The organism is Streptomyces fragilis, assembly GCF_003112515.1.
In the GTDB taxonomy this organism is placed as follows: domain Bacteria; phylum Actinomycetota; class Actinomycetes; order Streptomycetales; family Streptomycetaceae; genus Streptomyces; species Streptomyces fragilis.
In genome coordinates, this window is record NZ_BEVZ01000002.1 from 1709381 (window position 1) to 1937093 (window position 227713).

Below are 227713 nucleotides of genomic sequence, written 5' to 3' on the forward strand. Positions count from 1 at the left end.
CCGGCAGAGGGGCTTCCTCGTCGTGTCCGGTGGCGGTGCGTACGTCGGGGTCCTCCGGAGCCGACGCCGGCTCCGGCTGTGGCGCGCGGTCCGGATGCGGTGCGCGCTCCGGCTGCGGTGCGCGCTCCGGGGCGGCCGAGGGTGAGGGGGAGCGGCGGGCGGAGGGCTGGGAAGGCTCGGCGCCGGTCACTGCCGCGGACCGGCCGGACGGAGCGCGGTGACCGGCGGATGCACCGGCCGCCGCGGCCCCGGTCGCCGTCTCCGGCACCCGGGGAACGAAAGGGGCGGCAGCGTGGGACGTTCCGGGAGCGCCTGGCGCAGTCGCCGTGGAGGGTACGCCGGCCGCCGGGGCCCCGCCGTCGGGCGAGGGCGTCCCCGTCGTGGTGGGCAGGGAACGCGGCGGGGAGGGCGGCGCTGCCTCCGGCGTGGTGACGCGGTCCGTGCCGGTGCCCGTGTCCGCGCCGGTGTCGAAGTCCGGGCGGGTGTCCGCGTTTGCGCCGGTGCTCATGTCCGCGCCGGTACCCAAGTCCGGGCGGGCGTCCGTGTCCGTGTCCGGGCGGCGGTCCGGGGCGGGGGCCGGTCCGGGTGCGGCCGGCGTCTGCTCGGCGCGGGCCCCGAGTGGTGCGGAGACGTTCGTGCTCGTCGGAGCGGGAACGCCGGGGTCCGTCGCGGCGGACTTGCCACCGGACGCGTGCCCGTCGGCGGCAGGCCGCGGGCCAGGAGCTGCCGCTCCCGCCGTGGAGGCCGCATCCGGGGCCGAACCCACCGTCGTTCTCGGACCTGGGCCCACCGCCCCCACAGCGGCAGTGCCCGCCGTACCCGTAGCGGCGTTCGCCGGTCCCGGCCGCGGTGTCCCGGGCGCGGGCGCGGGGCCGGCCGCGGGGCCGTGGGCTGCGCGCCCCGGGCCGTGCGCGGCCGGTGCGGTCCGGCCGAACGACGCGAAACGCAGGCTGCGGACCTGGTGTTCCGCGGCCAGGCGGCGCAGCTCCCGGCCGCCGTCGACGGCGGTCCCGTGCACGTGGACGCGGGTCCGGGCCGACAGGCCGGGCGGCAGTGTGCCGAGCAGTTTCTCCAGCACCGGCCACAGCGACCGGTCGAGCGCCTCGCCGGGACCGCCCACCTCGATCTCGGGGCCCTGGGGATCCACGGGCCGGGCTGCGAAGGGCGGCGGCTCCTTGTCCGTGCCGTTGATCCACAGGCCCGCCCGGGTCGCGGTGACCTGCCACCGGTCGGACAACCGCACCACGCCGCGCCGGGCGTCACCCCGGCCGGGCAACGGCGGGCTCCAGCGCAGCAGTCGGGGTGAGGACGCGCCGGGCGCGCAGATCACGGAGTCGACGAACGGCTGCCAGCGCGGGGCCCCGTCCGCGCCCACGGTCATCGCGCGCACGGTGCCCGCGTCACGGCCGAACGACTCGGCGAGCAGCGGCAGCCCGCTGTAGACGACGACGTCGGCGTCGACCAGTTCGGCGGCGTCCTGCCCGACGCGCAGCACGTCCCGGCGGCCGCCCGGCGCGAACCGCAGGACGGTGCGGGCGGCGGCGGGCAGTGCCGTCACCAGGTCCGCCACGTCACCGGAGGTGACGTCCTCGCCGTCCGGCACCCCGACGACGACGAGCATGCCGTGCCGGTCGACCGGCACCGCGTAGCACAGGTCGCCCGGGCGCGGGGCGCGGGCGCCGGCCGGACGGACGAGCACGCCGGCCGGGATCTGCTCGACGACACAGCCGTCACGGGTGCGCGACGGCAGGGAGCCCGGGGCGGGCTGCCAGCCGGGTGCGGGCTGACGGGGGCCCAGCGGGACGGGCGGCGCGCCGGGGGAGAAGCGCCACCAGCCGCCTTCCGGGCCGCCGTCCGGCTCGCCGTCGGCCGGCACGTCGTGGACGAAGAGCCCGCCGCCCGGCACGCCGAGGACCGTTCCGTCCGGGGCGATCACGTCGATCTCCCAGGCGTCGGCTATCCGGCGGGCGACGGAGGGGCTGCCGGGGCGGTCATCACCCGCGCGGGTCATCGCCAGCCGGATGGTGCCGACGCCGTCGCCGCACAGGGTGTCGATGAGGGCGCCGAGCCGGGCCCAGAGGGCGGCGGCCGTGTTCCCGTCCGCGCTGGCGACGACGGTCACCGTGTCGTCGCCGTCGGCCTCCAGGGCCCGGGTGAGGTCCGCGATGTCGGCGGGCCCCAGCAGTTCGTCGGAGGGCTGCCTGAGCAGCAGAAGCCGGCCGTACTCCTCGACCACGAGACCGGGCCTGGGGGACTCGGCCCGCGGCGTCGGCCGGGCGGTGTCGGACGGGCGTGACGCGGCCCGGCGGCGACCCCAGCGCATCAGCGGTGGCCCCCCTCGGCGCTCGGGGTCGGGAAACAAGTGGCCAGCATCAATTCATACGCCACGAACATAGCAGGTGAAATCCCGGTGACATGTGTGAATGGGTACGGCGAACCGCTGTCGGACCCGTGCAGCGGCTCACCGTAACACCGCGCCAATTTGTTACCGCGCGGTGTTCACCATTCGGCAAGTCCCCTGCACGGCGGGTGATTTGCATGGTCACCCCATGACGCGGACGAATGTGGCGGGAAGTCGCCGCAAGCGCCCGACCGGTGCGGAGCCGACTTCTCCGAATCATACGTGGCCATCCTTTCCGCATGTCACGAAGGCACCTTCGGAACGGAATACCGCACGCCGTCGAAAAGCAGCCGTACGGTGCCGTGCCGGCCGACGCCGAAGGAGCGCGGGCGTCCGTCCGGGGCGACGACGACGATCTCGACGCCGAGGGCGGTGGCGGCCGCGGCGACCGCCCGCTCCCAGGTGCCGTCGGCGGTGTCCGCGCCGCTTCCGCCGGTCCCTTCGCCTCCGTCGCCTCCGTGGCCTCCGTCGGTCCCGGCGCTTCGGGCCAGCAGCCAGCGCAGGTGCTGCGCCGGGGTGAGACCGAGGTCCCGCACCGGCAACGAGCCGCCCAGCAGGATCGCCTGGGCCCGCCGGCCGGAGGTCAGGGTGACGCCCAGGCCGTCCAGGTCGTCGACGGGCACGGACCCGTCCGGGTCGGCGGGCAGCCCGCCGTGCGCATCGAACGCGTCCACCAGGGCGTCCACGAGCGTCAGCCCCTCGCCGGACGCCTGCGCGGGACCGCCGGTGTCCTCACCGGACGGAGGAGGCGGTGCGACGGTACCCGCGGGCGCCGCGTGCACGGCGGCCGCCTCGCGACGGCGCAGTGGGGCCACCCTTTCGGCGACGACCGCGTCGATGCGCGCGCGGCGCGCCTGCCGTGCGGCGTCCGCGGCGTCCCTGGCCGCCTGCTCCACCTCCTGCGGCGTGACCTCGCGCATGCCGGTCACCAGTCGCGCGAACTCCTTCTCGTTGCCGTGTCCGATGCCGACGTTGTGGTGGGTGCGCGCCGCCAGTACGTCGGCCACGTCCCGCTCGCTGCGGAAGTTGGCGGCGGGACCGGTGCGCAGCCGTTCCTGGTGGACGAGGGCGGAGTCCCGTATCTGGTAGGCGCCCGTCTGCTGATTGGGCGTGCCGTGGCTGCCGATGAAGTTCCAGTAGCCGTCCCACGGCAGCGTGAACTCCACCACCACCTCGTCGTCCGAGGCGGCGTTCGCGTTGCTGAACACGCTCGTGTGGGACAGCGACGTCGTGAAGAACTTCCGGTACTCCACACTCCGGTTGTACGCCATCGCCGCCGAGAACCCCGCCCGCGGGTCCCGGGCTCCCAGGAACTGGGCCGCCTCCGCCGCCGACATCTTCCGGTACAGCCGCATCGGCGCCGGGGCCTGACGGTCGATCGGCGTCGGCGACGCGGCCTGCTCCTCCCGGATCCGGACCAGCCGGTCGTGGAACGGCCGCATCTGCTCACGCATCGAGTCGTGGGTGGCGAGGGTGTCGACCAGTAGGTCCTGGTCGTAGGCGAAGACGTAGTAGCCGCTGTCGAAGTCGGCCGCGGAGCCGTCGGTCTCGAAGAACTCCGCGTACGCCTGGAAGTACGCCTCCATCACATCGGCGGTGATCCGCCTCGCGGGGCCCGCCGGCGCGGCATGCAGGTCCGCCGGAGCCCCCGTCTCCCCGTGCGGCTCGGGCTGCGGACCGGGAGGGGCGACGGCGGGTTCCGCCACAGGATCGCTCTCGCCGATGCCGGTCATGAAGTCGCGGAAGGCTTCGTAGACGTTGTTGTCCGCCGTGGTGGCGGTGACGGGGTTGGCGGTGCTGTCGTGCGGGGGCTGGGGGGCGGTTCCGTAGAGCCGTTCGAGGAGGGGCAGGAGGTCGGGTTCGTTCGCGTGGACCCAGGCGGCGCCGTTGTTGCGGGGGCGGCCGGTGGTGGTGTCGTGGCCGTGGTTGGTGCCCAGGTAGGCGTTGCTGAGCTGGGCGAAGTACTCGTACTCGTCGGTGGAGGAGTAGTTGTCGGCGTCGGTGCCCGCAAGGTCGCGGCGGATGCCGTCGGGCCAGGGGGCGTCCGGTCCGGCGGCCAGGCGTTCCTGGAAGACGCGGCTGATGAGGTGGCGGTCGGTGGCGGTGAGGGCGGCGGTGTGGATCAGGTGGGCGATCTCGTGGGTGGCGGAGGAGTAGCCCTCGGGCTGGTGGGGGACGGGTCCGACCGGGGTGGTCTCGCCGAGGAGGTTCTCCTCGGGGACGGCGGCGACGAGTCCGCTCTGCGCGCCGCGCAGGTCGTCCAGGCCGCGGCCGTCGGGCCCGTGCAGCCCGGCGAAGGAGCTGACCGCGCCGAGCGGCACGTCCTGGGGGAGGACCACGACCGAGGCGCCGGAGGTGAGCAGCTGGGCGACAGCGTCCGGGTCCTGCAGCATCCGGGCGACCTGGGCGTAGGCCTCCCAGCGGGCGGAGACCGGGCGCGCCGATTCGCCCGGCACGACGACCAGCAGCCGGGCTCCGAACTGCGCGAACTCCGCCACCGACGACCGCTCCCGCACCGAGGCGACGAACGCCTCCTGACCGGCCAGCCACCGCCGGTGCTCCACGGGCAGCGAGGGCAGCTCCTCCAGCAGCGCGGATACCGGCAGCGCCGACAGGTCCGCCACGAGTGTCTCGGCGTCCTCGGGCCGAACGGACTCCGGCGGGTGTACGGCGGCGTCGGAGGCCGGACCGGCGAACGTGAACCCGTCTGGGACCGGGCCGAACGGTTCCCCGTGAACGCCGGCGGCCTGGTCCAGCTTCCGCTGCAGGTGGGCGTGGCCCGCCCGCCGGCCTTCCTCCCTGAGCAGCTCCTGCATCGCCCGCGCGTCCTGGACGACCTCCTGGGGGGAGACCTGGCGGATGCCGGTGAGGAGGCGGCCGAAGTCGCGGGCGTTGCCGTGGCCGATGCCGATGTTGTGGTGGGTGTGCCCGGTGAGGACGGCGTCGACGTCTTCCTGGGTCTCGAAGTTCGCGGAGTCGCCGAGACGCAGCTGTTCCTGGTGCAGGAGCGCGGAGTCGCGGATCTTGTAGGCGCCCGGCTTCTGGTTGGGGGTGCCGTACCTGGTGGCGAAGTCCCAGTAGCCCCTCCAGGGCAGCGTGAACTCCAGCACCACGTCCTGCTCGCTGGTCGAGAGGGAGTTGTGGAAGACGTTGGTGTGGGACAGCGAAGTGGTGAACCACTTCCGGTGCTCGTCACTGCGGTTGTACGCCATCGCCGCGTTGAGGCCCGCGGTGGGGGCCTTGCCCAGGAACTGCGCCGCCTCGGCCGCCGACATCTTCCGGTACAGCCGCATCGGCTCGCCGTCCCGGTGCGCGATGGGCGTCGCCTCCGCCGCGCGGTCCTCCTCCACGCCCAGGAGCTCGGCGTGGAACTTCTCCATGGCCGGCAACAGACGGCTGTCCGTGGCCAGTTCCCGGGTGACGATGTTCTGCTCGTCGACGAAGGTGTAGTAGACGCTGGCGAAGTCGGACGCCGTCCGCGCGGGGGAGAAGAAGTGGTCCACGTAGGCCCGGCGGAACGCCGCCGAGACCTCCGGGGTGAACCGCGACGCCGGTCCGGTGGGCGCGGCCGGCGTGGGAGCGGCGTGCACGGTGGCTGCCTCACGTTCCCGCAGTGGTGCGACCCGCTCGGTGATCAGGGCGTCGATCGCGGGGCGACGCGCCTCACGGGCCGCGGCCACCGCGGCCTCGGCATCCCGCACGACCTCCTGCGGGGAGACCTGGCGGATGCCGGTGAGGAGGCGGCCGAAGTCGCGGGCGTTGCCGTGGCCGATCCCGATGTTGTGGTGGGTGTGCCCGGTGAGGACGGCGTCGACGTCTTCCTGGGTCTCGAAGTTCGCGGAGTCGCCGAGGCGCAGCTGTTCCTGGTGCAGGAGCGCGGAGTCGCGGATCTTGTAGGCGCCCGGCTTCTGGTTGGGGGTGCCGTACCTGGCGGCGAAGTCCCAGTAGCCCCTCCAGGGCAGCGTGAACTCCAGCACGACCTCCTCGTCGGAGGCGGCGTTCTGATTGTGGAAGACGTTGGTGTGGGACAGCGAGGTGGTGAAGAACTTGCGGTGCTCGTCGCTGCGGTTGTAGGCCATCGCCGCGTTGAGGCCCGCGGTGGGGGCCTTGCCCAGGAACTGCGCCGCCTCGGCCGCGGCCATCTTCCGGTACAGCCGCATCGGCTCGCCGTCCCGGTGCACGATCGGCGTCGCCTCCGCCGCCTGCTCGTTCCGGACGCGGGTCAGCTGGTCGTGGAAGGCGCGCAGCTGGTTCAGCATTGAGGGGTGCGTGGCCAGCTTGGGGACCACGACGTCCTGGCCGTAGGCGAAGACGTAGTAGCCGCTGTCGAAGTGGGCGGCCGAACTGTCCGTCTCGAAGAACTCCGCGTACGCCCTGTAGTAGGCGTCCATGACGTCGGCGGTGACCTGCTTGGCGGGCCCGGGGGGCGCGGCGTGCAGGCCGGACGCCGCGTCGGCGGGGACGAGCGGCGCCGGGGACGGCTGCGCGGACAGTGCCGGGGCGGACTCCTGCCCTTCGCCGATGCCGGTCATGAAGTCGCGGAAGGCTTCGTAAAGGTTGTTGTCGGCGGTGGTGGCGGTGACGGGGTTGGCGGTGCTGTCGTGCGGGGTCTGGGGGTCGGTGCCGTAGAGGCGTTCGAGGAGGGGCAGGAGGGCGGGTTCGTTGGCGCGGACCCAGGGGGCGCCGTTGTTGCGGGGGCGGCCGGTGGTGGTGTCGTGGCCGTGGTTGGTGCCCAGGTAGGCGTTGCTGAGCTGGGCGAAGTACTCGAACTCGTCGGTGGAGGAGTAGTTGTCGGCGTCCGCTCCCGAGAGGTCGCGGCGGATGCCGTCGGGCCAGGGGGCGTCCGGTCCGGCGGCCAGGCGTTCCTGGAAGACGCGGCTGATGAGGTGGCGGTCGGCGTCGGTGAGGGCGGTGGTGTGGATCAGGTGGGCGATCTCGTGGGTGGCGGAGGAGTAGCCCTCGGGCTGGTGGGGGACGGGTCCGACCGGGGTGGTCTCGCCGAGGAGGTTCTCCTCGGGGACGGCGGCGACGAGTCCGCTCTGCGCGCCGCGCAGGTCGTCCAGGCCGCGGCCGTCGGGCCCGTGCAGCCCGGCGAAGGAGCTGACCGCGCCGAGCGGCACGTCCTGGGGGAGGATGACGACCGAGGCACCGGAGGTGAGCAGCTGGGCGACAGCGTCCGGGTCCTGCAGCATCCGGGCGACCTGGGCGTAGGCCTCCCAGCGGGCGGAGACCGGGCGCGCGGACTCGCCCGGCACGACAACCAGCAGCCGGGCTCCGAACTGCGCGAACTCCGCCACCGACGACCGCTCCCGCACCGAGGCGACGAACTCCTCCTGACCGGCCAGCCACCGCCGGTGCTCCGGGCTCAGCCGGGACACCGCCTCCAGCAGTTCGGGGACGGGCAGCGCGGACAGACCGCTCGTCAGCGCCCGGGCCGTGGGCGGCTCGACCGCCTCGGGTACCGGCACCACCGCGTCCGACACCGCACCACCGGGTGCCGCGTCCTCGAGGCCGAACGGCTCACCCTGCACGCCACGGCCCTGCGCCGCCGCCAGCTTCCGGTCCACCAGGTCGGAGGCCAGCTGCCGCAGCTCGGCGCGGACGTCGCCCGCCGCGGCCTCGGCCGCAGCGTCGACCTCGTCGGCCGGCACCACCCGCCGGCCGGTCACCAGCCCGGCGAAGGCCCTCGCGTTGCCGTGGCCGATGCCGATGTTGTGATGCGTGCGTCCCGCCACCACATCCGTGACGTCCTGCGGGTCGTGGAAGTTGGCCGCCGCGCCGGTCCGCAGCCGTTCCTGGTGCACCAGCGCCGAGTCCCGCACCTGGTACGCGCCCGCCTGCTGGTTCGGCGTCCCGTACCGGGCCACGAAACCCCAGTAGCCGTCCCACGGCAGGGTGAACTCCACCACCACCTCGTCGTCCGAGGCGGCGTTCGCGTTGCTGAACACACTCGTGTGCGACAGCGAGGACGTGAAGTACTTCCGGTACTGGTCACTGCGGTTGTACGCCATCGCCGCGCCGATGCCCGACGTCGCCGGCCCGGCCAGCATCTGTTCCGCCTCGCTCCGCGACATCTTCCGGTACAGCCGCATCGGCTCCCCGGGCGCCCGCGTGATCGGCGTCGCCGTGGCCGCGCGCTCCGCCCGGAGGGCCATCAGCTCGTCGTGGAAGCGCTCCATCTGCGGACGCAGCCGGGGGTGCAACGCCAGCTCGGAGGTGATCACGTCCTGCTCGTCGACGAACGCGTAGAACACGCTGTCGAAGTCCTGCGCGTCCTGGCCCGTCCGGAACAGGTGGTCCGCGTACGCCCGGTACAGCCTCGCCGTCACCTCGGGCGTCAGCCGGCCCGACGGAGCGGCGTGCAGCACCCCCGCGCCGGATCCCGTGTCCGGGCCCGCACCCGTGCTGGTCTTCGTGCTCGCGCCGGTCGGTACGGCGAGTTGGTAGTGCTGGTCGTGCAGGCTCAGCACGACGTGCGGGCGCGGTCCGTCCGCCTCGTCGAGGAGGCCCCGGAGCCGGTCGGAGCCGTCACGGCCGTCGGGGGCGCCCGGTGCGAAGCGCTGGAAGGTGCCGTCGTCGCGGACGACGGTCACGTCCACGCCGAAGGTGCGCGCGGCCAGCAGGGGCAGCAGATCGGCGGCGGAGTTGTTCCAGCCGGCCTCGTCCGCGGCGTCGCCGGGGCGCGAGAGCTGGGCGACGGCCAGCTCGGCCCGGGCACGGTCGCCCAGGCTCACGGAGTGCGGCACGACGCCCAGGGCGTCGAACTCGCGGCGGCCAGGCGTGTCGGGCGCGAGGTCCGGTACGGGACCGGTGGCGTCGATCTCGGCGGCGGTGAAGCGGTCGGTGCCGTCCGGGGCGACGGCGGCGAGCAGGTCGGCGTCGCCCGGATCGGCCAGGCGGGCGGCGACCAGGCGGCGCAGCGCGGTCGCGGTCGTGGGGTCGGCCGGGTCGATGCCGTGCCGGAGGAGGACGTCGGGGGCCGTTCTGGCGAGGCCCTCGGCGAGCGCGTGGAAGAAGGCGTCGCCGTCCCGCGGCACGTTGTGCAGGGTGTACGTCACCTGGTCGGGCGAGGTGATGTGGGCGCCGCCGGCGTCCCGGTCGTACCGGGGGAGGGGCGCGCGGGAGACCGCGGCGGACGGTGCGGGCGGTGCCGTGTACGTGACGGGGGGCGGCTCGGGGAGGTCGCCGAGCCGGGCGCGTCCCTCCTCGGTGGCCGCGAGCCGGTGCCAGCGGGTGAGCCGGTCGGCTGCCGTCCGGACCCGGTGCACCTCGGTGGCGGCGTTCTCCGCGGTGGTGCGCAAAGCGTCCAGTTCGGCGCGGCGGGCGTCGAAGGCCGCCTGCGCCGCGTCGAGGCGCCCGGTCGCCGCCTCGAGTGCCGCGCGGGCGTCGGCGTCGGCGCGGGCCGGTCCGGTGAGCCGCCGGCCGGCGGTGGCCTGCCGCGACCGGGCCTCGGCGACCCGCAGGTCCGCCGCCGTGACGAGGCCGGCCGCCGTCCGCCGGGCGCGGACGGGATCGGGAGAGACGTCCGGTGTCCCCGGCGTGGCGTTCCGTTCGGCGGTGGCCAGCAGGTCCGCGGCTGTCGCGTGGGCGCGCCGCGCGGAGTCGGCCCGCAGGTCCGCGGCCTCGAGCAGGGCGGCGGCGTCTCCCCGCGCCGTGCGCAGCTCCTCCTCGGCCAGGCCGACGGTGTCCGCGTCGACCTCGGAGCCCGGCAGTTCCACCAGGCCCCGGAGGTTCGTCAGGGCGTCCTGAGCGGCGCCGGTCATGGCCCGGGCACGGGCGCGGTCCTGCTCCGCGGCGCGCAGGGCGTCGTCCAGGGCGGTGCGGGTCGCCTCGAAGCGGTCGGCGGCGGCCGTCAGGTCACGCGCCGTGGCGCGGGCCGCGCCCGCGTCGGCCTCGGCCCGCAGGACGGCGGCGTCCGCCGCGTCCGCGGCGTCCAGCAGGGGGGCCAGCCGGCGGCCGGCGGCGTCGGCCCTGCTCCGGGCGTCCGTCAGGCCGGCGCGGGCGGCGTCGAGGTCCTCGCGCAGACGGAGGGCCGTGCGGCGCTTCTTCCAGTAGGCCTTGTCGGCGTCGGCCCAGGCCTTGGTCGCCTTGCCGACCGCGTCCCATGCCTGGGAGGCCACGGCGGGGAAGCTGGTGCCGTCGATCAGTCCCAGTTCGCGCGCGACGTCCTCGCGGACCCAGGCCAGCGCGTAGGTGCGGGAGCCGACCGCCTTCGGACCGGGACGGCGTATGCCGAACGTGCCCGCGAGGTACCGCCCGACGCGGGCGTCCTTGATGCCGCGGTGCACCTCGGCGACGCTCAGCCAGTCGGTGGGCACGGCGAACAGGAAGCTGCGGCCCGTCGTCGGCTTGACGTTGACGGACGACAGGTGGTCCTCACCGACGGGGGTGCTGTCGGAGTCGTTGGCGTACGGGCCGGTGCCGGCCGCGCCGATCTGGTTCACCCCGGTCGGCTCGGTGCGGACCACGACACCGCCGCCGAGGGCGGAGTCCTGGGTGTCGTCCCGCGAGACGGAGGTGCTGACACCCTCCGCCGTCTCGCGCAGGACCTCCAGTTTCTGGCCGTCGGCGACGCTCAGCAGCTCGGCGCCGCCGAAGTCGGGCCTGGCGTGCAGCGCGAGGTGGGCCGAGTCGGTGCCGACCGGGTTGCGGTGCGTCAGCCCCGGCACCCGGTAGCCGACGGGAGCCAGCGCCTGGTCGTAGAACGTGGACAGGGCGGTGTTGGTGGTGCCGTCCTCGAGCGCCTGCGCGGGGGCGCTGCCCGGCCGGGTGAGCGACGTGGCGCGGGCGCGGCGCAGCAGCCGGTCGCGGTCGCCGTCGGCGGTGGCGCCCGCGTCCAGGGCGGTGAGGTCGATGCCGAACGCCTCGGCGAGCGCGCGCTCGTTCGCCTCGTGGACGTGCTCCAGTCCGACGATCCGGCGCACGTGGAAGCCGTTCTCGGGGAAGGTGAACGGCCGCAGGGTGCCGTCGCCGTACCGGACGTCCGGGCCGAGCAGCTCGGGGCGGTGGCCGGAGCGGGGCAGGGCGGTGACGGTGAGGTCCGGCGGGGCGAGCCGGGGGTCCGGGGCGGGGCCCTGGGCGTGGGGGTCGGGCGCCATGAGACTGAGCGGGACGTGTTCGACAAGCGTGCCGATGTCGCCGGTCTCGGAGACGCGCTGTCTGCCGCCGAAGCGCCGCAGGGCGTCCCGCACCGGGGTGTTGTCGGCATCGGTGCCCGGCGTGCCGTCGGCGGGAGTGTCGTCGAACTCCAGGGTGAGGCGCAGCCGGTACGGCGTGGCGATCTCGGCGTGCGGTTCGGTGGACGCCGCCCGGTAGGTGGTGCTGCTGGAGACGGAGTGGCCGGCCGAGACGGCGCGGCGCGAGGAACCGGTCTCGGTGTAGGTGGGTCCGGAGGCGACCGCGGTGGCGTTGCCGGTGCCCACCTGCTCGCCGACCAGCACGCCGATGTCGCTGCCCGAGCTGAACTCGGCGCCCTGCTGCACGGTCTCGACGGCGCGCCGGTTCTCCTCCATCTCGGTGCCGTGGTCGAGCATCTCGAAGGTCGGGGTGCCGGGGAGCAGTTCGACGCGGACCCGGGCGCGCCGGCTGCCGACGCGGACGCCGCCCCAGCCCCAGGCGCCCGACCGGGTGAGGGAAGTGGTGCCGGAGCCGGTGAGTTCCCGGTCGAGCGCACGCAGCACCCGGGAGGTGACCGTCAGCCGGATCTGCTCCCGGGCGTCGTGGTCCAGACCGAGCCGGGCGACCTGTTCCTGGAAGGCGGCGAGCACCGTGGTCGGGTCGAGCGGGTTGACCGGGTAGGTGCCGAAGGAGTTGCCCCGCAGCCAGGGCTGCGGGGACCAGCCGTCGCGGGTGTAGCGGGGGACGTCGCCCAGCCCGTCGTCGATCAGCCCGAGCCGGTGGGCGCTCTTCTCCGGGACGTGGGCCAGCCAGCCGCCGGGAACCCGGACGACGGAGCCGGCGGATCCCGCGAGGAGGTCCGGCACGAAGGACCGGCCCCCGGCCGCGGTGCCGAGCAGGCTCGACGTCATAGCCGCCCAGTGCTCGACGGTCCCGGTGACCAGCACCTGGTGGCCGAAGCCCTTGCGGTTGAGATCGGCGACGACGCTGCGGCTGACGGACAGGTTCCGCTGGGAACTCTCCGACCACGGGTTGAGCACGATGCCGTAGGCGCCCACCGGGCCGGGACCGGAACCGTGCGGCCGGGTGTAGGTGAGCTGCCCGCCGAACGAGTGCACGGTGCTCCGGCCGAGCTTCCCGGCGGCCTGGCTGCCGCTGCCGAGCACCGTCTCGGTGTCCATGGTGATCGGGCCCGTCAGGACCTGCACGTCGGTGACGGCGGTGTAGTGCCGGAACGTCGCCCACAGGGTGGCGTACGGAGGCTTCGCCATCAGGCCGGAGATCCCCAGGCCGAGCGCGCCCGAGCTCTGGTCGAAGTGGGCGGTGGCGAACTGCGGCTGGAAGGCGCGCATGACGGCCTCGCGGGCGGGCGCGCCCTCCTCGGTCAGCTGCCAGGCACCGCCGGAGGCGCCGCGCACCACGCCGGCGACGGCGTCGACGAGAGCCGGGGGCACGACGACACCGACGGTGACGAAAGGATGCCTCTGCAGGTCCTGGAAGAGCCGGCTGCCCCGCCCGCCCGCCCGGCCCTCGGGCCGGGAGAGGTCGCCGGAGGCGAGCGCGAAGGCCCGGTCACGGGGCATGGGGACGGCGTCCAGCGGGCCGCGCAGGGAGAGATACGGGTTGGCGGCGCCCGGGCGGTGCGGGTCCACGGCCGGCGTGTGCTGGTCGGGGACGCTGATCAGGACCTGGCCGGTCAGCGGGCCGCCACGCACGGCGGCGCCCCCGGGGGTGGTGCCGATCAGGAGGTCCTGCGGGCGGCTGAAGACGAACGGCCGGGTGCCGAGCAGCCCCAGGGAGGCCACGCCCCGCAGCAGACCGCGGAAGCGCCAGTACCCGCCGTGGCTGACGGAGAGCGCCAGGTCGTAGCGGTAGAGGTGGGACGGCCCGGTGCTCACCGACGTCGGCTCGTTGGTGGCGCTGAAGCCGAAGCCGGTCTCGTCGTCGTGCTGCACCCCGGAACGCCAGCCCAGGCTCAGCACGCCGGCGTTGTCGGGGACGCCCACGGCGCTGTTGATGAGGGAGTCCGGGTCGCGGAAGGCGAGCTGGAGGTCCGCGCCGCCGGCGAGGGCGCGCCTGCGGCTCTCCTGGCCGTCCAGGCGCTGGCCGCCGGGCGCGCCGTGGCGCAGCCTCAGGTCGGTCTGCCGGCCCTCGTAGCGGCGGTTGGTCAGGTCGCCGTGCACCCAGATGTAGCGGTGGCCCTGCCCCAGGGTGCCGGGTTCGGCGAGCCGGATCCGGATGCCCGTGCTGATCAGCGCCTCCATGCCGCCGGACAGGCTCTGGTGGGAGAGCGCGGTGAGGATCTCCAGGGTGTTGGCGACCGCCGTCCGGTAGGCGTCGGCGTCGCTCCACCGGTGCCCCGCGGGGCGGGCCGACGCCGGCGTGAACAGGGAACGGGTGCGGGCCAGGATTCCGGACGATGCGGGCGGGGCGAGCTGGTCCAGGGGGGCGACGATCCCCGGGTACGCCTCGGCGACGGCGGCCAGGACCGCGTCCGTGAAGGAGTCCGGCAGGGTCAGGCCCCGGTCGTCGGTTCCGTCGGTGCGCCGGCCGTCGGCGTGCGCGAACTCCTCGACGCGGTGCATGCCGAGGGTCACCGGGTGGTCGACGGTCAGGTGGGCGGGCGCGAACGGCTCGGGCAGACCGTGCCGCTGCCGCAGCGTGGTCCCGTCGTCCCAGCCGGCGAGCCGGCGTGCCTCCGTGCGCGTCATCCGGTCCACGCTCCAGGTCTGGAAGCGCCGCGCGGGGGCGCTGCTGCCGCCGCGGCGGACGTGGACCGTCTTCTTCACCAGGTACAGGCCGGTGGGGTCGCCCTTGACCTGCCCGGACGTCTTCAGGGCGCCGAACCCCCCGAGGGCCGCGGTCTGCGACACCGCGAACAGGTACCGGAACGCCGGGCCGAACTGCAGACGCAGGTTGAGGGTGCCGTTGCCCAGGTCCAGGAAGTTGAACGCGGGGCCGACGACACCGTCCACGCCGAAGTGGACACCCCTGCCGAGACCGCGGTCGTTGCGGACCACGGAGGAGTTGATGTCGCGCAGCTCGGCCTGCGAGGTCTCGCCGATGAGCCGGGCCTGCTCCGCAACGACCCGCTCCACGACGAAGAAACCGAGAGGAGTCCGCTTGCGGTCGTCCGCGAACAGGGGCGCGGTCGCGAGGCGTCCCTGGGCCAGGAAGCGGGCGTGCCGCCGGAAGGAGTCGCTGGAGAAGAAGGTGTCCAGCTCCTGGTAGGCGGTGCTGCCGGGCCTGGCGCCGATCTCACCGGCCGCCCAGTCGCGGATCCGGGAGACCGGGCCGAAGCCCTCCGTGCGCACCAGGCGGTACTGGGAGCCGTGGCCGAGCGCGAGGGTGCGGGGGATCCGGCCGGGCCGGGACCGCTCGACCGCGCTGTCCGGCAGCCGCACCATCAGACCGTCGCGCACCGCGAAGGAGCGGGTCACGGGCCGCGGCGCGGGGTCCGCGGCGGGGCCGGTCCCGTCCGCGGCGGCGGGCGCCGGCGCGCCGACGTCGCGGCCGTCGGCATCGGTCACCCGCAGCTCCAGGAACACGTCGTCCAGGTAGACCTTGGAACCGTCGAGGGTGCGGGTCTCCGTCTGGCTGACGACCTGGTCGGTCTGCCCGTAGCCGACCTTGCGGGTGAGGCCGCCGCGGAGCGCCAGGCGCCCGAAGCCGCCGAAGGCCAGTGTGGAGGCCGGGCCCAGGAAGGGTCCGCCGAGACCGAGCTGGGTGACGGACTGCACGCCCTTGTTCTGCCCGGCCTGCAGAGTGGCCCGGTCCATGGTGTCGATCTTGCTGGGGGAGCCGTGGTCGTCGGCGAACCGCGACCAGTTGCCGTAGTGCCGGGCGGTGACGTGGAGCACGCGGGTCCGCCCGTCGGCGGCGGTGTACGGGAACGCGCGGCCCTCCGTCAGCGTGCGGGGGCGGCGGGCCAGGGTCATCCGGAGGTCGGCCATCAGGCCGGTGCCGGGCGGGGTGGTCCGGCCGGGGGTCCGCGGGCGCAGCGACGCGTCGCCGGACAGCAGGGAGTCGATCTCGGCGAGCATCTGCGGGATGCCGCGCAGGGCCACGTCGCCCTGCCCGAACGTGACCGGGTCCGCGAGGAGTTCGGCCAGCTGATCGGCGGGCACGGCGGGCAGCAGTGAGGCGAGGTCGTCGGCGTACGAGGGCATGACGGTGCCGTCGTCGAACCGTGCCGGCTCCCGCCGCGCGGCGGGAGCGGTGGCGGTGCGGTCGAGCCGGGGCGGCCGGGTGCGGTCCAGGTGGGTGTTGATCCAGTGCCGCTCGCGGGGCGCCGGGGTGGTGATGGGGGCCGTGGAGGTGCCGGCGGCGGTCGTGATCGGGTCGAGCGGGGTGACCGTGGTCTCCCCGGGCGGAAGGGCGTGCCCGGCACGGTCGTCGCCGGACCCGGGGGTGTCCGAGGCAGGGTTGTCGCCGGTCCTGGGGGTGTCCGAGGCACGGTCGCCGCCGGTCCTGGGGGTGTCCGAGGCACGGTTGTCGCCGGCCCCGGGGGTGCTCGAAGCACGGTCGAAGCCGGTCCCGGGGGTGGCCGTCGCACGCTCGCCACCGGTCCCGGTGATGTCGGTCGCACGCTCGTCGCCGGTCCCGGTGGTGGCCGTCGCACGGTCGACGCCGACGGAGTCCGGCGTAGCGGAGGACGTGGAGCCCGGCAGGGAAGCGGGACCGGACATGGTGGCGAGGGGCGTCGCCGGTGGCGGGATCGGGGCCGGGATCGCCTCGGCGTCCGGCGTGGGGGTGATGCCGGTGCCGGACGCCGTGCCGGGCGGCGGCGGAACCGTCTCCGACGGGCTCGCCGACGCGGCCCGCGGCTGCCGGGGCGCGTGCGGCTCGGCTCCCAGGTGGACGTCGGCGGTCGTCACCGGGCGTCGCCCGGAGGACGCGGCGGCGGGGCGCTCCGGGGACGCCGTCGTGAGGTCGCCGACGAGGGCCGAGAGCAGCGCGAGATGGCGCCCGCGCAGGCCGCCCTGGGCCAGTCCGTCCGGGGCGGACCGGGTGTAGTCGCCCAGCAGGCTGCCGGGGATGTCGGGCCGGTGGCGCGCGGCCGGGTCACCGGCCCGCGCCTCGTCCCGGAGACCGAGCTGGTGGGCGATCTCGTGGGCGTAGTCGATGGGGTCGGCGTCGGCCCACCAGGCGGTCCGGGTCATCTGCCGGTCGCGGCCGACGAAGTCGACGTCGAGCGTGCCGGGGTGCGTGCCGGACGGCACCTGCTCGACGGTGACGTGCAGCAGGTCACCGTCGGCCAGGTGGTGCCCCGGGGCGTTGAAGTACGTCTCGACCCCGGAGCGCACCTTGTCCCAGACGTCGGCGGGCAGACCGTCCGGGGCGGCGGCGACCCGCACGGTGAGGTCGGTGATCCACCGGCCGCCGTACTCGAAGCGGCGCGCGTCGAAGTGCGACCGGACGGTGTACTGCGTCGTCTGCCCGGGCCGCGCGGGGTCGGGGGGCGTGGAGACCGGGTCGACCCAGACGTGCGAACGGGTCACCGCGGGCGCGGCGGCCCGCGCCGCCTCGAAGCCGGGACCGCCGGTCGGCGGCGCCGGTGCGGGGACGGCTCCGGGCAGCGGGGTGTCGCCACCGGTCGCCGTGACCGGCACGGCCGGGGACGGCACGTCGCCGGTGTCCGGGCGTGCGCCGGTGTCCTGGCCGGTCGCGTCGTCCTCCGCGACGAGGCGCTGCTCACCGTGCGCGTCGGGGGCGGGCGCGGACGTCGTCGAGCGGGGCGCGGCGGGCAGCACGTCGGCCGGCCCGTCCTCCGGCTGCGCCCACGACGCGTCCTGCCGGGGGAGGCCGGCGAGGGACGTGCCGTCCTCGGCGCCGCCCTGCGCCCGGGTGCCGGTGCCGCGCGGCGCACCGGTGCCGGTGTCGTCGGCGTGGGCCGAGGGAGAGGGCGTGAGGGTGGTGTCGTCGGTGTTCGTGTCGTCGGTGATCCGGCCGGCCGCGCCCTCCGCGGCCTCGGGAGCCGGGTCGCCGGTCCGCCCGGTGCTGTCCGGCACGGTGCGCGGACCGGCGGACGGAGCGCCGGTGCCGGAGCCCGTGCCCGTGCCGGTGTGCGGCGCGGGGGTGCCGGGAGGAGTCACGCCCGCCGGGCCGGCCGCGGAGTCCGTGCCGTCGAAACCGGCACCGGTGCCGACGAGGTCCGGCACGATGCCGTCGCTGTCCCGTGCGGCGACACCGTCGACGTCACCGGGGGAGGCGGTCGGGGAGAGGCCCTTGGCGGTGAACGGCGAGGACGCCGTCGCCGGATCGGAGCCGACGGGGGTGTGCGGGACGGACGTCGATCCGTACGTGGTGACGGAGGAGACCGAGTCGGTGTCGGAGAAGTCGAACAACGACTCCTCGTCCAGGGACGACACCTCCGAGACACCGTCGTCGTGCACGGGCGGCGGCGTGGAGACGGACACCGGTGCGGGCGGGAGGTCCGTCAGCGACGTGGACACCAACGGCGGCACCACCGGCGCCACCACAGGCGGCACCACCGGCGCCGGCACGGGTGCGGGCGCCGGGGCCGGGACCGGTGCGGGCGCCGGGGCGGGACCCGGGCCGGGGGCGGACGAGCCGCTCGGCCCGCCCTTGCCGCCGGCGTCGAGCAGCGAGGTGTCGTTGAGGGGGCCGAGATCGACGTCGGTGGTGAACTTGTTGTGCAGCCACAGGGCGCCGCCCGCCACCGCGCCGCCGGCGACCACGTCGAACACCGAGCTGGTGCCGGAGCCGACGAACGTCTCCCACTTGAAGTCCCAGTCGCCCTCGAAGGCGCCCTGGACGAGGTACTCACCGACCGATTCGCTGACCGCGCCGACGACGAACGCCCCGCCCAGCTCACCGGCCCCGTTGAGGGTGATGTTCCAGTTGGGGTGGTTCTTGGCGAAGCTGTCGAAGTCGTCGAAGGACTTCTTGAACCAGTTCTTCAGGTGGTTGCCGCCGAACTCCAGCACCGATCCGAGGGCGCCGACGACCGCGCCGAACGCGGCCGCCTTGCCGACGTCCTTCCAGTCGATCCCGTCGGGCCTGCGGTTGCCGGAGTTCAGGACGATCTGCGCGAGCCGCACCGCCAGGGTCTGCAGCGCCTCCGACATCGCCTCGGTGAGCGCCGGCGCGAGGTGCGACATCCGCAGCAGGCGCTGGACGATGAGCAGCACGGCCAGCTTGCTGCGGGCCCGGGCCAGCGCCATCTGGGAGAGGGAGGTGCCACCGGTGATCGCGGCCAGTGCCGCGAGCAGGGCCAGCTCGATGAGGAGCATGACGATCTCGGCGATGATCTCCCACTTCGCCGCCTGGATCTTGATCGAGTGGTCGACCTGGCCGCGCGCGATCTCGTCGAGCTGGTCGATCATCCTGTCGAGGTGGTTGACGCCGCCGTCGTCGGTCAGCATCGACAGACCCCGGACGTAGTGGGCGCCGACGTCCTTGGGCAGGGAGGTGGAGGCCTCGGAGATCGAACGCCGGATCTCCTCGTTCAGCCTGCGGAGGCCGCGGCCGAAGTCCTGGTACAGCTCCTGGCTGGCGTAGGCGAGGTTCTCCCTGGCCTGCAACGGCATCTCGCCGATGAGGATCCAGAGCATCTTCCTGACGTCCTCAGGAAAGTTGATCTCCTGCACCGAAACTCCGCTCACCTTGAACTGTCGGCCACGGGCCTGTCCGTGGGGACCTGCTGACGCCCGCTGCCGTGTCCCCGGCCGGGCCGCGGTCCGCGTCGGACACCGCTGCCCCGGCCGGGGACGCCGCCCCGTCGTGTGTCAGTGACGCCCGCCGGACCCCTCACCGCCTCCGCCGCCGAGGGCCTCCTCGGTCCTGCGCTGGTGCTCGCGGATGCGCTCGCTCGAGTCGGACCGGGTCCGCTCGATGTTCGCCAGGTTCGCGAGCGTCGCGGACACCAGACCGTCCAGCGCCTCGAACAGGCTGTTGCTGGTGTCCAGGCAGAAGGCGTTGTTGCGCTCGTAGACGGGGCGGACCTCGCGGGCGAAGTCGTCCGTCCAGCCGGGCCACTCCGTATAGGTCCGCTCCTGGCTGAGGAAGTCCTGCCCCAGCCGGCGTGCCATGAGCGGCAGTTGCTTCATCCGCTCGATGCTGTTCCGGAGAGCTGCGGGATTCGCCTCGTACGCGTCGCTCATGACCGGTCCCCTCGCCGTGTCGTGCCGTCGTCGGTGTCCTCGTCGATCTCGTCGTGCAGCCGGCTCCCGGCACGCGGGCCGTACCCGTCGCTCTCCGCGCTCAGCGCCGACCCGAAGATGCGGTTCCAGTCGATGTCGACGCCGCGCAGCTCCGGGACGCCGGCGCTGGGCTCGGCCAGCGGGGCGAAGGTGGCCATCACCTCCCGGGCCATCTGCGCGCGGCCCCGCCCGACCGCCTCCATCACCGAGGCGGCCAGCTGGGTGGCGTTCATCGAGCGGTACCTGTTGTCCAGGAACTTCAGTCCGGTCAGCTCTCCGGCCGGGCCGACCGTCACCTCGACGGCCCGGTCCCGGGAGCGCACGCTCGCGGAGGCGTGCGAGAGCCGCTCCTCGGCCCGCGTCACGGCGGCCTGTACGGACTCCAGTTCGGCCATCGCCTTGGCGATGCGCTGCTCGATCGGTTCGCTCACGGGGTCGTCCTTCGCTGTGCTGTGCTGTTCATCGGCCGATGACGGCGGGTGCGCCGCCCTCGTCGGTGCCCCAGACGTCGTCGTCGTCCTCCGCCCAGACCTCGCGCGCGCGGTCGCCGCTCTCGGTCTGCGGCCGGCCGCCGGGGCCGCCGGGGGTACCACCCATCGGCAGGAACGGGCTGCCGCTGGTGGTGGCCGCGGAGGCGCGGGCCGGGGACACCCGCACGTCGTTCTCCCCCTGCACGGACCGCGCCGCGGGGACCGCCCCGGGACGGCCGCCGCGGCTGTTCAGCGGCTGACCGCTGTCGATGACGTTGCGGACGCGCTCCGACTCCGACTGGTTGCCGGCGCCCGCGCCTCCCATCGGCATGCCGCCCATGGGCATGCCCCCCATCGGCATGCCTCCGGTGCCGTTCATGCCGCTCATGCCGAGGCCGCCGGGCAGCGAGCCGGTGTTGAGCGGGATGCCGGACTCCGCCTCGCGCTGCGCCGCGGTCATAGCTGGCGTCGCCGGGGAGGCGTACGGAGACTCGTAGGGCGACTCGTCGTACAACTCCTCCTCGTAGGAGCCGAAGTCGTAGGAGGGCGAGGCGAAGGAGGGCGAGGCGAAGGAGGACGGCAGCGACGAACCGGTGCCGGAGAGGGAGGGCAGGTCGCCGAGGGAACCGTTGAGGCTGCCGGTGGTGACGGTGCCGTCCGGGCGGGTGGTGGTGCCGATGCCGGTGTCCGGGTCGACCCTCGTGACCGTGCCGTCCGGGTACTCGGTGACGATGTCGCCGTTCCGGTCCAGGTGGGTGGTGCTGCCGTCCGGGTTGGGCAGCAGGTCACCGATGTTGAGGGGACCGGTCTCGACCGTGCCGTCCGGCCGGGTGATCGTCGCCGTACGGTTGTCGGGGTCGATCTGCACCCTGCTGCCGTCCGGGTGCTCGGTGACGAGCCGGCCGCTGTCGTCGAGCGTGGTCCTGCTGCCCCCCGGGTTGGTCAGCGTGCCGTCCTCGGAGTACGGGTTCGAGGCGAGCCCGTCCGGACGCAGCGAGCCCAGGTCACCGAGATTCAGGTCGCCGGAGCCGAGCTGGACGCCGCCCGGATGCAGGTCGCCGACGGAGCCGGGGAGGCCGCCGCCGGGGTTGAGCAGCCCCTCGGACTGCCTCTCGTAGGCGGCCTGGGCCTGCTGGTAGGCCTCCTCCTGCCGCTGCTGCGCCTCCTCCTGCCGCGCCTGCCGCTCGGCCTCCTGCTTCTCCTGCTCGGTCAGCAGCTGTTCCTGGCGCAGTTCCTGCTCGGTGCGGAGCCTGTTCTGCTCCTCCTCCTGCTGCCGCATCTGCTCCTCGGCCTTGGCCTCGGCCTCCGCCTGCTTCCGCTCGGCCTCCTTCTCCTTCTGCTCCTGCTTCGCCTCGGCCTCGGCCTGCTTCCGCTCGGCCTCCGCCTCCTTCTCCGCCTGCTCGGCCTCGGCCTCCGCCTCCTTCGCGTCGGCCTCCGCCTCGGCCTCGGCCTGCTTCCGCTCCTGCTCCTGGCGGGCCTTCTCCTGGTCGGCGCGCGTCAGGTTGAACTGGCTCAGCTGCATCTGCTCCGCGCGGGCCTGGGCCTCCTCCTGCTTCTTCTGCGCCTCCTCCTGCTTCGCCTCCTGCTCCGCCCGCAGCTGCTCGGCCTTCGCCTCCGCCTCGGCCTGCTTCGCCTCGGCCTCCTTCTCCTTCTGCTCCTGCCTGGCCTCCGCCTCGGCCTGCTTCTGCTCCGCCTTCGCCTCCGCCTCGGCCTGCTTGGCCTCGGCCTCCTTCTCCTTGCGTTCCTGCTCGGCCTTGGCCTCGGCCTCCTTGCGTTCCTGTTCCGCCTTGGCCTCGGCCTCCTTGCGCTCCTGCTCGGCCTTGGCGGCGGCCGCCTTCGCCTCGGCCTCCTTCTCCTTGCGCTCCTGCTCGGCCTTGGCCGCGGCGGCCTGGTCCTTCTGCCACTGGATGAACTCGTCCTGCTTGCGCTGGGCCTCCGCCGCCGCCTTCTTGGCGTCGTCCGCCTGCTTCTCGGCCAGATCCTCCTTGTAGGAGCTGGTGAGGTCGCTCTCACCACGGACCCTCACCGAACCGAGGTCGATGGTGGTGGGACTCCAGCTGTTGTGGATCGCCTTGAGGGCCGTCTCCGCGGGTTCCACGAGGTCCCGGATGACGTACGCCTGCCAGTGCTGGACGGCCCGTTCCCCCACGGCCTTCCAGGTGCTCAGCTCGTCCAGCGGACCGAAGTTGTCGCTCTTGCCGTGCCGGGTGGCCGTCTGGTCGAAGCCCGCCTTGGCGTGGTACGTGGTGTAGTAGGTCGCGTAGGGGCCACCGCTGCTGTTCACCTTGTAGGTGATCTGCTTGATGTTGTTCTCCCACACGTGGTCGGTGATGTCCACGAGCAGCTTGTTCAGCGCGATCAGCGGATTGCTGTGCTTGGTGACCCAGGTCATCCAGGAACGGTGCAGTTCGACCACGGCGTCGCGGAACGCGCCGCGGGCCTCACGCAGGATGTTGCCCTGCTTGGAGAGGCCGTTGGCGGCGCCCATGTCGTCGGCGAAGCCCTTGTACTGCCGGTTGATGGTGTCGATCAGGGTCCAGAAGACACCGGCGGCCTGGCCGCGCCAGGCGTCGTCCTGCTCGGTGCCCACCCGGCGCTGCCACTCCGCGACGACCTTCTCCTGGTTGGCGAAGAACTGGGCGACCCGGTCGAAGGCGGCGGCCGCGGTGTCGAAGGACTTGAGCGAGACGGCCCCCGCGTCCAGTACGTTCTTGTTGTTCCAGCGGAAACCGACCGTGCCGTTCTCGTTGTAGAGCAGCGCCTCCATCGCGCGCCCCGTCCCGTAGGCGTACTGGGTCAGCTTCTCGGTCGACCAGGTGGCCTTGTCACCGCTCAGACCGAGGTGGTTGTCGTACTGGCTCTTGAACTCCCCGCCCTCCACGACACCGCCCGACGGGCCGTCGTCACCCTTGTTGCCCAGCATGGTGATGCGGGCCTTGTACATCGAGACCTGGTCGCCGGCGGACGCGTCGTCCCCGCCCGTCGTGTAGAAGGGGATGACGAAGTCGGTGTTCTCGATGCGGTAACCGGCGTTCTCGACGCGCCAGTTGAAGTCGTTGGGGTCGACGTAGTCGACGTAGTTCTGCCGGGTGAGCTCCACCTTCATCTGCGGGATGCCGTCGTTGCCGATGAGGGACTCGAAGAGCGTGTCCCGGTGCGGCGCGTCGTACCCGGTGAACCAGTACGCCGCCTTCTGCCAGGAGTCGTTGTCTGCGTCGAGCGCCCTGACGTGCTGTTCCGGTACTGCGTCTTCTGCCACGGTCTGACTCCGTTGACGGGGGCGTGGGTGGAGGTCCGGGCTGCGTGCGGCAGCCGGCGGGGGCGTGGGCGGGCCCGTGGGGACCGGCCCGGCGGGGAGGGCAGGCGCGGTCCGCGGCGTGCTCCGCCGGACGGGCCTAGTCGTCCTCGTCGCCGCCGCCGGCCTCGCCCAGGGTGTCGTCGACGTCCTCGAAGATGTCGAGCAGCTTGTCGCCGTCGATCTTGGCGAGGTTCTCGCCCTGGGTCTTGAACAGCTCCTCGATGCTGGTGCGCAGGTTGTCCTCGATGTCCTCGAAGAGTTGCACCTGGTTGTCCAGGATGGGCACGAGCTCCTTGATGAGGCCGGTGACCGCCTCGACGAGCGCGGCGCCGTTCACCGTCTCGTTGTCGGCCATGTAACCGATCATCAGCGGCCGGGTCGCCTCCATCGGCCAGTCGTCGGTCACCTTGCCCCGCGCGCTCAGGTTCTCCAGCGACGGGATGACCTCGCCGGTCGCGGAGAGCCCGTTCTGGGTGATCTTCTTCAGCGCGTCGCGGAAGTTGAGGATGTCGTGGTTGAGGAAGTTCTCCAACCAGGCCTTGTCGAGATTGACCGTCGTGCTGTCGTCCGCCATGTCCTTCTCCTGCCGGGACTGTCACTGTCGGGGCACCGGACGGGCGGCCGCCCCGAGGCGTGGGGGGCCGCCGTCCGGTGACGGGGGTGCGCGCCGGGCCGGCTCAGCGGCCGACGCGGACCTCGCTCCACAGCTGGGTGAGGGACTTCTCGCTGTACTGGTAGTTCCCGGAGACCTCGGTCAGCAGGTGGGAGTGGTTCTCCAGCAGGTCCTGCATCGCCTGGACGGCGTTGTTCCAGGCGACCTGCTTGTCGTTGTAGACCTCCCGGTCGTCACCTTCCCAGGTCGCCTTGAGCGCCTGGAGTTCGGCGTCCAGGTTGACCAGGATGCTGGCGATCGCCCGGGTCTGCTGGACCATGTCGTCGGCCGCGTTCGACATGTGCCGGTAGTCGACGTAGATGTGTCCGTCGGTGAAGTCGCTCATCGTGAGGGCCTCGTCTCGCAACAGTTACGGAGGGAATGGGAGGGAGGAACGGTGTCCCGGCCCGGCGCCGGGCCGCGCTCCGGAGTCAGCCGCTCAGCGCGTCGAAGACGGCCTGCGACTGGGTGTACGAGGTGTTGATGGCCTCGCTGTTGGACCCCTGGGTCAGGCCCTGGACCCGGAGGGTCTCGTTGAGGGTGTCCACCATTTCCCGGACGTTCCTGGAGATGATCTCGGCCTGGTCGTCCCAGAGCTTGAGCAGGTCCTGGAAGGCCTTGCCGTCCGAACCCTTGAGCCCGGAGGCCAGGTTGAACTTCATGTTCTCGACGTCCTGCCTGCAGTTCTGCACGCCGGTGAAGGCCGACTCGAGAGCCTGAATGCCGTTCCGGGTCGCCTGCTCCTCGGACTGCTGGAAGCCTGCCATGTACCGCACCTCCTGATGGTCGCGCCGCCTGGCCCCGGCGCCCGGCCGGCTCGCGGCCGGCCGCGGACGGCGGGTGTCCGCTCGGCCGGGGCAACTGATCCCCCTACGCGGAACAGTTGATCAGACGATATCCAAAAGAGCTCGGTTGCCCTTGCGCTTCGGTTCGCCGACTGCCGCCCGGAGCGCAGAATTTGACGGAACGTCACGTGGCGGACACGTCAGCTTTCCCGGGCCGGCCGGCCCGGGGCCGGTGCGTCCCCCGACGCCCGCGACCCGTCCGCTCCGCTGTTCCCCGCCTCGCCCCGCGCGGCGGTGTCCGACGAGGAACCGCAGGCAGCGGCCGTCGTCCTGCTGCGTCCGGTCACGGCCGCCGCCGTACTCAGGTCGGGGCCGGTCGGCAGCATCGCCAGCAGCGGCGAGGGAAGCCCCCGCGCCTGCCCACCGCCGTACCCGAGCGCCCCCAGGGCCTTGTCGTCGGCGACCCGGTACTTCATGCCGCTGTCGGTCACGAGGTAGACCGTGTCGCCGACGGCGCCGCCCCCGGCGCCCAGCGCGCGCACCAGCGCGCCGCCGCCGGCCCGGACGGTGATCCGGTCGACGGGCACGCAGGCGGGGGTCAGCCCTTCCGGCGCGGGCTGCGCGGCCGGGCCCAGGACGGACGGCGAGGACAGGGCGACGCTGACCCGGGTACCGGAACCGCCGCTCTCGACCCGGGCACAGGCCACCTGCCCCGGCTCCAGCCGCACGGCCTTCGGCGGTGCGGCGGGCAGGTCGGTGAGGTCGGTGTCCGCGGCGTCGGCCGTGCGGCCCTCCAGAGCGGCCGGGCCCAGTTCCACCGCGGCCGGAGCCTGCTCGCCGTAGGCCTTCTCGCGGGTGTCCGGGTCGCCGAGCACCAGGGCCGCACCGGTCGCGGTCAGGGGGACGAGCCCCTCCTCGCGCAGCAGGTAGTAGCGGGCTTCCGAGCCGGGCGCCGTGACCCGGAAGACCTGCCCGATCCGGGTCTCGCGACCGTCGAGCTCAGGCCCCCGACCGCCGCGGTCCGGCACGTCGGGCGGGGAAAGGTCCGGGCCCGCGGGCAGGGAGTTGAGGAACGCCGCCGAGACCTTCACCCGCGCGGTGGTGTCGTAACCGAGGGAGCGCGAGGCGCCGCGCTCGTCGTCCAGACGCAGCCGGATGCCCCGCCACACCAGGTGGTCGGTCCTGTCCGGGCCGGTCACCACCAGCGCCTGGCCGGCGTCCAGTCCGCCGCCGGCGGGCGCGCCCACGCCGAGGACCGTGGTGGCGGCGCCGTCGGCGGTGCCGGAACAGACCTGCCACGGGCCCGTGTCCAGGTCGCCGGGGGCGGGCAGCGCGTCGGGCGCCCCGACGATGCCCACCGGCGCCCCGTGCGGAACACCGGCCAGGGATCCGGAGCCGACCGAGACGATCTTCACGTCGGGGCCCGCCAGCAGCCGCGCCGAGGCGTAGTTGCGCACCGGCCGCAGCCGGCCGTCCAGGTAGAGGTAGCGGGAGCCGGTGTCCTTGTTGACGACGACGGTGCCCGCCTCCTTCCAGGAGTCCTTGACGCCGGGCTTCAGCAGGCCCAGCACGAAGGCGCCCGCCGACACCAGCACGGCGATCACCACACCGATCGCGACCCCGCGGTTGGTCCTGCCCTGCGGGCTCTCCGGGGCGTCCGGGTCGCCGCGCAGCATGGCGGTGGTGAGGCGCCCCATGACGAACATGTGCGCCTGTACCTGATCACGCCTGTTCTGCACCGTGCTCTCCTCAGCCGTTGAGGGACCGCAGGGCCCCGTAGACACCGAGCACCCACAGCACCAGCGGCAGCAGGGCCATCGCCGCCGCCGAGTGCAGCAGCTCCGCCCCACGGCCCCAGTACGGCACGAGCCGCCGGCCGGGCACGGTCCAGGACGCGATGGCGAGTCCGGCGGTCACGGCGAGCAGGCCCACCACGGTCAGCAGCCGCCCGAGGGAGCCGGAGTCCAGTGCCTGCGCGAACACCAGCAGGATCAGCGCCCAGGCGCCGGGCAGCGTCAGGAACAGGCGCTGCCAGACGTTGCCCAGCCCCCTGGCGTGCAGGACCAGCAGCAGTGCCAGCGCCAGGGAGGTGAAGACCTCGGCCGGCCCGTCGCGGCGCGCCAGGACGGTCAGGCAGCCGGCGCAGACCACGCCGACCGCCCCGTACAGCGAGCTCATCCAGCCGTCCGCCAGCACCGACCGGGAGGCGACGACCGCGGTGGGATGCGGTTCGATGCCCTCCTGCAGCTGCTGGGCGTTGGTCGGCAGCGGAGGCATGCGCAGGCCCGCCATCCGGAAGGACAGACCGGGCACGAAGGCGCCGAGGAGCACGGCGCCCAGCGCGGTGACACCGGCCACCTCGTGCGCGGCGAGACCGGCGGCCAGCATCAGGGCGCCCGCCAGCGCCCCGAACGCGGCGATCACGGCCGGTGCGAGGAACAGCGCGGCGTACGCGGCCACCGCGGCGAGCGAGAGCACCGCCCCGCCGGCTCCGGCCGCCGACGCGGCGAGCACACGGGCGCCCAGCACCTCCGCACCGTGCGGACCGGTGATGTCACCGCCCGGCAGCAGCCAGCCCGCCAGGGCCAGATAGGGGGTGACCATCAGCCCCAGGACCGCACCGGCCCCGCCGTCGCCGACCGCCCGGCTGGCCGCGGCGGCGCCCGCCAGGAGCAGCAGCGCCGCGGCCGCCGCGCACAGCGCCCGGACGGAGCCGGAGCCGCCGGGCAGGGCGAGCACCACCAGCCCGACGGCGGGCGCCGCCATGGCCAGACCCCGCAGCAGGGCCCGGCCCGCCCACGGGGTCCAGCCGTACGGGCGGTCGCGCAGGGTGGTGGAGATGCCGTCGACCAGGTCGTCCAGACGCACCTCGGGCAGCGCCTCGACCCGGGGCCGCAGGTAGACGGTCTCGCCGTCGCGCAGCTCGAAGGAGTCGAGGGTGCGCTCCTCGTCCATCGGTTCGCCGCCCAGGCGCTGCAGCACCCAGCCGCCGTGCTCGACGCCGGCTTCCTCCAGGTCGTCGCCGGCGTAGCCGAGCACGGCGGGCAGCAGGTCGGCGACCGGTACGTCGGCGGGCACGGCCAGGTCGATCGTGCGGGCGGGGGCGCGTACGGTCAGGCGGCACAGACCGGCCACCTGGTTGTCACTCATCGGTCTGGCTCACGCCTTCCGGGGTTCGCCGTCGCATGTCGACGGACACGCAACGGGCGTGCGGAACAGGGGGGTTGCTGGTTGGTGGTCAGCTGGCGTGATCGTAATATCAAACATCTCTTCGGGGTGACCTCGCCCCCGGAGCAGCAGAGATCCCAGCATCAGTCACCCCACCCGTGAGCGCGCACCGTCGGCCCGGCGGCCGCTCCGTAAGGAGACCCGTACGGTGAGTGTGGTTCTGTTCCGCCGGCCCGCCCGCAGACGCGGCCCCGAGATGCCGGACGGAGAACTGACCCTCCAGGAGCCGCCCACGCTCCCCGAGGTGGTCCCCGACTCGTCCGCCGTGTGGACCTACCTGCCGATGGCGCTCATGTCGGTGTCGATGATGCTGATGTTCATGCGTCCCGGCATGGGCAGCGGCGGCAGCAGCTTCATCTACCTCGCCCTCGGCCTGATGGTCATCTCCTCCGCGGCCATGATGCTCGGCCAGGTGATGCGCCGTAACAGCGAGCGCAAGCAGCGCCTCAAGGGCGAGCGCCGGGACTACCTGCGCTACCTCACCCAGACCCGCCGCAAGGTGCGGACCGCGGTGATGGACCAGCAGCGCGCCCTGGCATGGCGCCACCCCGAACCGTCCGCGCTGTGGTCCCTGGTCGGGTCGACCCGGCTGTGGGAACGCCGCCCGCAGGACCAGGACTTCGGCGAGATCCGGGTGGCGGTGGGCGACCAGAAGCTCGGCCTGCGCCTCAACCCGACGGCCACGACCCCCGTCGAGGACCTGGAACCGCTCTCCGCGCACGCGCTGCGCAGCTTCATGCGTGCCTACAACACCGTCCCCGACCAGCCCATCGCCATCTACCTGCGGGCCTGGGCCCGGATCCTGTTCCGCGGCGACGAGGACCGCATCCGCGCCCTGGCCCGGGCGATCGTCGCCCAACTGGCCGCGTTCCACTCCCCGGACGACGTGTGGATCGCGCTGTGCGTGTCCGACGAGCGGCGCGCCGACTGGGAGTGGGCCAAGTGGCTGCCGCACCACCTGCACCCGCAGGAGAACGACGGCGCCGGACCCGCCCGGATGACCGGGTCCGCCTTCAACGAACTGGAGGACCTGCTGGGCGCGGAGTTCCTGGAGCGCCCGCCGTTCGACCCCGACGCGGTCCCCGGCCGCGAGGAGCCCTTCACCGTGATCGTCATCGACGGCGGCACGGTCCCCGGCGGCCACCGCCTCGACGGCCCCGGCCTGCGCAACACCGTCGTCCTGGACCTCACCGGCGCCCTGACCTGGCGTCCCGGCCGGGTCACCCTCCGCTTCGACGTGAGCGGCGACGCCTTCCGCCTGGTACGCACCGACCGCGACCGCAAGGAGCAGACCACCCTCCTCGGGCGGCCCGACTCCTTCGGCCCGCGCGGCGCGGCCGCCCTGGCCAAGCGGATCTCGCCCTACCGGATGGGCATGGGCACGGACGCCTCCGAACCGCTGGCCACCGAGGTGGAACTGACCACCCTGCTCGGCATCCAGGACCTGTACCGGCACGACCCGCAGACCCTGTGGCAGCGCAGCACCGGCCCCGGCCGGCTGCGCGTGCCCATCGCGGTGGGCGTCGACGGCCAGCCGGTGGAACTGGACATCAAGGAGTCCGCCCAGGGCGGCACCGGCCCGCACGGCATGCTGATCGGCGCCACCGGCTCCGGCAAGAGCGAGCTGCTGCGCACCCTGGTCCTGGCGCTGGCGCTCACCAACTCCTCCGAGACCCTCAACTTCGTCCTCGTCGACTTCAAGGGCGGCGCCACCTTCCTCGGCCTGGACGAGCTCCCGCACGTCTCGGCCGTCATCACCAACCTCGCCGACGAGGCTGCCCTGGTCTCCCGCATGCAGGACGCCCTGCACGGCGAACTGATCCGCCGCCAGGAACTGCTGCGCGCCGCGGGCAACTACACCTCCGCCCTGGAGTACGAGAAGGCACGCGCCGCCGGCGCCCCGCTCGCGCCGCTGCCCAGCCTGTTCGTCGTCGTCGACGAGTTCAGCGAACTGCTCGCGGCGCACCGGGAGTTCATGGAGCTCTTCGTGATGATCGGCCGACTCGGCCGAAGCCTCGGCGTGCACCTCCTGCTCGCCTCGCAGCGCCTCGACGAGGGCCGCATGCACCAGCTGGAGAGCCACCTGTCCTACCGGATCGGCCTGCGCACCTTCTCGGCGATGGAGAGCCGCGGCGTCCTCGGCGTGCCGGACGCCTACGAACTCCCGCCGGCTCCGGGCAGCGGCTACCTCAAGTCGGGCGTCGAGGCCCTGACCCGGTTCCGGGCCGCCTACGTCTCCGGCGCCTACCGGCACCGCCGCGGCAGCGCCGGCCAGGCCCGCGCCGCCGGCCAGACCGTGCCCTGGACGAGCGGCTACGTCGTGCCCCGGGCGATGCCCGAGCCGCCGGACCCCGACCCGGAGACCGAGGAGAGCGGGGACACGCTGCTGTCCGTCGCCGTCGACAGGATGCTGGGCGCCGGACCGCCCGCGCACCAGGTGTGGCTGCCGCCGCTCGACCTGCCCGCCACCCTCGACCAGGTGCTGCCGCCGCTCACGCCCGACCCGGAGCTGGGCCTCACCACGGTGGGCTGGCCCGACCGCGGCCGGCTGAAGGTGCCCATCGGCATCGTGGACCGGCCGTTCGACCAGATGCGGGACCTGCTGACCGTCGACCTGTCCGGAGTCGGCGGGCACATCGCGATCGCGGGCGGCCCGCAGAGCGGCAAGAGCACCATGGTGCGGACCATCCTGACGGCCCTCGCCCTCACCCACACCCCGCGGGAGGTCCAGTTCTACTGCCTGGACTTCGGCGGCGGCACACTGGCCTCCCTCGCGGGGCTCCCGCACACGAGCGGCGTCGCGGCCCGGCTGGACTCCGAGCGGGTGAGCCGGACCATCGCCGAGGTGAACGCGCTGCTCGCGGCCCGGGAGAAGTTCTTCCTGGAGCAGGGCATCGACTCCATGACCACCTTCCGGCGGCGCCGGGCCGCCGGGGAGTTCGCCGACCAGGAACACGGCGACGTGTTCCTCGTCATCGACGGCTGGTCCACGGTCCGCCAGGACTACGACCGGCAGATCTCCACCTTCGGGGCGATCGCGGCCCGGGGCCTGAACTACGGCGTCCACCTCATCGTCACCACGGCACGCTGGGTGGAGCTGCCGTCGGCCGTGCGCGACCAGGCGGGCACGCACCTGGAGCTGCGCATGGGCGACCCCATGGACTCCGAGATCGACATGCGGCGGGCCGCGACGGTCCCCCGGGTCCCCGGCCGCGGCCTGACCCGGGAGGGCAAGCTGCACTACCTCACGGCGCTGCCCCGCATCGACGGCGTCGAACAGAGCGACGACCTCGGCGAGGGCGTCGCCGCACTGGTGAGCGCGGTCGCCGAGAGCTGGACGGGCCCGCCCGCGCCCCGGGTGCGGATGCTGCCCACCGAGCTGCCGGTGTCCGCGCTGCCCGCGCCGGAGGGCGACTTCCGGGTGCCGCTGGGCCTGGAGGAGAACGAACTCACCACCGTCTGGCACGACTTCGCCGAGAGCCCGCACATGGTGGTGATCGGCGACACCGAGAGCGGCAAGACCAACCTGCTGCGGCTGACCGCCCAGGCCATCATGCGGCGGTACTCGCCCGCCGAGGCCCGCATCATGGTGGTGGACTACCGCCGCGAACTGGTCGAGGCGGTCCCCGACGAGTACCGGCTGGGTCACGCCGTCTCCATCGACGCCCTGCGCGACCTGGTGGACGGGGCGGCCCGGGCGGTGAAGGTCCGGGTGCCGGGACCCGACATCACCCCCGCCCGGATGCGGCTGGCCGACTGGTGGAACGGGCCGCGCCTGTTCGTCCTCGTCGACGACTACGACATGCTCGGCTCCGGACCGATGAACGCCCCCTTCGACCCGCTGCTCGACCAGCTGGCACTGGGCTGGGAGGTCGGTCTGCACATGGTGGTCGCCCGCGCGGCCACCGGCGCGGGACGCGCCATGGGCGACCACCTGATGCGAAGGCTCCAGGAGGTCAACACCCCGACGCTGCTGCTGTCCTGCCCGCCCTCCGAGGGGTACGTCGTCGGCAACGCCAAGGGCCGCCTGCTGCCCCCGGGCCGCGCCACCCGGATCGCCCGCCGGAAGACGGTCCAGGTGCAGACGGCGTTCCTGGGCGACCGGAAGAACTGACCCCGCACCGCCACCCGCCCACGCCGTGCCACCCCCCCCCGGGGGCGGCACGGCGTACCGCCCCGGCGGGGGCGACCGGCGGGGATGCGGGCCGGTGCCGGACGCGACGGTGCCGGGCGCCGGACGCGTCAGCCGGCCGGCCGCCACCGTCGTGCCCGGCCCCGCGGGATCACCGCGGCGCCCGCCGCCACCAGCAGGACCAGCCCGCCGCCGACCGACGCGATCACCACGGCACGGGTGCGGGGAGTCCGCGAGGGCTCCGCGGGCAGGACGGCGGCGGGCTGCCGCGGCACCGTGCCGGGGGTGTCGCTCAGGACGGCGGTGAGGGCGGCGTAGGCGTCCAGGCGCGGGGGAGAGGCCGGGTACGCCGTGTCGGTCAGCCGGCGCGACACCTCGGCCGCGCTCAGGCCGGGATGGCGCGCCCGTACGAGCGCCGCCGCACCGGCCACGTGCGCGGCCGCCAGGGAGGACCCGGAACCCAGGTAGTGCCCGGTGCCCTCGGGCCCGTTGCCGACCACCGCGACGCCGGGGGCCGCGAGGTCCGCCGACAGGGCGGTGGGCGCCCCGGCGGGCCGGCCGCCGCCGGAGCCGTGATCCATCACGGCCAGGACGTCCGGCGCCGAGGCAGGCCAGTACCAGCGCGGGGCGGCCTCCTCGTCCGCGTCCCGGGGCAGGGCGTCCGGGGCGAACGGGGCGACGACCAGGGCGTCGTGCCCGGTGGCGTACTCCACCGCGTCGGTCAGTTCCTCCTTGCCGGTCGGCAGCGCCCGCGCGACGTAGATCACCTTCGCGCCGGACCCGGCGGCCGTCCTGATGCCGTCGGCGAGCAGGGCGGGAGTGGTCGTGCCGCGCTCCCCGGTGGCCCGCACCGCGAGGATCCTCGCCGCGGGCGCCACGCCCACGGCGCCCACGCCCTCGGCCGGGGCCGCGGCGATCAGTCCGGCGGCGAAGCTGCCGTGGCCGACGCAGTCGCCGCCCCCGCCCCCGGCCGTCTCCACCCGGCCGGACAGGGCCGGGATCGAGGTGCCGACACCGGTGTCCACCACCGCCACGGTCACCCCGGCCCCCCGGGACTGCTGCCACGCACGGGACAGACCGAGGGCCCGGGTGGTCCACGGCTCGCTCTTCGCGGTCCTGCCCGACGCCGTCGCGCACGCCTCGTCCGGGGCCAGCTCCGTACGGACGACCGGCAGCTCCACCGGGCCGGAGTCGGCCGCGGCGGGTGTCGCACCGGAGGCGAGTAGGAGTACGGCGGCCAGCAGGGGGACGGCGGCCGGCACGGCGGCCGCGGCCGCACGCCCGGAGGTGGGGTCGCGTCGCATGGCGGGCATCCTATGGTGTCCGGCTCAGAGGTCCCGACGGTCCCCGCGGTGCGGAACGTCCAGGTGAATACGCGTGAACTACCCATACCCGCCTGGTAGATGACCGGCACTCTCACGTAGCCTGCATCCGGCGCGTCCCGCCGTCCCACAGGGCCGACCGCGACGCCGGAACGAGGAGGATCAAGCTTGGCACGGCAGTTGCTCACCGTCTGCCCGGATCAGCCGGATAGTTTCGGGACCATCGGTGAAGCCCTGGCTCAGGCGCGCAGCGGCGCGGTCGTCCGGGTCAGGCCCGGCCGCTACCCGGAGAACCTGACCGTCCGCACCCGGGTGACGATCGTCGCCGAGGGCGAGCGCGGCAGCGTCGAGATCTGTCCCCGCAGGGGCAGCGCGATCGTCCTGGTCGCCGACGCGGTCATGCTCACCGACCTGACGCTGCGCGGCGGTTCCGAGGACGTACCGGTCGTCGACGCGGCACGCGGCCAGGTCGCCATGGACGGCTGCACCGTCGTCGGCTCCGGCTGGACCGCCCTGCTGGCCCGCGAGACGGGCTCCCTGGCCATGCGGGACTGCCGGGTCAGCAACCCGGCCGGCGCCGGCGTGGTGGACACCACGGACACCGGCAGCGTCGTCGCCGACTGCGTGCTCGAGAACCTCGGCACCACCGCCGTCGTGATCAGCGACAACGGCCGCACCACCGTGCGGGGCTGCCGCATCCGCGACGCCCGCGGCAACGGCGTGCTCACCAACGGCGAGGCCCAGGGCCTCGTCGAGGACTGCGACGTCTCCGGCACGCAGAAGCCCGCCCTCGCCCTGGAGGGCAGCAGCAGCACCCTGGTGCGGCGCGTGCGCGTCCACGACGCGGCCGTCGGCGTGTACGTCACCAGCGACTCGCGTCCGGTGGTCGAGCACGTGACGGTCTCCGACACCTCCGGTCCCGGCTTCGTGGTGGCGACCGGCGCCGACCCGGAGGTGCTGCGCTGCCGCACCTCACGCACCAAGGGCAACGGACTGGCCGTCACCGAGCGCTCCCGCGGCACCTTCCGGGAGTGCGAGTTCGACACGGCGGGCGGACCGGCGATCCGCGTGATCGGCAGCAGCACGCCCACCCTGACCGACACCACGGTGCGCGACTGCGCGGACACCAAGGGCGCCGTGGTGCTGGAGGAGGACTCGGCCGCCGAGTTCGACCGGCTGGAGATAGCCGACGCGGCCGGCACCGCCGTCCTCATCCGCGGCGGTGGCAACCCGCTGGTCCGCCGCGCCCGGATCACCGCGCCCGGCGGGTGCGGCGTGGAGGTCGTGGACGACGGCCGCGGCCGGCTGGAGGACTGCGAGATCCTGGACGCCGGGGCGGCCGGCGTGCGGATCGCCGGCGGCGGCAACCCGCACCTGCGGGACACCACGGTGCGCGGCGCGGCCGACGCCGGCATCCGGATCGGCGCCGACGGCCGGGGAACGGTCCGCGACGCCCGGGTGCACGGCTCGGGCGCCTCCGGCGTCGCCGTGGACAAGGGCGGCGAGCTGTCCGTACTGCGCACCGAGATCACCGACGCGGGGGCGCACGGCGTGATGGCCGTCGACGGGGCCCGGCTGTCCCTCGACGCCTGCACGGTCACCGGCAGCCTCGGCGACGGCATCCGCATCGACAGCACCGAGCCGGTCACCGTCACGGGCTGTGCCGTGCGGGAGAACCGCGGCGCCGGCCTGAAGCAGACCCGCGCCAGTGACCGGTGCGCCGTGGAGGACCTGACCAGCGCGGGCAACGGCGCCCCCGACGTGTGGGGCGCCGAGGTCTTTGGCGCGGCGCCGGCGGGCGACGCGGGCGGCAGGGGCCGCGCCGCGAAGGCGGCTCCGTCCGGCCCGCTGGAGGAGCTGGAGTCACTGATCGGCCTCGCCGACGTCAAGCACCAGGTCCGCACCCTGGTCAACCTCAACCAGCTGGCGCAGCGCCGGGCCCGGCTCGGCATGCCGGTCCCGCCGATGAGCCGCCACCTGGTCTTCTCCGGTCCGCCCGGCACCGGCAAGACCACCGTCGCCCGCCTGTACGGCGGCATCCTCACCGACCTGGGCGTGCTGCGCTCGGGGCACCTGGTCGAGGTGTCCCGGGCCGACCTGGTCGCCCAGGTCATCGGCGGTACGGCGATCAAGACGACCGAGGCGTTCAACGAGGCGCTCGGCGGCGTGCTGTTCCTCGACGAGGCGTACACGCTGCTCTCGGACGGCAAGGGCAGCGGCGCCGACTTCGGCCGCGAGGCGATCGACACCCTGCTGAAGCTGATGGAGGACCACCGCGACGACGTCGTGGTGATCGCCGCCGGCTACACCGACGAGATGGCCGACTTCCTCAACTCCAACCCCGGTCTGGCCTCGCGCTTCACCCGCACCATCGAGTTCGCCAACTACTCGGTGGAGGAGCTCGTCACGATCACCGAGCGGATGTGCGAGGCCCACCACTACGTGCTGGACCCGCGCACGCTGGACGCGCTCGCCCGGCACTACGGACAGATGGAGCGGGGCGCCACGTTCGGCAACGGCCGCGCCGCGCGCAGGGTGTTCGAGGAGATGGTGGACCGGCAGGCGTTCCGGCTCGGCTCGATGGCGGACCCGGCCGAGGCGGATCTGTCCCTGTTGCTGCCCGAGGACGTCGGCGCCGACGCGGGCGCCGCCGAGCAGGGCACGACCAGCTCCGAGGAACTCCTCGCCAGGCTCGAGGCCATGGTCGGCCTCGGGGCGGTCAAGCGCGAGGTGACCGACCTGGTGAACCTCCTGGCCACGACCCGCAGGCGGCGCGCGGCCGGGCTGCCCACGCCGAAGATCAGTCAGCACCTGGTCTTCTCCGGTCCGCCCGGCACCGGCAAGACCACCGTCGCCCGTCTGTACGCGGAGCTGCTGCACTCCCTGGGGGTGCTGCCCAAGGGCCAGCTCGTGGAGGTGGCCCGCGCCGACCTGGTCGGCCGGTACGTCGGTCACACCGCGCAGATCACCAAGGAGGTCTTCGAGCGGGCGCTGGGCGGCGTGCTGTTCATCGACGAGGCGTACACCCTCACCCCCGAGGGCGCGAGCAGCGACTTCGGCCGGGAGGCGGTGGAGACGCTGCTGAAGCTGATGGAGGACCACCGGGACGAGATCGTCGTCATCGCGGCCGGCTACACCGCCGAGATGCAGCGGTTCCTGGACTCCAACCCCGGCCTGTCCTCGCGGTTCACCCGCACCGTGGAGTTCGAGAACTACACCACCGAGGAACTCGTCGAGATCGTCACCACGCAGGCCGCGGACTCCGGCTACGACTGCCCGCCGGAGACCGTGGCGGCGCTCGGCCGGTACGTGGCGGCGATCCCGCGGGACCGCAACTTCGGCAACGCGCGCACCGGACGACGACTGGTGGAGGCGATGATGACACGGCAGGCCCGGCGGATCGGCACGCTGGCCGCGCCCGGCCTGGACGACCTGCGGCTGCTGCTTCCCGAGGACCTGCCCGTGGAGGACCCCGCCGGGATGCCGCGCTGAGGCGCCTGTGCCGGCCGAGCACGGCCGGCACGCGGCGGCCGGCGGAAGCGGCACGCGGCGGAAGCGGCTCGCGGCGGAAGCGGCACGCGGCGGCCGGCGGAAGCAGTCGGCCGGGGGCCGGTACCGGAGCGATCCGGTACCGGCCCCCGGCCGTCGTGCGTGCCCGGAGGACGGACCCGTGCCCGCCCTCGCCGTGTGCGGGCCGGCGTCCCCCGTGGCCCGGGTCAGGACTCCTCGTCGTCCTCGTCGGCCGCCTCGTCCTCGACGCCCTTCAGCGGCTCGCCGGCACCGGTGCCGCCGCCGCTGTAGCCCTCCGTCGCGCTCGCCGTGCCGGGCACGACGCGCTCCTGCGCCTCCTGCTCCAGCCCGGAATGCGCGCCGGGGCCACGGTCGGGGGTCCGGTCGTCCCGCTGCTCGTCGTCGTCCCGCTGTCCGGGGCTCTCGGGTCCGGCCATGTTCTCGCTCCCATCCTCGAGGCGCCCGCCCACCCGTGCGGGTGGGCGGGCGCGGTGCGGCAGGCGGGTACCCGCCGTCACGGGCGGAAAACGAGGACGGCCGGGGCGCGGGAGGCCGTCCTCCCGCGCCCCGCTCGGCGGTCAGCTCACGCAGCCGATGTGGGCCAGGGCCTGCTTGAGCAGGACGCCGTGTCCGCCGGGCATCTCGTTCTGGACCAGCGGGGAGGCGGCCTCCTGCGGGCTGAACCAGACCAGGTCCAGCGCGTCCTGCCGGGGTCTGCAGTCGCCGGCCACCGGAACGATGTAGGCGAGCGAGACCGCGTGCTGGCGCGGGTCGTGGAACGGCGTGACGCCCTGGGTGGGGAAGTACTCGGCGACGGTGAACGGCTGCAGCGAGGCCGGCACGCGGGGGAGCGCCACCGGGCCGAGGTCCTTCTCCAGATGACGCAGCAGCGCGTCCCGGACCCGTTCGTGGTGGAGGACGCGGCCGGAGACGAGGGAGCGGGTCACCGCTCCGTCCGGGCCGATCCGCAGCAGCAGTCCGACGCTGGTGACCTCACCGCTGTCGTCGACGCGCACGGGCACGGCCTCGACGTACAGGATCGGCATCCGGGCGCGGGCGAGTTCGAGTTCGTCGGTGGTCAGCCAACCGGGCGTGGTTTCGGTCATGTCAGACACGCTGGCGATCATACTTTCCCCGGCCGGTCGGTGGGCATGCCGCCTCGGAGGACCCCCGCACGGGGGACGGACCGGAAGGTGTGGCCGGGGTGTGCGCGGCCGCCGATCTTCCCCGGCGGCCCCGTGAGCGGGCAGGATCACCCCGGGCCACCGTACGTCCCACCGGGGCGCGGTACCGGGCCCCGCAGAAAGGAGAGCCGATGCCCGAGGAAACGATCGCCGTCGTCGGCGCCGGCATCGTCGGCCTCGCCACCGCCCGCGAGATCGCCGCACGACGCCCCGGCACCCGGGTCGTCGTCCTGGACAAGGAACGGCGCGTCGCCGCCCACCAGAGCGGCCACAACTCCGGTGTGGTGCACGCCGGGATCTACTACCGGCCCGGCAGCCTCAAGGCGACCCTCTGCACCCGCGGGGTGGCCCTGCTGCGCGAGTACTGCCAGGACCGCCGCCTGCCCTACCAGGAGTGCGGCAAGCTCGTCGTGGCCGTCACCCCGGAGGAGGTCCCGCGTCTGGAGGCGCTGTACGCGAACGCCCTGGAGAACCGGGTGCCCGGGGTCCGGCAGGTCACGGGGGAGGGCATCCGGGAGATCGAGCCGCACGCCGCGGGACTGGCGGCCGTCCACTCCCCGCACACCGCGATCACCGACTACACGGCCGTCGCGCGCTCCTTCGCCGCGGACGTCGAGGCGGCCGGCGGGGAGATCCGCCCCGGCTTCCCCGTCGGACGGATCCGCCGGCCCGCCCAGGGAGGCGTGGAGGTCATCTCCCGGGACGGCAAGTCCCTGGTCCACGCCGACCGCCTGGTGATCTGCGCGGGCCTGCAGAGCGACCGGGTCGCCCGGCTCGCGGGCGCCGGGGCCGACCCGCGCATCGTCCCGTTCCGGGGCGAGTACATGTCGGTCCGGCCACAGAAGGCCGGCATGGTGCGCGGTCTGCTCTATCCGGTGCCCGACCCCCGCTACCCGTTCCTCGGCGTCCACTTCACCCGGCGCGTCGACGGCACCGTGGAGGTCGGCCCGAACGCCGTGCTCGCCTTCTCCCGCGAGGGCTACCGCCTGACCGACGTCGACCCGCGCGAGCTGGCCCGCGTCGCCGCCTTCCCCGGCGCCTGGCGCCTGGCACGCAGGCACTGGCGCACCGGGGCCAGGGAGCTGCGCGGCTCGCTCTCCGTACGGGCCTACATGAAGGGCGCCGCCGCCTACGTCCCCGGCATCGGCCCCGCGGACGTGGTCCGCGCGGGTGCGGGCGTCCGGGCCCAGGCCCTCGCCCGCGACGGCTCGCTGCTCGACGACTTCGTCGTCCAGCACCTCGGCCCCGTCACCGCCGTACGCAACGCACCCTCGCCCGCCGCCACCTCGTCCATGGCCATCGCCGAGCACATCGCCGACGCCGTACTCGACCGGACCGCCTCCGCCTGACCGCAGCGACCGGACCGCCTCTGCCTGACCGCCGCGCCCGGACCGCCTCCGCCCGACCGCGGCGCCCGAACCGCCTCCGCCCGACCGTCCCGCGTACGGCAGAGGCCCAGTGCGCTGGGTCAGCCCGTCGGGACGACCGCGCGGCGGATGTCGCCCAGCACCGTGCGCGCCGCGATGGGGCCGCCCGGGGCCTCCCAGGCCGAGCCGTCGACCACGGCCACCCGGTGCTTCTCGTCCGCCTCGAGGAGACGCCTCAGACCCGGGCGGGACCGTGCCGACGCGAAAGTTTCGACCGCCTCGCCGCGCCCGGCGCCGCGGACGCCGAAGAAGACGAAGTCGCCGTCCGTCCCCTCGCCCGGGGCGCGGCGCAGGCCCAACGAGCCCAGCGTGGAACGGACGTGGTCGGCGGCCGCCGGCGGGGTGAGCTCGCCGTCCGCCCACCGGACCACGCCCACCGACCTCCGGGTGCCGGCCAGCCGGGGCCGCACCGCCCGCGTCGCCTCGGCGAGCTCGGCGCCGTACTCGCTCAGCACCTGCCGCCCGGCCGCCGCCAGGTTCAGGGCGTGCGCCGTGGCGGTGAAGGCGCGCCTCCAGTCGTCCTCGCCGGTCGAGGTCACCACCGTGGGCGCCACGGCCTGCAGCCCGGCCAGGTCGTCGACCGCGCGGGTGGACTCGTCCACCAGGATGAGGTCCGGCTCCAGCGCCTCCAGCCTCTTCACCCGGACCCGGCCGTCCCGCGCCACCACCCGGGCCGGCACCGCCCGGTCGGCCAGGTAGGACGGCGTCCGGTCGCCGTCCGCCGCGAACACGGCAGTGCCGTACGGCTCGACGCCCAGGGCCAGTGCCGCGTCCAGGGTCGCCCGGCTCAGCGTCACCACCCGCCGGGGGCCCAGCGGCACCTCCACCGTCCGCCCGTGTGCGTCCACGATCCGGCGCGTGCCCACCGGGCCCGCCGTCTCGGAGTCCTCCGCCCCGTCCGCGGGACCGAGATCCTCGCCGGTGCACCCCGTGAGCAGCAGGGCACTCGAGACGGCGACGGCCACGGAGACGAGGACGGCCCGGCGAACGGCCCGGCTCCGGGGCCGGGTACGGGTCGGCGGCATCGGCATGCAGGCGCTCCTTGCGAGGGGTGTGATCGGCACGGTACCGGCAGTGCGGCGTCCGGATCGACGCGGGCGCGTCGTGGCCGTCCGCCCGGGGCGCCGGTCACGGGCCGGAACGCGGTGTCCGGCGGAGATCGCTTCGCCTAGCATCGGCCTCCGCATGGACACGATGACACTCTGGAACATCACCCCCTGGGGGTTCGCCGCGCTCGCCGCCGCGGCCTTCCTCGTCGGCTTCTCCAAGACCTCCGTCAGCGGCGCCAACACGGTGAGTCTGGCCGTCTTCGCGGCCGTCCTCCCGGCCCGGGAATCCGTCGGCATCCTGCTGCCGGTGCTGATCGCGGGCGACGTGCTCGCGGTGCTGGCCTACCGGCGGCACGCCCACTGGCCCACCCTGTGGAAGCTCTTCCCCGCGGTCGCGGTGGGCGTCGTCCTCGGCACCTTCTTCCTGATGTGGGCCGACGACGGCGCCGTGCGCGTCTCCATCGCCGTCACGCTGCTGGTGATGACCGCCATCACCGTGTGGCGGACCCGCCGCGGCCGGCCGGACGACGAACCCGACGCGGTGGTCACCCGCGCCGGACGGATCAAGGCCCGCTCCTACGGCGTGCTGGGCGGCCTCACGACCATGGTCGCCAACGCCGGAGGCCCCGTGATGTCCATGTACCTGCTGTCCTCCGGCTTCAGGAAACTGGGCTTCCTGGGCACCTCGTCGTTCTTCTTCCTGATCGTCAACGTCGGCAAGGTGCCGTTCAGCGTCGGGCTCGGCCTGATCGACACGCGGGCGTTGCTGCTGGACGCCGCCCTGGTGCCGTTCGTGCTCCCCGGTTCCCTGCTCGGCAGGTGGGCGATCACCCGGATCAACCAGCGGCTGTTCGAACAACTCGTGATCGCCGCCACCGTGCTGGGGGCCGTGCAGCTGCTGCTGCGCTGACGCCGCCGCTCACCCCTCGCCCGGCCGGCCGCCCCGCAGCCGCGGGGCGCGTGCGCCCGCGTCCAGCGGGTCGCGCGCCGCCTCGACGTCGTCCGCCAGCGCCCTCGCCCACGCCACCACAGAGGTCAGGTCCATGCCGTGGACCCCGTCGCGGCCGGCGGCGCGGCACCAGGCCTCCACATGACCCGCCCCGCGCCGCAGCAGCCGCGCGCCGCCCGCGAGGTTGCCGCGCGCCGCGTGGGTGAGGCCCACCGCGGTCTGGGCCAGGCCGCGCCACAGGTCGCGCTCCTGCTCGGGGCCGGCCTTCCAGGCGTCCTCGAACACCTCGTGCGCGTGGAACGGCCGCCCCGCGTCCAGCAGCGCCTGCGCCTCGGCCACCGTCTCCCCGGGGGTGCGCACGACGCCCTCCGGCTGGCGGTCGACCCCCTCCGCCCCGTACGGCAGCGGCCGGCCCAGGCCGTCCCGCGGCCGCGCGTTGCGCGCCCGTCCCTCGTCGTCCCGGTCCCTCGGTCCCCTCGAAGAGCTGCTCATCGGCCCATTGTCCCGCCCGGCCTCCCCACCCCCTTCGAGCAGGCCCCCGACGTGCGCTAAAGTACTCCTGAACGTGATCGCGCGGCCCGCCGCGGGAGAGCGATCGGGACGTGGCGCAGCTTGGTAGCGCACTTGACTGGGGGTCAAGGGGTCGCAGGTTCAAATCCTGTCGTCCCGACTGAGAAGTCGCAGGCGAAGGCCGCTCCGGAGCAATCCGGGGCGGCCTTCGCCCGTTCCCGGGCGCCGATCGGCCTTTCGGCCCGATCGACAGCGCGCGGGCCCTTTTCCGGGCGGCGGGGGGAACGGGTTCACCCTCTGTTCGCCAGGTCGACGCGGTCGCTCGCGTGCCTTCGAAAAGCGAACGGGAGGTCTTGACAGTGTCCCTACAGCCTGCGAACTATGGGAGCGCTCCCACAGGTATGGGCGTCACCTCCCACCTTCCCGTCCGCCACGGGCCGAGAGGCCCTTGGGAAAGGAACGCACCCGCATGCAGCTCCTCAGGAGACACCGGCCTCGCCTGCGCGGTCCAGCCACCGCGCTGGCCGCCTTACTGGCGTTACCCCTCACGATCTCCAACCTGTCCGCCGCGCCCGCGCACGCGGCCGCGGTCCAGTGCAGCGTGGACTACAAGACCAACGACTGGGGCTCCGGCTTCACCGCCGAGCTCACCCTGACCAACCGGGGATCCGCCGCCCTCGACGGCTGGAGGATCACCTACGACTACGCCGGCAACCAGAAGCTGAGCAACGGCTGGAACGGCGTCTGGACGCAGTCCGGCAAGACGGTCACCGTCACCAACACGAGCTGGAACAAGACCCTCGCGGCCGGCGCGGCGACCACGGCCGGCGCCCAGTTCAGCTACAGCGGGACCAACGCCGCCCCGACCTCGTTCGCCGTCAACGGCACCACCTGCACCGGGGCCCACCAGCCCCCGGTCGCCGTGCTGACCAGCCCGGCGCCCGGCGCGACGTACTCCGTGGGAACCGAGGTGCCGCTCGCCGCCACCGCGGCCGCCGCCGACAACGCGACCATCAGCAAGGTCGAGTTCTACAGCGACACCGCCCTGCTCGGCACCGACACCACCTCGCCGTTCGAGCTGAAAACCAGCACGCTTGCGGCCGGCGACCACTCGCTCTACGCCCGCGCCTACGACTCGCAGGGCGCCACCGGCGAGTCCTCGCCGGTCGGCATCAAGATCGTCTCGGGTCCGTCGGTCACGGCCACCCCGACCCAGCTGGGCGTCCGCCAGGGCACCAGCGCCACCTACGAGGTCAGCCTCTCCAAGCAGCCCTCGGCGAACGTGACCGTCACCACCGCGCGGGAGTCCGGCAACACGGGCCTCACCGTCAGCGGCGGCGCCAGCCTCACCTTCACCCCGCAGAACTGGAACGTCGCGCAGAAGGTGACCATCTCCGCGGCCGCCTCCGGCACCGGCTCCGCCGTCTTCGCCTCCTCCGCGAACGGTCACACCGCGGCCAAGGTGACGGCCACCCAGCTCTCGGCCGGCGGCACCTACGACGCCAAGTTCCTCGAGCTGTACGGCAAGATCACCGACCCGGCCAACGGCTACTTCTCGCCCGAGGGCATCCCCTACCACTCGGTGGAGACGCTCATCGTCGAGGCGCCGGACCACGGTCACGAGACCACCTCCGAGGCGTACAGCTACCTGATCTGGCTGCAGGCCCAGTACGGCAGGGTCACCGGCGACTGGACGCGCTTCAACAAGGCGTGGGAGACCATGGAGAAATTCATGATCCCCACCAAGGCCGACCAGCCCACCAACTCGTTCTACAAGCCCGGTGAGCCGGCCACCTACGCGCCCGAGCACGACCTGCCCTCGCAGTACCCGGCCAGGCTGGACCCGTCCGCCAAGTCCGGCGCCGACCCGATCGCGGCCGAGCTGAAGAGCGCGTACGGCACGGACGACATCTACGGCATGCACTGGATCCAGGACGTCGACAACACCTACGGCTACGGCAACGAGCCCGGCAAGTGCAACGCCGGACCCACCGCCACCGGCCCGTCCTACATCAACACCTTCCAGCGCGGTCCGCAGGAGTCGGTCTGGGAGACCGTGACCCACCCCACCTGCGACAACTTCGCCTACGGTGGCAAGAACGGCTACCTGGACCTGTTCACCGGCGACTCCTCGTACGCCAAGCAGTGGAAGTTCACCAACGCCCCCGACGCGGACGCCCGCGCCGTGCAGGCGGCCTACTGGGCCGACGTCTGGGCCAAGGAGCAGGGCAAGGGCTCCGAGGTCTCCACGACCGTCGGCAAGGCCGCCAAGATGGGTGACTACCTGCGGTACGCCCTCTTCGACAAGTACTTCAAGAAGGTCGGCGACTGCGTCGGCCCGACCACCTGCCCCGCGGGCAGCGGCAAGAACAGCGCCCACTACCTGCTCAGCTGGTACTACGCCTGGGGCGGCGCCACCGACACCTCGGCGGGCTGGTCCTGGCGCATCGGCTCCAGCCACGCGCACGGCGGCTACCAGAACCCGATGGCGGCCTGGGCGCTGAGCAACTACGCCCCGCTCGCCCCGAAGTCCTCGACGGGCAAGACCGACTGGTCCACCAGCCTGAAGCGGCAGATCGAGTTCTACACCTGGCTGCAGTCCAGCGAGGGAGCGATCGCCGGCGGCGCCACCAACAGCTGGCAGGGCCGCTACGCCCAGCCGCCGTCCGGGACGCCGACCTTCTACGGCATGTACTACGACGAGAAGCCGGTCTACCACGACCCGCCGTCCAACCAGTGGTTCGGCTTCCAGGCCTGGTCCATGGAGCGCGTCGCCGAGTACTACTACCAGACCGGTGACGCCAAGGCCGGCGCGGTCGTGAAGAAGTGGGTCGACTGGGCCGTCTCCAAGACCACGGTCAACCCCGACGGCACCTTCCAGTTCCCGTCCAACCTCCGCTGGGAAGGAGCCCCGGACACCTGGAACGCCTCGTCGCCCGGCGCCAACAACAACCTCCACGTCTCGGTGGTCGACTACACCAACGACGTGGGTGTGGCCGGCTCGTACGCCAAGGTCCTCACCTACTACGCCGCGAAGTCGGGTGACGCCAAGGCCAAGACGACCGCCAAGGCGCTGCTGGACGGCATGTGGGACCACCACCAGGACGGTCTGGGCGTCTCCGTCCCGGAGACCCGGACCGACTACAACCGGTTCGACGACCCGGTGTACGTGCCCTCCGGCTGGACCGGCAAGATGCCCAACGGGGACACCGTCGACTCCTCGTCGACCTTCATCTCCATGCGCAGCTTCTACAAGAACGACCCGGCCTGGTCCAAGATCGAGGCCTACCTGAAGGGCGGCTCCGCGCCGGTCTTCACCTACCACCGGTTCTGGGCGCAGGCGGACATCGCCACCGCGCTCGGGGCCTACGGCGAGCTGCTCGAGTAGCGGGCGCCGCACGGCAAGGGGGGGCTGCCCCGGAGCGATCCGCTCCGGGGCAGCCCCATGTGCTCCTCCGGCGCGCCGGTCAGCCACCTCGGGCGGCGTTGAGCCGGGCCGCCCGCAGCGTCAGGTGGTCGCGTTCGGCAACGGAGGGCGCCCGCCGCGCGGCCTCGGCGTACAGCCGGGCCGCGGTGGCGGGATCGCCGTCCCGCTCGTGCAGGTACGCCGCCACCGCCGTGTGACGGGGGAGCGCGGCGTCCACCTCGGCCAGCGCCGCCAGCCCCGCGCGCGGCCCCTGCGCCTCACCGACCGCCACCGCCCGGTTCAGCCGGGCCACCGGGCTGCCGGTGAGGCCCACGAGCTCGTCGTACCACTCGACGATCTGCGGCCAGTCGGTCTCCTCGGCGCGCGGCGCGTCCGCGTGCAGCGCCGCCACGGCCGCCTGCGCCTGGTACTCGCCCAGCCGGTCCCGGGCCAGCGCCGCCTGCAGGATGCCGACGCCCTCGGCGATCGCCCGGGTGTCCCACAGCCCCCGGTCCTGCTCGGCCAGCGGCACCAGGCTCCCGTCCGGCGCGGTGCGGGCCGCCCGCCGGGCATGGTGCAGCAGCATCAGGGCGAGCAGCCCCGCCACCTCCGGGTGGTCGATCACCCGCGCGAGCTGCCGGGTCAGCCGGATCGCCTCCGCGGCCAGGTCCACGTCGCCCGAGTACCCCTCGTTGAAGACCAGGTAGAGGACCCGCAGCACCGTCGCCACGTCACCCGGCCGGTCGAGGCGGACCTCGGAGACGGTCCGCTTGGCGCGGCTGATCCTCTGCGCCATGGTCGCCTCCGGCACCAGGTACGCCCGGGCGATCTGCCGGGTGGAGAGCCCGCCCACGGCGCGCAGCGTGAGCGCCACCGCCGACGAGGACGTCAGCGACGGATGCGCGCACAGGAAGTACAGCCACAGTGTGTCGTCCACCCCGGACACCGGGCCGGGCGCAGGCTCCTCCTCGACCAGATCCTCCCTGCGGCGCCGCGCGGCCTCCGCCCGGCGGGCGTCCAGGAACCGGCGCCAGGCGACCGTGACCAGCCACCCCTTCGTGTCCCGCGGGGGGTCGTCCGGCCACACGCGCACCGCCTCCAGCAGCGCGTCCTGGACGGCGTCCTCGGCCGCCGCGAAATCGGCTCCGCGGCGGACGAGGACGGCGAGCACACCCGGCGTGAGGCTCCGCAGGAGGAGCTCGTCCATCGGCGCCGTCACTCCGTGACGGTCGGCGGGGCGCTGAGGAAGGGGCGCAGCTCGAGCCACTCGTGGATCGGCTCGCCGCCCGCCCCGGGCGCGGCCGACAGCTCGCCGGCCAGCTCCAGCGCGCGCTCGTAGCTGTCGACGTCGATGACCATCCAGCCGGCGATCAGGTCCTTGGTCTCCGCGAACGGCCCGTCGGTGACCGGCGGGCGGCCCTCGCCGTCGTACCGGACGAAGGTGCCCTCCGGCGCCAGCGCCTGCCCGTCCACGAACTCGCCGGTCTTCTCCAGACGGGCCGCGAAGTCGTGCATGTACGCGATGTGGGCCTGGACCTCCTGCGGAGTCCACCGGTCCATCGGGACGTCGTTCACCGCGGCAGGGGCACCCCGGTAGTGCTTGAGGAGCAGGTACTTCGCCATGGTGTTCTCCCAGGTCTCGTGGCGACCATTGTGGTCACTTCCACCCCGGGGACGGAGCCGGCCGACGGATCTCGACATCGGCGGCCGAGATTTCTTCCCCCACCGCGCATTCTTCCGGCCCGGCGGAGAACCCGCCAGGTCACGGGTCCCCGCCGAGGACGACCCCGGGCGGGGCCCGCCGTCCGCGCGCTCAGCCGTTCGGGTCAGTCCGGGGCGTCACCGGGCCGGGCCGGCGGCAGACTCGGAAGACAGACACCGCCCGCGAGACCCGGAGGTCGCCACCATGGTCCGCACCGTCGTCGCCGGACTCGACGGGTCGCCCGAAAGCCGCGCCGCGATCGACTGGGCCGCCCGCGAGGCCCGCATGCGGGGAGCACCGCTGAAGATCGTGCACGTCCACGAGCCCACCCCCACCCGGCTGGCGCAGGCACCCTTCCTCGCCGAGGAGACCCGGCAGGACTGGAGCCGCCGGGTCCCTCCGCAGGTCGCCGACGCCGTGCGCCGCGAGCAGCCCGGCCTGGAGGTCACCGTCGAGGGCGTCGAGGGCCGCGCGGCCGTGGCGCTCGCCGAGCAGGCGGGCCCCGACAGCCTGCTGGTGCTCGGCTCCCGCGGACTCGGCGGGCTCGGCGGCTTCATCGCCGGCTCCGTCGGCCTCGGCGTCATCGCCCACGCGGAGTTCCCGGTCGTCCTGGTCCGGGCGGGCGAGTCCGCGGCCGACGAACACCTCACCGGCACCGGCGGACACCCCGGGGACAGCCTGCGGTACCGGCCGGTGGTCGTCGGAGTGGACCCCGAGGGCGCGCCCGACGCGGTCCTGCGGTTCGCCTTCGAGGAGGCGGCACGCCGCTCCACCGCCCTACGGGCCGTGCAGGCGTACAGCCTCCCGGCCTTCTACGAATGGGCCGGCTCCGTGGAGGGGGAGCAGTTCGGGCAGATGCGCCGGCAGCACGCCGAACTGCTGGACGAGGCCCTCGCCCCGTGGCGGAAGAGACACCCCGACGTGGAGGTGCGGCAGGAGAGCGAGCCCGCGAAGGCCTCCCTGCTGCTCACCCAGGCATCCCACGACGCCTCCCTGCTGGTCGTCGGCCACGGCATCCGCCGGCACGCCTTCGGCCTGCGCATCGGCGCCGTCGCCCACGCCGTCCTGCACCACGCCGTCGCCCCCGTGGCCGTGGTGCCCCACCGCTGACGGGACGCGCAGCCCGCACCGCCCGCACCGCGCACCGCGTGCCGCCCGCGCGACCCGGTTCCGCCCGCCGAACGATGGAGTCACCCGATGAGCACGGCCCCGCACGAGGACGTCCTGCCCGACGAGGAACTGCGCACCCTGCTCGCGCACTGGCGGGCCGCCAACTACCTGTCGGCCGGGCAGATCTACCTGCTGGCCAACCCGCTGCTCACCGAGCCGCTGCGCCCCGAGCACATCAAGCCCCGGCTGCTGGGCCACTGGGGCACCTCACCGGGCCTCAACCTGGTCTACACGCACATGAACCGGGTCATCCGCAAGCGCGACCTGGACGCCCTGGTCATCTGGGGGCCGGGGCACGGCGGCCCGTCGGTCGTCGCCAACTCCTGGCTCGAGGGCAGCTACAGCGAGACCTACCCCGACGTCTCCCTCGACGCGGAAGGCATGGAGCGGCTGTTCCGGCAGTTCTCCTTCCCCGGCGGCGTGCCCAGCCACGTCGCACCCGAGACGCCCGGCTCCATCCACGAGGGCGGCGAACTCGGCTACTCGCTGGCCCACGCCTACGGCGCCGCGTTCGACAACCCCGGCCTGCTGGTCGCCTGCGTGATCGGTGACGGCGAGGCGGAGACCGGCCCGCTGGCCGCCTCCTGGCACTCCGACAAGTTCCTCGATCCCGTGCACGACGGCGCGGTGCTCCCGATCCTGCACCTCAACGGCTACAAGATCGCCAACCCCACGGTCCTCTCCCGCCTGCCCGAGCACGAGCTCGACGCCATGCTGCGCGGCTTCGGCCACGACCCCGTCCACGTCACCGGCGACGACCCGGAACAGGTCCACCGCGACATGGCGGCCGCCCTCGACCAGGTCCTCGACCGCATCGCGGTGATCCAGCGCACCGCCCGCGAGGAAGGCGTCACCGAGCGCCCCCGCTGGCCGATGATCGTGCTGCGCACCCCCAAGGGCTGGACCGGCCCCGCCGAGGTCGACGGCGTCCCCGTCGAGGGCACCTGGCGCGCCCACCAGGTCCCGCTGGCCGGCGTGCGCGACAACCCCGGACACCTGGCGATGCTGGAGCAGTGGCTGCGCTCCTACCGCCCCGAGGAACTTTTCGGCGCCGACGGCGCACCGGTGGCCGAGGTCCTCGCCTGCGTGCCCGCGGGAGCCAAGCGGCTCGGCTCCAGCCCTCACGCCAACGGCGGCCTGCTCACCCGGCAGCTGCCCGTGCCGCCGCTGGAGGACTTCGCGGTCCCCGTCGAACGGCCGGGCGCGGGCACGCACGAGCCCACCCGGGTGCTCGGCGCCATGCTCGAGCAGGTCATGAAGAACACCGCCGCACGCCGCGACTTCCGCCTCGTGGGACCCGACGAGACCGACTCCAACCGGCTCTCCGCGGTGTTCGGCGCCACCGGCAAGGCGTGGCAGGCCGAGACCCTCCCCGGCGACGTCAACCTCGACCGGCACGGCCGGGTCATGGAGATCCTCTCCGAGCACCTGTGCCAGGGCTGGCTGGAGGGCTACACCCTCACCGGCCGGCACGGCCTGTTCTCCTGCTACGAGGCCTTCGTCCACATCGTCGACTCGATGGTCAACCAGCACATCAAGTGGCTGAAGACCTCCCGGGCGCTGTCCTGGCGGGCGCCGGTGCCCTCCCTGAACTACCTGCTGACCTCGCACGTGTGGCGGCAGGACCACAACGGCTTCTCCCACCAGGACCCCGGCTTCGTGGACCACGTCCTCAACAAGAGCCCCGAAGTGGTCCGCGTCTACCTGCCGCCGGACGCCAACACCCTGCTGTCGGTGGCCGACCACGCGCTGCGCAGCAAGGACTACGTCAACGTCGTCGTCGCGGGCAAGCAGCCCTGCTTCGACTGGCTGTCCATGGACGAGGCCAGGGTGCACTGCGCCCGCGGCGCGGGCATCTGGGACTGGGCCGGCAACGAACAGGGCCGCGAACCCGACGTGGTCCTCGGCTGCGCCGGCGACGTGCCGACCCAGGAGGTCCTCGCCGCCGCGAAGCTCCTGCGGCAGCACCTGCCCGACCTCGCCTTCCGGGTCGTCAACGTCGTCGACATGACACGGCTGCTGCCCAAGGAGGAACACCCGCACGGACTCTCCGAGGCCGAGTACCATGGCCTGTTCACCTCCGACAAACCGGTCGTCTTCGCCTACCACGGCTACCCGTGGCTGATCCACCGGCTCGCCTACCGGCGGCGCGGGCACGCCCACCTGCACGTCCGCGGCTACAAGGAGGCCGGCACCACCACCACGCCGTTCGACATGGTCGTCCAGAACGACCTCGACCGGTACCGGCTGGTGATGGACGTCATCGACCGGGTGCCCGGCCTCGCCGTGCGGGCCGCCGCCGTACGCCAGACCATGGCCGACGCGCGGGCCCGCCACCACCTCCACATCCGCGCCACCGGCGTGGACCTGCCGGAGGTCGCCGAATGGACCTGGAACGACTGACCCGACCCGCCGGGCCGCGAAGAGCGGCACGGTGCGAGGAGACGCCATGGGCGAGTGGACCTGGGAGTACGAGGGCTACGACCCGGCGCAGGAGAAACTGCGCGAGTCGCTGTGCACCCTGGGCAACGGATACTTCGCCACCCGGGGCGCCGTCCCCGAGTGCGCGCGGGACCGGGTCCACTACCCCGGCACCTACGTGGCCGGATGCTACAACCGGCTGGTCTCCGACATCGCCGGGCGGCACATCGACAACGAGGACGTCGTCAACCTGCCCAACTGGCTGCCGCTGCGCTTCCGCACCGGCACCGGCCACTGGTTCACCCCCGACACCCACACCGTCGAGGGCTACCGTCAGGCCCTCGACCTGCGCCGAGGCGTCCTGGAACGCACCATGCGCTACCTGGACGGCGACGGCCGCGCCGTCCGGGTCAGGCAGCTGCGCATCGTCCACATGGCCGACCCGCACCTGGCGCTGCTGCGCACCGAACTCACCCCCGAGGGCTGGTCGGGGGCGCTGGAGATCGAGTCCGCGCTCGACGCCGGCGTCACCAACGGCAACGTCGACCGCTACAAGGACCTCGCCTCCCGGCACCTCACCCACATCCAGCCCGGCATCACCGAGGAGGGCGTCGTCTGGGTGCGCTGCCGCACCACCACCAGCGACATCCGCGTCGCCCTCGCCGCCCGCACCGAGGCCGACGCCCCGGCGGAGGTCCTCACCGAACAGGGGGAGACGGGCATCGCCCGGCTGATCCGCGTCACCGTCGCCGACGGCCACACCGTCACCGTCGACAAGACGGTCGCCCTCCACACCTCCCGGGATCCCGCCATCAGCGATCCGCTGCACGCCGCCCTCGACCGGGTCGGCCGGGCCGGCGGCTTCGAGACGCTGCTGGACACGCACGAGGCGGCCTGGGCACAGCTGTGGCGCGCCGCCGAGATCGACGTCCCCGGCGAGGCCGGCCCCGTGCTGCGGGTCCACCTCTTCCACGTGCTGCAGGTCCTCTCCCCGCACACCGCCGAACTCGACGTCGGCGTGCCCGCGCGCGGCCTGCACGGCGAGGCCTACCGCGGACACGTGTTCTGGGACGAACTGTTCGTGCTGCCCTTCCTCAACCTGCACTTCCCCGAGGTCTCCCGCGCGCTGCTGACCTACCGTCACCGACGCCTGGAGCGGGCGCGGTTCAACGCCACCGACGCCGGCTACCGCGGCGCCCTGTATCCCTGGCAGAGTGGCAGCGACGGCCGGGAGGAGACCCAGCGGCTGCACCTCAACCCGCGCTCCGGCCGCTGGCTGCCCGACCACAGCCACCTCCAGCACCACGTCGGCTCCGCCGTCGCCTACAACGTCTGGCGCTACGCCGAGGCCACCGGCGACACCGGCTTCCTGCACGGCAAGGGCGCCGACATGCTCCTGCAGATCGCGCGCTTCTGGGCCGACTTCGCCACCTTCGACAAGGAGCTCGGGCGCTACCGCATCCGCGGCGTCGTCGGCCCCGACGAGTACCACGAGGCCTACCCCGGAGCGGAGCGCCCCGGGCTCGACGACAACGCGTACACCAACGTCACCGCGTCCTGGGTGATCTGCCGCGCCCTCGACGTGCTCGCCCAGCTCCCCGAGCCGCTGCGCCGCGACATCACCGAACGCACCGGCCTCGACGACGCCGAACTCGAACGCTGGGACGACGTCTCGCGCCGGCTGTACGTGCCCTTCCACTCCGGGGTCATCAGCCAGTTCGCCGGCTACGGCGAGCTCGAGGAACTCGACTGGCACGGCTACCGCGCCAGGTACGGCGACATCCGCCGGCTCGACCGGATCATGGAGGCCGAGGGCGACACCGTCAACCGCTACCAGGCGTCCAAGCAGGCGGACGTCCTGATGCTCGGCTACCTCTTCGCCCCGGGCGAGCTGCGCGCCCAGTTCCAGCGGCTCGGCCACGACCTCGACGAGGAGACCTGGCTGCGCACCGTCGACCACTACCTGGCCCGCACCAGCCACGGCTCCACCCTGAGCAGCCTGGTGCACGGCTGGGTGCTGGCGCGGGCCCGGCGCACCCAGGCGTGGGAGTTCGTCCAGGAGGCGCTGGCCGGCGACATCGCCGACGTCCAGGGCGGCACCACGGGCGAGGGCATCCACCTGGGCGCCATGGCCGGCACCCTCGACCTGGTCCAGCGCTGCCTGCCCGGGCTCGGGACCGGCGCGGGCGCCCTGCGGTTCGACCCGGTGCCGCTGCCGCAGATGTCCGAGTACCGGTTCTGCCTGCGCTACCGGGGGCACTGGGGCGTCAAGGTCCGGCTGCGCGGACAGGAACTGGAGGTCTCCGTGGCCGCGGCCGCCCAGGACCCCGTCACGGTCCACCTGGGGGAGTGGACGGAGTCCCTGGCCCCCGGGGAGACCCGCACGGTGTCCCTGCGGGAGGGCGCGGGATGACACGCCGGTTCACGACCACTCGCACACGTACGGTAGGCTTGATCCGCACGATCACGCAGGACAACCCCGGTCATTTCGGGGAAAACCCCTGCTGAGAAGGCAACGGGACGTGGCGCAGCTTGGTAGCGCACTTGACTGGGGGTCAAGGGGTCGCAGGTTCAAATCCTGTCGTCCCGACACACTGCAGGGCACATCAGGGGCCGGTTCGGGATCTTTCCCGAACCGGCCCCTGATGTGTTCCCGGCACCGGTCGCATCGCCTCCGGAAATGTCAGGGTCACGTCATTTTCGGTGGGTCCCGGTCCGGGCCACAACCGGTGACGTCCGGACATGGGCCGACGAGGCGGTACAAGCCGATCGGGGGGCGCCAGCCGTGGGGCGCGGGGCCTGTCGACGGTTCTTCGAAATGTTTCGGAGACTTGCCCCGAAGGCCCCCTGCGAATTTCGGAAAACTTTCGGAAACATAGTCATTGACTGCCGCTCTGCGCCGTGCGCATACTCACGACCGTTCGAAACCTCCCCGTTGCGGAGACGACTCCGCACGGTCCGTACCCGTCCACCCGGCACGTCCACCGCGTATGTCCGTAGCCCGCCAGCAGGGGGCGCCGCGATCGTTGCGACTGGGCCACGTGCCCGAACCTCACCAATGCCACGGTCGGTCTGCCACGTGAAATGCCCGAATAGGTGCACGCGCACTGTTTGGGCGGCAGGCGATTACTTCACGTTCATTATTCACACGCACCTGTGCCGGTGACGACAAATCAGGGAGTTTCCAAGATGGCGAGGAAAGTGCGCAGCATCAAGGCTGTTGCGATCGGCGTGGGCATCGTTCTCGCGGCCACCGCTTGCGCAGGCAACGGCGAGACCGGCGACGACGCCTCGTCCGGCGGCAAGGTCACGCTGACCGTGTGGGAGAACGCTTCCCCCGGCCCGGGCGCGGAGTACTGGCAGTCGGCCGTCAAGGAGTACATGGCGGAGAACCCGAAGGTCACGATCAAGCTGCAGCAGGTCCAGAACGAGGACTTCGACGGCAAGCTGCAGACCGCCCTCAACTCCAACTCCGCGCCGGACATCTTCCTGCAGCGCGGTGGCGGCAAGATGCGGGCCATGGTCGAGGCCGGCCAGCTCCAGGAGCTGCCGTTCACCGACGAGGACAAGGCCAACGCGGGCGCGCAGGTCGCCGGTGCCACGATCGACGGCAAGATCTACGCCGTCCCGCTGTCCACGAACCCGGAGGGCATCTACTACAGCAAGGAGCTCTTCGAGAAGGCCGGCATCAAGTCGACGCCGACCACGATGGCCGAGCTCGAGGACGCCATCGCCAAGCTGAAGAAGATCGACGTCGCCCCGATCGCGGTCGGCGCCAAGGACGCCTGGCCCGCCGCGCACTGGTACTACAACTTCGCCCTGCGCCACTGCAGCGAGGACGCGCTGAACAAGGCCGGCGCCGAGCTCAAGTTCGAGGACCCCTGCTGGACCAAGGCCGGCGAGGAGCTGCAGGACTTCCTCAAGATCGAGCCGTTCCAGAAGGGCTACCTGACGACCCCCGCCCAGCAGGGCGCCGGTTCGTCGGCGGGCATGCTCGCCAACCACAAGGCCGGCATGGAGCTCATGGGCAACTGGAACCCGGGCGTGATCGCGGGCCTCACCCCGGACAAGAAGCCGCTCCCCGACCTCGGCTGGTTCCCCTTCCCCGCTGTCGAGGGCGGTCAGGGTGACCCCACCGCCATGATGGGCGGCAGCGACGGCTACTCGGTCGCGAAGGCCGCGCCGAAGGAGGCCTTCGAGTTCCTCCAGTGGCTCGCCACGAAGGAGCAGCAGGAGAAGTACGCCAAGGGCTTCAGCACCATCCCGGTGAACAAGGCGGCCCAGGGCGTCGTCACCGACGAGTACAACAAGTCGGCGCTGGAGGCCTTCAACAAGGCGGCCTACTCCGTCATGTTCCTCGACACCCAGTACGGCCAGAACGTCGGCAACGCGATGAACACCGCCGTCGTGAACCTGATGGCCGGCAAGGGCACCCCCGAGGACATCGTCAAGAACACCAACGCGGCTGCCGCGAAGGGCTGAGTAAGGAACCATGAGCGACACCCTGGGCACTGGCACGGCCACCGGCCGTCAGTCGCAGGGCACGCCCGAAGCCGGGGACGCGGCCAAGTCCGCGCCCCCGGCTTCGCCGCTGGCGACTGGACGTCGCCGCAGTGGCCGTGCCCGGATGCGACTCGAGATCGCGATTCTCTCCGGACCGGCGATCCTCGTCTTCCTGGCCTTCGTGATCTTCCCCGTGGCGCTGGCCGCGTACTACGGCTTCTACCGGTGGAAGGGATACGGAGACCCGACCGACTGGGTGGGGCTGGACAACTACAAGCTGATCCTCGGCGATCCCGCGTTCCAGGAGGTGCTGACGCACAACCTGCTGATCGTGGTGCTCTCCCTGTTGATCCAGGGACCGCTGGCGATCGGCCTGGCGCTCCTGCTCAACCAGAAGATCCGCGGACGCTCGGTGATCCGCATCCTGATCTTCGTGCCCTACGTCATCTCCGAGATCATCGTCGGCACCGGCTGGGGTCTGCTGCTGCAGTCCAACGGCGCCCTCAACGACCTCCTGGGCAAGATCGGCCTCGAGTCCTGGCAGCACGACTGGCTGTCCGACCCGGACCTCGCCCTGTGGACGCTGATGGGCATCATCACCTGGAAGTACATCGGCTTCGCGGTGATCCTGATGCTCGCCGGCCTGCAGTCCATACCCGACGAGCTCTTCGAGGCCGCGGAGATCGACGGCGCCTCCTACTGGCAGATCCAGCGCCGCATCACCCTGCCGCTGCTGGGTCCGACGATCCGCATCTGGGGCTTCCTGTCGATCATCGGATCGCTCCAGCTGTTCGACCTCGTCTTCATCATCTGGGGCCCGTACATCGCGGGCACCGCGGGGACGTCGACGATGGCGATCTACATGGTCGCCGAGGGCCGCAACGCGGCGAACTTCGGCTACGGCAGCGCCATCGCGGTCGTGATGTTCGTGATCTCGATGATCGTCGCGCTGTTCTACCAGCGCTTCGTCCTGCGCCGTGACCTGCAGGGCGCCGTCACCGAGGGAGGCGCGAAGTGAGCGCTACCACCGCCAAGTCCGCGAACCTCACGGGGATCGCGCGGCGCCGGCGCACCAACCGCGGCGACCAGGGCGCCAAGCAGAAGTGGGGCAACCCCTTCACCTACATCGTCGCGCTGCTCTTCATCACGGCGTGCATCGCACCGGTGCTGTTCATCGTGCTCGGCGGGTTCCGCACCAACTCGCAGTTCACCACCGACCCGTCGGGCCTGCCGAGCCCGTGGTCCCTCGGCAACTACACCGACGTCCTCGCGACGCAGACGTTCTGGGGCCAGTTCGCCAACTCGGTCGTCGTCGGCCTGGCGAGCACGGCCGGCATCGTGGTGCTCGGCCTGATGGTCAGCTTCGTGATCGCGCGCTACGAGTTCAAGTTCAAGGGCGCGATGTACTCGCTGTTCGCCGCGGGCCTGATGTTCCCGCTGGTCATCGCGATCACGCCGCTGTACATCATGATCAAGAACCTGGGCCTGATCGACAACCTGCTGGGCATCATCATCCCGCAGATCGCGTTCGGCCTGCCGACGACCGTCATCATCCTGGTGCCGTTCCTCAAGGCGATCCCCAAGGAACTCGAGGAGGCCGCGTCGATCGACGGTACGAGCCGGCTCGGGTTCTTCTTCCGGATGGTGATCCCGCTGTCCACGCCCGGCGTGGTAACGGTCAGCATCCTGGGCTTCCTCGGCAGCTGGAACAACTACCTGCTGCCGCTGTACGTCCTGAACTCCGAGGCCAACTACACCCTGCCCCTCGGCGTCCAGGCGCTGTCCGCCTCGCAGTACTCCCAGGACACCGCGAAGATCCTCGCGTTCACCTCGCTCGCGATGCTGCCCGCCCTGATCTTCTTCTCGATCTTCGAGAAGAAGATCGTCGGCGGCCTGACCGGCGCCGTGAAGGGCTGAGCCGCACCCCGTCCGCACAGGACCGTCCCACGCCTGCCCCTGCCGTCCCCGCGGCGGGGGCAGGCCCCTTTGACCGCGGCGGCGCGCCCCGGCACGCCGCGCGCCGCCCCAGGAAGGACCCCCGCCATGCCCCGCGCCCACATCGAGCTCGACCGGAAGGCCGTCGTCGCCCCCGTCCGGCGCCGCACCTTCGGCTCGTTCGTCGAACACCTCGGCCGCTGCGTGTACACCGGCATCTACGAGCCCGGGCACCCCAGCGCGAACGAGGACGGCTTCCGCATGGACGTCGTCGACCTCGTCAGGGAGCTCGGCAGCACGACCGTGCGGTACCCGGGCGGCAACTTCGTCTCCGGCTTCCGCTGGGAGGACTCGGTCGGCCCGCGCGAGCAGCGGCCGGTGCGCCGCGACCTCGCCTGGCGCTCGCTCGAGTCGAACCAGGTGGGTCTCGACGAGTTCGCCAGGTGGCTCAAGCTCACCGACTCCGAACTGATGCTCGCGGTCAACGTCGCCACCCGGGGCATACTGCCGGCCCTGGACCTGCTCGAGTACGCCAACCACCCCTCCGGCACCACCCTGTCCGACCTGCGCATCGCCAACGGCACCCCCGAGCCGCACGACGTGCGCATGTGGTGCCTCGGCAACGAGATGGACGGCCCCTGGCAGACCGGCTTCATGACGGCGGACGACTACGGGAAGATCGCCGCCCGGACCGCCGCCGCGATGAGGATGGCCGACAAGGACCTCGAACTGGTCGTCTGCGGCTCCTCCGGATCCGGCATGCCGACCTTCGGCGACTGGGAGCGCACGGTGCTCGAGCACACCTACGAGCACGTCGACTACGTCTCCTGCCACGCCTACTACCAGGAGCTCGACGGCGACCTCGGCTCCTTCCTCGCCTCCGCGACCGACATGGACTTCTTCATCGACACCGTCGTCGCGACCGCCGACCACGTGGGCGGCAAGAAGCGCTCGAAGAAGAGGATCGACGTCTCCTTCGACGAGTGGAACGTCTGGTACCTCAAGGAGCACCAGGAGCAGGAGGCACGGGAGACCGACCTGGAGTGGCGGCACGCCCCCCGCAAGCTCGAGGACGTCTACACCGTGGCGGACGCCGTGGTGGTCGGCAACCTGCTGATGACGCTGCTCAAGCGCAGCGACCGCGTCACCTCGGCGTCGCTCGCGCAGCTGGTCAACGTGATCGCGCCGATCATGACGGAGCCGGGCGGACCGGCCTGGCGGCAGACGACCTTCCACCCGTTCTCGATCACCAGCCGGCTCGCCTCCGGGGAGGTGATCCGGCCCGTGATCGAGGCGCCGGTCTACGAGACGGCGCGGTACGGCGAGGCGTCCCTCGTGGACGCCGTCGCAACCGTCGACGAGGACCGGGCCGCGGTGTTCCTGGTCAACCGCGACCAGCGGGAGACGGCCCACGTCACCATCGACGTGCGCGGCCTCGGGTCCTCGCGCGTCGTGGAGGCGCTCACGCTCGCCGACCCGGACGTGTACGCGAAGAACACGCTCGCCGAGCAGGACCGGGTGACGCCGGCCGCCAACGCGAGCGCGACCCTCGCCGACGGCACGGTCACCGTCGAACTCCCGCCGGTGTCCTGGACGGCGATCGCCCTGCGCTGACCGTCCGGAACGCCTTTCGGCGGACATTCGACATTTTCGACGACACACGGTGAAGGAGCCGACGATGAACCGAGCCCCGGCCGGCGCGGCGTCCGGGGTGAGGCCCGCGGCGATCGCAGCACTCGGCGCACTGATGGCCGCGACGTTCTGCGTCTCGACCACCGAGAACCTCCCGGCCGGACTGCTCCCGGAGATCTCCGCCGGACTGGACGTCTCCCTGTCCGCGGCGGGCCAGCTGGTCACCGGGTACGCGGTGGTCGTGACGGTGCTGAGCGTTCCGCTGACGTACGCCACCCGCCGGGTCCCGCGCCGTCCCCTCCTCCTGGGCCTGATGGCGCTGTTCGTGGTCGCCTCCGTGGCGTCCGCCGCCGCGCCCACCTTCGGCCTGCTGCTCGCCTCGCGTGCCGTGACGGCACTGGTCCACGCCGTCTTCTGGGCGGTCGTCACGGTCACCGCGACCTCCCTCTTCCCGGTCTCGGTGCGGGGCCGGGTCGTCGCCATGGTCTTCGGCGCGACCTCGCTGGCGACCGTCCTCGGCGTGCCCGCCGGAAGCTGGATCGGGCAGCAGGCCGGCTGGCGGGCGGCGTTCTGGGTGCTCGCCGGGATCGGCCTGCTCGCGTTCGTCACCGTCGTCCTGTGCCTGCCGTCCACCGGGGCCGCGCGGGAGGACGGCGACGGGCGGCGTGCGCCGGACGCGGCGCGCTACGTCGTCCTGGTGGTGACGATCGTGCTGGTCATGACCGGGCTCGGCGCGGCGTTCACGTACACGGTGCCGTTCCTCCTCGAGGTCAGCGGCTTCTCCACCGAGGCGATCAGCCCACTGCTGCTGGTGCGGGGCGCGGCCGGCGTCGCGGTGCTCTTCCTGGCCGGCCGCCTCGCGGACCGCTACCCGCGGCCGGCCACCGTCGTGCCGGTGGCGCTGCTGGCCCTCTCGCTGCTCGGCACCTACGCGTGGGGTTCCTCGCCGGTGGTCGCCGCGGTGCTGACGGCGATGTGCGGCGTCGCCCTGTTCGCCATGATCACCACGCTGACCAGCGAACTCCTCACGGTCGCACCCGGCGACCTGTTCATCGCCTCGGCCGTCGGCAACGCGGCGTTCAACGCGGGCACGGCCGCCGGGGCGGCGGCCGGCGGCATGGTGCTGTCCGCCTCCGGCGTTCGCGCCGTGATGCTGATCGGCGGTCTGCTGACGGCGGCGGGGCTAGCCGTACTGCTGGCCGACCAGCTGGTGGGCCGTGCCCGGGCGTCGCGCCCGACGGTCACCGGGCCCTCGGCCGGGCGTCGCGCGGAAGCGGGGGCCGGGCCGTCGGCGGGGCGGGGCGCGGAAGCGGGGGCCGGGCCGTCGGTGGAGCGGAATGCGGAAAGGGTCGCCGAGCGGTCGTAGACGGGGGCGCGGAACGGTCACCGGGCGGTCGTGGGCCGGGACGCGGGAGCGGTCACCGCTCCGACCGGGTGAGCTCGTAGACGGCCGCCGAGTCCGGGTCACCGACGTAGACGTACAGGACGGGACGGTCCTCGCTCCCGCCCACCTCCCACTCACGGGTGACGCACCCGGGAACGCGGACGGTGACCCGCTGCGCCCAGGCGTCGTCACCCGGGTCGAACGTCCAGGCACCCCGCCCGTCACAGGGGTCCGCGCGGGTCCCGTCGTCCTCGAACTGGGACAGCCCGGTGGCCGTCGCGGTGCCGTCCGCGTGGAGGACCAGGACCTCCGGATCACCGTTCGCCCAGGAGCCGGCGAGCGCCCTCGCCGTCATGGACGGCGGCTGGTAGGCGTCCACGACACCGGTCGCCAGCGCCAGCGCGCCGAGCACGCCGGCGCCCACCACCGTGCCGGCGCCCCAGAGCGCCACCCGGCCGACCGGCCGCCAGCTCCGCCCCGTCCCGCGGAGACGGGCCAGCAGCGCCGGGGGCAGCGAGAAGGCCACGACCGCCGCCCACAGTGCCGGCATCGCCGCCGTCGGCGTGAGGTCCGTCCGCCGCACGAACAGGAACGACGCGGGCAGGGCGACCAGCACCGCGGCCGGCAACACCCACCACCAGGCCCTCGGACGGCGGAACAGCCGCGCCAGACCGTCGCCCAGCCAGACCACCGGCATGACCACGACGTGCGAGAACAGGAGCCCGAACAGCACGCCCGCGACGGCGAGCAGCGGCAGGAAGACCAGCGTCAAGGTGCCCGGGACCACGCCCGGGGACTCCGTCGTGGCGAGCGCCACCAGGCCGGCCACCAGGCCCAGCATCACTTCGCACCCCAGCACCAGCATGGACATCACCAGCATCCACGCGTAGTTCCGGCCTCGATGGGCCATGACCCCTCCCCGTCTCACGGCATGCCGAAGGACGCGGTCCGCGCGGGTGCGGCCGCCTGGATCATCCTGCCATGGTTTTGAACGTGTTCAACTCGCCGGAGGGGGGAACGACGAAGCCGCCCGCGTGAGGTGCACGCGGGCGGCAGGAATCAGCTGCGGGAGGGCTCAGGCGATCGCGTCCGCGCCCGGCCCCGCCTGCTGCACCACCTCGAACGACCACAGGGTGGAACCGCTCGCCGCCGGCTTCGGCCGCTCGCCGCCCTCGCCCTGACCGCCGCCCTGGTGGGCGGACTTCATCGGCCCCTCCATCCATGCCTCGAACGCGGCCTCGTCACGCCAGCGCGTGTACACGAGGTAGGTGTCGGTCCCCTCGACCGGGCGGAGCAGTTCGAACCACTCGAAGCCGTCGGAGTTCTCCACGGCGTGCGCCCGTGAGGCGAAGCGCTTCTCCAGGACCTCCCGCTGCTCGGCGGGCACGGACAGTACGTTGATCTTCACGACGCTCATGCCCTCATCCTGCCGCACCGCCCCGGAGTGCTGCCGGAGGCCTCGCGCGGCAGGTGTTTCTCGGGCATGGTGACCACAGGGCGACCGTCCCGGCGAGCGGTCCGGGCGCCTGTGGGGAGGGCGCGTGGCGGAGCCGTTGAGCGGCTGGATATGGGCCCAGAACGCCCTGCCCTTCCTGCAGTTGCTGTCCCACTACGCCGGTTACGCCTTCGACGGCACCGACTGGGAGACCGTCGAGGCGGGCATCGAGGACACCGACGACGACCGTGCGGACGGCTGGTACACCTACCCGCTGGTCGGCGCCCGGGCCGAGTTGGAGGTCGCGCTGGCCGTCGCCGCCGGCTCCGACGTCCTGGCGGTCACCGTCACCGGCCTGGAGGATCCCGAACTCCGGCTGCGCGCCGACACGTTGATCTCCGCCTTCGCGAGCATGTGAGCGCGGCGAGCCGCCTATGCTCCCCGCATGACGACGAGGAACGGGCCGGACGACGCCGAGGTGGCGGTCGCCGCCGCGCGGGCCGGGGCCGCCGTGGTACGGGACCTGTACGGCAGCGCTCCCGAGCGGCACGACAAGGGGAACGGCGACTTCGCCACAGCGGCGGACCTGGCGGCCGAGGAGGCGATCCGGGACGTCCTGCGCGCGTTTCGCCCCGGCGACGCCGTGACCGGTGAGGAGCGGGGAGCCACCGGAGCGGCGGAGGCCGGACGCAGGTGGCTCGTCGACCCCCTCTGCGGCACCCTCAACTACGCCGTGGACACCATGCTCGTCGGCGTCAACGTCGCCCTGCGGGACGGCGGGCGGGTCACGGCGGCCGCCACGGCCGACCCGTTCAGCGGCGAGGTGTACCTGGCCGACGGCGTCGGCGCCCGCCTGCTGGACCCCGACGGCACGGGGACGGGTCTGATTCCCTCGGCCGCGTCCGGCCTGGTCGACCTCAACCTCGATCCGCCGTTCCCGAACGCCCCCGCCTTCCGGGCCGCCCGGCTGCTCGACGACCCGGCGTTCACCGCGCGCTTCCGGCCCCGCGTGGTCTCCACGACGCTCGCCGTCGCCTGGGTCGCGGCAGGCCGACGAGCCGCCTACGTCACCGACGGGGACCTGCGCGACAGCGTCCACTTCGCCTCCGGCATCGCCCTGTGCCAGGCCGCCGGATGCGTCGTCACGGGGCTCGACGGCCGGCCCCCGTACACCGGCGCCAACGGCCTGATCGCCGCGGCCGACCAGGACACGCACGCGGCGCTGCTCGCCATGGCCCGGATCCGGCTCCCCGCCGAGCGGTGAGTGCGGCGGCGCCGATCGGCCGGACGGAGGACGTGGACGGGGCCCCGCGCGGAGGCGGTGCCAGACTCGGTCTCCGGACGCTGGAGGTGCGCGGTGGATCTCGACGCTGTCGCTCAGGAGCTGTACGGGACGCTCCCCGAGACGATCACCCGGATGCGCGACGAGCGCGCCGCCCGCGCCCGCGCGGAGGGCGACCGGGAGCTGGCGAAGCGGATCAAGGCCCTGCGGAAGCCGACGCTGTCGGCCTGGGCCTGCAACCTGCTGGTCCGGGAGCGCAAGGAGGAGACCGAACCGCTGCTGCGGCTGGGGGAGGCGTTGCGGCAGGCCCACCTCGACCTGGACGGCGGGGTGCTGCGGGACCTCTCACGGCAGCAGCACCTGCTGGTGTCCGCGCTCGCCCGGCAGGCGGTGGAGCTGACCGCGGCGGCGGGACACCGGGTGGGGGAGGGGGCCCGGGAGGAGGTCGAGGGCACGCTGCGCGCGGTGCTGGCGGACCCCGGGGCGGCCGCGGCCTGGGCCGAGGGGCGGCTGACCGGACCGCTCACCGCGACCCCGGGCTTCGGGGCCGTGCCGGCCGGCGGGACGCCGCCCGACCTGCGGCTGGTACCCGCGCCGAAGAGGGACGCGGCGGGTGCGGAACCCCAGGCGGGCCCGGCTGCCGGGGAAGGCGGCGCAACGACCGCGCGCCGGGGCGAGGGCGGTGCGCCGGACGCGGGCGGCGCGACACAGGGGGTCGGTGCCGCGGAGCGCGAATGCCGTGCCCGGGAGCGCGAGGCGGCCGAGCGTGAGGCGGCCGAGCGTGAGGCGGCCGAACGTGAGGCGGCCCGGCGCCAGGCCGCGGAACGGGCGCGGCGGCGTGAGCTGGCGGAGGCCCGCGCGGAGGCGGAGGAGGCCGCGCGGGCCCTCGGCGAGGCGGAGGAGGAGACGGCCGGCGCCGACCGCGCCGAACGTGAGGCGGTCGACCGCGTCGCCGCCCTCGAGGAGCGGGTCCGTGGCCTGGAGGAGGAACTGCACGCCGCCCGTGCCGAGACCCGCGAGGCCCGGGCGGCGGAACGCGCGGCCCGCGACCGGGCCCGTGCCGCCGCCCGTACCCTCCGCGACGCCCGCCACCGCGCCACCACCGCCGAGACCCGCGCCGCCCGCGCCACCCGCCCGGCCGACGACGCGTGACGGCGGGCCGGGCGCCGCCGAGGACGCCGCGCCCCCTCGGACGACGGCGAGGGCGGCGACCCCCACGGGCTCGCACCGCGCGCCGTCGTCCGCACCGCGCTCAGGCCGCCCCGAAGGCCGTGAAGGTCCACCCCGTCGCCCGGTGGACCGCGTCGTCCGGGAGGGCCGCGCGGGCGTCGCGCAGCGCCTCGGCGAGGGAGAGGCCGCAGGCCAGGCCCTTGTGCAGGGCCAGCATCAGCGGCACCACCGCCGCGTCGTTGACCGGCGCGCTGCTCGCCACCACCCCCGCCGTGCCGAGCGGCAGTAAGGCGGTGACCAGGCCCAGCAGTTCGTCGGAGCCCACCGGCGCCAGCCGCGCCGTGTCGCAGCTGGACAGGATGAGCCGGTACGGACTGCTCTCCAGCCGCTCGAAGTCGTGCACGGTCAACGGCCCGTCGGCCATGCGCAGGGACGAGAACAACGGGTTGTCCGCCCGGAAGACGCCGTGCGCCGCGATGTGCGCCAGCGACGCGCCGTCCAGCGCCCGCAGCACCTCCCCGGCGCGTGCGCCGTCCCCCTCCAGCAGGGTCGGCCGCCCGTAGTGGTCGACCAGTTCCGGCACCTCCGCGCCACCCGTCGCCAGCCCGGGACCGCGCACCAGGACGTGCCGGCCGCCCGCCGGCGGGGCCGTCTCCCGGGCGCGCAGCCAGGCGCCCGCCGACGGCGACACGCTCACCACCCGCTCCCGCAGCGACGGCAGCAGCGCCCACGGCACCCGGTGCAGCCGCCCCGGCGGCACCACCACCGGCCCGGGACCGAGCCGCGCGGCCGCCTCACCGAGCAGCGCCTCCTCCAGGCGGCGCCCGGCCGCCTCCAGCAGGGGAAGCCGCGCCGCGCCGCCGGGATGCGCCAGCCGCCGCAGCCCGGCCTGCACCAGCTCCGCCTCCGCCTCCGCCCGCGACAGCCGGCCGCCGGTGAACAACCGCACCCGGCCGCCGCCGCACAGCAGCACCCGCACCCGGTCGTCCAGCACCACCAGTTCGACCAGCTGCGCGCCGTCGCGGTCCAGCCGCTCGAGCAGGGCCGCCGGGTCGAACCGGCGGCCGTCGCCGCCGGCCCCCGTGCCCCGGGCCCGCAGCGTCCGGGACCGTATCTCCCGCTCCAGGCGCCGCTGCTCACGCTCCAGCACCGGCACCGGACGGCCGTCCCGGCGCGCCTCCTCGGCCCGGGACGCGATCTCGCGGAACGACGCCAGGTCCGCCAGCAGCCCGGGATCGGCGGGCGGCCGGGCGGCCGGCGCCGCCAGCGCCGCCGCTCGCCACCGCTCGCTCCACTCCAGCAGCCGCCGGGCGCCGCCCGAGGCCAGGGCGGCCTCCTGCGCCAGCGCCGCCAGCTCCTCGCCCTGCTCGGTGACCCGGGCCCGCAGCTCCGGCGCGCCCAGCGTGGTGCGGTGCGCGTCGAGCACGTCCAGCCCGTACCGGCAGGCCCGGAGCACACCGCGACGCGACCCGGCGGCACGGGCCCGCAGCGCCTGCGCCACCCAGCCCGTCACCCGCGCCTGCGGCGCACCGCCGTGCCGGGCCCTGGCGGCCAGAGCCAGATGCGCCTCCGCCTCCTCGGGCCGGTCGAGGGCCAGGGCGATCCGCCCGGCCAGCAGCGCGGCCTGCGGCGCCGACGGCGAGCCGAAGGAGGCCAGCCGCCCGGCGAGGGCCGCCGCCTCGGAGACCATCCGGCCGGTGCGCCGCCCCACCGCGAAACGGGCCTCGGCCAGCACCAGCCGGGCATGCGCCTCCCCCCACGGCCGCCGCTGCCGGGCGAACAGCCGCACCGCCGCGGCCGCCCGGTCCACCGCCGTGTCCGGGGCGCCCGCCGCACCAGCCGCCTGGGCCGCCACCAGCAGCAGCTCCGCCTTGCGGGTGCGCTGCCCGCCGATCCTCTCCAGCGCCGCGATCGCCGCGTCCGCCTCGGCCAGCGCCTCAACCGCCAGGCCCGCCGCCCGCAGCACCTCGCAGCGCCGGATGCTCAGCATGAACGTCGGGGTGCCCAGGGCGTCGTAACGCTCGGCGGCCTCGTCGAAGAGCCGCAGCGCCGCGGGGATGTCACCGGCGCGGAAGGCCGTCAGCGCCCGCGACTCGACCACGTCCGCCTTGTCGTGCTCCTGGCCGGTCGTCCCCCACAGCACCTCCGCCGCCGCGAAGTCCGCCTCCGCGCGGTCCACCGCCCCCAGCGCCAGGTGGACCGTCGCCCGCAGGGTCAGCGAACGCGCCACCCAGATCACGTCCCCGGCCTGCCGCAGCACCGGCACCGCGCGCCGGACGTCGTCCAGCGCCTCACCGTGGCGGCCGAGCACCCAGAACGAGTACGCCCTGCGGTACAGCACCCGCGCCCGGGTGTGCGCCGAGCCCCGGCCCACGCCCCGCTCGAACGCCGCCAGCCCCTGCCGGGTCCGGCCCGCGTGCACCAGCGCCACCCCGAGCGTGGCCAGCACGTCGGCCTCCCGGTCGGCGGAGCCCGCACGGGCCGCCAGGTCCCGGGCGCGCCGCAGATGGCGCAGCGCCACCTCGAGATCGCCGAAGTCCCGCTGCCAGATGCCGATCACCTGGTGGGCCACCGACGCGTGCTCCGGCGGGGGGCCGGACTCGAGGAGCCGTTCCGCCCTGCGCAGCGCCACGTCGGGCCTGGCGAAGACCATCGGCAGCAGTTCGAGGACGGTTCCGTTTCCCGCTGTCACCTGCCGCATGGTAGTTGCCCTGGCCAGGGGTTTCAGCACGCACGATGTGAAGGCGGTGTATCAACCGCGATGCGGCAGACTCCTTCTGACGACGTAGTACCCGAGGGGGAGGAAGCCCTATGCCGGCCCGGCGGTTCCACGAGCAGTGCGAGCAGGTCCGACGTTCCATGCCCGACGTACCGCTGGCCGTGGACGAGGAGGCGGGGTTCCTCTACGAGCGCGGCCACCTGCTGGTGCGCGACGGGGAGGACGCCCGGCTGGTCGCCGACGCCCTGCGCGAGCGGCGCGCGGACATCCCCGGCGCCGCGGGCCGCGAACGGATAGGCGCCGCCGGGCCCGGCAACCGGTCCGGGGTGACGCGGATCAGGGTCGCCGAGCCGGCCGACGCGGCCCGGGCGGCCCGCGCGGGCGAGGCCGCCGACCCGGCGGTGGACGGCGCGCTGCGCGCGGTGCGCGCCCTGGAGGCCCGCGCCGGACGCCGCATGGTCTCCCGCAACCACGTCATCACGGTCGCCGTGAACGCCTGCCCCGGTGACGAGCCGGTGCCGGCCGCGCCGGGCGAGGGACCCAACCCGGCGCCCGCCCCTCGGGACCACGAGCCGGAGTCCGGCGTCGGCGTGCTGGTGGTGGACACCGGCCTCACCTCCGACCACGCCCGCTGCCCCGAACTCGCCCGCGTGCGCGGCGACCTGGAGACCTCCGAGCGCGACGCCGACGGGGTGCTGCGCCAGTACGCGGGACACGGCACCTTCATCGCCGGCCTGCTGGCCGCCGTCGCCCCGCACGCCGACATCACGGTCTCCAACGCGCTCAACGACGCCGGCGCCGTCCTGGAGTCCGAGTTCGGCCCGCTCCTGCTGGACGCCGCCGAGCGCGCCGGCTGGCCCGCCCTGATCAGCGTCTCCGCGGGCACCGCCACGGGCGACGACGAGGGCCTGCTGGGACTCGAGCGCTTCATGGCCGAACTGCTCGAGCACCCCGGCACCCTGCTGGTCGCCGCGGCCGGCAACAACGGCTCCGACACCCCGTTCTTCCCGGCCGCCTACGCCGCCCGGCCCCGCTACCGCAAGGCCGTGTTCTCCGTGGGCGCCCTGCGCGGCGACGGTGAGGCCAACGCCTGCTTCAGCAACCACGGCCGGTGGGTGAACGCCTACGCGCCCGGCGAGCGCCTCACCGCCCCGCTGACCGGCTTCGACGCCCCCGTCCCGTACGTCTACCAGCACTCCAGCTACGACGAGTGCCGGCACGGCGGCGACTACTCCTGCACCTGCCGCTTCCCGGTCCGCACCGGAGTGCTCAGCGCGGACGGCGAGGACGCCCCCGGCGAGCCGGAGCGCGTGGAGTTCACCGGCTACGCGCGCTGGAGCGGCACCTCCTTCGCCACACCGGTGGCAGCCGCCATGGTCGCCGCGCACATGGCCGCCCACAAGGAGAGCGACCCGCGCCGCGCCCGCCGCGACCTCCTCGCCTCCCTCGAGGACACCGCCGAGGTGCACGGCGCGCGGGTGGCCGCGCTGCGTCCGCCGACCTGGCGGCCCCTCGGCGCGCCCGCCGGGAGCGAACGTTGACCCCGTCCTTGACCCTCACCCGTACGGCGTACGATGGCGTGCCGTACACGAGGGGTGGGGGAGTGGAACGAGCGACAGTCGGCGCCTTGCTGAAGTCCGCGGTCGAGGGTGACCAGGACGCCTGGCGGGGCCTGGTGGACGGGCTCAGCCCGTTGGTGTGGTCCGTGGTCCGCGGGCACCGGCTCTCCGAGGCGGACGCCCACGAGGTCTACCAGATCGCCTGGTTCCGCTTCGCGCAGAACCTCGGCCGGATCCGCGAGCCGGAGAAGGCGGGCTCCTGGCTCGCCGCCACCGCCCGCCACGAATGCCTGAAGGTGCTCCGGGCGCAGCGCCGGTGGACGCCCACCGACGACCCGCAGGTGCTGGACCGCCCGTGCGACAGCTGCTCGCCCGAGCAGAAGGTCCTGGAGTCCGAGGAGGAGGCCGAACGCGCCGACCGGCACCGGACGGTCTGGGAGGAGTTCGACGCGCTCGGCGACCGCTGCCGGCAGCTGCTGCGCCTGATCATCGCCCAGCCGCCGCCCAGCTACCGCGAGGTGTCCGTCGCCCTGGGCATCGCGGTGGGTTCCATCGGACCTATTCGACAGCGGTGCCTGCGCCGGCTGCGCAAGCGCCTGACCGACCGGGGGGTTCTGTGAACGGCCCGCACGCCTTCGACGACACCGACGAGACCGGCGAGCTCCACGACGAGCGGCAGCTCCTGGAGATGGAGGCACTCCTGCGGGAGGCGGCCGAGGTCTGCGACCCGGTGCCCGCCGCGCTGCGCGAGACGGCCCTGGCCGCCTTCGCGCTGCACGACCTGGACGCCCGCCTCGCCGAGCTCACCTTCGACTCGCTGCTGGACGCCGCCCCCGTCAGGGGCGCCGAGGACACCCCGCGGATGCTCACCTTCGCGGCCGGCGACCTCACCGTCGACGTCGAGGTGGGCGAGGACGGGCTGCTCGGCCAGCTGCTGCCGCCCCAGGCGGCGGGCGTGGAGGTGCTGACCCGGCCCGCCCCGGACGCGGCGGCGCGGTGCGCCGCCGACGAGACGGGCGGGTTCTCGTGCGCGGTCGACGTCACCGGCCCGTTCGCCCTGCGGGTCCGGACCGGCGACGAAGTGGTCGTCACGGAGTGGCTGCGGGTCTGACCGCGACCGGGCGGCCGCCCACCCAGGGCGGCCGCCCGCCTGGGGCGGCCGCCCGCTTGGCGCGGCCGCCCGCTCACCAGGCGACCGGAAGCGCCTCGGGCCCGCGGATCATGGTGCGCCGCCGCCACGGCACCTCCTGCGCGGGCACCGCGAGCCGGAGCCCGGGCAGCCGCTCCAGCAGGGTGGTCACCAGCAGCTCCGTCTGCAGGCGGGCCAGGACCGCCCCCGTGCAGAAGTGCGGTCCGTTGCCGAAGGCCAGGTGCGGGTTGGGGTCCCGGGCCAGGTCGATCTCGTCCGGATCGGGGAAGACCTCCGGGTCCCGGTTGGCGGCCAGGTAGGACACGTACACCGGCTCGCCCGCCCGGATCGTCCGGCCCGCGAGCCCGACGTCCTCCAGCGCGATCCGGGCCAGGCCCACGGTGCTGCGGTGCGGGATCCAGCGCAGCAGCTCCTCCAGGGCGGCGTCCCGCCCGGCCGGACGGTCCAGCACCTCGCGCATCTTGGCCATCAGGTCCGGCCGGGTGAGCAGCAGGAAGAGCATCTGCCCGCAGTTGTGCGTGACCGCCTCGCCGCCGATCTGCAGCGGCCCGGCCACCCCGATCGCCTCCTCCTCGGTCAGCTCCCCGCGGCCCACGGCGGCGCCCAGCATCGACAGCACGCCGCCGCCCCGTCCGTCGCCGTCAGCGTCGGGGGAGCCCTCGCGACGGTCACGGATCGTCCGCGTGATCCAGCCGTACAGTCCCGCCTTGGCCCGCTCGGCGGCCTCGGCGCCGCCCGAGGTGGAGATGATCTGCCGGGTCCAGGCGCGCACCCGGTCCCGGTCGGCCTCCGGAACGCCCATCACCTCGCCCACCACGGCCAGCGGGTACGGCTCCAGCACCGTGGCGATCAGATCGGCCGGCGGACCCTGCGCCAGCAGGCCGTCGACCAGCGGGTCGAGCAGCGCCTGCGCGCGCGGGCGGAGCCTGCGCATCGCCCCGACGGTGAAGGCGCCGGCGAAGGCGCGGCGCAGCCGGTTGTGGTCGGGCTGGTCGGCGAAGGCCAGCGAGCCCGGACGGGGCTTGAAGTGCGGGGCCAGCCGGGTGACCTGGCGGCGCGTCACCTCCGCACGGCCGAACCGCGGGTCGTTGGTGACGGCGCGGACGTCCTCGTGACGGGTGGCGAGCCAGGCCCAGCCCTCGCCGTGCGGCAGCCGGATCCTGGTCAGCGGGGCCTCACGCATCAGCTCGGCCAGCAACGGGTCGAAGCCGGGGCCGTCGATCTCCGGCGGCACCCAGTCCCGGACGGGCGGAGGAGGCGGTGCGGTCATCTCCTGAGTCATGGAACCACCCTGGGACGGCCCCGGCCGTCTGTCGCGCCCGGCTGCTCCGTGCGGTGCCGGAAGCGGCCGTCGAGCGCCGGAAACGGGCGGCGGTCTCCCAAAACGGGCGCCGCCCCGCCCGGAAATCCGGGCGGGGCGGCGCTCAGGGCCGGACGGCCGTGCGACCGGGTGAGGTCAGGCGCCCAGGGACGCCAGGGCCTCGTTCCAGGTGGCGGAGGGGCGCATGACGGCAGCGGCCTTCTCCGGGTCGGGCTGGTAGTAGCCGCCGATCTCGGCCGGCTCGCCCTGCACCGCGTTCAGCTCCTCGACGATCTTCGCCTCGGCACCGGCGAGCTTCTCGGCCAGCGGCGCGAACGCGGCGGCCAGCTCGGCGTCGTCCTTCTGCGCGGCCAGCTCCTGCGCCCAGTACAGGGACAGGTAGAAGTGCGAGCCGCGGTTGTCGATGCCGCCGATCCGGCGGGTCGGGGACTTGTCCTCGTTGAGGAAGGTCGCCGTGGCGCGGTCCAGCGTGTCCGCCAGGACCTGGGCCTTGGCGTTGCCGGTGACCTTGGCGAACTGCTCGAAGGACGGGACCAGGGCGAAGAACTCGCCGAGGGAGTCCCAGCGCAGGTAGTTCTCCTTGACCAGCTGCTGCACGTGCTTCGGGGCGGAGCCGCCGGCGCCCGTCTCGAAGAGGCCGCCGCCCGCCATCAGCGGGACGACCGACAGCATCTTGGCGCTGGTGCCCAGCTCCAGGATCGGGAAGAGGTCGGTCAGGTAGTCGCGCAGCACGTTGCCGGTCACCGAGATGGTGTCCTCGCCGCGGCGGAGGCGCTCGAGGGAGAACGCGGTCGCCTCGACCGGCGCCATGATCTCGATCTGCAGGCCCTCGGTGTCGTGCTCCTGCAGGTAGGCGCGGACCTTCTCGATCAGCTTGGCGTCGTGGGCGCGCTCGGCGTCCAGCCAGAAGACGGCCGGGGCGCCGGTGGCGCGGGCACGGGTGACGGCCAGCTTGACCCAGTCGCGGATCGGGGCGTCCTTGGTCTGGCAGGCGCGGAAGATGTCGCCCGCCTCGACCGGCTGCTCCAGCACGACGTCGCCCTTGGCGTCGACCAGGCGGACGGTGCCCGCCTCGGCGATCTCGAAGGTCTTGTCGTGGGAGCCGTACTCCTCGGCCTTCTGCGCCATCAGGCCCACGTTCGGCACCGAGCCCATGGTCGACGGGTCGAAGGCGCCGTTGGCGCGGCAGTCGTCGATGACGGCCTGGTAGACGCCGGAGTAGCTGGAGTCCGGCAGGACGGCCAGCGTGTCGGCCTCCTGGCCGTCCGGGCCCCACATGTGGCCGGAGGTGCGGATCATGGCCGGCATGGAGGCGTCGACGATGACGTCCGAGGGGACGTGCAGGTTGGTGATGCCCTTGTCGGAGTCGACCATCGCCAGGGCCGGGCCGTCGGCGAGCTCGGCGTCGAAGGACGCCTTGATCGCGTCACCCTCGGGGAGGGACTCCAGGCCCTTCCAGATGCCGCCCAGACCGTCGTTGGGGGAGAGGCCGGCGGCGGCCAGCTGCTCGCCGTACTGCGCGAAGGTCTTCGGGAAGAAGGCGCGCACCACGTGACCGAAGACGATCGGGTCGGAGACCTTCATCATCGTGGCCTTGAGGTGCACGGAGAACAGGACGCCCTCCTCCTTGGCCCGGGCGACCTGCGCGGTCAGGAACTCGCGCAGCGCGGCGGCGCGCATCACGGAGGCGTCGACGACCTCGTTCTCGAGGACCGGCACCGACTCGCGCAGCACCTTGGTCTCGCCGGAGGCGGTGACCAGCTCGATGCGCAGCGAACCCGCCTCGGAGATCACGGCGGACTTCTCGGTGGAGCGGAAGTCGTTCTCGCCCATGGTCGCGACGTTGGTCTTCGAGTCCGAGGACCAGGCGCCCATGCGGTGCGGGTGGTTCTTGGCGTAGTTCTTCACCGACGCGGGGGCGCGGCGGTCGGAGTTGCCCTCGCGCAGCACCGGGTTGACCGCGGAGCCCTTGACCTTGTCGAAGCGGGCGCGGATGTCGCGCTCCTCGTCGGTCTTCGGGTCGTCCGGGTAGTTCGGCAGCTCGTAACCCTGCGCCTGCAGCTCCGCCACGGCGGCCTTCAGCTGCGGGATGGACGCCGAGATGTTCGGCAGCTTGATGATGTTGGCCTCGGGCTTCTTGGCCAGCTCGCCGAGCTCCGCCAGGGCGTCCGGGATCCGCTGGTCCTCACGGAGGTACTCCGGGAAGACCGCGAGGATGCGGCCGGCCAGCGAGATGTCACGGGTCTCCACGGGGACACCCGCCTGCGCGGCGTACGCCCGTACGACCGGCAGGAACGAGTACGTCGCCAGGGCCGGCGCCTCGTCGGTGTGCGTATAGATGATGGTCGAGTCAGTCACCGGGTGCTCCGCTCCACGTCTGCAACATTGCTCGACATCAAGATATCTCGTGATCGAGGCGACGCGACCCCCGGCCCGCCCTTCGGCCCCCGGACACGCCCGGACGCACGGCGACGGACGCGCGCCGCCCGCGGTCAGACGCGCTGGTGCGGCATGGACGCCGCGTCCTGGCTCCGCAGGGTGACGTCGTGGTGGGGCGGGGGCACGGCGATGCCCTCCGCCCGGAAACGGCGGTGCAGGCGCTTGATGAACTCGTGCTTGATCCGGTACTGGTCGCTGAACTCGCCGACGCCCAGGATCACCGTGAAGTTGATCCGCGAGTCCGCGAAGGTGTGGAAGCGGATCGCGGGCTCGTGCTCCGGCACCGCGCCCTCGACCTCCTTCATCACCTCGGTGACGACCTCCGCGGTCACCCGCTCCACGTGCTCGAGGTCGCTGTCGTAGCCGACCCCGGCCTGGACCATGATCGTCATGTCCTCGCCGGGACGGCTGAAGTTGGTCATGTTGGTGCCGGCGAGCTTCCCGTTCGGGATGATCACCAGGTTCTGCGACAGGTTGCGGATCGTGGTCTGCCGCCAGTTGATGTCGACGACGTACCCCTCCTCGCCGCTGGTCAGCCGGATGTAGTCGCCGGTGCGCACGGTCCGCGAGGCGAGGATGTGGATTCCGGCGAACAGGTTGGCCAGGGTGTCCTGCAGCGCGAGCGCCACCGCCAGACCACCCACCCCCAGCGCGGTCAGCAGCGGGGCGATGGAGATGCCCAGCGACTGGAGGATCACCAGGAAGCCCAGCGCCACCACCGAGACCCGGGTGATGTTCACGAAGATCGACGCGGACGAGGCCACCCCGGACCGCGACTGGGTGATCGCCCCGACCATGCCGCCGACCCCGCGGGCCACCGTCAGCGTCACCACGGTGATCATCACCACGGTCAGGGCCTGGTTGACCGTCCGGCCCACCGCGTGCGTCAGCGGCAGCAGGGCCGCGGCCGCCGCGAGGCCGCCGAGGACCGCCGCCCACGGCACCATCGTGCGCAGCGCGCCGACGATCACGTCGTCGCCCTCCCAGCGGGTGCGTTCCGCGTGCCGGCCCAGCCAGCGCATCAGCATCCGCGCCAGCAGCGCCAGCACCAGGCCGGCGCCCACCGCGACGCCCGCGCGGATCAGGTCCTGCAGCTCCAGCGCCCGGTTCACCGGACGCCTCCGGGGTTCGCCGCCGGACGGAGGGGGAGTCTCGTCACGTTGTCACCTGTTCGGTTCTCCGGGAAGGGTTCGGCCCGCCGCCCGGTCGACCGCGCGCCCCGGGCGGGGCGCCCTCATCCTGCCGCACCCGGCCGACGACCCGTCATCCGGCCTGCTCGGAAGGGCTCTTGGGACGCGTTCCCGGCGCCCGCGCGCCCGCCGCGGGATCCGTCCGGGACAAAGGCGTTGACCTCGACCAAGCTGGAGGTTCTACCGTTCCGGGCATGAGTATGGAGACCACCGCCTGGACGCAGCTCCACAGCGTGATGAACGCCGACGAGCAGGCGCGCCACCGACCCCTCGCCCGCGCCACGCTGCGCCGCGTGGCCGCCTTCGCCCGCCCCCACCGCCGCCGGATCGCGCTCTTCCTGCTGCTCGGCGTGGCCACCGCGCTGCTCGCGGTCGCCGCCCCCGTCCTCGCCGGAGACGTCGTCGACACCATCGTCTCCGGCGGCGACGAGAGCCGGGTCGTGCGCCTCGCCCTGCTGATCGCGCTGATCGCCGTGGTGGAGGCCGGCCTCGGCGTCCTCGCCCGCCGCCTGTCCGCCACCCTCGGCGAGGGCCTGATCCTCGACCTGCGCACGGCCGTCTTCGACCACGTGCAGCGGATGCCCGTCGCCTTCTTCACCCGCACCCGCACCGGGGCGCTGGTCAGCCGCCTCAACAACGACGTCATCGGAGCCCAGCGGGCCTTCAGCAACACCCTGTCCGGCGTGGTGAGCAACCTGGTCACCCTGGTGCTCACCCTCGCCGTGATGCTCACCCTCTCCTGGCAGATCACGCTGCTCGCACTGGTGCTGCTGCCGGTCTTCGTGATCCCGGCCCGGCGCATGGGCTCGATGATGGCCCGCCTGCAGCGGGAGGCCGCCCAGCACAACGCGGCCATGGGGACGCGGATGACCGAGCGCTTCTCCGCCCCCGGCGCCACCCTGGTCAAGCTCTTCGGCCGACCCGAGGAGGAGTCCGCCGAGTTCGCCGAGCGCGCCCGCCGGGTCCGCGACATCGGCATCCGCACGGCCACCGCGCAGTCCGTCTTCATGACCGCCCTCACCCTGGTCTCCGCGCTCGCGCTGGCCCTGGTGTACGGGCTGGGCGGCTGGTTCGCGCTGCGCGGCAGCCTGGAGCCGGGCGCGGTGGTCGCCCTCGCCCTGCTGCTGACCCGCCTCTACGCCCCGCTCACCTCGCTGGCCGGGGCCCGGGTCGAGGTGATGACCGCGCTGGTCAGCTTCGAGCGGGTCTTCGAGGTGCTCGACCTCGAGCCGCTGGTCCGGGAGCGACCGGACGCCCGCGAGGTGCCGGACGGCCCGCTGTCCGTCGAGTTCGAGGACGTGCGGTTCGCCTACCCGTCGGCCGACAAGGTCTCGCTGGCCTCCCTGGAGGAGGTCGCCGCCCTCGACACCCGCGGCGGCCAGGAGGTCCTGCACGGCGTCTCCTTCCGCGCCGAGCCCGGGCAGACCGTCGCCCTGGTCGGCTCCTCCGGCGCCGGCAAGTCCACCGTCGCGCAGCTGCTGCCGCGCCTGTACGACGTCGACTCCGGCGCGGTGCGGGTGGGCGGCGTCGACGTCCGCGACCTCGGCGCCGCCTCACTGCGCGGCGCGGTCGGCATGGTCACCCAGGACGGCCACCTCTTCCACGACACGGTGCGCGCCAACCTGCTGCTCGCCCGGCCCGACGCCGGCGAGGACGAACTGTGGGACGTGCTGCGCCGCGCCCGCCTGGAGGACCTGGTCCGCTCCCTCCCCGACGGGCTGGACACCGTGGTGGGGGAGCGGGGGTACCGGCTCTCCGGCGGCGAGCGCCAGCGGATGACCATCGCCCGGCTGCTGCTGGCCCGCCAGCGGGTGGTCCTCCTCGACGAGGCCACCGCGCACCTCGACAACACCTCCGAGGCGGCCGTCCAGGAGGCGCTCGCCGAGGCGCTCGAGGGGCGCACCGCCCTGGTGATCGCCCACCGGCTCTCCACCGTCCGCGACGCCGACCTGATCCTGGTCGTGGAGGACGGCCGCGTCGTCGAGCGGGGCACCCACGACGAACTCCTCGCCCGCGGCGGCCGGTACGCGGAACTCCACCGGGCCCGCGGGGAGTCGGTGGAGCCGGTCGAGCCGGTCGCCGAGGCGGCCGTCTGACCACCGCGCGCGACCGCCGGGGGCGGGCCCCTCCGGGCGGCGCCCGCGCGGATCGCCGCCTCCCGCGGGGCGCCCGGTGCTTCCGGGTGTGCCGCGGGAGGCGGATACGGCGTCGGGGTGAGTGGGACCGCCCGGAGCGGGCAGGCGTGGAAGGAGTCCAGAGCCGGCGCGGCGCCGCCGGCGCCGACTGGATGGGAGACGAAGTCATGACCGAGCCGTTCCCCGCGCCCGGTCCCGCCCCCGACCCGGGGCCCGGACCGGACCCGTTCCCCGACCCCGTTCCCGAGCCCGGCCCCAACCCGGTGCCGGCGCCCGAACCGCCCGGGCCGCCCCCGCCGGGGCCGACGCCACCGCCGCCCCGCCCCACGCCGCCCGGCCCCGGGCCCACGCCGCCCGACCCCGTCCCGCCGGGGCCCTCGCCCTCGCCGATCCCGCGGCCGCCCGGGCCGGATCCCGCACCCGACCCGGAACCGGGGCCCCCGCGTTCCGGCGGGCCCTGGCTGTGACGTGAACCTCAGGGGCGTCCGGCGCTTTCGCGCCAGACGCCCCACCCGGCGTCCACCCGGGCATATTCGTCCGGCGATATCCGTCAACAGCGGGTTCACCGGCATCCGGCCCGCCGCAGGCGTCCGAATACCTTCTTGTGACCCTCTGTCACTGCGCTTACGTTCTGTGTCTCCTGCAGCGTGTCGAGGAGGCACCGATGGCCGCACGCGGCCGGCACCGCCGGTACCAGCCCAACAGACTCAACCGCGCCTCGCTCAGCGTCACCGCCGGTGGCGCGGGCCTCGCGCTCCCGCTGGTCGCCGTCGGCAACGCCGACGCCGCCGACGCGTCCACCTGGGACCGGGTGGCCGCCTGCGAGGCGAGCGGCGACTGGGACATCAACACCGGCAACGGCTACTACGGCGGGCTCCAGTTCAGCCGGTCCACCTGGGAAGCCTTCGGCGGCCGCGCCTACGCGCCGCGTGCCGACCAGGCCACCCGCGCGGAGCAGATCGCCGTCGCCGAGAAGGTGCTCGAGGCACAGGGGCCCGGCGCCTGGCCGGTCTGCTCGCAGCGGGCCGGCCTCACCCGCGGCGGCCCCGCGCCCGACCTGGGCGGGGGATCGGGCGGCGCGGCGAGACCCGCCTCCGGGAAGAAGGCCGGATCAGGGACCGCCGCCAAGGCCGGCGGTTCCGTCACGTCCGGCTCCGCCACCTCCGGCTCCCGGTCGGGCGCGAGCGGCGACGACAAGGACGTCCGGCCGCAGACCACGCCGCAGTCCCGGGCCGGCAAGACGGACATGTACACCGTCGTCCGCGGGGACAGCCTCTCCGGCATCGCGGACGCCCGCGACGTCCACGGCGGCTGGCAGTCCCTCTACGCCGCGAACCGCTCGACAGTGGGCTCCGACCCCGACCTGATCATGCCGGGCCAGCGACTGCGGATGCCGGACACCGCCCGCCCCGGACCGCCCGCGCAGCACGAGCCGCAGGACCGGGCGAAGGCCGGAGAGCAGCAGCGCAAGGCCGAGCAGAAGAAGTCCGAGCAGAAGAAGCCCGAGGCCAAGAAGCCCGAGGCCAGGAAGCCCGAGGCCAGGAAGCCCGCGCCGCGGAAGGCGGACGGGCACGGCAGCGAGCGGCAGAAGAGCGACGCCCGTCCCGCCGCGACCCGCAGCCGGGTGGCTCCGGTGGACGCCGCGACCGGCACCGCCTACCGGGCCCACGGCTCCTCGTGGTCGAAGGGCTACCACACCGGCGTCGACTTCCCGGTGCCGACCGGCACCGCCGTGAAGTCCGTCGGCGCGGGACAGGTCGTCACGGCCGGCTGGGGCGGATCGTTCGGCTACCAGGTGGTGGTCCGGCACGCCGACGGGCGCTACTCGCAGTACGCCCACCTGTCCGCGATCTCCGTGAGGTCCGGCCAGTCGGTCACCGCCGGGCAGCGGCTCGGACGCTCCGGCTCCACCGGCAACAGCTCCGGCCCGCACCTGCACTTCGAGGTGCGCAACGGCCCGGGCTTCGGCAGCGACATCGACCCCCTCGCCTACCTGCGGGCGGGCGGCGTCGCCATCTGAACGCGCCCGGGGCCGTGGGCGCGGTCGCCCGGCCCCGGGTTCCCGTCCCGCTCGGCGGACGCCTGCGCCGGTACCTCGGCGTGGGCGCGCCCCACGGAGAGCAGGACCAGTCCCGCCGCCGCGACCACGCCGCAGCCGGTGGCCAGCACCGCACCGAGCGCGCCCATGCGGAAGGACTCGCCGAAGAGGACCAGACCCACCACCGTCGCGGCCACCGGGTTGACCACCGTCAGCGTCGCCAGCGGCGCGTGCAGGCCGCCCGCGTGGTAGGCGGACTGGGACAGCAGCAGGCCCGCCGCCGACAGGGCCACCACCGCCGCCACCGAGGGCAGCCCCGACAGGACCAGCCCGTCGGACTGGTCGGCGGCCACCGCCTTGGTGAAGACCGACCCGAGACCGAAGGCCACACCCGACCCGGTGGCCAGCGCGGCGGCCCGGACCGCCGGATGCGTGCCGGCGCCCTTCGCCACCGCCATCAGCACCGCCAGCACGGCGGCGGTGATGGCCATCAGCGCGATCCGCTCGCCGCCCGTGGGCGTCCGGGTGCCCGAGCCGGAGACCAGCGCCAGCAGGCCCGCCAGGCCGGCGGTCGCCAGGAACGCCCCGCGCCAGGCCGTACGGTCGCCCGCCGCGCGGCCCACGAAGAGGGCGGCCATCGGCAGCGCGAACACGATCGTCAGCGCGCCCATCGGCTGCACCACGCTGAGCGGGCCGAGCGCCAGCGCGGCGACGTGCAGCCCCGCGCCCAGACCGTTGAGCGCCACCGCCGCCCACCACACCAGGTCGCCCAGCGGGAGGGAGCCGTTGCGGCGGACCGCGACGCGCTCCTGGACGATCGCCCCGCCGGCGTAGGCCACCGCGGAGACCAGGGAAAGGAGCACGGACCACGTCAGGGGACTCATCGGCCGCGCTCCGGGTGCCGCTCCGGCCTGGATGTCTGCTGCACGAACCACATCGTGCCGGTCATGCCCACCTCCGTCGTCGTACCGGAGGCGTTCTTCCGTCCTTCACGGGTCCTCCTGATGGTGGAGTACCCGGAAAGATCCGATCCTCCCCCGGACGGGTGACACGGTCGTGCTCCCACGGCAGGCTTAGCAGGTCACAGGTGGGGGCACTCGGATCATGACCAAGGGGCGGGTGAACCGGTGAGAGGAGCGGCGATGCGTCGTGGTGGGCCAACCGTACTCGGCATTGTGCTGGCGGGCGGTGAGGGAAAGCGCCTGATGCCGCTGACGGCGGACCGTGCCAAGCCGGCCGTCACCTTCGGCGGGACGTACCGCCTGGTGGACTTCGTGCTGTCCAACCTCGTGAACGCGGACATCCGGCACATCGCGGTGCTGACCCAGTACAAGTCGCACTCGCTGGACCGCCACATCACCACCACCTGGCGCATGTCCAGCCTGCTCGGCAACTACGTCACCCCCGTGCCCGCCCAGCAGCGCCTGGGCAAGCAGTGGTACCAGGGCAGCGCCGACGCCATCCACCAGTCGCTGAACCTGATCCGCGACGAGGAGCCCGACTACGTCGTCGTCTTCGGCGCCGACCACGTCTACCGCATGGACCCCCGCGAGATGCTGCGCCAGCACATCGAGAGCGGAGCCGGAGCGACGGTGGCCGGCATCCGGGTGCCGCGCTCGGAATCCTCGCAGTTCGGTGTGATCACGCCGGGCGCCGACGGGCGCACCGTCGAGCGCTTCCTCGAGAAGCCGGCCGACCCGCCGGGCCTGCCCGACGACCCGGACTCCATCCTCGCCTCCATGGGCAACTACATCTTCACCACCGACGTGCTGGTGGAGGCCCTGCACCGGGACGCCGAGAACGAGGACTCCGACCACGACATGGGCGGCGACATCCTGCCCATGCTCACCGCGAGCGGCGACGCCGCCGTCTACGACTTCAGCACCAACCACGTCCCCGGGGAGACCAAGCGGGACCAGGGCTACTGGCGGGACGTCGGAACCATCGACGCCTACTACGACGCCCACATGGACCTGCTCGCCGACCGGCCGGTGTTCAACCTGTACAACCGCGACTGGCCCATCTACACCCACCACCCGATGCTCTCCCCGGCCCGCTTCAGCGCCGCGGGCAACGCCACGGAGTCGATCGTCAGCCCCGCCTGCCTCATCAAGGGCCAGGTCACGCGATCGGTGCTCTCCCCGGGCGTGGTCGTCGAACCCGACGCCGTGGTGCAGAACTCGGTGATCCACGACAACGTCCGCATCGGCCGGGGCGCGGTGGTCCGCAACGCCATCCTCGACAAGAACATCGACGTCCCGCCCGGCGCCACCATCGGCGTCAACCCCGAGCGCGACGCCGAGCTGTACACCGTCTCCGACAACGGCGTGGTGGTCCTCGGGAAGGCGCAGCCCGTACCGGCTCCCATGTGACACCCCCATGTGACGCAGGACGCCTGGGCCGTCGCCCATTTGGCGGACGCTGTCGGCCCTCAGTATCCTCGCCACCTGGTGGGACGGAATCGGGACGAACGTTCGCGACGCGGCTCCCACCGCCTTCATGTGGGAGCCGTGCGGTCACTCGATCGAGCTACGCGGCTGAGCGAGTGACACGAGGAACACAGCGGCGATGACGGTGACGGACGACGGCCAGGGCACTGCCACGCGCGACCTGGGGGACCACGGGAGAGAAGCGGCGCGGATCCCCGCCCAGCAGGACCAGGGCGCCGAGAACCGGCGAGCCTCCGGTCACGGGGCCCAGGACCAGGGCGTCCCGGGCCAGGGCGCCGAGGACCAGGGCGCTGAGGACCAGGGCGCCGAGGACTGGGGTCCGGGCATCGACCCGGAGCGCCTGGCCGTCTGCCTGAGCGTCCTGGAGGAGCTCGACGGGATAGCGGTGGACCACCCCGACGCCGTCGCGGTCCGCCGCGCCACCTCGCACATCTACCGGACGGTCAAGCAGCGTCGCCGCCAGGAGCGCCGCGCCGCCAAGACCGCGCACGACCGCGCCGTCACCGAGGCCACCGCCACCGGCTCCGCGCAGCGCATCGACGACGAGACGGCCGGCGTCCTGCCGTCCTCCTCCGTCGACGACGGCCGCCGGATCGCCGGCGTGCTGCAGCGCCCGCGCTCCTGCTACACCTGCAAGGACCGGTACGTCGAGGTCGACTACTTCTACCACCAGCTCTGCCCGCGGTGCGCCGACGAGAACCGGGCCCGCCGCGACGCCCGCACCGACCTGACCGGCCGGCGCGCGCTGCTCACCGGCGGCCGCGCCAAGATCGGCATGTACATCGCGCTGCGCCTGCTGCGGGACGGCGCCCACACCACGGTCACCACCCGCTTCCCCAACGACGCCATCCGCCGCTTCAAGGCGATGCCGGACAGCGACGAGTGGATCCACCGCCTCGACATCGTCGGCATCGACCTGCGCGACCCCGCCCAGGCCGTCGCGCTGGCCGACTCGGTGGCGGCCCAGGGGCACCTGGACATCCTCATCAACAACGCCGCCCAGACCGTGCGGCGCTCCCCGCAGGCCTACAGCGAGCTGCTGGCCGCCGAGTCGGCACCGCTGCCCAAGGGCGAACTGCCCGCCGCCCGGGTGATCGGCGCGTTCGGCTCCGGCGCCGTCGCGGCGCTGCCGGTGTCCGGCGGCGGGGCGATCAGCGCCCAGGACGTCACCGACCTCGCGCTGGTCTCCGGCTCGGCCTCGCTGGAGCGGATCGCCGCCGGCACCGCCATCGACGCGGGCGGTCTCGTCCCCGACCTGCACGACACCAACAGCTGGGTGCAGTCCGTCGAGCAGGTCACTCCGGTGGAGCTGCTCGAGGTCCAGCTGTGCAACTCCACCGCGCCGTTCATCCTCATCAGCCGGCTGCGGGAGGCGATGTCCGCCTCCCCGAACCGCCGGACCTACATCGTCAACGTCTCCGCGATGGAGGGCGTCTTCGAGCGCGGCTACAAGGGCGCCGGACACCCGCACACCAACATGGCCAAGGCCGCGCTGAACATGCTGACGCGCACCAGCGCCCAGGAGATGTTCGAGAAGGACCGCATCCTGATGACGGCCGTCGACACCGGCTGGATCACCGACGAGCGCCCGCACCCGGACAAGGTGCGCCTGGCCGAGGCCGGTTTCCACGCGCCGCTGGACCTGGTCGACGGCGCGGCCCGGGTCTACGACCCGATCGTGCGGGGCGAGGCGGGCGAGGACCTGTACGGGGTCTTCCTGAAGGACTACGCGCCCGGCAAGTGGTGACCCGGTCCACGACGGCCCCCCGCGGGCCGTCCGGGGCGGCCGGGGCTCCTCGGTGACCCGTCGGACGTGAGACGGTAACGCAAAGTTTTCGGCGCTATCGAGCGGGAGCCCGCTCATTTGGTTACTCTGGTGCTGACGGACGTCGTGGCGGGGCCGCACCTGCCCCCCACGGTCCGCCACCGGGCAGGCCGGGCACACCGGTCCGTCCGCGAAGAGATGCCGGCGCCACCGCGCTCGAACGGCCTCCCTACCGACCCGCACCCGGGAGGCGCCCGGGCGCCGAGCACAACGACGGCGCCGCGCCTCGAGGGTGACCCAACATGAGGAGTGCGCGGTGACACCGGAGAAGACGACGTCCACCACGGCGATCGCGAGTGAGAGGCCCGCCGGCCGGAGCCCGGCCGACGGCGACGGCCCCCTGGGCAGCCTGGAGGTGTGGGCCCGTTCCGCGCCCATCAGGCTGGCCGGCTACGAGGACGACCTCGCCGAGCCCCACATCCTGCCCAGCGTCGACTGACGGCCGTCGGCGGCGCCGGAAGAACGGTGCGGAGCGAACGGCGGCCGGGCCACCACCGGCCGCCGTTCGCCGTTGGCCCTTCGCGGTTCGCCGTTCGCGGTTCGCCGTTCACCGGGCCGGCGGCCAGGCGCGCCGACCGGCGCGGCCCCCGGTCAGGACAGCCGGGTGGGCGGCAGGAAGTCGCGGACGTACTCGCGCACCCAGTACGCGCCCTCGGCGCGCCGCTCGGCACGGGTGGCGAAGCGGTAGCGGAAGAGCCGCGCGCGGATCCAGCGCGGCGGCGTTTCGGGCGGGAAGGGCGAGTGCCGCAGCAGCCGCAGCGTGTCCCGGTCGCCCTCGAGCAGTTTCTCCACCAGCGCCGTGAACCAGCGGGCCGGCACCGGCGACAGCGCCAGGAACCACATCAGCCAGTCGAGCCGCAGGTGGTACGGTGCGAACTGCCGCGGCCCGCGCCGCACGTCGCCCGGCTTGCCCCGGAACTCGTAGGCGCGCCAGTCGGAGTCCTGGCGCGGCCGCTCGTCGCCCGTGCCCTCCACGACCACCTCGTGCCGCACCCGGGTCACGCTGCCGAACGCCCCGTAGGTGTTCACCAGGTGCAGCGGGTCGAAGGACCGGTTCATCGCCTGGCCGCGGGAGAGCAGGTTGCGCGCCGGCTTCCGGCTCAGCCACAGCAGCCCCGCGGCCACCGCGAGAACGGTGATCTCGTACCAGAGCGGTGCTCCCGGATCACGGCGGGGTGCGGCGCCCCACGGCCAGGCGATCACCGGCAGCGCGATCACCACCGTCAGCCAGTTGAGCCAGGCGAAGTTGCCCGAGACGATCAGCCACAGCTGGGTGACGACCATGACCGCGGCCGCCCAGGAGGCGACCGGCTGCGGGGTGAAGAGCAGGAACGGCACCGCCAGCTGGGTGACGTGGTTGGCGGCCGCCTCCACCCGGTGCACCGGGCGCGGCAGCAGGTGGAACAGACGGCTCAGCGGCCCGGGCATCGGCTGGGTCTCGTGGTGGTGGTACAGACAGGTGAGCCGGCGCCAGCACTCGTCGCCGCGCATCTTGATCAGCCCGGCGCCGAACTCCAGCCGGAAGAGCAGCCAGCGCAGCAGGAACAGCACCACCACCGGAGGGCCCACCTCGTCGTTGCCCAGCAGCACCGCGAGGAAGCCGGTCTCCAGCAGCAGCGACTCCCAGCCGAAGGCGTACCAGGTCTGGCCGATGTTCACCACCGACAGGTACAGGATCCACGGGAGCAGCCACAGCAGCATCGACGCCCACAGCGGCACCAGGTCGGCCGCTCCGGCCAGCAGCGCCGCCGAGACGGCGCACCCCGTCCAGGCGCAGGCGGCGAAGAGCCGGTCGGAGAAGCGCAGCCGGAACAGCGTCGGCGCCTGCCGCCAGGTCGTCCGCCCGAGGAACCGGGGCGCCGGCGTCAGTCCCCGCTCCCCGATCAGCGGCCGGAACTGCAGGGCGGCGGTGAGGAAGGCGACCAGGTAGACGGCGGCCAGCCCCCGCTGGAAGACCAGCCGGCCCATCCAGTACTCCGGTGCGGTGAACCACTCCACGACCTCGGCTCTCCTTCCCGGCGGCCTCCGGGTGCCCGGGGCCGGCCGACCGTGACGCCCGCTTCCGTTTGCGTGAGCGCACCGGACGCGGCAGACAATGGTGACGAAGTGCCCCGAACCGAGTGGGAGGACACCGTGCGCGCACCGATCAGGGTCGCCGTCGTCGCCTGCGCCGCCGTGCCGCTCGCGCTGCTCGGCGCCCCGCCGGCGGGGGAGCGGCCCGGCGGGAGCGGCGTCGAGCGGGCCCGCGGGCCGGAGCACGGGGTCGTCGAGGGCGGGACGGTGTCAGGAGTGGCCCCGCGCGGGGTCGCCGTCGTGGACGCGGAGAGCGTCTTCGGCAGCCCCACCGATGTCTTCGGTGGCTGAGCGGGGTCCCCGCCGGAGACCGGCCGGGGGGGAGAACGATTCGAAGAAGCGGACAAATGCTGGCAAGGTGGTCCCCATGGCCGATGGGGACACCGAGGAGACACTCCCGCAGGAGTGGCCCGCCGGCCCCGAGCCGATCCTGGCGCTCAACCGGATGGGCACCTTCGACTGGGACCTCGACACGAGCCTGTTCCACATGGACGCCCTCGCCCACGAGATCTTCGACCTGCGTCCCGAGGAGTTCGACGGCACCCTGATGGGCCTCGCCCCCCGGGTGCCCCGCACCGAGGGCCTCCGCATGGAGGAGGCGGTCACCCGGGCGATGAGGGAGGGCGCCGAGAACTACGGCGGCTACTTCCGCGTCCGGTGCCGCGACGGCAGCATGCGCTGGACCCACACCCAGGGCTACATCCGGCGCGACGACAGGGGCCGCCCCCGACGCGTCATCGGCATCGTCCGCGACGCCACCCAGGAGCTCAGGGAGAGCGAGGCGCGGCTCGAGCAGGCGGTCGAGGACGAGGCGCGCCGCCGCCAGACCGACGTCGTCCAGGCCCTCACCGCGGCCCTCTCCGCGGCCCGCACCGTCCGCGACGTGCTGCGCGTCCTCGGCGAGGCGCACCAGCGGAACCCGCTGGGCGTGTCCATGGTGGTCCTCGGACTGGTGGAGGGCGACCGCGTCGTGCTGGTCACCGAGGAACCCCAGGAGGCCGTCCCCGGGGTCCGCATCACCCGGGTGGACGAGCCGTACCCGATGAGTGAGGTGGTCCGCACCCTGCGGCCCCGCTACATCGAGTCCGCCGAGGAGTTCGCGGCCGACTACCCGATCCTGTGGGAGAAGCTGATCCCCCTGCAGATCACCGCGGGCGTGTACCTGCCGCTGATCGCCGAGGGGAAGGCGGTCGGCGCCGTCGGCCTGCTCTACAGCGGCCGCCGGAGCTTCACCCCGCAGGACCGCGCGCTGTTCGGCGCGCTCGGCGGGAGCGTGGCCCAGAGCCTGCAGCGCGCCATGCTCTACGAGCAGCAGATGGACCTCGCCCAGGGACTCCAGCAGGCGATGCTGCCCCGCACCATCCCCAGCGTGCCCGGCGCCGACATCGCCGTCCGCTACCGCTCCGCCGCCGCCGGGCGGCACATCGGCGGCGACTGGTACGACCTGATCCCGCTCCCCGGCGGCCGGGTCGGCGCCGTCATCGGCGACGTCCAGGGCCACGACACCCACGCCGCCGCCGTCATGGGCCAGCTGCGGATCGTGCTGCGCGCCTACGCGGCCGAAGGGCACACCCCGGGCACCGTGATGGCCCGCGCCTCCGTCTTCCTCCACGAACTGGACACCGACCGCTTCGCCACCTGCCTGTACGCCGAGATCGACCCGACCACCGGGGTGGTCAGGATGGTGCGCGCCGGACACCTCGACCCGATCCTGCGCGGCGGCGACGGCACCTGCCGGCGGATCCCCGTTGAGGGCGGGCTCCCGCTGGGGCTGTCCGCCGAGTTCGGCGCGCTCACCTACCCGGTCACCACCTTCGAGCTCTCCACCTTCCAGACCCTGGTGCTCTGCACCGACGGCCTGGTCGAACTCCCGGGGGACGACCTCTCCGTCGGCCTGCGCGAGCTGATGGACTACATCTCCAAGGGCCCCGACGACGTCCGCGGGCTCGCCGACGCGCTGATCGAACGGGCCGACCGCAGGGGAGGCGACGACGACGTGGCCGTCCTGCTGCTGCGCCGCCGCGGCCCCGGCCGGCAGCGCAGCGGCGGACAGCTGAGGCAGCAGGTGGTGCCCGGCGACCCGGACGCGCTCGCCGAGACCCGCCACATGATCCGTGCGGCGGTGCGGGCCTGGGGCACCGCGGAGAGGGCCGACGAGATCGAGCTGGCGGCGGACGAGCTGATCACCAACGCCCTGATGCACACCGAGGGGTGCGCCACCGTCACCCTGCGGGTGTTGCTCGGGCCGCAGCGGCTGCTGAGGATCGAGGTGGAGGACACATCCAGCGCCCTGCCGCACCGGCGTGACCCCGGCCCGGTGGGCATGAGCGGCCGCGGGCTGATGCTGGTCGACCTGCTCGCCGACAGCTGGGGCGTCGAGGCCCGCGGCGGCGGCAAGTGCGTGTGGTGCGAGTTCTCGATGACGTGGCCCGAACCCGAGTGAGACCGGGCCGGACCGGGCGGGCGGCGGCGCCCCGTGGCAGGCTGGGGGTATGCCCGAACTGCCGGAGGTGGAGGCCCTCAGGGACTTCCTCCAGGACCAGCTGGTCGGGCGGGAGATCACCCGCGTGCTCCCGCTCGCCGTCAGCGTCCTGAAGACCTACGACCCGCCCCCCTCCGCCCTGGAGGGCCGGACGGTGGCTGCCGTGCACCGGCACGGCAAGTTCCTGGACGTCGCCACCGCCGACGGAGGGCCGCGCCTGGTGACCCACCTCGCCCGGGCGGGCTGGCTGCGGTGGTACGACAGCCTCCCCGCCACCCCGCCCCGCCCCGGCAAGGGCCCGATCGCCCTGCGGGCCGCACTCGACGACGGACAGGGCTTCGACCTGACCGAGGCCGGCACGCAGAAGCGCCTCGCCGTCTATGTCGTCCATGATCCCGCCCAGGTCCCCGGCGTCGCGGGCCTGGGACCCGACCCGCTGGCCGACGACTTCGACGAGGCCCGGTTCACCGGGCTGCTGGCGGGGGAACGGCGGCAGCTGAAGGGCGCGCTGCGCGACCAGAGCCTGATCGCCGGCGTCGGCAACGCCTACAGCGACGAGATCCTGCACGCCGCGCGGATGTCCCCGTTCAAGCTCACCGGTTCGCTGACGCCGGAGGAGACCCACCGGCTCTACGAGGCGCTGCGCTCGACGCTCACCGAGGCGGTGGAACGCTCCCGCGGGGTGGCCGCCGGACGGCTCAAGGCCGAGAAGAGGAGCGGCATGCGGGTGCACGGCAGGACGGGCGAACCCTGCCCCGTCTGCGGGGACACCGTCCGCGAGGTGTCCTTCAGCGACTCCTCGCTGCAGTACTGCCCCACCTGCCAGACCGGTGGCCGCCCGCTGGCCGACCGCCGCCTGTCGCGCCTGCTCAAGTGAACCCCGGGCGCGCGCCCGCTCCCGGGCGGCGGCCCGAGGGCCCGGGGCGGCCCGAGGGCCCGGGGCGGCCCGAGGACCCGGGCGGTGGGCCCGCGGGGCGCGGAGCGTTGCGGGCGGAAGGCGTGGCGTTGCGGGCGGAGGGTGTTGCGGGCGGGGGCCTCAGAACAGGTGGATGGCCAGGTGGCCGAGCGGCAGGCCCAGCTGCCAGGCCGGGGTCCACCGCTGCGGACCGTCGTCCCCGGGCACCGGACCGCCGCCGGGCACCGCGTCCAGGTCCGGGGCCAGCAGTTCGGTCTCCTCCAGCCAGCGCCAGGCGGCCAGGGCCAGCCGCAGGTCCGGACCCGGCCGGCCGCCGCGCCCGCCGGCCTCCGCGGTCAGCGCGTCCAGCCGCCCGCGCACCCAGTCCTGCCACGGCTGGTCGTAGGCCGTCAGGGAACGCCAGGTCTCCAGCCGGGTCACCACCTGGACGCCGCTCAGTTCGCCCTCCAGGTCGGAGAGGAACACCGTCAGCGCCAGCGCCTCCCGTCCCGCCCGGTACTCGAAGGAGGCGGGCGGCATCAGGTCCCCGGAGCGCAGCAGCTCCTCGGCGATGTACTCGGCGTAGAGCCACGCCATCGGCACCGTCAGCCCGTCCGGCTCCGCGCGTCCTTCTCCTGTGTCCACCATGACTGCCTGCCTTCCTCCGGCCGTCCGCAACGAACCGATGGGAACAGCCGATTACTCAACCATGGTCATCGGCAAGGCGCTTTGCGAAGGCTTGACCCTGACCGCGGTTTCACCGCAGGTCGGGTGCGTATCCGGGAAGCACTCCGCGCAGGGCCCGCAGGGCGTAGTACGCACGGGACTTGACCGTCCCGGCGGGTATGCCGAGCGCGGCCGCGGCCTCCGCGACGCTGGCGCCCCGGAAGTACACCAGCACCAGGACGTCGCGGTGCTCGGGCGACAGCCGCCGCACCGCCTCCCGTACGTCCAGGGCCGCCGCCGACCGCTCCGCGTGGTCCGCGCACACCCGCGCGTTCTCCAGCACCGCGTCGCCCACCTCTGCGGGGCGCGCCTGCCGTGCCCGGCGGGCGTCGATGGCCAGTCTGCGGGCCACCGTGAGCAGCCAGGGGCGCACGGACTCGAAGGCGTCGTCGTGGAGGGCCGCGGGGTTCTGCCAGGCCCGGACCAGCGTCTCCTGGACCAGGTCCTCGGCACGCTGGCGGTCGCCGTCGCAGAGCCTGAGCAGCAGGGCGAAGAGGGGGCGCCCGTGCTCCCGCTGGAGCCGCGCCAGCTCGTGCTCGGCGGTCGTTCCTCGGTTCATGGTGGTCGTTGCGGCCGTCATGGCCGTATGGCACCGCACGGCGCGACGGCGAAACAGTGGGCGGGCGCGGATCTGCGGCGGACGGTCGAACGCGTCGCCGAGCGGTGCGACGAACGGTCGTCAGGAGCGGTGGAGCGGGGCGGTGGAGCGACACGCCGTGCCCTGTGCTCCACAAGGGTGCAATCACCCCCCGCCGCGCCCATCCGGGATGCGACGAGCGTTGGGCCGCGCGACTGATTAATCATGAAATTGGATGAATTGCTTGTCCGACGCGGCGTGTCCCGCCGGAGCGCGCTGATCGCGGGGGCCTCCACCCTCATGGCGGCGGGCACGGCGGGCGTCGTATCCCTCTTCTCCTCCGAGACGTCCTCCTCCGAGGCGTCGTCCGCCGGGACGGCGTCGCCCGGGGCCCCGTCGACGGGGGCTCCGTCGGCCGGGGCGGCGGGCGGGGCGCCCGGCCGGGCCGCCGGTGCGCCCGGAGCGCTCGGCCGGGCCCGCTCGCCCGTCTCGTCCTCCTACCGCCTGAGCCCGCTGGCGGGCTTCGCCCCGGTGCGTCCGGCCCGCACACCGGTCCGTGACGAACCGTTTCTGCGGGTCGGCGGCCTCGGCCGCACCGTCGTCCTCACCTTCGACGACGGCCCCGATCCCCGCTACACGCCCGAGATCCTGCGGACCCTGGGCGAACACGGGCTGCAGGCCATGTTCTTCGTCTGCGGGAACATGGCCAAGGCCAACCCGGACCTGCTGCGGCGGGTGTCCGCCGAGGGCCACGTGATCGGCAACCACACCTGGTCCCACCCGCTGCTCACCCGGCTCTCGCGCTCCGCCGTGCGCGCCGAGATGGAGCGCACCAGCGAGATCGTCGAGAAGACCTGCGGGGAGCGCCCCGCCTGGTTCCGTGCCCCCTACGGCGCCTGGAACCGGGAGGCCTACCGCTTCGGCGCGGAACTGGGCATGGAGCCGATGGCCTGGACCGTCGACACCCTCGACTGGCGCAGCCCGGGCGTCGGGGCCATCGCGGACACCGTGGAGAAGGAGGCGTCACCGGGCGCCGTGGTGCTCTCCCACGACGCCGGCGGCAACCGGTCGCAGAGCGTCCAGGCGCTGCGCCGCTACCTCCCGCGGCTGCTCGAGGAGGGCTACCACGTCGCGGTGCCCCGCCGCCGCGCGGTCTGACCGGGCGGGGGCAGGCACGACGGTGGGCCGGTACGAGCGGGTGCTCGTACCGGCCCACCGTCGTGGGAGCGACGTCTCAGTGGACCTCGACCAGGCGGGCGAAGACGACCACGTTCCCCGCGTAACCCTCCTGCGGGGAGTACCCGCCGCCACAGGTGATGACCCGCAGCTCGGGTGTGCCCGTGGAACCGTAGACGCGCTCGCCGGGGAAGTTGTTCTTGTCGTACACCTCGATGCCGTAGATCTCGAAGACGGCGAGCTTCCCGTCCTTGCGCAGCACCTCGACCCGGTTCCCCTGCTTGAGCGCGCCCAGGCCGTAGAACACCGCGGGCCCCTGCGCGTTGTCGACGTGGCCCACCAGCACCGACGTGCCGTTCTCGCCGGGGGTCACCGCGCCGCTGAACCAGCCGGCCAGGTTGGGGTCCTCCGGCGGCGGGGCGGCCACCCAGCCGTCGGGGTCCAGACCCACCGGCACGACCGGGGCGTCCACCTGGATCGCCTGGATCCGCACCCGGTCCACCTCGGAGAACGGCAACGGGGCGGGCGCTCCGGGGAAGGCCTGCGGACGGACCCGCGTATCGGTGGCGGCCACCGACGTGGGCTGCGGGGGACCGGTGTCGAACTCCCCGGATCCGTTGCGGATGAGCGCGAGCCCGGTGAGGAGCACCAGCGCCATCACGCCCCAGGGCGCGCGCCGTCGGGGCCGCTCCTCCTCTTCCGTCAGTTCGGACGCAGACATCTTCGCCATTCCCCTCTCGACGCGGCCGTCGCCGTGTCTGTCGCGATACCAGAACGCTAAGCGCGGTGCGCGCGACCGGCATCGGGGCGAAGGCGAACGGGTGGCTCCGCACCGCGCCCGTCAGCCATCCGGGGCGGCGGCGGAGAAAATTCCTGACACTCCGTGACCTGCGGAGATGACGCATCCGGTGGGGCCCTGCGGCGTGTCGGCTCACCAGGACGGCGGAAGGCCGAAATGCGGAGGAACAGCGGGCGACCCAGGGTCTGACTGGGAGGCGCTTTCTCGCCGATCGACCGGGGACGGGTCCCGGGGCGTCTTCCGCGGAGGAACACATGCGTACTCGTGCCCTGGCGGTCTCGGCCGCCGCGTTCGCCGCCATCGGGCTCGCTGCCCCGACGGCCGGCGCCTGGTCGGACCCCAGCAGCATCCAGGTCAGCCCCAGCACCATCGCCCCGGGCGGGCAGCTCACCATCACGGTGGAGGGCAGCTCCTGCCGCATGCCGGGCTCCACCGTGAGCTCGCCGGTCTTCCCGTCGACGTCCCTCAACCCGGTCAGCGGCAGCAGGACCAAGTCCACGGCCACGGTGCGGGTGAACTCCAACGCCACCGCCGGGTCGCACAGCATCACCGCCAACTGCGGTGAGGGCAGGACCCTGACCCGGTCCAACGCCTTCACCGTGCTCGGCGGCGTCCGCGGCGGCCTGGGCGGCAGCTCCCTCACCGGCGCCACGCCCACCGACGTCGCCATCGGCGGCGGGCTGGTCGCCGCCGCGGCCCTCGGCGGCGGCTTCTTCTGGATGCGCCGTCGCGCGGAGAGCCGCATCTGATCGATCCCGTCCAGCGCTCCGGGGAACGTCGCTCGCGCCGGCGTCCCGGCCCGCACCCCCGACGGGGGTGCGGGCCGGGACGCCGTTGCCGTGCCCGGAGCTCCCGGCCGGGGCCGAGGGCTCAGCCCCGCTCGTCCGTGGCCGAGGCCGTCGAGGTCGTCGAGGCGGAGCGGGTCCTGCGGTAGGCGGCGGCCAGCGCGCCGGTCACCAGCAGCGCGCCCAGGCCCAGGTCGCCCAGGTCGAACCCGGCGGTGGTCCCGCCGGCACCGGCGTGCGCCCCGTGCTCCGGCTGCCGTGAGGAATGGCCCTGGGGCGGGGGAGCGGGGACCGGCGAACCGCTGTGCCCCGGACGGCTCGGGACGGGCGCCGGACGGGTCGGCGTCGGGGTCGGTCCCGGACGGGCGGCCCGCACCCTCAGCTCGGTCACCCCCGTCTCACGTCCGCACCGGAACGAGACCTGGTGCACCGTGCCGGGACGGGCGTCGCGGTGGACACGGGTCCGGGCGGTCGTGCGGCCCTCGGGGATCGTGACCGGTGCGAAGAGGTCCGACGACACCCGTGCCGCGTGCGGACAGCCGTCCACCGACAGGGTGACCCGGCCGCCCGGGGCGACGGCCTCCGGGGAGACGGCGAAGGAGAACGAGGTGCCGCCGTCGGCGGCGCGCGGCGCGCTGCGAGCCGCGAACGCGGCCCCGGGGGTGACCGCGGTGGCGGTCATCCCCAGGACGACGGCCGATGCGACGCGTATGACTCCCGTGACGCCCGTGACGCCCATGCAGCCCTCCGGTTCTGCCGGGGCGGGCGGCGGACCTGCTCCACCGCCCTCTGCCTGCGCAGCACGCTAGGAACACGGCGGCCGGCCCGCGATCCCGCTCGGGCGAACGGGTGACGACGCTGCGCCGCACGGGTGGTCCGGCCGCCGGGCAGGTATGACGGCCGCCGGGCAGGTGTGACGGCCGCCGGGCAGGTGTGACGGCCGCCCCGGCCTACGTCGCGACGCCGGGGAACAACGCCGTGAACGGGGTGGCGTCCACGTCCATGCCCCGGCTGAACGGCGCGTCGAAGTCCCAGACCAGGAACAGCAGGAACGCGATCAGCGCGGAGAACAGACCGGCCAGCACCAGCTCCCGTGCCGTGCGCCGGATCTGGAGGGCGAAGACCATGCCGATGGTCACCATCGCGCCGATGATGAGCCCGAACCAGACCACCCCCGGCATGGTCGCCTCCGTGGCGTCCTCGCGGGCCCCGCGGGCCTGGTCCGCCACGGTCAGCTGATCGAGCAGGGGCTGGTAGGCCTGCGCCTCGTAGTCCGACGCCGGCCGGTAGTCGGTCAGGTCGTGCCGCAGGCGCGCGAGTAGCTCCGTGCCCCGGTCGGTGAGCCGGCCCTCGTCGGCCATCGTCCGCCACTCGGTGTCCACCACGTGGCCGACGTAGGCGCGTACGTCCTGCCTGATCCGGTCGCGGACCTCCGCCGGATAGGGCCGCACCCGCTCGGAGATCTCGTGCAGGGCCATCGCCTCGGCCCGCACGTGGTCCTGCGCGGCGCTGCGGGCCTCCCAGACGCCGGCGATCGCGAGACCGAGGACGATCGCGTAGACCACGCCGATCATCATCGTCATGTATTCGATCACGTCAGGCGTGTCGTCCGGGTCGTCGTCCTCCCGCGCGGTGCGCTCCCGGATGAAGGCGACCACGACGACCACGGCGCACGCGGCGGCCATCGCGAGGGCGAGTACGAGCCATTCCGGCAAGGAAATTCCTCCTGAGAAGCGGGGACGGGTCGGGAAGGGGGCGGAACGCCCGCGTCACCGGGGGCGGAGCGCCGCCACGGCGATCACCGCGGGGGCCGTGATCAGCAGGGCGAGCTGGACGAGGGAGCGACGGGGGCGCGGCGGCAGCGAGGGCACAGCGGCCTGGCGGACCGGATAGACCACGGGCTTCACCGGCGGCGGCTTCGGCCGGTGGACCACCGGCTCCGGCTCCGGCTCGGGCTTCGGCTCCGGCTTCGGCGTGGGCGGCGCGGGGCGCGGCGGCGGGGGAGGGGGCGTCCGGACGGGTGCCGGCGGCGGGGCGGCGGCGACGGGCGGGGCGACCGAGGGCGGCGCGGCGGGCGGCGGAGGAGGCGGCGGGGGCTCGGGCGTGGGCTCGGGCGGCGGAGGCGGCGGGGTGGGGGTGGGCGTCGGGGCCGGCGTGGGGGTGGGGCACCGCCCCGCCTGGGCATGGGCCCCCGTGCCGTCGAGCCGGGCGATGGCGTCCCCGGCCGCCGCGGTCAGCCCGTCGGGTCCGGCGACGGCGACCAGGCCGCCGGGGGGAACGGCGAGGCCGCCCGGCGGCGGCACCGGCCCCACCGCGACGGCTCCGCCGTCCGTGACCACGCCCGCGGCCGTGCCGTGCGGGCCGCTCGAGGCGTACGCGCAGGCGTCCGCGACGGCCTCGGCCGGCCACCCGGGGCCGGTGAGCCAGACGATCGAGGTCACCGCGAGCGCCCGTGTGGCACAAGCGAGGCGATGTCGTGTAGGTCTCTCCACGGGAGTGATCATCGTCACGGCACTCCGCGACTACGCCGGATGTGTCATCGATTGCTGCGAACGGGTGGAAATGAGGGCGCGATGTTAACGACAAGTCAGTCCAATTCGATGGACGGCCATCGGGGAGTGACCGCTATCGGATGGTCAATTTCCGTTTCTGCTCGCATGGTTGGCCGATTGATCAGTAGCCTCACCTCGACCGTCGGCCGTCTACTCCCCGGAGTGCCAGATGAACTGTCCTGCCCGTGCGTCGCGGAGCGTGGGTGGAGGCCGGCCGGCATGACGGGCGCCCAGGACTCGCCGACGGACGACCCGGAACGGTTCGCCACCGCGTGGAGCCGGGCGCTCCTGCCGGAGGCGCCGCCCGCGGAGGTGCGCGCGCTGGGGCAGCGGCTGCTGCCGGCCGCCCGAGGACTGCGGGACGCGCTGCGCGCCGCGATCCCCGACACCGCGGCGGGGCCGGCCGCCGGGGCCGCGCTGGTGGACGCCGGCCGCACGGAGCCCGAGGCGGTGGGCCGCACCCTGGAGTGCCTGGACTCCCACGCCGCCTGCTGTCTGGGCGACCGGGACGCCGACCCCGCCGTGCTGCGGGCCCGCGCCGTCCGGGTCGGGGCCGCGCTGGCCTCCGGCTTCGCCGAGGCGCTGCGCGACCGCACGGTGACCGAGCAGCGGGCGGTGGCCCGTGCCGCGCTCGGCGCCCAGGCCCAGCTCAACGAGGGCGCCACCCAGGCCCTGCACGAGAGCGAGGCCCGCTTCCGCGCCGTCTTCGAGGGCGCCGCCACCGGGATCTGGATCGCCGGACCCGACTCGACGATCCTGCAAGTCAACGGCGCGATGACCCGGATGTTCGGCGGCAACGCCGCGGCGCTGCTGGGCCGGAGCCTGACCGAGCTCACGCATGCCGAGGACGGCGCCCAGATCTGGCGGCTGCACGACGAACTGGTGCGCGGCGCCCGGGAGCACTACCGGGTGGAGAAGGCGTTCACCCGCCCCGACGGCACCGTGCTGTGGACCAACCTGACGGTGTCCCTGCTGCGCGACGCCGACGGCCGCCCGCAGTACCAGCTCGCGCTCATGGAGGACACCACCGAGCGGCGGCTGCTCAACCTGCGCCTGCGCTACGAGGCCACCCACGACGCGCTCACCGGGCTGCCCAACCGCACCCTCTTCTTCGAACGGCTGGAGAAGGCCGTGGCGGCCGGCGGGGGGCAGCGCTTCGGGCTCTGCTACCTGGACCTCGACGGCTTCAAGACGGTCAACGACAGCCTCGGCCACCAGGCGGGCGACCGGCTCCTGGTCGAGGTCGCCGACCGGCTGCAGGCCTGTGCCACCGGACCCGGCGAGATGGTGGCCCGGCTCGGCGGCGACGAGTTCGTCGCCCTGACCACCGGCGCCGGCGCCGAGCGGGGCGTCGACGAGCTGGCCGAGCGGATCATGAACGCGCTGGCGACGCCGGTGCGCATCGACGGCCGTGAACTGACCGTGCGCGGCTCCGTCGGCATCGTCGAGGGCGCGGCCGGCGAGCGGGGCGCGGCCGAGGTGCTGCGCAGCGCCGACATCACCATGTACCGGGCCAAGTCGGCCGGCGGCAACCGGTTCGAGTTCGCCGACCCGGAGGCCGACGCCCGCGCCATCAGCCGCCACCGCCTCACCAACGCGCTTCCGGCCGCCCTCGACAACGGCGAGTTCTTCATCGAGTACCAGCCGCTGGTGCGCCTGGAGGACGGCAGCGTCGGCGGCGCCGAGGCGCTGGTGCGCTGGTTGCACCCGCAGCAGGGCGTGGTGGGTCCGGACCGGTTCATCCCGCTCGCCGAGCGGACCGGGCTGATCGTGCCGCTGGGCCGCTGGGTGCTGGAGCAGGCCGTGCGGCAGGCCACGGAGTGGGAGGGCGCCACCCGGGTCAACGTCAACCTCTCCCCGTGCCAGCTCACCGACCCCGGCCTGGTGCGCGACACCGCGCGCATCCTGGAGGACGCCGGGCTGCCCCCGCAGGCGCTCTGCCTGGAGATCACCGAAACGGCGCTGGTGGGCGCGGAGGACGAGGTCCTGCGGCCGCTGCGCACCCTGTGCGAGATGGGGGTGGACATCGCCCTGGACGACTTCGGCACCGGGTACTCCAACCTGGCCGGACTGCGGCGCCTGCCGGTGAGCGAGCTGAAGCTGGACCGTTCCTTCACCCGCGGCATCCGCACGTCGCCGGCGGACCCGGTGGACGTCAAGATCGTCGAGGGGGTCGTGCGGCTGGCCCGCACGCTGGGGCTCTCGGTCACCGTGGAGGGGGTCGAGACGGCGGCCCAGGCCGAGCGGCTGCGCAAGCTGGGCTGCGACACCGCGCAGGGCTGGTACTACGCGCGTCCCGGCCCGCCGGAGCGGCTCCACCAGCTCGCCCTCGCCGACGCCTGCTGACGCCGGGCCGCACCTGCTGCGTCACGCGCGCATCGGGCGCACCCTGGAAGGAGGACCTTTCAGGAGGTGAGGCACCATGCTGCACACCGCAGTGGGATGGCACGTCGAGATGGAGTTCAAGGAGGACGACACCCGCACCCGGGCCGCCGCGCTGGTGCGGCTGCCCGACGGCAGCGAGGTCCGCGGTCACGGGCACGCCAGCCGGCACGACTCCGACGCCAACCAGCCGAGAGTGGGTGAGGAGGTCGCCGGAGCCAGGGCGCTGAACGACATCGCCCTGCAGCTGCTGGACAAGGCCCACCGGGAGATCGACGCCGCGGCCGGCCGCCCCTCCCACCCGATCTCCGTCTGACCCGTCCCCGTCACCGGCCGCGCACGGGCGGGCCCCACGGCCCCGGAGCCTTCGCGGCTCCGGGGCCGTCCCGCGCTCCGTCACCGCTCCAGGAGCAGCCGCTGCAGCTCCCGGGCGGCCCGCGGCGGCGCCACGTCGCTGCGGTGGGCCAGCGCGACGGTCCGCGACGGGACCGGCGCCGCCAGCGGCGTCACCCGCAGGCCCGCCCGCTCCGCCACCATCCGCGGCACCACGGCGACCCCGAGCCCGGCCCGGACGAAGCCGAGCACGGCGTCCATCTCGCCGCCCTCCACGGCGAAGTCCGGCTCGAACCCCGCCGCCCGGCACGCCTCGACCGTCAGTTCCCGCAGGTCGTAGCCGTGGCGGAACATCACCAGCCGTTCCCCCTCCAGGTCGGCGATCCGCACCCGGCGCGCCGACCCGCGCCCGTGCCCCGGCGGCGCGGTCTCCGGGGAGGACACCACGACCAGGTCCTCCCGCAGCAGCTCCACGGTGGTCAGCGCGGGCGACGGAGTCCGCAGCGGCAGCACCACCAGCGCCAGGTCCAGCGCACCGCGCGCCAGCTCCCGCACCAGGTCGTGCGACCCGCCCTCCTCGATCAGCAGCCGGACACCCGGATAGCGGTCGTGGAAGGCCCGCAGCACGTCCGGGAGCAGACCGGTGCACAGACTCGGCGTCGCGCCCAGCCGCACCCGTCCACGCCGCAGCTGCGCCACCTCCTGGACCTCCTGGCGGGCGGTCTCGGTGTCCGCCAGGATGCGCCGGGCCAGCGGCAGCAGCGCCTCCCCGGCGTCCGTCAGGGTGATGTTCCCGCGCGCCCGCAGGAACAGGTCCGCCCCCAACTCCCGCTCCAACGCCCTGATCTGCTGGGAGAGGGAAGGCTGCGCGACATGGACCAGTTCCGCCGCACGGGTGAAGTGCCGGGTCTCGGCGACCGCCACGAAATACCGCAGTTGCTGCAGGTGCATGCCGCGATGATAGGCCGCCATAGGCGATGCCTATCGGATCGAGGCGCACCATGTCTTGGACCGATCGGCCCAGGCGGTCGTACCTTCGCTGCATGGCTCTGGCAACGCGGACGGGCCGACGGCCGTCCAGGACACGCGCGGTGTGGGACTCGACCGTCGGCAAGAAGGCCGTGATGGCCGTCAGCGGCCTGATCATGCTGCTGTACCTGGTCGCCCACATGATCGGCAACCTCAAGGTCTTCTTCGGCCCGCAGGAGTTCAACGCCTACGGCCACTGGATCCGCACCGTCGGCGAGCCGTTCATGCACTACACGTGGACCCTGTGGATCATCCGGGTCGTGCTGGTGGCGGCGGTCGTCGCGCACGCAACGGCCGCCTACCAGCTCAGCAGGCGCGACATCGCGGCGCGCCCGGCCAAGTACGTCCACGCCAGGCGCCGGGCGAGCTACGCCACCCGCACCATGCGCTGGGGCGGCGTGATCCTCGGCCTCTTCGTCGTCTGGCACATCCTGGACCTCACCACCGGCCACGTCCACGCCGGCGGCTTCCAGGAGGGGCACCCGTACCAGAACGTGGTGGACTCCTTCTCCACCTGGTACGGCAACGTGATCTACATCGTCGCCATGCTGGCGCTAGGCCTGCACATCCGGCACGGCTTCTGGGCCGCCGCACAGACGCTCGGCGCGGGCGGCCGCAGCCGCGACCGTGCCCTCAAGGGCGTCGCCAACCTTCTCGCGCTGCTGCTCACGGCCGGTTTCGTCGCCGTCCCCGTGGGTGTGATGACCCAAGTGGTGAGCTGACATGTCCTACCTCCGCTACACGACCGGCGAGCCCGTCGCCGACACCAAGGCGCCCTCCGGTCCCGTCCACGAGCGCTGGGACCGGCGCCGCTTCGAGGCCAGGCTCGTCAACCCGGCCAACCGGCGCAAGCACACCGTCATCGTCGTCGGAACCGGCCTGGCCGGCGGCTCGGCCGGCGCCACCCTCGCCGAACAGGGCTACAAGGTCGTCCAGTTCTGCTTCCAGGACTCCCCGCGCCGGGCCCACTCGGTGGCCGCGCAGGGCGGCATCAACGCGGCGAAGAACTACCGCAACGACGGCGACTCGGTCCACCGGCTCTTCTACGACACGGTCAAGGGCGGCGACTTCCGCGCCCGCGAGTCCAACGTGCACCGGCTCGCCCAGATCTCCGTGGAGATCATCGACCAGTGCGTGGCCCAGGGCGTGCCCTTCGCCCGCGAGTACGGCGGCCTGCTCGACAACCGTTCGTTCGGCGGCGTCCAGGTCTCGCGCACCTTCTACGCCCGCGGCCAGACCGGCCAGCAGCTCCTGCTCGGCGCCTACCAGGCCCTGTCCCGGCAGGTGGCGGCCGGCAACATCGAGCTGCACCCGCGCACCGAGATGCTCGACCTGATCGTCGTCGACGGCCGCGCCCGCGGCATCGTCGCCCGCGACCTGGTCACCGGGCGGATCGACACGTACTTCGCCGACGCGGTCGTCCTGGCCACCGGCGGCTACGGCAACGTCTTCCACCTGTCGACCAACGCCATGAACTCCAACGCGACCGCCGTCTGGCGGGCACACCGGCGCGGCGCCCTGTTCGCCAACCCCTGCTTCACCCAGATCCACCCCACCTGCATCCCGCGCACCGGCGACCACCAGTCCAAGCTGACGCTGATGAGCGAGTCGCTGCGCAACGACGGCCGCATCTGGGTGCCCAAGGCGCGGGGCGACGACCGCCCGCCGAACGAGATCCCCGAGGAGGAGCGCGACTACTACCTGGAGCGCGTCTACCCGGCCTTCGGCAACCTCGTCCCCCGCGACATCGCCTCCCGCGCCGCCAAGAACGTCTGCGACGAGGGCAGGGGCGTGGGGCCCGGCGGCCAGGGCGTCTACCTCGACTTCGCGGACGCCATCGGACGCATGGGGCGCAGGAAGGTCGAGGAGAAGTACGGCAACCTCTTCGAGATGTACGAGCGGATCACCGCGGAGAACCCCTACGAGGTGCCGATGCGGATCTACCCGGCCGTGCACTACACGATGGGCGGCCTGTGGGTCGACTACGACCTGCAGACCACCGTCCCCGGACTGTTCGCCATCGGCGAGGCCAACTTCTCCGACCACGGCGCCAACCGGCTCGGCGCCTCCGCCCTGATGCAGGGCCTCGCCGACGGCTACTTCGTGCTGCCGGCCACCCTCAACGACTACCTGGCACGCCACCCGCACAGCGAGGACGTCACCGCCGCGCACCCGGCCGCCCGCGAGGCGGTGGACGCCACCCGCGAGCGCCTCCAGCGGCTGCTGTCCGTGGACGGCGACCGCACCCCCGACTCCTTCCACCGCGAACTGGGCGAGCTGATGTGGGAGCTCTGCGGCATGGCGCGCGACGAGGCCGGCCTGCGCGAGGCGCTGACCCGGATCCCGCGGATCCGCGAGGAGTTCTGGCGGCGCGTCAAGGTGCCCGGCACCGGCGAGGAGTTCAACCAGTCCCTGGAGAAGGCGAACCGCGTCGTCGACTACTTCGAACTCGCCGAGCTGATGTGCCTGGACGCCCTGCACCGCACCGAGTCCTGCGGCGGGCACTTCCGCGAGGAGTCGCAGACCCCCGACGGCGAGGCCGCGCGCAAGGACGACCAGTTCTCCTACGCGGCCGCCTGGGAGTTCACCGGCACCGGCACCGCGCCCGTGCTGCACAAGGAAGACCTGGTCTTCGAGTACGTCCACCCCACCCAGCGGAGCTACGCATGAAGCTCACCCTGCGCGTCTGGCGGCAGCGCAACGCCGCCGACGACGGCGCCATGTCCACGTACGAGGTGGACGGCATCACGCCCGACATGTCGTTCCTCGAGATGCTCGACACGCTCAACGAGAAGCTCATCCTGGAGGGCGAGGACCCCGTCGCCTTCGACCACGACTGCCGCGAGGGCATCTGCGGAGCCTGCTCCCTGGTCATCGACGGCGATGCCCACGGGCCGGAGCGCACCACCACCTGCCAGCTCCACATGCGGTCCTTCCGGGACGGCGACGTCATCGACGTCGAACCCTGGCGGGCCGCAGCCTTCCCGGTGATCAAGGACCTGGTGGTGGACCGCTCCGCGTTCGACCGCATCGTCCAGGCCGGCGGCTACATCACCGCGCCGACCGGCACCGCCCCCGAGGCGCACGCCACGCCGGTGCCCAAGCCGGACGCCGACCACGCCTTCGAGCACGCCGAGTGCATCGGCTGCGGGGCGTGCGTGGCGGCCTGCCCCAACGGCGCCGCCATGCTGTTCACCTCCGCCAAGGTCAACCACCTGAACGTCCTCCCACAGGGCGCCCCGGAGCGGGAGACCCGGGTGCTGGACATGGTGGAGGCGATGGACGCCGAGGGCTTCGGCGGCTGCACCCTGGCGGGGGAGTGCGCGACGGTGTGCCCCAAGGGCATCCCCCTGTCGTCCATCACCGACATGAACCGCGAGTGGCTGCGTGCCACGGTCAAGGGGGCGCGGCGGTAGCCGCACAAGGACCGTCCGCCGACGAGGTGCGGACGGGCGGGGCCGGCGTGGTGCTCATACCGGCCCCGCCAAGCCATCCGGGGTGCGCGCCGGCCCGGCACCGGGATCACCCCACCCCCCGTACCGGGATCACCGGGCGGGCGGCCGCCAGCGCGGCGGCCTCGCCCCGGGCTCGGCCGGGATGCGCACCGCCAGCATCGCCACGTCGTCCTCGTTGTGCGGCGGGCGGGAGCTCTCGAGGAGCTCGTCGGTGAAGTCGTCCAGGTCCCGGTGGACCAGCGCGGCGGCGTTCCGGCGGAGACGGTCGAGGCCGTCGTCGATGGAGTCGCGCGGCGACTCGACCAGGCCGTCGGTGTACAGCACGACGGTGGACCCCGCAGGCAGCACGGCGACCCCGTCGGGGCGCACCGGGGAGACGTCGAGACCGAGCAGCGGACCGTGCCCGTCGGGGAGGTAGCGCGCCTCGCCGTCAGGGGTGACCAGCAGCGGTGGCGGATGGCCCGCGTTCGTCCAGGACAGCTGGTAGTGCCCGTCCGCCGAGCAGGTCAGCCGCCCGCAGATCAGCGTGGCCATCGAGACCTCAGCGATGTTCAGGCAGGCCAGGTCCAGCCACTCGACGATCTTGCTCGGCGGGGACTGCTCGGACCAGCTGTAGGCACGGAGCATGTTGCGCAGCTGCGCCATGCCCGCCGCGGCCTCCAGGTCGTGTCCCACCACGTCCCCGACGGCCAGGACCAGGGCCCCGTCGCCCAGCACGAACGCGTCGTACCAGTCGCCCCCGACCTCCGAGTCCTCCGGCGCGGGCCGGTAACGCGCGGCCAGGCCGAGGCCGGGCACGCGCGGCAGCTGGGGCAGCAGGTGACGCTGCATCGTCTGGCCCACCGTGCGCTGCCGCTCGTACAGCCGCGCGTTGTCCAGCGCCAGGCCGGCACGGCGGGTGATGTCCTCCAGCAGCGCCAGGTGAGCCGGGGTGAACGGCTCCGGCTGCTCGCTGCGCCCCAGCGTGAGCGCGCCGAGCACCTGCCGCAGGCCGCGGATCGGCGCGATGACGGCGGAGTGCATGCCGGTGGCGTCGAACAGGCGGCGCTGCGCCACGGCGATCTCCGCGTCCGGCGGCCCGTGATAGGTCTCCGGACTCGCGATCGCCGAGGCGGCACCGCGCAGGGCCCGCGAGAGGGGCATCGGGGACTCCGGGGGGATCGGCGGCATCGGCCCCTCCAGGTCCGGCCTGCGCACCACCGTGCCGTCCTCCTGGTGGGCGACGGCGAACCGGGTCACCTCCGCGTTGCGCTCGATCAGGTCGATGACGGCCCAGTCGGCGAGCCGGGGCACCATGAGGCGGGTCAGCCTGCGCAGCGCCTCCTCGACGTCGAGGGTGCTGGTCAGCCGGGTCGTGGTCTCGGCGAGCAGGGCCAGCCGCTCCAGCTCGGAGAGGGCCGCGCCGTGCGGCTCGGCCTCCTCGGCGGCGGCCGGGGCGCCCTCCTCGCCGTCCGGGCCGGGACGCGGGGTGAAGATCACCAGCGCCAGCGTGCCGAGCCCCTCCATCCGGCACCCGGTGGCCAGCCAGCCCACCTCCGCCACCGAGCCGTCGGCGCGCCCGACCCACATGCGGTCCCCCTGCGCGGTGCGCCGGGTCAGACCGGCCTCGCGGATGCCGCAACGCGCGCGGGCGACGGTCTCCCCGTACTCGTTGCGGTGGAGCAGGTCGTGGCCGTCCTGCCCGACCATCTCCGCGGCCTCCATGCCCACGAACTCGGCGAGGGCCGGGCTGACCGCCAGGATGGTGCCCGAATCGGCGGCCATGTACGCCGGCGCGGACAGTGCGTCGAGCGCCCTGCCGATCGACGCCAGGGCCTCCCGCCTCGGCGGTGCGCCGTCCTCGTGGTCCGCCATCGGTTCCGCCGCCTCCTGGTGCTCTCGAAGGCCGGGAGGGATCGCTCCCGACCCGGTCCGGTCCATGGTGCCCGCGAGGGAGCGGTGTGACTCCTGCCCGTCGCGGAGATCAGCCGGACGCCCCCCTTCCCGCCGCGCCCGGGCGGACGCGGCGGGAAGGCCGCCTAGGCTGGGAGGCGTGACGGAGACCCGACGCCCCCTCGCCGTGTTCGACCTGGACAACACGCTCGCGGACACCGCGCACCGCCAGCGCTTCCTGGAGAAGCGGCCCAAGGACTGGGACGCCTTCTTCGACGCCGCCCCGCAGGACCCGCCGCTGGAGAAGGGCGTGGCCCTGGCCCTGGAGGCCGCCCAGGAGTGCGAGGTGGTCTACCTGACGGGCCGCCCCGAGCGGTGCCGGCGCGACACCCTGGCCTGGCTCGCGGCCCAGGGCCTGCCCGAGGGCCGGATGTGGATGCGGCGCGACCACGACCGCCGTCCGGCCCGGCACACCAAGCTGGAGATCCTGCGCGAACTGGCCCGCGACCGGGAGATCCGCATGCTGGTCGACGACGACGAGCTGGTCTGCGACGACGCGCGGCGCGCGGGTCTGCGGGTCGTCAGGGCGAGCTGGGCGGCCGGGGCGTCGGCGGGTCTGCGCGAGGCGCAGGAGCGCGAGGGCCGGACCTGACACGCCGGCCCGACGGGCGGGACCGGACACGCCGGCCCGACGGTCCGCGGGGAGCGGCCCGCTACTCGGGTTCCTCGATCCGGAAACCCACCTTCAGCCCCACCTGGTAGTGGGCGATCTCGCCGTCCTCGATGTGCCCGCGCACCTGGGTGACCTCGAACCAGTCCAGGTTCCGCACGGTGCGCGAGGCGCGTGAGACGGCGTTGCGTATCGCCTGGTCCACGCCCTCGTGGGAGCTTCCGACGATCTCGGTGACCCGGTAGACGTTGTCCGACATGGAGACGGCTCCTCTCCGGGGCGTCGCGGGGACGATGACGCCCGACTCACTCCACCGTGCCCCATGCCGGGGCGGACCGCGAGGCGTCGCCGCCGGACGCGGGGCGGTGCCCGGGTACGGGCGCGTCACCCTCCCCGGGTTCGGGCCCGCCCCGGGGCACGGGCGTGTCCGAAGCCCGACTCGAAGCCTTGACGACGTTATTGGTCCATACCAAGATATTGGTCCATACCAAAGAGGCACCCATGCGAGCCGACCGCGCTCGTCCCCCCACGGGTCTTCCTGCTGCACCCTCCACAGAACAGGAACCACCGTGAGACGTCGTCCGCTCGCCCTCATGGCCGTCTGCGCCGCCCTGACGACCACCGCCGCCTGCGGGATGCTGTCCGGCGGGCCGGGCCGTGAGACGGTCACCGTCTGGCTGATGAAGGGGACCGCCTCCGCGGACTTCCTGCGCCGCTTCACCGCCGCCTTCGAGGCGGACCACCCGGACACCCGGCTGGACATCCGCATCCAGGAGTGGACCGGCATCGGCCCCAAGGTCCAGGCCGCGATGGACCCCGAGGAGAACCCCGGAGGGCCGGACGTCATTGAGGTCGGCAACACCCAGGTGCCGCAGTACGTGGAGGGGCAGCTCTTCGACCTGACCCTGGAGGCCGTGCGCGACTGGGGCGTCGACGACTGCCTGCCGGGCCTCGCGGATCCTGGCCGCGACCGCAACCAGCAGTACGGGATCCCCTGGTACGCGGCCAACCGGGTGGTGGTCTACCGCAAGGACCTCTTCGAGGAGGCCGGTGTCACCCCGCCCCGCACCCGCGAGGAATGGCTGGAGGTGACCCGGCGGCTGGACTCCACGGGCAGTCAGGGCATCTACCTGGCCGGCCAGGACTGGTACACGCTGGCCGGCTTCATCTGGGACGAGGGCGGCGACCTCGCCGTCGAACGCACCAGCTCCTGGGAGGGGGCCCTGCACACCCCAGAGGCCCTGCGGGGCATGGAGTTCTACCGGCAGCTGCACGCGCTGGGCGAGGGCCCGGCCGACGCCGACGAGGAACACCCTCCGCAGGCCGGCGTCTTCGCCGAGGGGCGGACGGCGCAGATCATCGCGGTGCCGGGCGTGGTGCAGACCGTCCTCGCCGAGAACCCCGGGCTGAAGGACAAGATCGGCTACTTCCCCGTCCCGGGCAAGGACGCGGACCGGCCCGGCGCCGTCTTCACCGGCGGATCCGACCTCATCGTCCCGCGCAACACCGACCAGGCCGGCCGGGCCATCGACGTCATCGGGGCGCTGGTGAGCGAGAAGTGGGCCACCGACCTCGCCCGCACCATGAACTACGTCCCCAACAAGGAGAAGCTGGCCGGCGCCGTCGCCGACAACCCGGGCGTGGCGGCGATGGCCGAGGGCGCCGCGCAGGGGCGCGCCACCCCGTCCACGCCCGAGTGGGCCGAGGTGGAGGCCGACAATCCCATCAAGCGGTACATGACGGCGGTCCTCGAGGGCGGCGACGCCCGCCGCGAGGCCGAGAAGGCGTCGGAGCACATCACCGAGGTCCTGAACCCGGTCTACGGCTGAGGCGCCACCCGTCGGGTCCGAGCCGGCCCGTGCCGCTCGGGCCCGCCGCGGCCACGTCAGGACACCACGCCCAGCCAGAGGGCGAACCGGCCCTCACGGTCCGTCCACCCGTGGGCGACCTCCATCCCCACGGCCGCGAGTTCCGCCCGCACCCCCTCGGGGCGGAACTTCGCGGAGATCTCCGTGCGGATCTCCTCGCCCTCGGCGAGGTCGACGACCAGGTCGACGCCCGGGATCTTCACGGTCTGCGCCTCCCGCGCCCGCAGCCGCATCTCGATCCACTCGGCCTCCGCGTTCCACACCGCCACGTGGGCGAACAGCTCGGGCCGAAAGTCCGCGCCCAGCTCGCGGTTGACCACCCGCAGCACGTTCCGGTTGAACTCCGCGGTCACCTGCGCCGCGTCGTCGTACGCGCGGACCAGCACCCGTTCGTCCTTCACCAGGTCGGTCCCCAGCAGCAGCGCGTCACCGGGAGACAGCGACTCCCGCACGGAGGCGAGGAAACGGGAGCGCTCCGCGGGCTCCAGGTTGCCCACGGTCCCGCCGAGGAAGGCCACCAGCCGCGGGCCGGGCCCCTCGGGCAGTGCGACGTGCCCGGTGAAGTCCGCCACCACGGCGTGCACGTCCAGCCGCGGCAGCCGCTCGGCGAGCTCCTCGCCCGCCCCCCTCAGCGCGCTCTCGCTCACGTCCACCGGCACGTACAGTTCCAGGTCCGGCATGGCGTCCAGCAGCAGCCGCGTCTTCTCCGAGGATCCCGAACCCAGCTCCACCAGCGTCCGGGCCCCGGAGAACCGGGCGATCTCCGCCGACCGGTGGGTGAGGATCTCCCGCTCGGCACGCGTCGGGTAGTACTCCGGCAGCCGCGTGATCTCGTCGAAGAGTTCGCTGCCGCGCGCGTCGTAGAACCATCGCGGCGGCAGCGACCGCGGCCGGCTGCCCAGCCCGGCGAGGACGTCGGCACGCAGCGACGCCAGGGCGGCGTCCTCGGCCAGGGTGCGGGTGATGCGGAACGGGCTCACGGGCTTGCTCCTTCAACGGTGCGGGCTCCGGACGTCCGCGCCGGCCGGGGGCCGGAGGCCGCCGGAGCCGTCCAGCGGGGTGAGCAGCACATCGGTGCGGGTGGCCGCGAGCAGCGTCCGGTCCGGGACCTCCCGCCACCGGGGGTCGTCGTCGTACGGCTCGGACGCCACGACGGTGGGGCCGCCCGGCTCGGCCAGGTACCACAGGGTGTCCCCCCACGCCGTGGCGGCGATCGTGTCGCCGCCGGTGAGCAGCAGGTTGAGCCGCGAGCCGGGCGCGGCGGCCGCCACGTCCGCGACCGCCGCGGCCAGCGCCCGCCCGGCCTCCTCCCCGGCCCGCAGCCGGTGCAGGACCAGGGCCCAGACGAACGCCGAGTCGGTGCGCGCCTCCAGCTCCAGGAGCCGGGCCGGCGGCAGCCGCGCGGTGAGCGCGGCCATCGAACCGGGCCAGCCGGAGACCGCCCCGTTGTGGCTGAACAGCCACCGCCCGGCGGCGAACGGCGCGGCGGCCGCCTCCCCGTCGGCGCCCGCCTCGGTGGCGTCCCGCACGGCCGCCAGCACCGCCCCGGAGCGCACCACCCGTGCCAGGTCGGCGAACGAGGGGTCCGCCCACACCGGCCCGGACCTGCGGTACCGGGCGGGGACCGGGTCGCCGGGTGCGTACCAGCCCACCCCGAAGCCGTCCGCGTTGACCGTTCCGTAGCGCTGCCGGCGCGGCTCCCAGGACTGCCGGAACAGGCTGTGCGGCGGATCGACCAGCACCCGCCCCAGCGGCGCCCGGGGCCCCAGGTAGGCGAGGTGCCGGCACATCAGACGGCGCCCTCGCCGAACGGGCCGCCCGGCGGGACGCCGTCCCCGGGCACCGGCCGCTCCGCGCGTGCCGACCGCGCGGTGCGGAAGCCGGAGAAGATCTGCCGCCGCACCGGGTAGTCCCAGTTGCGGAACGTCCCCCGGCAGGCCACCGGGTCCACCGCGAACGAACCGCCGCGCAGGACCTTGTACTTGGAGCCGAAGAACACCTCGGAGTACTCCGGGTAGGGGAAGGCGGAGAAACCCGGGTAGGGGAGGAAGTCGTTCGCCGTCCACTCCCACACGTCGCCGATCAACTGCCCGACGCCCAGCGGGGACCGGCCGGCCGGGTAACTGCCCGCGGGCGCCGGACGCAGGTGCCGCTGACCGAGGTTGGCGCGCTCCTCGGACGGGTCCTCGTCACCCCAGGGGTACCGGCGGGAGCGGCCGGTGGCGGGATCGTGCCGGGCCGCCTTCTCCCACTCCGCCTCCGTCGGCAGCCGCCGCCCCGCCCACCGGGCGTAGGCGTCCGCCTCGTACCAGCTCACGTGGACCACCGGCTCGTCTGGCGGGACCGGCTCCGTCCTGCCGAACCGCCGCCGCAGCCACTGCCCGCCCTCCCGCCGCCAGAACAACGGGGCCCGCACGCCCTGGGAGCGCAGCCGGGCGAAGCCCTCCGGACGCCACCAGCGGGGCCGGTGGTAGCCGCCGTCCTCCATGAAGGCGAGGAAGGCCGCGTTGGTGACCGGGGCGGTGTCCAGGTGGAACGGCGCCACCTCCACCACGTGCGCGGGCCGTTCGTTGTCCAGCGCCCACGGCTCGTCGGACGTCCCCATCACGAACGGTCCGCCGGGGACCAGGACCTCGGCGGGCCCCCGATGCGCCGGCGCCGGATCCGGGTCGGCAGCGCTCAGCACGGCGGGGCCGCGCCGCAGCTGGTGGGTGATCAGCATCGTCTCGTCGTGCTGCTGCTCGTGCTGCGCGACCATGCCGTAGGCGAACGCCGCGTCGACGAGCGGCGACCCGTCGAGCGAGGCCGCGTCCAGCAGGTCCATGACCCGGCCGCGGACCTCGGCGGCGTAGCGCCTGGCCTCGTCGGGCGACAGCAGCGGCAGCGACGGCCGCTCCGCGCGCGGGTGCTCGAAGGCGTCGTACAGGCCGTCGATCTCCGGCCGCAGCGCCTCGTGCCCGCCCACCGCGCGCAGCAGCCACTGCTCCTCCTGGTTGCCGACGTGCGCCAGGTCCCACACCAGTGGCGACATCAACGGGGAGTGCTGGGCGGTCAGTTCGTGGTCCTCCACGCAGGAGGTCAGCAGGGCGGTGCGCTCCCGGGCCGCCGCCAGGGCCTTCGCCGCGCGCTCCCGGGCAGCCTCGGCTGAACCGGCGCCGCCTGCCGTGCCGCCGGTGCCGCCGGTCGTGCCGTCGGTCATGAGGAGAGCTCCTTCCCCTGCCGCAGGGCGTCCAGCAGGTCGTCGGCCGGACATCGCCCGCGGGCGACGTACCGCTCGGTGAACTCCCCGACCGCGTCGATCACCGCGGTGCCGGCCCCCAGCCGGGGCAACGCCTCCAGCGCGGCCGCGAAACAGACGGCGGCGGCCTCCCGCAGCTCCGGGTCGGCCAGGGCGTGCCGGGCCGCGCCGGTCCACAGCGGATTGTGCGGCGCGGGCAGCGGCCCGCACCGCTCGGCGAGCGGCTTCACGGCACGGAAGGCGGTCTCGGCGGCGGCCAGGTCGTCGAAGAGCGCCGCCGCGACGGCGAGGGGCACGGTCCAGCCGTCCTCGCCCGGCTGGGCGTCGAGCATCCGCAGCTCGAGGAAACCGCGGGGCCGCACCGGCGGGAACAGCGTGGTCAGGTGGTACTCGAGGTCCTCCCGCCGCGGTCCCTGCCCGCTCGCCGCGCCCTGGCGCAGCCAGTCGCGGAAGGTCGTCCCGTCGGGCACCTCCCACGGGCCGACGGTCCGGCGGCGGCACATCAGCTCCGCGTCCAGTACGTGCCGCGTCCAGGCCGCGCGGGGCTCCGCGTCCAGCGGGGGACCACCGGCCCGTGCCGCGCCGATCTCCGCCCACCGCAACTGCCGGGTGGACCGCCAGCCGGTGGCGCGCCGCTCGACCACGGGGGAGTGGGCGAAGGCGGCCAGCAGCACCGCGCCCAGCAGGTGCGACATCCGCCAGCGCCGCACGTGCCCCAGCGGGCCCGGCTCCTCGAACCCGGCGTCCAGGTTGACCTGGACCGACGCCGAGGTGCACATCATGGCCCGGCCGGCCGGACCCGCCCGGTCCAGGCTGCGCTCCATCGCGTCGTACCGGGGCTCCCGCAGGAAGCGTCGCGGCGCCTGCCAGGGGTCCAGCCCCATGCCCGCCAGTGTCAGGCCCTTCTCCCGCAGCATGGACCGCACCGTCGCGAGGTCGGCGCGCATGGTCTCCACGCACTCGCTCAGCGAGGCCGCGGGCCGGGAGCTCAGCTCGATCTGGCCGCCCGGCTCCGCGGTCAGGAGCGAGCGCACCGGCAGCCCGGGCAGCGCCGCGTGCGCCGCCTCCAGCCGCTCGGGAGCGACGGTGGTGCGTGGATCCTCCAGGTCGTGGACCAGCCATTCCAGTTCCACGCCGAGCAGCCGCGGCGGACCGGTCCTGAAGCAGATGCCGTGGACCAGCGCCTCGGCGCCGGCCTCGGACAGCACTTCTCCGGGCCGCGCCGCCGCCGTCCCTGTCGCCTCGGACATGCCGGGGTTCTCCCTCCTGAGAGAGTCGACGCCGCTGGCCTCCCACCCAAGACCCTGACACGGAAGGACACAAGGGCGCACCTCGGGAGCCAGGGGGCGGGAGCGGGCGCAGGTGGCCGGAATCACGCTCACGGACCGCTAACAGCAAGAAGCGGCGCGCGTCACGGAGTGATCGGCGGGGTGGCACCGAGCGGGTCCGGCGCTGAGAGGGCCCGGCGCCGAGCGGGGGTGGTGCCGAGCGGGGCCGCGCAGAGCGGGGGAGGGCCGGACGCGCGGGAGGGCCGGGCCCCGGGGGCACCCCGGCCGGCCCGGCCCTCCCGCGACGTCGCTGTCAGCCCGCGGCGGCCCCGCGGACCAGTTCGGCGAGCCGCGCCTCGATCTCGTCCGTGAGCCGGGTCAACGCGTACGCGGTCGGCCAGAAAGCGCCGTCGTCCAGGGCGGCCACGTCGCTGAAGCCGAACTCCGCGTAACGGGAGCCGAACTTCCCGGCGGCCTTGAAGAAGCAGAGCACCTTGCCGCCCTTGGAGTACGCGGGCATGCCGTACCAGAGCCGGGGGGCGAGCTCCGGGGCGGCCTCGCGGACGATCTCGTGGACACGGGTGGCGAGGAGCCGGTCGGCCTCGTCCATCTCCGCGATCTTCGCGAGGACCTCGGCCTCGGGGTCGGCCTTGGCGCCGCCGCGGCGCGAGCCCTTGCGGACCTCCTTGGCGCGTTCCTTCATCGCGGCGATCTCCTCCGCGGTGAAACCCTCCTGCGCCTCGTCCACCGTGACCGCCGCTCGTGTGCTCTTCATCGCGTTCCCCTCTCGCGCCGCCTCGCCGGGACCACCGGTGTGCCGGGTCCTCCGTGCCGCTGTGTCTCTCACGCTAGGCGCGCGGGGTGCGCGGTGGCTTCTCGAAAACTGACCGGTCCGCTCAGCGGATCTCCTTCACCCGGATCAGGTTGCCCGCGGGATCGCGGAAGGCGCAGTCCCGCATCCCGTAGGGCTGCTCCGTCGGCTCCTGCACGACCTCCCCGCCGCCCGCCCTGACCTTGTCGAAGACGGCGTCGAGCTGACGGGTGGCCAGCAGGATCCAGCCGAAGGTGCCCTTGGCCATCATCTCGGCGATGGTGCGCCGTTCGGCGTCCGTGACGCCCGGGTCGGCGCCGGGGGGAGCCAGCAGGACGGAGGTGTCCGGCTGCCCGGGGGGACCGACGGTGATCCAGCGCATCCTGCCCTCCCCGACGTCTCCGCGGACCTCGAAACCGAGGAGGTCGCGGTAGAAGGCCAGGGAGGCTTCGGGGTCGTCGTGCGGGAGCGACGCGGTGTTGATGCTGAGGTCCATGCCGTCACCGTAGAACGGCCGGACCCGCGCCGCCCGTTGTTCGCCGATCATGCTCGGCCGAGCGCCACGGGCGGCCTCGGAGGGACGCCGCCGGGGCCTGGGCGGTGCCGGGCCCGGGGCCTGGAGAGCCATGGCGGACCGGGCGCCCGTGGTGGAGCGGACTGTCTGAGGCGGACCGGCGCGCCCGAGGCGGACCGGAGGTTCAGGGAAGCTCGGGGAAGGGTGGAGCGGCCGGGGGCCGGACGCCGTGCCCGGGGCCCCCGCCCTGCGGCGGACGGCCGGGGTGGACCTGGGGCGGAGGGCCGAGCAGCGGCGTGAGGCTGCGGTGTATGCGCTCGGCCTCACCCCGCACCTGGACGGGGATGTCGCCGCGCTCGGCGACGAGGCGGTTGTAGATGGGCGTTTCCTGGAACACAGGTCTGCTTTCGTGACGGCCTGGGGCCGGATCCGGGCGGTGTGGGTGCGGCCGGGCCGGTCACCGGCTCGGCCTGCGTCCCGCGCACCTCGCGCGGGGCGCCGTGCTGGGGGGCGGGACCAGCCTAGGCCGTAGCCGATCTTAGGGGGGTGCGATCGCGCCGACGCGACCGCCCCCGGGGCCTCCCGAGCGGTGCCGGGCCGCGGTGTGGACCGCGTGACACGGCTCACCGTGCCGACATGGCGGCGCTCACCGCGCACCGGACCGGGCATCTGCGCCACCGGTCCGTGGCACCGTGCCGGAACACATCTCCCGCGCCGGGCCGATGAGTTCGCGTGGTGCGGGCGGTCGTAAGGGATGACAGGCTTCGGCAAACCCGCACGACACAGGAGAGACCGCATGAGCGCACCCGTGAAGGGCCCCGCGAGCTACTTCCCCTCCATCGAGAAGAAGTACGGCCGTCCGATCGCGGAATGGAAGGACCTGATCCGCGCCTCGCCGCTGACCCGGCACATGGAGCTGGTCGCCTGGCTCAAGAGCGAGCACGGCCTCGGGCACGGCCACGCCAACGCCCTCGTGGCACACACCCTGGCCGAGACCCGCTGACGGCGCCGGCGGCTCGGGGGACGGGAGGGCCGCCGGTGGTCATGTCCTGGAGGCCCACCACCTGCAGCAGCCGCAGCCGGTCCTGGGACGCGCTGCCCGGACGTGCGGTGTGCACGACCAGGGAGCGCCGGCGGTCCGGCGTGAGCAGCACCTCGCAGTCCAGCTCCAGCAGCCCCACCACCGGATGCCGGAACCGTTTGACCGCGGCGCGCGGCACCGCCACCCGGTGGTCGTCCCACAGGCGGGCGAACTCCGCGCTCCTGGCCCGCAGTTCTGCCGCGAGAGCCGCCGGGCGAGGGTCTCCGGGGTGCGCCGCGGTGACCGCCCGCAGGGCGGCGACCCGGGCGCGCGCGCGGGCGGGGACGTCCTCGGGCGGGAAGACGTGGCGCGCCCCGGGCTCCAGGAAGAAGGCACGGACCAGGTTGCGCCGCTGCGGGGGACGGGAGGCGAAGTCCCCCGTCAGCGCCTTCGACACGGCGTTCTGGGTCACCACCTCGCCCCAGTCGGTCAGCACCTGCGCGGGGGCGTCGTGCAGGCGGTCCAGGACCAGTTGGAGACCGGGGGGCACGTGCTCCGCCAGGGAGAACACCCTGGGCGGCTCCTCCCCGGCCAGGTGGAAGAGGTGGTCGTGTTCGTCGTCGGTGAGCCGCAGGGCGCGGGCCAGCGCGGTGAGCGTCTGCCGGGACGGGCGCGGGCCGCGGGCCTGCTCCAAGCGGGTGTGGTAGTCCGCGGACATCCCGGCCAGCGCGGCCGTCTCCTCCCTGCGCAGCCCGGGCGTCCGCCGGCGCCGCCCGGCGGGCAGGCCGACGTCCGACGGGGCGAGCGGGCGCAGGGACGGGTTTACAACATCGCCGACGACGCCCCCGTGACGGTCCTGGAGCTGCACCGGGTGCTCGGCGAGAGGTTCCGGGCCGGTCCGCGGCCTGCCGAAGATCCCGACCCCTGGCACGGCACCGTCGGCACCGAACGCCTCCGGCGCGAACTCGGGTTCGTGCCGAGGTACCCGACGGTGTGGTCGGCCCGTGACGCGGGGGCGCTCTGAGGGCGGAGCCGGCGACCGGAGGGCCCGGACCTCCGGAGCGCCGGACCGCTCGGCGCTGCGGCCGTAGGCTCGGCGTGTCCCACCGCCGCGCGGGCACCGCCGTGCGGCCGCCGACGACATCAGGGGGGAACTCGCCATGGAGACGGCTCGTTCGGTCGTACTGGTCGCCGCGACGGTGACCACCGGTCTGGTGGCCGGTCTGTTCTACGCCTTCTCGATCGCGGTGATGCCGGGGCTGGCGAGGACGGACGACCGGACCGTGGTGCGGACGATGAGGAGCATCAACGCCGCCATCCTGAACGGCTGGTTCCTCCTCGGCTACCTGGGAGCGCTCCTGTTCGACGTGGTGGCGGTGGTCCTGCTCGCCGTGGACCGGGGCACGGACGGCGGCCTCGTCCCGGTCGTGGCGGCGACCGCCCTGTACCTGGCCGCGGTCCTGCTGACGGCGCGCGTCAACATTCCGCTCAACAACGGGCTCGAGCGGGTGGACGCGGAGGCCGGGGCGGCCGGATCTGCGGCGGCACGGAGCCGTTTCGAGCGGCCGTGGGTCCGCGCCAACCACGGGAGGACCCTGCTGTGCACGGCCTCCTTCGCCCTGCTGTGTCGGGCGCTGCTGGAACAGGGGACCGTCACCGGGTGACGGGCCCGGCGCACGCGTCGCCCCGATGGCGGTCACGGAGGCGCGACGGTACGTGTGAGGTGCGCCACCCTGGGCGACCGCTGAGCGGTGGATGGTGTCCGCCATGTGGATGCGCCCGGTGTCATCGGTGGAACCACTGGGACAATGGAGGTGCAACAACGGTTCTGCGCGTCGCGCGCACGGGCATCCCCACGTATCGGGCGGTCCTCCTCGGCGGCGTCCTCAACGGCGAGGGGAACCCTTGTGACCGCCCCCGGGACGGGGCGCAGAGATCATTCCGACCACGAGAGGTCATGGGCTGCACATGCGCGTCATCGAGTCGCTGTACGCGGAGATCCTCCGCCGCAACCAGGGTGAGACCGAGTTCCACCAGGCGGTGCGTGAGGTACTGGATTCCCTCGGCCCCGTGCTCGAGCGGCGGCCCGAGCTGGTCGAGGCGCGGATCGTCGAGCGCATGGCCGAGCCCGAGCGGCAGCTCATCTTCCGCGTGCCGTGGTCGGACGACGCCGGCAACATTCACGTCAACCGCGGCTTCCGCGTCGAGTTCAGCAGCGTCCTCGGCCCGTACAAGGGCGGCCTGCGGTTCCACCCGTCGGTGAACCTGGGCATCGTGAAGTTCCTCGGCTTCGAGCAGATCTTCAAGAACGCGCTCACCGGCATGCCCATCGGCGGCGGCAAGGGCGGCTCCGACTTCGACCCCAAGGGCCGTTCGGACGCCGAGATCATGCGGTTCTGCCAGTCGTTCATGACCGAGCTGCACCGCCACCTGGGCGAGTACACCGACGTCCCCGCCGGTGACATCGGCGTCGGCGGCCGGGAGATCGGCTACCTGTTCGGCCAGTACAAGCGCATCACCAACCGCTACGAGTCCGGCGTCCTCACCGGCAAGGGCCTCGGCTGGGGCGGCGCCCAGGCACGCACCGAGGCCACCGGCTACGGCTGCGTCCTGTTCACCCAGGAGATGCTGCGCAGCCGCGGCGGTTCGCTCGACGGCCAGCGCGTCGCGGTCTCCGGCTCCGGCAACGTCGCCATCTACGCGATCGAGAAGGCCCACCAGCTCGGCGCGACCGTGGTGACCTGCTCCGACTCCGGCGGCTACGTCGTCGACGAGAAGGGCATCGACCTCGAGCTGCTGAAGGAGATCAAGGAGGTCCGCCGCGGCCGCGTCTCCGAGTACGCCGAGGCCCGCGGCGACAGCGCCACCTACGTCCCCGGCGCCGGCCTGTGGAGCGTCCCGGTGGACGTCGCCCTGCCCTGCGCCACGCAGAACGAGCTGCACGAGGCCGACGCCGTCGCTCTGGTGCGCAACGGCGTCAAGGCCGTCGCCGAGGGCGCCAACATGCCCACCACCCCGGAGGCCGTCCGCGTCTTCCAGGAGGCCGGCGTGGCCTTCGGCCCGGGCAAGGCGGCCAACGCCGGCGGCGTGGCCACCAGCGCCCTGGAGATGCAGCAGAACGCCTCCCGCGACTCGTGGACCTTCGCCCACACGGAGGAGCGCCTGGCGGAGATCATGCGCCACATCCACGACTCCTGCCACACCACCGCCGAGCGCTACGGCAGCCCCGGCAACTACGTGGTCGGTGCCAACATCGCCGGCTTCGAGCTGGTCGCCGACGCGATGCTCGCGCAGGGTCTCATCTGACCCGAGTCCGACCCGACGTCCCCGACGCGCCGAGGCCCGGCGTCGCCCCTCCTGCGAGGGCGCGGCGCCGGGCCGTGGTCGTACGGGGGCCTCCGCTCCTCCCCGCGCGGAAAACCGGTGGGGACGTGAGGCGCGTCGCCGCTACCGTGCCTGTCCGGGGGTGGGCGCCGCCCGCCCGGGAGGAGGAACGGCACACCGGATGAGCGCACGACTGCGGGGGATCGCCCGCGAGAACGAGGCGATCGTGGCGGCGGGGTTCTACCGCACGTCCGACGGGCGCGAGGTCTTCGTCGCCGAGGCGGTGCGGGCGGCACGTGAGGGCACCCGCGTGCTGGGGCCCGGCCCGGTGCCGGTGCCGGCCGCGGAACCGGTGCGCACCCACGTCGAGGTCACCGCGGAGAGCAGCCTGGAGGCGGCGCGCCGCCTCGCCCGGAGCGGCGCGGACTCGCCGGCGGTGCTGAACTTCGCCTCGGCGCGCAATCCCGGCGGCGGCTACCTCAACGGGGCGCAGGCGCAGGAGGAGGCGCTGTGCCGGAGCTCGGCCCTGTACACCTGTCTGCTGCGCGCCCCCGAGTACTACGAGCACCACCGGGCCGATCGGGACCCGTTCTACTCGGACCGGGTGATCCACTCCCCGGCGGTGCCGGTCTTCCGCGACGACCGCGGCCGTCTGCTGGACGAGCCGTTCTCCGTCGGCTTCCTCACCGCCGCCGCGCCCAACGCCGGTGTGATCGCCCGCAAGGCCCCCGACCGTGCCGCCGAGGTCCCCGCCGCCCTGGCCTCACGCGCCGGGCGGGTGCTGGAGACGGCGGCCGCGCACGGCTACCGGCGGCTGGTGCTGGGCGCCTGGGGCTGCGGGGTCTTCATGAACGACCCGGCCCAGGTGGCCGAGGCCTTCCGCGTCCTCCTCGCTCCCGGCGGGAGGTTCGAGGGACGGTTCGCGCACGTCGTGTTCGGCATCCTCGACCGGACGCGGGACGCCACCACCCGCACGGCCTTCGAGACCGCCTTCCGCGACCTCGCTCGACCGGGCAGGGTGTCCGCATGAGCAGCAGTCGCCCGCCGCAGGACTCCACCGACCCCGTCGACGTCAGCGCTCTGGCGGTCAACGTCACCGTCCCGGAGGCGCTGCGCTGGACGGACGTCCGGCGCGGGCAGGAGTTCACCCTGTCCACGCTCAACATCCGCCTCCTCCCGGACGGCACCCTGGCCGCGAAGGCATACGGCCGCCCGACGGCGGGCGGCCGCGGCGCCTACGTCTCGTTCCCCGTCCCGGCCGACCGGCCCGAACTCACGGCGCTGATCGCGGCGGCCGCGACCCGCGCCGGTGAGCTCTGGACGGGCCACCGCGGCCCGGGCTGACCCCGGGGCCGCGGCGCGGGAGCGCTGCCGACGCGGCACGCCCCGCAGGGCACCGCCGCGGGGCGCACCCGTCCAGGACGTGCGGGCGGTCAGCCCGGACGTGCGGGCTGACCGCATGGCCGGGCGGGCGGTCAGCGCCCGAAGCGCACGCTGTTGAAGACGAAGCCCTTGGGCGCCTTCTGCCCCGGTGTCATGCGCTGGGAGGCCCCGCCGCACTTCTTGCCGGCGTAGACGGTCGCTCGGACGTTCGTGCGGTTGTGCGCGGCGCGCCCCCTCTCCGCCATGCCCAGGCACTCGCCGGTGGGCGGGTTCTCGACGTAGTACGGCAAGCCCTTGGCGCCGATCCAGTGGAACTGGCCCCTCGCGGCGGCGGCGCCCGGCGCCGCGGCGGACCCGTCGGTGGCGGAGGTGGCGGAAGCGGCCGAGGCGGCGGACGCGGTGGAGGACAGGCCCGCCGTCAGGGCGAGTCCACAGGCGAGGGCGACGGCGGAACGGCGCAGGTGAGTAAGTGATCGCATGTCGGGTGAAACGATCACGGCCGTGATCGGTCACGCCGTTGTGGACCGGCCGGAGGTCCCCGGCGACGCGGTCGCCGCCCGGGGCGGGCGCGATCCGGCCGATCCCCGGCGGGCGGACGGCGCCGCGTTGCATGATGTGGTCATGAAGATCCCGGAGCGTCGCGTCCAACTGGCCGACGGGCCCGGCAGTGGCCGCCGGTTCACCGGTCCGGCCACCGGCGGCGAACGCGCCACGCTGGTCGCGGCCCTGGACGCGCAGCGCGCCACCCTGCGGCTCAAGTGCGCGGGCCTGGGGCCGGAGTTGGCCCGTCGCTCGGTGCCGCCGTCGTCGCTCTCCCTGCTCGGACTGGTCCGTCACCTGGCCGACGTGGAGCGGCGCTGGTTCCGGGTCGTACTCGCCGGACAGGACGTCGAACTCCGCTACTCCTCACCGCGCATGCCCGAGGGGGACTTCGACGGCGCGACGTCGGCCCCGGAGGTCGTCGAGGAGTCCTGGGCGGCCTGGCACGACGAGGTCGCGTTCGCGGAGGCATGGGTCTCGGCCGCCCCGCACCTGGACGTCGAGGGCGAGGACGCCTGGCGGGGCGTCGTCTCGCTGCGCTGGGTGCTCCTGCACATGGTCGAGGAGTACGCCCGGCACAACGGCCACGCCGACCTCCTCCGCGAGCGGATCGACGGCGCGGTCGGCGTGTGACGACCGCGCGGAGCCGGTCAGCGGACGCGGGCCGCGATCGCCCGGGCGCACGCCAGCGACTCGGTGCGGGTGGTGTCCACCTCGAGGTCGTAGGCGACGCCCTGGTGCACGAGGTCGGCCTGCGACGCCGCCATCCCCGGAACGCGGTCCCCGCGGGCGATCTCCCGCCCCGAGGCGACCGCGCTGTCGCACCGCACGCCCACCCAGAGCGCGTCGAGGCCGCCCAGCGCCCTCAGCCACCGCTGCTGGGACTGCGCCCCGCCGAGGAAGACCTCGTCGACGATCACCCGGGCGCCCGCACGGGCCATCGTCACGATGCCCTCGGTCCAGGCCGCTTCCAGTTCCCGGAACTGGGCGCCGACCGTCACCTCGCCGTCCGCCCCGAGCACGATCCCGTCCTGCGAGGACCGCATCCGCGCCGGCAGCGCGTCGACGAACGAGTCGCAGCCGAAGGTCAGCCACGGATCGGGCAGCACGGACTGCAGGCACCGGACGATGCCTGACTTCCCGGCGCTGGAACCGCCGTTGAGAATGATCATTCGAGTGTGCACCGCGCCACCCTAGAGCGCCCCCGCGCGGGACCGCACCACCATTCGGACGACGCGCCCCGCGGGAGGGAGAGGTGGGCGGGCGGGGCAACCGCGGGTGGCCCCTGAACGTCGTACCGTGAGGCCGGACGAGGGAGGACCGCGCAATGCCGAGACCGCAACGACGGGTGTCACGTGGCGAGTTGACGGCCCTGCGGGCGCTGGACCGGTTCGTGGGGCGACGTGAGGAGATGGCGCTCTTCGCCCGGAACCTGGCGAAGGACCCCCTGTCTCCGACCGACCCGGCCCTGTACCTCTTCCACGTGCGCGGCGTCGGCGGCGTCGGCAAGTCGAAGCTGTTGCGGCAGTGGCGGGAGACCGCCCGGCAGGCGGGCGCCGTCACCGCCGCCGTGGACGAGAACGACGTGCACGGGATCCTGTCCGCGATGACCGCCGTCGCCGGCCAACTGTCCGACGCGACACGGCCCTGGAAGGCGTTCGACCGGGCGGTCGAGCAGTACCGCCGTGAGCAGGACGCCGCCGCGGAGCCGGTCGACCTCGACGGAGCGGCCGACGACGGCCCCACGCCGGCGAGCCGGGCGATCTCCCGGGCCGTCCTCGGTGGCGCGTCCACCGTCCTGCCCGGTGGCGGCCTCATCGCGACGATGGTCGACCCCGACGTGGTCGCCGAGGGCGTGGACCAGGTGCGCGAGCGGGTGCGCGGCCGCCGGACACGCGGCCGGGGGCCCGAACTCGACGCGGTGAGCAGGGAGTTCGTGTCCGCGCTGGACAGCCTGTGCCAGGAGCGGCCCTGGGTGGTGCTGTTCCTGGACACCTGGGAGCAGACCGGCCGGCACCTCGACGCCTGGCTGCGCACCATGCTCCGTGACGGCTTCGGCCCGCTGCCCGTCAACGTCATGTTCGTGCTGGCCGGCCGCGACTGCCTGGACGAGCACGACTGGTCCGGACTCATGGCCCAGGGCAGGGAGGTGCCGCTGGAGGCCTTCACCGAGCAGGAGACCCGTGAACTGCTCGCCCGGCGGGGCGTCACCGAGCCGGCGACCGTGGACGCGGTGGTGCGGCTGTCCATGGGGCTGCCGCTGCTGGCCGACCTGCTCGCCCTGGCCCGCCCGGGGAGCGCGGCCGCCGTCGACGCGGACGGGGACGCCGCGGAGACCGCCGTGGAACGGTTCGTGCGCTGGATCGCCGACCCACTGTGCCGCGAGGCGGTGCTGACCTGCGCCCTCGCACCCCGGCTCAACGAGGACGTCTTCGCCGCGGCGGTGCCCGAGGAGGCGCGCGGGCTGTGGAACTGGCTGTGCGGACAGCCGTTCGTCAGCGGCAGCGGCGAGTTCAAGAAGTACCACGCCGTGGTGCGCGCCGGGATGGTCCGGCGGGAGCGGGCGCGTTCACCCCAGGGCTGGACGGCGGTCCACCTCCGGCTGGCCGACGCGCACGCCGCCTGGCGCGCCGGGCTGGAGGCGAACCTGCCCGCCCACCGGCGCCGGCAGGACGCCCGCTGGCACCGTCACCGGCTGGACGAGATGTACCACCGGCTCTGCGCCCACCCCGGCGGCGGTCTGACCGGCGCGCTGGAGGAGGCCGTGCACGCCGCCGAGGCCTCGCCGGACGCGCTGCGGCAATGGTTCGACGCCTTCACCCGGGCGGCGGAGGACACCCACGACGACGCCCTGGGAGCCTGGGCCCGCCGCCTGCGCGAGGCGACGGCGGGGGCGGCGGATCCGGTCGTCGCCGCGCTGGGCGCGCTGCTGACCGGGGGCCCGCTCGACGCGGCCGCCCAGGCGCACGCGCATGTGGTGCGCGGACGCCGGCTGGAGGTGGCCGGCCAGGAGGACGCGGCCGTCGCCGAGTTCGACCGGGCGATCGCCCTCGCCCCGGACAACCCGGCCGCCCGGTTCCACCGTGGACGCGCCCACCTGCGGGCCGGGCGCCCGGAGGCGGCCGTGCGCGATCTGGACGTCGCCGTGCGTCTCGAGCCCGCCGATGCGCGGGCGCTCTCGCAGCGCGGTGAGGCGCACCGCCGGGCCAGGCGGTTCGACGAGGCCGTCGCCGACTTCACCGCCGCGCTGGCGCTCGACCCCGGCCAGGTGCGGGCGCTCGGGTCGCGCGGCCAGGTGCACCAGCAGGCCGGGCGGTTCGACGAGGCCGTCGCCGACTTCACGGCCGCCCTGGCCCTCGACCCCGGCTACGTCTGGGCACTGGGTTGCCGCGGCCGCAGTCACCGTCAGGCCGGCCGGTACGACGAGGCCGTGGCCGACCTGACGGCGGCGCTGGCCGCGCGGCCGGACCACGCCTGGGCGCTGGGCGAACGGGGCAAGACGCACCGGCTGGCGGGGCGCCTCGACGAGGCGGTGGCCGACCTGACCGCGGCGCTCGCGCTCGCCCCCGACTACCGCTGGGCGCTGGTCGAACGAGGCATCGCCCGTCTCGAGGCCGCCCGCCCGGCCGCCGCGGAGACCGACTTCACCGCCGCGCTGGAGTTGGCCCCCGACGACCTCTGGGCGCTCGTGGGCCGTGCTCGCGCCCGCGAGGCGGCCGGCCGCGCCGCGGAGGCCCGGCAGGACCTCGACCGGGCCACGGCCCTGGACCCGGACGGCGCGTGGCGCGACGGCACGGCGGAGTGGCCCGGCGAACGCACCGGCTGACCCGCACCCCACTGCCTCCGCTCACCGGGTTACCGGCTCGCGCGCCCGCTTGGTCGTACGGCTCGGCCTCGGAGGGCGGTTGTCCCAATCGCCCGCTCACCGGGCCACGGCTCTGGTCGCGGACGGCGCGTGGCGCGACGGCACGGCGGAGTGGCCCGGCGAACGCACCGGCTGACCCGCACCCCACCGCCCCCGCTCACCGGCTCTCGCCCACCTGCCCGTTCGGCTCGGCAGCACCAGGAGGACCGCGCGCGCTCCCGCGGTCACCCGCCCGGCGGGCCGCGCCGACCCGCTCACCCGCCGATGCGGCACCCGGCACCGATCAGGCGGGCGGCCGTTCACCCGGCGACGCGGCACCCGGCACCCTCGCGCGGGCACCCGTTCACCCGGCCACGCCGAACGCCTGCCGCATCCGCCGCAGCAGCGCCGGGACCGCGGGCACCCCGTCCCGCCAGACCAGCGCGAGCAGCGCGGGGTCCTCGACGTCCCGCAGGGCGACGGCGGTCAGCCGGTCGGCGTGGCCCGCGACCATGGACTCGCTGAGGATCGCCACCCCGAGCCCGCGGGCGGCGAGGTCCGCCACCGCGCCGGCCGCGCTGGCCTCCAGGGCGATACCGGGCCGCAGCCCCTGATCGGCGCAGGCCCGGTCGAAGACCGTGCGCAGCCCGGTGCCCGCCGGCATGCACACCAGGGGGTGGGCACACACCTCGCGCAGCAGGACGCGCCCGCGGCCCGCCAGCGGATGCCCGGGGGCCACGGCCGCGACCAGCGGCTCGCTCACCACGGTCACCGAACCGACCCCCTCCGGCGGGGCGGCCGTCCCGACCAGCGCCAGATCGAGGGCGCCGCCGCGCACGGCCTCCACCAGCCGGTCGGAGTTGTCCTCCGTCAAGGAGAGCTCCACACCGGGGTGCGCCCCGTGGAAGGCGGCCAGCGCCTCGAACAGCGGCAGCACCGTGCACCCCACGACCATGCCGACCGAGACATGCCCGCGCAGCAGCCCCGTCACCTCGTCCACGCTCCGCCGGACCGCGTCGGCCGCGGACAGCGCCGCCCGGGCGTGCTCCAGGGCCGCCTTCCCCGCCACGGTGAGGGTCGCGACGCGGGCCGACCGGTCGAACAGCTCCGCGCCGAGCTCCCGCTCGAGTTGCCGGACCTGGGCGCTCACCCCGGACTGACTGATGTGCACCCGCTCGGCCGCCCGCGTGAAGTTGCGCTCCTCGGCGACCGCGACGAAGTACTCGAGCTGACGCAGTTCCATGACTCCTGATTCTAGTAGCCAGCAGGACCATCTGTTGGACTTCTGGCGATGCCCGGCAGAGGCTGGAGGTGAAGCGACGGAGACCCGCCTCCGTCCCGACAGGAAGGAACGACATGACCACCGACGCCGACCACCGCGCCGATCGGGGGAAGGCCATGCGTCCGGAGGACATCACCCGCCTCTTCGTCGAGAGGTCCAACGCGGGCGACGCCGCCGGGGTGGCCGCGCTCTACGAGGAGAACGCGGTGATGGCCTACCCGCCCGGCTCCACCACCGTCGGCCGGGAGGCCATCCGCGCGCTCTGGGAGAAGGTGCTGGCGTCCCGCCCCCGTTTCGAGCCGGAGGAGCCGCTGCCGACGCTGGTCGCCGACGGCGTCGCCCTCACCGCGACCCCGCCCAAGGACGGCGCCGGGGCCCGCGCGCAGGTCGTCCGCCGCCAGCCCGACGGCAGCTGGCTGCGGGTCCTCGACCGCCCGGAGTTCCTCCCGCCCGCCGGCTGACGCCAGCTGCTCACCCGTCCGTGCCCCCTTCCGCAGGAGCCGGCAGCAGCAGCGCCGAACCCGGGTGGAGGGTGATGCGTGAACAATCTGTTCACAACGAAGCGTTGACAACGAGGAATGTCATGCCAATGTTAGGGGCATGCCCGAAACGCCTGAGCAGCCCGTCACCGATCCCTTCCAGCCGCCCGACCCCGAGGAGGAGCGGGCGCGGCGCGCCCCCGGCGCCCTCTTCCGCATCGCCGAGCGGCACGCCGCGACCGAGGAGCAGCGCCGTCGGCAGACCAACCCGATGCTCCCCGCGCCGCACGAGGCGGTGCGCACGGTGGCGTTCCTGCTCAGCGGCGCCGCCCGGCTGGAGGACGGCGAACCCGAGGTCGACAAGGCCGACATCACCGCCGCGCTCACCCTTCTCCCGCTGGTGCGGGGTGAGCTGGACGAGCTCGAGACCGGCCTCCTGCAGATGGCCCGCGGCCGGGGCATGACCTGGCAGGAGATCGCGTTCGGGCTCGGTCTGGGCACCCAGCAGGCGGCGCGGCAGCGCTACGAACGCCTGGCCTCCCGCACCGCCCGCGACGAGGAGGCGTCCTGAGCCCGTGACCGGGCCCCGCTCCGAAGGGGCGCCGCGGTCCCCTCGTCAGTCCGTCGGGGGCGCCGCGGCCGGCCAGCCCTGTTCCGCGGCTTCGAAGAAGTGCGCGCGGACCCGGTGCAGCCAGGCCTCCACGGGACCCTCGTCCGGGGTTTCCGGCAGGACGCTGCGGGCCTCGGCGAAGGCGGTCTCGTACCGGCGCAGCAGGGGTTCCGCGGCCGAGGGGTCGGCCGCGACCCGGGCGCCGAAGTCGTGGAACTCCTGCGGATCGTCCACCCGCAGGGTCAGTGAGCCGGTCGTGTACAGCTCCAGGCCCTGCGCGCAGAGCCGTTTCAGGTGGCGCGCGTGCTTGGCGGTGCGCTTGCGTAGATCGGCCGAGAAGGCGCCGTCGCCCCGCCGCTCCAGCCGCCGGAACTGCTGGACGGCGTAGCCGAGATAGGCGTCACGCACCCGCCCGGCGCTGAGGAAGCAGCCGCGGAGGGCGACCAGTTCGTCCCCCAGCGGGGTGCGCACCTCGTACAGCTCCTCCGGCAGCCACACCAGCTCCATCGCGGTGGGGTTGCCGGAGAGGGCCAGCCGGCACCACTTGGCCGCCTCGTGCAGCGTGCGGTCGGGTGCGGTGGTGACGTGCGACTCCTTCGGCCGCCGCAGCCCGTGCAGCTCCACGGTGGGGACGGCGAAGACACCGAGCCTGTCCACGTCCGAACCCGCGTGGGCGAGACCGTACGCCGTGGAACCGACGACCCCGGACAGCAGGACGTTCGCATGCGCGGTCATGGTGGCCGCCTCCCCCTGGTCGTGCCGCGGACGAAGGGTCCCGAGCCGCGTGGCGCCCATTCTCTCGGGCGCGTCGTCGCACGTCACCCGCATTTCCCGGCGCGCGCCCGCGGGCCGCCAGGGCCGCACCGTCCGAACCCCCCGGCCGCCTGGGCCGCACGGTCCGGATCCCCCCGGCTCGTCGCCTACAGTGCCTCCTCCACCTCGGCCAGCAGGCGCCGCTTGGGCCGCGCGCCCACCATGGAGCGCAGCGGTTCGCCCCCGCGGAAGAGCATGAAGGTCGGCATGGACAGCACGCTGTACCGGTTCGTCGTCTCCGGGCTGGTGTCCACGTCCAGCTGCACCACCTTCAGCCGCTCGCCCTGCTCCGCGGCCAGCGCGGTCAGCACCGGGGCCATCTGCCGGCACGGCGGGCACCAGTCGGCGGTGAACTCCACCAGCACCGGCAGCCGCGCCCCGAGCACCTCCGCCGTGAAATCGGCGTCCGACACCTCGGCCACGCCCTTCGCCCTGATCATCCTCGTCCTCCCAGTTCGCAGACGGGCTCCGGGCCCCCCGGAACCAGCGCCTCGGCGGCCAGACCCTCACGCGCCCGCTCGGCCCGGGCCAGCTGCCGGGAGACCTTCTCCCGGACCCCCCGCAGCTGCTCGATCATCGAGTCGAGCTCGTCGAGCTTGCGCCGGTAGACCAGCTGCGACGCGGGGCAGGAGTCGCCCTCCGCGTGGCCCGCGCGCAGGCACTCCACGAAGGGCCGCGTCTCCTCCAGGCCGAAACCGAAGTTCTGCAGCATCCTGATCTGCCGCACCTGCGCCAGGTCGTGCTCGTCGTAGGTGCGGTGCCCGTTGCCGTCCCGCCGCGCCGACAGCAGTCCGCGCGACTCGTAGTACCGCAGGGTGCGGGTGGTGGTCCCGGCCTCAGCGGCCAGCTCGCCGATTCGCATGCCGACGACGGTACGGCTTGACGCCGACGTCAAGGCAAGCGTCCGGCGCCGGGGCGGACGGGGTGCGGGCACGCGCAACACCGGGGGCGGCCGAAGCCGCCCCCGGTGGAGGAAGGGAAGGAGGGGGGAAGGGGCGGAGAGGAACGGTCGCCCCGGCCGGGCTAGGGCAGCAGTTTCTCGAGCGCCGCGGATCCCTCGGAGGCCAGCTTGCGCTCGGCCCACTTCAGGGTGTCCGGCGTGACGTCGCGTCCCGTGGCCAGGACAAGATCCTCGGGGGTCACCTCGGAGTCGGGTCGGGCATGGAGCTTCCCGTCCGGAGTGACCCCCTCGAAGGAGGCACGGGACTCGTCGGGCTGTGCAGTCGACATGGGTCTCTCCCTCGGCTCGCCGATAGGCACACGCGTACCCCCGGAAAACCTCACCTATGCCTACGAAACGGTCATCGGATGATCGACGGCAAGGCGGGGGAGGGGCCGCGGCAGCGGTCTCCGGAAGCCCCTCGTGTCCCGGGCGCCCCGTTCGCCGGTGAGGGCAAAAGGTGCTAAAACCGTGAAAGCCCCATAACTGCGTGTCGCGCGCCCGCTCACGGTGCGTGAGCGCGACGAGCCGGCCGAAGGAGCATCCCCGCATGACGGACGTATCCAGCAAGGGTCCCGCACAGGGTGACGACAGGGAAATCCTGACCAACCGGCAGGGACACTTCGTCTACGACAACCAGAACCAGCGCACCGTGGGCGCGCGGGGACCCGCCACGCTGGAGAACTACCAGTTCCTGGAGAAGATCAGCCACTTCGACCGCGAGCGCATCCCGGAGCGGGTGGTACACGCCCGCGGGGCGACCGCCTTCGGATACTTCGAGGCGTACGGCGCGTGGGGCGACGAGCCCGTCGACCGGTACACCCGGGCGAAGCTGTTCCAGGAGAAGGGCAGGCGGACCAGGGTCGCCTGCCGCTTCTCCACGGTGATCGGCGGGCGCGACTCCTCGGAGTGCAACCGCGACCCCCGCGGCTTCGCGGTGAAGTTCTACACCGAGGACGGCAACTGGGACCTCGTCGGCAACAACCTGGGCGTCTTCTTCATCCGGGACGCCATCAAGTTCCCGGACGTCATCCACGCCCTCAAGCCGGACCCGGTCACCTTCGTCCAGCAGCCGCGCCGCATCTTCGACTTCATGTCGCAGACCCCGGAGTCCATGCACATGCTGGTCAACCTGTTCAGCCCGCGCGGCATCCCGGCGGACTACCGGCACCAGCAGGGCTTCGGCGTCAACACCTACAAGTGGGTCAACCAGCAGGGCGAGACCAAGCTGGTGAAGTACCACTGGATGCCCAAGCAGGGCGTCAGGAGCATGACCGAGGAGGACGCCGCCAACCTGCAGGCGCAGGACGTCGGCCACGCGACGGCGGACCTCTACGGCGCGATCCAGCGCGGCGAGTACCCGGAGTGGGAACTGCTCGTGCAGATGATGGACGACCACGAGCACCCGGAGCTGGACTTCGACCCGCTGGACGACACCAAGACCTGGCCCGAGCAGGAGTTCCCGCCCAAGGCGGTGGGCCGCATGGTGCTCGACCGCTGTCCGGAGGACTTCTTCGCCGAGTCCGAGCAGATCGCCTTCGGCACCGGCGTGCTGGTGGACGGCCTGGACTTCTCCGACGACAAGATGCTGGTGGGCCGCACCTTCTCCTACAGCGACACCCAGCGCTACCGGGTGGGCCCCAACTACCTGCAGCTCCCGGTCAACCAGCCCGACCACGGACTGGTGCGCACCAACCAGCGCGACGGCCAGATGACGTACCACGTCGACGGCGGGGGCGGTAACCCGATCGTCAACTACGAGCCGTCCATCCTGGGCGGACTGCGTGAGGCGCACTACCCGACCCACGACGAACAGGGGCCGGAGATCAGCGGACGCCTCACCCGCAAGCGCATCCCGCGCACCAACGACTACCTGCAGGCCGGCCAGCGCTACTGCCTGCTGGAGGAGTGGGAGCGGGACGACCTGGTCAAGAACATGATCGACCTGCTCTCCCAGTGCGACCGCCCGGTCCAGGAGCGCATGGTCTGGCACTTCCTGCTCGTCGAGAACGACTTCGGCACCCGGGTCGGCGACGGCCTGGGGATCGGCGCGAAGGACGTCGCCCACCTGCAACCGCTGGAGAGCCAGGACCTCACCGACGAGGACAAGGAGCGGCTGCGCAACCTCGGGAACAACCCGCCGCGCGACGTCCAGGGCCTCACCATGACCCACTGCGTGCCCAACGAGCGGTTCGTGGTCACCCGCTGACCCGGCCCCTGCCCCGAGCGCAGAGCGAAGCCCCCCGGCGGACGGGCCGGGGGGCTTCGCGCCGTGCGTGTGCGACGGGCGGCGCGGGGGTCAGTCCCGGTGGGGCGCGGCAGCGAGGCCGGGAGCCGCGCCCCCGCCCGGAGCGCCCGCTCCGCCGGGCGTGGCCCCGCGCGGGCGCCTCGGCAGCGTCATGCCCTTGGGCAGCGTCGCGCGCATGCTGCGCAGGGCCAGCAGCAGGGCGCCGATGTCGTCGAGGTACACCGGGTCGGGGACCAGATCGGCCGGCAGCACCAGATAGGCGACCGCGCCCCAGAACACCCACTTCGGGCCGGTCGGCAGACCGGCCTGCCGCAGCGCGCGGCGGGTGCGCACCAACCGCAGCAGCAGCCGCACCGCGACCGCCAGCAGGACCACCGCGACCACCACGGCGACCGCGACCAGCACCAGCGTCGTCCGCTCGTCCACCGCACACCTCCCAAGCGAGGAGGGCGGCGCACGTGCGTCACCCTCCTCTTCAGCTTCCCCGACGGCGGGCCCGTACGGCACCCGTCGTGGCCGAGGTCACGCCCGGTGGTGGGCCGCCCCCTGCTCGGACAGGGCCTCCAGCACACGGTCGGGGGTGAGCGGCAGCTCCCGCATCCGGACGCCGGTCGCATGGTGGAAGGCGCTGCCGACGGCGGCGGCCGTGCCCACCACGCCGATCTCCCCGATGCCCTTGCCGCCGGTCGGGTTGAGGTGCGGGTCGTCCTCCTCGATCCAGTGGGCCTCCACCGAGGGCACGTCCGCGTTGACCGGCACGTGGTAGGCGGCCAGGTCGCGCTCGGCGAAGTCCCCGAAGGCCGGGTCCAGGGTGGAGCCCTCGGTGAGGGCCATGCCGAGCCCCATCACCATCCCGCCGACGAACTGCGAGCGCGCCGTGCGCGGATTGAGGATGCGCCCGGCGGCGTACACGCCCAGCAGACGGTTCACCCGGACCTCGCCGGTGACGGTGTCGACGCCGACCTCGGCGAAGTGCGCCCCGAAGGCGTGACGGGCGTGGTCGCTCCCGGCGTCGGCGAGACCGGTGGTGTCCGCGTGCTCCTCGAGCCCTTCGTGGGGCAGCGAGCCCTGGTACACGGCGAGCCGGCGTGCCAGCCGGACGCAGGCCTCGTGCACCGCCCAGCCCCAGGACGCCGTGCCCGACGAGCCCCCGGCCAGCGGCGCGGCGGGCAGGTCGCTGTCGCCGATCTCGATCCGCACCCGGTCGCCCGGCGCGCCCAGCGCGTCGGCGGCCACCTGGCCCAGCACGGTGCGCGCCCCGGTGCCGATGTCGGTGGCGTTCACCCGCACCAGGAAGGTCCCGTCCGGCAGCGCCCGGGCCGTGGCCGTGCTCGGGGAGACCAGCACCGGGTAGGTGGCCGACGCCACGCCGGTGCCGGTGAGCACCTGCCCCGCCCGGCGCCTCCCCGGCCGGGGATCGCGCCCCTCCCAGCCGAACCGGCGGGCGCCCTCCCGCAGGCACTCCACCAGGTGACGGCTGCTGAACGGCTTGCCGGTGTCCGGTTCGACGTCGCAGTCGTTGACCACCCGCAGCTCGACCGGGTCCATGCCCAGGGCCTCGGCCAGCTCGTCCATCGCCGATTCCAGCGCGTACATGCCGGGCGTCTCACCGGGGGCGCGCATCCACGAGGGGGTGGGGACGTCCAGCCGTGCCACCCGGTGCGCTGTCCGGCTGTGCGGCGCGGTGTACATGGTGCGTCCCGGCACGGCGGCCTGCTCGACGAACTCCTTCACCCGCGAGCTGTAGGTGGTCACCTCGTGGACCAGCGAGCGGATCCGGCCGTCCTCGCCGGCCCCCAGCCGCACCCGGTGCAGCGTCGTGGCGCGGTGGCCCACCAGGGCCGGCAGGTCGCGGCGGGGGAGCGCCAGGGCGACCGGCCGTCCCGTGTGCAGCGCCGCCATGGCGGCCAGCACCACGTCGGGGCGCGGCGTGCCCTTCGACCCGAAGCCGCCGCCGACGTGCTCGGCGCGCACGGTGACGGACTCCTCCGGCACCTCGAACATGGCGGCCAGCGTCTGCCGGACCGTGGTGGTGCCCTGGCTGGAGCAGTACGCCTCCAGCCGGCCGTCCGTCCAGCGGGCCGTGGAGGCGTGCGGCTCCATCGGGTGGTTGTGCAGTGGCGGCACCCGGTAGGCGGTGTCCACCCGTACGGGGGAGGAGGCGTACGCGCCGTCCGGGTCACCGTGCTCGCGCAGCCCCGGATGGCCGCCGTTGGCCTTCTCGGGCACGTACGCGTCCGGGCGGTCGGGCGTCAGCAGCACGTCGTGGTCCAGCGGCAGGTACGCGACGTCCACGGCACCCGCGCCCTCACGCGCGGCCTCCGGCGTCTCGGCGACCACCAGGGCGACGACCCAGCCGCGGTGCGGCACCCGGTCGTCCTGGAGGACCGCCAGCGTCGGGTCGTCCGGCTCCGCGAGCCGTGGCGCGTTCTCGTGGGTGAGCACCGCCAGCACGCCGGGCACGGCCAGCGCCGCGGAGGCGTCGACCCGCTCCACCCGGCCGCAGGCCACCCGGGCCGGGACGGGCCAGGCGTGGGCGAGGCCGGGCAGGCGGTGCTCGACGGCGTAACGGGCCCGGCCGGTGACCTTGTCCAGGCCCTCCCTGCGGACGACGGGAGTGCCGAGCGCGGCAGGGGCGTCGGGCATGAGGTTCCTCCTCCGGGTGACGGCGATGACGGCGGTGACGGTGACGGTGGCGACGGCTGTGACGTCGAAGGCGCCGGTGACGACAGGTGACGGCCGTGACGTCGGTGACGCCGGACGCGGCTGACCTGCGGGTCGCGACCGGCGGGTCAGCCGGCGGACCGGGCGGCGAGACGGGTGAGCACGTCGACGGTGAGGGAGCGGGCCAGCGGCACCTTGTAGCCGTTGTCCCGCAGCGGCTCGGCCGCCGAGAGTTCGAGATCCAGCGCGTGCTCGAACGCGGCCCTGGAGGGCGCCGCGCCGGTGAGCGCCTCCTCGGCCCGGCGTGCCCGCCACGGCCGGTGCGCCACACCGCCCAGCGCGATGCCCACCCGGGCCACCACCCCGCCCTCCACACGCAGCACCACCGCCGCGGAGGCCAGCGCGAAGGCGTAGGAGGCACGGTCGCGCACCTTGCGGTACGCCGACGGCAGACCGCGGGTCGCGGCGGGCAGCACCACCGCGGTGATCAGCTCGCCGGGGCGGATCTCGGTGTCCAGTTCCGGGCGGTCACCGGGCAGCCGGTGGAAGACGTCGGCCGCCACCACGCGATCCCCGGCGGGTCCGGTCAGCTCGACGCGGGCGTCCAGCGCGGCGAGGGCCACCGCCATGTCGGAGGGGTGGGTGGCCACGCAGTGCGGGGAGTGACCGAGCACGGCGTGGTCGCGGTGGACGCCCTCCCGGGCTCCGCAGCCGCTGCCGGGCTCCCGCTTGTTGCACGGCTTGGAAAGGTCCTGGAAGTAGGGGCAGCGGGTGCGCTGCAGGAGGTTGCCGCCGGTCGTGGCGGCGTTCCGCAACTGGCCCGAGGCCCCCGACAGGAGTGCCCGGGACAGGGCCGGCCAGCCCTCGCGCACCAGCGGGTGGGCGGCCAGGTCGCTGTTGCGGACGGTGGCGCCGACGCGCAGGGAGCCGTCCGGCAGCTCGTCGACCGTGTCCAGCGGAAGGCGGGAGACGTCCACCAGGGCGGTCGGACGCTCCACGCCCAGCTTCATCAGGTCGACCAGATTGGTGCCGCCGCCCAGGTAGCGGGCGCCCGGGGCGGCGGCGAACGCGGCCGTCGCCTCCTCGACCGTGCGGGCGCGGACGTAGTCGAAGGTCTTCACGGGACGACGTCCTCCACGGCCTCGACGATGCGCGGATAGGCCCCGCAGCGGCACAGGTTGCCGCTCATCCGCTCGCGGATCTCCGCCGCGCCCAGCGGCGTCGGCTCACCCGCCTCGGCCTCGGGGCCGGTGACCGCGGAGGGATGACCGGCGGCCGCCTCGGCCAGCACGCCCACGGCCGAGCACAGCTGGCCGGGGGTGCAGTAGCCGCACTGGAAGGCGTCCCGCTCGAGGAACGCCCGCTGCAGCGGATGGGGCTCGCCGTCCGGGCCGGCGAGCCCTTCCACGGTGGTGACCTCGCTGCCTTCGAGGGCGACGGCGAGCAGCAGGCAGCTGTTCATCCGTCGCCCGTCGACCAGTACCGTGCAGGCGCCGCACTGGCCGTGGTCGCAGCCCTTCTTGGCTCCGGTCAGGTCCAGGTCCTCGCGCAGCAGGTCCAGCAGGACGCGCCGGTTGTCGACGGTCAGGGTGCGCTCCCGGCCGTTGACGGTGAGCGTCGTGCGGGAGGAGCGGGAGGTCACAGCGACCGCTCGTCCTCGTCCGGGACGCGGTGCACCGCGGCCTCCTCCGCCGAGGCGGCGCCGCCGCTGATGCCCACGTCCTCGGCCACCATGTCCTTCTCGGCGTCCTCGCGGGCCCCCTCGTCCGGGGCCACCAGCCGGCCGGCGCGCTCGTCGCCGACCTCGTCGTCCAGCGGCTCGCCCTCGCCGCCGGGCAGGTCTCCCACGCCGTCGCCGTTCACCGGGGGCTCGGCCGCAGGGTCGGGCCGCTCCTCGGCCAGGCGCTCGTCGAGGCTCTCGCCCTCGCGCTGCTCGCGCGCCGTGGTGCCGTGGCTGTCCACGCCCAGCGGCCGCTCGGGCGGCGAGTACCCCTCGTCGTAGGGCTCCCTCTCCCGCTCGTTGAGGGTGTCCTCGGGGTCCAGGATGCCGTCGTCCTCACGGCCCTCGAGGCCGTCCTGGGGCTGGTACACCTCGTCGCCGAAGCCCTGGCCGTCGGCGTTGCCGTCCATCGCGTCTGTCGGGTCAGTCATGGGGACCGCGTATCCAGCGCGGGTCGCCTGACACCCCCCGTCTGCGGGCGCCACCCGGACGCCCCGGCCGAGCCGTGATCGATCGCGACAACCAAGCGATCCCAATTCGTGCATGTTCCAAATGAAAATGCCAAAGCCCCGAACGGGGGTCGGCACATTCCGTAGTGTCTGGTCGCGTCCGCGGACACCGAGCGGTGGGGGAGGGGATTCGGGGTGCCCGGAATCGACGAGAGCCTGCAGGAGATCATGCGGCAGCCGGGAGCACGCGGCGCCGCACTGGTCGACTGGATCAGCGGGCTCTCCCTGGGCGCCGTCGGAGAAGCCCCCGGCAAGGACCGGGAGGCGGCCGCCGCCGAGGTCGCCGAGGTCGCCCGGCTCAGCTCCGAGCACCGCGTCTTCGCCCCCGCGGGCGCGGAGGGCGGGGACGGCCCGGCGCCGGGCGAGCCCGGTCAGGAGCCGCCGGTCGAGGACGTGATCGTCACCACCGCCTCGGCCTACCACGTGGTGCGCTTCGTCCCCACCGCCTTCGACGGCAGCGTCTGCCTCCACCTGTGGCTCGACCGGGCCGAGGGCAACCTCGCGATGGCCCGGATCCGGCTGGCGGAGGTCGTCGACCGACTGGTGCTCGGATGAGGCGGCCGGTGCGGCGTCGCGCGGACCACGGCCCGCGCGGTGCGAAGGACGCGGCGGGTGACGACGTGCGGTCGACGGCCCGTGCGGTGCGAGGCGCGGCGGGTGACCACGTGCGGTGCTGAGGACGCGGTGGGTGACGAAGGCGTTGACGGGCGAGGCGAAGGGAGCGGGCCGATGACCGGGGCCGCAGGGATCGACGAGGCCGAGATCAGGGAGGAACTGCGCGGGCTGCGCTCCCGGGTGCCGGAACTGACCGGGGCGCTGCTGGCCAGCGCCGACGGGCTGGTGCTGGCCCACGAGACGCCGCCCGGCACCGAGCCCGAGGGGCTGGCCGCGCTCACCGCCGCCGCCCTGGGCGTCGGCGCCCGGCTCTCCGACGCCGCGGGGCGCGGGGACTTCCGCGAGCTGTTGGTGCGCGGGTCGGGCGGCTACGTGGCCACCTACGCGGCGGGCGGGGCGGCGGTGCTCACCCTGCTCGCCGGCGACCGGGTCAACGTCGGCCGGCTCCACCTGGAGGGCCGCCGCGCCGGCCGCCGCCTCGCAGTGATGGTGCCCGCCCTTCCCGCCGCCGTCCCCGCCGCCGGACGGCCCGCACCGGCGGGCCGTGCCCACGCCGCGGGGAGCGAGCAGCCGGGGTCGCTACCCGTGCGCTCCCCGGGGGCCGCCCGGGCCGGCCGCCGGCCGGGTGGCGGACCCCGCTCCTCCGGGTCGCGCTCTTCGGCCTGAACCCGGCGGCCCGCACCCCTCGGGCTCACTCGGCGCCCGAACCGCCCGGGCCGGGTTCCGCGGCCTGAACCCGGCGGCCCGCACTCCTCGCGCTCATCCCGCGGCCGAACCACCCGGGCCCGGTTCGGCGGCTCGCACTCAGCGGCGGGGCGCGGGCCGTGCCAGCCAGGCCGCCACGGCGTCCGTGATCGGCTGACCCGTGTCCAGCTCGACGAAGGCGAACTGCCCCGACTGGTTGCACTCGAGGAACCACCAGTCGCCCCGCGCGTCCTCCGCGAAGTCGAAGGCGCCGTAGGCGAGACGGGCGGCCTCGAGGTAGCCGAGCACGCCCTCGGCCACCCGCGCGGGCACGGCCACGGGCCGCCAGGCGTGTCCGGACGGGGCGAAACGGACGTCGACGTCGTCGGCGGACGCGCCCGGGGAGACCTCCTTGCGGGCCGCGAGGAGCCGGTCGCCCACCGCCGTCAGCCGTATGTCGGCCCGCTTGACGACGAGTCGCTGCAGGAGCGTCGGCCCGAGCGCCACCGCGTCGAAGTCGGCGTCCGGGGGGACCCGGCTGGTCGGCACCACCAGGGGCGGATCCTGCGGGTGCGTCCCCGACACCGGTTTGACGACCAGGTCACGGTGGCGGCGGGCGAAGTCCCGCGCGTGGTGCGGCACCGTGGTGATCAGGGTGGCGGGCACCGGCAGCCCGCACTCCTGGGCCAGCCGCAGCTGCCAGGGCTTGTGCCGGGCCAGGTACGCCGCCTCCGGAGGGTTCATCCAGCGGGCCCCGCTGCCCCGCAGCATGCCGTACAGGGCCTGGGACGCCTCCTGGGTGAGCCAGGCGGAGGCCTGCTCGGCGGCGCTGCCGGGTACGCCGGGCCGGCGCACCCACACCGACCGCAGGGCGCCGAGCCCCACGCGCCGGTCGCCCACCGACAGCGTGCCCGCCATCGCGCCGTCCCCGAACTCGCCGGACAGCCCGACGGCGCCCGGAAGTTCGGCCGGATCGACCCGCAGCACCGGCACGCCCCGTGCGTCGAGCCGGTCCACCACCAGATCCGCGGTCACATCCTGTGTACATGTCAGGATCAGTACGGTCATTGCTTCGTGCCCGCCCCGGCGGCGTCAGTCGTCGAAGTGGGTCTTGGAACCGGCGGTGGAGGTGGTCGCCCCCAGGACCCGCAGGAGGTCCCGGTCGCGCACGGCCACCCGTCCGTCGTCGAGGACGTTCAGCTGCAGCGAAGGGTCGTATCTGTAGGGCGGAGCCGCGGTGACCTCGCACTCCTGGGCCGGCCTGGCGTAATCGAGGGCGAACATGCGCATGGGTCTCTCCCTGGGACGGTCCGTGACATACCCCGTGCGGACACGACCCGCCCGGCCCCCGATCCGGTCGCCGGGCGCTCCGCCTCCAACGACTTATACGTGCCGGGCCGATGATTGGTTTCCTCACGCTCCGTGACCGCTCTCGGTGGCGGCGCGAAAAACTTGGTTTGCCGTGGCGTGTACGGAACATCCGAAGGAAGGACAGAGAACCTGGATGACTGTGGAGGAATGGTGGGCATTCTCGCCTGGATCCTGATTGGCCTGATCGCCGGCGCCATCGCCAAGGCGCTGCTCCCGGGGCGCGACCCCGGCGGCATCATCATCACCATGGTGATTGGTGTGCTCGGTGGTCTCCTCGGTGGCTGGCTGGGCAAGGTCATCTTCGGCGTCGACTCGATCGACGGCTTCTTCGACCTTTCTACATGGATCGCAGCCATCATCGGCTCCGTGATCCTTCTGCTGCTCTACCGTGCCTTCACCGGCGGTCGAAGCACGCACCGTCACGCCTGACACGAACGGGTAGCACCCGTTCCCCAATCGTCGGCGCCCGCACCGGACTTCCGGTGCGGGCGCCGACGTGTGCGCGGGGGAGCGGCCCCGGCTCAGCCCGCCGCGCCGTCGGTCACCTCGAGCAGCGCGTCCGCGTGGTCCAGGCCGCACTCGCGCGCGATCTCCTCGATCGTCTGGGCCGTGCGCACCGTGGTGAGGACCGGGCGGCCGTCGTCACCGGTGCGGAATCCGTGCACCGCGGGCCTCGGCAGGCTGTTGTAGCTCCACGACGCGGTGAAGCAGTAGGCGCCCGCGTCGTGCAGGACCACCCAGTCGCCCTCCGCGAGTTCCGGCAGCTCCCGGCCGTGCGCCACCACGTCCCCGGCGAAGCACAGCGGCCCCGCGACGTCCTGCTTGATGGCCGACGCGTTCTTCGGCCGCCCGTCGGGGCCGTGCGCGGTCACCCGCAGTGCCCACGCGTCGGGCAGCAGCACCGTCCGCGTCGCGACCTGTCCGCCCGCGTGGGTGAGGGCCACCCGGCGCCCGCCCGCGTCCTTGACGTACTCCACCCGCGCGGCGAGGAAGCCGTTCTTGGCGAGCAGCGAGCGGCCGAACTCGGTGACCAGCCGGTAGCGTCCGTCCAGCAGCGCGGGCTCCGCCTCCCGCAGGGCGGCCACGTACTCCGCGTGCGTCGGCCTCACCTCGTCGTCGTCGAAGTTGACGGGCAGTCCGCCGCCGATGTCCAGGCCGGTGACCCGGCGTTCCCCCAGCCGCGCGTCGATGGTGGCCGCCAGCCGGTGCGCCACCGCCACACCCTGGGCGATCAGCGGCAGCGGGCAGCCCTGCGAACCGACGTGCACGTGGACGCGGGTCAGCCACGGGTGCCGGGCGAAGGCCTCCACCACCCGCTCCTCGGCCCCCGGATCACGCAGCGCCACACCGAACTTCGAATGCTCGGTGGCGGTGCTGGTGGCCGCGATCGAGCCCCCGCCGACCTGCGGATTGACCCGCAGCCCCAGCACGGACGCGCAGCCCGCCGGGCGCAGCCGGGCGATCCGCTCCACCTCCGCCAGGTTGTCCGCGTTGACCGCGACCCCCAGCTCCAGGGCCTCCCGCAGCTCCGCCTCGGTCTTCACCGGGGAGTCCAGGACGATCCGGCCGGGCTCGAAACCGGCGGCCAGCGCCAGCCGGAGCTCACCGGGGCTCGCCACCTCGCATCCCATCCCCGTCGACGCCAGCAGCCGCAGCACCGGGACGAGCGGGCAGGCCTTCGCGGCGAAGGTGTGCAGCACCTGCGGCACCCCGGCGAACGCCTCGCGCAGGGCGTCCACCGCCCGCAGGATGCCCGCGGTGTCCAGGAAGCCGGCCACCGGCTGCTCCGGGCCGAGCAGTCCGGTCGCCACGGCCCGCTCCAGCACGTCGGCGACGGTGGGCGGGACGCCCTTCACGAGGGACGGCGCGGCAGTGTTCACAGGTGACTCCTCATCTCCACGACGGCGTTCCGGACCCGGCGCCGCACCCGGGGAGAGAGCGGCGCCGCGTACACCCTCTCTCTTCCCGCCCCCCGGTACCAGGGGCGAAGGCGCAGCTCACCGAGGGCATCGGGGCGCCGCGCGGTTCCGGACGGGTGGTGACACCGGTGATTTTGCCGATGTACGCGCGGCGGAAGCGGCCCGACAGTGACGTAGCCAGTCAGCGGCAACCCCGGCGGATGGCGCGGACACGTCAAGAGGACGCGTGCCGCGACCACGCAGGGGGAGCCTCGTCAGAGAGGACGACTCGTCGTGCAGCACTCGCAGAGCAGCGCGTCCAACGACGCCACCCCCACGCCGGCCGGCCGCCGGCGCCGTCTTGGTCGTATCGCCGGCCTGTCCGCCTCCGTGGCCGCGGCCATCGCCTTCAGCACCCTCGCGGCGCCGGGCGCCACCGCGGCCGACAACCCCTACGAGCGCGGCCCGGCCCCGACCAACTCCAGCATCGAGGCCCTGCGCGGGCCGTACGCGGTCTCCAGGACCTCCGTCTCCTCCCTGGCGGTGACCGGGTTCGGCGGCGGCACGATCTACTACCCGACCACCACCAGCGACGGCACCTTCGGCGCCGTGGTGATCACCCCGGGCTTCACCGCCTACGAGTCGTCCATCTCATGGCTCGGCGAGCGGCTCGCCTCCCAGGGCTTCGTGGTGTTCACCATCGACACGATCACCACCGCCGACCAGCCGGCCCAGCGCGGCGACGAGATGCTGGCGGCCGCCGACTACCTGACGCAGCGCAGCTCGGCCCGCTCCCGCGTCGACGCCACCCGGGTCGCCCTGATGGGCCACTCGATGGGCGGCGGCGGCACCCTGGAGGCGGCCAAGGACCGGCCGTCCGTCAAGGCCATCATCCCGATGACCCCGTGGAACCTCGACAAGACATGGCCCGAGGTGCGCACGCCCACCCTGATCGTCGGGGCCGAGGCGGACGCCGTCGCCCCCGTGGCCTCGCACTCCATCCCGTTCTACACCAGCCTGCCCTCCAGCACCGAGAAGGCCTACCTCGAGCTGGACAACGCCAGTCACTTCGCGCCCAACACCTCGAACACGACGATCGCGAAGTACAGCATCTCCTGGCTGAAGCGGTGGGTCGACAACGACACCCGCTACTCCCAGTTCCTCTGCCCGGGCCCCTCCACCGGGCTCTTCAGCGACGTCTCGGACTACCGGAACACCTGCGCCTTCTGACCCGGGGGACCCCGACGGCGGCCGCGCACGACGCGCGGCCGCCGTTCGGCGTTCCCCGCTACCTCCCGCCACCGGGGGCCTCCCCGCCCGGCGGAAGCGGACGTGTGCCGGCGCACAGTCCGCCACCGCCCTCCGTGGACGGCCACACACCCGCCCCGCGAGAGGCGGACCGCATACTTCCGGCGGGCTTTACTCCTCCGTAACATCGCGGGAATGACCGGACAGACGACCGTCATCACCCCCTCGCGAACGCACGGCCGGACCGAGGAACTGCGCGCGGTGGCCGCGACCCTGACGAACCGTCTGGAGGACGACAGCGCCGTCCTCCTCCTCACCGGCGAGCCCGGGCTGGGACGCACCACGCTCCTTCGGGACGTGGCCCGGTCCTTCGGCGCCGGCCCCGTCCTGCGGGTCGGCGCGACCGCCGCCGAGTCCCGCCTCCCCTACAGCGGCGTGCACGCCGTGCGCTGCGCCGCCGCCGCCGCGGGCGGCGCGCCGCCCGTCCGCAGAACCCCCGAAGGCCTCCTCGACCTGCTCGTGGCCGCCGCCGACGGCGGTCCCCTCCTGCTCTGCGTCGACGACGCCCACCTGTGGGACGCCCCCTCCCGCGCCGCGCTCGGGTTCGCCGCCCGCCGCCTCCACGCGGCCGGCCGGGTCGGCCTGCTGATCTCCGTCACCCGGCACCACGCCGCCGACCCGGACTTCGCGGGGCTGCCCGTCCTGCGCCTGGGCCCGCTGCCGCGGACCGCCGCCCGGGCGCTGCTCGACGACCTCGTGCCCGGCGGCGTCGACCCCGCCGTCGGCGACGAACTCCTCACGGAGGCCGACGGCAACCCCGCCCTGCTGCACGCCCTGGTCCGCCGCCTGGGGCCCGACGAGCTGAGCGGCGCCGCCCGGCTGCCGCGCCCGCTGGCCGACGCGGACGTGCTCGCGTCGGTGGTGGGCGAGAGCCTGGCCGGGCTGCCCACCAGCCTGCACGACCTGCTCCTGGTGGCCGCCGCCGCGCACGAGACCGCCCCGGCCGACGGACGGCCGGGCGTCGACGCCGACCTGGTGCTGCGCGCCGCCGCCCGCCTCGGCCCGGCCGCCGCCGCGCCGCCCCGCACCGAGCGCGCCGCCGACCTCCTCGTACGCACCGACGGCAGGCTCCGCTTCACGGGCACCCTGATCCGCCGGGCCGTCCACGCGAGCGCCCGCCCGGAGCGCCGCCGGGCCGCCCACCGCGCGCTCGCCGCCGTCCTGACCGCCGACGGCCACCGCCTGCCCGCCCTGCTCCACCTCGCCCACGCGGCCGGCGCCCCCGACGCGGCGCTCGCCGGGGACCTGGCGCGCAGCGCCCTCGACCCGCGCACCGACGCCACCCACCTCCAGCGGGCCGCCGCCCTCTCCCTGGCGGCCGACCTCACCCCGGAGGTCACCCGGCGTGCCGAACGCCGCACCGCCGCCGCCGAACAGGCCCTGCTGGCGGGCCGCCCGGCGCAGGCGCGCGGGCTGCTCGCCGACGCGGGCGGTCCCGAGGCCCGAGCCACCGTGCGCGGGCGCGCCGAACTGCTGCGCGGAGTGATGACACTCGGGGACGGGCCGGTCGCCGACGCCCACGCCTCGCTCCTGTTCGCCCGGTCCCTGCTGGCGGGCGAGGCGCCCGAACTGGCGCTGGCCGCCACCGTCGCCGCCGCGGACGCGGCCTGGGCCGCAGGGGACCTGACCGGCTGCCTGTCGGCGCTGGCCGGCGCCACGGCGACCGCCCCCGCACCCGGTCCCGGACGGCCCGACCCGGTGCGGGACTACCTCACCGGGCTGCGCGCCATCCTCGAGGCGCGGCTGGCCGACGCCGCCCGCCCGCTGCGTCGCGTACTCGACCACGGCTGGACCCAGGACGAACCCGAGGCGCTGCAGCGCGCCGCCACCGCCGCGCTGCTGCTCGGCGAGGTGGACACCGCGTGCCGCGCCGGGGCCCGCGCCCTTGCGGCGGCCCGCGCCCGCGGCCACGAGGCGTTCGTGCCGCAGACCCTGGAGTACCTCGCCTACGCCGAACTGAGGGCGGGCCGGCACGCCAGGGCCCGCGCGCACGCGGAGGAGGGCCTGCGCTCGGCCCTGCACTCCCGGCGGCGCAACACCGCCGCCCACCACCGGGCGATCCTCGCCCTCGCCTCCTCCATCGAGGGCGACACCGAGGAGGTCACCGCCCAGGCCGCCGCCGCGCTGGCCACCGCCCGGAGCCACGGCCTCGCCCAGACCGCCACGCTCGCCGAATGGGCCACCGGACGCGCCGAACTGGGCCGCGGCAGGCCCTCCGAGGCCGCGGCCCGGCTCGCCCCTCTGGTGCGGCCCGGGCGCACCGGAGGCCACTTCGCGGTCCGGGCGCTGGTGATGCCCTGTTTCGCCGAGGCCGCCGTGCTCGCCGGCCGCGCGGACGAGGCCCGCATCGTGGTCGAGGAGTTCGAACTCTGGGCGGACTTCGGCGCCGACCCCCAGGCGCCCGCCCAGCTCGCCCGCTGCCGGGCCCTGCTGGCCCCGCCCGACGACACCGACGGCGCGGACACCCACTACCGGCGCGCCCTCGAACTGCACGAGCGGGCCGGCGGAGACTTCGAGCAGGCCCGCACCCAGCTGCTCTACGGCAAGTGGCTGCGCCGTCGCCGCCGCCCCCGCGAGGCCCGCGGACGGCTCCGCGACGCCCTGCACATCTTCGAACGCTGCGGCGCCCGGGTCTGGGCCGACCAGGCGCGCGCCGAACTGCGCGCCAACGGGGAGGCGCCCGCCGCCCCGCTGGGCGGCGCGCTCTCCCGCCTGACCCCCCAGCAGCAGCGCATCGCCCGCTGCGTGGCCGCCGGCGACACCAACCGGGAGGTCGCCCAGCGCCTGTCGGTGAGCACCCGCACCGTCGACCACCACCTGCGCAACATCTTCGCCGCGCTCGGCGTCCGCTCCCGCGTCGAGCTCGCGCGCATGGTCGGCCTGGAGCGGTAGCGGCGGTCCGCGGGCGCGGAACCCGGCGAAAACCGTCGGTAACAAATGAGCAACTAGCTGCACACCTCTAGGGACCGACCGGACGGTATGTCATTCTTCGAGCAGGACGAGTCAGGTGACGGCCGCAACGCGGCCCCCGGACCGTGGGGGCCGCAGCACCATGGCCGTCGCGCGCGTACTGCCGGGGAGAGCCGACCTCGGAGGAGGATCGCGATGTACCAAGCCGTACGGTCACGAGGAGCACTGCGCCCCGCGACGACCCCCGTGCCGCAGCCCCGTTCGCCGCGCTTCAGGTCGCTGATCGACGCGGAGGCGCTCCGCGTGCTGCACCGCAGCGCCCGGGCCGTGCAGGGCAATCTGCCCGACCTCACGGACCGGCTGGTGGCGGCGCTGCGCGAACAGGAACCCGCCTACCGGACGGCCATGGAGACCGACCCCGCCGGCACCTGGCAGGAGGCCCACGGCTCCCTGCGGCACAGCGTGGCCTCCCTCCTCGACCCGCGCACCGCCCGGGAGGAGGCCCGCCGCTGCTCGTGGAGGATCGGCGCCACCCGCGCCGAGCACGGCTTCCCGCTCGACGCCCTGCTGCACGCCTTCCGCCTCGGCGGCTCCCTCGTGTGGCAGTCGCTCGTCGAGGAGACCTCCCGCAGCGCCCCCGACGACGTCCGGCTCCTGGTCCACGTCGCCGCCGACGTCTGGAACTTCGTCGACGAACACTGCACCCTCGTCGCCGACGCCTACCGGCAGGTCGAACGCCGCCTCGCCTGGCGCCGGGAGAACCGGCTGCGCCTGCTCACCGCCTCCCTGCTGGACGGCACCAGCCGCATCGCCGACCTCCCCGAGGCGGCCGAGGCCCTCGGTCTGCCCGAACAGGGCCGCTACGCCGTCGTCGCGGTCAGCGCGGGCGCGGCCGCCGAGAGCGCCGCCGCCCGCTCCGCCGCCGTCCCCGCCGGCCTGCGGGTGCACTGGCACACCGGCGTCGACCTCGACCACGGCATCGTGCTGCTCGAGGACGACGCCGACCTGCGACGCCTCGCCGCTCAGGACCCCCCGCAGGGCGCCCGCGTCGGCGTCGGCCTCGGCGTCGAGGGCCTGGCCGCCCTCGGCGACGCCCGCCGCCACGCCGACACCGCCCTCGGCATCTGCCCCGACACGGGCGGCTCGGTGCGCCTGCACGAACAGCTCCCCAGCGCCCTGCTGCTCTCCAGCCCCGAGCTCGGCCGCGCCCTCGCCGAGGAGGTCCTCGGCCCCCTGCTGCGCCTGGAGCCCTCCGACCGCGACCTGCTCCTGGACACCCTCGCCGCGTGGCTGGATTGCGACGGTTCCGCGCAGCGGGCCGGCGCCCGCCTCTACTGTCACCGCAACACCGTCCTCAACCGGCTCCGCCGCTGCGAACAGCTCACCGGCCGCTCCCTGACCCGCCCGGCCGACGTCGTCCAGGTGAGCCTCGCGCTGGCCGCCCGCCGCCTGCTCCACCCCTGAGGCGGCGCCCGAGCACACCACCCCCGTGCCCCGGACCGCGTGACGGCGACGGTCCGGGGCACCGCCGTGCCCGCGACCGCCCGCACCGCCTCCCACCTGCCCACGGGCCGCCACTGGGCACCCGCACAACCCGCCGCGGAAACCGTTGGCCGCCCGCCGCGAGCACGGCCCTTCCGCTGTACCGGCACCCTCCACGCGTGCTGATCTGGGCACCACTTCCGCACGGAACGGACGAACGACGATCCCCGTGCCCGGACCCGGCCCCGCCGGGGCCAGACCCCTCACGGCCCAGCCCCGGCCCCGGTCGCGCGGCACGCAACCAAGGAGCAGTGATGCCCCGAGCATCGGACGAGGCGTCCACCCTCAGGGTGGAGAACCTCGACGTGACCTACGGACGCGCGGTCTCCGCACTGCGCTCCGTGAGTCTGGACGTGCCGCCCGGCAGCGTCGTCACCCTGCTCGGCGCCAACGGCGCCGGCAAGACCACCCTGCTGCGCGCGGTGTCCGGAACCCTGCGCCTGCACCGCGGCGCCGTCACCGCGGGCGCCATCCGCTACGGGGAGACCGTCCTCGACGGACAGGACCCGGTCGCCGCGGTGCGCGCCGGAGTCGTCCAGGTGCCCGAGGGCAGACGGGTCTTCGCCGCCCTGACGGTGGACGAGAACCTGCGCTCCGGCGGCCTCGGCCTGGGCCGGCGCACCCCCGAGCGGATCAAGGAGGGCCGCGAGCGGGTCTTCACGCTCTTCCCCCGCCTGGCCGAGCGCACCCGGCAGCAGGCCGGCCTGCTCTCCGGCGGCGAGCAGCAGATGCTGGCCATCGGACGCGCCCTGATGGCGGCCCCGAAACTTCTCCTGCTGGACGAGCCCTCGCTGGGTCTGGCCCCGCAGATGGTCGAGCGGATCGCCGAGGTCGTCCGCGAGATCAACGCCCAGGGCACCTCCGTGCTGCTGGTCGAGCAGAACGCCGGCATGGCGCTCGCCCTCGCCGACCACGCCCACGTCCTCGAGGTGGGCGAGGTCCGGCTCTCCGGCCCGGCCGCCGAGCTGGCCCGCACCGACGCCGTCCGCCGCCTCTACCTCGGCGAGGCCGACGCGACGGAGGGCGCCACCGGACACGCCACGGACGAGACCGCGCCCGGCGGCCCGGAGAGGGGGGCGGCATGAACCTCCGCACCACCGCGACCGCGCGGCCCGAGACGCCCAGGCCCCTGGAGGTCGAGGGCGTCACCGTCCGCTTCGCCGGCCTCACCGCGCTCGACGACGTCTCCTTCACCGTGGCGCCCGGCTCCGTCCACGCCGTGATCGGCCCCAACGGCGCCGGCAAGTCGACCTGCTTCAACGTCCTCTCCGGCCTCTACCGGCCGGTCTCCGGGACCGTCCGCTACGGCGAACACCTCCTCACCGGCCTCGCCCCGCACCGGATCGCCGCCCTCGGCGTCGCACGCACCTTCCAGAACATCGTCACCACCGAGGGCACCGTCGGCGACAACCTGATGCTCGGCCGCCACGCCCTCACCCGCGCCGGCTTCGTCTCCTCCGCGCTGCACCTGCCGCACGCCGTCCGCGAACAGCGCGCCCACCTCGCCCGGGCCCGCGAGATCGCCGGGATCGTCGGCCTGGAGCGCCACTTCGACCAGCCGGTCGCCCTGCTGTCCTACGGCGACCGCAAGCGGGTCGAGATGGCCCGCGCCCTGTGCCTGGAGCCCCGGGTCCTCCTGCTCGACGAACCCGTCGCCGGCATGAACACCACCGAACGCACCGCCGCGGTCGAGGTCATCCGCACCGTCCGCGAGCAACTCGGCCTGTCCATCGTGCTGGTGGAGCACGACATGGGACTGGTGATGCGTCTCGCCGACGAGGTCACCGTCCTCGACTTCGGCAGGCGCATCGCCCACGGCACCCCCGACGAGGTCCGCCAGGACCCCGAGGTGCTGCGGGCCTACCTCGGCACCGGCGCGGACACGCCCGGAAAGGAAGCGGCATGACAGGCCTGCTCGACACCCTCCTCGCGGGCCTCGCCCTGGGAGCGGTCTACGCGCTGGTGGCGCTCGGCTTCGTCATCATCTTCAAGGCGTCGCACGTCATGAACTTCGCCCACGGCTCCCTGCTGCTCCTCGGCGGCTACCTCACCGCCGTGCTCCACGACGACCTCGGCTTCGCCGGGGCGCTGGCGGTGGGCGTCCTCGCCACCGCCGCCCTGGCCGGCGTGATCGACCGGGTCCTGCTGCAGCGCCTGCCGCAGGACCCCAAGGCGGCGCACGTCGCCACCATCGTCACCATCGGCATCGACATCCTGCTGGTCACGGACCTCGCCCGCAGGATCGGCGGCGACCTGCTCTCGCTGGGCGACCCCTGGGGCGACGAGGTCCGCACCCTCGGCCCGGTCACCGTCGCCGACAGCCGGCTCGCCGCCATCGCGGTCTCCGCCCTGGTCATCGGCGTCGTCTTCGCCCTCTTCCGGTACAGCCGCTGGGGCCTGTCCCTGCGCTGCGCCGCAGAGGACACCGAGGCCGCCGCCCTCCAGGGCATCCGGCTCGGCCGGACCCGCATGCTCGCCTGGTGCCTGGCCGGAGCCCTCGCCGCCCTCGCCGCGGTCTTCCTCGCCGCCTTCCCCGCCACCGGCCTGGAGCGCACCACCGGGCAGATCGCCCTCAAGGCGTTCCCGGCCGCCATCCTCGGCGGCCTCGCCTCACCCGTGGGCGCCCTGGCGGGCAGCCTGGTGATCGGCCTGACCGAGGCCTTCGTCATCACCTACCAGAGCGACCTGCACGTCCTCGGCGACGGCCTGAGCGACGTCGCCCCCTACGTGGTCATGGTCCTGGTGCTGCTGGTGCGGCCCAACGGACTGTTCGGAGCGAAGGGAGCGGCCCGTGTCTGACGCCGCCAAGCCGCTGCTGCGCCCCGCCGCCGTCCTGGTCCCGCTGCTGGTGCTGTGCGCGCTGCCGCTCTACCTGGAGTCCTACTGGCTGCGGATCGGCCTCTTCTCCATGGCCGCCGCCATCGGCGCCGTCGGACTCACCCTGCTGTCCGGGACCGCCGGCCAGCTCTCCATGGGCCACTCCTTCTTCCTGGCCGTCGGCGCCTACGGCTACGTGTACTTCTCCGGCGACCCCGGACCCGGCCTCCCGCCGGTGATCGCCATGGTGCTGGCCGTGCTGCTCGCCGGAGCGGCCGGCGGCGTCTTCAGCCCGGTCGCCGGCCGGGTGAAGGGCATGTACCTGGGCATCGCCACCCTGGCGCTGGTCTTCATCGGCCACCACCTGATGCTCACCATGGACGGGGTCACCGGCGGCTTCAACGGCCGCTCGGTGCCGCCGATGGAGATCGGCGGCCTGGTCCTGGACGCCGGCCAGGACGACCTCACGGTCCTGGGCGTGCCGTTCGGCGCCGAGGAGCGCCTGTGGTACTTCGGCCTGGCGCTGCTGGCGTTCACCTGGTTCACCGCGCGCGGCCTGCTGCGCGGCCGTCCGGGCCGGGCCCTGGTGGCACTGCGCGACAGCGAGACCGCGGCGTCCGTCATGGGCGTGCCGGTGGCCCGCTACCGCTCCTCGGCCTTCGTGGTCTCCTCCATGTACGCCGGCCTCGCCGGAGTGCTGCTCGCGCTGTCCTTCCGGCGCGTGGTGCCCGACTACTTCGGGCTGGTCCTGTCCATCGACTACCTCGCCATGATCGTCATCGGCGGCCTCGGCTCGGTGGCCGGAGCCGTCGCCGGCGCGTTCTTCGTGACCGCGCTGCCGCTGGTGATGGCCAAGTACGCCGACCAGCTCCCGCTCGTCGCCGCCCCCGGCTCCCCGGACGGATCACTCGGCCCCACCGAGGCCTCCCGCTACCTCTACGGCGCCGCGATCGTGGTGATCCTGCTGTGGGCCCCCGACGGCCTGAGCGGACTCGCCCGCCGGCTCCGTCCCCGGTCGCGGCCCCAGCCGTCCGCGCCGCCTCCCGACACCGGGCTCGCCGAGCCCGTGAGCACGTCCGCAGTTCCCGTCGCCACAGTCAAGGAGCACACCCCGTGAACGCAACGCCCCGGGCGCACCGTCGCGCCACCCGCATCACCGCCGCCGCGGCCCTGTCGGCTCTGCTCCTCGCGGGCTGCAGCACCAAGGCCGAGGACGACAAGGGCAAGGAGGGCGCGGGCGGCATCAAGGGCGGCCCCGGCGTCACCGACACCACCATCAGGATCGGTTCGCTCACCGACCTGACCGGCCCGTACGCCACCCTCGGCGAGTCCATCACCAACGCCCAGAAGATGTGGGCCGACGACGTGAACGCCAAGGGCGGCATCTGCGACCGCAAGATCGAGATCACCGTCAAGGACCACGGCTACGACGTCCAGAAGGCCGTCGCCGCCTACTCCGAGGTGGCTTCCGACTCCGTGGCCCTGTCGCAGGTCATCGGCTCGCCGGTGGTCGCCGCGCTGCTCGACGACATCCAGAAGGACCAGATCCTCACCTACCCGCAGGCATGGTCCGCCTCCCTGCTGGGCATCGATCCCGTCCAGGTCACCGGTACCACCTACGACGTCGACATGATCGCCGGCGTCGACTTCCTGACCCGCGCCAAGGGCATCGGGAAGGGCGACAAGGTCGGGCACGTCTACTTCGAGGGCGACTACGGCGCCAACGCCCTCGAGGGCTCCAAGTGGGCCGCCGCGAAGGCCGGGCTGGAGATCGTCGAGCAGAAGATCAAGCCCACCGACCAGGACCTGTCGGCCCAGGTGGCCGCGCTGCAGAAGGCCAAGGTCAAGGCCGTCCTGATCAGCGCCGGACCGGTGCAGACCGCCTCGCTGGTGGGCGTCGCGGCCTCCCGCGGCCTGAAGGTGCCCGTCGTCTCCAACATCCCCGGCTACTCGCCGCAGCTGATGGCCTCCGAGGCCGCTCCCGCCCTCGAGGGCATGCTGAACATGATCAGCGCCGCCCCCGCGGTCAACGCCGACATCCCCGGCGTGAAGGAGATGGTCGAGAAGTACCAGAAGGCCTACCCGAAGGCACCGGTCGACACCGGCGTGCTCTCCGGCTACAACACCGCCCTGCTCCTGGGCCTCGCCCTGGAGAAGGCCTGCGACAACGGCAGCCTGGCCCGTGAGGACGTCGTCAAGGCGCACCGTCAGCTCACCGACGCCGACACCGGCCTGGGCACCCCGCAGAACTTCGGCAACGTGAAGCGCCCGGCCGCGGTCGAGAACTACGTCCTCAAGCCGTCCAAGGACGCGCTGGGCGGGGCGGAGATCGTGGAGGAGGCCCGGGTCGCCCCGGGCGTCGAGGACTACCTGAAGGAGAAGGGCCGCGCCTGAGCCCTCCGGGGCCGAGCGGGACGCGCACGCCGAGTGGCCCGCACCCTTCCGGGGGTGCGGGCCGCTCCGCGTCACCGGGACACAGGCCCGGCGCGGCCGCGCGGGTGGCCTGCCGGACGGCGGCCGCTCAGCCGGCCGCCTGGTCGCTGTCGCGGAAGGAGCCCCAGCCGTGCCAGCGGTCGATCTCGATCCACGCGTTCACCCGGCCCCGCTCCCGCTCGGGGTAGGGCCTGCCCCCGTAGTGCCGCGAGAGCCGGTCGATGCCGGACAGGTCGCTGTCGTCGCTCAGCTCGGCGACCCGGCCGATCAGGGTGACGTGGGTGTACCAGTTGGCCTCGTCCAGGACGGTGAGCGTGACCCGCGGGTCGTTGCGGATGTGCTCGAGCCGCTTGCGGCCCTCGTCCATGTTGACCAGCACCCGGCCGTCGTCCCACACGTACCAGGTGGCCGCGGAGACCGGCTGCCCGTCCGCCCGGACGGTGGTGATCACCGCGGGGTTCGGCTTCTCCAGCATGGTGATCGCTGCCTCGGGCAGCGGCGGCTTCGACATCGTCTCTCCTCTCCGTCGCACGACGGCCTGCCGTGCGCGGTTCCTCGACGGGGCGTCGCCCGGTCACGCTGCCACATCAGGCCCCCGGGATCCCGCACCGTGTGCCCCGAGTCCGCCACCGGACACGCTGCCGGGCGCCCGCGGGTTGCCCGCCGGACGCCCCGGGCGGGCGCGGCGACGGGCCCATGGCAGGGCGAAGGGCCCATGGCAGGGCGAAGGGCCCCCGGCCGGAGCCGGGGGCCCTTCGCCGCGGCGGCGGGTGCCTCAGGCCTCGCTGGCCCGCAGCATGTCCTCGCGCTCCACGATCTTCACGCGCTCACGGCCCTGCGGCTCGCCCAGCGCCTTCTCCGCCGCGTCCAGCCGGTACCAACCGTCCCAGGTGGTGTACCGCACCCGGCGCTGCGCGAGGAAGTCCTCGACGGCCTCGGGGGCGGGGGAGGCCGGCGTGTGCAGGCGGCCGTTGGCGTGGTCGTCCAGCAGGTTCGCCACCGTCTCGTTGGCGTCGCCCTTGGTGTGGCCGATCAGACCGATCGGGCCGCGGCGGATCCAGCCGGTGACGTAGGTGGACTGCAGGTGCTCGCCGTTCTCGATCACCCGGCCGCCCTCGTCCGGCACGGTGCCGGTGGCCTCGTCCCAGGGGAGCTTGGGCAGGGCGTCGGACAGGTAGCCCACGGCCCGGTAGACGGCGCCGAGATCCCAGTCCTTGAACTCGCCGGTGCCCTTGACGTTCCCGGTGCCGTCCAGCGCGGTGCGCTCGGTGCGCAGGCCCACGACCTTGCCGTCCTCGCCGAGGATCTCGACCGGCGACTCGAAGAAGTGCAGGAACAGCTTGTGCGGGCGGTCGCCGACGTCGCGGATCGCCCAGTTCTCCAGGGTCTTGGCGACCATGTCCGCCTGCTTGTTGCCGCGGCGGGTGGCGATCGAACCCTCGTCGTAGTCGATGTCCTCGGGGTCGACGATGACCTCGATGCTGGGGGAGTGGTCGAGCTCCCGCAGCTCCATCGGGCTGAACTTCGCCTGCGCGGGGCCCCGCCGGCCGAAGACGTGGATCTCCTTGGCCCGGTTGGCCTTGAGGCCCTCGTAGACGTTGGCCGGGATCTCGGTGGGCAGCAGCTCGTCGGCGGTCTTGGCCAGGATGCGCGCCACGTCCAGCGCCACGTTGCCGACGCCGAGGACGGCGACCTTGTCCGCGGTCAGCGGCCAGGTGCGCGGGACGTCCGGGTGACCGTCGTACCAGGAGACGAAGTCGGCGGCGCCGTAGGAGCCGTCGAGCTCGACGCCCGGGATCGGCAGCGCGCGGTCGGCCGTGGCGCCGGTGGAGAAGACCACCGCGTCGTAGAAGGCGCGCAGGTCGTCCAGGGTGATGTCGTTCGGGTAGTCGACGTTGCCGAAGAGGCGGATCTGCGGCTTGTCGAGGACCTGGTGCAGCGCGGTGATGATGCCCTTGATGCGCGGGTGGTCGGGGGCGACGCCGTACCGGATGAGGCCGAACGGGGCGGGCATCCGCTCGAAGAGGTCGACGGAGACGCCGGGCTCGGCGGCCACCTCGGACTTGAGCAGCGCGTCGGCGGCGTAGATGCCGGCGGGACCGGCCCCGACGATGGCTACCCGCAGGGGGCGGGACATGTGCGATTTCCCTTCGAGCGATGAACTGACTCGTCAGGAAGCCTAAGCTAAGGCAAGCCTTACCTGGAATGCGGGTCCGCTTTATGAACCCATAAGCGCGCCTTATGTGGGCACGCGTCGTGGGTACGGCACACAGTACGCCTCATGATCGTACCGTCTTCCGGCCGGCCGGACCCGTCGCCGCGCCGGGGACCGGCGGAAGGCTGCATATTGCAGCCATGCTGAGTGATTTCATGTTTTGTTCCTCCGCTCCGTGTCACCAGATCACGTAGGTCCTGCCGCCTCCGGCGGCCCGCGACAGGCGAGAGCGAAGGAACGGATACAGGATGACGGAGAGCAACCCCCTGAAGAGGGCTGCGCACAAGATCACCGGCGAGCCCGCCGCCACCGGCCCTCAGGACGGTGTTCCCGGCAAGCCCGGTCCCGAGTCGCCCTCGGTCGCCGAGCCGACCGAGCCCAGGGAGCCGCTCCCGCCCAAGGCCGACCAGCGCGGTCCGGCCACCGTGTCGCCGACCGGGCAGGTCACCGGCGTCGACCAGGCGAAGGTGGCCCAGGGCGGGGCCTACCTGACCACCGCGCAGGGCGTGCGGCTGCACGACACGGACCACTCGCTCAAGGCGGGCCCGCGCGGCCCGGTCCTCCTGCAGGACCACCACCTGCGCGAGAAGATCATGCAGTTCGACCACGAGCGCATCCCGGAGCGCGTGGTGCACGCCCGCGGCGCCGGCGCGCACGGCGTCTTCCAGTCGTACGGCACCGCCTCGACCGTCACCAAGGCCGCCTTCCTGGCCGAGGACGTCGAGACCGAGGTCTTCGTCCGGTTCTCCACCGTCCTGGGCTCGCGCGGCTCCTCCGACACGGTGCGCGACACCCGCGGCTTCGCCACGAAGTTCTACACCACCGAGGGCGTCTTCGACCTGGTCGGCAACAACATCCCGGTCTTCTTCATCCAGGACGCCATCAAGTTCCCGGACGTCATCCACGCCGGTAAGCCCCACCCGGACCGCGAGATCCCGCAGGCCCAGAGCGCGCACGACACCTTCTGGGACTTCGTGAGCCTGCACACCGAGGCCACCCATCACACCCTGTGGAACATGTCCGACCGCGGCATCCCGCGCTCCTACCGGATGATGGAGGGCTTCGGCGTCCACACCTTCCGGCTGGTCAACGCCGCCGGCGAGACCACCCTGGTGAAGTTCCACTGGAAGCCCAAGCTGGGCGTGCACTCCCTGGTGTGGGAGGAGGCCCAGATCATCAACGGCGTGGACCCCGACTTCCACCGCCGCGACCTCTTCGACGCCATCGAATCGGGTGCCTACCCGCAGTGGGAACTGGGCATCCAGACCTTCCCGGACACCCCGGACCAGATGTTCGAGGGCATCGACCTGCTCGACCCGACCAACATCGTCCCCGAGGAACTGGCCCCGGTGCAGCCGATCGGTCTGCTCACCCTCAACCGGAACACCTCGAACTTCTTCGCCGAGACCGAGCAGGTCGCCTTCCACGTCGGCCACCTGGTCCCCGGCATCGACGTCACCGACGACCCGCTGCTGCAGGGCCGCCTGTTCTCCTACCTCGACACCCAGCTCACCCGGCTGGGCGGCCCCAACTTCAACCAGCTGCCCATCAACCGGACCCACGTGCCGGTCAACGACATGCAGCGTGACGGCTACCACCAGACCGCCGTCCACCGCGGCGTGGCCCCCTACAAGCCGAACTCCCTCGACGGCGGCTGCCCGTTCGCGGCCGGCGCCGACGCCGGGGCCTTCGTCGACGTGCCCGTCCAGCTCCCGGAGTCGGTCAAGGTCCGCGCGCAGTCGGAGACCTTCGACGACCACTTCAGCCAGCCGCGCCGGTTCTGGCTCAGCATGAGCCCCATCGAACGCGAGCACATCATCGCCGCCTACACCTTCGAGCTCGGCAAGTGCTACGAGCAGGCGATCAAGGAGCGCAACCTCCAGATCCTCGCCAACATCGATCCCGTGCTGTGCTCCAAGGTCGCCGAGGGCCTCGGCCTCCCGGCGCCCGAGCCGACCGTGCCGCTCGTGGACGTGCAGCCGAGCCCCGCGCTCTCCCAGGTCGGCGAGGTCTGGCCCGCCGACGGCCGCATGATCGGCATCGTCGCCGCCCCCGACGCCGACCTCGAGGGCGTCGCGGCGGTCCGCGAGGCGGTCCTCGGCGCGGGCATGGTGCCGCTGGTGATCGCCCCCACCGGCGGCCCGCTCGGCAGCGGCGGCCTCAAGCCCCAGCGCACCTTCACCACCGCGCGCTCCACCGAGTTCGACGCCGTGCTGGTGGCCGGCGCGCCCGCCGTCGGCAACGACGCCTACGGCGCCCGCGACGCCAAGGCCAACCCGACCGCCGGCCAGTCCGGCCCGGTCGACCCGCGGGTGGTCCTGCTCCTCGCCGAGGCCTTCCGCCACGGCAAGGCCATCGGCGTCTGGGGCGGCGGCGACGCCGCGCTGTCCGCCGCCGGCGTCCCCGCCGACGCACCCGGCGTCGTCGTGGGCACCAGCGGCCCCTCCACCCTGGAGAAGCTCAGCCGTCTCATGGGCTCCCACCGGGTCTGGGAACGCTTCCCCACCACGGTCTGACCGCACGGGCGCACGGCGCGCGGCACCCGTCCGCGCGCCGCCGCGCCGGGCGGCGTCCGTCGCCCGGCGCGCGCCTCACGGCGGCGGCCCCGAGGACCGTGGGGCCGCCGCCGCTCGCGCCCCGGCCCGGCGACGCCGTTCGCCGCCGACCCGCCCCGTGGAACCCCCGCACCGGCCGAAAGCGGGACGAATGGCATCGCCCGGCTGGGGCACGAGCCCACCATCACCTGACGATCCACCAAGGAGGCACCACCGCCATGGCCAAGGAAACCGTCCCCACCCCGAAGTACACCGTCCCCGGCCTGAGCACCGACGACGCCCGCAAGCTGATCGACCTGCTCCGCCTGCGGCTGCACGCCCTCAACGACCTCCACCTCACCCTCAAGCACGTCCACTGGAACGTCGTCGGACCGCACTTCATCGCCGTCCACGAGATGCTCGACCCGCAGGTCGACCGCGTCCGCGACATGGCCGACGACGTCGCCGAGCGGCTCGCCGCGCTGGGCGGCGTCGCACAGGGCACCCCGGGCTCCCTGGTCAAGGAGCGCACCTGGGACGACTACTCCATCGGCCGCGCCGACGCCATCGCGCACCTCGGCGCGCTGGACGTCGTCTACACCGGCATCCTGGAGGCCGTCCGCAAGGCGGTCGAGGTCGCCGGAGAGATCGACCCGGCCACCGAGGACCTGCTGATCGAGCAGCTCCGCGACCTCGAGCAGTTCCAGTGGTTCGTGCGCGCCCACCTGGAGAGCGCGGGCGGCACGCTGGCCACCGCCGACGCGACCACCGAGAAGGACGGCGCCTCCGCCGGCGGCGACGTGTCCTGACCGCCGCCCGCGGTGGTGCCCGGACCGGGCGGACGCCCCGTCGCTCAGCGGCGCGGCGTCCGCAGCCGGTCCAGCAGCCGCCTCGCCTGCGCCCGGTTGCGCGGATCCGCCGCGGCCCGGCGCGCCTGGTCCATGGTCCGCCGCCCCTGCGGGGTGGCGGACCACTGCTTGAGCCGGCGCAGCATGTTCGACAGTGCCATCGTGTGTCCTCCTGTGTACGGGTGACCGCGGGGCGTCGCGCCCCGGGGATCGGGTACCCCGCCGGCATGCTGATCGATCTCACCGACCGCACCGCACTGGTCACCGGCTCCTCCCAGGGCATCGGCGCCGCCATCGCCGCCGGCCTGGCCCGCTCGGGCGCGCGGGTCGGCGTCAACGGCCGCGACCCGGGCCGCCTCGAGGAGGCGGTCGAGAACCTCCGGCGCCAGGTCCCCGACGGCGAGTTCGTGCCCGTGGCGGCCGACCTCGCCACCGAGGAGGGCGCCCGGACGGCCGTCCACGCCCTCCCGGAGACGGACATCCTCGTCAACAACCTGGGCGTGTTCGGCGCCCGCCCCGCCCTGGAGATCACCGACGACGAGTGGCGGCGCCACTTCGAGATCAACGTGCTCGCCGCCGTCCGGCTCACCCGCGCCCTGCTGCCCGGCATGAAGGAGCGCGGATGGGGCCGCGTGATGTACATCGCCAGCGACTCCGCCGTGGCCGTCCCCGCCGAGATGATCCACTACGGGACCACCAAGACGGCCCTCCTCGCCGTGGGCCGCGGCTTCGCCAAGGAGGCCGCCGGCACCGGCGTCACCGTCAACTCCGTGATCGCCGGGCCCACCCGCACCGGGGGAGTGGAGACGTTCGTGTACGAACTCGTCGACCCGGAGCTGCCCTGGGACGAGGCCCAGCGGGAGTTCATGCGCCGGCACCGGCCGCAGTCCCTGCTCCAGCGGCTGATCGAACCCGAGGAGATCGCCAACATGGTCGTCTACCTCGCCTCCGCGCAGGCGTCGGCCACCACCGGCGGCGCCCTGCGCGTGGACGGAGGCTACGTGGACTCGATCCTGCCCTGACGCGACGTCACCGGTTCCGGGGCGTCACCGGTCCCAGGGCGTCACCGGTTCCGCGGGGTCACCGGTCCTGGCTGAAACGCCGGAAGGACGCCGGGGCCGTCGTGGCGGCGCTACGGCAGCGGCTGCGCCGCCCAGATGATCTTCCCCTCGGGCGTCCACCGCGTCCCCCACCGCTCCGAGAGCTGCGCCACCAGAAACAGGCCCCGTCCGCCCTCGTCGAAGTTGGCGGCCTGCCTCAGCCGTGGCGCGGTGCTGCCCGCGTCGGAGACCTCGCAGATCAGCTCGCGCTCGCGCAGCACGCGCACCTTCACCGGCCCGCTGCCGTGCCGCAGCGCGTTGGTCACCAGCTCACTGAGGATCAGCTCCGTGGTGAACGCCTGCTCCTCCAGGCCCCACTCGGTCAGCAGCCGGGTCGCCGCGGCCCTGATCCGGCCCACCGCGGACGGGTCGCGCGGCACGTCCCAGATGGCGATCCGGTCCGGGCCGACCGCCCGGGTGCGCGCCACCAGCACCGCGATGTCGTCCGTCGGCCGCGGAGCGACCCCGTCCAGCACGTCCCGGCAGGTGTCCTCCGGAGACTCGCCGGCCCGCTCCAGCGACGCGCGCAGCAGCTCCAGACCCGCGTCGATGTCCCGGTCCCGCTCCTCGACCAGCCCGTCCGTGTAGAGGACCAGCCGGCTGCCCTCCTCCAGCTCCACCTCTGCCGTCTCGTACGGCAGACCGCCCAGGCCCAGCGGCGGACCGGCCGGGACGTCGAGGAACTCCACCCGGCCGTCCGGCCGCACCAGCGCCGGCGGCAGGTGCCCGGCCCGCGACATCACGCAGCGCCGCGACACCGGGTCGTACACCGCGTACAGGCAGGTCGCCCCCGTGATGGCGGCGCCGCCGCCGGTGTTCTCCTCCTGGTCGATGCGCGCCACCAGTTCGTCCAGCAGCCCGAGCAGTTCCTCGGGGTGCAGGTCCAGCGCGCTGAAGGTGTGCACCGCCGTGCGCAGCCGGCCCATGGTGGCCGCCGCGTGCAGACCGTGCCCCACCACGTCCCCGACGACCAGCGCCACCCGCGCCCCGGACAGCGGCAGCACGTCGAACCAGTCGCCGCCCACCCCTGCCTGCGCCGGCAGGTAGCGGTAGGCCACGTCCAGCGCGTCCTGGTCCGGCAGCCGGCGCGGCAGCAGGCTGCGCTGCAGCGTCACCGCCATGCCGTGCTCGCGGGTGAAGCGCCGGGCGTTGTCGATGGCGACGGCCGCCCGGGTCACCAGCTCCTCGGCGACCGCGAGCTCCTCCTCGTCGAACGGCTCCTTGCGGCGGTCGCGCCAGAAACCCACCACACCCAGCACCTGGCCGCCGGCCCGCACGGGCACCGCGATCAGCGAGTGCACCCCGTGCTCCAGCAGCTCCGCCCACTGCTCGCGCTCCTGGCCCTCCCAGGCCCGCGACTCCTCCAGCCGGGGCTCGAGCAACGCCCGGCCGGAGCGCAGCACCCGGGCCTGCGGGGAGGAGCCGTCCGGCCGGATCCGCGCGCCCAACGGGAACAGGGGGGCCTCGTCCACTCCGCTGCGCGCCGTACGGCGCAGGGGCGCGGAGGGGTCCGGCCGCGCCGACGGCTCGTCGCCCTCCAGGACCGCGTCGAACAGGTCCACCGTCGCGTGGTCCGCGAACCGCGGGACCACCAGCTCGGCCAGGGACTCCGCGGTCCGGCCGACGTCCAGACTGGCGCCGATGCCCAGGCCCGCCGCGTACAGCAGGTCCAGCCGCTCCCGCGCGGCCTCCGCGCGGCCGGCCAGCGCCCGCAGCTCCGTGGAGTCCCGCAGCGTCGCGACCGATCCCGAGGGGCCGCCGCGCAGCCGGGTCGGCCGCTGGTTCACCACCACCAGGCGGTCGCCGACCGGGTGGACCTCGTCGGTGGCGACCCGCCCCGACAGCAGCAGCTCCGCGACGTCCGGGTACAGGCCCAGCTCGCCGACGCGGCGCCGGCCGGTGTCCTCCGGCAGTTCCAGCAGGCGCTGCGCCTCGTCGTTGGCCAGCAGCAGCTCACCGTCCGAGCCGACGATGACCACTCCCTCGCGCACCGAGTGCAGGACCGCGTCGTGGTGCTCGTACATCCGGGTCATCTCGCGCGGCCCGAGCCCGTGCGTCTGCCGCAGCAGTCGCCGCCCCGCCACCGCGGTGCCCGCCGTGGCCAGGGCGAGCGCGATCGCCGCGGCGCCCAGCAGCAGCGGCAGCTGCCGGTCGGCGGTGTTGCCCACGTTCTCCACCGTGATACCCGCGGACACCAGCCCCACCACCCGGCCCTGCGGGTCCCGCACCGGCACGACCGCCTGCACCAGCCGGCCGATGGTGCCGCTGATCTCCTCCACGACCGGCTCGCCCCGCAACGCCGGCCCGATCTCGCCCACGAACTTCTTGCCGATGCGGTCGGGGCGGGGATGGGTGTACCGGATCCCCTCGGTGTTCATCACCACCACGAAGTCCACCGGCACGCTCCTGCGGACCTCCTCGGCCCGCGGCTGCAGCACCGCCGTCGGGTCGGGCGAGCGCAGCGCCTCCCACGTCCCCGGCGCCTCGGCGAAGGAGACGGCGACCGCGCGCGAGCGGTTGCGGGCCTCCTCCTCGCTGGCGGCGCGTCCCTGCAGGACGAGGGCGGCGACCGCGGCGAGGACCAGCAGCACCACGATGACCACGTTCACGAAGAAGACCTGCGCGGCGACGCTCCGCCGCGACAGGATGCCTGATCGGCCCAGTGGTCGCATAGGCCCCAGTTCTACCCGCCCGGTCCGCGAGCGGCACCTGCGACATGACGGTGGCGCATCACGATTCCGCCCACGCGTCGGGGCCGCCGCCGCGCCAGTCGATCAGACCGGACGCCGCGACGTCCAGCTCGTCCCAGCCCTGCAGCCCGGCCTCCTGGAGGAAGGCGGTCACGTCCCGCAGCGAGAAGGCGGTGCCCAGCACACGCCCGTCCACCCGCACGCGCCGCCCGCCGGACGGCCCGGGCGGCTCCACGACAACCGGCGGCGGCTCGGACATGGCTCCAGCATCGTGCGGACGGCCGCGCGCCGCATCCGGAGGGCGGCCGTTTCCCCCACGTGCCCCGGGCAACCCGGAGCGTGCCGACACCGCGGACGGAAGGAAGCGACGATCATGGCAGACCACCGGGACCCCGAGCTGGACGACCTGTGGACCGAGTTCCACACCGTGGTCAACATGACTTCCCGAGAGCTCCAGGACTGGCTGATGACCCGCTCCGCCGGCGAGGACACCGAGACGCTCCCGGACCGGGCGGGCACCGAGAACGGCCGCCGCGTCCTGGACATCCTCGGCAAGCGCCGCGTCGACCTCACCGACGACGACCTCCGGGTGATGCGGAAGGTCGTCGACACGGTCACCGCCGAGCGTGGCGTCGACATGGAGCCCACGGCGGGCCAGCCGAACTGGCGCCACCGGCTGATGACCCTGGGGCACGACCCCCTCAAGCCGGTCTCCACCTGACCCGCCGCGCCGCCCCGCACCGGGCGCGCCCTGCCCGGTGCGGAGCCGGCGGCCCCGGCGGAACGGTCAGACGGCCGCCCAGCCGCTGTCGACCGGCAGGATCGCGCCGTTGATGCCGGCGGCGGCGTCCGAGGCGAGGAAGACGATCGCGGCGGCCTGGTCCTCCGCGGAGGTCACCGAGCCGATGTTGCCGAAGTACGGGGCGATCGTCGCCGGGCCGTGGGCGCCCTGCTCCGCGTCCACCGTGATGTTGGTCGCGACGCCACCCGGGGCTATCGCGTTCGCGCGGATGCCCTTGCCGCGGTACATCACCGCGAGGTTCTTGGTCAGGCCGATCACGCCGTGCTTGGAAGCGGTGTAGGCGGCGCCCGCGGCGCTGCCGCGCAGACCGGCCTCGGAGGCCGTGTTCACGATCGCGCCCTTGCCAGCGGCCAGCATGTGCGGCAGCGCGGCGCGCGTCAGCAGGAACGGGGCGGTGAGGTTCACGCGGAGCACGCGCTCCCACTCCGCGTCGGACACGTCGGCCGCGGCGGACATCCGGTCCATGATGCCGGCGTTGTTGACCAGCACGTCCAGGGAGCCGAACTCCTCCACCGCGGTCGCCACGACCCGGTCCACGACGGCCTGGTCGCCCAGGTCGCCGGTCACCGCGACCGCCGCCCCGCCGGCGGCCTCCACCGACTCGACGGTCTCCCGGGCGGTTTCCCCGTTCAGGTCGGCGACCAGCACCTTCGCCCCGGCCGACGCGAAACGCAGGGCCGCCGCCCTGCCGATGCCGGAACCCGCGCCGGTGACGATCACGCTCTTGCCGGTCAGGCCGGTCTCGTTGCTCATCGCTGCTGCTCCCTCGCAGCGCCCGGCCACCCCTGCGGCGGCGGGCGCGAGCACGACCGTACCCCTTTCTGTCACGGCGTGCCATAAAGGCGTCGGCTGCCACGAAAGCGTGACGTAAAGTGACAGCCCCACGACAGCCCCACGACAGCCCCGCGCCTGCCCACGACAGCCGCACACTGCCCCGCGTGACCCGTACGGAGCCTGCCGCCCGTGCGGGCGAGGAAGAGAGCGATGGACCACAGAGCACCCGCCGCCACGCCGTCCGCCCTGCGGACCGCTTCCCGGCGCACCGGCAGGCCGCCCCTCACCGAGCGGCGCAAGGCCGCCACCCGCCTGGACATCTCGCGGCAGGCCGTGCGCCTGTTCGCCGCCCAGGGCGTCGCCGGCACCTCCGCCGACGAGATCGCGGCCGCGGCCGGCCTGTCCACCCGCACGCTGTGGCGCTACTTCCCGTCCAAGGAGGAATGCGTCCGGCCGTTGCTCCTGACCGGACTGGAGGACATCATCGAGCGGCTGCGCGCCTGGCCGCCCGGCGCCACCCTCACCGAGGCCCTCGGCCTGGACGACGACGAGGCATCCGAACGGGACCGGGACAGCGCCGAGGTCGCCCAGCTGGTGCGCCTGACCGCCGGCGAGCCCGGGCTGCGCGCCGTCTGGCTGCAGATCCACTCCGAGGCCGCCGACGGCTTCGCCGCCATCCTGGCCGAGCGTGAGGGCCGCGACGCCGCCGATCTCGCCGTCCGCGTCCGGGCCGGCACCCTCAACGTCGCCCTGCGGATCGCCGTCGAGGAGTGGGCCCGCCGGGCGGACGCCCCGGGCGCGCCGCCGCTGCGCGAGGTGATGCGCGCCGCGCTGGGCCACGCCGCCACCGCCCTGCCCGGCTGAGTCCCACCACCACCGCGGGAAGGGGGTGCCTGCCCGGGACCCCCGCTGTGCGATCGTGTCCGCGAACGACGATCGACATATCGACAGGGAGCCCCGTGCGTACCGAACCTCCCGCGGCACCGGCACCGCTGCTGCTGCCCGACGGACGCCCCGCCGCTGCCGCCTGGTCGCTGGACCCGGAGGTACGGCACCTCAACCACGGCTCCTTCGGCGCCGTCCCGCGCGCGGCGCAGGACGCCCAGGCACACCTGCGCGCCCGCATGGAGGCGTCGCCCGTCGAGTGGTTCCCCGCGCAGCCCGGCATGATCGGCGAGGCGCGCCGGAGGATCGCCGCGCACCTGGGGGCCCCGCCCGACGGGACGGTCCTGGTGCCCAACGCCAGCGCGGGCGCCAGCGTCGTCTACGGCAGCCTGCCGCACCGGGCGGGCGCGGAGATCGTGGTCACCGACCACGGCTACGGTGCCGTCACCATGGGGGCGGCCCGCCTGGCCCGGCGCTGGGGCGGAACCCTGCGGACCGTGCACGTGCCGCTGGAGGCCACCGCCGACGAGGCGTACCGGGCCGTCACCGACGCCTTCACCGACCGCACCGCCCTGGCCGTCGTGGACCACATCACCTCGGCCACCGCCCGGCTGCTGCCCGTCGGGCGCATCGCCGCCGAGGCGCGCCGCCGCGGCGTCACCCTCCTCGTCGACGGGGCCCACGCCGCCGGCATGCTCGCCGACCCGCTGGCGGGCCTGGACGCCGACCACTGGGTCGGCAACCTCCACAAGTTCCCCTGCGCGCCGCGCGGCACGGCGGTCCTGGTCGCCCGCACCGAGGCGCGCCAGGACCTGCACCCCCTGATCGACTCCTGGGGCGCCACCGAGCCCTTCCCGGAGCGGTTCGACCACCAGGGCACCGTCGACGCCACCCACTACCTGGCGACGCCCACCGCCCTGGACCTGATCGAGGACACCTGGGGCTGGGACGCCGTGCGCGCCTACGCCACCGCGCTCGGCGACCACGCGCAGCAGGTGGTCGCCGCCGCCTTCTCCCGCGTCACGGGCGAGGACCACACGCCCCGCGTCGGCATGCCCGCCCCGGCCCTGCGCCTGGTGCGGCTTCCCGACGGCCTGGCGGGCACCCGAGAGGAGGCCGACGCCCTGCGTGAGGAGGTCGCCCGCAAGCTGCGCGTCACCGCGGCGTTCACCAGCTTCGGCGGCACCGGCTACGTCCGCCTGTCCACGCACGCCTACAACACCACCGACGACTACGCCCACTTCGCCGGGACCTGCGTGCCCGTCCTGGCCGACTGGGCCCGCGAAAGGCGCCGCTGACCCCCGCACGCGTGGCCCCCGGATGCCCGGTCGCCGGACCCGCGGCCGCCGAAGCCGCGGCCCTCGGACCCGCCGTCTCCCGACGCGCGGCCGCCGGAACCGAGCTCCGGCGGCCGCGGGACCGGCGATGCCGCCTACAGGCCGAGCGCCAGCCGGTGGTACGCCTGGTTCCAGCGCAGCTCGCGCCGGAAGGAACGGGTGGTGGTCGACCGGTCGATCAGGGCGAGCTCCACCTTCAGCATCTCCGCCAGGTCGTCCAGGTGCTCCGAGGTGAGGGCGGTGCTGAGGACCGTGTGGTGCGGCCCGCCCGCCGTCAGCCAGGACTCCGTCGAGGTCCGCAGATCGGGCGCGGGACGCCACACGGCCCGGGCGACCGGCAGGGAGGGCAGCGGATGCGGCGGCTCGACCACGTCGATGTCGTTGGCCACCAGCCGGAACCGGTCCCCGAGATCGGCCAGGCCGACCACCACGGCCGGCCCCGGGGCCGCGTCGAACACCAGCCGCACGGGGTCCTCGCGGCCGCCGATGCCGAGCGGGTGGATCTCGCAGCCGGGCCGCGCGGCGGCGACCGACGGGCAGACCTCGAGCATGTGGGCACCGAGGATCAGCTCGTTCCCCGGCGTCAGGTCGTACGTGTAGTCCTCCATGAACGAGGTGCCGCCCGGCAGCCCCTCGGCGGCGGTCTTGAGCGCCCGCAGCAGGACGGACGTCTTCCAGTCGCCCTCCCCGCCGAAGCCGTACCCGTCGGCCATCAGCCGCTGCACCGCGATGCCCGGCAGCTGCCGCAGCCCGCCCAGGTCCTCGAAGTTGGTGGTGAACGCCCCGAAGCCGCCCTCGGTCAGGAAGGACCGCAGTCCCGCCTCGATCCGGGCCGCGTAGCGCAGCGCCTCGTGCCGCTCCCCTCCCGCGCGCAGCTCCGGCGCCACCTCGTAGGCGTCCTCGTACTCCGCGACCAGCGCCGAGACCGCCTCCTGCGGCGCCCGGTCCACCACCTCGACCAGGTCGTTGACCCCGTAGGTGTTGACCGACACGCCGAGGCGCAGCTGCGCCTCCACCTTGTCCCCCTCGGTGACCGCGACGTCGCGCATGTTGTCGCCGAAGCGGGCCACCTTGAGCGTGGCCAGCTCGGCACGGGCGGCCGCGGCGCGCGCCCAGACGGCGACCCGCGCGACCGTCAGCGGGTCGCTCACGTGGCCGGCCACCGTCTTGCGCGCCACCCCGACCCTGCCCTGGACGTGGGCGAACTCCCGGTCGCCGTGGGCGGCCTGGTTGAGGTTCATGAAGTCCATGTCGATGGTGTCCCAGGGGAGGGCCACGTTCGACTGGGTGTGCAGGTGCAGCAGCGGCTTGCGCAGGGCGTCCAGGCCGGCGATCCACATCTTCGCCGGGGAGAAGGTGTGCATCCAGGTGATCAGACCGATGCACGCGTCGTCGCCGTTGGCGTCCAGGCAGGCGCGGCGGATGGCGGAGGCGTCGGTCAGCACCGGCTTCCAGACGACGCGGACGGGCAGCTCTGGCGCGTCGTCCAGCACGGCGGCGATCCGCTGCGACTGCTCGGCGACCTGCTTGAGGGTGTCCTCGCCGTACAGCCCTTGGCTGCCGGTAAGGAACCAGATCTCGCGGACGGTGGAATTCGGGCTCTGCACAAGGACTCCTGGTGGCGTGGTGGTCCGACGGTGGACGTGACGGGGGAGGGGCGGAGGCGGTGTCACCCGCCGGCGAGCGCCGTGTCGCGCAGCTTCCGCAGGCGGTGCAGCTGGTCGCCGTCCGCGAAGCGGTCGTGCAGCAGCCGGTACTCGGCGAACAGGGCGTCGTAGGCGTCGGCCCGACCGGCGTCGGGCACGAACACGTCGCGCCGCAGCCGCCCCATCGCGGCCGTCGCCGTGCGCACGTCGGGGTGGGCGCCCGCCGCGACGGCGGCGTGGATGGCCGACCCCAGTGCCGGCCCCTGCGCGGACGCCGCGAGGGACACCGGGCGGCGCAGCACGTCCGCGTAGATCTGCATCAGCAGCTCGTTCTTCGCGAGCCCGCCGGCCACGACGAACTCGTGCACCGGAACGCCGCCGTCCTCCAGCGTCTCGACGATGACGCGGGTGCCGAACGCGGTGGCCTCCAGCATCGCCCGGTAGACGTCCTCCGGCCGGGTGGCCAGGGTCAGACCCACGACGACGCCGGAGAGGTGGTGGTCGACCAGGACGGAACGGTTGCCGTTCAGCCAGTCCAGCGCGACCAGGCCGTGGGCGCCGACCGGCTGGTCGGCCGCCTTGCGGGTCAGCAGGGCGTGCAGGTCCTCGCCGCGGGCGTCCGCCTCCTCCTGGTACTCCCGCGGCACGCCCTGGCGCAGCACCCAGGCGAAGATGTCGCCCACCGCGCTCTGCCCCGCCTCGTAACCGTAGGCGCCCTCCACGATGCCGCCGTTGACGACACCGCAGACGCCCGGGATCTCTGCCAGCACCGAGGAGTTGACGACGTGACAGCTGGAGGTGCCCATGATGGCGAGCAGGCGCCCGTTCTCCACCGCCTGGGCGGCCGCCGCGGTGACGTGGGCGTCGACGTTGCCGGCCGCCACCGCGATGCCGGGCCTGAGCCCCGTCCAGGCGGCCGCCTCCTCGGTGAGCGACCCCACCCGTGAACCCAGCGGGGACAGCGGGAACTCCAGCCGTGTCCGCGCGAAGTCGGCGAACTGCGGGTTCAGCGCGCCCAGGTACTCCTCGGACGGGTAGGCGCCGTCCTGGTGGATGCCCTTGTAACCGGCGGTGCAGGCGTTGCGCGACTCCCGGCCGGTGAGCTGCCAGACGATCCAGTCCGCCGCCTCGATCCAGCGGACGCAGGCCGCGTAGACCTCCGGGTCCTCCTCGAGCACCTGGAGCGCCTTGGCGAACTGCCACTCGGCGGAGATCTTCCCGCCGTACCGTCCGATCCACTTCTCGCCGCGCTCGTGGGCCAGCGCGTTGATCCGGTCGGCCTGCGGCTGCGCCGCGTGGTGCTTCCACAGCTTGGGCCAGGCGTGCGGCCGTCCGCCCAGCGGCGTCCGGCTCAGCGGGGTCCCGTCGGCCAGCGTGGGCAGCACGGTGCAGGCCGTGAAGTCGGTGGCCACGCCGATGACGGCGCGCGGGTCGACACCGGACGCGGCGACCGCCGCAGGCACCGCCTCCCGCAGCACGTCGCGCCAGTCCTCGGGGTGCTGCAGCGCCCAGTCCGGCGGCAACGGGGCGTCCGAGCCGGGCAGCCGCTCCTCGATCACCCCGTGCCGGTACTCGTGGACCGCGGAGGCCAGTTCCTCACCGTCGCGGACCCGCACCACCACGGCGCGCCCCGAGAGGGTGCCGAAGTCGACACCCACGGTGTACCGCTCGCCGTCGGGCAGGTCGTCGGCGGAGGCGGGTGCGGGCGGGGGAGGGGGAGCAGAGGTCACGGAGCTGCCTTTCGGGTGGCCTGTGGGCTGCGGAGGGGCTCTTCGGAGCTCGTCGTAGGCGCGTGCGGGGGACACCGAAGTGTTAGCGCTCACAATCTCTCGGCGCAAGAGGCGTGCGGAGAGTGAACGTCTCTTGCGCGCGCGGAGTTGACGCGTCCGGGCGCCGGAGGCGTCACGGCGAGTCACGGAAAGATAACGTGCGCAAGGGGATTGAGAACCTGTCTTGTTAGCGCTCACAATGCGACGGCGCGCCCTCCGTGAGGACGTCGCCCTTCGTGCGGCCGGTGTTCGGTCGCACCGACGGCACCCTCCGTGCACCTCGAAAGGACACTCGTCATGGCCCGCAGAGCCGCTCTCGCCCTCAGCACGGTCCTCCTCCTCGCCACCTCGACGCTGACGGCCTGTTCCACCGAGGCGCCCGACTCCGAGAAGACCGGGGGAGGTAACTCGGACGGCAAGATCACCCTCGGTTTCGCCCAGGTCGGCGCGGAGAGCGGGTGGCGGACGGCCAACACCAAGTCGATCCAGGAGTCGGCGAAGAAGGCCGGCATCACCCTGAAGTTCTCCGACGCCCAGCAGAAGCAGGAGAACCAGATCAAGGCGATCCGCGGCTTCATCCAGCAGAAGGTCGACGTCATCGCCTTCTCGCCGGTGGTGGAGTCCGGCTGGGACACCGTGCTCAAGGAGGCCAAGGACGCCGGCATCCCGGTGATCCTCACCGACCGTGCGGTGGACAGCAAGGACACCTCCCTCTACAAGACCTTCCTCGGCTCGGACTTCGTGAAGGAGGGCAGGTCGGCGGGGGAGTGGCTGACCAAGGAGTACGCGGACGACAAGGGCCCCGTCAACGTCGTCGAACTGCAGGGCACCACCGGCTCCGCGCCCGCCAACGACCGCAAGGCCGGCTTCGCCGAGGTCGTCGGCAAGGACGACAAGTTCAAGGTCGTCGCCTCGCAGACCGGTGACTTCACCCGCGCCAAGGGCAAGGAGGTCATGCAGGCCTTCCTGAAGTCCCACAAGGACATCGACGTGCTCTACGCGCACAACGACGACATGGCCCTCGGCGCCATCCAGGCCATCGAGGAGGCCGGCAAGAAGCCCGGCAAGGACATAAAGATCATCTCCATCGACGGCATCAAGGACGCCTTCGTCGCCATGACCGAAGGCAAGATCAACGTCGTGGTCGAGTGCAACCCGCTCCTCGGCGACCAGCTGATGGACCTCGCGAAGAAGGTCGTCGACGGCGAGGAGGTGCCGCCGCGGGTCGAGACCGAGGAAGGCGTCTTCACCCAGGACCAGGCCGAAGAGGCCCTGCCCAACCGCCAGTACTGACGCGACCGGAACCGGCGTCGGAGGGGGCACGCACCGCCCCCTCCGGCGTCACCGCCACACGAGTGAGAGGAGGGCGGATGACAGCCCCGCCCACCCCGGCAGCGCCGGACACCGGCGAACGGCGGCCGGTCCTGGAGGCCACCGGCATCCGCAAGCAGTTCCCGGGCGTACTCGCCCTGGACGGGGTCGCCCTGCGGCTCCACCCCGGCGAGGTCCACGCCCTGATGGGCGAGAACGGCGCCGGGAAATCCACCCTGATCAAGGTGCTCACCGGCGTGCACGCGGCCGACGAGGGCACCCTGCTCGTCGACGGCCGGCCCGGCACGTTCGCCGACCCCCTCCAGGCCCAGCAGGCGGGCATCAGCACCGTCTACCAGGAGGTCAACCTCTGCCCCAACCTCTCGGTGGCCGAGAACATCCTCATCGGACGCGAACCCCGGCGCTTCGGCCTGGTCGACTGGAAGGCCGTCAAGCGGCGCGCGGCCGAACTCCTCACCGAGCTCGACCTGGACCTCGACGTGTCGTCCCCGCTCGGCTCCCACTCGCTGGCGGTGCAGCAACTCGTCGCCATCGTGCGGGCCGTGGACGTCTCCGCCAAGGTGCTGGTCCTGGACGAGCCCACCTCCAGCCTCGACCGCGACGAGGTCGCCCAGCTCTTCTCCCTGGTCCGCCGGCTGCGTGACCGCGGCGTCGCCATCCTCTTCGTGACGCACTTCCTCGACCAGGTCTTCGAGCTCTGCGACCGGGTCACCGTGCTGCGCAACGGCCGCCTCGAGGGCGAGTACACCATCGGCGAACTCACCCCGGTCACCCTCGTGCAGCACATGATCGGCGGCGAACTCGCCACCCTCGAGGAACTCTCCGAGCAGGCCCACGAGGAGGCCGCCGAACGCGTCGCGGGCGAACCCCTCGTCCAGGCGCGCGCACTGGGACGCAAGGGCTCCGTCGAGCCCTACGACCTCGACATCCACGCCGGCGAGGTCATCGGCCTCGCGGGCCTCCTCGGCTCCGGCCGCACCGAGGCCGCCCGGCTGCTGTTCGGCGCCGACAGCGCCGACACCGGTCAGGTGACCGTCGACGGCAAGGCCGTCTCCCTGCGGTCGCCCCGCCACGCCGTCGCCCACAAGATCGCCTTCTGCTCGGAGAACCGCAAGACGGAGGGTGTCTTCGGCGAACTGACGATCCGGGAGAACATCGTCCTGGCGCTCCAGGCCGCACGGGGCTGGACCCGCCCCATCTCCCGCGCCAAGCAGGAGGAACTCACCCGCCGCTGGATCGAGGCCCTCGACATCCGGCCCGCGAACCCCGAGGCACAGTTGCGCAACCTCAGCGGCGGGAACCAGCAGAAGGTGCTGCTCGCCCGCTGGCTGCTGACCGAACCACGGCTGCTCATCCTCGACGAGCCCACCCGCGGCATCGACGTCGGAGCCAAGGCCGAGATCCAGAAACTCGTCGCACGCCTCGCCGCGGACGGCACCGCCGTGCTGTTCGTCTCGGCGGAACTCGAAGAGGTGCTGCGCCTGAGCCACCGCGTCGCCGTCCTGCGGGACCACCGCATGGTGGCCACCCTCGTCAACGACGACAGCGTCACCCCCGACCGCATTCTGGCCACCATCGCCACCGGAGCGGACTCATGACCAACCCGCCCGACCGGTCCGCGCGGACCGGCCGACCCGGCGCACCCACCGGGGCAGTCCCCGGCGCCGTCCTCAAGCGGCTCGCCGGACACCGGCTGCTGTGGCCCTCACTGGTGCTGCTCGCCCTGCTGCTCGGCAACCTCGCCTTCACCCACGACTTCTTCGACATCCGGGTCCAGGACGGACACCTCTACGGCAGCCTGATCGACATCCTGCAGTTCGGCGCGCCGCTCATCCTGGTCGCGCTCGGCATGACGATGGTGATCGCCACCCGCGGCATCGACCTGTCGGTCGGCTCCACCGTGGCCATCGCCGGAGCCCTCGCCTGCGAGCACATCGCCGGCTCCGCCGACCCCGGCAGCGCCGGCACCGTGCTGGGCGCCGTCGCCGTCGCGCTGGGCGTGGCGGTCGTCCTCGGCCTCTGCAACGGCCTGCTCGTCGCCCGCCTCGGCGTGCAGCCCATCGTCGCCACCCTGATCCTGATGGTCGCCGGCCGCGGCGTGGCCCAGCTGATCACCGACGGGCAGATCATCACGGTCAGGAGCGAGGGCTACCACCTCATCGGCGGCGGCTACTGGCTCACCTTCCCCTTCGCCGTCCTGCTGGCCGGCGCCGTCGTCGCCCTCACCGCGTTCGTCACCCGGCGCAGCGCCCTCGGCCTGCTGATCGAGTCCGTCGGCGGCAACCCCGCCGCCGGACGCCTCGCCGGCATCCGCGCGGCGGGCCTGCTGACCCTGGTCTACGTGTTCTGCGCGCTGTGCGCCGCCGTCGCCGGACTGATGATCAGCTCCAACGTCCAGTCCGCCGACGGCAACAACGCGGGACTGTGGATCGAGCTCGACGCCATCCTCGCCGTCGTCATCGGCGGCACGGCCCTCACCGGGGGCCGCTTCTCCCTCGGCGGCACGGTCCTCGGCGCGCTGATCATCCAGACGCTCTCCACGACCGTCTACACCCTCGGCGTGCCGCCGCAGACCACCCTCGTCTTCAAGGCATTCGTGGTGGTCGTCGTCTGCCTCGTGCAGTCCCCGGTGTTCCGGGCGAAGATGTCCCGCCGCCGCGGCAGGCCGCACACCCGATCCACCGGCACGGCGGACGCCGTCGGCCGGCAGCAGGAGGTCCGCGCATGAGCACCGGCTTCGCCACCAAGGCCTCGCGCCTGACTCGTCCGCGCCCCGGCGCCGGCTCCCGCGGCGCGAGCACCCGGATCCCCCTGCTCGTCACCGCCGTGCTGCTGGTGGCCATGTTCACCGCGGGGTCGCTGCGCTACGACGGCTTCTTCTCCACCCAGGTCGTCCTCAACCTGCTGATCGACAACGCCTTCCTGCTGGTCGTCGCCGTCGGAGCCACCTTCGTCATCCTCACCGGCGGCATCGACCTGTCCGTCGGATCCGTGGTGGCGCTCTCCACGATGATCACGGCCTCGCTCGTCGAGCACCACGGATGGTCCCTGGGCGCCGTGATCCCGCTCGTCCTGACGATCGGCGCCGCGGGAGGCGCGCTGATGGGCTGGATCATCCACACCTTCGAGATCCAGCCGTTCATCGTCACGCTGGCCGGCATGTTCCTCGCCCGAGGGCTCTGCTACACCATCAGCACCGAGTCCATCACCATCGACGACCCCGCCACGGTCTCCATCGCCCAGACCCGGCTGTACGGCTCCGGAGGCCTCTTCGTCTCCGTGTCCGTCGTCATCGCCCTGGTCGTCCTGCTGCTCGCCTTCGTCGTCCTGCACCACACCCGCTTCGGCCGCGGCGTGTACGCGCTGGGCGGCAACGAGGCCTCGGCGCGGCTGATGGGTCTGCCGGTGGGGCCCACGAAGATCGCGGTCTACGCCGTCAGCGGCCTCTGCTCGGCCCTCGGCGGCGTCCTGATGACCTTCTACATGCTGTCCGGGTACGCCCTGCACGCCATGGGCATGGAACTGGACGCCATCGCCGCGACGGTCATCGGAGGAACCCTGCTCACCGGCGGCTCCGGCTTCGTGCTGGGCACCGCCCTCGGGGTCCTCGTGCTCGGCATGATCCAGACCGTCATCAACTTCCAGGGCACCCTCAGCTCCTGGTGGACCCGGATCGTCATCGGCGGCCTGCTGCTGGTGTTCATCGTGCTCCAGCGCCTGATGACGGGGCGCCGCGCGGAGACGGACTGAACCGCCCTCCGCGACGACGCCTCCCGCGACGACGCCTCCCGCGACGACGCCGCCGGCGCCGGACCGCAGGCCACCTCCGGTGGCCGCGCGGACCGGCGCCCGGCGTCGTTCGGTCGCGTCACCCGGCGTCGTTCAGTCGCGCGGCGGCTCCCGCCGCGCCGTGCTGGCCCGCACGATCAGCTCGGGCGCCAGGGTGTGGTGGGCGACCCCCTCCGCCGTCCCCTCGATGTGCTCCAGCAGCAGGCCGATGCTGCTCCGCCCCAGGGAGGCGAAGTCCTGGCGCACCGTGGTCAGCGGCGGGGGGAAGAACTCGGCCTCGGGGATGTCGTCGAACCCGGCGACCGCAACGTCCGCCGGAGTCCGCAGCCCCGCCTCGCGGAAGGCCCGCAGCACGCCCAGCGCCATCTGGTCGTTGGCGACGAACACCGCCGTGAGACCGCCCGCCCGGCCGGGCGAGGCCAGCACACGGCCCGCGAGCTGCTGGCCCGCCTGGTACCCGGACAGCGGGCTCCAGTCCCCCCGCAGCAGTGGTGGCACCTCGACGCCGGCGTCCCGCAGCGCCGCCTCCCAGCCCGCGGTGCGCGCCTCGCTCTCCAGCCAGTCCGCGGGTCCGGCCACGTGCCAGACGGTGGAGTGACCGGTGGTCAGCAGGTGCTCGGTGAGCATGCGGGCGCCCAGGTGCTGGTCCAGGGAGACCCCGGGCAGGTCCATGTCGTGGCCGCCCTCCACGGTGACCACCGGGCAGGGCGCCTCCAGCGCCGCCAGGGCCCGCACGGCGTCACGCCAGGGGGTGATGGCGACTATCCCCTCCACACCCCACCCCGCCAGGTGCTGCACCGCCTCGGTGAGCGCCTCCTCGGTGGCCGCCCGCAGGGTGACGGCCGAGGTCAGGTACCCCCGCTCGCGCGCGGCCTCCTGCACCCCGGCCAGCGTGCTGGCGGGGCCGTGCAGCGTGGTGTTCACCGCAATGACGCCGAGCGTGTGGGTCCGCCGTGTCGCCAGCGCCCGGGCCGCCGAGTTGCGCCGGTAGCCCAGCTGCTCGACGACCTCCGTCACCGCGGCGCGGGTCCTGGCGCTGACGTTCGGGTGTCCGCTGAGCACGCGCGAGACCGTCTGGTGCGACACGCCGGCGACCCGGGCGACGTCCGCCATCGTCGGCGCCTTGGAGCCGTCCGGTTGCTGGATCAATCCTCTTCCCTCCTCGATGGGCGGCCCGTCGGGGTGCGCCGTCCCGCGCGTGCGGAGCACCCCGACCGCGGGCCGGCCCGCGGTCCATCCTGTGCGCGCCCGATGCGAGCGCTCACATCATGATCGCAGCGAACCTCTCCTTCGGACACCGCAACTTCGTCCCCGCCCTTGAGCCGACGGCATGTTAGCGCTCACAATTCTGGAGCCCACCCACAACGGCGGCCGCTTTCCGCGAGAACACTCACGGTGGCCCCGGCCGCCGATACCGGAAGGACGGTGAGAGCGTAGTGAACGGAACGCCCCTCAGGAGCCTGCGCCGCGAGGTGCTGGCGGCCAACCTCCGCATCCCCGAGGCCGGCCTCGCCACCCTGACCTGGGGGAACGTCAGCGGCGTGGACAGGGAGGCCGGCGTCTTCGTCATCAAGCCCTCCGGGGTCTCCTACGCCGACCTCACCGAGGAGGACCTGGTCGTGGTGGCGCTTGACGACGGCCGGGTCGTCGAGGGCTCCCTCAGGCCCTCCACCGACACCGAGACCCACCGGTGCCTCTACCTGGCCTTCCCGTCCATCGGCGGCGTCACCCACACCCACTCCACCCACGCCGTCGCCTTCGCCCAGGCACGCCGGCCGATCCCCGTCCTGGGCACCACCCACGCCGACACCTTCAACGGCCCGGTCCCGGTCACCGAGGACCTCACGCCCGAACAGTGCGCCAAGGACTACGAGTTCAACACCGGGCAGGTCATCGTCCAGATGCTGCGGTCCGACCCGCGGCGGGCCGAGGAGGTTCCCGGCGCGCTCGTGTCCCGCCACGGCCCCTTCACCTGGGGCCCCACCGCCACCGCCTCCCTGGAGAACGCCGTCGTCTGCGAGGCCGTCGCCGAGATGGCCCTGCACACCCTCGCCCTCGGGGCCCGCCTGGGCGACACCTCCGATCCTCCGCCGCACCTCCTGGAGCGGCACTACACCCGCAAGCACGGCCCCGACGCCTACTACGGCAACGCCGACGCCGTCCCCGCCGTCTGAACCCGGGCGGCGGGGCCGGTGCTCGGTGCCCGCCGCCGGTTCGTGCTCGCGTTCGCGTTCGCGTTTGCCCGGCCGGCCAACGCCGGTCGTCGCCGTCACGCGCGGTGACACAACTGCCGCCGTCACGCGCGGTGACCTCGTCGGGGCCCGGTGTCGGGGGGATGCGGGCCCGGTGTCGGGGGAAGCGGGGCCGGGCGTCGGGGGCGCGGGGTGAGGCTCGCCGCGTCGCCGGACCGGTGGGCCGCCGTCCGCATCGGTGGGCTGTCGCGCGGTCCGGGCGTCGGTGGCGTCCGCATCGGTGGGCTGCCGCCGGTCCGGGCGTCGGTGGCGTCCGCACCTGTGGGCAGTCGCCCGGCCCAGGCGTCGGTGACGTCCGCGTCGGTGTGCTGTCGCCCGGCCCGGGCCACGGTGACATCCGGGCCGGCCTCAGTCACCGGCTGCCTCCGGCGTCCTCGCTCCGGCACCGGCGCCCTCGTTCCCCACGGGGTCGCCGGACCCCGCCGACTGGAGGGCCGGGCCCGGCAGCGTGCGCCCCAGCCGGGCCAGCGGGGACAGCGCCATCAACACGGGGGACAGCAGCATCCCCGCGGCCGCGCCGAGCAGCGCGTCCCGCAGCCCCCACGACCGGGCGAGGAGGCCGCCGAACAGGGACCCCAGCGGGGCCGTCCCCATGCCGGCGAAGGTGATCGTCGCCGCCACCCGGCCCTGCATCCCGTCCGGCGTGAGCGCCTGCCGGACCGCCATCACGGTGACGTTGACCAGCTGCCCGCAGGCGCCGAACAGGAAGTTGACCGCCACGAGAGCGGCGACCACCAGCGGGGCCGGGCCGTGCAGCGCGGGCACACACAGCATCACACCGTCGCCGACCAGCGCCCCGCAGACGAGCACCGCCCCGTGGCCGAACCTGCCCGGCAGGCGGGCGGCGAGCAGTGAACCGAGGAGCGCGCCCGGCCCCGTCGCGGCGAGCGCCAGCCCGACGGCCGCGCCGGAAAGGTGCAGCTCACGGGGGAGCAGGACCAGGTACACCGTCATCGAGGCGGCCAGGAAGAACTGGAAGGCGGCCGACGCGAGGCCCACGGTCCGCAGTGCGGGATCGCCCGCCACGAAGCGCACGCCCTCCCGGATGCGGCGCCCGATCCGGGCCGGTCCGGCCGCATGCCCGGGGACCGGTTCACGCCGACGGATCCGCCGGACCGAGAGGATCGACAGCACGAAGAACGCCGCTCCCGCCGCCACGCCGGCCGCCGCCGAGAACAGGGAGACCAGCGCGCCGCCGAGAGCGGGGCCGCCGATCTGCGCGGCGGACCGGCTGCCCTCCAGGGCGCTGTTGCCCCGCAGCAACCGATCACGCGCCACCAGCCGCACCAGGGACGCCTGGTACGCCACGTCGAAGAACACGGACAGCGCCCCGACGGTGAACGCGGCCACGAGCAGGGCGGGCAGGCCGAGGAGGCCGAACGCGCAGGCCACGGCGGCCGCGCCCAGGACCACCGCCCGTCCGGCGTCCGCCGCCACCAGGACGGTGAGGGTCCGCCACCTGTCCACCCAGGCGCCGACGAACAGCGAGAGCAGCAGCACCGGCGCCTGACCCACCGCGCGCAGCACGCCCAGCCGGTCCGCGTCCACGTCAAGGGTCAGGACGGCGAGCAGCGGCAGCACCACCAGGGCGGTGTGCTCGCCCAGTTGCGAGGCGCTCTGCCCCAACCAGAGGCGCCGGAAGTCCGCGTCCCGCCACAGCGTGTCCGTGCGAGGCACAGGTGGGGGAGAGGGCACGGTGTTCTCCTCACGGTCGCCGGGCGTGCGAACGGTAGCCCCGCGCTGCGGCGGAGCGACAACGGATTTCGCCCCGGGGAGCTCTCCACCGGCACGGACAAAGAGGTGTCGCCGTCATCTCCGATGACCGAACATGACGGCATGAGCACGCAGAAGGTGACCCTGAGGCAGATGACGCCCGCGGAGTACGCCGCGGCGACCGAGCACCGTGAGGCCGAAACGGCCCGCGCACTGGGCAAGTTCATGCCCGACGACCTGGCCGGGCAACGAGCGCGGGAAGGAACGGAACAGTTCCTCCCCGACGGCCTCCACACGCCCGGCCATCACCTCGTGGTCGCGGAGAACGCCTCGGGCGACGTCGTCGGCAACGCCTGGATCGGTCCGGACCCGCGCCAGGCCGCCGGCACGGCCGACTCCGCCTGGCTCTACGACATCAACGTCTTCCCTTCCTACCGGCGGCACGGTTACGGCTCCGCCCTCCTCGCCGCCGCGGAGGAACTGGTGGCCCGGGAAGGCAGGACCTCCCTCAACCTCAACGTCGTCGGGGACAACACCGGCGCGATCGCCCTGTACCGGAGCAACGGCTACGAGGTCGCCTCCATGTACCTGTCGAAGGACCTGCGGCCCTAGGCTCTGTCTCCTCCGCCGGAGCCGGGCCTACGGCGAAGGACGAGTGCAACCTGCCGTCCGTCTGCATGGGCGTCGACACCTCGGCCGCGATCACCGGGGCCGGATCGGCCCACGGCGGTCAGGGTGGTCCGACGGGGGCGGGCCTCAGTGGGTGACCGTCGATTTCCTCGCGGTCTTCCTCGTCCCACCAGAGCTCGCCTCGTGCGGTGAGGAAGGGGTGCAGCCCACGTACGCCACCGCCTTCGGTGAGCGCACGCGCGACTGCCTGAAGAAGGCTCGCCAGACCAGGCCAGGCGTCGGTGAAGTCGCCGCCACCGCCGTGGCCCGCCCAGCCGAGACGGCCCGCGTTCGGGCCGGGACGCTGGTCGATCACCTGAGCCCCGCCGTCGGCGCCCTCGGCCCAGGGAATCCAGAGAGGATGCCACCAGGGCTCGTCGTCCCAGGGGCGACGGGTCAGGCCGTCGTTCTCCGCCGCGACATCCCCGCACGTCCGCCAGCAGTCCACGACACCGCTCACCGTGAGCGGTGACTGCTCCGGCAGGAAGGCCGACCAGGCGCTGACCCCGTTGTGGCATCGCAGGGACTCGGTGAGATCACCTGGCAGCGGGGTGCCGAGAAGCCGCTCCGCCCACTGGAGCTCGTCCCGCGTCGCCGGCGGATTGAGCCGGGCGGCATCGGATGCCGCGTGGGCCGCCAGCCAGGCGTCGATCCGGCGCCAGGATTCCGACGGGGGCAGGATCCGCTGTGCCATGACGCCATCCTGCCCCACTTCTCGGGCCTGCTCCGCCGTGACGGACCCGGTGGCCGTGCGGCCCAGGCCGTGACGGCGGCCGGAGCGGACGCGCGACCCGCGGGTCCGACCGGTCCGCCGTGACCGCTCCCGTCACGCCGCGCGCCCGACCCCCGTCGGCCCGCCGGACCCCGTTCGACCTCCTCGAAAGCCCGGGAAAGATCACTGATACGCTCCGGAACCCGCGCCGGTACACCGGACGCTGACGTGTCATCTACATGACATTCCATTACACGACGTTCCATCACCGGTGCCCGGTCGGGCGCCCGACACCGCTGCGAGGGGAGGTCGCCCGTGGGCACCGTCGTCGACGACGCCGCCTCCGCGGAGTTCCACGCGTTCTTCGAGCGCCACTATGCCGAACTGTCCCGGCTGGCCCATCTGCTGACGGGTGAGCCCGACGCCGCCGACGACTTGGCGGCGGACGCTCTGCTGGCGCTGTGGCAGCGCTGGGACCGGATGCGCGACGCCGACCATCCGGCGGCCTACGCCCGGGGCGTGGTCGCCAACCTGGCCCGCACCCGGATCCGCAGCACGGTGCGCGAGCGCCGCCGGATCGCCCTGTTCTGGCCCCAGCGCGAGGAGCGGACCGAGAACCCCGACGTGCCGGGGGTGGTGGACGTGCAGGAGGCGCTGCGCCGGCTGCCGTTCCGCAAGCGGGCGTGCGTGGTGCTGCGGCACGCCTTCGACCTCTCCGAGAAGGACACCGCGCTCGCCCTGGGCGTCTCGGTGGGTACGGTGAAGAGCCAGACCTCGAAGGCGATGGCCGAACTGCAGCGGCTGCTGGGCACCCACGAGGTGCCCCGGCAGGTCCACGCGGCGGCCGCGTCCGTCCGCGGGGACGTGGTCGGCAAGGTGCGTGAACGGGCCGGCGGGGCCACGGGAAGGGACCGGTGACGATGCGGCGGGACGTGCATGAGGAACTGCGCGCCCGGCTGCACGAGGCGGCCGAGGCGCACGAGCCCGACCGGGAGCGCATCCTGGCCCGGGTGCAGCGCGGCATGAACGGTCCGGTCCGGCCGGCCCACCGGGCGCGGCGCATGCCGCTGTTCGGCTGGGTGCGGGTGGCGGGCGCGGCGGCGGTGGCCGGGGTGCTGACGGTGGGCGGGTACGCGGTGGCCTCCGTGGTGGAGGGCGAGGCCGCTCCCCCGCAGCGGCAGGTGGTGGTCTCGCCGACGCCCACGCCGTCACCGGAGGCCACGAGCCGGGCGCCCGAGCCTCCGGCGGACCCCTCGCCGGACCCGGCGGACGGTCCCTCGGACGACTCCACGCGCCCGGCCGGCACGCCGGAGGCGTCCGACGGCAGCCATCCGCCGACCGGTGTCGAGGACGGGCCGCTGTGGTCGGACGGCTCGGTCGACCCGCACAGCACCGAGTTCTGGGCGCAGAGCAACGTGACGCTCAAGACGCGCGTCGAGCTGACCGCGCTCACCGTGGAGCTGCGGATCGCGCAGACCGGCGGGGTGTCCTCCACGGGTGCCTGGCGCTCCCTGCCCGAGGAGGACTTCCGGCTCAGCGTCGCGGAACGGCACGGCTTCCTCGTCTACACGTGGACCCTCAAGGAGGGTCGCGTCGTCGCGCCGGGCGAGTTGGTGTTCGCCGGCCAGTACGACCACGAGCGCGGCGGCCGGGACGCGGGCGGCGACAGCTACACGGCGACGGCCGTCACCGGCTCCGGACAGGCCGCGGTGGGCGGAGACTTCGCGGCGCGTGACGACGGGGAGGACGCGGACGACGAAGACGGGTGAGAAAGATTTCGGACGGCGGCAACCTCGCGGGTCCCTGCGGCAACCAAGAGACGTAACAACTCCCCACCCGCAAGGACATCGCGATGATTGCACAACCCGAACAGCGCGTCTCCCACCGCCGCCGCACCACCAAGCGGCGGGCCGTGATCGCCGGATCCTCCGCGCTCGGCCTCACGGGCGCGGCGATCGTCACCGCCTCGATGCTGTCCACCGCCGGTGCCGCCGTGTCCTGGCCCTCCGACACCGGAAGCAAGCCGGTCACGAAGACCATCCCCGTCTCCGGCGTCCACGACGGCGGGATGAAGAAGTTCTACGGCTCCGGCCCTCTGGGCGGTGACAGCCAGGACGAGGGTCAGGACCCGATCTTCGAGCTGGCCGACGGCGCCACGCTGAAGAACGTCATCATCGGCACGCCGGCCGCCGACGGTGTGCACTGCAAGGGCAGTTGCACGCTGCAGAACGTGTGGTGGTTGGACGTCGGCGAGGACGCCGCCAGTTTCAAGGGCACGTCCTCCTCCGCCCAGTACCGGGTGATCGGTGGCGGCGCGAGGAAGGCCGACGACAAGGTGCTCCAGTTCAACGGCGCCGGCACGCTGACGGTGAGCGGCTTCCAGGTGGAGGACTTCGGCAAGCTGGTGCGCTCCTGCGGCAATTGCAAGAAGCAGTACAAGCGCACCATCGTGCTGAACGACATCGACGTGATCGCGCCCGGCAAGTCGCTCGTCGGCATCAACACCAACTACGGCGACACGGCCACGCTGTCGAAGATCCGCATCCACGGCGACAGCAAGAAGAAGATCAAGACCTGCATCCGCTACCAGGGCAACAACACGGGCAAGGAGCCGAAGGAGCTCGGTTCCGGTCCCGACGGGACGTACTGCAAGTTCTCGGCCTCGGACATCACCTACAAGTGAGCCGGCCGGACGCGTGAGCCCTGGGCGCCCCGCCGGTCCGTACCGGCGGGGCGCCCCGCTCGTCGGGTCCGGCGGCCGCCCGCTCGACGGCGGTCTCCGCCGGGGAACGGCCCCCGCGTCGGCAATCGGCCTCTGAGACGCACGCGCCACCCTGCCCAGGTGCCCCGGGCCTGCTCCAGGGTTGGCATCGGCACCGCGGCTCGTCCTGTTCCACCGTCGGCGGTCAGTCGCGCACGTGCAGCCCGAAACCCGTGCGGCCCGCGGGCTCCAGTCCTTCCTTCAGGTGCAGCGAGGGGATCTCGTAGTCACCGAAGTTCTGCCGCCGGAACGCGATCGGCTCGGTCGACTCCAGTGTGAGCAGGCGCTGCTCCCATGCCTTGGCGACGTCCGGGTAGTCCTGGCCGGTCATCCGGTCGGCGCCGTACAACACGAACGGCGGCAGCACCTCGATGCCCGGGTAGTACAGGATGCCGTGGTGGATCGGGAACAGCAGATCGTCGATGGGACCGTTGATTCCGCGAGCGGCGTAGTGCGACTCCGGCCCGCCGACGGTTACCGACAGCAGAGCCTTCCTGCCCGCGAGGGTGCCTTCACCGAAGCGCTCGCCGTACCTGGTGTCGCTGTGCTCGCCGACGCCGTACGCGAAGCGGTAGGTGAACACCCGGTCCACCCAGCCCTTGAGGATCGCGGGCATCGTGTACCACCACAGCGGGAACTGGAAGACGATCGTGTCGGCCCACAGAAGCTTCTCCTGCTCGGCGACGACGTCCGGGGTGAGTGTCCCGGTCTCGAAGGCCCGGCCCGAGTCCAGCGGGACCTTCAGCGGACTCGAGGCCTGAGGGCCGAAGTCGGCGGCGTCCACGACCGCCTTCCAGTTCATCGCGTACAGATCGCTTACCTGTACCTCGTGCCCGGCACTCTCCAGTGTGGATACCGCGAGGTCCTTCAGCGAGCCGTTGAGCGACTTCGGCTCCGGGTGGGCGTAGACGACGAGCGTCTTCATGGGAACTCCTTCGGATCGGATGTGTCCTCGATCCTGGCCGCCCCGGCGCCTGGTGTTCAGAGGCGCCGTTTCCGTCGGCCGGGACTTCCTGGTATCGGCAGGGCCACCTTCGTGGGCGCGGGTGCGGGCATCCTGGGGCGCATGGACGATCTCGCGAGTTTCCTGCGAACCCGACGTTCCCGGGTCGACCCGGCGGCCGTCGGGGTCCCGACCGACAGCCGGCGCCGGGTCACAGGGTTGCGGCGCGAAGAGGTCGCGCACCTGTCGGGAGTCAGCGTCGACTACTACGTGCGCCTGGAGCAGGGCCGCGCGACCCAGCCCTCCGAGCAGGTCCTCGACGCGCTCGCCCGTGTCCTCGGCCTCGACGAGACCGAACGCGGGCACCTCCACCGGCTCGCGCGGCAGCGTCGGCGCCGCGCGAAGGCTCCGGCCGGCCGGGTCCGGCCGGAACTGCTGCGCGTCCTCGACCTGGTAGCCGACGCACCCGCGCTGATCATGGACCACCGCCTGGACGTCGTCGCCGGGAACCGCCTTGCCGGGCTCCTCTTCGGCCGGCCGATGCCGGGCCTGAACACGGCACGGCACATCTTCCTCGAGGAGGCCGAACGCGGCCTCTACGCGGACTGGGACAACTGCACCCGCGATGTGGTCGGACACCTGCGCCTGGCCGCCGGCAAATACCCCGACGACCCCCGCCTGGCCTCGCTCATCGGCGAGCTGGCGATGGGCAGCGAGCGCTTCCGCCGCCTCTGGGCCCGCGCGGACGTGCGCGCCCGCACCCATGGACGCAAGGCCTACCGGCACCCGCTGGTCGGACTGCTCGAGCTGCACCAGGAGAACTTCGCGCTGCCGGACGCATCGGGCATGGAGCTACTGGTGCTGTCCGCAGCCCCCGGCAGCCCGACTGAGGACGGACTACGCCTGCTCGCAGGCCTGGGCACGGCCAGCGGTGACGTGCATCCCACAGTGAACGCTCAGGTCCACGAGTAGCGGAGTGCTTCCTCGGTGTTGCTCGAAGCTGGTCGGCGTGCACCGGCAGGAGGTCGATGTCGACGCGGATCAGTGTGTTGGTGCACGGGAGCAGCCGTTGGGTCATTGTCCGAGGGGCGGAACCCCTGCACGGAATGTGAGTCGGCAAGACACCGGTCCTGCGGAAACGTGCTCACCCAGCGGACCTCACCGTCGTGCGAGGCGTCGGTGGGCTCGAGTCCCGCGGCCGTGGCGACGGCGGCGGACGCCGCGTGGGCCGGGTGGACGTGCGCCACCACGGTCCGCGCCCCTCGCAGCCGGAGCCAGTCGACGAGGGCGCGGGCCGCCTCACCGGCGATGCCCCGGCCCTGCCACGGCGTCCCGACCACCCAGGCGACCTCGGCCACGGTGTCGGGCCCGTCGAAGCGGACGGTGGCCTGCACCGTGCCAGTCAGGCACGAGGAGTCACGGAGCCGGATCACCCAGTTCAGCCAGCCGACGGCCGGGTCGGGAGAGCCCGCGGCCAGGCGCCGGTAGCGCGAGCGCAGTCCCTGCGCGGTCTCCGGTTCGTCGCCGATGAACTCGTGCAGCGCCCGGTCGCCCAGCACGGCGGCCATCTCCTCGGCGTGCTCGACGCGAAGGGGCAGCAGCTCCAGCCGCGCCGTGCCGATGGTCTCCGCCGTGAACGTCACCGCTCGCCTCCGCCTTCGCCTTCGTCCGTCCGCCGGAACGAAGCGGAGCCGCCCCTCGGCCTCATCCGTACCGCTCCAGCAGTGCTTCCAGGTACTGCTCCAGCCGCCGCGTGAGAACGGCCGGCGTCAGGTCCTCGCGTCCGAGCTCCCGCCACGGCACGGCGACCTTCTCCGCGTCCGGCGCGAACCCCAGCGCGTCGAGGACCCGCCAGTACAGGTGATCCCCGGGCCTCTCCGCGAGCACCCCGCCCGCGGCGACATAACGGTCCGCCAACGCCATGCCGGGCCCGACCCCGTGCAGCAGCGCAAGGGCGGTGGAGCAGTGGGCCACGTCGAGGTCCGGCGGGCCCCAGGAGGTCTCGACCCAGTCCACCACCCCGCTGATCCTCAGCCGGTCGCCCTCGCCCGAGTACAGCACGTTGCCGGGGTGGAAGTCCCGGTGCAGGAAGCAGGCCCAGTGGTCGGGGGCCGGCCGGCGGATCACCTCGACGGCCCGCCGCCACACCTCCGGCGACCCCGGGTTCCCGGGAAGCCGCACCGACTCCGGGTCGGCCCACGCCTGATAGACGCGCGGACGCCTCTCCTCGGTGACACGCACGCGGTGGACGGCGGCCAATTGCCGGGCGAGGAGCTCGCTGCGTCGCGCGACGTCCGCCTCCTCGTCGTCGTCGACCCGCAGGCTCCCCGGGAGCAGCGACATCAGCAGCGAGGGGTGGTCGCAGTGCTCGGCGGTCGCGTCGACCGCGACGAGGCGGGCCGCGGGGACACCGGTCCCGGCGAGCAGGCGCAGGATGTCGGCCTCCCGGGTCAGCAGCCCGGGAGCGTGCCGCGCGAAGAACGGCTTGACGAATGAACGCAGCACCAGGGAGTAGGACCTGCCGTCCCCCTCGACCTCCAGTCGGCGCATCTGTGCCGTCCACCCGCCACGCAGTCGCGTGGCCGCACGGATCCGGTGACCGCGGGGGAGACAGCGCTCCACCCAGGCCCGGGTGCGGGCCCAGCCCTGGTCGCCGGCATCCGGTCCGCCGGCCGCCACCACCGCGCCACCCGCCCCGGCTCCCATCGCCTCGCCCGCCCCGGCTCCCACTGCGCCGCCCGCCCCGGCTCCCACCGCCTCGCCCCCGCTTGTCATGGCCACAGACTAGCGATCATGGGGCAGGCAGACAGCGGGCGCGGAGACGGCTGAAGGCGGTGGGCGACGGACGCCGGGCGAGGAAGTCCTTGATCTGCAGGGCGCACTCGCGCGCGCTCGTGCTCGTGGTGTCGCACTCCAGGTCGTAGTCGCCGTGGCCGTGCACGAGGTCGTACTGGTGGGCGGCCAGCCCGGGGGGCCGGTCCCCGCGCGCCCGTTCGCGGCGGATCAACTCGTCCCGCGAGCACCGGACCCCGACGAAGAGCACGTCCTCCGGCCGCAGCACGGTCAGGCAGTCGATCAGCCGCCACGGCTCGCTGAGGACGTGGTCGACGACGACGTCGTTGCCCACCTCCGCCATGGCGGCGATCGAGCGGTGGAATCCCATCCGGGTCCTGCGCAGCGCGGCGTCGAGTTCCGCCCGCGTCAACTCCCGCTTCGTACGCATGGCGTTGAAACCGTCGACCGACAGGTGGAAGAACACCCCGTCGTCCAGGACGGTCAGGAGCTCGCGGGCGATGCTCGACTTGCCCGAACTGGACGTGCCGTTGAGGAAGATGATGCGCCCGGATCCCATGCGGCCATGATCACACGGCGCCGCGCCGGGGCGTGCGGCCGCCGGTGCCCGGCAGCGCCACGGGCGGGAGCCGGAACCAGTAGCGCCTCACCGGACCGTCCTCGGTCTCGCCCATCCCCTCGAAGACGCCGCCGATGCGCTCGATCGTCCTCGCCGAGGCCAGGTTGTCCCGCTCGCAGACGAGCAGCACGCGGTCCATCCCCAGCTTCCACGCCTCGCCGAGCATCCGGCCCAGCGCCCAGCCGGCCAGACCACGGCGCCGCGCGGACGGCCGGATGCCGTACCCGATGTGGCCGAACTGCATGATGTGGTCGTCGTGGCCGTGGCGCAGCGCGATGCCGCCGAGCACCTGCCCGTCCTCGACGATCCACCGGTACACGCAGACCGGCCGCGCGGCCTCCCCGGGCCCGCCGCCCGGGAAGGACTCCTCGGCCATCCGCGCCAGCCAGGCGGCGAAGCCCGCGGGTGACTCCACCTCGTCCGTCGGCTCCAGGCCGAAACCGTCCTCGTGAGGACCCGGACCCCACTCGCGATGCGCCCGGAGCCAGGCGGCGTGCAAGTCCGCGGTCGGCGCGATGAGTTCAGGCATGACGCGACGATACCCACGCGCACCGCCGCTCGCCGGGCACTACGGCGCGTCCGTGCGGCAGCGGTCCGCAGTAACCCCCGGCCGGTCCGCCCGGTGAGGGCGTGCCGTGGATCACGCCCCACCCGCGCGGTCGCGCAGGGCCGCCGCGATCACGTCGTGCACGAGGTACTGGCCGGGGGAGAGGTTCTCCTTGAGGCGCCAGAGGTCCTCGGGCCCGAACCAGTCGTGGGCGGTGTGCTCGGACCGCCGGAGGACGGGACGGTCCAGGTCACCCTCGACCTCGACGAGGTAGTCGGCCTCGTGGCGCGTGCCCTTCCCGTCGTCGCCCGTCCACCTGGTCACCCCGAGCAGGCGCCGCACCCGGCTCAGGCGCCAGCCGGTCTCCTCCTCGATCTCCCGGGCGAGCGCGTCCAGCAGGGTATCCCCGGGCTCCACGTGACCGCCCACGATGTCCCAGCAGTCCGGGAAGAGGCGCCGATCGGGGCCGCGCCTCTGCGCGAACGCCCGGCCGTCCCGGTCGAGGACGACCGCGCCGACCGTCCAGGTCTCGCCCTCGGCGGGTTCCGGTACCCCGACGCCGTCGTCCACCCTCGGTGGATCTCGCGACTCGGTCATGGCACCACTGTAGAGCGCGGCAAGAATGACATGAGCACGCCCTTGTGGTGGGTAGGTATGGCGGGAGCGCTGCTCGTGCCCGCCCCCACCGGCCCCCACCGGAAAGAGACAGCATGAGACTTCACCGCACGTCCGGAGCCGCCGCCCTCGCGCTGGCCCTGCTCCTGGCCCTCACCCTGTCGCTGACGTCGGCCGGGCCCGCCGAGGCGGGTCAGACGGGCATCCGCGCCGCGGATCCGAGTGTCCTGAGGGTCGGCGGCACCTACGTCTCGGTGCAGTCGACCGGCGCCGGCATCGCCGTCCGGCAGGCGTCGTCCACCGGCGCCCTGGCCTCCGCGACACCCCGGCAGGTCTGGTCGGACAGCCGGAACCTGGGCGAGGTGTGGGCACCCGAGATCGTGCGCGACGGCGGCCGCTACTACATCTACTTCTCCGCGGGACGCGGATCCGCCCACCGGATGTACGTGATCAGCTCGGCCTCCCCGGACAGCGGCTACACCGGTGAGACGAAGCTCGCCCTCCCCGACGACAGGTGGGCCATCGACGGCACGCTGTTCACCTTCAACGGACAGCGCTGGTTCGTCTGGTCGGGCTGGGCGGGCAGCACCAACGTGGAGCAGAACCTCTACATCGCCCGGATGAGCAGCCCCACCACTCCGACCGGCGGGCGGTACGTCATCTCCCAGCCCCGCGAGAGCTGGGAGCGCGTGGTCGGCAACCCCTACATCAACGAGAGTCCCGAAGCGATCAAGGACCCCAACGGGCAGCTGCACATCGTCTACTCGGCCAACGGCAGCTGGAGCGACCAGTACTGCCTGGCCGACCTCCGGCTGCGGGCCGGCGGCGACCCGACCTACGTCTGGGACTGGTACAAGTCCAACGGCTGCCTGTTCGGCTCCCACCGGGCGACCATGATGGCCGGCTGGGACCCGACGCTCCACGTCGACGGCCCCGGCCACCACACCTTCGTCCTGCTCGACGGCGACATCGCCACCAGCCCGCCGGCCGGGCCGACGTTCCCCCTGATGTTCCACGCCGTGCCGAAGGGCACCCCGTACGCCTGGGAGAACCGGTACTGGTACACCGGCAGCTTCTGCTGGTGGGGCAACACCGCCTACAGCCGGGCCAACGTCCCCGGCCCGAACACCGACACCGGGTGGAGCCTGAAGTTCTTCGAATGACCGGGAGCCGACGAGTCGGTGGGGGGTGGGGGGAGGGCCCGACGGAGCGGACCCTCCCCCGCGAGGTCGCAAGGAGCGTCACTCCCCGCCGTCGGGGACGTACAGGCAGAACGGGTGGCCCGCGGGGTCGATCAGCACCCGTACGTCGTCCTGCGGCTGGAAGTCCGCCTCCCGCGCGCCCAGGGCGATCGCCCGCTCGACGGCGGAGGGCAGGTCGTCCACCTCGATCTCCAGGTGCATCATCATTTGCTGGTCGTTCGGACCGGCGGGCCACACCGGCCGCGTGAACCGCGGCTCCGTCTGGAAGGACAACGCGGCGCCCGAGCCGGGCGCCGCGAGCTCGATCCAGTCGCTCTCCTCCCTCCGCGTGGACCACCCGAGCAACTCGCGGTAGAAGCGCGCGAGTTCGCGTACGTCGGGAGCGTCGAGAGTGGTGGCGGCCAGGGTGAACCGTGGTTGCTTCGTCATGCGGTATGTGTTGCCCGCTGTGGCGTGCCTGACCCGCGTCCCAGCCCGGCGCTCACCAGGCCCGGACGACCGCTCCCGCACGGTAGGAACGCACCACGACCCCGTCCCCGTCCCCGTCCGTCTCGCGACGCACCAGATGGGCGCGGCCGACACCGTCGACCCGCACCACGGGAGCCGCCGCGCCCGGCTCCGCGGCGATCCGCAGCGCCGTGTTCTCGTCCAGGGCGATCCCGGAGGCGGTCAGACCCCTCCCGACCGCGGACACCAGCCGCGCCAGCGTTCCCCACTGCGCGGCGTGCACGTCGACGGAGAACGGCACCAGACCGAGCCCGGGCCGCACCTCGACCTCCTCCAGGTCCTCCGCGGTGTCCTCGGGGCACACCGGCACCCCGTCGCCCAGCCAGCCGCCGACCACCGCGTCCCGGGCGGCGACGGCCGCACCCGCGGAGAACCCCGCGTACGGCATGCCGCCTTCACGGAGCAGGTCCGTCAGGGCCTCGCGGCAGCCGGCCAGCGCCTCCTGGTAGGCGGGGGTCAGCCCGCCGCCCACGAACAGCGCGTCGACGCCGTCCAGCAGCGCCGGGTCGAAGCGCTCCCCGACCGGTACCAGCAGCGGCACCGGCACGCACGCGCCGCCGGTCCGCAACACACCGGCGAACCGCTCGAACCGGGTCGCGCCGTCACCGTCCCCCTCGTCCACCAGGAGGACGCCGATGCGGGCACCCTCCCCGGCGTCCCGCAGGAACGGTCCGTACAGCGCCGGCGCGACGGCCTCGTCGCGGCCACCGCCGACCAGGTGGATCCGCGTCCCGTTCCGCCCGCTGTTCATCCCACGCACTCCGCTTCTCCCGCGCCCGCCCTGATCAGCGGGAAGGCGCAAGAGTAAGCGGGGCGGACGGCGCCGGTCGAGGCATTTCCGTCCCCCTCGTCCTCCCCGGTCCCCCCCGCGTCGCGCCGGAAGGGCCGGGGCCCCGCACCACGCCATGGCGTGGTGCGGGGCCCCGGCCGGGGAGGGACGCTCGCCCTCAGGTCAGCCGACCGTGCAGGCCGTGCCGTTGAGGGTGTAGGAGCCCGGCTTGGAGAAGGACCCGGAGTAGGTCCCCTGGAAGCCGAAGGACTGGCTGGCGCCCGGTGCGATCTGCGCGTTGGACGAGGTGTTGGTCGCCGTCACCGCGCCGGAGTTGGGCGAGACGGTGGCGTTCCACGCGTTGGTGATCGTCTGCCCGGAGGGCAGGGTGAAGCCGACCTTCCACCCGTTGACCGCCGTGGAGCCGGTGTTGGTCACGGTGATGTTGGAGGTGTAGCCACCGGGCCAGGAGGTGGCCGTGTTGGTCACCCGGCAGGAGCCGGACGGGTTGGTCGGAGGCGGCGTGGTCGGGTCGGTGGGCGGCGGGGTCGAGGTGCCGGAGTTGACCGTGGAGGAGAACGAGTTCACGGCCAGACCCGCGCCGTTGATCCAGGGCTCGAAGCCGGCCTGGATGCTGGTGATGTACCACGACTGCTGAGCCATGCCCTTGGAGATCGTCTGACGCACGAAGTCCATGACGTCGAAGCTCATGCTGTTCACCGCGGACGGCGCGACGAAGGAGATCACGTCGTTCCCGCCGTTGTTGCCGGTCCAGACCTCCCAGGTGCGGCCGGCGACCGTGGCCGAACCGGTCCTCGAGCCGATCGGCTGGATCGAGCCCACCCGGTTGAGCCAGATCATGATCTCGGTGGCGCTGACGCCGTCCTTCTTGGGCGACGGGTCGAGCCAGATGTCGAACGACGCGTTGTAGGTCGCGTTGCTGACGTACGTGTACGAGATGCTGCTCGGCGCGCTGGAGATCGTGCTGATCTGCTTCGGCAGGTTGGTGCCCGGCGAACAGTTCGTGTAGTGACAGCCGTTGAAGATCGACGGGTACGACTTGGGGGCGCCGTTCGTGGGGACGGAGCCGTTCGCCGTCGTCAGCTGGAAGCCGGTGCTGGTGACGTTGATGCACTGCTGCTCGCTGGTTCCCCAGCGGTTGTTCTGCACGACATAGCGGCCCTGAATGGTCGTGGAGCCGTACTGGTCGCATATCAGGGTGTCGGCCTGGGCCGTCGTCGACGCAAGACCGACCGAAGTCAGTGAAGCGATTGTCAGGATCAACGCGGCCAGTGCGGGGTGCAGGGCGCGAAGCCTGGACAACAGGGCGGACATGCGGGTCCCTTCATCGAAACGAGCTGGTGGGGGGATGGTGCTCGGCGAATCGGAAACGGTCGCGCATCACTCCTTGCGTGGGGGGCGCTGATGGCCCCGTGAAGGGCCGTGTGGGGGGTCGTGCACCAGTGGGAGCGCTCCCATGGTGTGGGTGGGGCCCGGAGTGGTCAAGGTGTTGGAGGGCTCGAAAATATTCGAAGACACTTCGCGGACGCCGGCGGGAAAAAGACCCGTCAACCATCTGTACGCGTACAGGAGTTGACGCTAACGTCCTCAGCACCAGTGGGAGCGAACCCGTTTCAGTCGACACGTCCGCCTGTACGTGTCCGGCTTTGCCAGGAGTCGCTCCATGCGAACGTCCCGTGTGCCCGCCCCCCGGCGTGACGCGGCGTGCTCCCGGATGCCGGGCGGATTTGAACCGCACGGACAAGGAGACCCGCACACGATGCGCCGTACCAGAACAGCCTTACTCTCAGCCTTCGCGATGGTCGCGGGGGCCGCGGGAGTGGCCTCCGCCATGCAGCCGTCGACCGCGGCCGCAGCAGCCGCGGCCTGTACCGTCAAGTACCAGGTGCAGAGCTCGTGGAGTGGCGGGTTCACCGCCAACGTGACCCTCACCAACAACTCCGCCGCCAAGTCCTCCTGGAAGCTCGGCTGGTCCTGGGCCGGCAACCAGAAGGTCAGCAACGGGTGGAACGCCAAGATCACCCAGAGCGGCACCGCCGTCACCGCTGCCAACGAGTCGTACAACGGCCAGCTGGGCAGCGGGGCCTCGGTCAGCTTCGGCTTCAACGGCACCTTCAGCGGCACCAACGCGGCGCCCACGGCGTTCACGCTCGACGGTGCGGCCTGTGACACCGGGGACGGCCAGCCGCCCACGAGCCAGCCGCCGACCAGCGAGCCCCCCACCTCCCAGCCTCCGACGAGCCAGCCGCCCACCTCCCAGCCTCCGGGCACGAAGGTGGACAACCCGTACGCCGGCGCCAAGGGGTACGTGAACCCGGACTGGTCCTCCAAGGCGGCCGCCGAGCCGGGTGGTTCCAAGGTCGCCAACCAGCCGACCGGTGTCTGGGTGGACCGGATCGCCGCGATCAACGGCGCGAACGGAGCGATGGGCGTCCGTGCCCACCTGGACAAGGCTCTGGAGCAGAAGGGCTCCGGCGAACTGGCGATCCAGTTCGTGATCTACAACCTGCCCGGCCGTGACTGCTCCGCACTGGCCTCCAACGGCGAACTCGGCCCGACGGAGATCGACAAGTACAAGACGCAGTACATCGACCCGATCGCCGCGATCTTCAAGGACCCGAAGTACGCGGGCCTGCGGATCGTCACGACGATCGAGGTGGACTCGTTGCCCAACCTGATCACCAACGTGTCCGGCCGTGACACCTCGGTGCCCATGTGCGACACCATGAAGAGCAACGGGAACTACGTCAAGGGCGTCGCCTACGCGCTCAAGACGTTCGGCGCCATCCCCAACGTCTACAACTACGTGGACGCCGGACACCACGGGTGGCTGGGCTGGGACACCAACCTGGGCCCGACGGTCGACCTGTTCAAGACCACGGCCACCACTGACGGCGCCCAGCTGTCGAACGTGCACGGCTTCATCGTGAACACGGCCAACTACAGCGCCCTGAAGGAGCCGTACTTCAAGGTCACCGACTCGGTGAACGGCACGTCCGTGCGCCAGTCCAAGTGGGTGGACTGGAACCAGTCCGTCGACGAGCTCACCTACGCACAGATGCTGCGGGACAAGGCGATCTCGGCCGGCTTCCCGAGCAACATCGGCGTCCTGATCGACACCTCCCGCAACGGCTGGGGCGGCACCGCGCGTCCCACCGCCGCGGGCCCGACGACCAGCGTCGACGCCTACGTGAACGGCGGTCGCGTCGACCGTCGTATCCACCTGGGCAACTGGTGCAACCAGTCCGGTGCCGGTCTCGGCGAGCGTCCGAAGGCCAGCCCCGAGCCGGGCATCGACGCCTACGTCTGGATGAAGCCGCCGGGTGAGTCCGACGGCGCCAGCCAGGTGATCGACAACGACGAGGGCAAAGGCTTCGACCGGATGTGCGACCCGACCTACACGGGCAACGCGCGCAACGGCAACAGCATGTCCGGGGCGCTGCCCAACGCGCCCCTGTCCGGCAAGTGGTTCTCGGCCCAGTTCCAGGAGCTGATGAAGAACGCCTACCCGCCGCTGTCCTGACACCGGCACCGCACAGAAGGCTGCCCGCCCCGCCGTCCACACGGCGGGGCGGGCAGCCCGCGTTCACGCCGAGGCCCGCTCCGGCCCGAAGACGTCTGCCACCACACAGCTGACGTTGTCCGGTCCGCCCAGGTCGTTGGCCAGGGCGACGAGATCCCGCACCGCCCGCTCCGGGTCGGCGGCCAGGGAGAGCACCCGGCGCACCTCCGCGGTCGCGACGACCGTGGACAGGCCGTCCGAACACAACAGGTAGCGGTCACCCGGTCGCGCGTCGTGCAGACGCATGTCGGGGGAGTGGTCCGCCCCCTGGCCGAGTGCCTTCACCAGCAGCGACCGCTCCGGATGCGAGGACGCCTCCTCGGGGCTCAGACGCCCCTCGTCGACCATGGACTGCACCAAGGTGTGGTCGTGGGTGATCTGGAACAGACCGCCGTCGCGCAGCAGGTACACCCGCGAGTCGCCGATGTGGACCAGCGCGAGCTGCGAGCCCGTCCAGAGCATGGCGGTCAGCGTCGTCCCTGCGACGACGTCCTCACCCGCGGCGGCCGCACCGTTGCCGACGGCCGTCCGCACCGCCTCCTCGGCCTGTTCGACAGCGTCCTCCAGCACGCCGAGGAGCCCGGCAGCCGGCACGCCGTCGGTCTCCAGCCGCTTCAGCGCCCCGAGGGCCGCGGTGCTGGCGGGCGCTCCGCCGGCGCCGTAGCCGTCGGCCACGGCCAGCAGCCGGGGACCGGCGTGCACGGCGTCCTGGTTGCTCTCACGGACCAGGCCCTTGTCGGACAGGGCGGCGTAACGGATGCCCAGAGGCTCGGCGACCGTCAAGGTGTTCGTGGACATGGCAGGGTCCTTCCGCTGCAGATGGTCGACGAGGAAGGTCGCCAGGTCCCGCCGCGCGGCCGTCTCGGCCTCGACCCGTGCCCAGAAGGCCCGGATCTCCCGGGCGGCCGGCGCGGCCTCCAGCGCGCACACGGTCCGGATGTCGGCCAGCGGCATGCCCAGCCGTCGCAGCCAGGCCACCAGCCGCGCCCGCTCCAGCTGCTCCGGCGCGTACCACCGGTACCCGTTCCCCGGGTCGACGCGCGCGGGAGCCAACAGGCCGAGCTCGTCGTAGAGCCGCAACGCCTTCGGCGACAGCCGCGACGCCTTCGCGAACGCCCCGATCGTCAGCGACCCACGCTCCGCCCGTGCCTCCATGACACCCCCTCCTCGTACCGGGCGCACCCGGCGTCCGGCTCCCCCGATGCTGTGGGCTTCCCCAGGGTGAAGGTCAACCCCTGCCCTCGGACGGCTGCCGGCGGCTCGGTCAGGGGCCGTCCGGAGCACCGCCGGCCGGGCCGAGTTCCTCCGCGACGGCCGTGAGGGTCGCCCCCAGCGGCAGCGCGACGCGGGTGAGGGCGAGACGGTCGCCACGGGTCACGTCCCGGTTGACGATCAGCACCGGCTTGCCCTCCTGCGCCGCCTGGCGCACGAAACGCAGGCCGGACATCACCGTCAACGAGGACCCCAGGACCAGCAGCGACGTCGATGCGCGCACCAGCCCGCGGCAGTGCTCCACCCGGTCCGGCGGCACGTTCTCCCCGAAGAAGACCACGTCCGGTTTCAGGACGCCGCCGCACACCGCGCAGGGCACCACCTGGAAGTCGCCCACCTGCTCGTCGTCGAGATCGGCGTCACCGTCCGGGTTGAGCCCGCTGCCCACCGGAGCGAACCCCGCGTTCACCGCCTCCAGCCGCTCGGCCAGTTCACGGCGCGCACTCACCGTGCCGCAGGAAAGGCAGATCACCCGCGCCAGGCTCCCGTGCAACTCCACGACCCCCTCGCTGCCGGCGGCCTGGTGCAGACCGTCGACGTTCTGGGTGATCACGCCGGCGAGCCGTCCCTGCTTCCCGAGCGCCGCCACGGCACGGTGCCCGGCGTTCGGGCGGGCACGGCCGAAGGTGCGCCAGCCGAGATGGCTGCGGGCCCAGTACCGCCGCCGGGCCCGCGGGTCGGAGACGAAGTCCTGGTAGGTCATCGGCGTGTGACGGCTCAGACTGCCGCCCTCGCCACGGTAGTCGGGGATGCCGGACTCCGTGGAGATGCCCGCCCCGCTGAGGACCAGTACACCGCCGGCGCGCAGTGCGTCGACGACCGGTCCCGGATCCGTGGTGCCCGGGGGCAGGTCGTCGGGCGGGATCCAGCTCAAGGTGGGACGCGTACGCATGCGGCCAGGGTACGGAAGGCGCGCCCACGCCCACCCGCGCCCCGCCCGGGGAGGCAGGCCGACCGCGGTGATCACCGTCCGTACCGGTCTGGCTTCAACGGGAATTCCGGGGGCACCCTCAATGCCATGACACCCGGGGAGCGGCCGTCTCCCGACGGCCCGGGAGGTATCGGTCATGCGCGTCGGCGTCGGAATGTTACTCGTCCTCATGGGGCTCTTCTCCGCGCTGGGCGGCGCGCGGAAATGGGCGGAGGTCTTCGGCGGCGAGACGGGTGAGCGGGTCCGGAGCTCCAACGCGGTGGCCTACCGCCTCGTGGGCTGGCTGTTGGTCGTCGGGGGAATCCTCTGCGCGGCCGGGGTCGGGGAATGACGTGCGGAAGAGCCCGGCACAACGAAGGAGAACGCGGTGACGGTGGAACTGCCCCTGCTCCTGGCGGGCGAGGACAGGCGTCCCGACGGCCCGTCGTGGAGTCCCTATCTCGCGGTCGCGATATGGCTCTGCATCGCGATTATTCTCGGAGTCCAGTTCTACCGCAGGCGTCGGCAGCGCGAATAGCGTCGACAGCGCGAGTAGCGTCGACAGCGCGAACAGCGGTGCGCGGCGGGGGACTTCACCCTGCTTTCTCGCGGGCCACCTGCCCGGCCAGGGTCCGCAGGAAGCGCGTCCGCGGGTCGTCGCGCCCGGCGCACAGCGCGGGCACGACCTCGAAGGCCGCGAGCGCCCGGCACCATGCCAGCACCCGGTCCGCCGACTGACCGGGCACCAGGGAGGCCATCCGTTCGGCCCTGCGCTCCAGTGCGGGCAGGTCGCTGACCCCGTCCATCACCCAGTCGACCGCGTCGAAGTCCGGGTCGCCCCAGGTGGGCCGGGGATCGATCGCCACCAGCCTGCCGTCCGCCCCGGCCAGGACGTTGCCGGCGTGGAGATCGCCGTGGACCAGCCCCACGGGGCCGTCGGCGCACAGCGCGAGACAGGCCGCGTGGGCGCGCTCCAGCACCTGCGGATCCAGCGGGGGACGACGGTCCGCCGCCGCGAGGCGACGCCCGGCCAGGGTGAGGAGCAGGCCGATCCGATCCGCGAGCGGCCGCAGCCCCGACCGCTCCGGACGGACGGGAACGCCGTCCCGCAGCGCCCGGAGCAGCGCCGCCACCTTCGGCAGCCGCGGGCCGCCGGCGGCCCCCGGCGCGGGGAAGGCGTCCGCGGCACCGGGCGGAGGGAGGGCATCCGCGGCCGGCAGCGCGGGGGAGGGGACCGGGGCGGGCAGCGCGGGGGAGACGTCGGCGAGCAGCAGCGCGCCGACGCGGAGGTCCCGCTCCAGCAGGTCCACCACCGACGGCGTGCCCGACCACAGGGACAGCGCCTCCGCCTCCTCCGCGGCGACGGTGGGATCCGGCGTCACCTTCAGCCACACCGTCGCACCGGAGTCCCGCCGCAGACAGCGGACGACGCGCGACGTGCCGCCACCCAGCGACTCCGCGGGCACGAGGCCCCAGCGCTCGGAGAGCTCCTCCACCAGAGACGGCAGGGCGTCGCACCAGGCGGCCACGCCGGGACCGAAGCGCACGGTCAGCCGGTCCCGGGCCGCCCGCGGAACACGGACCGACGCGCGTCCTCCACCCACTGGTCCTCCCCTGTCCGACGGCCCCGCACCGTACAGGACTTCGTCCCCGTGAGCCCGCTCGGCCCTATGCGCCCGACGGCGGATCCTGCATCGTGCGGCGGGCGTCGAGCAGATGATGCCGCAGCTCGTGCAGCGTGTGCACAGCGACCCAGCGCAACGACCGCTCCTCGGGCGCGGGGTAGGTGTACACCAGTGTGCGGTCCCAGTCCGCGGGCGTGAGGAGGTCCAGCACTCCGCCGAACAGCAGCGCCGCGTCCCGCAGTTGACGGGCGACGTCGGCCGGCGACTCCAGCGCGTAGCCGGCGTGCTCGACCCGTTCGTCCCGGCCCATGGCCTCGGCGACGGGCGTGTCCCGACGCCGCGCGGCCAGCACCCGTTCGCGCTGCACGAGCAGCACGTCCCGCACGTGGCAGGCGTACTCCAGGGGCGACCACACGTCAGGCGCCGGGCGCCGCCGCAGCAGGGACGGCTCCGCCGCCAGCAGGTCCGCGTACTCGCCGGCGTGCTCCTCCGCGAGTCGCGGGACCGAGGGAGCCAGCGAAAGGTCGTAGTCGAAACCGCACTCGTCGCAACCTGTCATGCGCTCACGCTAGTACGGCGGAGCGACCTGCCCGGCCACGGACAGGTCGCTCCGCTCAGCCGTAGTACGCGATCTTCTCGTCCAGGACCCCGATCGCCCGGTGCAGGGCGGCCACCCGCTCCTCCAGGGCGGCGCGGCGCGAGCGCAGGAAGACCACCCTGTCCTGCGGTGAGTGGTCCGAACGCAGGATGGCGACGAACTCCCGCAGATCGGCGATCCCGAGACCCGCCTCGCGGAAGCAGGTGACGAGGCCGATCCAGAAGACGTCTTCCTCGGTGTACACCCTGCGCCCGCCGGCGGAGCGCCCGATGGGGCCGATCAGCCCCTCCCGTTCGTAGTACCGCAACGTGTCGATGGACACCCCGGTGCGGTCGGCGGCCGCGGCGGGGGAGAGGGTGGTCATCAAGGGCTCCTTCGGTGACCGTTCCGGGCGGGCTACCGCGCCTCGGCGAAGCGGGTCAGGTGCTCGTCCGCCAGCCGCACACGGCGCGCGGCCAGCGCCTCCTCGATCTGCTCCACCCGGCTCACGCCGACGATGGGACCGATCCCCTGGTGCAGGAGCCAGGCCAGCACGACCTGGTTCCGCGTGGCCGACACCTCGCGGGCCACGTCCTCGAGGACGGCGAGCACCCGGGTGGTGCCGGGATGATCATAGGTCCGCGGGAACGGTTTGTCCGCGCGCACGTAGGACCCCCACAGCAAGGCGCTGTACGCCCACACGGCGAGGTCCTCCGAGCGGGCGAGGTCGAGGTCCTCCGCCGTGAGCATGCGGTGACCGCCCTCCGCCACCGGCGTCAGCGGGCGCGGCTGGACCAGGGAGTGCCGCAACTGGAGGGCCGACCACGGCTCGACGCCCTGCTCGCGCGCCAGGGACCGGGCGCGCTCCACGCGCCAGGCGGCGTGGTTCGCCGCCCCGATCCGCAGCACCGCCCCCTTCGCGACCAGCTCACCGAAGGCGCCGACCGTCTCCTCCAACGGCGTCCCACGGTCCTCGGCGTGGGCCCACAGGAGATCGACGTGGTCGACCCCCATCCGCCGCAGGCTCCCTTCCACCCCGGCGTGGACGGCGCGGGCGGAGAGCCCCTCGGCGCTCTCCGGCCAGACGTGCGGGACGAGGGGGTTCTGACGGACCTTGGTCGCGATCCGCACCCGGTCACGCGCCCCCGGCCGGGCCGCCAGCCACGACCCGATGACCCGCTCCGAGGCGCCACCGACGCCGTCGGGATCGTTCCAGAACGCGTAGCAGTTGGCGGTGTCCAGCCAGACGCCGCCGCCGGCGACGAAGGCGTCGAGGATCGCGAAGGCCCGCTCCGGGGCGACGCGCGTACCGAAATCCATGGTGCCCAGCACGACGGGCGGTCGGTTGTCGTTCATGCCGACCATGCTCGGATCTGGAGCGCGCTCCAGGTCAAGTGGCCTCGTGCGGACGGGTGTTCATCTGCCCCGCTGCCTGCCTGCCGCCCGGCCGTCGAGCTCGACGGGCCGGCGCGCTCGGTCGGCCCGCGGGAGATCCCGTGAACTCCGCCGAAACCCGGGAGCGGCCCGCCCGGGACGGATAGCCTGCCCACTTGAACGATCTTGGAGTGACGGGTGCGGCGCCATCGACCCCCTCGACAGCAGCTGCAGCACAGGGAGAGGCCGGCACATGGAGAAGGCTGAACAAGCCCCCGCTCCCGTCCTGATCGGGGCACTCGCCCCACTGTCCGACCCCGGCTGGGCGGAGGCCGGACGGCACCTGCTGGCCGGGCTGGAACTGGCCGTGGAGGAGGTGAACGCGGACGGCGGCGTCCGGGGAAGTCCGCTGGAGTTGGCCGTCCGGGACACCGCTGCCGATCCCGCGCGCGCCGTGGCGGCCGTGGACGACCTGGCGGGCCTGGGCGTCGCCGCGCTGGCGGGGGAGTACCACAGCGTCGTCGCCCGCGCCGTCGCCGCCAGGGCCGACGCCCTGGGCCTGCCCTTCCTCTGCTCCTCGGCGGTGCTCGACGCGCTCACCGAGCAGCCCGCCGAACACGTCGCCCGTCTCGCCCCGGCCCAGTCCCGCGGCTGGCGGACCTACGCCGACCTCCTCCTCGCCGCGGGCCACCGCCATGTCACCGTGGCCAGGGAGCCGAGTGCCTACTGGACGGCCGGCACCCGCATCCTGCACGACCACCTCACCGCGCACGGCGGCGGCGTCACCGCGCTCGAGCTGCCCGCCCTCACCCCCGCGGACGTCTGCGACGCCCTCGCCGCGGGCCGGTCGACGGCCCTGCTGCTCCTGCTCGGCCACCCGGAACCGGCGGTGTCCGTCGTCAAGGCCGTGCGCGGCGACCGGCGTCTGACCGGCCTGCTGATCGGCGCCCCGGCCGGGCAGCCGGAGTTCGCCTCCTGGGTGCGGCTGCTCGGCGGCGACGGCGCCGGCGTCCCCTTCCTGCGCTACCTCCCCGAACGCCTCGGCCCGCTCGGCAGCCGCGTCGAACAGGCCCTGCGGCTGCGGCTGGACGCCGAGCCCTCCTTCGTCGCCTTCGAGGGGTACGACACCGGACTCGTCCTCGCCCACCTCCTCCGGTCCCACGGCGCCGATCCCGCGGCGATCGCCGCCTCCTGGCCGCGGATCGCCGTCGAGGGCTCCCGAGGCGAGATGCGGTTCACCCGCACCGCGGAGACCGGTGTCTGGCAGTGGACACACCCGCCGGTCCAGGTCGTCGACCGGGATCCGGCGGCACCGGCACGCTTCCGCGTCCTGCACACCGGCTGAGCCGCGGGCGCGCGGAAGACCCCCGCCCCCCGACGCGCCCCTACGCCGCCCCGGACGCTGCTCCCCGGATGCTCCCGGGACGCCGTCCGGGACGCTGCTCAGTGGCCGCGCAGCGGACGGAAGTACCGGTCGAGGGCCCAGTCGGCGATCCGGTGACCCACGCGGTTGCCGACGACGTCGGCCGTGCGGGTGTGGATGCCCGCGAACACCCGGGCGTCGATCGCGTCACGGTCGTACGGCTTCGCGTAGTCGTAGTGGCGCGTCGTGCCGCCGCGCGTGGAATGGACGGTGAGGTCGATCCGGTCGGTACCCAGCAGCCTGGTCATGGTGCCGGTCAGCGCACCCGCGGTGGTCGCGTGACCGCTCAGGTAGTCCGGGTGGGCGGGCGTCGTCAGCAACGGCTCCCAGCCGCGGTCCGGCGACGTGGTGGGATCGCCGTCCTCGTCCGCGCGGTGGATGGCGGTGATGGGGCGCCAGTTGCCGTACCGCAGCTTGGCGTCCCAGGCGGCGATGATGGCGTCGGCCTGGGTGGTGTGCACCGCGGCGTACAGCCTGGCGGTGGAGGCGATGTCCAGCCGGTGCCGGGCGGCGTGGTCCCCCAGGGCGCCGGGGATGTCCAGTTCGGTGAAGAACCGCGCGGTGTCGGTCTGCGCGGGAGTGCGCCGCGTGCTGTTCCTCGCCCCGAACACCCTGACCTCGTCGAGGTCCCGGACGTAGCGGGCGGAGCCCAGCGCCGGCGGCGGGCCGGGGCGGAACATGGCGGGGGAGCGCAGGAGCAGCGGACGCATCCGGCCCAGCCAGGCGTTCGAGAAGGGGGCGAACGCCGGCGGGGTGGGGCGCCAGACACCCGGGACCGGCGGCCGGTCGAAGGACACCGGAGCGTTCCGGCCGTCGTTCGCCCGGAGCTCGACGACGTGGTCCGCCGCGCGCCGCCCGAAGGCGACCCCCTCGCGCTCCGCCCGGCCGTCGGGGATCTTCGCCAGCGTGTCCTTCAGGGCCGTGTCCAGGCCGGCCGCCGAGTGGGGGAAGTAGTGGGTGAGCAGACGGTGGGCGGCCGCGGCGGCGGCCGCCGCCGACGAGGCGTGACGCGGGCCGCGTTCCCGCCAGCGGTACGGCGCGAACCGGCCCTCGATCCCCGTCACGGCGTTGTACACGGCGGTCGCCGCGTAGGCCTCCCAGAAGGCCCGGTCCGGCGGTGTGCCGTCCACCTCCACGGCGATCGTGTCGGCGGCGGTGCGCATCCAGTCGGAGACCACGGCAGGGTCCCGGCCCGCGGGCGGAGCGGCCTCCGCCGCGGCGGCGACCGCCGGCGGAAGGGCGGAGGCGAGCACCGCCAGGCCCACGGCCAGCCGGGCCACAGGCGCGGACACGACAGAACTGACTCTCTTCGTCATCACGAGGCTCCTCGCACGATTCCCCCGCAGCACTCTGCCCCAGCCCACCAGGTCCGGCACCGCCAGAGGACCGTCGATGGGCCGACGGGGGTACCGGCGGACCACGGGCGCAGTACCCCGGCCGCCGATCCGCCCGGCGATCCGGCGCCGATCCGTCCGTCGCCCCGAACTCGGCGTCAGGGGCGGTCAGTCGATCCAGACGAGCACCGCGTCCCCCGCCCGCGCCGCCGCCCGGAAGAAGGCGCCCAGCGCCTCGTAATGACCGGTCACCCAGTCCAGCGGCTCACCCCGCTCCCAGACGACGCGCGGGTAGACGTCCGCGGCGGCGAGATCCGACGGGCCGACACCCTCGGCGAGGGAGGCGGGCGGGATCCGGCCGAACGCCTCGGCCGCGACGCGGACCCGCTCGGGCCGGATCAGCCGGGGCGGTCCGTAGCCCCAGTCGTCCGCGCCGGGAAGCACCTCGTCGCCGAACGTGACGTCGACGGGAAAGCCGGCCCGGTCGAGCAGGAAACCGAGCGCCTGCCAGGTCTTGTCGACGTCGTGGCGGCGCGAGCCGGGCCCGGCGTCCGGCTCCCCTGCGAGAGGCGCGTCGACGAGCTTCGGCGCCCACCTGGGCTCCCTGACCGCCCGTTCCAGTTCCGCGGGGGACAGACGCGCGTACTCTCCGATCATGCTCATGCCTGGACGCCGGAGGCAGGGGCCGACACCAGGGACTCCTCGGCCGGGGCATCTTGCTCCAAGGCCCGCCCCGGCACCTCCTTGGTCAGACGGACGGTGTCCTCCTCGTCGGGGCAGGGCGCCACCTGGTACCCCTCGCTGCGGTAGAGGCGGATGTTGCCCTCGCTGCGGGCGCCGGTGTGGAGCACCAGGGTGTCGCACCCCGGCTCGGCCTGGCCCTCCCCGACGCGCAGCAGCCACCGGCCGAGTCCGCGTCCCCGCAGGTCCGGTGCGACGGCGAGCCGCCCCACGTGCCACTCCTCGCCGGTCCGCCGGGCCCGGACCATGCCGAGCAGCCGGCCGTCGCGCCACAGTCCGGTGGTGTGCCAGGCCCCCAGCCACTCGCGCACCTGCTCCGGCGACTCCCGCAGAGCCGGAACGGCCAGGCTGTCGTTGGCGAGGGCCTCGTCCACCCAGCAGCAGCGCTGCAGCACCGTCACCTCGCCTGCGTCCTCGGGCGTCAGCCGCCGCAGGTAGGAACCCGGCAGCGGACCGTCCTGCACGCCGGAGCGGGACTTCTCGCGCAGCGGGCGCAGCGCGTGCGAGACGCGGACCAGCTCGTCCAGGACGCCCACCGCCGCCCCCGAGAGCGCCGGGGCGGGGCGGACGCGCCCGTCCTCGACGGCGTCGTCGATGCGTATCGCGACCGTGGAGCCGAGCGGGACCAGTCGCAGGGTGGTCACCACCTGCTTGGCGTGCTGCACCGCCCGCGTGCCCGCGGAGGTGTGGCCGTAGCTGACGAAGCCCATCGGCTTCCACGCCCACTCCCGGGTCAGGTAGTCGAGCGCATTCTTGAAGGCGGCGGGCATCCCGTAGTTGTACTCCGGAGTGACCACGAGGAAGCCGTCCGCGCGGTCCACGAGCGCGCTCCAGCGACGGGTGTGCTCGTGGGCGTACAGACCGGAGGCGGGTTCCTGCTCCTCGTCCAGGAAGGGCAGGGCGAGGTCGGCCAGGGACACGGGCACCAGCTCCACGCCGAGTTCGGCGGCCCGTGCGCCGACCGCCTCGGTCAGCCACGTGCCGACCGCGGGGCCCAAGGCGCCGGGACGGGTGCTGCAGACGAGGACGAGGACGCGGATCGTTTTCGTTGTCATGGAAATGAAAGCTAGGTGTAGATTGGTTCCATGTCAACGAACGAGTCGCAGGAAGCCGTCAACTGGCTGAATCACGACGAGGAGCGGGCCTGGAGGTCGTATCGGCGCATGGTGCTCGCCGTACAGGCGGCCACTGCCCGCGACCTGGCCGACGTGGGGCTCTCCGAACCCGACTACGAGGTGCTGAGCACGTTGTCCGAGCTGCCCGGACGCACCAGCACCCTGCGGGCGCAGGCCGCCAAGATGCACTGGTCGCGCAGCCGGCTCTCCCGGCACGCCACCCGCATGGAGGCGCGCGGCCTGCTGCGGCGCGAACCGGATCCCGCGGACGGCCGGAGCTGCTTCCTGGTGCTGACCGACCACGGGATGCAGACCCTCGAGACGGCGGCCCCCGCCCATCTCGCCTCGGTGCGGCGCCACTTCGTGGACCGCCTCACCCCCGAGGACCTCCGCGCGCTCGAACGCGTCGCGGACAAACTGCGGGACGACGACGACTGACCGGCGACCGGGAGACGCTACGTCCTACGCGGCCGCGGCGAGGTGGGGGAGGGCAAGCCCGAGCCGGCCCGAGGGCCGCGAGCCGTGCCGGTATGCCGATACCGGCGGGCGGACGGGCAGGGCAGTGCAGGACGGGCAGGGCAGCGCAGGGGGCGCAGGGCAGCGCCACCTGGGCCTGGCCGGCCGCCCCGTGCCGCAGTGGACCCGCCTCGGCGCCGCCCCGGTCCGGCTCTTCGGCCGGAACGGCCCCCACCACCGGCCCGTTCCTCGCGGCGGGCCCGGTCTGCTCAGGAGGACTCCCGGACCACCAACTCGGTGGGGAGCGTCACCTGCTGCCGCCGTGCGCCGCCTTCGGCGATCTCGTCGAGCAGGATCCGCGCCATCGTCCGCCCGACCTCCTCCACCGGCTGACGCACCGTCGACAGCGGCGGATTGGTGTGCCGGGCGAGGACGGAGTCCTCGAAACCGACCACCGCGACGTCCTCCGGCACCCGGCGCCCGTGGGCGCGCAGTTCGGCCAGGGCGCCGACGGCCATCAGGTCGGACGCGGCGAAGACCGCGTCCAGCTCCGGCGCCCGTTCAAGAAGCGAACGCATCGCTCGGCGGCCGCCCTCCTCCGAGAAGTCCCCGGGCTCGACCAGCGACTCGTCGGCCTCGCGTCCCGCCAGCTCGTGCGCACGGCGCCAGCCGGCGAGCCGGCTGCGGCCCACGTCCATGTCCAGGTCCCCGGTGATCGTCGCGACGCGCTCGCGGCCGCCGCGCACCAGGTGCTCGACCGCCGCCGTCGCGCCCCCGATGTTGTCCGAGGTGACGTAGCTCAGCCGCTCGTCCTCACCGCGGCGGCCGGCCAGCACGGTGGGCAGGCCCATCTCCTCCAGCATGGCCGCGACCCTCTCCTGGGCCCGCACCGATACCAGCAGCACCCCGTCGACCCGTCGCGTCACGATCGAGGTGGTCAGCTGGTCCCGCTCCAACTGGTCGCGCACCAGCACCAGTTGGAGCTGGGTGCGGGTCTCGGTCAGTGCTCCGCTGACTCCGCGGATCAACGCCGCGAAGAACGGCTCCGACCCCAGCCGGCTCTCCGACTCGGGGATCACCAGGGCCACCGCCTCGGTCCGGCTGGTCACCAGACCCCGGGCGACCGAGTTCGGGACGTAGTTCAGCTCCTTGATCGCCCGCAGCACCCTCTCCCGCGCGTCGGCGCTCACCAGTTCCGACCCGTTGAGGACACGGGAGACCGTCGTCCGCCCCACCCCGGCTCGGGCGGCGACGGTCTTGATCGTGGGCGGACGGCCCTCTGACATGCGGTTCTCCCTCGGTGGCCGCGGCGACGGCCACGGACATGATCGCCGCAATTGTGGCAGACGCGGGGCCGTTCCCGACCCCGGGGGAACGCATGGCCCCGTGAACGGCGTGAAGGGTTCCGGAAACAAGTTGGTTTCACGTTATTGACATGTGCCGCCGTTGGCACGAGTGTTCCATCCGTCGGTGGGAACGTTCCCACCTCGCGTTGGGAACGTTCCCACCCGGTGAAACGGCACGTTCCTCCCGGATCGTCCCACTTGCCGTGGTCCTACAGGACTCGTAACTCCGGTGCGTCAGCGCCGTCGCTTGGAGGAAAAGAAACATGACCACTGTTCACAGGTCCGCGCGGACGAGGGCGGTCGCGCTCGTCGCGGCGGTCAGCGCCGTCTCGCTCCTCGCCGGCTGCAGCGACAGCGAGGAGTCCGTCACCGGCGGCGGCAAGAAGGACGGCAAGGTCGTCATCACCATGGGCATGTACGGGGTGATGGGCTTCAAGGAGACCGGCCTCCTCGAGCAGTACGAGAAGGATAACCCGAACGTCGACATCCAGGCCGAGGTGGCCGGCGACGAGCAGACCTACTACACCGCCCTGCAGACCAAGCTCGCCGCGGGCAAGGGCCTCAAGGACATCCAGGGCATCGAGATCGGCCGTGCCAAGGAGATAGTCGACACCCAGGCCACGAAGTTCGCGGACTTCAAGGGCATGGCGGGCACCGACCACTTCCTCCCCTGGAAGCAGGCCCAGATCACCACCAAGGACGGCAAGGTCCTCGGCCTGGGCACCGACATCGGCCCGATGGCCGTCTGCTACCGCAAGGACCACTTCGAGGCGGCCGGCCTGCCCACCGACCGCGAAGAGGTCGCCAAGCTGTGGGAGGGCGACTGGAAGAAGTTCGTCGAGGTCGGCAAGACCTTCAAGAAGGACTTCAAGGGCGACAAGGTCTCCTACATGGACGCCACCAGCGGCCTGTTCAACGCCATGATCTACGGCAACTCGGAGCAGTTCTACAACGAGCAGGGCGAGCTCATCTACAAGGACAACCCGGTCATCCAGGAGGCGTGGGACCTCGCGGCCGACGCCGCCGAGGCCGGCCTGTCCGCCAAGCTGCGCCAGTTCCAGCCGGGCTGGGACCCGGGCCTGTCCAACGGCACCTTCGCCACCACCGTGTGCCCGGCCTGGATGCTCGGCCACATCGGCGAGAAGGCCGGTGACAAGAACAAGGGCAAGTGGGACGTCGCCAAGGCCCCCAAGGGCGCCAACTGGGGCGGCTCCTTCCTCGGCGTGGTCGAGCAGAGCCCGGTGAAGGAGGAGGCCAAGAAGCTCGTCGCCTGGCTGACCGCGCCGGAGCAGCAGGCCCACATCTTCAAGAAGCAGGGCAGTGTGCCGTCCTCCCAGGTCGCCCTCGACGACCCGGCCGTCAAGGACAGCACCTCCGAGTACTTCAGCAACGCCCCGATCGGCCAGATCTTCGGCGAGGCCGCCCAGGAGATCCCGGACAAGCAGGTCCTCGGCCGTAAGGACGGCACCATCAAGGACACCTTCTCCCAGGGCCTGACCCTGGTGGAGCAGGGGACCGCGCGTGCCAAGGCGTGGGAGACCACCTCGGAGCGCATCGAGAAGGCGGTCGGCTGACCGACGCTCCTCCCGGCCGCCCCGGGCCCGCCGGCCGCACGCCGGCGGGCCCGGAGCCCGGCTCGTACATCTGCTCTCAGGAAGGAAGTCCGGTGGCCACCTCCACCACCAAGGCCCAGACCGGCGAGGGACGCGAAGGTCCTGCCCCCAAGCCCGGCTCCGACGGCGGGCGCCGTCGCGGCGCGCTGCTGCACCGGCTGGACATCAAGGGCGCGCCCTACGCGTTCGTCGCGCCGTTCTTCGTCGTGTTCGCGGCGTTCAGCTTCTACCCGCTCGTGTACACCTCCTGGATCTCGCTGCACCGGGTGGAGCTGGCCACTCTGGACATCATGGAGTGGGTGGCGTTCGACAACTACGTGGCGCTCTGGAGCGACTCGCGGTTCTGGAACGCGCTGGGCAACACCATCACCATCGGCATCATCTCCACCGTGCCGCAGCTGCTGATGGCTCTCGGCCTCGCGCACCTGCTCAACTTCAAGATGCGCGGCTCGCTGTTCTTCCGCGTCGCCTCGCTCGTGCCGTACGCCACCTCGGTCGGCGCCGCGGCCCTGGTGTTCACCATGCTCTTCGAGCGCGACTTCGGCATGATCAACTGGGCGCTCGGGGCGGTCGGCATCGACCCGGTGAACTGGGAGTCCGACAAGTGGCCCGCCCAGCTCGCGATCTCCACGATCGTCATCTGGCGCTGGACCGGCTACAACGCGCTGCTCTACCTGGCCGCCATGCAGGCCATCCCCGCCGAGCGCTACGAGGCCGCCGGCATCGACGGCGCCTCCCGCTGGCAGCAGTTCATCCACGTCACGGTACCCGGGATCCGCTCCACGGTGGTCTTCACCATCGTGCTGTCCACCATCGGCGCGACCCAGCTCTTCGGCGAGCCGCTGATCTTCGGACAGGGCCCCAACGGCATCACCGGCGGCGCGGACAACCAGTACCAGACGCTGGGCCTCCTCCTTTACGAGGAGGGCTGGAAGAACTACCAGATGGGCCGCTCCGCGACCGTCGCCTGGGCGATGTTCCTGCTCCTCATCATCGTCTTCGCGGCCCAGGCACTGATCAAGCGCCTGCGCTCCCGCACGTCCTGACCAGGAGACTCCATGACCACAGAAAGCCTCTCGGTCCGGACGAACGCACCGGCCGGGACCACCAACCCGGTGAAGACCCCCGCCGGCCGCCCCGGCCGCTTCGCGCTGCGCCAGCGCGCCGGCCGCCAGCACCACGCGGGCCCGCTCGCCTACATCCTGCTCGGGATCACCGCGCTCCTGTCGATCTTCCCGCTGTACTGGACCATGGTGGCCGCGTCCACCGACAACACCCGGGTCAGCGAGACCCCGCCGCCGTTCCTGCCCGGCCCCAACCTCTTCAGCAACCTCGCCCGCGCCTGGGACGAGGCGGCGATGGGCAAGGCCATGATCAACAGCCTGATCGTGGCCGGTGTCATCGCGATGTCCACGGTGATGTTCGCGACGCTGGCCGGGTTCGCCTTCGCCAAGCTCCGCTTCAAGGGCCGCAACGTCCTGCTGATGCTGGTCATCGGCACCATGATGGTCCCGCCGCAGCTGGGCGTCGTGCCGCTGTTCATGATGATGGCCGAGCTGGGCTGGTCGCAGCAGCTGCCCGCCGTCATCTTCCCCACCCTGGTGAGCGCGGTCGGCGTGTTCTTCATGCGCCAGTACCTCTCCGAGGCGCTGCCCGACGAACTCGTCGAGGCCGGCCGCATCGACGGCGCCCACTCGCTGCGCATCTTCTGGAGCATCGTGCTCCCCGTCGCACGGCCAGCGATGGCGGTGCTCTTCATGATCACGTTCGTGCACGCCTGGAACGACTTCTTCTGGCCGTTCGTCGTGCTCGACATGACCAACCCCACGGTCCCCGTCGCGCTCACCCAGCTCAGCGCGGGCTACATCCGCGACCAGTCCCTCATCATGGCGGGCGCGCTGCTGGGCACCCTGCCCCTGCTGGTGATGTTCATCGTCTTCGGCCGGCAGATCGTCAGCGGCGTCATGGCGGGCGCCGTCAAGGGCTGAACCGCCGCAGGTCCCCCTCCCCCTCCTTCCTTCGAACGTGAAAAGGAAACACATGGTCACCGCTGATCAGGCCGCCTCCACCCCCGGCGCCGACCTCACCTTCCCCGAGGGCTTCCTCTGGGGATCCGCGACCGCCTCGTACCAGATCGAGGGCGCGGCCGCCGAGGACGGCCGCACGCCGTCCATCTGGGACACCTACTCCCGTACCCCGGGCAAGGTCCGCAACGGCGACACCGGAGACATCGCGACCGACCATTACCACCGCTGGCGCGAGGACGTCGCGCTGATGTCCGAGCTCGGCATCGGCGCCTACCGCTTCTCCCTGGCCTGGCCGCGGATCCAGCCCACCGGGCGGGGCCCCGCCGTGCAGAAGGGCCTCGACTTCTACCGGCGCCTGGTCGACGAGCTGCTGGAGAAGGGGATCCAGCCGGTGGCGACCCTCTACCACTGGGACCTGCCGCAGGAGCTCGAGGACGCCGGCGGCTGGCCGGAGCGCTCCACCGCCGAGCGGTTCGCCGAGTACGCGGCCATGGCCGCGGACGCCCTGGGCGACCGGGTCAAGACCTGGACCACCCTCAACGAGCCCTGGTGCAGCGCCTTCCTCGGCTACGGCTCAGGCGTGCACGCCCCCGGCCGCACCGACCCGGTCGACGCCCTGCGCGCCGCGCACCACCTCAACCTCGGCCACGGCCTGGCGGTGCAGGCGCTGCGCAGCCGGATCCCCGCCGACGCCCAGTGCTCGGTCACGCTCAACATCCACCACGTGCGCCCCCGCACCCAGGACGCCGCCGACGTCGACGCCGCCCGACGCATCGACGCGCTGGCCAACCGCGTGTTCACCGGCCCGATGCTGAACGGCGCCTACCCGGAGGACCTCCTCAAGGACACCGCCCAGCTCACCGACTGGTCCTTCGTCCAGGACGGCGACCTGGCCGAGATCAACCAGCCGCTGGACTTCCTCGGCGTCAACTACTACTCGCCGACGCTCGTCTCCCGCGCCGACGGCAGCGGCACCCACAACTCCGACGGCCACGGCCGCAGCGCCCACAGCCCGTGGCCGGCCGCCGACGAGGTCGCGTTCCACCAGCCGCCCGGCGACACCACCGCCATGGGCTGGGCGATCGACGCCTCCGGCATGTACGAGCTGCTGCGCCGCCTCGGCTCGGACTTCCCCGAGCTGCCGCTGATCATCACGGAGAACGGCGCCGCCTTCGACGACTACGCCGACCCCAACGGCGAGGTCAAGGACCCGGCGCGCATCGCGTACGTCCGCGACCACCTGGCCGCCGTCCACCGCGCGGTCCAGGACGGCACGGACGTGCGGGGCTACTTCCTGTGGTCGCTGCTGGACAACTTCGAGTGGGGCTACGGCTACAGCAAGCGGTTCGGCGCCGTCTACGTCGACTACCCGACCGGCAGGCGCATCCCCAAGGCCAGCGCCCGCTGGTACTCCCAGGTCGCCCGCACCGGCATCGTGCCCGGCGCCTGACGGTCCGGCCACCGACCTGGTGCGGCGTCCCTCAGCCCGCACGGCGCCGCACCGCGGACCCGCCCCCGAACGCCCGCTCTCCCGGGCCCGGGGGCGGGCCTGTTTCTCCGCCCGGCCGACCGGCCGGCACCGCTCACTCCAGCAGGCCGAGCTCCGTGTCCGGCCTGCACTGCGGGCACGGCTGCACACCCTCGGCCAGGGCGCGCAACGCCTGCTCCCGCGCGACCGCCCGGCTGCGCCTGCCGCCGCTCCAGCACCCGCCGACGTGCACGTACACGGGGGAGCTTCCGCCGAGCCCGTGCTCGACCAGCCACTGCGCCTCCGGCTGCCCGTCGCGGTCCGCGCGCCGCCGGACCACCGCCATGCGCTGCTCCTCCTGCACGATCCACCGCCGGGTGCGCTCGAGGTCGCGCAGCTGCACCCTCTCCAGGAAGCGCAGGAGGGCGAGCCGTGAGGGCTCGGCGTCGGACTCGGTCACATATTCGAGTATACGTTCGAACGCCTCGGGCGGTGTCCGGCCACCCCCGGAAACCGCGGGGCGGCCCCTGCCCTCACGCGCCGGACGCCCGGGGCCGCCCCCTCCTAGACTTGCCGGATGCCAGGCAGCAGGCCCGCACCCCTGGGCGGAACCCGGACGCTCACCGACACCTACCGCCGCTTCGCCGTGTCCGACGCGGCCAAGGCCTCACCGCTGTCCGCGCGCGTCGCCCTCGCCCTGGGCGCCTCCGCCCGGGCCCTGCGCGTCGTCGAGACGGCACCCGCGCACCGACGGAGCCCTCGGCTCATCCTCTCCGTCCTGCACGACCTCGCCCTCGCCGGCCGGGCCCCAGGGCTGGTGGCCGCCTACCGGACCGGGGACGCCGAGGCCGCCGCCGCGGCAGCGGTCGACACCCTGCTGGGCATGGCCGACGAGGTCGTGGCCACCGCCGCGCGGCGCCGGGCGCCGGCCGAGGCGACCGGGCGCCACACCGTCCTGCGCCCGGTCGTCGCCGAAGCCGCGCACCGCCTCGCCGCCGACGCGGTCGCACTGATCGACCTGGACTGCGCCGCGGGCTTCAACCTCGACGTCCATCGCGTGGCCGTCACCTACGGCAACGGCCGGACGTTGGGCGACCCCTCGTCGCCCGTGCGCCGCGCCGCCTCGGTCGTGGGTGGCCGGCGCCTGCCGGAGCGAGCCTTCCCCCAGGTCGTCGCACGCCTCGGCCTCGACGCGCACCCCGTCGACGTCACCGACGAGGCCGAGGCCCGGTGGCTGCGCGCCGGCCGGTGGCCGGACCGGCCGGAGGAGATCGCCGCACTCGAGGCGGAGGTCGCCCTGGCGGCCGCGGACCCTCCGAGGCTCCTGGCCGGTGACGTGCTCGACACGCTGCCCGAGGCGTTCACCCGGGTGCCCGCCGGCGCCCTCCCCGTGGTGACCACCACCTGGGCGCTCTCCCGCCTGCGCCGCCAGGACCGCCTGCGCTTCCTGGACCTCCTGCGGGACGCCGCGCGCGGCCGGCCGGTGGCCTGGGTGTCCGCGGAAGGGGTCGGGGTCGCCCCCACGGTCCCCACCCTGGGCGACCGCCCCGCCTCCGGCCACAGCATCCTCGGCCTCGCACTGTTCGACGGACCGGGCGCCCTGACCGCGGCGGTCGGCCGGTGCTGGGCCCGGGGCCGCATGCTGACCTGGCTGGCCGACGACGCCGACTGACGACTCCGCGCCCGGCCCCGTCAGTCCCCTCGGGCCCCGCCCGGGCTTCCTACCAGTTCCGCCCCTCGGGCAGACGGTCCAGCTCAGGGGCGGACAGGTGCAGCACCTCGTAGCGTTCCGTCGCCTCCTCGTCGGCCGCGGACGTCCGCGCCCACAGGACGAAACGCAGCAACCGCCAGTGGTACGGGTCGACGGCCAGCGCGGCGGTGTGCACACCGTCGAGCCGGGACAGGCGGCGCAGCTCCTCGGTCTCCCGCTCGACCAGCGCGGACAGGCCCAGCCCCGTGCCGTCCGGATCGGCGTCCGCGGCCACCGCGGTCAGCCGCCGCGACGCCGCCCGGACCGGAGCGGTACGCGCCGGTCCGGCGTGGCAGGCGATGCCCGTCCAGTGCAGCACCTGGGGCCGGCCGAAGTCGCGCACGATGTTCTGGAAGCCGCCACCGCCGACCAGGAAGCGGGCCATCGCCCCCGGCTCGTTCCACAGGTAGAACGGCGCGTACTGGTTGACCGGGGAGCCGTCGACCCCGCGCTCGCGGATCGCGTAGGCCTTCAGCCCCAGCCCGGCGCGGTCGTCCAGGACGTGACCGCCCCTGGCCACGCGGTCGCGGACGATCCCCATGTCGTAGTCGGCGGGCAGGGTGATCTCGTACTGCTGGGCGTACACGGCGGTGACCTTCCGAAGGGGTGGGCGGGGACCGGCGGGGCCGGTCATGGGCGGACGTGCGCCGCGAGCAGTCCCAGCACACCGTCCACGGCCTGGTCGAACGGCTGCGCCGACGCGGCGGCACGCGCCAGGACGTACCCGCCCTGCAGCACCGCCACCGTCGTCGCGGCCACGGCCCACGGGTCCAGCCCGGCGTCCAGCTCACCCCGCTCACGCCCCTCGGCCAGCACCTGTGCGAGCCGTTCGCGCAGCCAGGCCAGAGTCCGGTCCACCGGCTCCCGCAGCGCGGGGTCCGCCATGACCTCCGGGTCCTGGGTGAGGCGCCCGATCGGACACCCCCTCAGCACGTCCCGCTCACGGCGCAGATAGGCGGTCACGCGCTCCACGGACGTTCCGGTCCCGGACAACTGCTCCTCGGCCCTGGCGCGCGTCTCCTCGGCCGTCCGGCCGATGGCGGCCAGCGCCAACTCCCGCTTTCCGGCGAAGTGGTGGTACATGCTGCCCTGCCCGACACCGGCGCGCTGCTGGATGCCCTTCGGGCTGATGCCGGTGTAACCGCGCTCCCACAGCAGTTCGCGGGTGCTTTCGACGAGACGTTCCGCAGCGTTCACGCGAGCAGTGTACATACCAGTAGGTACAGAACTCTGCCCGTGCTTGACGGAGTTCGGCCTCGCGACCCTGTGCCGGAGGGCTCCGAACACGAAGGAGCCTCACGGCCACGGCCGACACACGAGCCGACGGCGGTGTCGGACCCCGCTCGTACGATCATCCGCATGTCAGACGCCTTTACCGTGCTGTGGACCCACGAACGATGCCGAGCCCTGCGCAAGGCCGGCAAGGTGGGGGAGCGGCCGCCGGTCGCCTTCAGCGGAGCCCACACCTCGCTGCCCGCCTGGTCACGTGCTCGCGCGGGCGACGAGGTGTACGCGCTCCACGTCGACCGGCGCGTCGTCCACGTCGTCACCCGCATGCGCGTGACGGACCGCGAGCGCGGCGCGTGCTGCGGCACCCCGCCCACCGGTTGGCAGGACCAGGCCCACCCCGGTCACCACGACTGGTGGATGCTCGGCGCGGACGGCTGCGGCTCCGAACCGGTGCACGTCGACGCCACACCGGTCCGCTTCGACCTGCCCGTTCCCGGCGACCTCCTGGCGACCCTCACCTGGCGCAACCTCAAGGGGAGGACCCGCCGGCTCAAGCACGTGACCGACGGTCTCCTGGAGAACTCGATCGGCATCCAGGGCTTCTACCGCCTCACCCCCGAATCGGCAGCCGATCTGGCCGCGCTCGTCGGCACCGCCACCTGAGGCGGCCCGCGCGGACGACCCCGCCCACTTCACCCCCACGTCCTGTCCTGGTTCCTGGTGGGAGATCGACCGGCTCCGCACAGCGACTGCCCACCACGATCCGACGCCGCGTCATCTCGGACCGGTGCACGCGTGTCCGTGAACCTCGGCTCCGAGCCCGTTCGCCCTACCGCCGCCCGACACCGAGCACATGGCCGATCGCAGCGACGACGTCCGGAGCCACATGGGTCGGCCGGCAGGAGTCCCCGGCCCACGCCCGGCCGTTCGACACCCACACGCTCGACAGCCCGAGTGCGGCGGCCCCCGCGATGTCGGCACGGGCCGAGTCGCCGATCACCCACGCGCCCGGCAGGGACGCTCCGACGGCCTCCGCGGCCGCCCGGAAGATCGCCGGGTCGGGCTTCGCGCAGCCCACCGTCTCGGACACCACCCAGCCGTGCACCAGCCGGTCGATACCGGTGCGGCGCATCTTGGCCTCCTGCTGCGCCGTGCGCCCGTTCGTCACGACCACACAGGTCCAGCCCTCGTCGACGGCCCGCGTCAGCGCCTCCCGGACGCCGGCGGTCAGCACCACCCGGTCGGCCGCACCCCGGTCCACCAGGGCGTGCACCGCCGCGGAGGACGCCCGCCCCCGGTACCGGTCGAGAAGGGCCGCCGCCACGTCACGGAGCGTGGCGTAGCCGCCCGCGTCGAGCGCCATCGCCCACGCCAGATCGTCCGCGGGCAGACGCTGCTCCGCCAGGAACGCCGCGACGGCCGCACGGAACGCGGCGTCACGGTCGATCAAGGTGTTGTCGAGATCGATCATCAGCAGGCCTGCTCCGGCCACGACATGCCGCGTCATCGGCGAGTCCCTTCCGTCGTCCCCGCGCCACCGGCGCCCGTCGACTCGATCCCGGCGAGCACGTACGCCACCAGGGCGGGCACCCGCGCGCGCAGTTCCGCGTCCCAGGTCTCCTCGTCGTATCCGCAGTGGAGGTAGAGGTGCCTGGCATGCCCCAGGACCGGGCGGAGCGCCGGCGGCAGGCGCCTCAGCACCCAGTCGGCCGCGGCGTCCTTGCGCCCGACGCGGCCGGTCGCGAGCGTGTACCAGACACGGGCCAGGGTCAGCAGGACGTTGCGGGTGTCCTCCTCGACGCCGTCGAGCAGACCGGGCACCCCCTCGAGACACGCCCGCACGACGTCCGCGTACGGGACCTCGTCCAGAACCCGGGCCGGTGCCGGACCGGCGAGCGGACGGTCACCGGCCAGCACCATCCCGACCGTCAGCGCCAGGTCGGGCATGCGCTGCGGCCGTGGCACCAGCCCGGCCTCGTACGTGTCCCTCAGCCACTCGCCGTAGAGGAAGTCGCCCTCCGGCGCGTACCGCCACGGCCGCAGCTGCGAACGGACGACCACGGTGACCTCGAGCGGGCGGAGCCCGTGGCGGGAACCGGAGACCGGCAGCAACCCGGCGAGCAGGGCCCGCTGTCGCCCCTCGTCCATGCCCCCGCGGGTGACGAGCAGCACGTCGACGTCACTGGCCGGCCGCCACCCACCGAGCACGGCGGACCCGTGCAGGTAGGCGCCGACGAGATCGTCCCCCAGTACCGCCTCGGCGAGGCGCACGACTTCCCGCGTCTGGTCCACCCCACGAGCATCGCCGCCGAAACTCCTCGGCGCACGGCCTTTTCCGCGGCCCCGGCCCTCCGGGGCCGGGGGAGCCCCGGGTGACCGTCAGCCGGAGAACTCCACCGACAGGTGCTCCGACAGCGCGCCCAGGAAGTCCGCCGCGTCGAAGATCTCGCCGGCCGAGGCCACCCCCTTGGTGCGGACGCGGCCCGAGAGGATGCGCTCGACCGCCTCGACGGCCAGCGGGGCGGTCACGGCGTAGATGTCCCGTCCCCGCGCCACCGCGCGGCGTTCGGCCCCGTCCCTGCGCACGACCACGTCGACCAGGAACGTCTGCGCCGAGCGGCCCCGCTCGTCGGAGGGCGAGGCGACGGGGGAGGGGGTGTCGGGGGAGGCGATGTCACGGGCGGCCTCGACGGTCATGTACGTGCGGACCTCGGGCACCCGCAGGTGGCTCGGCACGGTGACGATGTCGGCCATCGAGAACTCGCCGATGACGGCACGCCGCCCCATCGGCTCCGGGAAGCTCCAGGTCGTCGTGGGCGCCGCGTCGTCCCGGTACTCCAGGCGACCGGCGGAGTAGCGGACCCGGCGGCCGTCACGACGGCGGCGGGACACGGCGCCCGCGGCACGGGTGCCGGCCGTCGGGTGCCAGTGGTCCAGGCCGTACGCGATGTCCACCTCGTCGGCGGACGTCCAGTCCCCGAGCGCCGCGGTCACCAGCAGGTCGCCGAGTCCGCCGTAGAAGGCCATCGCGGGCACGACCACCGCGCCGGCCTCACGGGCACGCTCCGCGAACCGGTCGAACGTGTCGGCGTTGGCCTCGATCTCGGCCGCCACGTCCACGTAGGGGATGCCCGCCCGCAACGCCGCCTCGACGACGGGCGCCGCCGTGTCGGCGAACGGGCCCGCGCAGTTCACGACGGCCGCCGTGCCGGCGAGCGCGCGGTCCAGGGAGGCGGCGTCGCCGGCGTCCGCCGGACGGGCCTCCAGACCACCCGCCGAGGCGGCGAACTCCTCGAGGCTCGCGGCGTTCCGCCCGCTGAGCACGGGGATGAAGCCACGGGCCGCCAACTCGGCCACCACGAACCGGCCGGTGTCTCCGTACGCCCCGAACACCGCTACCTGGCGCATGACTTCTCCTTCGTCACCGGGCGGAGAGCCGAAGTCCCTCCGTCTGACCCGTCGCCCCCATCCTGGAGGGAGAGTTCACGTGATCGTGAGTGTCCGGAACGACATGACGCATACACTTCCGGACATGGACCACATCGTGGCGGTGGCCGTCACCGACGGCATGCTGAACTTCGAACTCGCCCTCGCGCTCGAGGTGTTCGGCAGCCCGCCCGACGCCGTGAAGGGGCCCTGGTACGAGCTGGTCGTCTGCGCGCCGCGGCCCGTGGGCAGCGGCAGGTTCCTCCTGGAACCGGACCATGGCCTCGAGAGGCTGCCGGACGCCGACACCGTGGTCGTGCCGGGCTGGGCCGACATCGACCAGCCGCCGTCCCCCGAACTCCTGACCGCGCTACGTGCCGCCCACGAGGCGGGCGCCCGCGTCGTGTCCCTGTGCACCGGGGCGTTCGTGCTGGCGGCCGCAGGCCTCCTGGACGGCCGCCGCGCCACCACGCACTGGGCGCACACCGCGGACCTCAAGGCCCGCCACCCCGGAGTGGACGTCGACCCCGACGTCCTCTACGTGGACGACGGCCGCGTGCTGACCTCCGCGGGCAAGGCCGCCGCGATGGACCTGTGCCTGCACCTGGTCCGCCAGGACCGCGGTTCCGCCGTCGCCAACGCGGTCGCCCGCCGGCTGGTGGTCCCGCCCCACCGCGACGGCGGCCAGGCGCAGTTCGTCACCACGCCGGTGCCCGCCCCCGCCAACCATCCGCTCGCCGAGCTCCTGCCCTGGGCCATGCAGCGGCTCGACCAGCCGATCACCGTGGAGGACCTCGCCCGCCGCGCCGGCATGAGCTCCCGCCACCTCACCCGCCACTTCCGTTCGGTCAGCGGCACCACCCCCCTGCGGTGGCTGCTCACCCAGCGCATCCGCCGCGCCCAGGAGCTCCTGGAGACCACCGACGACGGCATCGACGCCATCGCCACCGCCACCGGCATGGGCACCGCCACCACACTGCGCCGCCACTTCCACCGCACGGTGGGCGTGCCCCCGGACACCTACCGCCGCACCTTCCGCGCCCGGGCCGGCTGAACGGGCCGCTCGCACGCAATCACGTTCCGTGCCGTCGACTCGCCAAGTGAGGCGACGGATGACGCCCGGACCGACAGTCAGCGGGGGCAGTATCCGAAGTTCATGACGTAGGTGCCTGCGCCACTTCGACCGGCGCCCGCCTTGTCGGCGGCGTCCGGCCACGTTGCTACGCCGTAGTTGTTCCAATGGGTGCCGAGAATGATGTCTCGGTGTGTGGGGCTGTTCATCCACCAGTTGACGGCGGCCCGCGGCGTGCCTTGGCCACCCCAGCCGGTGTAGGCGATCTCCCCGGTGGACGGGGTGCGACCGGGACAGTACCCGGCGTCCTTGATGCGGCTGTTGACGGTCGACCCGGTCTGCGGGTTGGTGTGCGGGTCCTTGCCAGGTCCCCACCACTTCAGCGTGACAGCCGCCTCGACGTGACGCTGTGCCGCCAGTGGAAGCGGCTGGGGAGGCTGCCCTCTGAGACTGACCGTGTGCGGGATGGGTGGCAACCCGCGCTTGGCGCGCTCCTGCTGTATGAGGCAGACGGTCGCCAAGTCAGCGGCGGCGGAGGCACGCCTGGGTGCCTCGTCCGCGTATCTGAGCCAGAAGCAGGGCGCGGCGTCGGCTGGTGGAGCGGTGGTGGCCTGGAGGAGAGTGGCTGACAGGAACCCCGTCGCGAGGAGCGCCCATACGGACCGGGCGCGCGGCGCAGGAAACATCATCGACCTCACTAGGCCCTCCTTATGGGAGTACCTCGGTCTGCCGCCCCAGCCGGCCACCACTTGCATGCGTGGGCGGCACAGGGCGCTACTTCGTATCCAGTCTGTGTCTGCTGTCACCGAGTCGCCACCGGGGGAGGACGACCCCTGTAGTCGCAGGCCGGCGCCGCGTGCAGTCGGCGTCGGGCGGCCCGTGCGACCGCCCCACCCCACCCGTCGAACCAACCCGTCCCGCCCCGCACCCGCCACCCCCGACCCCCGGCTTCCGTACCCTGATCCCATGCCGACCGCGCCCGAGCCCGCCGCCGACCACCACGCCTGGGCGACCCAGGACGCCCGCGCGGCCGTCGACGACTTCCTCGACGCGCTGCGCCGCGCCGGGTACGCCCCCGCGACGCGGCGGCTGCGCGCCACCCTGCTGGGCGAGTTCCTCGACCACGCCCTCGACGGGGCGGGGGCCGTCTCCCTCACCGCGGGACAACTCCTGGACCCCGAGCGGGCGTCGGCGTGGCTGGAGGCCGCCGCCGCGGGGGAGACCCGCCGACGCAACACCCTGCGCGGACCGGACGCCCGGGCGTCGGAGGAGTCGCAACGGGCCCGCGCCCAGAGCTACAACTCCCTCGCCGCCCACCTGGGAGCCCCGCACCGCCTCGAAGCGGCCCCCCAGGGCATCGGCGAACACCTCACCCCCACGGAGGCGGACCGGCTCCTGCACACCCTCGCCGTCAAGCGCCCCTCCGGAGCCAACGCGGCCACCAGCATCCGCACCGCGGCGGTGGCCGCCCTCGTCGCCGGCACCGGACGCACCGTCCCGGAACTGCACAGGCTGCGCACCGACGACATCGACCTCCAGCGGCGCCTCGTGCACCTCGACACCGGCCCCGAGCCCCTGGACGCCCGCGCGACCGAGATCCTCGGCCGCTGGCTCGACGTCCGCGGCCACATCACCGACCGCCTGGAGGGCAGCGACCCGGGCCACCTCTGGATCCCCACCAAGCCGGGACGCCCTCGCGACGGCGCCCGCGCCCTCAAACCCGGCATCACCCGCGCCGCCGTCCGCACGCTCCACGCCGCCCACCGCAACCTGGTCCTGCAGCTCCTCGGCCGTCCCGTGCGGCCGGGCGCGCTCCTTCCGAAGGACTGACCCGGACCTTTCGAAGGACTGACCCGGATCGGCTCCAGCCCCTCCCTCCCGTACCGGACCACCGGCTACCGTGCACGAATGAACCACGCACTGCCTGCCGACGTGACCGAAGCGCTGGACGCCGTCCTCGGCCCCGACAACGCCGTCCACGCCGCCTTACGCGCCCAGATACCGCACCTGACCGTCCGCACCCGCTGCACCTGCGGATGCGGCAGCGCCTACTTCCAGCTCGACACCGAGACGGTGGAACGCGCCCCCACCGGCCCCGGCACGGCGATCGCTGCCGAGGCACGGTTCGTCATGGAGGACGGCACCTGCCCCGGCGAGGTCCTGGTGTTCGTCCAGGACGGCCATCTCTCGTGGCTCGAGGTCTGCACCTGGAGCGACGACACGGAGGTGTCGCTCGCCACCACCCTCCACCGCCTGCGTCCCGTCCGCTGACCGGCCTGCTACCGAGCGTCGCCGCGCCACGCGACGGCCGTCAACGCCGCGGCGTCCGGCAGGCGGCCTCAACCCCCGGGCGCCCCCTGAGGCGCTCCCCGGCGCCATGCCGACCCGCCGGGTCCGCCCGTCCCCGGCCGGCACGCGCAGAACCTCCGCTCCCGGCGCCGCCACGGCGGCGACCCGTCGCTGGAACCAGTCCGAAGCCTCCGGCACGGCCTCCCGCCCCCACGGCCGGCCGAGAATCATGGCACGCAGGAGCCGCCACTCCTCCACCCGCCGGGACACCGGCAGGGTCAGGAAGGCGTCCCCTCCCACCGCCTCCGCCAGCGCCTCCGCCCAGGAGCGGAACCCCGGCTCGGCGAGCAGCGCGGCCGCCCGCCGGTCCGGATGCTCCAGCACCGCCGGCCGTGCCATCACCTGGTCCGGATCGGACAGCACCCGCAGGACGAGCGCGAGCTCGTCCGCCTCGCCCACTCGCGCGAGCGCGGCACGGTACTCGGCGAACCGCCGATGTCCACCCGGCTCACCCAGCCCGCCCGGCGGCGCATCCTGCCCGCCCGGCTCCCCGGGGCCGCCGTGCCCGGTCGCCCCGCCCGCACTCACGCGGACAAAGCCTGGTCCTGGCCGTCGGTCTCCGGCGCCGCGGCCGCCGCCAGCGCGTCCATGGACAGGTCCAGCGCCGCGGCCAGAGCGGCGATGGTGAAGAAGGCCGGCGTCGGCGCCCTTCCGGTCTCGATCTTCCGCAGGGTCTCCGCCGAGACGCCCGCCGCTGCCGCCACGTCGGCCATGCTCCGGTCGCCGCGAGCCCGGCGCAGCAGCGCACCGAACCGCTCGCCGCGTTCACGTTCCCAAGGGGTCAGAGGAGTTCGCACCATGACCGTGATACTAATACCGGTATAAGTATTGGGTCGAGGCGGAAGCCTCCGAAGTGGGGAGTCACCACACATGGTGGAGATCAAGACCGACGCGGCGCTCGACGCGATGAGGGAGGCGGGGCGCGTGGTGGGACAGGCCCTGGCCGCGGTCCGCGAGGCGGCCGCCGTGGGGGTGTCCCTGCGGGAACTGGACGAGGCGGCCCGGGAGGTCCTGGAGAAGGCCGGAGCCACCTCCCCGTTCCTGGGGTACCGGCCCTCGTTCGCCCCGGTCCCCTTCCCCGCCGTCATCTGCACCTCGGTCAACGACGCCGTCGTCCACGGCATCCCCACCGGCTACCGTCTGGCCGACGGCGACCTGGTGAGTGTCGACTGCGGCGCCCGCCTGGACGGCTGGACCGGCGACGCCGCGATCACCTTCACCGTCGGAACGCCGCGCCCGGCCGACGTCGCCCTGATCGACGCCACCAGCCGGGCCCTGGACGCGGGCATCGCCGCCGCACGGGTGGGCGGCCGGATGGGTGACATCTCCCACGCCATCGGCTCCGTCGCCCGCGAGGCCGGCTGCGGCATGCCCGCCGACTTCGGCGGCCACGGCATCGGCCGCCAGATGCACGAGGACCCCCACGTCCCCAACCGGGGCCGCCCCGGCCGCGGTTACCCGCTCCGCCACGGCCTCGTCCTCGCCATCGAACCCATGCTCATGGCCGGCGGGCACGACGCCTACCACACCGACCCCGACGGCTGGACCCTCCGCACCACCGACGGCAGCCGTGCCGCTCACATCGAGCACACGGTCGCCATCACCGACCAGGGCCCCCGCATCCTCACGCTGCCCTGACCGCGGGACGCCCCTGCACGGCCCGCGCAGCCCGCTGAGCCAGGGCCGGCTCCCTGCACCCTTTCGCGCCCGCCCTCGAAACTTGCGAGATCCGCCGAAAGCCCACCGCCCGGCCGGCCGCCGCAAGATGCCGTACGCCCACCCCCCTTGCCTCCGCGGAACTCCTCACGCATCCACGACCTGCACCTATCGCACACACGCAACTGCCCCTCAACGCAGTTACTTTCGCAATACTCGTCGAAACTGTTGACACACCGCACGGACCGTCATGAAACTCGGCGTTCTGCAAGGCCGTCTGGGCGCCCCACGACCGCCCAGCTCCCCGCCAGCTTTCAGCAGGAGGAGACGTGCTGCACGAGAAGACCCCCGTCCGGGGTCCGAGCCGCAGAGGCTTCATCGGCGGCACGGGCGCCTTGGTCGCCGCCACCTCAGGGCTGGTCCTCCCGTCACCGGCGCAGGCCGGCACGACGGTCACGGCCAACCGGACCGGCACGGACGGCGGGTACTTCTACTCCTTCTGGACCGACGCCCCCGACACCGTCTCGTTGACCTTGCAACCGGGCGGCGCCTACACCACCACCTGGCGCGACACCGGCAACTTCGTGGCGGGCAAGGGGTGGAGCAACGGCAGCCGCCGCACGGTGCGCTACTCCGGAAGCTTCTCGCCGTCGGGCAACGCCTACCTGTGCCTGTACGGGTGGACCGCGAATCCGTTGGTCGAGTACTACGTCGTCGACAACTGGGGCGCCTACCGCCCCACCGGCTCCTACCGGGGCACCGTCACCAGCGACGGCGGCACCTACGACATCTACCGGACGACCCGGTACAACGCCCCCTCCGTGGAGGGCACGAAGACCTTCAGCCAGTTCTGGAGCGTGCGGCAGCGGAAGCGCACCGGCGGCGCCATCACCACGGGCAACCACTTCGACGCCTGGTCCCGCGTCGGCATGGAACTCGGCGAGTTCAGCCACTACATGGTCATGGCTACCGAGGGCTACCAGAGCTCCGGCACCTCCAGCCTCACGGTCGGCTGAAAGCCCCGAAAGCGGCACCAGGCCTCGGCGCGCAGCGGCATGATCGCCCGCGACGCGAGCGAGAGGACACGCATGCGCAGGTTCGGCACGGGCCGCACCGTGGTCCGCCGGGACGTGCACCGCTCCGGCCGCGTACGGAGCGAGCACGCGCTGCCCGTCATCGAGGAGGACCGCTCGGCCCGGCCGGCCGCGCCCGAGAGGCACGAGCAGTGATCGCACGTCTTCCGCTCGAGGAACAACTCGTCGCCCTGCGGTCCACGCTGTCCCGCAACGAGGTCCTGATGGACGTGCTGCACCGCTCGCCCCGACTGCGGCTGCCCGGCTGGTACCTGACGGCCGGCTGTCTCTTCCAGACCGTCTGGAACGTGGTCACCGGCAGACCCCCCGCCGACGGCATCAAGGACTACGACCTCTTCTACTTCGACGACCACGACCTCTCCTGGGAGGCGGAGGACGCGGTCATCAGGAGGGGCGAGGACGTCTTCGCGGGTCTGCCCGCCGAGGTCGAGATCCGCAACGAGGCCCGCGTGCACCTCTGGTACGAGGCGAAGTTCGGTGTCCCGTGTGCGCCCTACACCTCCACCGAGGCCGCGATCGACAGCTTTGCCGCCACCACCTGCTGCCTGGGCGTGCGTCTCGACCCGGCAGGGCGGTGGCGCGTGTACGCGCCGCATGGTCTCGCCGACGTCTTCAACCTCGTCGTGCGCCCCAACCCGGTGCTCGCGCCGCGCGAGGTCTACGAGACCAAGACGTCCCGCTGGCGCCGGCAATGGCCCGAACTCACCGTGCTGGACTGGCCCGTCCCGCGGTGACGAGTCGGCCGTCCGGGACGGTGTGACTACTCGGCCGGGGATCGTGGACGACGACCTGTGGGTGCCGGCTCCGACACCGGCTGCCACTCCCGCCTGAGCAGCCCGAAGACCCACGAGTCGGAGACCTCGCCGTTGACGACGCAGTCCTCCCGCAACGTCCCCTCGCGCACGAAGCCGAGCTTCTCCAGCACTCGGGCCGAAGCCACGTTCCGCGTATCGGTCTCCGCCTGGACGCGGTTGAGGTCCAGCGTGGTGAACGCCCACCGCAGCAGGGCGCGCGCGGCCTCGGTCGCGTAGCCGTGGCCCCACGCGGCCTCGCCGTAGCAGTAGCCGAGCGACGCGCTGCGGTACTCCGGGTTCCACCCGGCCAGGGTGCACCAGCCGATGAACGCCCCGTCCGCAGCCCGCTCCACGGCCAGCCGCGCCCCGGTGCCCTCCTGCTCCATCCGCCGGCACACCTCGAGGAACCGGTCGGCGCGTGCGCGGTCGCTCCACGGCGGTGAGTCCCAGTAACGCAGCACATGGGCGTTGCTGTGCAGCGCGAAGAGGTCGTCCGCATCCGTGTCCACGAAGGCACGCATGTGAAGGCGATCGGTCCGCAACGCCGGGGTGGGCAGCGACGCTCCCATACGGCCTCCCTGATCGGTGACCGGCCCATCAGACAACCACCCCGCACCGCTCGCAACGGGATTTCCCGGCGGGACGGCGGAACGGGTCTCCAGTCGCTCCTCCGGCGACACCGGAACCCCGCAGGTGTGTGCCCTCCCGCCGGATCGCAACGGAACAACGTTTCGTTGGTCGGTGGTAGGTTGTGCCGCATGTCTTCCGATGTTCGGGACGCTGCCCGCAGGCGGCTGTCCGCCCTGACCGCGCCCGCGGATATGCCGGACGGTGACGCTGCGGCGGTCCGGCTCGCGGAGGACTCCGCCTTGATAGGGCGTTTCCTCGCGGCGGTCGGCACCGGTGCGGATGGTGAGGACGTCGCCGACGGTGCGGGCGGCTCGGGTCGAGCGGCTGTCGAGGACAACGGGGCGGCGCTGAGTCTGCTGGAGGGTATGCGGGCGGCACTGGACGAGGTGGAGGCGCAGGTGGTCATGGAGGCGCGTCGCCGCGGTCTGGACTGGCGGCAGATCGCCCGCCATCGGGGTCTGAACTCCTCCCAGGCGGCCTCTCAGCGCCATCAGCGGCTGGTGACGCGGCTGGAAGAGATCCGCCAGGGCGTCAGGTAAGGGAGAAGTCCGGTGACGCATCAGCAGCCAGAGCTCTTCGCTGCCGTCGATTCGCTGCTCGCCGCGGTCGACGACGGCCGTCTGCTGCCGGCTCCGGCCGAGCGGAGGCGGCTGCGTGAGGCAGCCGGACTGAGTGAGGCAGCCGTCGCCCAGGCCCTGGGTGCGCGGGTGGCGAGTCTCCAGGCATGGGAGGCAGGCCGCTCGGAGCCCAAGGGCGAGCGCCTGGAGGGCTACCGCCGGCTGCTCGACGGGCTGGCCGCCCGCCATCCCGCCCCCGGCAGCCCGGCGACGCCCGCCCCTGGCAGCACCCCGCCTCCCGCTTCGGGTGCCGTAATGCCTCCCGCTCCCGGCACCGGTGCGCCTTCCGCTCCCGGCACCGGTGCGCCTCCGAACCCCGGTGCCGCCGAGGCTCCTGCCCCCAGCGACTCCCCAACTCCCGTCGCCCCCGCTGCCCCGCCTGCCACGCCCCGCCCGTCGACCCGCCCCGCCCAGCCGACGGCGCCCCGCCGCCCCGCCGCGCGGAAGCCCGCCACGGCCGGGGCGACGCGCCCGGCGCCGGCCGGGAGGACTCCGGCAGCTGCGGGCACGCGCAAAGCGACCCCCGCCCTCCCGGCGGCAGCGGACGACCCCCGGTTCGTCAATGGCCCCCTCGCGGTCGTCGACGCCGACCCGAACGGCACGGTGCTGGCGTACTGCACCGGCGGCCTCGTCCTCGACGTGCCCGCCACCACCCTCCCCGCCCTGGTGGAGTGGACGCTCAACGAGGCCGGGCTGGGCCAGCCGAGGCTCTCCGGGCCGGGCAAGGACGCCGACCCGCTCCTCGTCCTGACCGGGACCGCCCTCGAGCGCTACGGCCTGCCCACGGCCCTCACCGAGGCCGAGCGGCTCGCCGGACGCCTCCTTGAGAGCCACAAGGCCGTCAAGCAGCTCGCACGTGCCCAGTGGCAGCTCACCAAGCGCGGCCTGGGCCCGTGGGCGCGGATCTACCGCCCCGCCCAGGGCGCCGAGCGCTCCTGCGTCCAGCTGTGCATCCCGGCGTGGCACGCCCTGGACACCCGGCACTGGGGAGAGGCCGGCGACCTCCCCCCGGCCGACCTCGCCCGCGTCCTGGGCGTCTACGCCTCCCGCGTGATGACGCCGCGCGGCTCCACCGCCGTGACCGGCCTGGAACTGATGACCGCCCTGCACCCGCCGACCCGCGCCTCCGCACCCGACGCCGACGGCAGGCGGCACTCCGAGCACAACCCCGGCTCCCTGGGCAGCCACCCCGTCGACCCCGCGCCGTGCGAGGCCCCGGACGGCCATCCCGTCCTGGCCGGCCTCCCGCGCTTCCACATCCGCGGACCGGAGCAGAAGCTGTTCGAGGAGGCCTACGACTGGGCCCGCCCGATGACGGACGACGAGTGCACCCTGCGGCACCTGGTCGGCATCGACGTCAACATGGCCTTCGCCGCCGGCGCCAACGGCCTGACCGTCGGCCTCGCGGCACCCGTCCACGTCACACGCCCCGAGTTCGACCCCAAGCTGCCCGGCAGCTGGCTGGTGGACCTCTCCCACGTCGACCTGTCACGGGTCAAGGTGGGCAAGCAGTGGGCGCACCTTGACGCCGCGCTGCTGCCCTCCCCGTTCACCCCCAAGGGCGAACGACCGGACGGGCCGGCCTGGTACGCCACCCCCACCGTCGCGTACGCCGTCGAACTCGGCTACGACGTACAGCCGCTGGAAGCCTACGTACGCCCGGAAAGCGGCCGCTACCTGGACGGCTGGTACCAGCGACTGCGCGACGCCTACCTCACCACGATGGCCGACCTCGGCGTCCACCCCGACATGCCCCCGGCCGACTTCCTCACCGCGATGCGTTACCACAAGGAACGCGACCCGCACCTGGCGATCGTCGTCTCCGCGATCAAGGCCACCGTCAAGGGCGGCCTCGGCAAACTGCGCGAGCGTCCGCGCGGGGAGGGCTGGCGACCGGGCCTGCCGTGGCGTGCCCTGTCCCGGCCGACCTGGCGGCCCGACATCCGCGCGGCCGTCATCTCCCGCACCCGCGTCAACCTCCACCGCAAGATCGTCAAACACGCGGCGTTCACCGGCCAGTACCCCGTCGCGATCCTCTCCGACTGCGTCGTCTACGCCGCCGCGGGCCCCTCGCCGCTCGACTTCCTGCCCTACCGCGACGGCAAGCCGCTGCCCGGCGGCTTCAAACTCGGCGTCAACCCCGGCCTGGTCAAGCACGAGGGCACCCAGAGCGTGCTGTGGGGTGAGGAGGTCCGCGAACGGTTCGACGCCCCGGAGCTCAACCTCGCCCGCTACATCAAGGACGGCAGTGTCACCGATGCCGACAACGGCGAGTAGGGGAGAGGACAGGCGATGAGCATGTTCGCGGACGGCCTGGACGCCGCCGTCGAGAGGGCGTTCACCCGCCCGGCGCCCAAGAGGGCGGGCACGCAGATGCGCTACCTGGTCAAACAGCTCGGCGGCACCAAACCGGTCGCCCGGCTGCTGCGCGTCTCCCAGCGCACCGTGGAACGGTACGTGAAGAACCAGATCAGAACGCCACGCCCCGACCTCGCCGCGCGCCTGGAACGCGAGGTGAGGAAGCGCTGGCAGCCACAGGTCCGGGCCAGGGCCAGGGCCAGGGCCGCCACCACCGACGGCATCGTCATCGACACCCGCGCCCGCCTCGGCTACACCGCACCGATCGGATCGACCGACCAGGACCGCATCCGGCACCTGACCGTCGCCCTGCCGCCGCAGCACGCCGCCCGCCTCTTCGACGCCCACGAAGCCGGCGCCGGCGACCAGCGGCTCCAGCAGATCGCCGCCGAAGCCCTCAGGGAGGTGTACTTCCAGGACGGCGGCCGCCGCGCCGGCAGCCTGGAGGAGGTCCGCTTCACCGACGTCGAGCACCTGGAGTTCGAGCTCTAGCGGCCACCGCTGCCGCTGAGCACCGGCGAGGTGGCCCCCGCCGACACCTCGTGAGGGCTCGGCCGCCGCCGGCACCCGTCAGGGCTCGGGCCGCCGGCCCCGCCCCGGCCCGGGGCGGCACCGACGGCAGCCCTCAAGGGTCAGCGGTTGGTCCACAGGTTCCAGAAGAAGGTGCCCTCGGCGCACTGGTAGCGGTCCCAGTGCCCGCGCTCGACGCCCTGCTGGCCCGCCGTCTGGCAACCGCCCAGGGTGACGTACTTGCCGCGGTGGACGTCCAGGCCGTCGGCCGCCGGCGCGGCGGCCGCACCGCGGGGCGCGGCGACAGCGGGCGCCGCCGAGGCCGCACCGAGCGCCACCGCGGTGATCGTCGCGAAGGTCGTGAGTCCCGTGCGAATACGCATGGTGATGTCCTTTCGGAGGAGGGTTCGAGCCGGCCGACGCTCACCCTCGGGGGTGATCCGCCGGACCGGTACGCCGAGTTTGCGCAGGCAGGAGCGCTTTCGCCACCGGATCCCGCTTGATTCGCAGATGTCGGGACAAATAGTGTCCTGACCTGCTGGGACGTCCTCGTCCCGGGAGGCGGGACGGCCGCGCGGGACGCGTCGTCCCGCTGCCCCGCTCGGCAGAAAGGGCCTTCGATGACCGGTTCGCGGCCGGAGCGCGACGAGGCGGTGCGGAAGCTGGCGAACGCTCTGCGCGGTCTCCAGCGCACGTCGGGGTGCACGCTGCGCAGCCTGGAGGCCCAGGTCCGCATCAGTGATTCGTCGCTCTCCCGCTACCTCCGCGGCGAGAGCGTGCCGGTCTGGCCCGTCGTGCGGGATCTCTGCCGGGCGATGGGGGCCGACCCGGCCGAGTACCGCGCCCTGTGGGAGGCCGCCGACCGCGCCCGCCGTGGCGAGGAGGACGAACACCGCACCGTCGACGACGACGGACCCTCACCGCACCGCGCCACCGTGCCGGACCGAGGCCCCTCGCAACACCGCGCCACCACGCCGGACCGCGGCCCGGCGTGGTGGCGCCGGCCGGGCGGAGGGCTGACCCGCGGTGGGGTCGCCGCGGTGGCCGCGGCGGCGACCGTGGCCGGAAGTCTCGCGACCTGGACGCTGGCGGCCGTGCTGCTCCCCCTGGGCGGGCACGGCGCACAAGAGGCGCAGGGCGCTGCGGGCAGGGCGGACGCGCGGGGCGAGGCCGGTGTCGTCGTCCACAACGCGGAGCAGGCGTGCCGCGAGCCGCGCACGCACGACTGCGCGCTCGCCCTGGCCTACGACCCCTACCGCCCGTACGTCAGATCCAACGCCGCCGGCCGCGTCTGGCACCACGACCTGCTCCGGGCGAGCTGCACGGTCGCCGACGGCGTCACCGTCACCGACGAGAACGGAAAGCACAGCAGCATCTGGATCCAGGTCACCCGCGGCGGCGAACAGGTGTGGCTCCCCGGAATCCGCGTCGTGCCCGACGAACTGAACCAGCTCACCCGGCTCCTGCCCCGCTGCGCCCCCTGAGGCGACGCCGGTCTACCGGCCCGGCTCCTTGCCGGGCTCCCCGCCGAACCGGTCGGCGGCCAGCTCCTGGTTGAGGGTGTGCAGGAAGTCCGCCACCGTGGCGAGCTGCGCGGGCGTGAACTGCTCCATCGCCGCCTCGGTGCTGCGCGCCAGCGGGCTGAAGTACTGGCGGGCCAGCGCGCGGGCCGCCGGCTTGTACTCCAGGTGCACGACCCTGCGGTCGGCGCTGTCCCGCGTCCGGCCGATGTGACCGGCCCGCTCCAGCCGGTCGATGCAGGCGGTGACCGCACCGGAGGTCAGGCTCAGGCGCTCGGCCAGCCGCGAGGGCGTCATCGGGCGGCCCTCCGTGACGGCGGAGTCCATGACGGCAGCCAGCGCGTGGACGTCGGTGGAATGCAGACCGTGACTCTGCGCGAAGGAGTGCGCACGCCGATTGGTCTCGCTGGTCAGCGTCCGCAGCAGGACGGCGAAGGCCTGCAGGTCGTGCGCGGTGTCGTTCCGGCTCTCCGGACTGGTCCGTTCCATGCCCCC

193 protein-coding genes, 2 tRNA genes and 1 pseudogene (1 of these 196 only partly in view) are annotated in these 227713 nt (G+C 73.6%); 98 read left to right on the forward strand and 98 right to left on the reverse strand.

The window, feature by feature from the left end:
• From Sfr03f_RS09295 to eccD, 10 genes are all read right to left on the reverse strand, one after another.
• On the reverse strand, positions 1-2323 hold the 5' portion of the coding sequence (locus Sfr03f_RS09295; RefSeq protein WP_159105599.1) for a hypothetical protein. The gene continues 992 nt to the left of window position 1, outside the view; the window shows 2323 of its 3315 coding nt (coding positions 1-2323); it begins with the start codon at positions 2321-2323; its stop codon lies off the left edge, out of view.
• A 320-nt stretch (positions 2324-2643) separates the two neighbouring features.
• The gene (locus Sfr03f_RS09300) at positions 2644-19095 is read right to left on the reverse strand and encodes a hypothetical protein (protein ID WP_159105600.1); all 16452 of its coding nucleotides are present in this window, start codon (positions 19093-19095) and stop codon (positions 2644-2646) included.
• Positions 19096-19269: 174 nt separating this feature from the next.
• Positions 19270-19644 (reverse strand): hypothetical protein, encoded by a 375-nt coding sequence (locus tag Sfr03f_RS09305; protein WP_108953163.1) that lies wholly within the window; start codon positions 19642-19644, stop codon positions 19270-19272.
• A complete protein-coding gene (locus Sfr03f_RS09310) occupies positions 19641-20114 on the reverse strand; it encodes a YbaB/EbfC family nucleoid-associated protein (RefSeq protein ID WP_245967474.1) in 474 nt (157 codons plus the stop codon). The genes Sfr03f_RS09305 and Sfr03f_RS09310 overlap by 4 nt, the downstream gene beginning before the upstream one ends.
• Before the next feature lie 28 nt (positions 20115-20142).
• On the reverse strand, positions 20143-23412 hold the full coding sequence (locus Sfr03f_RS31515; protein ID WP_108953164.1) for an AAWKG family protein: 3270 nt from the start codon (positions 23410-23412) through the stop codon (positions 20143-20145).
• Positions 23413-23548: 136 nt separating this feature from the next.
• Positions 23549-24025 (reverse strand): type VII secretion system-associated protein, encoded by a 477-nt coding sequence (locus tag Sfr03f_RS09320; RefSeq protein WP_108953165.1) that lies wholly within the window; start codon positions 24023-24025, stop codon positions 23549-23551.
• Positions 24026-24128: 103 nt separating this feature from the next.
• Positions 24129-24449, reverse strand: a complete 321-nt coding sequence (locus Sfr03f_RS09325; RefSeq protein ID WP_108953166.1) for a WXG100 family type VII secretion target — start codon at positions 24447-24449, stop codon at positions 24129-24131.
• A gap of 85 nt (positions 24450-24534) precedes the next feature.
• Complete coding sequence (locus Sfr03f_RS09330; RefSeq protein WP_108953167.1) at positions 24535-24870, reverse strand: hypothetical protein; 336 nt, start codon at positions 24868-24870, stop codon at positions 24535-24537.
• Positions 24871-25088: 218 nt separating this feature from the next.
• The gene (gene eccB / locus Sfr03f_RS09335; protein ID WP_108953168.1) at positions 25089-26627 is read right to left on the reverse strand and encodes a type VII secretion protein EccB; all 1539 of its coding nucleotides are present in this window, start codon (positions 26625-26627) and stop codon (positions 25089-25091) included.
• A gap of 10 nt (positions 26628-26637) precedes the next feature.
• Positions 26638-28038, reverse strand: a complete 1401-nt coding sequence (gene eccD / locus Sfr03f_RS09340) for a type VII secretion integral membrane protein EccD (RefSeq protein WP_108953169.1) — start codon at positions 28036-28038, stop codon at positions 26638-26640.
• Between the two features lie 232 nt (positions 28039-28270).
• Between eccD and eccCa the strand changes: the two genes are divergently transcribed.
• Positions 28271-32230 (forward strand): type VII secretion protein EccCa, encoded by a 3960-nt coding sequence (eccCa, locus tag Sfr03f_RS09345; RefSeq protein WP_108953170.1) that lies wholly within the window; start codon positions 28271-28273, stop codon positions 32228-32230.
• A gap of 128 nt (positions 32231-32358) precedes the next feature.
• Here eccCa and Sfr03f_RS09350 read toward each other — a convergent pair whose 3' ends face one another.
• A complete protein-coding gene (locus tag Sfr03f_RS09350; protein WP_108953564.1) occupies positions 32359-33552 on the reverse strand; it encodes a S8 family serine peptidase in 1194 nt (397 codons plus the stop codon).
• A 186-nt stretch (positions 33553-33738) separates the two neighbouring features.
• On the opposite strand from Sfr03f_RS09350, the gene Sfr03f_RS09355 reads away from it, so the two are divergent.
• A complete protein-coding gene (locus Sfr03f_RS09355; RefSeq protein ID WP_108953171.1) occupies positions 33739-37062 on the forward strand; it encodes a right-handed parallel beta-helix repeat-containing protein in 3324 nt (1107 codons plus the stop codon).
• Positions 37063-37286: 224 nt separating this feature from the next.
• Here the strand turns inward: Sfr03f_RS09355 and Sfr03f_RS09360 are convergent, their stop codons facing one another.
• Both Sfr03f_RS09360 and Sfr03f_RS09365 read right to left on the reverse strand, forming a co-directional pair.
• Positions 37287-37517, reverse strand: a complete 231-nt coding sequence (locus tag Sfr03f_RS09360; RefSeq protein WP_108953172.1) for a hypothetical protein — start codon at positions 37515-37517, stop codon at positions 37287-37289.
• Between the two features lie 141 nt (positions 37518-37658).
• Positions 37659-38186, reverse strand: a complete 528-nt coding sequence (locus tag Sfr03f_RS09365) for an NUDIX hydrolase family protein (protein ID WP_108953173.1) — start codon at positions 38184-38186, stop codon at positions 37659-37661.
• A gap of 209 nt (positions 38187-38395) precedes the next feature.
• Between Sfr03f_RS09365 and lhgD the strand changes: the two genes are divergently transcribed.
• The gene (gene lhgD, locus Sfr03f_RS09370; protein ID WP_108953174.1) at positions 38396-39613 is read left to right on the forward strand and encodes an L-2-hydroxyglutarate dehydrogenase; all 1218 of its coding nucleotides are present in this window, start codon (positions 38396-38398) and stop codon (positions 39611-39613) included.
• A gap of 119 nt (positions 39614-39732) precedes the next feature.
• Here the strand turns inward: lhgD and Sfr03f_RS09375 are convergent, their stop codons facing one another.
• Complete coding sequence (locus Sfr03f_RS09375; protein WP_159105601.1) at positions 39733-40722, reverse strand: ABC transporter substrate-binding protein; 990 nt, start codon at positions 40720-40722, stop codon at positions 39733-39735.
• A gap of 154 nt (positions 40723-40876) precedes the next feature.
• On the opposite strand from Sfr03f_RS09375, the gene Sfr03f_RS09380 reads away from it, so the two are divergent.
• A complete protein-coding gene (locus Sfr03f_RS09380) occupies positions 40877-41650 on the forward strand; it encodes a sulfite exporter TauE/SafE family protein (RefSeq protein WP_108953176.1) in 774 nt (257 codons plus the stop codon).
• 9 nt (positions 41651-41659) lie between these two features.
• Here Sfr03f_RS09380 and Sfr03f_RS09385 read toward each other — a convergent pair whose 3' ends face one another.
• Complete coding sequence (locus Sfr03f_RS09385; RefSeq protein WP_108953177.1) at positions 41660-42181, reverse strand: DUF309 domain-containing protein; 522 nt, start codon at positions 42179-42181, stop codon at positions 41660-41662.
• Positions 42182-42285: 104 nt separating this feature from the next.
• Between Sfr03f_RS09385 and Sfr03f_RS09390 the strand changes: the two genes are divergently transcribed.
• Positions 42286-42359: transfer RNA gene (locus Sfr03f_RS09390), tRNA-Pro, on the forward strand.
• A gap of 309 nt (positions 42360-42668) precedes the next feature.
• On the forward strand, positions 42669-45587 hold the full coding sequence (locus Sfr03f_RS09395; RefSeq protein WP_108953178.1) for a glycoside hydrolase family 48 protein: 2919 nt from the start codon (positions 42669-42671) through the stop codon (positions 45585-45587).
• 79 nt (positions 45588-45666) lie between these two features.
• Here the strand turns inward: Sfr03f_RS09395 and Sfr03f_RS09400 are convergent, their stop codons facing one another.
• Both Sfr03f_RS09400 and Sfr03f_RS09405 read right to left on the reverse strand, forming a co-directional pair.
• A complete protein-coding gene (locus Sfr03f_RS09400; RefSeq protein WP_108953179.1) occupies positions 45667-46812 on the reverse strand; it encodes an RNA polymerase sigma factor in 1146 nt (381 codons plus the stop codon).
• Positions 46813-46820: 8 nt separating this feature from the next.
• Complete coding sequence (locus Sfr03f_RS09405; protein ID WP_108953180.1) at positions 46821-47228, reverse strand: YciI family protein; 408 nt, start codon at positions 47226-47228, stop codon at positions 46821-46823.
• Positions 47229-47511: 283 nt separating this feature from the next.
• Between Sfr03f_RS09405 and Sfr03f_RS09410 the strand changes: the two genes are divergently transcribed.
• The 9 genes from Sfr03f_RS09410 to Sfr03f_RS09450 all read left to right on the forward strand — a co-directional run bounded on the left by Sfr03f_RS09410 (position 47512) and on the right by Sfr03f_RS09450 (position 60334).
• A complete protein-coding gene (locus Sfr03f_RS09410) occupies positions 47512-48417 on the forward strand; it encodes a universal stress protein (RefSeq protein WP_108953181.1) in 906 nt (301 codons plus the stop codon).
• Between the two features lie 87 nt (positions 48418-48504).
• Positions 48505-50880, forward strand: coding sequence for a phosphoketolase family protein (locus Sfr03f_RS09415; protein ID WP_108953182.1), 2376 nt, complete (start codon positions 48505-48507; stop codon positions 50878-50880).
• 46 nt (positions 50881-50926) lie between these two features.
• A complete protein-coding gene (locus tag Sfr03f_RS09420; RefSeq protein ID WP_108953183.1) occupies positions 50927-53311 on the forward strand; it encodes a glycoside hydrolase family 65 protein in 2385 nt (794 codons plus the stop codon).
• Positions 53312-53414: 103 nt separating this feature from the next.
• A tRNA-Pro gene (locus tag Sfr03f_RS09425) sits at positions 53415-53488 on the forward strand.
• Between the two features lie 599 nt (positions 53489-54087).
• Positions 54088-55380 (forward strand): ABC transporter substrate-binding protein, encoded by a 1293-nt coding sequence (locus Sfr03f_RS09430; protein WP_108953184.1) that lies wholly within the window; start codon positions 54088-54090, stop codon positions 55378-55380.
• 10 nt (positions 55381-55390) lie between these two features.
• Positions 55391-56419 (forward strand): carbohydrate ABC transporter permease, encoded by a 1029-nt coding sequence (locus tag Sfr03f_RS09435; RefSeq protein ID WP_108953185.1) that lies wholly within the window; start codon positions 55391-55393, stop codon positions 56417-56419.
• Positions 56416-57318: a carbohydrate ABC transporter permease gene (locus tag Sfr03f_RS09440; protein ID WP_245967475.1), complete on the forward strand. Its 903-nt coding sequence runs from the start codon at positions 56416-56418 to the stop codon at positions 57316-57318. Before Sfr03f_RS09435 ends, Sfr03f_RS09440 begins: the two co-directional genes overlap by 4 nt.
• Before the next feature lie 126 nt (positions 57319-57444).
• Positions 57445-58950 carry an arabinosylfuranosidase ArfA gene (gene arfA, locus Sfr03f_RS09445; protein ID WP_108953186.1) on the forward strand — a complete coding sequence of 502 codons (1506 nt, stop codon included), beginning with the start codon at positions 57445-57447 and terminating at the stop codon, positions 58948-58950.
• Positions 58951-59014: 64 nt separating this feature from the next.
• Positions 59015-60334, forward strand: a complete 1320-nt coding sequence (locus tag Sfr03f_RS09450; protein WP_108953187.1) for an MFS transporter — start codon at positions 59015-59017, stop codon at positions 60332-60334.
• 52 nt (positions 60335-60386) lie between these two features.
• On the opposite strand, the gene Sfr03f_RS09455 is transcribed toward Sfr03f_RS09450, so the two are convergent.
• Together Sfr03f_RS09455 and Sfr03f_RS09460 are read right to left on the reverse strand one after the other, a co-directional pair.
• On the reverse strand, positions 60387-61262 hold the full coding sequence (locus Sfr03f_RS09455) for a hypothetical protein (RefSeq protein ID WP_159105602.1): 876 nt from the start codon (positions 61260-61262) through the stop codon (positions 60387-60389).
• A gap of 165 nt (positions 61263-61427) precedes the next feature.
• The gene (locus Sfr03f_RS09460; protein WP_108953189.1) at positions 61428-61769 is read right to left on the reverse strand and encodes an antibiotic biosynthesis monooxygenase family protein; all 342 of its coding nucleotides are present in this window, start codon (positions 61767-61769) and stop codon (positions 61428-61430) included.
• Between the two features lie 124 nt (positions 61770-61893).
• Here Sfr03f_RS09460 and Sfr03f_RS09465 point away from each other — a divergent pair, with 124 nt between their 5' ends.
• The 3 genes from Sfr03f_RS09465 (at position 61894) to Sfr03f_RS09475 (ending at position 64221) form a co-directional block, all read left to right on the forward strand.
• Positions 61894-62205 carry a hypothetical protein gene (locus tag Sfr03f_RS09465; RefSeq protein ID WP_108953190.1) on the forward strand — a complete coding sequence of 104 codons (312 nt, stop codon included), beginning with the start codon at positions 61894-61896 and terminating at the stop codon, positions 62203-62205.
• Positions 62206-62232: 27 nt separating this feature from the next.
• Positions 62233-63051, forward strand: a complete 819-nt coding sequence (locus Sfr03f_RS09470) for an inositol monophosphatase family protein (RefSeq protein WP_108953191.1) — start codon at positions 62233-62235, stop codon at positions 63049-63051.
• Positions 63052-63144: 93 nt separating this feature from the next.
• Positions 63145-64221, forward strand: coding sequence for a hypothetical protein (locus Sfr03f_RS09475; RefSeq protein ID WP_108953192.1), 1077 nt, complete (start codon positions 63145-63147; stop codon positions 64219-64221).
• Positions 64222-64321: 100 nt separating this feature from the next.
• On the opposite strand, the gene Sfr03f_RS09480 is transcribed toward Sfr03f_RS09475, so the two are convergent.
• The gene (locus Sfr03f_RS09480) at positions 64322-66940 is read right to left on the reverse strand and encodes a CHAT domain-containing protein (protein WP_245967476.1); all 2619 of its coding nucleotides are present in this window, start codon (positions 66938-66940) and stop codon (positions 64322-64324) included.
• Between the two features lie 110 nt (positions 66941-67050).
• On the opposite strand from Sfr03f_RS09480, the gene Sfr03f_RS09485 reads away from it, so the two are divergent.
• From Sfr03f_RS09485 to Sfr03f_RS09495, 3 genes are read left to right on the forward strand one after another with little or no spacing between them, the layout of a single operon-like run.
• On the forward strand, positions 67051-68499 hold the full coding sequence (locus tag Sfr03f_RS09485) for a S8/S53 family peptidase (protein WP_108953193.1): 1449 nt from the start codon (positions 67051-67053) through the stop codon (positions 68497-68499).
• An 8-nt stretch (positions 68500-68507) separates the two neighbouring features.
• Positions 68508-69137, forward strand: coding sequence for an RNA polymerase sigma factor (locus Sfr03f_RS09490; protein ID WP_290429943.1), 630 nt, complete (start codon positions 68508-68510; stop codon positions 69135-69137).
• Positions 69134-69628, forward strand: a complete 495-nt coding sequence (locus Sfr03f_RS09495) for a hypothetical protein (protein WP_108953195.1) — start codon at positions 69134-69136, stop codon at positions 69626-69628. Before Sfr03f_RS09490 ends, Sfr03f_RS09495 begins: the two co-directional genes overlap by 4 nt.
• A 73-nt stretch (positions 69629-69701) precedes the next feature.
• Here Sfr03f_RS09495 and Sfr03f_RS09500 read toward each other — a convergent pair whose 3' ends face one another.
• From Sfr03f_RS09500 to Sfr03f_RS09510, 3 genes are all read right to left on the reverse strand, one after another.
• Positions 69702-70949: a cytochrome P450 gene (locus Sfr03f_RS09500; protein WP_108953196.1), complete on the reverse strand. Its 1248-nt coding sequence runs from the start codon at positions 70947-70949 to the stop codon at positions 69702-69704.
• A gap of 174 nt (positions 70950-71123) precedes the next feature.
• Positions 71124-73346 (reverse strand): NADP-dependent isocitrate dehydrogenase, encoded by a 2223-nt coding sequence (locus Sfr03f_RS09505; RefSeq protein WP_108953197.1) that lies wholly within the window; start codon positions 73344-73346, stop codon positions 71124-71126.
• Between the two features lie 134 nt (positions 73347-73480).
• Positions 73481-74539, reverse strand: coding sequence for a mechanosensitive ion channel family protein (locus tag Sfr03f_RS09510; RefSeq protein ID WP_108953198.1), 1059 nt, complete (start codon positions 74537-74539; stop codon positions 73481-73483).
• 272 nt (positions 74540-74811) lie between these two features.
• Here Sfr03f_RS09510 and Sfr03f_RS09515 point away from each other — a divergent pair, with 272 nt between their 5' ends.
• Both Sfr03f_RS09515 and Sfr03f_RS09525 read left to right on the forward strand, forming a co-directional pair.
• The gene (locus Sfr03f_RS09515; protein WP_108953199.1) at positions 74812-76713 is read left to right on the forward strand and encodes an ABC transporter ATP-binding protein; all 1902 of its coding nucleotides are present in this window, start codon (positions 74812-74814) and stop codon (positions 76711-76713) included.
• Positions 76714-77416: 703 nt separating this feature from the next.
• Positions 77417-78772 carry a transglycosylase family protein gene (locus tag Sfr03f_RS09525; protein WP_108953200.1) on the forward strand — a complete coding sequence of 452 codons (1356 nt, stop codon included), beginning with the start codon at positions 77417-77419 and terminating at the stop codon, positions 78770-78772.
• On the opposite strand, the gene Sfr03f_RS09530 is transcribed toward Sfr03f_RS09525, so the two are convergent.
• Positions 78742-79674 (reverse strand): DMT family transporter, encoded by a 933-nt coding sequence (locus Sfr03f_RS09530; RefSeq protein WP_108953201.1) that lies wholly within the window; start codon positions 79672-79674, stop codon positions 78742-78744. The genes Sfr03f_RS09525 and Sfr03f_RS09530 overlap by 31 nt on opposite strands.
• 258 nt (positions 79675-79932) lie before the next feature.
• Between Sfr03f_RS09530 and glgC the strand changes: the two genes are divergently transcribed.
• The 3 genes from glgC to Sfr03f_RS09545 all read left to right on the forward strand — a co-directional run bounded on the left by glgC (position 79933) and on the right by Sfr03f_RS09545 (position 83504).
• On the forward strand, positions 79933-81162 hold the full coding sequence (gene glgC / locus Sfr03f_RS09535; protein WP_108953202.1) for a glucose-1-phosphate adenylyltransferase: 1230 nt from the start codon (positions 79933-79935) through the stop codon (positions 81160-81162).
• A 196-nt stretch (positions 81163-81358) separates the two neighbouring features.
• Entirely contained in the window at positions 81359-82987 is a 1629-nt protein-coding gene (locus Sfr03f_RS09540) for an SDR family NAD(P)-dependent oxidoreductase (protein WP_245967477.1), read from the forward strand.
• 334 nt (positions 82988-83321) lie between these two features.
• The gene (locus Sfr03f_RS09545; protein WP_108953203.1) at positions 83322-83504 is read left to right on the forward strand and encodes a hypothetical protein; all 183 of its coding nucleotides are present in this window, start codon (positions 83322-83324) and stop codon (positions 83502-83504) included.
• 152 nt (positions 83505-83656) lie between these two features.
• Here Sfr03f_RS09545 and Sfr03f_RS09550 read toward each other — a convergent pair whose 3' ends face one another.
• Positions 83657-85063, reverse strand: coding sequence for a lipase maturation factor family protein (locus tag Sfr03f_RS09550; RefSeq protein WP_108953204.1), 1407 nt, complete (start codon positions 85061-85063; stop codon positions 83657-83659).
• 108 nt (positions 85064-85171) lie between these two features.
• On the opposite strand from Sfr03f_RS09550, the gene Sfr03f_RS09555 reads away from it, so the two are divergent.
• The 3 genes from Sfr03f_RS09555 to Sfr03f_RS09565 all read left to right on the forward strand — a co-directional run bounded on the left by Sfr03f_RS09555 (position 85172) and on the right by Sfr03f_RS09565 (position 88497).
• On the forward strand, positions 85172-85429 hold the full coding sequence (locus Sfr03f_RS09555) for a hypothetical protein (protein WP_108953205.1): 258 nt from the start codon (positions 85172-85174) through the stop codon (positions 85427-85429).
• A 76-nt stretch (positions 85430-85505) separates the two neighbouring features.
• Positions 85506-87581, forward strand: coding sequence for a SpoIIE family protein phosphatase (locus Sfr03f_RS09560; RefSeq protein WP_108953206.1), 2076 nt, complete (start codon positions 85506-85508; stop codon positions 87579-87581).
• Positions 87582-87630: 49 nt separating this feature from the next.
• Positions 87631-88497 (forward strand): Fpg/Nei family DNA glycosylase, encoded by an 867-nt coding sequence (locus Sfr03f_RS09565; protein ID WP_108953207.1) that lies wholly within the window; start codon positions 87631-87633, stop codon positions 88495-88497.
• A 159-nt stretch (positions 88498-88656) separates the two neighbouring features.
• On the opposite strand, the gene Sfr03f_RS09570 is transcribed toward Sfr03f_RS09565, so the two are convergent.
• Together Sfr03f_RS09570 and Sfr03f_RS09575 are read right to left on the reverse strand one after the other, a co-directional pair.
• Complete coding sequence (locus tag Sfr03f_RS09570) at positions 88657-89163, reverse strand: hypothetical protein (protein WP_108953208.1); 507 nt, start codon at positions 89161-89163, stop codon at positions 88657-88659.
• Positions 89164-89272: 109 nt separating this feature from the next.
• Positions 89273-89821, reverse strand: coding sequence for a sigma-70 family RNA polymerase sigma factor (locus Sfr03f_RS09575; protein WP_108953209.1), 549 nt, complete (start codon positions 89819-89821; stop codon positions 89273-89275).
• Between the two features lie 222 nt (positions 89822-90043).
• Between Sfr03f_RS09575 and Sfr03f_RS09580 the strand changes: the two genes are divergently transcribed.
• Positions 90044-90976, forward strand: a complete 933-nt coding sequence (locus Sfr03f_RS09580) for a polysaccharide deacetylase family protein (RefSeq protein WP_108953210.1) — start codon at positions 90044-90046, stop codon at positions 90974-90976.
• Positions 90977-91052: 76 nt separating this feature from the next.
• Here Sfr03f_RS09580 and Sfr03f_RS09585 read toward each other — a convergent pair whose 3' ends face one another.
• The gene (locus Sfr03f_RS09585; RefSeq protein WP_108953568.1) at positions 91053-91715 is read right to left on the reverse strand and encodes a class F sortase; all 663 of its coding nucleotides are present in this window, start codon (positions 91713-91715) and stop codon (positions 91053-91055) included.
• Positions 91716-92047: 332 nt separating this feature from the next.
• On the opposite strand from Sfr03f_RS09585, the gene Sfr03f_RS09590 reads away from it, so the two are divergent.
• The gene (locus tag Sfr03f_RS09590; RefSeq protein WP_108953211.1) at positions 92048-92542 is read left to right on the forward strand and encodes a hypothetical protein; all 495 of its coding nucleotides are present in this window, start codon (positions 92048-92050) and stop codon (positions 92540-92542) included.
• Positions 92543-92663: 121 nt separating this feature from the next.
• Here the strand turns inward: Sfr03f_RS09590 and Sfr03f_RS09595 are convergent, their stop codons facing one another.
• The 3 genes from Sfr03f_RS09595 to Sfr03f_RS09605 form a co-directional block, all read right to left on the reverse strand.
• Positions 92664-93317 carry a hypothetical protein gene (locus Sfr03f_RS09595; protein WP_108953212.1) on the reverse strand — a complete coding sequence of 218 codons (654 nt, stop codon included), beginning with the start codon at positions 93315-93317 and terminating at the stop codon, positions 92664-92666.
• Between the two features lie 211 nt (positions 93318-93528).
• Entirely contained in the window at positions 93529-94293 is a 765-nt protein-coding gene (locus Sfr03f_RS09600) for a bestrophin-like domain (RefSeq protein ID WP_108953213.1), read from the reverse strand.
• A 54-nt stretch (positions 94294-94347) separates the two neighbouring features.
• A complete protein-coding gene (locus Sfr03f_RS09605; RefSeq protein WP_159105603.1) occupies positions 94348-95019 on the reverse strand; it encodes a hypothetical protein in 672 nt (223 codons plus the stop codon).
• A gap of 330 nt (positions 95020-95349) precedes the next feature.
• Between Sfr03f_RS09605 and Sfr03f_RS09610 the strand changes: the two genes are divergently transcribed.
• Together Sfr03f_RS09610 and Sfr03f_RS09615 are read left to right on the forward strand one after the other, a co-directional pair.
• Positions 95350-97476 (forward strand): putative bifunctional diguanylate cyclase/phosphodiesterase, encoded by a 2127-nt coding sequence (locus Sfr03f_RS09610; RefSeq protein ID WP_108953215.1) that lies wholly within the window; start codon positions 95350-95352, stop codon positions 97474-97476.
• A gap of 76 nt (positions 97477-97552) precedes the next feature.
• The gene (locus Sfr03f_RS09615) at positions 97553-97828 is read left to right on the forward strand and encodes a DUF1876 domain-containing protein (protein ID WP_108953216.1); all 276 of its coding nucleotides are present in this window, start codon (positions 97553-97555) and stop codon (positions 97826-97828) included.
• Positions 97829-97908: 80 nt separating this feature from the next.
• Here Sfr03f_RS09615 and Sfr03f_RS09620 read toward each other — a convergent pair whose 3' ends face one another.
• Positions 97909-98796, reverse strand: a complete 888-nt coding sequence (locus tag Sfr03f_RS09620; protein WP_108953217.1) for a LysR family transcriptional regulator — start codon at positions 98794-98796, stop codon at positions 97909-97911.
• A gap of 92 nt (positions 98797-98888) precedes the next feature.
• On the opposite strand from Sfr03f_RS09620, the gene Sfr03f_RS09625 reads away from it, so the two are divergent.
• Genes Sfr03f_RS09625 through Sfr03f_RS09635 form a run of 3 tightly spaced genes read left to right on the forward strand, consistent with a single transcriptional unit; the run spans position 98889 to position 102290 of the window.
• Positions 98889-99596, forward strand: a complete 708-nt coding sequence (locus Sfr03f_RS09625; protein ID WP_108953218.1) for a succinate dehydrogenase — start codon at positions 98889-98891, stop codon at positions 99594-99596.
• Position 99597: 1 nt separating this feature from the next.
• A complete protein-coding gene (locus Sfr03f_RS09630; protein WP_108953219.1) occupies positions 99598-101544 on the forward strand; it encodes a fumarate reductase/succinate dehydrogenase flavoprotein subunit in 1947 nt (648 codons plus the stop codon).
• Positions 101541-102290 carry a succinate dehydrogenase/fumarate reductase iron-sulfur subunit gene (locus Sfr03f_RS09635; protein ID WP_108953220.1) on the forward strand — a complete coding sequence of 250 codons (750 nt, stop codon included), beginning with the start codon at positions 101541-101543 and terminating at the stop codon, positions 102288-102290. Before Sfr03f_RS09630 ends, Sfr03f_RS09635 begins: the two co-directional genes overlap by 4 nt.
• A gap of 129 nt (positions 102291-102419) precedes the next feature.
• Here the strand turns inward: Sfr03f_RS09635 and Sfr03f_RS09640 are convergent, their stop codons facing one another.
• A complete protein-coding gene (locus tag Sfr03f_RS09640) occupies positions 102420-104183 on the reverse strand; it encodes a SpoIIE family protein phosphatase (protein ID WP_108953221.1) in 1764 nt (587 codons plus the stop codon).
• A 178-nt stretch (positions 104184-104361) separates the two neighbouring features.
• On the opposite strand from Sfr03f_RS09640, the gene Sfr03f_RS09645 reads away from it, so the two are divergent.
• The gene (locus tag Sfr03f_RS09645) at positions 104362-104853 is read left to right on the forward strand and encodes a phosphatase domain-containing protein (RefSeq protein WP_108953222.1); all 492 of its coding nucleotides are present in this window, start codon (positions 104362-104364) and stop codon (positions 104851-104853) included.
• A 61-nt stretch (positions 104854-104914) separates the two neighbouring features.
• Here the strand turns inward: Sfr03f_RS09645 and Sfr03f_RS09650 are convergent, their stop codons facing one another.
• Complete coding sequence (locus tag Sfr03f_RS09650; RefSeq protein ID WP_108953223.1) at positions 104915-105130, reverse strand: dodecin; 216 nt, start codon at positions 105128-105130, stop codon at positions 104915-104917.
• Positions 105131-105440: 310 nt separating this feature from the next.
• On the opposite strand from Sfr03f_RS09650, the gene Sfr03f_RS09655 reads away from it, so the two are divergent.
• Positions 105441-106700: an extracellular solute-binding protein gene (locus Sfr03f_RS09655; RefSeq protein ID WP_108953224.1), complete on the forward strand. Its 1260-nt coding sequence runs from the start codon at positions 105441-105443 to the stop codon at positions 106698-106700.
• Positions 106701-106756: 56 nt separating this feature from the next.
• Here the strand turns inward: Sfr03f_RS09655 and egtD are convergent, their stop codons facing one another.
• The 7 genes from egtD to Sfr03f_RS09690 form a co-directional block, all read right to left on the reverse strand.
• Positions 106757-107719, reverse strand: a complete 963-nt coding sequence (egtD, locus tag Sfr03f_RS09660) for an L-histidine N(alpha)-methyltransferase (protein ID WP_108953225.1) — start codon at positions 107717-107719, stop codon at positions 106757-106759.
• Between the two features lie 12 nt (positions 107720-107731).
• Positions 107732-108529 carry an ergothioneine biosynthesis protein EgtC gene (gene egtC / locus Sfr03f_RS09665; RefSeq protein WP_108953226.1) on the reverse strand — a complete coding sequence of 266 codons (798 nt, stop codon included), beginning with the start codon at positions 108527-108529 and terminating at the stop codon, positions 107732-107734.
• Complete coding sequence (gene egtB / locus Sfr03f_RS09670; protein WP_108953227.1) at positions 108529-109938, reverse strand: ergothioneine biosynthesis protein EgtB; 1410 nt, start codon at positions 109936-109938, stop codon at positions 108529-108531. Before egtB ends, egtC begins: the two co-directional genes overlap by 1 nt.
• Positions 109935-111227 carry an ergothioneine biosynthesis glutamate--cysteine ligase EgtA gene (gene egtA, locus Sfr03f_RS09675; RefSeq protein WP_108953228.1) on the reverse strand — a complete coding sequence of 431 codons (1293 nt, stop codon included), beginning with the start codon at positions 111225-111227 and terminating at the stop codon, positions 109935-109937. The genes egtB and egtA overlap by 4 nt, the downstream gene beginning before the upstream one ends.
• A 331-nt stretch (positions 111228-111558) precedes the next feature.
• Positions 111559-112020, reverse strand: coding sequence for an iron chaperone (locus tag Sfr03f_RS09680; RefSeq protein ID WP_108953229.1), 462 nt, complete (start codon positions 112018-112020; stop codon positions 111559-111561).
• A gap of 121 nt (positions 112021-112141) precedes the next feature.
• Positions 112142-112552 (reverse strand): VOC family protein, encoded by a 411-nt coding sequence (locus tag Sfr03f_RS09685; RefSeq protein ID WP_108953569.1) that lies wholly within the window; start codon positions 112550-112552, stop codon positions 112142-112144.
• Between the two features lie 202 nt (positions 112553-112754).
• Complete coding sequence (locus Sfr03f_RS09690; protein ID WP_108953230.1) at positions 112755-112967, reverse strand: hypothetical protein; 213 nt, start codon at positions 112965-112967, stop codon at positions 112755-112757.
• A gap of 399 nt (positions 112968-113366) precedes the next feature.
• On the opposite strand from Sfr03f_RS09690, the gene Sfr03f_RS09695 reads away from it, so the two are divergent.
• Positions 113367-113573, forward strand: coding sequence for a DUF4287 domain-containing protein (locus Sfr03f_RS09695; RefSeq protein ID WP_108953231.1), 207 nt, complete (start codon positions 113367-113369; stop codon positions 113571-113573).
• Here the strand turns inward: Sfr03f_RS09695 and Sfr03f_RS09700 are convergent.
• A complete protein-coding gene (locus Sfr03f_RS09700; RefSeq protein ID WP_108953570.1) occupies positions 113500-114405 on the reverse strand; it encodes a helix-turn-helix transcriptional regulator in 906 nt (301 codons plus the stop codon). The genes Sfr03f_RS09695 and Sfr03f_RS09700 overlap by 74 nt on opposite strands.
• 346 nt (positions 114406-114751) lie before the next feature.
• Between Sfr03f_RS09700 and Sfr03f_RS09710 the strand changes: the two genes are divergently transcribed.
• The 4 genes from Sfr03f_RS09710 to Sfr03f_RS09725 all read left to right on the forward strand — a co-directional run bounded on the left by Sfr03f_RS09710 (position 114752) and on the right by Sfr03f_RS09725 (position 118259).
• Positions 114752-115255, forward strand: coding sequence for an anthrone oxygenase family protein (locus Sfr03f_RS09710; RefSeq protein ID WP_108953233.1), 504 nt, complete (start codon positions 114752-114754; stop codon positions 115253-115255).
• 304 nt (positions 115256-115559) lie between these two features.
• Entirely contained in the window at positions 115560-116897 is a 1338-nt protein-coding gene (gene gdhA / locus Sfr03f_RS09715; protein ID WP_108953234.1) for an NADP-specific glutamate dehydrogenase, read from the forward strand.
• A gap of 199 nt (positions 116898-117096) precedes the next feature.
• Positions 117097-117945 (forward strand): TIGR02452 family protein, encoded by an 849-nt coding sequence (locus Sfr03f_RS09720; protein WP_108953235.1) that lies wholly within the window; start codon positions 117097-117099, stop codon positions 117943-117945.
• The gene (locus Sfr03f_RS09725) at positions 117942-118259 is read left to right on the forward strand and encodes a hypothetical protein (RefSeq protein ID WP_108953236.1); all 318 of its coding nucleotides are present in this window, start codon (positions 117942-117944) and stop codon (positions 118257-118259) included. Before Sfr03f_RS09720 ends, Sfr03f_RS09725 begins: the two co-directional genes overlap by 4 nt.
• A gap of 131 nt (positions 118260-118390) precedes the next feature.
• Here Sfr03f_RS09725 and Sfr03f_RS09730 read toward each other — a convergent pair whose 3' ends face one another.
• Positions 118391-118777 (reverse strand): hypothetical protein, encoded by a 387-nt coding sequence (locus tag Sfr03f_RS09730; protein ID WP_108953237.1) that lies wholly within the window; start codon positions 118775-118777, stop codon positions 118391-118393.
• 142 nt (positions 118778-118919) lie between these two features.
• Here Sfr03f_RS09730 and Sfr03f_RS09735 point away from each other — a divergent pair, with 142 nt between their 5' ends.
• Positions 118920-119471, forward strand: a complete 552-nt coding sequence (locus Sfr03f_RS09735) for a DinB family protein (protein ID WP_108953571.1) — start codon at positions 118920-118922, stop codon at positions 119469-119471.
• Positions 119472-119488: 17 nt separating this feature from the next.
• Here Sfr03f_RS09735 and cpt read toward each other — a convergent pair whose 3' ends face one another.
• On the reverse strand, positions 119489-120010 hold the full coding sequence (gene cpt, locus Sfr03f_RS09740) for a chloramphenicol phosphotransferase CPT (protein WP_108953238.1): 522 nt from the start codon (positions 120008-120010) through the stop codon (positions 119489-119491).
• 155 nt (positions 120011-120165) lie between these two features.
• On the opposite strand from cpt, the gene Sfr03f_RS09745 reads away from it, so the two are divergent.
• A complete protein-coding gene (locus tag Sfr03f_RS09745) occupies positions 120166-122664 on the forward strand; it encodes a tetratricopeptide repeat protein (RefSeq protein ID WP_108953239.1) in 2499 nt (832 codons plus the stop codon).
• A 382-nt stretch (positions 122665-123046) separates the two neighbouring features.
• Here Sfr03f_RS09745 and Sfr03f_RS09750 read toward each other — a convergent pair whose 3' ends face one another.
• On the reverse strand, positions 123047-123925 hold the full coding sequence (locus tag Sfr03f_RS09750) for a LysR family transcriptional regulator (protein ID WP_108953240.1): 879 nt from the start codon (positions 123923-123925) through the stop codon (positions 123047-123049).
• 113 nt (positions 123926-124038) lie between these two features.
• Here Sfr03f_RS09750 and Sfr03f_RS09755 point away from each other — a divergent pair, with 113 nt between their 5' ends.
• Together Sfr03f_RS09755 and Sfr03f_RS09760 are read left to right on the forward strand one after the other, a co-directional pair.
• Entirely contained in the window at positions 124039-124425 is a 387-nt protein-coding gene (locus Sfr03f_RS09755; RefSeq protein ID WP_108953241.1) for a YybH family protein, read from the forward strand.
• Between the two features lie 139 nt (positions 124426-124564).
• Positions 124565-125014: a DNA-binding protein gene (locus Sfr03f_RS09760; protein WP_108953242.1), complete on the forward strand. Its 450-nt coding sequence runs from the start codon at positions 124565-124567 to the stop codon at positions 125012-125014.
• Between the two features lie 45 nt (positions 125015-125059).
• Here Sfr03f_RS09760 and Sfr03f_RS09765 read toward each other — a convergent pair whose 3' ends face one another.
• The 4 genes from Sfr03f_RS09765 to Sfr03f_RS09780 all read right to left on the reverse strand — a co-directional run bounded on the left by Sfr03f_RS09765 (position 125060) and on the right by Sfr03f_RS09780 (position 127096).
• Entirely contained in the window at positions 125060-125788 is a 729-nt protein-coding gene (locus Sfr03f_RS09765; RefSeq protein WP_108953572.1) for a nucleotidyltransferase domain-containing protein, read from the reverse strand.
• Positions 125789-125973: 185 nt separating this feature from the next.
• Positions 125974-126306 (reverse strand): thioredoxin family protein, encoded by a 333-nt coding sequence (locus Sfr03f_RS09770; RefSeq protein ID WP_108953243.1) that lies wholly within the window; start codon positions 126304-126306, stop codon positions 125974-125976.
• Entirely contained in the window at positions 126303-126728 is a 426-nt protein-coding gene (locus tag Sfr03f_RS09775) for a MerR family transcriptional regulator (RefSeq protein ID WP_108953244.1), read from the reverse strand. The genes Sfr03f_RS09770 and Sfr03f_RS09775 overlap by 4 nt, the downstream gene beginning before the upstream one ends.
• A 161-nt stretch (positions 126729-126889) precedes the next feature.
• Positions 126890-127096: a hypothetical protein gene (locus Sfr03f_RS09780; protein WP_108953245.1), complete on the reverse strand. Its 207-nt coding sequence runs from the start codon at positions 127094-127096 to the stop codon at positions 126890-126892.
• 260 nt (positions 127097-127356) lie between these two features.
• Between Sfr03f_RS09780 and Sfr03f_RS09785 the strand changes: the two genes are divergently transcribed.
• Positions 127357-129015 (forward strand): catalase, encoded by a 1659-nt coding sequence (locus tag Sfr03f_RS09785; RefSeq protein WP_108953246.1) that lies wholly within the window; start codon positions 127357-127359, stop codon positions 129013-129015.
• A 90-nt stretch (positions 129016-129105) separates the two neighbouring features.
• On the opposite strand, the gene Sfr03f_RS09790 is transcribed toward Sfr03f_RS09785, so the two are convergent.
• Both Sfr03f_RS09790 and Sfr03f_RS09795 read right to left on the reverse strand, forming a co-directional pair.
• Positions 129106-129456, reverse strand: coding sequence for a YkvA family protein (locus Sfr03f_RS09790; RefSeq protein ID WP_290429950.1), 351 nt, complete (start codon positions 129454-129456; stop codon positions 129106-129108).
• A gap of 120 nt (positions 129457-129576) precedes the next feature.
• On the reverse strand, positions 129577-131700 hold the full coding sequence (locus Sfr03f_RS09795; RefSeq protein WP_108953248.1) for a xanthine dehydrogenase family protein molybdopterin-binding subunit: 2124 nt from the start codon (positions 131698-131700) through the stop codon (positions 129577-129579).
• On the opposite strand from Sfr03f_RS09795, the gene Sfr03f_RS31520 reads away from it, so the two are divergent.
• Entirely contained in the window at positions 131699-131824 is a 126-nt protein-coding gene (locus tag Sfr03f_RS31520) for a hypothetical protein (RefSeq protein WP_281262829.1), read from the forward strand. The two genes, Sfr03f_RS09795 and Sfr03f_RS31520, sit on opposite strands and share 2 nt — an antisense overlap.
• Before the next feature lie 22 nt (positions 131825-131846).
• Here the strand turns inward: Sfr03f_RS31520 and Sfr03f_RS09800 are convergent, their stop codons facing one another.
• Genes Sfr03f_RS09800 through Sfr03f_RS09810 form a run of 3 tightly spaced genes read right to left on the reverse strand, consistent with a single transcriptional unit; the run spans position 131847 to position 133869 of the window.
• A complete protein-coding gene (locus Sfr03f_RS09800; RefSeq protein WP_108953249.1) occupies positions 131847-132839 on the reverse strand; it encodes an FAD binding domain-containing protein in 993 nt (330 codons plus the stop codon).
• Entirely contained in the window at positions 132836-133360 is a 525-nt protein-coding gene (locus Sfr03f_RS09805; protein ID WP_108953250.1) for a 2Fe-2S iron-sulfur cluster-binding protein, read from the reverse strand. Before Sfr03f_RS09805 ends, Sfr03f_RS09800 begins: the two co-directional genes overlap by 4 nt.
• Positions 133357-133869, reverse strand: a complete 513-nt coding sequence (locus tag Sfr03f_RS09810) for a DUF5709 domain-containing protein (protein ID WP_372514424.1) — start codon at positions 133867-133869, stop codon at positions 133357-133359. Before Sfr03f_RS09810 ends, Sfr03f_RS09805 begins: the two co-directional genes overlap by 4 nt.
• 213 nt (positions 133870-134082) lie before the next feature.
• Here Sfr03f_RS09810 and Sfr03f_RS09815 point away from each other — a divergent pair, with 213 nt between their 5' ends.
• Together Sfr03f_RS09815 and Sfr03f_RS09820 are read left to right on the forward strand one after the other, a co-directional pair.
• The gene (locus Sfr03f_RS09815) at positions 134083-134502 is read left to right on the forward strand and encodes a hypothetical protein (RefSeq protein WP_108953252.1); all 420 of its coding nucleotides are present in this window, start codon (positions 134083-134085) and stop codon (positions 134500-134502) included.
• A gap of 174 nt (positions 134503-134676) precedes the next feature.
• The gene (locus Sfr03f_RS09820) at positions 134677-135228 is read left to right on the forward strand and encodes a roadblock/LC7 domain-containing protein (protein WP_108953253.1); all 552 of its coding nucleotides are present in this window, start codon (positions 134677-134679) and stop codon (positions 135226-135228) included.
• A 138-nt stretch (positions 135229-135366) separates the two neighbouring features.
• Here Sfr03f_RS09820 and tgmB read toward each other — a convergent pair whose 3' ends face one another.
• Together tgmB and tgmA are read right to left on the reverse strand one after the other, a co-directional pair.
• On the reverse strand, positions 135367-136314 hold the full coding sequence (gene tgmB / locus Sfr03f_RS09825) for an ATP-grasp ribosomal peptide maturase (RefSeq protein WP_108953254.1): 948 nt from the start codon (positions 136312-136314) through the stop codon (positions 135367-135369).
• Positions 136315-136338: 24 nt separating this feature from the next.
• Positions 136339-136536: a putative ATP-grasp-modified RiPP gene (gene tgmA, locus Sfr03f_RS09830; protein ID WP_108953255.1), complete on the reverse strand. Its 198-nt coding sequence runs from the start codon at positions 136534-136536 to the stop codon at positions 136339-136341.
• A gap of 231 nt (positions 136537-136767) precedes the next feature.
• Between tgmA and Sfr03f_RS09835 the strand changes: the two genes are divergently transcribed.
• Entirely contained in the window at positions 136768-137046 is a 279-nt protein-coding gene (locus Sfr03f_RS09835; RefSeq protein ID WP_108953573.1) for a GlsB/YeaQ/YmgE family stress response membrane protein, read from the forward strand.
• A 92-nt stretch (positions 137047-137138) separates the two neighbouring features.
• Here Sfr03f_RS09835 and Sfr03f_RS09840 read toward each other — a convergent pair whose 3' ends face one another.
• Complete coding sequence (locus tag Sfr03f_RS09840) at positions 137139-138497, reverse strand: type III PLP-dependent enzyme domain-containing protein (protein WP_108953256.1); 1359 nt, start codon at positions 138495-138497, stop codon at positions 137139-137141.
• 312 nt (positions 138498-138809) lie between these two features.
• Between Sfr03f_RS09840 and bdeA the strand changes: the two genes are divergently transcribed.
• The 8 genes from bdeA to Sfr03f_RS09880 all read left to right on the forward strand — a co-directional run bounded on the left by bdeA (position 138810) and on the right by Sfr03f_RS09880 (position 149486).
• A complete protein-coding gene (bdeA, locus tag Sfr03f_RS09845; RefSeq protein WP_372514425.1) occupies positions 138810-139745 on the forward strand; it encodes a bis(hydroxyethyl) terephthalate hydrolase in 936 nt (311 codons plus the stop codon).
• A gap of 213 nt (positions 139746-139958) precedes the next feature.
• Positions 139959-142715 carry a LuxR family transcriptional regulator gene (locus Sfr03f_RS09850; protein WP_108953257.1) on the forward strand — a complete coding sequence of 919 codons (2757 nt, stop codon included), beginning with the start codon at positions 139959-139961 and terminating at the stop codon, positions 142713-142715.
• Between the two features lie 213 nt (positions 142716-142928).
• On the forward strand, positions 142929-144197 hold the full coding sequence (locus Sfr03f_RS09855; protein ID WP_108953258.1) for a PucR family transcriptional regulator: 1269 nt from the start codon (positions 142929-142931) through the stop codon (positions 144195-144197).
• 332 nt (positions 144198-144529) lie between these two features.
• The gene (locus Sfr03f_RS09860) at positions 144530-145360 is read left to right on the forward strand and encodes an ABC transporter ATP-binding protein (RefSeq protein WP_108953259.1); all 831 of its coding nucleotides are present in this window, start codon (positions 144530-144532) and stop codon (positions 145358-145360) included.
• Positions 145357-146181, forward strand: a complete 825-nt coding sequence (locus Sfr03f_RS09865) for an ABC transporter ATP-binding protein (protein ID WP_108953260.1) — start codon at positions 145357-145359, stop codon at positions 146179-146181. The genes Sfr03f_RS09860 and Sfr03f_RS09865 overlap by 4 nt, the downstream gene beginning before the upstream one ends.
• Positions 146178-147074 carry a branched-chain amino acid ABC transporter permease gene (locus tag Sfr03f_RS09870; RefSeq protein WP_108953261.1) on the forward strand — a complete coding sequence of 299 codons (897 nt, stop codon included), beginning with the start codon at positions 146178-146180 and terminating at the stop codon, positions 147072-147074. The genes Sfr03f_RS09865 and Sfr03f_RS09870 overlap by 4 nt, the downstream gene beginning before the upstream one ends.
• Complete coding sequence (locus tag Sfr03f_RS09875; protein WP_108953262.1) at positions 147067-148209, forward strand: branched-chain amino acid ABC transporter permease; 1143 nt, start codon at positions 147067-147069, stop codon at positions 148207-148209. The genes Sfr03f_RS09870 and Sfr03f_RS09875 overlap by 8 nt, the downstream gene beginning before the upstream one ends.
• Complete coding sequence (locus Sfr03f_RS09880; RefSeq protein ID WP_108953263.1) at positions 148206-149486, forward strand: ABC transporter substrate-binding protein; 1281 nt, start codon at positions 148206-148208, stop codon at positions 149484-149486. Before Sfr03f_RS09875 ends, Sfr03f_RS09880 begins: the two co-directional genes overlap by 4 nt.
• A 127-nt stretch (positions 149487-149613) precedes the next feature.
• On the opposite strand, the gene Sfr03f_RS09885 is transcribed toward Sfr03f_RS09880, so the two are convergent.
• Both Sfr03f_RS09885 and Sfr03f_RS09890 read right to left on the reverse strand, forming a co-directional pair.
• Positions 149614-150036, reverse strand: coding sequence for a PPOX class F420-dependent oxidoreductase (locus Sfr03f_RS09885; RefSeq protein WP_108953264.1), 423 nt, complete (start codon positions 150034-150036; stop codon positions 149614-149616).
• Positions 150037-150300: 264 nt separating this feature from the next.
• Positions 150301-151662 (reverse strand): FAD-dependent oxidoreductase, encoded by a 1362-nt coding sequence (locus Sfr03f_RS09890; RefSeq protein ID WP_108953265.1) that lies wholly within the window; start codon positions 151660-151662, stop codon positions 150301-150303.
• 326 nt (positions 151663-151988) lie between these two features.
• On the opposite strand from Sfr03f_RS09890, the gene Sfr03f_RS09895 reads away from it, so the two are divergent.
• Entirely contained in the window at positions 151989-154256 is a 2268-nt protein-coding gene (locus Sfr03f_RS09895) for a catalase (RefSeq protein ID WP_108953266.1), read from the forward strand.
• A 257-nt stretch (positions 154257-154513) separates the two neighbouring features.
• Positions 154514-155083 carry a Dps family protein gene (locus tag Sfr03f_RS09900; protein ID WP_108953267.1) on the forward strand — a complete coding sequence of 190 codons (570 nt, stop codon included), beginning with the start codon at positions 154514-154516 and terminating at the stop codon, positions 155081-155083.
• A gap of 44 nt (positions 155084-155127) precedes the next feature.
• Here the strand turns inward: Sfr03f_RS09900 and Sfr03f_RS30215 are convergent, their stop codons facing one another.
• The gene (locus tag Sfr03f_RS30215; RefSeq protein WP_159105604.1) at positions 155128-155283 is read right to left on the reverse strand and encodes a hypothetical protein; all 156 of its coding nucleotides are present in this window, start codon (positions 155281-155283) and stop codon (positions 155128-155130) included.
• A gap of 66 nt (positions 155284-155349) precedes the next feature.
• Here Sfr03f_RS30215 and Sfr03f_RS09905 point away from each other — a divergent pair, with 66 nt between their 5' ends.
• Positions 155350-156144 (forward strand): SDR family NAD(P)-dependent oxidoreductase, encoded by a 795-nt coding sequence (locus Sfr03f_RS09905; protein ID WP_108953575.1) that lies wholly within the window; start codon positions 155350-155352, stop codon positions 156142-156144.
• A 110-nt stretch (positions 156145-156254) separates the two neighbouring features.
• On the opposite strand, the gene Sfr03f_RS09910 is transcribed toward Sfr03f_RS09905, so the two are convergent.
• Positions 156255-158894, reverse strand: coding sequence for a SpoIIE family protein phosphatase (locus Sfr03f_RS09910; RefSeq protein ID WP_108953268.1), 2640 nt, complete (start codon positions 158892-158894; stop codon positions 156255-156257).
• A gap of 58 nt (positions 158895-158952) precedes the next feature.
• On the reverse strand, positions 158953-159171 hold the full coding sequence (locus Sfr03f_RS09915) for a hypothetical protein (RefSeq protein WP_108953269.1): 219 nt from the start codon (positions 159169-159171) through the stop codon (positions 158953-158955).
• Between the two features lie 114 nt (positions 159172-159285).
• On the opposite strand from Sfr03f_RS09915, the gene Sfr03f_RS09920 reads away from it, so the two are divergent.
• Complete coding sequence (locus Sfr03f_RS09920; protein WP_108953270.1) at positions 159286-159633, forward strand: DUF3140 domain-containing protein; 348 nt, start codon at positions 159286-159288, stop codon at positions 159631-159633.
• 66 nt (positions 159634-159699) lie between these two features.
• On the opposite strand, the gene Sfr03f_RS09925 is transcribed toward Sfr03f_RS09920, so the two are convergent.
• On the reverse strand, positions 159700-160467 hold the full coding sequence (locus Sfr03f_RS09925; protein ID WP_108953271.1) for an SDR family NAD(P)-dependent oxidoreductase: 768 nt from the start codon (positions 160465-160467) through the stop codon (positions 159700-159702).
• Positions 160468-160698: 231 nt separating this feature from the next.
• Between Sfr03f_RS09925 and Sfr03f_RS09930 the strand changes: the two genes are divergently transcribed.
• Both Sfr03f_RS09930 and Sfr03f_RS09935 read left to right on the forward strand, forming a co-directional pair.
• Positions 160699-161352: a TetR/AcrR family transcriptional regulator gene (locus Sfr03f_RS09930; protein ID WP_108953272.1), complete on the forward strand. Its 654-nt coding sequence runs from the start codon at positions 160699-160701 to the stop codon at positions 161350-161352.
• Positions 161353-161447: 95 nt separating this feature from the next.
• Entirely contained in the window at positions 161448-162671 is a 1224-nt protein-coding gene (locus Sfr03f_RS09935; protein WP_108953273.1) for an aminotransferase class V-fold PLP-dependent enzyme, read from the forward strand.
• A gap of 134 nt (positions 162672-162805) precedes the next feature.
• Here Sfr03f_RS09935 and araA read toward each other — a convergent pair whose 3' ends face one another.
• Both araA and araB read right to left on the reverse strand, forming a co-directional pair.
• Positions 162806-164317 (reverse strand): L-arabinose isomerase, encoded by a 1512-nt coding sequence (gene araA / locus Sfr03f_RS09940; protein ID WP_108953274.1) that lies wholly within the window; start codon positions 164315-164317, stop codon positions 162806-162808.
• A 62-nt stretch (positions 164318-164379) separates the two neighbouring features.
• Positions 164380-166038: a ribulokinase gene (gene araB, locus Sfr03f_RS09945; RefSeq protein WP_108953576.1), complete on the reverse strand. Its 1659-nt coding sequence runs from the start codon at positions 166036-166038 to the stop codon at positions 164380-164382.
• Between the two features lie 384 nt (positions 166039-166422).
• On the opposite strand from araB, the gene Sfr03f_RS09950 reads away from it, so the two are divergent.
• From Sfr03f_RS09950 to yjfF, 4 genes are all read left to right on the forward strand, one after another.
• Positions 166423-167418 carry an ABC transporter substrate-binding protein gene (locus tag Sfr03f_RS09950; protein WP_108953275.1) on the forward strand — a complete coding sequence of 332 codons (996 nt, stop codon included), beginning with the start codon at positions 166423-166425 and terminating at the stop codon, positions 167416-167418.
• Between the two features lie 77 nt (positions 167419-167495).
• A complete protein-coding gene (locus Sfr03f_RS09955; RefSeq protein ID WP_108953276.1) occupies positions 167496-169055 on the forward strand; it encodes a sugar ABC transporter ATP-binding protein in 1560 nt (519 codons plus the stop codon).
• Positions 169052-170185 (forward strand): ABC transporter permease, encoded by a 1134-nt coding sequence (locus Sfr03f_RS09960; protein ID WP_108953277.1) that lies wholly within the window; start codon positions 169052-169054, stop codon positions 170183-170185. Before Sfr03f_RS09955 ends, Sfr03f_RS09960 begins: the two co-directional genes overlap by 4 nt.
• Positions 170182-171207 (forward strand): galactofuranose ABC transporter, permease protein YjfF, encoded by a 1026-nt coding sequence (yjfF, locus tag Sfr03f_RS09965; protein ID WP_108953278.1) that lies wholly within the window; start codon positions 170182-170184, stop codon positions 171205-171207. The genes Sfr03f_RS09960 and yjfF overlap by 4 nt, the downstream gene beginning before the upstream one ends.
• A gap of 132 nt (positions 171208-171339) precedes the next feature.
• Here yjfF and Sfr03f_RS09970 read toward each other — a convergent pair whose 3' ends face one another.
• Positions 171340-172359 carry a LacI family DNA-binding transcriptional regulator gene (locus Sfr03f_RS09970; protein ID WP_435841968.1) on the reverse strand — a complete coding sequence of 340 codons (1020 nt, stop codon included), beginning with the start codon at positions 172357-172359 and terminating at the stop codon, positions 171340-171342.
• A gap of 323 nt (positions 172360-172682) precedes the next feature.
• On the opposite strand from Sfr03f_RS09970, the gene araD reads away from it, so the two are divergent.
• Entirely contained in the window at positions 172683-173420 is a 738-nt protein-coding gene (gene araD / locus Sfr03f_RS09975) for an L-ribulose-5-phosphate 4-epimerase AraD (protein ID WP_108953280.1), read from the forward strand.
• Positions 173421-173846: 426 nt separating this feature from the next.
• On the opposite strand, the gene Sfr03f_RS09980 is transcribed toward araD, so the two are convergent.
• Complete coding sequence (locus Sfr03f_RS09980; RefSeq protein ID WP_245967478.1) at positions 173847-175175, reverse strand: MFS transporter; 1329 nt, start codon at positions 175173-175175, stop codon at positions 173847-173849.
• A 159-nt stretch (positions 175176-175334) separates the two neighbouring features.
• On the opposite strand from Sfr03f_RS09980, the gene Sfr03f_RS09985 reads away from it, so the two are divergent.
• Complete coding sequence (locus Sfr03f_RS09985; protein WP_108953578.1) at positions 175335-175823, forward strand: GNAT family N-acetyltransferase; 489 nt, start codon at positions 175335-175337, stop codon at positions 175821-175823.
• Positions 175824-175941: 118 nt separating this feature from the next.
• On the opposite strand, the gene Sfr03f_RS09990 is transcribed toward Sfr03f_RS09985, so the two are convergent.
• Positions 175942-176574 (reverse strand): SMI1/KNR4 family protein, encoded by a 633-nt coding sequence (locus Sfr03f_RS09990; RefSeq protein ID WP_108953579.1) that lies wholly within the window; start codon positions 176572-176574, stop codon positions 175942-175944.
• A 333-nt stretch (positions 176575-176907) separates the two neighbouring features.
• On the opposite strand from Sfr03f_RS09990, the gene Sfr03f_RS09995 reads away from it, so the two are divergent.
• From Sfr03f_RS09995 to Sfr03f_RS10005, 3 genes are all read left to right on the forward strand, one after another.
• Positions 176908-177510 carry a SigE family RNA polymerase sigma factor gene (locus Sfr03f_RS09995; protein ID WP_108953281.1) on the forward strand — a complete coding sequence of 201 codons (603 nt, stop codon included), beginning with the start codon at positions 176908-176910 and terminating at the stop codon, positions 177508-177510.
• Positions 177507-178361 carry a hypothetical protein gene (locus Sfr03f_RS10000; RefSeq protein ID WP_108953282.1) on the forward strand — a complete coding sequence of 285 codons (855 nt, stop codon included), beginning with the start codon at positions 177507-177509 and terminating at the stop codon, positions 178359-178361. The genes Sfr03f_RS09995 and Sfr03f_RS10000 overlap by 4 nt, the downstream gene beginning before the upstream one ends.
• A gap of 83 nt (positions 178362-178444) precedes the next feature.
• Positions 178445-179275: a pectate lyase gene (locus tag Sfr03f_RS10005; protein ID WP_108953283.1), complete on the forward strand. Its 831-nt coding sequence runs from the start codon at positions 178445-178447 to the stop codon at positions 179273-179275.
• A gap of 223 nt (positions 179276-179498) precedes the next feature.
• On the opposite strand, the gene Sfr03f_RS10010 is transcribed toward Sfr03f_RS10005, so the two are convergent.
• Positions 179499-180278 (reverse strand): NAD(P)H-dependent oxidoreductase, encoded by a 780-nt coding sequence (locus tag Sfr03f_RS10010; protein WP_108953284.1) that lies wholly within the window; start codon positions 180276-180278, stop codon positions 179499-179501.
• Between the two features lie 141 nt (positions 180279-180419).
• On the opposite strand from Sfr03f_RS10010, the gene Sfr03f_RS10015 reads away from it, so the two are divergent.
• On the forward strand, positions 180420-181268 hold the full coding sequence (locus Sfr03f_RS10015) for a helix-turn-helix transcriptional regulator (RefSeq protein ID WP_108953580.1): 849 nt from the start codon (positions 180420-180422) through the stop codon (positions 181266-181268).
• Between the two features lie 167 nt (positions 181269-181435).
• On the opposite strand, the pseudogene Sfr03f_RS10020 reads toward Sfr03f_RS10015, so the two are convergent.
• From Sfr03f_RS10020 to Sfr03f_RS10045, 5 genes and pseudogenes are all read right to left on the reverse strand, one after another.
• Positions 181436-181939 (reverse strand): annotated as a pseudogene (locus Sfr03f_RS10020) (GNAT family N-acetyltransferase); the annotation flags it as partial.
• Positions 181940-182000: 61 nt separating this feature from the next.
• The gene (locus Sfr03f_RS10025; protein WP_108953285.1) at positions 182001-183002 is read right to left on the reverse strand and encodes a phosphotransferase family protein; all 1002 of its coding nucleotides are present in this window, start codon (positions 183000-183002) and stop codon (positions 182001-182003) included.
• An 85-nt stretch (positions 183003-183087) separates the two neighbouring features.
• On the reverse strand, positions 183088-183648 hold the full coding sequence (locus Sfr03f_RS10035) for a chloramphenicol phosphotransferase CPT family protein (protein ID WP_108953286.1): 561 nt from the start codon (positions 183646-183648) through the stop codon (positions 183088-183090).
• Positions 183649-183658: 10 nt separating this feature from the next.
• Positions 183659-184237, reverse strand: coding sequence for a GNAT family N-acetyltransferase (locus Sfr03f_RS10040; protein ID WP_108953287.1), 579 nt, complete (start codon positions 184235-184237; stop codon positions 183659-183661).
• Positions 184238-184348: 111 nt separating this feature from the next.
• Positions 184349-184852, reverse strand: a complete 504-nt coding sequence (locus Sfr03f_RS10045) for an NUDIX hydrolase (RefSeq protein WP_108953288.1) — start codon at positions 184850-184852, stop codon at positions 184349-184351.
• A 113-nt stretch (positions 184853-184965) separates the two neighbouring features.
• Between Sfr03f_RS10045 and Sfr03f_RS10050 the strand changes: the two genes are divergently transcribed.
• Entirely contained in the window at positions 184966-186033 is a 1068-nt protein-coding gene (locus Sfr03f_RS10050) for a glycoside hydrolase family 43 protein (RefSeq protein ID WP_108953289.1), read from the forward strand.
• A 78-nt stretch (positions 186034-186111) separates the two neighbouring features.
• On the opposite strand, the gene Sfr03f_RS10055 is transcribed toward Sfr03f_RS10050, so the two are convergent.
• The 3 genes from Sfr03f_RS10055 to Sfr03f_RS10065 all read right to left on the reverse strand — a co-directional run bounded on the left by Sfr03f_RS10055 (position 186112) and on the right by Sfr03f_RS10065 (position 188683).
• Positions 186112-186501 carry a VOC family protein gene (locus Sfr03f_RS10055; RefSeq protein ID WP_108953582.1) on the reverse strand — a complete coding sequence of 130 codons (390 nt, stop codon included), beginning with the start codon at positions 186499-186501 and terminating at the stop codon, positions 186112-186114.
• A gap of 52 nt (positions 186502-186553) precedes the next feature.
• A complete protein-coding gene (locus tag Sfr03f_RS10060) occupies positions 186554-187330 on the reverse strand; it encodes a Type 1 glutamine amidotransferase-like domain-containing protein (RefSeq protein ID WP_108953290.1) in 777 nt (258 codons plus the stop codon).
• Positions 187331-187531: 201 nt separating this feature from the next.
• Positions 187532-188683, reverse strand: coding sequence for a glycoside hydrolase family 12 protein (locus tag Sfr03f_RS10065; RefSeq protein WP_108953291.1), 1152 nt, complete (start codon positions 188681-188683; stop codon positions 187532-187534).
• A gap of 445 nt (positions 188684-189128) precedes the next feature.
• Here Sfr03f_RS10065 and Sfr03f_RS10070 point away from each other — a divergent pair, with 445 nt between their 5' ends.
• On the forward strand, positions 189129-190892 hold the full coding sequence (locus tag Sfr03f_RS10070; RefSeq protein WP_108953292.1) for a glycoside hydrolase family 6 protein: 1764 nt from the start codon (positions 189129-189131) through the stop codon (positions 190890-190892).
• A gap of 63 nt (positions 190893-190955) precedes the next feature.
• Here the strand turns inward: Sfr03f_RS10070 and Sfr03f_RS10075 are convergent, their stop codons facing one another.
• Positions 190956-192086, reverse strand: coding sequence for a MerR family transcriptional regulator (locus Sfr03f_RS10075; RefSeq protein WP_108953293.1), 1131 nt, complete (start codon positions 192084-192086; stop codon positions 190956-190958).
• Between the two features lie 109 nt (positions 192087-192195).
• Positions 192196-193095, reverse strand: coding sequence for an NAD-dependent protein deacetylase (locus Sfr03f_RS10080; protein WP_108953294.1), 900 nt, complete (start codon positions 193093-193095; stop codon positions 192196-192198).
• A gap of 175 nt (positions 193096-193270) precedes the next feature.
• Here Sfr03f_RS10080 and Sfr03f_RS10085 point away from each other — a divergent pair, with 175 nt between their 5' ends.
• Positions 193271-193465: a hypothetical protein gene (locus tag Sfr03f_RS10085; protein WP_108953295.1), complete on the forward strand. Its 195-nt coding sequence runs from the start codon at positions 193271-193273 to the stop codon at positions 193463-193465.
• Positions 193466-193706: 241 nt separating this feature from the next.
• Here the strand turns inward: Sfr03f_RS10085 and Sfr03f_RS10090 are convergent, their stop codons facing one another.
• The 4 genes from Sfr03f_RS10090 to Sfr03f_RS10105 all read right to left on the reverse strand — a co-directional run bounded on the left by Sfr03f_RS10090 (position 193707) and on the right by Sfr03f_RS10105 (position 196671).
• A complete protein-coding gene (locus Sfr03f_RS10090; protein WP_108953296.1) occupies positions 193707-194717 on the reverse strand; it encodes an aminoglycoside phosphotransferase family protein in 1011 nt (336 codons plus the stop codon).
• 64 nt (positions 194718-194781) lie between these two features.
• Positions 194782-195297: a DinB family protein gene (locus Sfr03f_RS10095; RefSeq protein WP_108953297.1), complete on the reverse strand. Its 516-nt coding sequence runs from the start codon at positions 195295-195297 to the stop codon at positions 194782-194784.
• Between the two features lie 55 nt (positions 195298-195352).
• Positions 195353-195700, reverse strand: coding sequence for a MerR family transcriptional regulator (locus tag Sfr03f_RS10100; RefSeq protein WP_108953298.1), 348 nt, complete (start codon positions 195698-195700; stop codon positions 195353-195355).
• A gap of 32 nt (positions 195701-195732) precedes the next feature.
• Positions 195733-196671: an aldo/keto reductase gene (locus Sfr03f_RS10105; protein ID WP_108953583.1), complete on the reverse strand. Its 939-nt coding sequence runs from the start codon at positions 196669-196671 to the stop codon at positions 195733-195735.
• Between the two features lie 271 nt (positions 196672-196942).
• Here Sfr03f_RS10105 and Sfr03f_RS10110 point away from each other — a divergent pair, with 271 nt between their 5' ends.
• Positions 196943-198034, forward strand: coding sequence for an ABC transporter substrate-binding protein (locus Sfr03f_RS10110; RefSeq protein WP_108953299.1), 1092 nt, complete (start codon positions 196943-196945; stop codon positions 198032-198034).
• A gap of 98 nt (positions 198035-198132) precedes the next feature.
• Here the strand turns inward: Sfr03f_RS10110 and Sfr03f_RS10115 are convergent, their stop codons facing one another.
• The 3 genes from Sfr03f_RS10115 to Sfr03f_RS10130 form a co-directional block, all read right to left on the reverse strand.
• Positions 198133-199428: a vanadium-dependent haloperoxidase gene (locus Sfr03f_RS10115; RefSeq protein WP_159105605.1), complete on the reverse strand. Its 1296-nt coding sequence runs from the start codon at positions 199426-199428 to the stop codon at positions 198133-198135.
• Between the two features lie 186 nt (positions 199429-199614).
• Positions 199615-200109, reverse strand: a complete 495-nt coding sequence (locus tag Sfr03f_RS10125; protein WP_108953302.1) for a YfbM family protein — start codon at positions 200107-200109, stop codon at positions 199615-199617.
• Complete coding sequence (locus Sfr03f_RS10130) at positions 200106-201242, reverse strand: bifunctional NAD(P)H-dependent oxidoreductase/GNAT family N-acetyltransferase (RefSeq protein WP_108953303.1); 1137 nt, start codon at positions 201240-201242, stop codon at positions 200106-200108. Before Sfr03f_RS10130 ends, Sfr03f_RS10125 begins: the two co-directional genes overlap by 4 nt.
• 30 nt (positions 201243-201272) lie before the next feature.
• Here Sfr03f_RS10130 and Sfr03f_RS10135 point away from each other — a divergent pair, with 30 nt between their 5' ends.
• A complete protein-coding gene (locus tag Sfr03f_RS10135) occupies positions 201273-201740 on the forward strand; it encodes a MarR family winged helix-turn-helix transcriptional regulator (RefSeq protein WP_108953304.1) in 468 nt (155 codons plus the stop codon).
• Positions 201741-202027: 287 nt separating this feature from the next.
• Here the strand turns inward: Sfr03f_RS10135 and Sfr03f_RS10140 are convergent, their stop codons facing one another.
• Positions 202028-203044 (reverse strand): LacI family DNA-binding transcriptional regulator, encoded by a 1017-nt coding sequence (locus tag Sfr03f_RS10140; protein WP_108953305.1) that lies wholly within the window; start codon positions 203042-203044, stop codon positions 202028-202030.
• A gap of 323 nt (positions 203045-203367) precedes the next feature.
• Between Sfr03f_RS10140 and Sfr03f_RS10145 the strand changes: the two genes are divergently transcribed.
• From Sfr03f_RS10145 to Sfr03f_RS10160, 4 genes are all read left to right on the forward strand, one after another.
• Entirely contained in the window at positions 203368-204678 is a 1311-nt protein-coding gene (locus Sfr03f_RS10145) for an ABC transporter substrate-binding protein (protein ID WP_108953306.1), read from the forward strand.
• 92 nt (positions 204679-204770) lie between these two features.
• Positions 204771-205763 (forward strand): carbohydrate ABC transporter permease, encoded by a 993-nt coding sequence (locus Sfr03f_RS10150; protein ID WP_108953307.1) that lies wholly within the window; start codon positions 204771-204773, stop codon positions 205761-205763.
• A gap of 12 nt (positions 205764-205775) precedes the next feature.
• A complete protein-coding gene (locus tag Sfr03f_RS10155) occupies positions 205776-206705 on the forward strand; it encodes a carbohydrate ABC transporter permease (protein ID WP_108953308.1) in 930 nt (309 codons plus the stop codon).
• Between the two features lie 52 nt (positions 206706-206757).
• On the forward strand, positions 206758-208194 hold the full coding sequence (locus Sfr03f_RS10160; RefSeq protein WP_108953309.1) for a GH1 family beta-glucosidase: 1437 nt from the start codon (positions 206758-206760) through the stop codon (positions 208192-208194).
• A 133-nt stretch (positions 208195-208327) separates the two neighbouring features.
• Here Sfr03f_RS10160 and Sfr03f_RS10165 read toward each other — a convergent pair whose 3' ends face one another.
• Entirely contained in the window at positions 208328-208672 is a 345-nt protein-coding gene (locus Sfr03f_RS10165; RefSeq protein ID WP_170145047.1) for a DUF6233 domain-containing protein, read from the reverse strand.
• A 117-nt stretch (positions 208673-208789) separates the two neighbouring features.
• Here Sfr03f_RS10165 and Sfr03f_RS10170 point away from each other — a divergent pair, with 117 nt between their 5' ends.
• The gene (locus tag Sfr03f_RS10170) at positions 208790-209884 is read left to right on the forward strand and encodes a DUF2332 domain-containing protein (RefSeq protein ID WP_108953311.1); all 1095 of its coding nucleotides are present in this window, start codon (positions 208790-208792) and stop codon (positions 209882-209884) included.
• A 49-nt stretch (positions 209885-209933) separates the two neighbouring features.
• Here the strand turns inward: Sfr03f_RS10170 and Sfr03f_RS10175 are convergent, their stop codons facing one another.
• Both Sfr03f_RS10175 and Sfr03f_RS10180 read right to left on the reverse strand, forming a co-directional pair.
• Positions 209934-210548, reverse strand: a complete 615-nt coding sequence (locus Sfr03f_RS10175) for a DUF4865 family protein (protein WP_108953312.1) — start codon at positions 210546-210548, stop codon at positions 209934-209936.
• A gap of 44 nt (positions 210549-210592) precedes the next feature.
• Positions 210593-211159, reverse strand: coding sequence for a TetR/AcrR family transcriptional regulator (locus tag Sfr03f_RS10180; RefSeq protein WP_108953313.1), 567 nt, complete (start codon positions 211157-211159; stop codon positions 210593-210595).
• A gap of 162 nt (positions 211160-211321) precedes the next feature.
• On the opposite strand from Sfr03f_RS10180, the gene Sfr03f_RS10185 reads away from it, so the two are divergent.
• Positions 211322-211855, forward strand: a complete 534-nt coding sequence (locus Sfr03f_RS10185) for a hypothetical protein (protein ID WP_108953314.1) — start codon at positions 211322-211324, stop codon at positions 211853-211855.
• 166 nt (positions 211856-212021) lie between these two features.
• Here Sfr03f_RS10185 and Sfr03f_RS10190 read toward each other — a convergent pair whose 3' ends face one another.
• The 3 genes from Sfr03f_RS10190 to Sfr03f_RS10200 all read right to left on the reverse strand — a co-directional run bounded on the left by Sfr03f_RS10190 (position 212022) and on the right by Sfr03f_RS10200 (position 214600).
• On the reverse strand, positions 212022-212699 hold the full coding sequence (locus Sfr03f_RS10190) for an HAD family hydrolase (protein WP_108953315.1): 678 nt from the start codon (positions 212697-212699) through the stop codon (positions 212022-212024).
• Complete coding sequence (locus tag Sfr03f_RS10195) at positions 212696-213484, reverse strand: aminoglycoside adenylyltransferase domain-containing protein (protein WP_108953316.1); 789 nt, start codon at positions 213482-213484, stop codon at positions 212696-212698. Before Sfr03f_RS10195 ends, Sfr03f_RS10190 begins: the two co-directional genes overlap by 4 nt.
• Before the next feature lie 87 nt (positions 213485-213571).
• Entirely contained in the window at positions 213572-214600 is a 1029-nt protein-coding gene (locus tag Sfr03f_RS10200; RefSeq protein WP_108953317.1) for a saccharopine dehydrogenase family protein, read from the reverse strand.
• A gap of 124 nt (positions 214601-214724) precedes the next feature.
• On the opposite strand from Sfr03f_RS10200, the gene Sfr03f_RS10205 reads away from it, so the two are divergent.
• Entirely contained in the window at positions 214725-215672 is a 948-nt protein-coding gene (locus Sfr03f_RS10205; RefSeq protein ID WP_108953318.1) for a helix-turn-helix domain-containing protein, read from the forward strand.
• Positions 215673-215749: 77 nt separating this feature from the next.
• Here Sfr03f_RS10205 and Sfr03f_RS10210 read toward each other — a convergent pair whose 3' ends face one another.
• Positions 215750-216379, reverse strand: a complete 630-nt coding sequence (locus Sfr03f_RS10210; RefSeq protein WP_245967515.1) for a CAP domain-containing protein — start codon at positions 216377-216379, stop codon at positions 215750-215752.
• A gap of 277 nt (positions 216380-216656) precedes the next feature.
• On the opposite strand from Sfr03f_RS10210, the gene Sfr03f_RS10215 reads away from it, so the two are divergent.
• Positions 216657-217520: a site-specific integrase gene (locus Sfr03f_RS10215; RefSeq protein ID WP_108953319.1), complete on the forward strand. Its 864-nt coding sequence runs from the start codon at positions 216657-216659 to the stop codon at positions 217518-217520.
• A 78-nt stretch (positions 217521-217598) separates the two neighbouring features.
• Complete coding sequence (locus Sfr03f_RS10220; RefSeq protein WP_108953320.1) at positions 217599-217961, forward strand: hypothetical protein; 363 nt, start codon at positions 217599-217601, stop codon at positions 217959-217961.
• A gap of 602 nt (positions 217962-218563) precedes the next feature.
• Here the strand turns inward: Sfr03f_RS10220 and Sfr03f_RS10225 are convergent.
• Positions 218564-218839: a helix-turn-helix domain-containing protein gene (locus Sfr03f_RS10225; RefSeq protein ID WP_108953321.1), complete on the reverse strand. Its 276-nt coding sequence runs from the start codon at positions 218837-218839 to the stop codon at positions 218564-218566.
• 70 nt (positions 218840-218909) lie between these two features.
• On the opposite strand from Sfr03f_RS10225, the gene map reads away from it, so the two are divergent.
• The 4 genes from map (at position 218910) to Sfr03f_RS10240 (ending at position 221523) form a co-directional block, all read left to right on the forward strand.
• Positions 218910-219677: a type I methionyl aminopeptidase gene (map, locus tag Sfr03f_RS10230; RefSeq protein ID WP_108953322.1), complete on the forward strand. Its 768-nt coding sequence runs from the start codon at positions 218910-218912 to the stop codon at positions 219675-219677.
• 350 nt (positions 219678-220027) lie between these two features.
• Positions 220028-220711, forward strand: coding sequence for an endo-1,4-beta-xylanase XynA (xynA, locus tag Sfr03f_RS10235; RefSeq protein ID WP_290429961.1), 684 nt, complete (start codon positions 220028-220030; stop codon positions 220709-220711).
• Between the two features lie 72 nt (positions 220712-220783).
• Positions 220784-220924 (forward strand): hypothetical protein, encoded by a 141-nt coding sequence (locus tag Sfr03f_RS30220; protein WP_159105606.1) that lies wholly within the window; start codon positions 220784-220786, stop codon positions 220922-220924.
• Positions 220921-221523: a nucleotidyltransferase family protein gene (locus tag Sfr03f_RS10240; RefSeq protein ID WP_108953324.1), complete on the forward strand. Its 603-nt coding sequence runs from the start codon at positions 220921-220923 to the stop codon at positions 221521-221523. The genes Sfr03f_RS30220 and Sfr03f_RS10240 overlap by 4 nt, the downstream gene beginning before the upstream one ends.
• A gap of 26 nt (positions 221524-221549) precedes the next feature.
• Here Sfr03f_RS10240 and Sfr03f_RS10245 read toward each other — a convergent pair whose 3' ends face one another.
• Entirely contained in the window at positions 221550-222104 is a 555-nt protein-coding gene (locus Sfr03f_RS10245; protein ID WP_245967479.1) for a GNAT family N-acetyltransferase, read from the reverse strand.
• Between the two features lie 237 nt (positions 222105-222341).
• Between Sfr03f_RS10245 and Sfr03f_RS10250 the strand changes: the two genes are divergently transcribed.
• The 3 genes from Sfr03f_RS10250 to tpg are packed head-to-tail and all read left to right on the forward strand — an operon-like array spanning position 222342 to position 225680.
• Complete coding sequence (locus Sfr03f_RS10250) at positions 222342-222752, forward strand: hypothetical protein (RefSeq protein ID WP_108953326.1); 411 nt, start codon at positions 222342-222344, stop codon at positions 222750-222752.
• A 12-nt stretch (positions 222753-222764) separates the two neighbouring features.
• On the forward strand, positions 222765-225107 hold the full coding sequence (gene tap, locus Sfr03f_RS10255) for a telomere-associated protein Tap (protein ID WP_108953327.1): 2343 nt from the start codon (positions 222765-222767) through the stop codon (positions 225105-225107).
• Between the two features lie 15 nt (positions 225108-225122).
• On the forward strand, positions 225123-225680 hold the full coding sequence (gene tpg / locus Sfr03f_RS10260; protein ID WP_108953328.1) for a telomere-protecting terminal protein Tpg: 558 nt from the start codon (positions 225123-225125) through the stop codon (positions 225678-225680).
• A gap of 140 nt (positions 225681-225820) precedes the next feature.
• On the opposite strand, the gene Sfr03f_RS10265 is transcribed toward tpg, so the two are convergent.
• Positions 225821-226081 (reverse strand): hypothetical protein, encoded by a 261-nt coding sequence (locus Sfr03f_RS10265; RefSeq protein ID WP_108953329.1) that lies wholly within the window; start codon positions 226079-226081, stop codon positions 225821-225823.
• 237 nt (positions 226082-226318) lie between these two features.
• Here Sfr03f_RS10265 and Sfr03f_RS10270 point away from each other — a divergent pair, with 237 nt between their 5' ends.
• The gene (locus tag Sfr03f_RS10270) at positions 226319-227182 is read left to right on the forward strand and encodes a helix-turn-helix domain-containing protein (RefSeq protein ID WP_108953330.1); all 864 of its coding nucleotides are present in this window, start codon (positions 226319-226321) and stop codon (positions 227180-227182) included.
• A 12-nt stretch (positions 227183-227194) separates the two neighbouring features.
• On the opposite strand, the gene Sfr03f_RS10275 is transcribed toward Sfr03f_RS10270, so the two are convergent.
• A complete protein-coding gene (locus Sfr03f_RS10275) occupies positions 227195-227707 on the reverse strand; it encodes a MarR family winged helix-turn-helix transcriptional regulator (RefSeq protein ID WP_108953331.1) in 513 nt (170 codons plus the stop codon).
• Positions 227708-227713 lie beyond the last annotated feature (6 nt).

Bases quoted from the DNA above. Each gene is read 5' to 3' on its own strand.
- Sfr03f_RS10215 (WP_108953319.1), top strand. From the start codon at position 216,657: ATGCCGACCGCGCCCGAGCCCGCCGCCGACCACCACGCCTGGGCGACC.
- Sfr03f_RS10065 (WP_108953291.1), bottom strand. From the start codon at position 188,683: ATGTCCGCCCTGTTGTCCAGGCTTCGCGCCCTGCACCCCGCACTGGCC.
- Sfr03f_RS09890 (WP_108953265.1), bottom strand. From the start codon at position 151,662: ATGTCCCGCCCCCTGCGGGTAGCCATCGTCGGGGCCGGTCCCGCCGGC.
- Sfr03f_RS09575 (WP_108953209.1), bottom strand. From the start codon at position 89,821: ATGACGGCCGCAACGACCACCATGAACCGAGGAACGACCGCCGAGCAC.
- Sfr03f_RS09585 (WP_108953568.1), bottom strand. From the start codon at position 91,715: ATGTCTGCGTCCGAACTGACGGAAGAGGAGGAGCGGCCCCGACGGCGC.
- Sfr03f_RS09745 (WP_108953239.1), top strand. From the start codon at position 120,166: ATGCCGAGACCGCAACGACGGGTGTCACGTGGCGAGTTGACGGCCCTG.
- Sfr03f_RS09395 (WP_108953178.1), top strand. From the start codon at position 42,669: ATGCAGCTCCTCAGGAGACACCGGCCTCGCCTGCGCGGTCCAGCCACC.
- Sfr03f_RS09820 (WP_108953253.1), top strand. From the start codon at position 134,677: ATGACCGGGGCCGCAGGGATCGACGAGGCCGAGATCAGGGAGGAACTG.
- Sfr03f_RS09860 (WP_108953259.1), top strand. From the start codon at position 144,530: ATGCCCCGAGCATCGGACGAGGCGTCCACCCTCAGGGTGGAGAACCTC.
- Sfr03f_RS09930 (WP_108953272.1), top strand. From the start codon at position 160,699: ATGGACCACAGAGCACCCGCCGCCACGCCGTCCGCCCTGCGGACCGCT.
- Sfr03f_RS10160 (WP_108953309.1), top strand. From the start codon at position 206,758: ATGGTCACCGCTGATCAGGCCGCCTCCACCCCCGGCGCCGACCTCACC.
- Sfr03f_RS10170 (WP_108953311.1), top strand. From the start codon at position 208,790: ATGCCAGGCAGCAGGCCCGCACCCCTGGGCGGAACCCGGACGCTCACC.
- Sfr03f_RS10275 (WP_108953331.1), bottom strand. From the start codon at position 227,707: ATGGAACGGACCAGTCCGGAGAGCCGGAACGACACCGCGCACGACCTG.
- Sfr03f_RS10115 (WP_159105605.1), bottom strand. From the start codon at position 199,428: ATGACGAAGAGAGTCAGTTCTGTCGTGTCCGCGCCTGTGGCCCGGCTG.
- Sfr03f_RS09865 (WP_108953260.1), top strand. From the start codon at position 145,357: ATGAACCTCCGCACCACCGCGACCGCGCGGCCCGAGACGCCCAGGCCC.
- Sfr03f_RS10225 (WP_108953321.1), bottom strand. From the start codon at position 218,839: ATGGTGCGAACTCCTCTGACCCCTTGGGAACGTGAACGCGGCGAGCGG.
- Sfr03f_RS09760 (WP_108953242.1), top strand. From the start codon at position 124,565: ATGCCCGAAACGCCTGAGCAGCCCGTCACCGATCCCTTCCAGCCGCCC.
- Sfr03f_RS09625 (WP_108953218.1), top strand. From the start codon at position 98,889: ATGGCTCTGGCAACGCGGACGGGCCGACGGCCGTCCAGGACACGCGCG.
- Sfr03f_RS10025 (WP_108953285.1), bottom strand. From the start codon at position 183,002: ATGGGAGCCGGGGCGGGTGGCGCGGTGGTGGCGGCCGGCGGACCGGAT.
- yjfF (WP_108953278.1), top strand. From the start codon at position 170,182: ATGAGCACCGGCTTCGCCACCAAGGCCTCGCGCCTGACTCGTCCGCGC.
- Sfr03f_RS31520 (WP_281262829.1), top strand. From the start codon at position 131,699: ATGAGGTTCCTCCTCCGGGTGACGGCGATGACGGCGGTGACGGTGACG.
- tgmB (WP_108953254.1), bottom strand. From the start codon at position 136,314: ATGACCGTACTGATCCTGACATGTACACAGGATGTGACCGCGGATCTG.
- Sfr03f_RS09985 (WP_108953578.1), top strand. From the start codon at position 175,335: ATGAGCACGCAGAAGGTGACCCTGAGGCAGATGACGCCCGCGGAGTAC.
- Sfr03f_RS09435 (WP_108953185.1), top strand. From the start codon at position 55,391: ATGAGCGACACCCTGGGCACTGGCACGGCCACCGGCCGTCAGTCGCAG.
- Sfr03f_RS30220 (WP_159105606.1), top strand. From the start codon at position 220,784: ATGCGCAGGTTCGGCACGGGCCGCACCGTGGTCCGCCGGGACGTGCAC.
- Sfr03f_RS09365 (WP_108953173.1), bottom strand. From the start codon at position 38,186: ATGACCGAAACCACGCCCGGTTGGCTGACCACCGACGAACTCGAACTC.
- Sfr03f_RS09420 (WP_108953183.1), top strand. From the start codon at position 50,927: ATGGGCGAGTGGACCTGGGAGTACGAGGGCTACGACCCGGCGCAGGAG.
- Sfr03f_RS09710 (WP_108953233.1), top strand. From the start codon at position 114,752: ATGGAGACGGCTCGTTCGGTCGTACTGGTCGCCGCGACGGTGACCACC.
- Sfr03f_RS09525 (WP_108953200.1), top strand. From the start codon at position 77,417: ATGGCCGCACGCGGCCGGCACCGCCGGTACCAGCCCAACAGACTCAAC.
- glgC (WP_108953202.1), top strand. From the start codon at position 79,933: ATGCGTCGTGGTGGGCCAACCGTACTCGGCATTGTGCTGGCGGGCGGT.
- Sfr03f_RS09410 (WP_108953181.1), top strand. From the start codon at position 47,512: ATGGTCCGCACCGTCGTCGCCGGACTCGACGGGTCGCCCGAAAGCCGC.
- Sfr03f_RS09970 (WP_435841968.1), bottom strand. From the start codon at position 172,359: ATGGCGGACGTCGCCCGGGTCGCCGGCGTGTCGCACCAGACGGTCTCG.
- Sfr03f_RS10200 (WP_108953317.1), bottom strand. From the start codon at position 214,600: ATGCGCCAGGTAGCGGTGTTCGGGGCGTACGGAGACACCGGCCGGTTC.
- Sfr03f_RS10130 (WP_108953303.1), bottom strand. From the start codon at position 201,242: ATGACAACGAAAACGATCCGCGTCCTCGTCCTCGTCTGCAGCACCCGT.
- Sfr03f_RS10220 (WP_108953320.1), top strand. From the start codon at position 217,599: ATGAACCACGCACTGCCTGCCGACGTGACCGAAGCGCTGGACGCCGTC.
- Sfr03f_RS10245 (WP_245967479.1), bottom strand. From the start codon at position 222,104: ATGCGTGCCTTCGTGGACACGGATGCGGACGACCTCTTCGCGCTGCAC.
- Sfr03f_RS09765 (WP_108953572.1), bottom strand. From the start codon at position 125,788: ATGACCGCGCATGCGAACGTCCTGCTGTCCGGGGTCGTCGGTTCCACG.
- Sfr03f_RS09735 (WP_108953571.1), top strand. From the start codon at position 118,920: ATGAAGATCCCGGAGCGTCGCGTCCAACTGGCCGACGGGCCCGGCAGT.
- Sfr03f_RS09770 (WP_108953243.1), bottom strand. From the start codon at position 126,306: ATGATCAGGGCGAAGGGCGTGGCCGAGGTGTCGGACGCCGATTTCACG.
- Sfr03f_RS10050 (WP_108953289.1), top strand. From the start codon at position 184,966: ATGAGACTTCACCGCACGTCCGGAGCCGCCGCCCTCGCGCTGGCCCTG.
- Sfr03f_RS09305 (WP_108953163.1), bottom strand. From the start codon at position 19,644: ATGAGCGACGCGTACGAGGCGAATCCCGCAGCTCTCCGGAACAGCATC.
- Sfr03f_RS09755 (WP_108953241.1), top strand. From the start codon at position 124,039: ATGACCACCGACGCCGACCACCGCGCCGATCGGGGGAAGGCCATGCGT.
- Sfr03f_RS09570 (WP_108953208.1), bottom strand. From the start codon at position 89,163: ATGGTGGACACAGGAGAAGGACGCGCGGAGCCGGACGGGCTGACGGTG.
- Sfr03f_RS09905 (WP_108953575.1), top strand. From the start codon at position 155,350: ATGCTGATCGATCTCACCGACCGCACCGCACTGGTCACCGGCTCCTCC.
- Sfr03f_RS10010 (WP_108953284.1), bottom strand. From the start codon at position 180,278: ATGAAGACGCTCGTCGTCTACGCCCACCCGGAGCCGAAGTCGCTCAAC.
- Sfr03f_RS10205 (WP_108953318.1), top strand. From the start codon at position 214,725: ATGGACCACATCGTGGCGGTGGCCGTCACCGACGGCATGCTGAACTTC.
- egtA (WP_108953228.1), bottom strand. From the start codon at position 111,227: ATGTCCGAGGCGACAGGGACGGCGGCGGCGCGGCCCGGAGAAGTGCTG.
- Sfr03f_RS09330 (WP_108953167.1), bottom strand. From the start codon at position 24,870: ATGGCAGGCTTCCAGCAGTCCGAGGAGCAGGCGACCCGGAACGGCATT.
- Sfr03f_RS09500 (WP_108953196.1), bottom strand. From the start codon at position 70,949: ATGACTCAGGAGATGACCGCACCGCCTCCTCCGCCCGTCCGGGACTGG.
- Sfr03f_RS09635 (WP_108953220.1), top strand. From the start codon at position 101,541: ATGAAGCTCACCCTGCGCGTCTGGCGGCAGCGCAACGCCGCCGACGAC.
- Sfr03f_RS09750 (WP_108953240.1), bottom strand. From the start codon at position 123,925: ATGGAACTGCGTCAGCTCGAGTACTTCGTCGCGGTCGCCGAGGAGCGC.
- Sfr03f_RS09540 (WP_245967477.1), top strand. From the start codon at position 81,359: ATGACGGTGACGGACGACGGCCAGGGCACTGCCACGCGCGACCTGGGG.
- Sfr03f_RS09480 (WP_245967476.1), bottom strand. From the start codon at position 66,940: ATGCGGCAGGTGACAGCGGGAAACGGAACCGTCCTCGAACTGCTGCCG.
- Sfr03f_RS09455 (WP_159105602.1), bottom strand. From the start codon at position 61,262: ATGGCCCATCGAGGCCGGAACTACGCGTGGATGCTGGTGATGTCCATG.
- Sfr03f_RS10095 (WP_108953297.1), bottom strand. From the start codon at position 195,297: ATGACAGGTTGCGACGAGTGCGGTTTCGACTACGACCTTTCGCTGGCT.
- tpg (WP_108953328.1), top strand. From the start codon at position 225,123: ATGAGCATGTTCGCGGACGGCCTGGACGCCGCCGTCGAGAGGGCGTTC.
- Sfr03f_RS09360 (WP_108953172.1), bottom strand. From the start codon at position 37,517: ATGGCCGGACCCGAGAGCCCCGGACAGCGGGACGACGACGAGCAGCGG.
- tgmA (WP_108953255.1), bottom strand. From the start codon at position 136,536: ATGCGCATGTTCGCCCTCGATTACGCCAGGCCGGCCCAGGAGTGCGAG.
- Sfr03f_RS10210 (WP_245967515.1), bottom strand. From the start codon at position 216,379: ATGATGTTTCCTGCGCCGCGCGCCCGGTCCGTATGGGCGCTCCTCGCG.
- Sfr03f_RS10145 (WP_108953306.1), top strand. From the start codon at position 203,368: ATGACCACTGTTCACAGGTCCGCGCGGACGAGGGCGGTCGCGCTCGTC.
- Sfr03f_RS09350 (WP_108953564.1), bottom strand. From the start codon at position 33,552: ATGCGACGCGACCCCACCTCCGGGCGTGCGGCCGCGGCCGCCGTGCCG.
- Sfr03f_RS09950 (WP_108953275.1), top strand. From the start codon at position 166,423: ATGGCCCGCAGAGCCGCTCTCGCCCTCAGCACGGTCCTCCTCCTCGCC.
- Sfr03f_RS09720 (WP_108953235.1), top strand. From the start codon at position 117,097: ATGAGCGCACGACTGCGGGGGATCGCCCGCGAGAACGAGGCGATCGTG.
- Sfr03f_RS09640 (WP_108953221.1), bottom strand. From the start codon at position 104,183: ATGGCGGACCACGAGGACGGCGCACCGCCGAGGCGGGAGGCCCTGGCG.
- Sfr03f_RS10040 (WP_108953287.1), bottom strand. From the start codon at position 184,237: ATGCCTGAACTCATCGCGCCGACCGCGGACTTGCACGCCGCCTGGCTC.
- Sfr03f_RS10055 (WP_108953582.1), bottom strand. From the start codon at position 186,501: ATGACGAAGCAACCACGGTTCACCCTGGCCGCCACCACTCTCGACGCT.
- Sfr03f_RS09450 (WP_108953187.1), top strand. From the start codon at position 59,015: ATGAACCGAGCCCCGGCCGGCGCGGCGTCCGGGGTGAGGCCCGCGGCG.
- Sfr03f_RS10080 (WP_108953294.1), bottom strand. From the start codon at position 193,095: ATGCGTACGCGTCCCACCTTGAGCTGGATCCCGCCCGACGACCTGCCC.
- Sfr03f_RS09485 (WP_108953193.1), top strand. From the start codon at position 67,051: ATGCCGGCCCGGCGGTTCCACGAGCAGTGCGAGCAGGTCCGACGTTCC.
- Sfr03f_RS09630 (WP_108953219.1), top strand. From the start codon at position 99,598: ATGTCCTACCTCCGCTACACGACCGGCGAGCCCGTCGCCGACACCAAG.
- Sfr03f_RS09530 (WP_108953201.1), bottom strand. From the start codon at position 79,674: ATGAGTCCCCTGACGTGGTCCGTGCTCCTTTCCCTGGTCTCCGCGGTG.
- Sfr03f_RS10155 (WP_108953308.1), top strand. From the start codon at position 205,776: ATGACCACAGAAAGCCTCTCGGTCCGGACGAACGCACCGGCCGGGACC.
- Sfr03f_RS30215 (WP_159105604.1), bottom strand. From the start codon at position 155,283: ATGGCACTGTCGAACATGCTGCGCCGGCTCAAGCAGTGGTCCGCCACC.
- Sfr03f_RS09595 (WP_108953212.1), bottom strand. From the start codon at position 93,317: ATGGGCGTCACGGGCGTCACGGGAGTCATACGCGTCGCATCGGCCGTC.
- Sfr03f_RS09850 (WP_108953257.1), top strand. From the start codon at position 139,959: ATGACCGGACAGACGACCGTCATCACCCCCTCGCGAACGCACGGCCGG.
- Sfr03f_RS09695 (WP_108953231.1), top strand. From the start codon at position 113,367: ATGAGCGCACCCGTGAAGGGCCCCGCGAGCTACTTCCCCTCCATCGAG.
- Sfr03f_RS10190 (WP_108953315.1), bottom strand. From the start codon at position 212,699: ATGACGCGGCATGTCGTGGCCGGAGCAGGCCTGCTGATGATCGATCTC.
- Sfr03f_RS10135 (WP_108953304.1), top strand. From the start codon at position 201,273: ATGTCAACGAACGAGTCGCAGGAAGCCGTCAACTGGCTGAATCACGAC.
- Sfr03f_RS09560 (WP_108953206.1), top strand. From the start codon at position 85,506: ATGGCCGATGGGGACACCGAGGAGACACTCCCGCAGGAGTGGCCCGCC.
- cpt (WP_108953238.1), bottom strand. From the start codon at position 120,010: ATGATCATTCTCAACGGCGGTTCCAGCGCCGGGAAGTCAGGCATCGTC.
- Sfr03f_RS09990 (WP_108953579.1), bottom strand. From the start codon at position 176,574: ATGGCACAGCGGATCCTGCCCCCGTCGGAATCCTGGCGCCGGATCGAC.
- Sfr03f_RS09405 (WP_108953180.1), bottom strand. From the start codon at position 47,228: ATGGCGAAGTACCTGCTCCTCAAGCACTACCGGGGTGCCCCTGCCGCG.
- Sfr03f_RS09730 (WP_108953237.1), bottom strand. From the start codon at position 118,777: ATGCGATCACTTACTCACCTGCGCCGTTCCGCCGTCGCCCTCGCCTGT.
- egtC (WP_108953226.1), bottom strand. From the start codon at position 108,529: ATGTGCCGGCACCTCGCCTACCTGGGGCCCCGGGCGCCGCTGGGGCGG.
- arfA (WP_108953186.1), top strand. From the start codon at position 57,445: ATGCCCCGCGCCCACATCGAGCTCGACCGGAAGGCCGTCGTCGCCCCC.
- Sfr03f_RS10005 (WP_108953283.1), top strand. From the start codon at position 178,445: ATGATTGCACAACCCGAACAGCGCGTCTCCCACCGCCGCCGCACCACC.
- Sfr03f_RS09460 (WP_108953189.1), bottom strand. From the start codon at position 61,769: ATGAGCGTCGTGAAGATCAACGTACTGTCCGTGCCCGCCGAGCAGCGG.
- Sfr03f_RS10070 (WP_108953292.1), top strand. From the start codon at position 189,129: ATGCGCCGTACCAGAACAGCCTTACTCTCAGCCTTCGCGATGGTCGCG.
- Sfr03f_RS09795 (WP_108953248.1), bottom strand. From the start codon at position 131,700: ATGCCCGACGCCCCTGCCGCGCTCGGCACTCCCGTCGTCCGCAGGGAG.
- Sfr03f_RS10075 (WP_108953293.1), bottom strand. From the start codon at position 192,086: ATGGAGGCACGGGCGGAGCGTGGGTCGCTGACGATCGGGGCGTTCGCG.
- Sfr03f_RS10270 (WP_108953330.1), top strand. From the start codon at position 226,319: ATGACCGGTTCGCGGCCGGAGCGCGACGAGGCGGTGCGGAAGCTGGCG.
- Sfr03f_RS09925 (WP_108953271.1), bottom strand. From the start codon at position 160,467: ATGAGCAACGAGACCGGCCTGACCGGCAAGAGCGTGATCGTCACCGGC.
- Sfr03f_RS09300 (WP_159105600.1), bottom strand. From the start codon at position 19,095: ATGCTCTGGATCCTCATCGGCGAGATGCCGTTGCAGGCCAGGGAGAAC.
- Sfr03f_RS10110 (WP_108953299.1), top strand. From the start codon at position 196,943: ATGGAGAAGGCTGAACAAGCCCCCGCTCCCGTCCTGATCGGGGCACTC.
- Sfr03f_RS09430 (WP_108953184.1), top strand. From the start codon at position 54,088: ATGGCGAGGAAAGTGCGCAGCATCAAGGCTGTTGCGATCGGCGTGGGC.
- Sfr03f_RS10085 (WP_108953295.1), top strand. From the start codon at position 193,271: ATGCGCGTCGGCGTCGGAATGTTACTCGTCCTCATGGGGCTCTTCTCC.
- Sfr03f_RS09960 (WP_108953277.1), top strand. From the start codon at position 169,052: ATGACCAACCCGCCCGACCGGTCCGCGCGGACCGGCCGACCCGGCGCA.
- Sfr03f_RS10060 (WP_108953290.1), bottom strand. From the start codon at position 187,330: ATGAACAGCGGGCGGAACGGGACGCGGATCCACCTGGTCGGCGGTGGC.
- Sfr03f_RS09915 (WP_108953269.1), bottom strand. From the start codon at position 159,171: ATGTCCGAGCCGCCGCCGGTTGTCGTGGAGCCGCCCGGGCCGTCCGGC.
- egtB (WP_108953227.1), bottom strand. From the start codon at position 109,938: ATGACCGACGGCACGACCGGCGGCACCGGCGGCACGGCAGGCGGCGCC.
- Sfr03f_RS09775 (WP_108953244.1), bottom strand. From the start codon at position 126,728: ATGCGAATCGGCGAGCTGGCCGCTGAGGCCGGGACCACCACCCGCACC.
- Sfr03f_RS10035 (WP_108953286.1), bottom strand. From the start codon at position 183,648: ATGGGATCCGGGCGCATCATCTTCCTCAACGGCACGTCCAGTTCGGGC.
- lhgD (WP_108953174.1), top strand. From the start codon at position 38,396: ATGCCCGAGGAAACGATCGCCGTCGTCGGCGCCGGCATCGTCGGCCTC.
- Sfr03f_RS09415 (WP_108953182.1), top strand. From the start codon at position 48,505: ATGAGCACGGCCCCGCACGAGGACGTCCTGCCCGACGAGGAACTGCGC.
- Sfr03f_RS10105 (WP_108953583.1), bottom strand. From the start codon at position 196,671: ATGAACGACAACCGACCGCCCGTCGTGCTGGGCACCATGGATTTCGGT.
- Sfr03f_RS10265 (WP_108953329.1), bottom strand. From the start codon at position 226,081: ATGCGTATTCGCACGGGACTCACGACCTTCGCGACGATCACCGCGGTG.
- Sfr03f_RS09870 (WP_108953261.1), top strand. From the start codon at position 146,178: ATGACAGGCCTGCTCGACACCCTCCTCGCGGGCCTCGCCCTGGGAGCG.
- Sfr03f_RS10015 (WP_108953580.1), top strand. From the start codon at position 180,420: ATGGACGATCTCGCGAGTTTCCTGCGAACCCGACGTTCCCGGGTCGAC.
- Sfr03f_RS09515 (WP_108953199.1), top strand. From the start codon at position 74,812: ATGAGTATGGAGACCACCGCCTGGACGCAGCTCCACAGCGTGATGAAC.
- Sfr03f_RS09885 (WP_108953264.1), bottom strand. From the start codon at position 150,036: ATGTCGAAGCCGCCGCTGCCCGAGGCAGCGATCACCATGCTGGAGAAG.
- Sfr03f_RS09590 (WP_108953211.1), top strand. From the start codon at position 92,048: ATGCGTACTCGTGCCCTGGCGGTCTCGGCCGCCGCGTTCGCCGCCATC.
- Sfr03f_RS09385 (WP_108953177.1), bottom strand. From the start codon at position 42,181: ATGAGCAGCTCTTCGAGGGGACCGAGGGACCGGGACGACGAGGGACGG.
- Sfr03f_RS09325 (WP_108953166.1), bottom strand. From the start codon at position 24,449: ATGAGCGACTTCACCGACGGACACATCTACGTCGACTACCGGCACATG.
- Sfr03f_RS10045 (WP_108953288.1), bottom strand. From the start codon at position 184,852: ATGACCGAGTCGCGAGATCCACCGAGGGTGGACGACGGCGTCGGGGTA.
- Sfr03f_RS09725 (WP_108953236.1), top strand. From the start codon at position 117,942: ATGAGCAGCAGTCGCCCGCCGCAGGACTCCACCGACCCCGTCGACGTC.
- Sfr03f_RS09785 (WP_108953246.1), top strand. From the start codon at position 127,357: ATGACGGACGTATCCAGCAAGGGTCCCGCACAGGGTGACGACAGGGAA.
- Sfr03f_RS10185 (WP_108953314.1), top strand. From the start codon at position 211,322: ATGTCAGACGCCTTTACCGTGCTGTGGACCCACGAACGATGCCGAGCC.
- Sfr03f_RS09900 (WP_108953267.1), top strand. From the start codon at position 154,514: ATGGCCAAGGAAACCGTCCCCACCCCGAAGTACACCGTCCCCGGCCTG.
- Sfr03f_RS09650 (WP_108953223.1), bottom strand. From the start codon at position 105,130: ATGTCGGACAACGTCTACCGGGTCACCGAGATCGTCGGAAGCTCCCAC.
- Sfr03f_RS09400 (WP_108953179.1), bottom strand. From the start codon at position 46,812: ATGGACGAGCTCCTCCTGCGGAGCCTCACGCCGGGTGTGCTCGCCGTC.
- Sfr03f_RS09320 (WP_108953165.1), bottom strand. From the start codon at position 24,025: ATGGCGGACGACAGCACGACGGTCAATCTCGACAAGGCCTGGTTGGAG.
- Sfr03f_RS09610 (WP_108953215.1), top strand. From the start codon at position 95,350: ATGACGGGCGCCCAGGACTCGCCGACGGACGACCCGGAACGGTTCGCC.
- Sfr03f_RS09955 (WP_108953276.1), top strand. From the start codon at position 167,496: ATGACAGCCCCGCCCACCCCGGCAGCGCCGGACACCGGCGAACGGCGG.
- map (WP_108953322.1), top strand. From the start codon at position 218,910: ATGGTGGAGATCAAGACCGACGCGGCGCTCGACGCGATGAGGGAGGCG.
- Sfr03f_RS09580 (WP_108953210.1), top strand. From the start codon at position 90,044: ATGAAATTGGATGAATTGCTTGTCCGACGCGGCGTGTCCCGCCGGAGC.
- Sfr03f_RS09375 (WP_159105601.1), bottom strand. From the start codon at position 40,722: ATGCCGATGCCGCCGACCCGTACCCGGCCCCGGAGCCGGGCCGTTCGC.
- Sfr03f_RS09780 (WP_108953245.1), bottom strand. From the start codon at position 127,096: ATGTCGACTGCACAGCCCGACGAGTCCCGTGCCTCCTTCGAGGGGGTC.
- Sfr03f_RS09470 (WP_108953191.1), top strand. From the start codon at position 62,233: ATGACGACGAGGAACGGGCCGGACGACGCCGAGGTGGCGGTCGCCGCC.
- Sfr03f_RS09910 (WP_108953268.1), bottom strand. From the start codon at position 158,894: ATGCGACCACTGGGCCGATCAGGCATCCTGTCGCGGCGGAGCGTCGCC.
- Sfr03f_RS09920 (WP_108953270.1), top strand. From the start codon at position 159,286: ATGGCAGACCACCGGGACCCCGAGCTGGACGACCTGTGGACCGAGTTC.
- Sfr03f_RS09380 (WP_108953176.1), top strand. From the start codon at position 40,877: ATGGACACGATGACACTCTGGAACATCACCCCCTGGGGGTTCGCCGCG.
- Sfr03f_RS09685 (WP_108953569.1), bottom strand. From the start codon at position 112,552: ATGGACCTCAGCATCAACACCGCGTCGCTCCCGCACGACGACCCCGAA.
- Sfr03f_RS09620 (WP_108953217.1), bottom strand. From the start codon at position 98,796: ATGCACCTGCAGCAACTGCGGTATTTCGTGGCGGTCGCCGAGACCCGG.
- Sfr03f_RS09810 (WP_372514424.1), bottom strand. From the start codon at position 133,869: ATGACTGACCCGACAGACGCGATGGACGGCAACGCCGACGGCCAGGGC.
- Sfr03f_RS10125 (WP_108953302.1), bottom strand. From the start codon at position 200,109: ATGAGCATGATCGGAGAGTACGCGCGTCTGTCCCCCGCGGAACTGGAA.
- Sfr03f_RS09680 (WP_108953229.1), bottom strand. From the start codon at position 112,020: ATGAAGAGCACACGAGCGGCGGTCACGGTGGACGAGGCGCAGGAGGGT.
- Sfr03f_RS09855 (WP_108953258.1), top strand. From the start codon at position 142,929: ATGTACCAAGCCGTACGGTCACGAGGAGCACTGCGCCCCGCGACGACC.
- eccD (WP_108953169.1), bottom strand. From the start codon at position 28,038: ATGAGTGACAACCAGGTGGCCGGTCTGTGCCGCCTGACCGTACGCGCC.
- Sfr03f_RS09895 (WP_108953266.1), top strand. From the start codon at position 151,989: ATGACGGAGAGCAACCCCCTGAAGAGGGCTGCGCACAAGATCACCGGC.
- Sfr03f_RS09565 (WP_108953207.1), top strand. From the start codon at position 87,631: ATGCCCGAACTGCCGGAGGTGGAGGCCCTCAGGGACTTCCTCCAGGAC.
- Sfr03f_RS10100 (WP_108953298.1), bottom strand. From the start codon at position 195,700: ATGACCACCCTCTCCCCCGCCGCGGCCGCCGACCGCACCGGGGTGTCC.
- gdhA (WP_108953234.1), top strand. From the start codon at position 115,560: ATGCGCGTCATCGAGTCGCTGTACGCGGAGATCCTCCGCCGCAACCAG.
- Sfr03f_RS09615 (WP_108953216.1), top strand. From the start codon at position 97,553: ATGCTGCACACCGCAGTGGGATGGCACGTCGAGATGGAGTTCAAGGAG.
- Sfr03f_RS10250 (WP_108953326.1), top strand. From the start codon at position 222,342: ATGTCTTCCGATGTTCGGGACGCTGCCCGCAGGCGGCTGTCCGCCCTG.
- Sfr03f_RS10140 (WP_108953305.1), bottom strand. From the start codon at position 203,044: ATGTCAGAGGGCCGTCCGCCCACGATCAAGACCGTCGCCGCCCGAGCC.